Source organism: Gelatiniphilus marinus (genome assembly GCF_042684345.1).
Taxonomy (GTDB): domain Bacteria; phylum Bacteroidota; class Bacteroidia; order Flavobacteriales; family Flavobacteriaceae; genus Gelatiniphilus; species Gelatiniphilus marinus.
Map to the genome: position 1 here is coordinate 57,385 of NZ_JBHULK010000002.1, position 230,686 is coordinate 288,070.

The following is a 230,686-nucleotide window of genomic DNA, read 5'->3' on the forward strand; positions in this document are numbered from 1 at the left end:
GCGGATTTGCGCTAAACACATTAAAAAAACTAAATGGCGACAGGTTTGGGGTGCCGTTGGCATTTAAGGTACTTGCAAGTGCAATAGGCCGTGGCGCCACGGCACTTAGCAAATAGCTATGTAATTTGCTGGTTGATATGTCTTTAGGTTGAAACGACGCCATTATCATTTTTAATTTCAACAAAACTAATCAAAAAAAACATGATAATTTAAACTAGTTTTCAACATTAGTTTGCGGCTGTCAACAATTTACAATTATTTTGTTTTGCTGTTGCCGATTTGCCAACTGCTTAGGCAATAAAATTAACAGATTTGCATTATATTACTGATTAATTAAATTTCGAATGATTTTTACCGAGTACAGAAACACGTTTCGTTGGGTTATGATAGTGGCATCGTTTATCATGGTGTCTTTAATTTTATGGAAAACCTATGAGTTTTTTCAGCATTTTAAAGAAGAGGAACGTGTGAAAATGGAAAATTGGTCGTTTGCCCAAAAAGAATTAAGCAAAACGGGGGACTTAGATGTTAATATTGGCGAATTACCCATAGAGATTTTACAGAGCAACAAGACAACCCCCATGATTAAAGTGAACCAAGATGGCAGTTTTGATTCTAATAATATTGATGAGAAAAAAGCCAACGATTCGCTATACATCCAAAAGCTAATTGCAAAATTCAGAAATGAAAATGCGCCCATTGAAATCCGTTATCAAAATGAAGTTTTGTCAACCATTTACTATGGCAATTCCCCATTGTTAAACCGCTTAAAGTACTATCCGTTGGCATTAATCCTTATTATTATCTTGTTTGGAGCGGTTGTATTTTTCTTTTATCGCAGCAATAAAAATGCCACCCAAAACAAATTGTGGTCTGGTATGGCAAAGGAAACGGCGCATCAAATTGGTACGCCATTATCCTCTTTAATTGGGTGGACCGAAATTTTAAAAAGCGAAAAAGTAAATCCTGATTATATTATTGAAATTGAAAAAGACGTGGACCGCCTGCAAACCATTACCGAACGTTTTAGCAAAATAGGGTCGATTCCTGTTTTAGAAGTTTCCAATATTATTGAAGAAACCATTGATGCTTATGATTATTTAAAATCGAGATCCTCAAAACTTATAGATTTTGAAATTATTACTCCAGGTGGTGAAATCCCCGTTAAGCTCAATAAACAATTGTACAGTTGGGTTATAGAAAACCTGGTAAAAAACGCTATTGATGCCATGAAGGGCAGAGGCAAACTTACCGTTGAAATCTCTCAGTTGGAAAACAACGTAAAAGTAAGTGTAAGCGATACCGGAAAAGGCATCCCGAAAAGTCAGTTTAAAAAAATATTCGAACCCGGATTTACCACAAAAAAACGCGGTTGGGGTTTGGGCTTATCGCTTACAAAACGTATTATTGAAGATTTCCATAATGGAAAAATAAAAGTGTTGCAATCTGAAATTAACAAAGGCACCACCATACAAATTGCTTTAACACGAGCCGTTTAAAAATTGTTGATTTATGTCTGAAAAATTTATAACCATAAAAGAAGTGGCGTTAAATAATAACTGCCCCGAATGTTTTAGTAAAGATGGTTTGCGATTAACGTTTAAGCAGAAATTTATGGAAAACAATTTTTACAAATCGATTACCAAAGAAGTTACTCAGAAGTTAGACTGCAAAACCTGTAATACCACTATTTACCCTGTGCAATGGACCGATGATATTGAACGTGTTTTTGAGTACCATCAAAAAGCATTAACACCTAAAAAAACATCAACCTATCTAAAAAAGTTGTCTTGGATTGCCATCCTTTTCATTGCCGTAGTAATTGCCGGCATAGTATTTACGGTGCTTTATGCTCAATTATAAATGCGCTTTTATAGCTTTGGCCGTAGCTTGAAAAGCTTCTGGGCTTAGCTTTACTTTTTTAATAAATTGAGCATCTTCCATAGCGTGCAACGGGATTAAATGTACGTGCACATGCGGCACTTCCAGCCCAATAGCGCTCATGCCCACACGTTTACAGGGAATGGCCTTTTCTATGGCCAGGGCTACTTGCCTTGAAAACTGCATTAAACCATTATAAGTGGCTTCATCTAAATCGAAAATTTTATCCACTTCCTTTTTAGGAATGCAGAGCGTATGCCCTTTACTGTTTGGGTTTACATCAAGAAATGCAAGGAAATTATCGGTTTCGGCAACCTTGTAACAAGGGATTTCGCCATTTACTATTTTAGTGAAAATTGATGCCATAAATCATGAGGGTTTAGAGAGTATATGTAAATATAAAAGATTCCTGCTTAATTTAAACAGGAATCTTTTCAATATATTTTCTTATTTAAAAATTTTCGCTTTCGCGGAAATGAAAAAACAAATTATCTATCTGGAAATCTCGATTATATCAAATTTCATCACACCATTTGGTACTTGTATTTCGGCCACTTCACCAACCGATTTGCCCAACAAGCCTTTCCCAATAGGCGAATTAACCGATATCTTACCTGTAGCTAAATCGGCTTCACCATCGGCAACCAAGGTGTAAGTCATTTCCATGCCATTGGTTTGGTTTTTAATTTTAACTGTTGATAATACCAATACTTTAGAATTATCGAGTTGCGATTCATCAATAACGCGCGCACCTGCCAAAGCATCTTCTAATTTAGCAATTCGCATCTCTAACATCCCTTGTGCTTCTTTAGCAGCGTCGTATTCGGCATTTTCACTTAAATCGCCTTTATCTCTGGCTTCTGCAATGGCTTTCGAGGCTTTTACGCGTTCAACATCTTTTAATTGCTTAAGTTCTTCTCTTAATTTTTTTAACCCTTCTGGTGTATAGTACGATACTTTACTCATAACTTCATCGTTTAATTAATTTAAGGATGCCGAATTAAAAGATTCATGAACACCTCATTTAAATGGATGTTTATGAACAAATAAGTTCAGCACATAAAAAAAATCTCGCATAAACGAGATTAATCAACAAATATACAAAATATTTATCTCAATTACCTTTTTGTTAGTAAATTGCGATTTAATTTTTAAGCATAATGAAGCCTTATTTTTATCTTTTAATTTTCATGATTTTCACGGCTTGCAGCAAAAATTCTGATGATAAAAACTGTAAATTTTTATTGGATGTAAGTGTTAATGTGACGATTAATTTAAATTTACCGCAGTATAATCAACTTAATTCTATAGGGAATTCGGTTTATGTGGCAAATGCGGGAAATGGCGGGGTTATTGTTACCAATGCTGGTTCTGGGTTTTTGGCTTGGGATGCTGCCGACCCCAACCATACGCCAACCTCTTGCTCGATAGTTTCCGGTTCTGGTTTAGAAGGTATTTGCGGTTGTGCTGATGCCAACAAATATAGTTTTGTAACCGGACAGCCTCTAGAAAATTCAACCCTGCAATGTGGTTTAAGAAATTATCGTGTTGAACAAAACGGGAATACCCTTTTAATTTTCAACTAAAAAGCCCCAGAATAAATACTGAGGCTTTGATGTAAAATAAATCTTCTTTTTTTTAGAACTTTAATGTTGCACCAAGCAAAAAGTTGGTAGTTGCTTGCGGATAATAGCCTGCACCCTCAATGGTTGTTGTAACTCCCGGAGTGCTCCAGGTATCATCATAAGTGTAATAATAGCCGTTTGACACATATTTTTCTCCAAAAATATTATTTACCAAACCAGAAAGGACAATGGCTTTAAAAAGCGATTTGGTTTTAATCTCGTAAGTTATATTAAAATCATTTACAAAATAGCTGTCTAATTTTGAAGCTTGCGAATCGTTATTCCCCATAAATTGTTCACCGACGTATTTACTTAAAAATGACATTTGAAAGTGTTTTGCTGGACTATAAACCAAAGCATTCGCTGCAACCAATTCCGGTGAAAAAGAAATGTTTGTTTTGCCCAAGTTTTCCAAAACACCATCACGCTGAAAAAACGATTCTTTGTTTTTATTCGAACTTATTGTAAAATTTGGTTGAACAGCAAACTGCTCAGAAATCCGTATGGCTGCATCAACCTCTAAACCCAATCGGTAACTATCGCCACTATTGGTTCTAATAGGTGTGCCCGTATTGTCTATGGCACCTGTTAAAACCAATTGCTCGTTGTATAGCATATAATAGGCATTGGCGTTAATTCTGAATCCTTTATTATGGTGCCTCCAGCCTAATTCGAAATCGTTTAACTGCTCCGGTTTAATATTCGGGTTGCTTTCAAAATCGCTACGGCTTGGTTCTCTGTTTGCCCTGGCATAAGAAAAATACAGGTTGTTATTGGTATCTAATTCATAGGTAATTCCTGCTTTTGGGTTGAAAAAGTTATACTGCTCGTCAACCAATAAATTAATCCTATCTGATGTTAACCCTGTGGTTTTGTAATTTACAAAGCGCATTTGCAAATCGCCGTACAAACTCACTTTATCGTTAAGTCGATAGGTGGCCTTTGTAAACAGGCTAAAGTCTTTTTTTTTGCCTTGTCCGTTATAATAATGGTCGCCTATTTCAGAATCACTTGCAAAGCGTGCCCATATTATTTCGCCATAATGATCGCCAATATAACTGCTGTACGATAAGCCAAAATTCATGTCTAATACATTCGTTTTGTAATTTGCGCCCGCATTTACCACATAAAAATTGTTGTCTAACCACCTGCGACGGATTAAATCGGTTTCATCAATGGTTTCGCCACCAATATTAATTGGGGTTAAATCGTATTCATCAAAAGGTTCATCTTCTTTATATTGCTCAAAATAACCCCGCCCTTTGGTATAATTCAAAGCTAGGTTTGTAGACCAATAGTTGTTGTAACGCTCGTTCCAATGTAATTGGTAATGGTCTTGTTGGTAATTGTCTTCTTCGTTTTCATGAAATCGGGTAACGCCATTTTCATCGGTGTATTCGCCTGCGGTATTATAGGTTCTGTTGTTTTTCAAAAGGTCTAAATCTTCTAAACCGTTCCACGATTGATACGTAATTTCATGGCCGCTAAATGTAATGGCCTTTATTAGCGTATTATCATCTACGTAAGCCCCTTGAAGGAAGTACGATTTTAAACCGGATGAAGCTCTGTCAATATAACCATCGGATTTAATTTTAGATAATCGCCCCGCAATCTCTATATTATTATTGAGTTTGCCCGTGCTAAATTTAATACTGTGCTTTCTTGTATTATAACTTCCGAAGGTGTTGGATATTTCACCCTTAGCTTCCTCTGAAACCGCATCGGTAAGCACATTGATACTCGCCCCAAAAGCACCCGAACCGTTGGTTGATGTACCTACGCCACGTTGCAGTTGTAAACTTTCTACCGAAGAAGCAAAATCGCCTAAATTCACCCAAAATGTCCCTAAAGATTCCGCATCGTTGTACGGAATGCCATTGAGTGTAATATTGGTTGATTGCGCATTAATACCACGTATGCGAATACCTGTGTAACCCACGCCAGCGCCAGCATCGGTGGTCGTTACAACCGATGGCAAATAGTTTAACAAAACAGGAATGTCCTGTCCTAAATTGCGTTTTGCCAACTGTTTTTTGGTAAGGTTGGAGTGTGTGATGGGCGATGTCGCATTTACACGAACGGCTTTTACTAAAACTTCGTCCAGATTTTCAATTTTTGTTGTGTCTTGCTGGGTTTGATTTTGTTGTGCTGTTGCACGGACTGATAACACTAAAAGTGTTAAAAAAAGAAAAATGTTTTTCATTACGATTATGTTTATAATCGAATAAAAAGAGGCAATTATTCTTTAATTGTTATTGATTTGTTTTAGAATTAATGCGACAGATTGCTGTATTGTTAATAAACTCCTCGGCAATGTCGATAATTTTTCTAAATGGCGATTATCGCCTTCCTTAGCAGCATACCTGCTCAGGTTCAATGGGTATGATCTCAGCCTTTTGGAAGTTAAAAATTAAAAGCTAAAAGTTAAAAGTCTAAATTTTTAGACTGCTAACTGAAAACTGATGACTGCTAACTGAAAAAGCACCCCTTTTTTGAGAACGCTGCAAAGTTAAATAACAATTAATAATTAACAGTTAAAAATTAATAATTTTTTAATCGAAATCTGGTTTTTTTCGATTCGCCTTTTTCTCTGAACGATGCCGTTTGCTCTTCAATCGTTTTCTAATAACCGATTTTGGAATTTTAGTTGGAATTCGTTTTTTAGGAACAATTAAAGATGAAGTTATCAAAGCTAAAAACCTCTTAATTACCAAATCTTTGTTTTTATGCTGGCTTCTGCTTTCCTCGCACTGCAAAATTAGCAGGCCGTCTTTGGTTAACCGTTTTTTTAGCTTGTTTTGCAAACGTTCTTTTTGATGGGCGTTAAGCGCAAGTGATTCTAACACATTAAAAACCAACTCAATTTTTGAAGATACCTTATTTACATGTTGTCCGCCAGCACCAGAACTTCTAACGGCTTTAAATTTTAACTCTTGTAAAAGGGCTTCTTTATTAATCATGCCAAATCTTGGTGCTCGGGTTTTAGCAAATCGTTTACCGTTTTTACAGGATTAAAGGTTTCTACGGGTACTTCAACAAAAATAGAATTCCAATAGGCCATACTACCATTCCACAGCCCAGGTAGTTCCAGTGCTTTTATATCAACACCGTTTTGGGTTTTCATGGTTATAAAAGCCGCCTCGGGATCTACAAAATTTAAAAGATTGAATTTTTCGCCCTTGTAATTTTTGGTGCTACAAACCAAATCGGTTGGGTTAAAATGGGTTGCGTTTTCAACAATTTTGGCTTGTTGGGTATTCTCAATATCTATTTGGGCAAACTCCGCTATTTGTAGCGATATGTTGCCGTTTTCATCCTTAACCCAAAATGGGCCACCTCCGGGTTCGCCTTCGTTTTTAACCATGGCGCAAACACGAATGGGTCGGTTTAGTTTATCTTGTAAATACGCTTTCTTTTTTTTTGAAGGTAAATCATCAAATTCATCGCCAATGGGAACATTCATTTTTGTCGATAAAAACATGGCTATTTTTAGCATATCTGCTTCAGAAACGGATTCGTCATCCAATTTATGTAAAAACGAAAAAGCTTCCTCTTGGGCTTCAATAAGCACGCCGGCAATGAGTTTTTTGTACTTGGCTAGTTTTTTGTTACGATTAAAAACCACGATGTTATCTACGTTTTTAATAAAAATAAGATCGCTATTTATGGCATTCAAATTTTCAATTAACGCGCCATGGCCAGCGGGACGAAACAAAATAGAGCCATCTTCGTTTCTGTAAATCTCATTATTTGTTGTTAAGGCTACGGTTTCGGTTTCTTCTTTTTGATACGAATACGAAACGTTAAAAACCGTGTTTGTTTTTTGTTCTAAATCTGCTTTAATGTTGTTTAATTCCGAATCAAAATACGGATGGTGTTTTTTAGAAACCGTAAAATGAAGGTTCGCTTTGTTTTTTGAAGAAGCATACAAAGTCGATTCCAATAAACGCTCATGAAACGCCGTAATAGCTCCTGTTTTATAGTTATGAAACGGCAACAATCCTTTAGGTAAAAAACTATAGTTTAAAGCATCTTCGCTCAACATGGTTTTTACAAATTCTAAACACGCTTCGTCTTTTGTTAAGCTCTCAAAATTGGGGTGTATCGCTTTTGCTTTCGATAAGACTTCGCTGTAAAACGGAAAGCTTTCTAAATTTGAAACAAAGGTTTTTATAAGCTTGTCGTTATGCCTTTCAGCATATTCTTCGATGGTTTCTTTTGAAGGGTTGTAGTTTTTTAAAAACTGAAACAAAAATTTGAACATACGTGTAGCTGCACCCGATGCAGGTACGAACATAACGATGTTTAAACTGTCTCTTTTGGCATCAAATAATGCAGCAAAATTCTGTGTTTCAGCTTCATTATAACTTTTAATGCCATTACCAATATTTGCTGCTTCCACCAAATTAGAATAAGACATCCCGTTTTTTATGCGGTTAACCTGGGCTTCAATCTGCTTTAGGGTTGTGCCTTTTTTTTCAATATGTTGAATATCTTTTTCTGAAAACATTAGTCTTTAAATTTTAGTAGTTTATCAATATGTTTAATTGCAGTTTCTAATCGTTCTTTTTTATTGCCTTTTAGTAAAACATAGGGTCTGTTATTATTTATTAAAGCATTTTCAAAAGCTTGAAACATTTCTTTTCTATGCTCTGGTTTATCGCGTAAATCATCAGCTTCCCAAGGCGTATCAATATACGTTAAAAAGTATAAATTGTAAGTATTCTGTAAGGCATATTTTTCTAAAATGGGGTCGCAGGTTCCTAAATAATAAGCTTCGGAATATACCTTGGTTTCCAGCAAATCGGTATCGCAAATTAAAACGGTATTGGTTTTTTGCGCCAATTCGTTTTCAAGTCTCATTTGTCCTTCAGCAATGGGCAATAAATCTTTGGGCTCGCAGGTTTTACGCTCGTTATTCCATTTGTTTTGTAAATATTCGCGTGCATATTCGGGCACCCAAATAGAATTGTAGTATCTGGCCAATTGCCTTGACAATGTTGTTTTTCCTGTTGATTCTGGGCCAAATAAAACTACTTTTATGCAGTTTGCGGGTTGCTGTTTAAGTTTTTCTTCCATGCTAAATAACCAAATATGGCAATAAATGTAAAGCCAAGATATTGAAAACTAGTAAATGTAAAGCCTTTGTAAAAATATAACGGTATGGAAATTAAGTCTCCAATAATCCAAAACACCCAATTTTCAAGTTTTCGTCTTGCCATAAGCCACATGCCAACAAAAAATATGGCGGTTGTAATGGTGTCAACATAAGCAACCCAACTAGTCCATTTATCAAAGGTTTTATATACCAAAAAAACAAATAAAAGCGTTGCTAAAAATATAAATGCACTTATTTTTTTTTCGTTGAAAGTCATTCTGGTAATAGGCGTTACCTGAGTTTCGTCAATTTTTCTAGTCCAAATATACCAGCCGTAAACACTCATTATAAAATAATAAGCGTTTATCATCATATCGCCCAACAATTCCCATTTAAACAATAAATACACAAAAATAACGGTGCTAATCATTCCTGTTGGAAACACCAAAACATTATTTTGTTTTGAAAACCAGACGGAGAGAAAGCCAAAAATAACGGCTATAATTTCCAGAACAATGTCAATGGTTTGATAATCGGCATATTGCTCAAATAAAAGCTCAAAAATGAGGTTCATAATCCTGTCTATCTGTTTTTACTATTTTTATGTATAGCAAGCCATTTTCAATAAGTTGGAAGGCTTCTTTTATTTCATTTTGAAGTAAACTCATCACCTCATCATAATCGCCATAAACTTGTGTGCTTAAAGGGTTTTCTAAAACTTTAAGATTTGATGTTCTTAATTTTTTTATAAAATGAATGATTGCTGGTTCGAAATCATTCTGTAAAGGTGTTAATGTTAATTCTACTGATATTTTCATAACTTGTTTTTGTCATTCCCATGAAGGTGGGAATCTTTATCTATTTAATGAGACGCTGAGATATTGAAACACTCCCGATAGCTATCGGGAGTGAATCTCTATTTTATGAGATACTGAAACAACACTTCGGCTGCGCTCAGTGTGACAGTTCAGCATTGCAAATTACTTTAGTAAATCGTTAAAAAACGATTCGTCTTCCTCAAAAGCAGTACCAATAACAACTAAATCTGCCCCAGATTGGTATGCTTTTTCTAATTGTTGTTTATTTTTTATGCCACCGCCAACGATTAACGGAATTTTTATGTCTTGTTTTATTTTTGTAATTGTTTCTGCACTTACAGGATTTAAGGCGCCGCTTCCAGCTTCTAAATATATAAGTTTCATACCTAACAATTCTCCAGCTTTTGCCGTATCGACTATGTTTTGAATGTTGTTTCTATCCATGGGCTGTGTTTGTGTTACACGCTCAACGGCGGTTTGTTTGCCGCTTTCAATTAAAATATAACCTGTTGACAATATTTCTAAATTTGAGTTTTTTATTTTTGAAATAGACGCCACGTGTTTCCCGATTAGGTATTCTGGATTTCTGCCTGAAATTAAAGATAAAAACAAAAGCGCATCGGCTTTATTTGTTATTTGAGTAACATCGCCCGGAAACAAAACAACAGGTAAACCAGTATTTTTTTTTATTTCAGAAACCAGTATTTCAGTCGCTTTATCTTCAACGGTGCTGCCTCCAACAAAAATATGGGTTGCGCTAGATCGATTTACTTTTTTAAAGAAACGAACCGCATTTTCAACATAAAACTTCTCAGGGTCTATTAATACCGCCAATAACCTTTCTTTGGCAGAAATTGATTTTAGTATGTTTTGATATATCTTTCTATTAGCCACAAATACACGAATGATGGTTCGAAAATTCCAAAAAGCAAATTCTAAATATCAAAATGCTTAAAAGTGTTTTCATTTACCTATTTTCTTTCTTTTTGATTCTATTAAATGGCATACGCACAAGTAAAACCTTCAAACTCTAAAAAATTAATATTGTACCGGTGTTTTTTTGTTTTATAATCAATCCAAGCTACGGTTTCTTTATCATATAAATTAAAAGGAATAACCAAACAGTGCTTTTTAAAACTCAATCCTGGTGTGGCGTAAAGCTTGTACAACGATTCTTTTACACACCAAATAGCAGTAAGTTTTTTTATGTAATCGGCATCGTTTTCATCTAAATAGCCAAACTCGTAATCAATAAACTTGTGCGCGATAATATTAATTTTTTGGCGTTGTTTTTCAATATCAATTCCAACTATATTATCACTTACAATAACTGCCGAAAAATTAAAAGAATGGGTTATCGAAATGTGTTTTCCATCTTTTAAATGGGGCTTTCCGCAGTCATCGTAAAACAAATCGTCATCAGAATATCCAAATTCAGCCAATAATTTCCGAACGCTTAAAAATCCACGTTGATGCAGCTCACTTTTCATACCCAAAACACGCTCTAAACTGTTAGGTTTTAACGTAACGGATTGAAACAAATCGTTATACGACTCAGAAATCTTCCAGATTTTAACAGTAGTTTGTGAGTTTGGGGTAATGGTTTTATAAAGCGGCATTTAAAATTATGAAAGTTATTAGTTATCTTTGCACTGCCTAAGGCGGATTTGGCTTTTTTTAATAAGCGAATTTAACCAAAATTAGTGCTAAGTCCCAAAGGCAATTCATTTAAAAAACAAAGAAAAAATACTATGAGCACAAAAACAATTCCTTACGTAGCCAATAAAGTAAAAGATATATCGCTTGCCGATTGGGGACGCAAAGAAATAGAATTAGCAGAAGCCGAAATGCCGGGGCTTATGAGCCTTCGTGAAGAATACAAAGACTCGCAACCCTTAAAAGGCGCACGTATTGCTGGTTGTTTGCACATGACGATTCAAACGGCAGTTTTAATTGAAACCTTGCAGGCTTTAGGTGCCGAGGTTACTTGGAGTTCTTGTAATATTTTCTCTACACAAGACCAAGCTGCTGCTGCCATTGCTGCTGCTGGAACCGCAGTTTACGCCTGGAAAGATATGACCGAAGAAGAATTTGATTGGTGTATCGAGCAAACCCTATTTTTTGGCGAAGACCGTAAACCGTTAAACATGATTCTTGATGATGGTGGCGACTTAACCAATATGGTTTTAGATAAATACCCAGAATTGGCGGCAGGCATTAAAGGTTTGTCTGAAGAAACCACAACAGGTGTTCACAGACTATACGAGCGCGTAAAAAACGGAACATTGCCAATGCCAGCAATTAACGTAAACGATTCGGTTACCAAATCTAAATTCGATAATAAATACGGTTGTAAAGAATCTGCGGTTGATGCCATTCGTAGAGCAACAGATATTATGCTAGCCGGAAAACGCGTAACCGTTTGTGGTTATGGCGATGTTGGTAAAGGTACAGCGGCCTCTTTTAAAGGTGCCGGAAGTATTGTAACCGTTACCGAAATAGACCCAATTTGTGCATTGCAAGCTGCCATGGACGGTTTTGAAGTGAAGAAATTGGAAACCGTTGTTGCCAATTCTGACATTGTAATTACCACCACGGGAAACAAAGACATCGTTCGCGCAGAGCATTTTAAAGCTATGAAAGACAAAACCATAGTTTGTAATATTGGGCATTTTGACAACGAAATACAAATGGCTTGGTTAAACGAAAACTACGGAAACACCAAAAACACCATTAAGCCACAGGTTGATAAATATACCATTGACGGAAAAGATATTATCATACTTGCCGAAGGGCGTTTGGTAAATTTAGGATGCGCCACAGGCCACCCAAGTTTTGTAATGAGCAACTCGTTTACCAACCAAACCTTAGCGCAAATCGAGCTTTGGAACAACGCCGATGCGTACCAAAACAATGTATATATGTTGCCAAAACATCTCGATGAAAAAGTAGCAAAACTACACTTAGCAAAAATAGGCGTAGAGTTAACCGAGTTAAAACCCTATCAAGCCGAATATATTGGCGTAACGGTTAATGGTCCTTATAAACCAGAGCATTACAGATATTAATTTTGTCATTCCCACGAAGGTGGGAATCTTATAAACTGAAACTAAAAACAAAATCCCAAGCAGCACTGTTTGGGATTTTTTTTATTTGGGCGTTACCACAAGGGTCGGGCTTTCACTACTCGCTCCCTCCTGCGTCGGGGAGCTCAAACAAGCCGTTCAATCCCTAACGCAATCTATCCGCCAGCATCGTTTTTAACGTCAAGTTTCTTACCTTTTTAAATAAATTCACGATTTACCGAATTTAGTTTGGAAGTGCCGTTTTTTAAATTAAATTTGTAACCAATGTATAATGTTTAATAACGTGGTTATGAAAGAATATTTATCCTTAGCTGAAACAGCAGAATTGGTTGGAAAATGTAAAGAAACACTAAGAAGATGGGATAAAGAAGGCATATTAAAAGCAGTAAGAGAACCCGTTTCCAATTATAGGGTTTATCGTAAAAAAGACGTACAGCAATTGTTAGGAAATTTATTTAATACAGCCGAAACCGATGAGGTTTCAAACTTTACCAAACCGCAAAACGATTATTCGGTTTTAGAGCTTTTTGCAGGAGCCGGTGGGCTTGCCGTAGGCATGGAACAAGCTGGATTGAAATGTGTTGCTTTAAATGAGATTGACAAATGGGCTTGCCAAACCCTACGAAAGAACCGCCCAAATTGGAATGTATTAGAAGGCAATATAAAAGATTTTACATTTGAAGAATACAAAGGAAAAGTTGATGTGGTAACTGGTGGTTTTCCCTGTCAAGCATTTAGCTATGCTGGAAAAAAACTAGGGCTAAATGACGCCAGAGGCACGTTGTTTTATGAATTTGCCAGAGTGGTAAAACAAGTAAACCCCTCTATTTGTATCGGCGAAAATGTTCGAGGCTTATTAAGCCACGAAAAAGGAAAAACATTAGAAGGGATGATTTCAATACTCGATGAAATTGGATACAATGTTGTCCCTGTTAAAGTTTTAAAAGCCATTAATTATAGAGTACCTCAAAAAAGAGAACGCCTGATTTTAGTTGGAATCAGAAAGGATATTGAAGTTAATTATGAATACCCAAAACCTCATAAAAAGATATTCAATTTAGTTGATGCTCTTAAAAAAGGAGAGCTATATAATTGCAAAGTTCCCAAATCAGAAGGATCAAAATACCCTGACCATAAAAAAGAAATACTGGATTTAGTGCCACCCAAAGGCTATTGGAGAGATTTACCTCTAGATATTCAAAAGGAATATATGGGAAAAAGCTTTTATTTAGGTGGAGGAAAAACTGGAATGGCAAGAAGAATAGGTTGGGATGAACCAAGCTTAACATTAACTTGTAGTCCTGCACAAAAACAAACCGAACGCTGCCATCCGGATGAAACCAGACCTTTTACTGTTAGGGAATATGCCAGAATTCAAACTTTTCCTGATAATTGGCATTTTGAAGGCTCCGTTTCTCAACAATACAAACAAATAGGTAATGCAGTACCAGTAAATCTAGCTAAAGAAATCGGTTACTCTATTATTTCGTTTTTAAATAAAGTTTACGAAAACAAAGAACTAAAAGAAAATCAACCAAAAGCTTTAGTTGTTTAAAGCCCCAAAACCATCATAATGACAGAAATTCTCAAAAGTAATTTCATCTAAAATATTTCTATTGTTTTTTTAGCATTTTCGGAAATATCCGTTAAGGCACTGGTTTCGCTTTCAGATTTACCCTCAATGTTTTTCAAGAAATCATCAATCGCTTTTGGTAAGATTTTATATAATTTAAAAAGCGCATTCCTATCACCTGTTAGCATACTGTAGAATTTATCTCCAGAAATCATATAAACTCTACTATGGCTATATTCTTTACCGTTAATTATGCCTTCCCACTTTTTCTCGAAACTTTTCTTTGCTAAAATTTGAACTAAATAGCATTTTGCTTGCCTATTATCGTCTGCAAAGCGCGCTAGTTTTTGAAAAGCACTTTCAGCAGAACTACTATTCATTGTATTGTGTTTATTCTTTACTTCTGCAAAAATAGAATCGTCATCGGCTTTTATATCATAACCACTAAGTTTCCCATGGGAATACCCCTTAACACCGCCTAAAATTTCCTCGTGAAAAGTTCCAATGGCATTATTAACAGATTTATCAATTTGTCGAGCCATTTCTATTTTTAATAAATCTTCTTCGGATATTTCATTAAATTTCGAATCAAATGTCAACTTAAAAACATCAACCTTATTGTTTAATACTTTGATTTTGTAAATTCTTTTTTTGCTTCTAAATACGATTGATGCAAGTTAGAAATACATTGTAAAAAATGGGCATCAGTTATAAAATCGAGATAGTTGTTTTTCGAATCGCTCATGAAATTCTTATATTAGAATAGTTTATGGATTACGAATATAAGAAAATAAAAGTCCCGAGATTCAATGAAGAATCTGGTTTCTACACCACCAGGAAACGCTCTAAAATAATGAGTAAAATAAAAAGTAAAAACACCAAACCGGAATTGCTGTTCAGAAAAGCGCTATGGGCTAAAGGCGTAAGGTATCGTGTAAACTCCAAAAAACTTTTTGGCAAACCCGATGTGTCTATTCAAAAACACAAGCTAGCTGTTTTTATCGACGGTGCATTTTGGCACGGGTACAATTGGCAGGAAAGAAAAGCTCAACTTAAATCCAATCGCGGATTTTGGATTCCTAAAATAGAGCGCAATATGCAACGCGATAAAGAAGTAAATTTAGAATTGAAAAATTTGGGCTATACCGTTTTTAGGTTTTGGGACCACGACATAATAAAAGAACTCGACAAATGCATTAACGATGTGATGGTTTATATTTATACGGGCGAAAACCCGTGAATTTCATGTCGCTTTTGGCGTTTTATTTTAAAAAAATGCAATCTCTATCGCAGGAAATTTAAAATTTACCAAATCTCCTAAAAGCAACTATAAACTGATAATATATATAACCAATAAATATTCTAGAGAAAAAACTAACAACATACGTCCCTGTGGTTAACTCATTTGCTGGAGCCAATGATGATAGTTTGTGAGCAGGATTAGCTATAACAATAAGGTATCTAAAATTTTCGTAAAACAAATCCCAAGTATTATTACCATTTAAATCAAAGTAAATTGATTTAAATGACAAAAGATTAAAAGCTTGGAAAACTATAACTAAAAATAAAAACCATCCAAAAGCCCTTAATGGAGATACTCCATTGTTATTTGAAAACTTATTCATTAGCAAAATAAGTTTCTCATCCCAAAAGCTCAAATTTTTTACGTTTTCAAGTGATTTTAAAGCAACAGCCTTCATTTTTTGGGATTCATAAATATTTCCTCCTTTATCAAATGCCAATTTTAATTCTAAAAATAACTCATATTGTTCTCTATAGAACACTGGATCAATTTTGTTAGGATAATAAACACTTTTTGTACTTTTAATTTGTTTTTCTATCGTTTTCACACTAGGGAAAATACAAGAAGTAATTTTTGTATTTACAAATGAAGATTTATAGAAAGCTATTTTTTTAAAATTATTAAAGTTAATTCCATAAAACCAAGTATTATCTAGAACAGAATTTTTAATCTCAAAATAATTATATTCCTTATTTGATTCAATTTCCATTAAATTAAAATTGCCAACAGGAGAAAATTTATAAAGAAAAATATTTTCAATAATTAAGTTTTCAATTGTAACTTGACCTTCAGGATGACCTCTTAGAGTAAGATTTCTTAATCTTCCCTCTTTTACTGAAGTGTTTTTATGACCAAATCCATTAGTGTAATCTAATGATAGAGATATATTTAATTTTTCTATATCAGATTGAGGAATAGAACACTTTGCTCTGTGTTTTTCTCCAAACTTAATTTTATCAAAATCAATAATATCCTCAAAATCTCCTAAACTTATTGGCTTTTCATTAGTATAGAATGTCATTTTCTTTACATCTTTAACATCAAATTTAGTTTCTGTTTTTATAATTTCATTGTTACTTCTAAAAAGTCTTTTCCATACTTGATAATAAATATTCTCCTTTGTATAGCTTATCTTTAAATTGTTACACCCTTCTATGTAGAAAGATCCAAAACAATTATTTATATATAAAAATTTAACAAATTTATTATGAATATCAAAACGTTCAAAATGACTACTAAAACAATGAATTATTATATTATTTGTTGAAATAAATGACCCTATCAATGAATTAACAAGACAACCTTTAAAACTTATCCTAAATTCTACATCAATATTTCCATTTGTTGTAATAGAAACTTCGTTATTAAAAAAGCATCGTTCGAAAACAAGTCTAGGACTTATTATTCTTAGTCCCGTTATTTTATCATAAGAATCCCTATCAATCCTTATTCTAACTGGCTCATCAAAATCTACATCTTCATAAATATACTTTTTATCAAGATAAGGGTCTATAATTATCATTTTCTATAAAAAATCTTATTTATTAAATATAAAAAACCTTTCTCGAAAAAGAAAGGTTTCTTGTTTTATAAGTTATAAGAGCATAATTACTCATCCACCACATCCTCTTCAAAATACCACCACAAGCTAGAGTCGATGGATTGCTTCATTTTATTTATGTCTGCACCTTCTTTCAAGAAAACCGTAATGTTTTCGCCTACTCGGTTTTGCCCAATGCTTTCCCTTATCTCAATCATTTCAATTTCCTTAAAATGCTCTAAATGTTTTTTTATTTTAGCGCCCAGGTTTTCATCGCTTAAAAAAACCTTGATGGTTTGTTGTGTTGGGGAGTTTCTAATTTCTGATCTAAACGGTAGCATAATAAATAATTTTAAGTAAAACAATATGCAATAGCCTAAGTTAAGAATTTAATCGATATCTTTTAAAATAAATTTAAACCATGGCCAATAAAGAATATAAGGTTTTACATACTTTATTAATGGAAATAGAGCAGCATATCCCTTTAAAGGATAAAACCAATTCTAAGGTTACAACATCCAGTATTGGTTGGCAATTAGACCATAGTTTAAAAGTTTTTAATGCTGTTTGCGAATGGACAATTAATTCTAATCCGAAAGATTACAAACGAAAATTTAGTTTTTGGCGTACGGTTTTGTTCCCCATTGGTTACATTCCCAGAGGAAAAGTTAAAGCTCCAAAACTAGTACAGCCACCAAATATTATTTTAGATGAAGATTTAAAAGCCCAATTGCAAACCGCAAAAAAGCATATTGATGCTTTAAAACCCTTACCTGAAAAAGCGTATTTCAAGCATTTTATTTTCGGGAAATTATCTAAAAAGCAAACGTTGCGGTTTTTAGAAATGCATACCAATCATCATTTAAAAATTGTGCGAGATATTTTGAAAGCATAAAAAAACCTTTCTGTAAAGATGATGTTACAGAAAGGTTTTAAATATCTAAAAGAAATAATTTCTATGCCTCAAAAGGCTCAATAGAAACGTAAGATTTGTTGTCTTTTTTCTTTGTAAATTTTACAAGACCATCAACTTGCGCGTGCAATGTGTGATCTTTTCCTTGGTAAACATTTTCACCTGGGTGATGTGTGTTACCACGTTGTCTTATGATAATGTTTCCAGCAATGGCAGCTTGCCCACCAAAAATCTTAACACCTAAGCGTTTCGATTCTGATTCTCTACCATTCTTAGAACTACCTACTCCTTTTTTATGAGCCATTGTCTTAAGTTTTTATAGTGTTAATAATTAGCTTAATGCAGCAATTAAATCGGCTTTTTTCATTGAAGAAATACCTTCAATCCCTTTTGCTTTAGCCATCTCCTTTAATTCGGCAACGGTTAGTTTGCTTAAATCTTGGGTAGCCTCAGTTTTTGGAGCTGCGGTTTCAACTTTTGCTTCTTCTTTTTTTGGAGCTGCTTTTTTAGCTCCCGAAGCAACAATGCTTTCTATTACGATTTCAGATAAAGATTGACGGTGTCCGTTCTTTACACGGTAACCTTTACGTCTTTTCTTTTTGAAAACGATTACTTTATCACCTTTAAGGTGCTTTAAGACTTTTGCACTAACCTGTGCTCCGTCTATAGCTGGGGCGCCTACAGTTACATTGTCTCCATCTCCAATTAAAAGAACGTTATCGAAAGAAACTTTCTTACCTTCTTCGGTTTGTAAACGGTTAACAAAAACTTTTTGGTCTTTTTCAACTTTAAATTGATGCCCTGCTATCTCTACAATTGCGTACATAGCGTATTTAATTTGTTAATTTGTTAAAAAATTGAGCCTGCCTGCCGGAAGGCGGGTGCAAATATAAAGCTAAATAATTAAATTGCAAAGGTTTTATTTCTTTTGCATGCTATTTCCGGTGTTTTTAAAAAGCTGTATAGCACTAAGTGTTGAAACTACCGTTGTAGCTACTTCCATTATTGCGACAATAAAGGTAATGATGCCTATATCTGCCTTAAAAACGAATTAATGGCACCTGGTAAATTAGATGAAAAACCGGTAACGATACCGGTTTTTAAACCTAAGCCATAAGAAAACGATTTAGATTTTTTTATTTTTTATAATCTAAAAGCTAACAATGTGCCAAAAAAGTTAATAACCTTGCCAAAATTAAAAAAAATAAGCAACTATTAGTGGGCTTGTTACAAGACCAAAACGAACAGAAAGTGCTAATGTTTTCAATTTTTGTAATTATTAAAATATTGAATTACTGATTTATACTCCGCATAAAAAATCTTTTCGAATTTCTTAAAAATGTATGAGTTAAATAGAAGAAATTATTGGTAAAAAAATCCCCGTTGATTTCTCAATGGGGATTTTTTGTTTATAAAGGTTCTTTTTAATTAAAAATTATATGATAAACTTAATTTAAAGTTTCTGCCTCTACCTGGGTAGATTTGGTGCGTTGCTTGTTCTGATGCATAAGCTGCATCATAATAATATAAATCATCATCAGACAGTGAATTGTCAAAATACAATTTATCCGTAAGGTTTTCAATATTTAAGCCTATTCTTACATTGCTAGTTGCATTGTAGTATAGTGTGCCATTCATAACCGTATAGGCTGGTAAACTTTGGGTATTTCTTGGGTTTTGAAACGCTTTACCAACATAGTTAACACCTAAGCCCACACCTAAACCTTTAAAATAATTATCGAATTCATAATTAATCCAAGAATTTATTTGATGTTCTGGCGTCCAAGGGGTTTTGTTTTTAGATAGGTCTGTGTCTCCGGGCTCTGGAGTGTATTTATCGAAATAAGCATTTGTAAATACATACCCTAACTTAAGGTATAAGCCCTTTGCTGGTTGAGCATCGGCATCTAATTCTATACCTGTAGATGTTGCGCTTCCAACTTGCTCTCTAACATTATGCCCTACAATTAAATCGTTTTTCTTAATGTAGAACCCAGATAAGGTAACGTTTAATTTGTCTGTTTCTTCTAACTTTACACCACCTTCTATTTGATAACCCGATTCTGGTATAAATAACTTCCCTGTTCTAGTATCTTGAGAGCGTATTGGCCTAAAGAAACTTGATACCGAACCGTATGTCGTTAAAAAGTCTTTAACCGGTTGGTAAGAAAATGCTAGCCTGTAGCTAAAATTAGTTTTACTGTCTGAAAAAGTATCTGGAGAAGAATTTATTGGACGCCGCGCTTTATCGTAAGTGCCGTTAAAAATATCTAATCTACCCCCTAAAAGCATTTTAAATCTATCGGAAAACGTGATCCAATCTTGTAAATAGATTCCAGTTACATATTCTTTTATAGAAATCATTCTTGCAGGCGTTACTTGTCTTACCCCTGGGTTAACAAAATCGTCAACAGGTAAATCTAATTCTGAGTCTCCAACAACAATATCACCATAAATAGTTTCTCTATCTAAATAGGTAAACGAGGTTCCTGCAATACTTTTGTGCTTTAGCGAACCTGTATCGAAATAGAATGTGTAATCTAATTGGTTACTTAGTGGTTTTGTGATATGATTAAAATGATAAGGGCCATTTCTTCTGGAGAAAGTTTCTGTTGTTGTGTTGTAAAATAACACCTCATCCATTAAATAATCGATACTATCATCGTAATAAGATAAGTTATTGGTTAAGGTTGAGCCATTGTTGAAAAAATGAGTGTATTTTAATTGAAATTCTGTTTTCTCATTTGTTAAATAATCGTTTGGATTTGCAAAGTTAGTTTCTGGATTAATACCCGCTAATGGCTTACCATCTGGAGTTCCAGGAACACCTGTATCTGGACCGTAATAGTCGTTATTATACTGTGCATATAAGTCTAATTTGTTTCTATCGTCTATTCTATAGTCTAAATGCAAAGACATGTTGTTAGTGTTTTCTTTAACATCTTTCCAACCATCGGTCTTACCAATACCAGCATCAAACCTATAACGAATTTTATCGGTAAGTGGCCCTCCAACACCTGCAACCATGTTGTAAGTATCGTAGCTTCCAGCTGTAAATTTAAAATTACCAGATAACTCGTTTGTCGGTTTTTTTCTAATAATATTAACAATACCACCTAAAGCAGAATGTCCAAACATTGTACTTGAAGGCCCTTTAAGCATTTCTATACGCTCTACGTTGGCAAAATTGGCAACTGGGGCACTACGGGTAATGGTATGGCGTTCGTCTCTAATACCGTCATATAATAAAACAAAATTATCAAAACCTCTAATATTAAAGAAGTGGAATCCGCCGTAACGATTTACAGAATGTAAGCCTGCAATACTTTTTGAGGCATCTTCGATATTCGTAATATCCATTTGGTCTAATAACTTAGCACTAATGGTATGCGTTGTCATAGGCGCTTCAAGATTTTTAATGTTAAGCTTGTTAACTTTTAATCGACGCTCCATTTTTATGGTAGCCTCGGTTAACTGCGTAATTTCTTCTTGCAACCTTACATTAAGCACTTGGTTTTGTTGTGCACTGATATCTTTTTTAATGGTTCTAAAACCGATAGCAGAAAATAATAGAGCTTGTCCATCTTGAGGTACTTGTAAGGTGTATTTACCGTCAAAATCTGTTGCGGTTCCAGTGGAGGTGTTTTCTAAAACAATGGAAACACCAGGAATGGGAACATTGCCTTCATCGGTAACGGTTCCAGTAATTGTAATGTTTTGCGCCATACTTGTAAGACTATACAAGCATAAAAGGACTGTAAAAAATTTGTTTTTCATTTTTGTGTTTAATTAAAAATTGGTTTTAGTTAATCTAAATAAGTATTTATGTTTAAGCATAGTAAGCCTTTCGTAAGCATTGGCATACAAATCGTCTTTACTATTAAAAGTGATAAAATTATTGGCTTCAAATTGCTTTAGCTGAACTTCAAAACCGTTTTTATTGAAAACTTTAACAATATCGTCTAAGGTGTGCAACACTAATGGCGTGTTTGCCCACTGGTCTATTTTTTCGATAAAGCGATTGAGGTTAGACAGTTTACTAAAGTCAGTAAAAGTGAAGTAATAGACACCATTCTCGTTTAAATAATTAAAAATTTGTTGTGCATGAGCCTCTAAATCTTCAATAAAAAATAAGACAGAATTACTTACTACGACATCAAATTTTTGAGGCGTTTTGTTTGCAAATTCTTCAGTTGTATAGTAGCTTACAGGTAAATTTTCTTTTCTCTGATTAGCGGTTTTAATAGCCTCTACAGATAAATCTATACCAACAGCATTTTTAAATGGGTACTTTTTGTAAAGGTGTTTTAAAAAAGCCCCTTGACTACAGCCAAAATCTAAGACTGCATAGTCTTTAAAATCTTCTGGTAGATATTCGCTAATGGTTTGTTGCCACTGGTTAAGGTGGCTGTCCTCCATCTCTTGCTCAAGTGCAGCCCCCTCTTTAGTCCATGTTGTGAATGTTTTCATTTTTCGGTTTAATTTAAATTATAAGCGATATGATTTTTACCACAAGTTTTGTGTTGGTAAACATCTACATCTATATTAAACGTGTCTTTTATTGTAGTTTTGTTAATAACATGGTTCGTGGTACCCGATGTTACAATTTGTCCTTGTTTTAAAACAACAAGGTTGTCGCAGTATAAAGCGGCAATATTAATATCGTGAATGGCAGCTAAAACAGTAACCCCTAAGTTCTTTACAATATTCATAATGCCTATTTGGTGCCCAATATCCAAATGGTTTGTAGGTTCGTCTAAAATTATAAAGTCGGCTTCTTGTGCTAAAACACGGGCAATAAGTACACGCTGTTTTTCGCCTCCCGAGAGTGTGTTAAAGAACCTATTTCTGTATGATGTTAAATTGAGTTTTTCTAAAGTTTCATCAACAATTTTCTTGTCTGCTTTAGAGTAGTTTTCTAGGGTTTTTTTATGAGGATATCTGCCCATTTGTACAACTTGCTCTACCGAAAAATCGAATTGACTACCACTTTCTTGAGCTAATACTGCAATTTTTCTAGCGCGTTCTTTTCTTGGCATAGTCAGCAGATTTTTGTTTTCGAAAAAAACACTGCCTTTATCTGGTGTGTTTACACCGTAAATACATTTTAGAAGCGTAGACTTTCCTGCTCCGTTTGGACCTAAAACACCAATGAAAGAATTTGCTTCCACATCTAAACTAATATCACTTAGAATATTAGTATTGGCAGTTTTAAAGCTTAGATTTTCTATACTTAGTTTCATGATTTACTTTTTTTAAAAGAATAGTTAGAACGTGTTAACATCCATAAAAAGAAAGGGCCTCCTATTAGCGACGTGATAATACCGATAGGAAGATCTTTTGGGTAAATAATATTTTTTGCAAAAAGATCGCAGCACAGTAAAAAAATTGCGCCTATAATACTAGATAGTATCAGGAGTTTTTTATGATTATTTCCACAAACCAATCGGGTTAAATGTGGCACAACCAACCCCACAAAACCAATAGCACCTGTAACGGTCACTAAAACCGAGGTAAGTAGTGAAGTAAGAATAACTACTATAGATTTAATCACATTAACATTCATGCCCAACATAATGGCATTGTCGTCTCCAAAAAGTAATAAGTCTAAAGATTTTGAAATACCCACAGATAAAATTAGTGCAATTAGAAGGGCAATTAAAGGAAGTAATAAAACGCTCCAAGTCGCACCACCAAGACTTCCCATACTCCAAAATAAAGCCGATTTAACTTGATTAGAATTTTCTGCCATAGAAATTAACAAATCGGTTAATGCCGAAAAAATTGTTGAAATGGCAAGTCCGCTTAAAATGAGTCGGGTTGTAGAAGAACTTTTGCCATATTGTGTGCCAATTACAAAAATTAAAATACTACAAACGATGGTTCCTAAAAATGCGCCACCTGTAACCGAGGCAATACCTACCGATGCACCACCTATTATGATAATAAAAACGGCTCCCGTAGAAGCCCCAGACGCTAAACCTAAAATATACGGGTCGGCTATCGGGTTTTTAGTAACACTTTGCATAAGCACACCACAAACAGATAAACCAGCTCCACAGATAATAGCAAGTAAGGCTCTTGGAATTCTAATTTCCCATATTATCGTCTCGATAAGGGGTTTCCATTCTGGATGAAAAATTTCTGAAGCAAAAATTTTATTGACACTTATCTTATATGCCATTAAAGGACTTATATTGGTTGCAAAAGCACCAATAGATAAAACAAATAGCACACAGAGTATAAGAGAAAATGTAATAATATAATATTTCATTAATTTAAACCTTGTTTTTCAAATAAAGAGTGGAAACAGAAACCCAAATGGACTTCAAAAAACTAAAACACTAATTAAGGGTAGTGGGGTAAATTATTTATAAAACAATTCATTCATTTTAATTATCACATCAATATTTCTAATACCTGGCGCCACATTGGCAAGAAGCAACGCGTGTATGTTGTTGTTTTTTATTGCGCTTACGTTTTTTAAAGCAGGATGATTTTTTAAAAAGTTAATTTTATCTTCACCAGAAACCCCATCGGCGGTTACATATACAAAAATGATGTCGGGGTCTTTTTCTACAATACTTTCATAAGACACCATTTCGTAGTTATTAGTGAGCTCTTTGTATATATTTACGCCATTCGCTTCTTCAATTAAATTACTCACTAAAGCACTTGCAACATAAGCTCCATTATCAAGGGTTCCCATAACAACGGCTTTAACCTTTTTGTTTTCTGGAGCGGTTTTAAAGCTGGTTTTTGCTTCTGCTAATTTATCTTTCAATTCTTTTACAAGAGTATTTGCCTGGTCTTCTACATTAAAAATTTTGCCAAGTTCTATAAAGTCGCTGTATACCGTTTCTAGCGTTGCATTACTTTTAATAGAATTTAAAACATAAGGATAAATGTTATTTTGTAACAGTTCTTGAGCATCACCAGTAGTTTGTGGCTTAATGGCATCGCTCCAGCCAGAAACAAAATCGGGATTAAGTAATAAAAAGGCTTCTTTAGAGATCATGCTGTGATGCCCTTGCATTTTATTAGGTATTTTATCGTAAGCTGCTCTTAAACTTTCGTGTATTTCACCTTCAGAAGTACCTAAAATTATATTGTCTTCTAAGCCTAAGGCCAATAACATTTCTGTTAAAAATTGAGAAAAAATAACTGCGCGCTCTGGCGTTTTGCTAACTGTAACCTCAGCCTTGGTAGTGCCATTATCGAATGTGTAGCTGTAAGATGTACTGGCATTATTATTTTCAATCGAAACTTTGGTGTTTTTAGAATTTTCTTGTTTACAAGACGTTATTATTGTTAAGCAAACTAGAGCTACCAATATTCTTTTTGGTGTCATTAATAAATTTCTAAGCATTATTTTTTAGTTTATTTTAAATAAATTCATAATATTATTTGACGAATTCGTAATACCAAAGCGGTAAAAAATATATGGGTTACACCCAAATTAATAATATTTTTTTACAAATTCGTAATACTCATTGTTCAAAAATTTTTTTAAGTGCAAATATAGAAAACAATTTACGTATGGTCGGTGCTTTTTTATAATTTTCCTTGAGAATTCTATTTTTTCTTTTAATATAAACCTTTAACCGCTTCTTTTGTTAGATTATGCATAGCAATTAATAAAATTTATCTTGCGAAGATTTGAAAAAAAAGAATAGGTTTTATTGCTTTTGGATATTGTTTCCGGTGTTTTTAAAAAGTTGCATTACTGTAAGCGTAGAAACCACAGTTGTTGCAATTCCCATTATAGCAACAATAAAAGTAATTATGCCTATATCTACCTTAAAAACACCATTAATGGTATCCAGTAAATTAGATAAAAAATCGGGATTGATTTCGGTGGCATAAAACAAGAAGAACACAGAAAAGAATGCCGTTGCAGAAAAACCGGTAACGATACCTGTTTTGAAGCCTTCGCCATAAGAAAACGATTTAGGATCTTTTAGCTTTTGTAGCCTAATGGCTTCAAATATGCCAAAAAAAGTAATAACAGCGTTAAAAAAACTAAAAAAGGGATTACTTTGTTTATCAAACATCGCCAAAATTAAAAAATAAGCAACTAGTACGGCACTTGTTACAAGGCCAAATCGAACAGAAAGCGATATTGTTTTCATTAACGTAAATGTTATAATAGTTTCAATTTCGTGAAAAATATCCATATATACAATAATTTCTTAATTGCTTGGTATAAGAGTAAGGGTTTATTACTTTTATAGGCTGTAACATTTTACAAAAACCACATACTTATACCTTAATTAATTTTTAATTTAAAACAAAATGAAAAAAAGACTGTGCTTACTGGCATCAATAGTTTTAACAGGAATTACTGTTTTTGCCCAAGAAGTGAAATTTGAAGAGTTTGATTTAGACAATGGATTACATGTCATTCTTCATCAAGACAATACGGCTCCTGTTGTAATAACATCTGTAATGTATAATGTTGGAGGAAAAGATGGCGATAGATCTCGTACAGGATTCGCTCACTTTTTTGAGCATCTTTTATTTGAAGGCACCAAAAATATTGACCGTGGCGAATTTATGAAAATTATTCCTGCAAACGGCGGCACCTTTAACGCCAACACCTCTCAAGACAGAACCTATTATTACGAGATTTTTCCGTCTAATAAACTAGAATTAGGCCTTTGGTTGGAGTCCGAGCGTATGCTGCATCCGGTTATCGATCAAGTGGGTGTAGATACCCAAAACGAGGTTGTAAAAGAAGAAAAACGCCAACGTTACGACTCACCATACGGAGGGATTTTAGAAGCCATAGGCTCTAATTTATTTAAAGTCCACCCTTACAAAGATCCAAATATTGGCTATATAGAGCATTTGGATGCTGCAACTTTAGAGGAATTTAATGCTTATTTTAAAAAGTATTACGGCCCAAACAATGCTGTTTTAATTGTTGCTGGAGATATTGATGTAGAAAAAACCAAGAAATTGGTTGGCGATTACTTTAATGAAATTAAAAGAGGCCCAGAAGTTGTTAGGGATTTTCCTGAAGAAGCCCCTATTACCGAAACCATAAAAGCAAAGGCCTACGACAAGAACATCCAGATTCCGGCCATTTTAGCCTGTTACAGAACACCAGGTTTTGGTACGCGAGATGCTTATGTTTTAGATATGATATCTTCTTATCTAAGCGGCGGAAAAAGCTCTGTGCTGTACAAAAAATTGGTAGATAGACAAAAGCAAGCGTTACAGGTTCAAGCTGTTAACCTAGGGCAAATGGACTATAATATATTTGCTCTATTTGCATTGCCTTTGGGCGAAACGACTCTTGAAACTTTACTATCTGAAATGGACGAAGAAATAGCAAAAATGCAAAACGAGTTAATTTCAGAACGCGATCACCAAAAGCTTATCAATCAATTCGAAAATCAATTTGTAAACTCAAATTCCAGTATTGCAGGTATAGCCAGTTCTTTAGCAACCTATTATTTGCTTTATGGCGACGTTAATTTAATTAACAAAGAAATTGATATTTACAGATCTATTACTAGAGAAGAGATTCAAGCCGTGGCAAAAAAATACTTGAGCCCAAACCAACGATTAGAATTAGAATATTTACCAAAAAAAGACGATCAGTAAGATGAAAACAACATATAAAACAACAACTAAAATAGCTGCTTTAATCCTAATGTTTTTTATAAGCATTAGTCTTAATTCGCAAATAGACAGATCTAAACTGCCCGAAGCCGGACCAGCTCCAAAGATTACCCTAGAAACTCCACAAGAGTTTAAATTAAAAAACGGGCTTAAAGTGCTTGTGGTAGAAAACCATAAATTACCTAGGGTTTCTTATTCGCTGCGTATAAACAACAAACCCATTGTATCTGGAGATAAAGCTGGTATAGAAAGCTTAATTAGTAGCATGATGGACAACGGTACAACTACAATCCCTAAAGACAAATTTAACGAAGAGATAGACTTCTTGGGCGCTAGGCTTAGTCTGGGCGTAAGCGGTGGTTTTGCAAGTACATTATCAAAATACTCAAACCGTATTTTAGAGCTAATGGCAGATGCGGCAATAAATCCGCTATTCTCTCAAGAAGAGTTTGATAAAGAAAAAGCAAAACTTTTAGAAAATTTAAAAGCAAACGAAAAAGATATTGATGCCATAACCACTCGTGTAGGCAATGCTTTATCTTACGGCACCAATCACCCGTATGGTGAATTTACAACAAAAGAAACCGTTAATAATGTAACTTACAATGATGCTGTTGGCTTTTACAACAAACACTTCAACCCCAATAATGCTTATTTAGTAGTTATTGGCGATGTAAAATTTAAATCCATAAAAAAACAAATTAAAAAGCATTTTAGCCCTTGGCAAAAAACCAAAGAAGCACAAGTAGATTTGCCAGTGGTAAATGCCAATCTGGATAATACACAAATTAATTTTGTAGATTTTCCAAACGCAACCCAATCCAGTATTTACATTACAAACAATGCCGATTTAAAAATGAGCGACCCCGATTATCACAGCGCTTTAATAGCCAACAATATCTTGGGCGGTGGAGGCGAAGGCTACCTGTTTAAAAACCTTAGGGAAGAGCATGGCTACACCTACGGAGCGTATTCAAGGTTAAGTGCCAACCGCTACGGTGCTGGCCGCTTTAGCGCTACTGCCAAGGTAAGAAACATGGTTACAGACAGTGCTGTGGTTGAAGCCTTAAAAGAAATTAACAGAATAAAAAACGAACCCGTAAACCCTCAAACGCTTAAAGATGCTAAAGCTAAATACGTTGGTAACTTTATAATGAGTTTAGAAAGACCGCAAACCATAGCTAATTTTGCTTTAAACATTAAGCTCAATAATTTGCCAGAAGATTTTTACTCAACATATTTAAAGAAAATAAACAACGTAACAGCAGAAGATGTAAAGCGTGTTGCCAATAAGTATATTAAGTCTGAAAACGCAAGAGTACTTGTTGTGGGTAAAGGAAGCGAAGTAATAGAAAACCTAGAGAAAACAGGTATTCCAATTGCTTATTTCGACGCTTATGCCAATAAAGTTGAAAAGCCAACTTACCAAATACCACTACCCGCAGACATAACCGCAAACAAAGTACTTAACGCATACATTGCGGCAATTGGTGGCAGAGAAAATTTGGATAAAATAAATTCTGTACTAATTAATGCAGAAGCCGAATTGCAACCTGGTGTAATGATGAATTTAGAAATGAAGAAAACTTCTAAAAAGCAATTCTCCCAAGAAATCTCTGCCATGGGGCAAAGCATGATGAAACAAGTTTTTAATGGAGAAACCGGTTATATGGTAATGAGAGGCCAACGTAAAGACATGACAGATGATGAGTTGAAAAAAACCTTGGCAACAAGCTCTCCTTTTCCAGAGGTTAATTACTTAAACCAAGATGTTACCCTAGAAAAAATAGAAAAAATAGATGGCGAAAACGCCTATAAAATTAAAGTCTCTAACGAACTGAGTTCTTATTACAGCTTAGAAACAGGGCTTAAAATTAAAGACGAACAAACTACACCGGCGGGAGCAAGCTCCATATTTTATTCTGAATACCAAACGGTTTCTGGAGTAAAATTCCCCTTTAAAATGGGGCAAACCATGGGGCCAAGAAAAATAGATTTCGCAATAAAAGAAATTAAAGTAAACCAAGGCGTTAGCGATGTGGATTTTAATTAGCGCACATTAGCCAAAAATTATATAAACCGAAGCTTAAACGCTTCGGTTTTTTTATCAATATAAAAGCGCATCCACAAGTTATTGTTAAAACAGTATTATACATTTATCTTAGCTTCTATTTGTAATTTGGTATAAGCAAGTAAAAAGATATATTTGTTTTTTCATGTAACAAGCCGCTTAATTTAGTAGTTTTGTAATTATAAATGGCATTAAAATATTTAACAAATAAAATGTTTTAAATCGTTAACAAATACATTTACTAATTTAAAATACACCCAAATGAAAACTTTAAAAAACATCATTGCAATAGCAGTAATTACACTTTTTGCTTTTAGCTGTAAAAACGAAACCAAAGCTGAGGTTAAAACGGTTGATGCAACCTCGGAAACCGTTAAAACACTAGACCCAAATGCAACTTACGCTAAAGCGGAATTTACTATTGATGGCATGACCTGTGAAATTGGATGCGCAAAGACCATCGAGAAAAAAATAGCGAAAATGGAAGGCGTAAAATCGGCTAAAGTAGATTTTGACAGAAAACTAGCCATGGTTGAATACAACGACGCTAAGGTTACCCCAACATCGCTTGAAGAAACCGTAACCAAAGTTGCAGATATTTATAAGGTTAGCGACATGAAAACCGTTGAAGGCTTTTCTGCTAATAAAGCCTGTGATGCAGATTGCGCCAAAGCCTGTTGCGCCAACAAAACCGATGCCGAGAAAAAAGCCTGTGCCGCCGATTGTAAAAAGGCGTGTTGCGCTAAAAAAGCATAACTCTTTTTTAATATTGAATTTTAGACCTGTCAGTCCCGAAACTTCGGAACTGACAGTTTTTTTGCATAAAAAATTCTTCTTAACGTGTTTTTAAACGGTTTTATGGTGTTTGTATGTTTTTATTAATAAATTGGTGAAATAGATGGAATTTTAAAACTAAAATAGTAATCATCATAGTCGTCATACGATATTACTACAGGAGAGCTTTTAGCAAAACCATCGGCAGGCACAGGGTATTCAGATTGTATCTCGCCTGTTTCGGCGTTTAACCCAAATACCCCTAGAGGCGTATTCACATAAACTATATCATAATAAGATTCTACGGTAGGCGAACTTTTTATAGGGCCAGCATTAAGATTGGTTTTCCAAATTAAAGCCCCATCGTTGCTATCAATACAGTACAAAATTCCATCATCACTACCAAAGTATATTCCGTTCTCTGATGCTGTACCAGTAGAAGTATTGTAAACTGGAGAGCTTTCAATAGCACCACCAGCTTGAAATTCCCAGATTACACTACCTGTTTCTGCATTTAACTTATACATCTTAGCATTGTTACAGCCCACATAAAGATCTTTATTGTCCCATGTGTAAGGTGAACTCTTAAAAGCACTTCCTGCATCAAATTCCCATATCACTTCCTTTTTAGGAATGTCTAACGCATAAAGTTTTCCTATATCATTTCCTATAATGATTTTTCCTGATGCCTCATCAAAATTCCCTACCCTTACAGTAATGTTCACAGGGCTACTTCTTACCGCACCTCCGGTATCGAACCTCCACCATAAATCTCCAGCATAGGCATTAAGGGCGTAAACATAACCATCGTCGGCACCAAAAACCACTAAGCCATGGCCGTCCACATGTACGGCGCTACTGTGTATGGGTGCATTATTTTCAAGCGTGTAGCTCCAATATTCATCTCCGTTGCCATGTAAGCTTACAAATTTGCCTGCGGTATTGCCCGCATATACAAAATCTTCTTGTCTGTTTTCACCAGAATTTGCACTTCCATAGGTATGGTTAAAATGATACGTAAAAGCGGTAACTGTGGCGGTTAGTGGAGCACCAGTATCATAAGCCCAAAGGCTCTCCATAGGTTCGTTTATACGTTTGTGGTATTTGTGTATGTGCCCATCGCCACCAGCAAAGTAAAGTTCAAAATCTCTAGTTCCCGACTCATGACCACCATAATACGTAACAGGTGTTACGGTGCCTTCGGAGTTAGGGCCTACATTAAAATTATCGAAGGCTTCAATATCGTTTACTATTCTAAAATCTTGATTGGCTACGCGCGAGTCCTTTAGAGCCGATAAACCATTTTCGGTAACCACATAAATATCGATGTTGAAATCTGAATCAATTTCTGATAGGGTTTCGGTTTTATCACAGGCAAAAAAACATAGTGCGCCCATGATAATTAAAATTTTTAATGTTTTCATTTTTAGCTTTTTTAATTAAACAATGCGCTATTGTTAATACAGAAGAAAGGGAGTTGCTTACCAAATCTAAGACTGAAAACTCGGGATGCAGTCCTGATTTATGGGAATATCAAAAATTAGGAATCATTAAAAGTGTGGGTTTGCTTTTTTAACGCATCTCTTTGTCCCGCTCTTGGAGGTTTAGGGTTGGGTTTTATTCAAAACAATTTACTAAGCTCTAGTTGAAAATTTGTTATAATAAATTACTTGTTATGTGTTTTGAATGAAAATAATTTCAATATGTTAAAATTCACCACGGGTTAATAAATCCTAATTTTCTTTCAGATGTACCTTTCTATATTCGTGTGGTGTTTTCCCGGTTATTTTTTTAAACACATTAAAAAATGCCGATTTGGAGTTAAATCCCGCTTCCAACCCTATGGCTATAATGGTATAATTAAAAAAATCTGGGGTGTTTAATAGTTTTTTTGCTTCTTCTACCCTAAACGTGTTTAGGTATTCGGTAAAGCCCATACCCAATTCTGTATTTATAATTCTGGACAAATGGCTGGTGCTTATATTAAATGTATTGGCAATTCGCTGTAGTGTTAAGTTGGGGTTTAAGTATATTTTATCCTTTAGAAAAAGATCTTCCAGCTTTTGGATGTATTCATTTTTTTCAGATTTTGAAGGAACTGCTATAGAAATTTTTTCTGTATTCCGTCTTATGGTTTTACGTTGTTCAGATATTTTAAACTTATAAATACCAATATGACCAAGCCAATATATGGTAGCAGAAATACCTATCCAAAGCGCATAAAAAGAAGTATTATAATTTATGAAAAATATATTTCTGATGGCAAGTGCCATCCATAAAATTGTTAAGATTGCAAATATTAACAATGTAATAGCGAGCCAATTAATATCGCCGTAAATGGTATTTAAGTCTAGTCGGTTTTGATTTTTTTTTAAAGCTCTAAGCTTGAAAACCAAATGGATTAAAATGCCAATAGTGAGTAAAAGCCCTACCAACTCTTGGATGCTTAGTATATAGCCAAAAAACAAATAAAATCCCTCGTTTTTAACATTTGTAATTACACCTGCCCTATAAATAAACGTTAAAAGCAGAAAGAGTAAAAAAGGAGAGTACAGCCACTTTTGGCGAGTTGCTGTTTTCTTGACAGGCTGTAAAAAAGTAACCACATAAAAATAGATAAGTACCGGTAATAAAGAGGCCCAAGGAAAAAACACATAACTGTACATATCTTGTGAGGACATGATATTGGAATCGGACAAAAAATACTGAAGGTTGCTAAATGTGAAACACAGAATAAGGGCTATGAGGTAATAAATACACCTATGTCTGTATTTTTTTGAAGTAAAAACAACAATAGAAAATATAAAACCTTGTATAATGCCCGTCAGTATAAGGGTGTTATATATATTAAGAGTCATTAAATTTTTGGTTATCTTTTCTAAATATACAACTTTACACCGCTTAAGGGCAATTCGTGCTAGTAAAATTAATTAGCGCCACCTTACCGTCTCCATAATATGCTTAATGTCTTTTTGTAGATAATGGGCGGCTGGGAGAATAGAATCGTAATTGGGTTTGGTTTTAAAATATAACGAGCCAGTTAAGAAGTGGTTAATGCTATCTGTAATGTAAAACTGTGCTTGCGAAGCCGCATTTCCGGCAACTTCGTAAAACATGCCGTAGGTTTTTTTATTTGGGTTTTCGTAAACGGTTTCTACAATGGCATCGGCTTTAATATTGTGTTTTTGGGTAAAGTTCTGTGCGTCTCGTAAAAAATCTATAAGGTTTTTTTTATTGCCATCAATAGCTTTGTAGGTTAAAAAAATAGTGCCTTTAATTGTTGGGTACTCTAAGTTTATGCCATAGCTATTTGTTGGCGCTTTAACGGGTTTCAGTTTTATTTTTGATGCTAGTAGGTTGGTTTCGAAAGTGAAGGGAACATCAAGGTTGGATGTTGTGTAATTGGCCTTTGGGTAGTCTAGTCTTAAATACGCCTTTGGTTTTGGTACATAATTTTCGCCGCATGCCACTAGTGCGAAAACCAATGGCAGTAAACAAATTTTAATAAGGTAAGTGTAATACGTTTTCAAAATCATCACGTTTTAAATCGCTGTTAGTACTTATTGTTTAATGGTAAACTTAACCAATTTAATTCGTTTTTTGTCCATAGCTTCTATAGTGAAAACGTAATTTTCGAAATTTATTTTACTGTTTAACTTCGGGAAGCTTTTAGATATTTCCAGAACAAAACCCGCTATGGTTTCAGCTTCGCCTTTATGGTCTTCAAAAGCAGTATCGTCTTCAATTTTTATAATCTTATAAAAATCTTTTAAAGCGGTTTTGCCTTCAAATACATAGTTGTTGTCGTCTAGTTTAGAGTACATTAGGTCTTCGTCGTCAAACTCATCGCTAATGTCGCCAACAATTTCTTCAATAATATCTTCTAAAGAAATCAATCCGGAAGTGCCACCATATTCATCGACCACAACAGCTAAATGCACTTTTTTCTCTTGAAATTCTGCCATTAAATCATCTAGTTTTTTGTTTTCCGGAACAAAAAAGGGATCGCGTAACAAAGTGGTCCAATCAAACTGTTCCCTGTCTATATAGGGCAGTAAGTCTTTTACGTACAGCACCCCTTCAATACTGTCTATATTATCTCTGTAAACCGGGATTCTGGAATAGCCGTTGGCAATGATTTCGGGCATAATTTCGGCATAATTTTGCTCGATATTAAGTGCAAAAATATCTATTCTGGGGCGCATAACCTGTTTGGTGTCTGTATTGCCAAACGAGACAATGCCTTGCAATATTTTTTGTTCTTCTTTGGTGGTATCGTCTTCGCTGGTAAGCTCTAGGGCCTGAGACAGTTGATTGATGCTTAAATTGGATTTTTGCTTGCCCAGTTTTTTATGGATGGCTAATGTAATGCCGCGCATGGGCATGCTTATAGGGGTTAAAAGCACATCTAAAATACGCAGCGGATACGCCATAAACGTTACAAATTTTAGCTTGTTTCTGTTGGCGTAGATTTTAGGTAATATTTCGCCAAATAGTAAAATAAGAAAAGTTACTATAATAACTTCTAAAGTAAATTTAAGTAAAGGCGATGCAATCGAATCAAACATATTGCCGCCCAAATAAGCGAATAAAATAACGATAGCAATGTTTATAAAATTGTTAGACACCAAAATGGTGGCCAGTAATTTTTTAGGGCGTTCTAAAAGTTTTGCTATAATTTGTATGCGTTTGGAATTTTGTTCTAAGCCTTCATTAATATCTGTTCTTGTTAGGGAGAACAAAGCAACTTCGGCGCCAGAAATAAGGCCAGAACAAATTAAAAGCAAAAATAACAGGGCATAACCGCTAACAACCGAAAAATCAATTGTTAAAACTAATGCTATAAAACTCGCGGGATCAGGATCCAATGGTAGTGGTATTGGTTAAACATAGGATTTCGCAGAAAACTATAAATGTACTCGTTGCATTAAAACGGAAGGTCATCATTTTCTTCTTCAACAGGCTTTGTTGCTTCAGTTGGTTTTGCAGCTTGGTTTTGGGCTACCGGTTTGTTGGCCGCTTGGGGCTCGCCTTCTTTTTTAGTGCTTAAAAACGTAAAATCTGTACAGTGCACCTCTGTAGAATAGCGATCGGCACCTTTGTCGTCTTGCCATTTTCTGGTTTTTAATCGGCCTTCAATATACACTTTATCGCCTTTGCTTAAATATTTTTCGCAAATTTCGGCACCTTTGTTGCGTACCACAATGTTGTGCCATTCGGTATTGGTAATGCGCTCGTTGGTTTGTTTGCTCGTGTAGGTCTCGTTTGTGGCCAAGGGAAAACGGCCAATGCAGCCGCCACCTTCAAAATAATGCATTTTTACTTCATCGCCCAAATGCCCAATAAGCATTACTTTATTTAATGTACCCGACATAATCTTGTTAAATTTTATGTTGCAAAATTACTCTTTTGCATTTTGATAAACTTAAAATTAATAAAAAATTATGACTGTTTAAAATAGAGCGATAAAAACCTTCGTTATTTTTAGCTTCCTTCGCTGTAGATATTGGAATTGATAATAGCTTTTTAAGCAAAAAACCCGAATATGCAGTATTGCTTTAGAAATTAAAGTCTTCAATAAAACTACCAATTAAAGCAGGTACCGGAAAATCGTGTACCTTATCAAAAGAAACACCGTTAGCATTTAGGGTATTAACATAAACAATCCAGAATTTAGTGTGTAGGTGCTGGTGGGATAATTTATGGATAATGGCATCCTTATTATATGGCACCAATTCAAAATCTGTATCTTTTAAAATCTCGTATGTTTTTAAAAGCTTTTTTAGCGCATTTAAGCTCTGTGCGTTATTGGTTTCAATTAACGGAAATTGGTACAAATTTTGCCAAATCCCTTTGCCTTTGCGTTTTTCCAATAGGGTTTTTTGGTCTTTTGAGATAAACACCAAAAAATTATAGTGCTTTTTTTTCGCTTTCGCGGATTTAATTTTAACGGGCAATTCCGCTATTGTGTTTTTATTAAACGCCACGCACCCATTTTTTAATGGGCAAACAGCGCAATTAGGGCTTTTGGGCCTGCATTGCACCGCACCAAACTCCATAATGGCCTGGTTAAAATCTGCAGGGTTTTTTTTATCAATTAATTCTTGCGCCAAGGCCTTAAACGCTTTAGTGCCTTTTGATGAGTTTATGGGGGTATCTATACCAAAATATCTGGACAATACCCTGTAAACATTACCATCTACCACTGCCGCAACCTCGTTAAAACAAATAGAGGCCACGGCACTAGCGGTATAATCGCCAACACCTTTTAGTTTTAACAGTGCTTTGTAGTTGTTTGGAAATGTGCCGTTTAACTTATAAACTATATGTTTTGCGCTAGCATGTAAATTTCTGGCCCTAGAGTAATACCCAAGTCCTTGCCATAGTTTTAGTACATCGCTTTCAGGAGCCTTCGCCAAATCAAAAACCGTTGGATATTTGGCAACAAATGCATCGTAATAGGGCAAACCCTGCTTAACTTGGGTTTGCTGTAAAATAATTTCAGACAGCCATATATAGTAGGGGTTTTTGGTTTTTCGCCAAGGAAGCGCCCTTTTGTTTTCTGAGTACCAGCGGGTTAGGGTTTTGGTAAATATCATTAATCAATTAAATAGAGCAAACAAAAATAAACCTTTATAATCTTAAATTTTAATGAATTAGGTTTGAAATATTGAATATTAAATTCCTATATTTGCATCCCTTTAATTTATAATAGTAACAAAAAAATATATTAAAATGACGAAGGCTGATTTAGTAGCAAAAATTTCTGAGAAATTAGGAATAGAAAAAGGAGACGTTCAAGCAACTGTTGAAACATTTATGGAAGAAGTAAAAACATCTCTAGAAAGTGGCGATAATGTTTATCTAAGAGGTTTTGGTAGCTTTATAATTAAAACAAGAGCCGAAAAAACAGGAAGAAATATATCAAAAAACACAACCATAAAAATACCTGCTCACAATATACCAGCATTTAAGCCGGCAAAAGTATTTGTTGAAGGCGTTAAAACAAATGTTGACGTAAAATAAAAGAGCGCTAAACGAATTATTAATTTAAAAAACACTATTTATGCCAAGTGGTAAAAAACGTAAAAGACATAAGGTAGCAACGCACAAACGTAAAAAACGTAGACGCGCTAACCGTCACAAAAAGAAAAAATAAACCAGAAAAGTAGTTAGTTTAGCTACTTTTTTCGGTTTTAAAACAACAAGTTCTTTGAAATGAGTTCATTAAAACCAAAGTTTAACAAGTGTTTTATTTGAGCTCCACAGATTTAAAATCCTGTGAAATACCTTATTTAAAACTAATCTTGAATTTAGCAAGATTGGTATTAAGGTATGCAATCTGATAATTAAAAAACAAGACTCATTGTCAGATTAAAAAATATTGTATAATCCATCTGTCGCTCATTTTAAGCGACGGATAAAAATTAACTAAATGGATAAAGAATTGATTATTCGATCTAGTTCCGACAACGTTGATTTTGCCTTATTAAAAGATGGAAAACTTATTGAATTACAGAAAGACGAAGATAGTAACGCCTTCTCGGTTGGTGATGTGTTTATAGCCAAAATCCGAAAAGCCGTTCCTGGCTTAAATGCCGCATTTGTAAATGTAGGCTACGAAAAAGATGCGTTTTTGCATTACCACGATTTAGGCCCAAAACTCCCTTCGCTTTTAAAGTTCACAAAACGTGTAAGCACAGGTAAACTAAACGATTTTTCTTTAAAAAATTTCCCATTCGAAAAAGATATTGATAAAGACGGCAAAATCGCCGATGTCTTAAAATCAAATCAATCGCTATTAGTACAAATAGTAAAAGAGCCCATATCAACCAAAGGCCCTAGAATAAGCTCAGAGCTTTCTATTGCCGGTAGATATATTGTTTTGGTCCCTTTTTCCAATCGCATCTCTATTTCACAAAAAATAGAAGACAAAGCCGAAAAAGACCGATTAAAACGATTGGTTAAAAGCATTACCCCACAAGGTTTTGGCATTATAGTACGTACGGTAGCACAAGGCAAAAAAGTAGCTGAACTAGATAAAGACTTACAAAACTTGCTTAGTCGATGGACGGCAATGTGTAAAAAGCTACATAAAGCCCATCATCCCAGTAAAGTATTAGGAGAAATGAACAAGGCCTCGTCTATTTTGCGAGACATTTTCAACGACACCTTTACAGGAATTACTGTAGATGACGAAGAGCTTTATTACCAAATTAAAGATTACGTGCAAGAAATAGCACCAAAAAAAGAATCAATAGTAAAATTGTATCAGTCTAAAATCCCCATTTTTGAAAAATTCGGGATAGAAAGACAAATAAAAACCTCCTTTGGCAAAACCGTTTCTATGGCAAAAGGCGCCTATTTGGTAATAGAACATACCGAAGCCCTACACGTTATAGACGTAAACAGCGGCAATCGCTCTAACAAAGCCAACAGTCAAGAAGATACAGCACTAGAAGTCAACTTAATCGCAGCCACCGAATTGGCGCGCCAACTCCGGTTACGCGATATGGGAGGCATTATAGTAGTCGATTTTATAGACCTAACAAAATCCGAAAACCGACAAAAACTGTTTAATCACCTTCGAGACGAAATGAAGGACGACAGGGCAAAACACAAAATATTGCCACCTAGTAAATTTGGATTGATACAAATAACAAGACAGCGTGTTAGACCGGAAATGAACATTAAAACCCGCGAGGAGAATCCAGACGTGGTCATTAACGGAAAAGAGGTCGAAGCCCCAATAGGCTTAGTGCAAACCATAACACAAGATTTAGAAAAACTATTAAAAAAAGACTATAAAAAGCTGACTTTAAACACACATCCTTTTATAGCAGCCTTTTTAACAAAAGGCTTTCCATCAGTGCGCTCAAAATGGTTTTTGGAGCACAAAAAATGGGTTAAAATTTTACCAAGAGATGCTTACACATACCTAGAATACCACTTTTTCGATAAAGATGGTAATAAAATTAAATAACCTATAAACGCCTTGCTATTAGTTTAGTTAGGCGTTTTTTGGTTTCACACAACCGGTAAGGCTTTAAGCTGCATTAAACCACAATCCATCGCCCGCTTTTTATTTGGGCATTAGCTTTTTCCTTCGGCTTAGTTCGGGTTCCTTTCATACAAGTCGCTTAGGGTAGCTGGTAGGGCTTGAAGTTTATCCCTAACGCAATAGAAGGGTTATGTCTTTTTAAAGCATAATTGCGGCTGATGATCTATTGCGGCAATTTATTTGTTTCCAAATATTTTAAAACAAAAACCTTTTTTCTTTTAAAAAGTATGCCGCATCAACCCCTAACGTGTATATCTGCCAAAACCCGTTTAAACTACAATGTTTGCTTACTCCAGCACCCGCACTTAAAATTTTATAAAACACTCTGTTTTAATGCAACTTTTAACAATTGCAATTTAACCAATTTAGCAGCAATTACATTTATAAATCATACCTTCAAGTTTCTTATATTTGCTATAATATAAAAAAGACCTAAGTAGTGCAATTGCCAGTAAAGCATTGTGTTATTATATATAAAAAACCAAAACCACGAACCAAATGCTATTACACAAATCTAACAGCTTAATTTTTTTTCGTCCGCAAGCACATAATAATTGCGGGGCACATTTTTTTGATTCGGGTATCTCTGCTGGTTTTCCTTCGCCTGCTGAAGATTTTAAAGAGCAGCGCTTATCGTTAGATCGAGAGCTTATAAAAAACAAAGAAGCCACCTTTTTTGCACGAGTAAGCGGGCAATCTATGATAGGCGCAGGCTTAGACGATAACGATCTTTTGGTAATAGATAGAAGTTTAGAGCCCGCGCACAACAAGATTGCCGTATGTTTTCTTGATGGCGAATTTACCGTAAAGCGCTTAAAGGTAAATACAGAAGGTGTATGGTTAGAGCCCGAAAACCCTAATTACCCAATTATAAAAATTACTGAAGACAACGATTTTGTAATTTGGGGCATTGTTACCAATGTGATTAAAAAGGTATAAACAAAAAAAGCTTCAGAATTTCTGAAGCTTTTTTTATAAATAGTATTGTTGTAATTAGTCTGCCAAGACAATTACCTTATTATCGTTAAGTTCTAAAGTGCCCGAGCCAATTGCCAACCAAGTGCCTTTATCTTTTCCTTTTGTAAATTTATCCTTTACCTCTTCGTCTAAAGCAATGTCTCCATAAATTTTAACATAACCAGCTTTTAAAAGCGATACAATAGGAGCGTGGTCTTTAAGCATTTCAAACTCACCATTTACACCAGGTACAGCAATACTTGTTACTTCTCCGCTAAATAATGTGGCCTCTGGCGATACAATTTCTAAATACATAGTTAAACTTGTTTAACTACCCTAAATTATTTCAGGGTCTTTTTAATGTTTATTTGCGCTTCAATTTTAGAGAGATGGCTGAAAATAAATTCAGCACTTGTCTCGGCTTAGGCCTCGGCAAGCATTTTTTCTCCAGCTTCAATAGCTTCTTCAATGGTTCCTTTAAGGTTAAAGGCTGCTTCTGGTAAGTGGTCTAGTTCACCGTCCATAATCATGTTAAAACCTTTAATGGTTTCTTTAATATCTACCAAAACACCAGGGATACCGGTAAATTGTTCTGCTACGTGGAAAGGTTGCGAAAGGAAACGCTGTACACGTCTGGCCCTACCAACAGCCATTTTATCTTCTTCAGATAATTCTTCCATACCCAAAATGGCAATAATATCTTGTAATTCTTTATAGCGTTGTAATAACTCTTTTACACGTTGCGCACAAGCGTAATGCTCGTTTCCTAAAATATCGGCAGTTAAAATCCTTGATGTAGAATCTAACGGGTCTACCGCAGGGTAAATACCTAACTCAGCAATTTTTCTTGAAAGTACTGTTGTAGCATCTAAGTGGGCAAAGGTAGTTGCAGGTGCAGGATCTGTTAAATCATCTGCTGGTACGTAAACTGCTTGTACCGATGTAATAGAGCCTCTTTTGGTTGATGTAATACGCTCTTGCATGGCACCCATCTCGGTTGCTAACGTAGGTTGGTAACCTACGGCAGAAGGCATACGTCCTAATAAAGCAGATACCTCTGAACCGGCTTGTGTAAATCGGAAAATGTTATCTACGAAGAAAAGTACGTCTTTTCCTTGGCCTTCACCAGCTCCATCACGGAAATATTCGGCTATGGTTAAACCCGAAAGTGCCACACGAGCACGTGCTCCGGGAGGTTCGTTCATTTGTCCGAATACGAAAGTTGCTTTAGAGTCTTTCATTGCTGTTTTATCTACTTTGGATAAATCCCATCCGCCGTCTTCCATAGAATGCATAAAATCATCACCGTAACGGATAATTCCGGACTCTAGCATTTCACGAAGTAAATCGTTTCCTTCACGAGTTCTTTCGCCAACTCCTGCGAATACCGAAAGACCACCGTGTCCTTTTGCAATGTTGTTGATCAACTCTTGAATTAATACGGTTTTACCAACACCGGCACCGCCAAATAAACCAATTTTACCGCCTTTTGCATAAGGTTCAATTAAATCGATAACTTTAATGCCTGTAAATAAAACCTCGGTAGAGGTTGATAAATCTTCGAATTTAGGTGCTTGTCTGTGAATTGGCAAACCTGCTTCTCCTGCTTTAGGTAAATCGCCCAATCCATCAATAGCATCTCCAATAACATTAAATAAGCGTCCGTAAACATCGTCTCCAATAGGCATTTGGATAGGGGCACCTGTAGCGGTAACCTCTGTTCCTCTGCTTAAACCATCAGAGGAATCCATAGCAATAGTTCGTACAGTATCTTCACCAATGTGAGACTGTACCTCTAGTACTAATGTAGAACCATCGGGCCTGTTAATTTCTAATGAATCATAAATTTTTGGAAGTTCAGCATCAGTACCGAATTCTACATCGATAACCGGACCTACTATTTGTGCAACTTTACCTGTAACTTTAGACATTACTTATGTGTTTAATATTATGCGTTTTAATTCTATGAAAACACTTAAAGTTTTCGCGTGCAAAGATATATTTTTTAATTTAAAATGAAAGTTGTTTTTTTAGGTTTTTTGGAATAAAAAAACACCTTCGTGCAGAAGGTGTTTTGTAATTGTGTTTTATATGCTGTTTATTGCAGTGTTGGATGGTAATTGGTTGGGTAGTCTCCGGCTTTTGCAACGTTTCCGGAGGCAACGAAGTTAGAGCCGAAATTGGTATCGATAGCTTCTAAAAACTTATTGGCCATATATGCATACCCTCTCGATGTTAAATGTATGCCGTCTAGCCCAACAGCCCCACCAGTAACTAAGTTTGTTTGCAGCGTAAAGTCATCAAATAAGATTCCGTTAATTTTAGCATCTTGAAGTATGGTGTTTAAATCTACTAAAGCTACGTTTTCATTAGCGTTTGCTAAGGCTTCTATTGTTGTATTGTAGGCATCGGTTGCGTTCTTTATTTCGGTAAGCTCGTCTCTGTCCAGAGCATCGCCATCATCTATACCATTAACCGCAGCAATAACGAGTGCGCCTTGTTGGGGGGTTGGTGTACCACCGGCTTGTAATAAACCGAGAACTTGAAGCACTTCGTTAGTTAAAGCTACAGAGCCATAACCTTTAGCCAATGCATCTTGATCTATAGTTAAAACCAATAATTCATCTTCAGTCATCTGTCTGAAACCTAGTGGGTTTGAAGGTGTAACAGGTACATCTATAATCCATCTGTTGGAGCCTTCATTAAAAGGTATTGCATATTGGCTGGCCAATGCTTGAGCCTGTGCTGGAGGCACCATTTGTGCAATCAATACTTGGGTGAATATTCCTGCAACAGCTTGAAAAAAACCGGTAAGTTGAGCTGCGGTTGAAGCATCTAATACTAAGGCATTGTTAGGTACTGTTGTAAAATGAGGTAAATCTGTAATATAAGGTACATTGGTTACTACGCCTTTGGCACCACCAGAGGTTAATGTAGAGATTAAGAATTGAAATGTAGAATCGAAACCAATTCCAGGAGGTCCTGCTGATGGGGTAATTAAGTTGCTGCCGTCTCCACCAGATGTTGCATAGCCCAATACGTCATTGCCACCAATTTCAGATAAGGTAAAAAACGTTGGGTTTTGTGCCATGGCATCGCCTAACATGGTAGCTGTAGGGCTAGAAGCCATTCTTATAAAATAAGGGTTGGCACTTACACCCAAATTGGCAATATTGCCATAGCCATCGAATAATAAATGAAAACTTTTCGCACCAGGAACCCCCATGTTGTTAAAAGGGCCTGTTGGGTTATTAACCAGTAAATCTGTAGTAGATGTAACAGGGCCTATTACAGATGATAATGGAACGGGGCCAGCGCCGCCAAAAACCAATCTTGGGCCAGTTGAAGCCCCTGGGATTTGTGCCCCTCCAACAGCAATGCCTCCAATGTTGTCGTTCATTAAAGGTTGCGAAAATATACCGCCACCTGCTTTTGAGAATTGTTGAGCTAAAATATTAGGGAACGAATTTTCTTGAGCCGCTTTAAACAAAGCACTGTCTGTAAAGCCGGCCGTAAATGAGGCGCCTAAAGCCACATAGTTGGAAAAATCTGCTGTACCAGAGCTAAGTGCGGGTGGTTCTACAATAACTTCTGGCTCTGCATTTGTTCCTTTTAAAATATCTTCGGGTTCGTTACAGGATGAAAAGCCAATTAAGATTAATAATAGCCATATATATTTAGTATTCATAATTGTTTTTATTTTATAAGTTGTTAATTGTCCATGATAGATAGTACATAGATCCTATATGGCCAGTTCCTATGGCCGAGAAATATTCGTCGCCTAAAAGATTGGTTGCGCCTATTTTAAAAGTAGATTTAAAGCTTGGTACCCTTAGGTTTATTTGTGCATCTAGTACGTGGTATTCTGGAATTAAACCGGTTGCAAAAGTGTTTTCCCAGAAATAGTCGTCGCTGAATCTGTAATTAATGTTAAATCCAAAGTTTTTGAATAAATTGGTATTGCCAAACGAAGCTTTGAATTTATGTTCTGGCGTGTTAAAGTTTGTTACAAAGTCTGGAAATGCATCTTGATCAAAGTCTAATTTGGTATAGGTGTAGCTGCCTCCTAAATCGAAGTTTCCTAATACCTTTGTTGATACTCCAATTGAAGCACCGTAGGAGTTAACGTTTGCTTCAGAGTTGGTGTAAGTATTGTAAGTGATATAATCGTTTCTGTTTAAAGCTTCGACTCCTGATGCGTCTCCTGCTGTTCCGTAAAGTGGGGAAATAACATATTGTTGTGATATAAAATCTTTATAACTGTTGTAATAAGCACTAAAGTCTATAATAAGTTTGTTGAATTTTCCTCTATAACCAACTTCAGCAGAAGTTACTTGTTCTGGTTTTACTAAATCTGGGTTGGAAACCAATAAATCACTTTGATTACCAGTAGCTTGGTAGCGTAGTACAGAGTTTTCGCTATAAGAGTTATTATAGGCTGCGGCACCAGTTTGATTGTATGTATTTCCATCATTTGCTGGGTAATCTCTAGAATATCTTTCAAGGTTTTCTGGTGCAGCCCCAACTAGTATGGCACGATTTGCATCTAAGCCAATAAATAAATCTTGAGTGGTTGGGTTTCTAAACCCAGTTTGTACAGAGGCTCTAATGTTGTGGTTTCTATTTACTGTTAAACCCGCAGATATTCTAGGGGATAAAAAGCCATCGAAGAATTTAGATTTATCGTAGCGGATAGACCCTGTTAATTTTAGGTTTAAGTCTTCGCTTAGTGCTAAACTTTTTTGAATTTGGGTATAAATACCATATTCAGAGTAATCAATAGGGCCATTTTCTGGTGTGTCTGTATAAATTGTTCCAAAAGAATTCAAATTATATTGTCTGTAAGACCCACCAACCTGGATATCGGCAAAATCGATTAAGTGGCTAAAGTTGTAATTGGCATCGGCATGATAATATTTAGAGGCATCTTGAAATTTAGACCCTGTTCTTAAATCGGGATCGTTAATGCTTTTATTAAAGGCCGCTTTAAACCCATCGCTCCCTGGTAAAAAGCGACCATCTTCTGCTTGGATTCTGGCTGCTTCGTGGGCTTGTGCATCGGTTCCGCCACCCAATGTGGTTAATACATAAGTGCCTGCATATTCTGCAAACCAGTTTAAGTCTGGTTTCCAAGCTCTGTTAATATTAATACCTGTGAAAACCATATCGTAGGAGTCTCCAGCTTTATCGGCAACTACATAACCTCTTAAAAAGAAATTTTCATTACGTAGTTCTAATTTGTGCTGTTCTTGAAAAAAATTTTCAATATTATATCTATTTAATCCTTGATAGAGCGTGGTTCCTGTTCCTATTTTGCCTACATAAGATATTTCAAAATCATTTTCCCAGGGTCTAAAGTACAATCCCCAGTCGGCTTTAACACTTTTGGCCTCGTAATCGGTTAAATCGCTTTCGCTATATCCAGTTCTGCTAACCCTAACGCTGGGAACCAATGCATTTGCACCGGCAGGTAAATAGGGCTGTCCTGTTGCAGGATTAATTGCAGACTCTAAAGCAAAGGCAACACTTTTTAGGTTTTGGCTTACTTCATCGCCATAGATATTGATTCCATTGTAGTTAAGGTTGGAGGTTCTGGAGCCTCCATCGCTATTTTGATCTACTTCGCTATTGGCAACCCAATCGGTGCCTTTTAGGTAGCCAAAATTAACTTTAGCAGCAAATTTATTGCTGAATTTATGGGCAAGTCTAATACTATAATCTACATATTGGTTGTTTCCGGCAGCCTCTTGAGAGGTAACTCCACCTTTAAGAGAAGCGCTAATTCCTGGGTGGTCAAAAGGATTTTTACTTCGCATAAACAAAATGCCGTTAAATGCATTTGCCCCATATAATGCCGAAGATGCTCCTGGGAGTAGCTCAACGCTTAAAACATCGGTTTCTGTCATGCCTACTAAATTTCCAATAGGGAAGTTTAAAGCAGGGGTAGAGTTATCCATACCATCTACCAATTGCATAAAACGGTTGTTTGCAAAAGCAGAAAAGCCTCTGGTGTTAACAGATTTAAAGGTTAAGCTATTGGTGTGTATATCGACACCTTTTAGGTTTTCCAGCCCATCATAAAAATCAGCCGAAGCCGTGTTTTTAATTTCTTTTAGTCCCAATCGTTCAACGGTTACAGGCGATTCGAAGATTCTTTCTGGAGTACGGGATGCCGAAATTACAACTTCGTCTAGCGATGTACCTTCGTTAAGCACAAAATTGAGTACTTGGTTGTTTGTGGTAACCTCTATGGTAGCAGTGCTAAAGCCAATCATGCTGGCTTGTACAGAAAAAGGTGGGTTTTGGCTTACGTTTAGGTTGAAAGCACCGTCAAAATCTGTTACTGTTCCTGTTGAAGTGCCTGAAACAATAATGTTTGCTCCAGGAAGTGGTTGTCCGTTATCGTCAACAACGGTTCCTGAAATTGCTGTTGTTTGGGCATTAGAGAATGCGCAAAAAAACAACAGTAAAAAGGGGAGAATAGTTTTCATTTACAAGAATTAGTTTAATTATTATTTAGCAATATAAATATATATAAGATGATTTTCATATAAAAATTTAAAAAAATTATGCGCGCATAGCAGTTTTGAAATAAAAACTTGTTGTTTTTTCGCTCTGAGCTAAGCATGTTTTTGTTTGGATAGGTGTTTAGATGGGTTGGCACCTTTTTATTCTACGGTAACCGATTTAGCTAAATTTCGAGGCTGATCTACATTGCAATTGCGCATTACTGCGATATGATACGAGAGGAGCTGTAAGGGAATTGTGGTTAATAGTGGTGAAAAAGCTTCTTCTGATTCCGGTATTTCTATAACATGGTCTGCAATTTCCTTTACGGCAGTATCGCCTTGGGTAACAACAGCGATTATCTTGCCTTTTCTCGATTTAATTTCTTGAATGTTGCTAACTACTTTTTCGTAATGGCCTTTGCTGGTTGCTATAACTATTACGGGCATTCTGTCGTCAATTAACGCTATGGGGCCATGTTTCATTTCTGCCGCGGGGTAGCCTTCGGCGTGTATATAAGAGATTTCTTTTAATTTTAAAGCGCCTTCTAGTGCTACCGGAAAATTATAGCCTCTTCCTAAATATAAACAATTGGGAGATAGTAAATATTGTCTGGCAATGTCTTTTACGTGGTCGTCAACGTTTAATAGCTGTTCTACTTTTTGCGGAATTAATTCTAACTCTCGTAGATATAATCTAAAATCTGAGCTAGACATGGTGCCTTTGGCTCTGGCTAAACGCAGGGCAATAAGCGTTAAAACGGTTATTTGGGTGGTAAACGCTTTAGTTGAAGCCACACCAATCTCAGGCCCTGCATGGGTGTAAGCCCCAGCGTGGGTTTCTCTTGCAATGGAAGAGCCTACAACGTTGCAAACTCCAAACACAAATGCACCTCTGGATTTTGCTAACTTTATGGCGGCCAATGTATCGGCAGTTTCGCCAGATTGCGAGATGGCAATTACCACATCGTTCTCGTTTATTACTGGATTTCTGTACCGAAACTCTGAGGCATATTCTACTTCTACAGGTATTCTGGCAAATTCCTCAAAAATATATTCGGCAACCAATCCGGCATGCCACGAGGTGCCGCAGGCTATTATAATGATGCGATTGGCATTTAAAAAGGTTTTCATGTTATCCTCAACTCCAGCCATTTTTATAATGGCTTCATCGCTTAAAAGCCGGCCTCTATAGGTGTCTCTTATAGCTTTTGGTTGTTCGTGGATTTCCTTGAGCATAAAATGTTCGTAACCCCCTTTTTCTATTTGCTCGAGATTCAATTGAAGTTCTTGTATGTAAGGGGCAACTAACGAATCGTCTTTTATTTTTCTTATTTTTATTTCTTTTCCAAGCCTTATTATGGCCATCTCTTCGTCTTCGAGATAAATTGCGTTTTTTGTGTATTCTATAAACGGAGAGGCATCACTGGCTATAAAAAACTCGTCTTCCCCAATGCCAACTGCAAGAGGGCTGCCAAGTCTAGCAATTACAACTTCTCCGGGTTTGGTTTTATCAAAAACAGCAATGGCATAGGCACCAACAACTTGGTTTAGTGCAATTTGTACAGCTTTGCCAAGTTTTACATTTTCTTTCTTTTTTACGTCTTCAATTAAATTTATGAGTACTTCGGTGTCGGTATCAGATTGAAAGGTGTAGCCTCTGGAAATTAATTCTTTTTTAAGCGCATCGTAATTTTCGATAATACCGTTGTGGATAATGGCTAAATCTCCAGAATTTGAGGCATGTGGATGGGAGTTTACATCGTTTGGAACGCCATGGGTTGCCCATCGGGTATGCCCGATGCCCAAGTTGCCGTTTTGAGTGATTTCTTTTGCTGATTGGTTTTCTAGATCTGAAACCTTTCCTTTGGTTTTAGAGATTTTAAGATCGTTGCCGTCAAATAAGGCTATTCCTGCACTGTCGTAGCCTCTGTATTCTAGTCGTTTAAGTCCTTCAATAATAATGGGGTAAGCTTCTCGGTACCCTAAATATCCTACTATTCCACACATAAGTAATTTGTTTAATTTGGGTTAAATGCCAAAAAAACCTTAAAAAATAAGATGATTTTAGAATTTGTTTGGTTTGATTTATGTGTAGCAAATATGTAAAAAAAATATCAACAAATGCTAAAATAGTACATGAAGTTGATGTTTTATACGATGAAATTCATCGATGCCAATAAAAAAAGGGTTTATTATATGATAAGAACTTGTAAAATGAATTTATAGATTAGGTTTTGTGAAAAATATTTCAAGTTTCATTTTTCTGTTTTCTGGCACGTTTGGGTGGTTGCCGTATAAAATGGTGCCCCGTGGGGATATTACTGCCGTGGCAGGAAGTGCTGTAACGTCGTCGCCGCTGTTTAAAATAGTTGCGGTTTGTAAAATGTTGGTGCTGGGGTTGTAATCTATATTCACATTGGTAGATAGCACTAGCCCTATTTTAGTGTTAGTTGAATCTTTAAGTAATATATTTTTAAGGTGCTCTGTAAGGCGTATTTTGTATTTTGAAATGCCGTTATCGTCTGTTATGCGTTGTCCAAGGCTTATAATTTTAGAGTTTAAAGGGTTTGTTCTGTCTTCTGTAGGATCAAAAAAAGCAAAATCAGTGGTAGGAGCATTGTTTTTTATATCGTAGGCATATATTCTATCAAAAGCACTATAATCATTTCCATTTTCGTCTTTTGGATATGTTTGCATTATTTCATCTTCATAAATAAGAAGGTGTGCTTCGTTGATTAGTTTTTTAAGCGGGTAGTTGCCGTTTACTTGAGGTAAATAATCGCCATTTTCGTCTAATTGTCTGTAGGTTTTTTTAAAGCAATCTAAAGGTGTTCTCATGGTAACTGAGCCATTTTCGTCTGTACATTCTACCATGTCGCCACCAAACAAATCTACAACAGCCATAGAGCCGTTGGTGCCTTTTAAATATAGCTTTTCGTCGCCATTGGTTTTATTGCCATTAATTAAAGCCGTGTTGAAATTGTTAACAAAAGTGTTTAGTCTATTTCCCGTAAGGTTTAAGGTGTACGAATCTTGTAGTTTTTCGCCATCAACAGAAGAGTCTTTAGAGAAATATATAACAATATTGGCTGTTGCTAAATTAAAAAATGTCATACTGCCGTTGCCGTTAATAGCTTCGGCTTTAAAATATAGCCCTCTAAAATAGTCTTTAAAGTTGTTGGCGTTGCTTAATACAGCGTCGTCTTCTAAATCTAGAATTAAAGTTTTCCAATAGTTTGTGTCTAATTTTGCTCTTAAGGCAGGTGCTTGTCTATCAATTACATCTTGGTCGCCTTCGGTTGTTTTTAAAATTATGGTATTGTTGCTTGGAGCGAACTCGTTTAGGGTTAAAATAACATCGCTTTTGTGGTCTTCAAAATTTATGATACTGTTGCCATCGATTGCTGAGTTTGATGAGCTGTTGGCGTTAGAGTAATACATTTGGGTTTGTCCAAACTCTGAGTTTGGGTTAAAATCCCTTAAAAAGTAATTGTTTCTGTAAATGGTTAATTTAACTTTGCCGTTGCCGTAAAGCGAGTCTTTAATGGAGTATTTAGCATTAGTTGTGCCTTCTATCAAGCCATCTTCTTTGCTGTAATAAGGCACTTTTAAAACCACGGAATCTATTACAGGGTTTTCTCCAAAATCTGGGTTAAAAACAGCTGGGGTTACTTGTGTAACAATGCTGGCCGTGGTTAATCCGTAGGCAGGATCGTTAAAGGCTCCAAATAAATGGTTGGGCAAATTGTTTATTTGCAAAGAGTCAAGTTTTTTATTGTAAGCTAAAATCTGGAGGTTTAAGTTATTGGTGTTAAAGTTGGCGTTGTCTTTTCCTAAGACATCGCTATCAATGGTATTAAAATCTTTGTCGCAAGCTATAAACAATGCCATAGCTAATAGGAAAATACTGGAGAATTTAAGGGGCTTAAATATTTTTTTCATTCATTTAAAAATTTATAATGAAGTTTTTTTGCTTTTATTTTAATGCGTATGCGTAGCTTAACTGTTTTTTTGCAAAAGAAACAAAGCTTAGTTGCAAACTTTGGTGTTAAAAAACTCGGTATATGCTTCGCCAAATTCATCTTTGCTTTTATACCCTAAAATAGGCTTGTTTGCCGCTTTTAAATAGGAATCTAATTCTTCAGGAATATCTTCAGACCCTATAATTACGGCATCAGAATAATCAATAGCAACTTTCATTAAGTTATTATATGATGGATCTTCCAGTGTTTTAATGGTTTCTGCGTCTATGTCGTCAAACATAATTTTATTAACCATGTCTTTGTTTAACGCGCCATCGAAACTTTGATTGTACACCGAAGTAACAATTTTACTTTCGTTAAAAAGCGGCTCGTCTTTATAAAATTGTTTTAAATATAAGGGAAGTAATGATGCCAACCAACCATGAACGTGTATAACATCTGGCGCCCAATTTAATTTTTTTACCGTTTCTATAACGCCTTTTGCAAAGAAAATGGCACGCTCGTCGTTATCGGAAAACAACTCGCCGTTTTCGTCGGTTAGAGTGGCTTTTCGCTTAAAATACTCGTCGTTATCAATAAAATAAACTTGAATACGTTCTTTTGGAATAGAGGCTACCTTAATAATTAGTGGCATATCTAAGTCGTTAATCACCAAATTAATTCCTGATAGCCTAATTACCTCGTGCAGTTGATGCCTTCTCTCATTAATGTTGCCGTATCGGGGCATAAAAATTCTTATTTGACCTCCTTGTTGATTTACCAATCTTGGCGCCTCAAAAGACATGGATGAAATCTCTGTTTCGGGTAAATAAGGCACTACTTCAGATGATACGTACAATATCCTCTTATCTTTCATATTTAAGTTTTTGATGTTCTTTTTAGGGCTGCCTTAATTTAGCAGCTTTTGAAAATTCAAAATAAAAAACACGCAAAAATACAAAATTTTATGCAAATTGCCAGTAAAATATTAAGTTTGCAAGCGTTAATTTTTTATTAAATAATGACCGTTTTTTCACAAAAAAAGCAAATTGAAACTGCAGTTGATGCATTAAAAGGCAAACAGCTTAGACATGGTTTTGTGCCAACCATGGGGGCACTGCACCAAGGGCACTTGGCTCTGGTTAAAAAAGCCTTGACTGAGAACGATAAAGTGGTGGTAAGCATTTTTGTTAACCCTACGCAGTTTGACAATAAAGACGATTTAGTTAAATACCCAAGAACCCTAGAGGATGATTTGGCCTTGTTAAAAACAGTTTCAAAAGATAAAATTTTAGTATATGCGCCTACCGTTGATGATGTTTACGAAGGCAATACCGTATCGCAAAGCTTTGATTTTGATGGTTTGGAGTTTGAAATGGAAGGCAAATTTAGAAACGGACATTTTGACGGTGTTGGTACCATAGTAAAACGTCTTTTCGAGATTGTAAAACCACAGCGGGCTTATTTTGGCGAAAAAGATTATCAGCAATTGGCCATCATTGAAAAACTGGTAGATAAGCATAATATACCTGTAAAAATAATTGGTTGCCCCATTTATAGAGAGCCTAATGGTTTAGCTATGAGCTCGCGTAACACACGGTTAAAGCCCCATTATAAAAAAGCTACACCATTTATTTACAAAACCTTAAAAACTGCCAAAGTAAAATTTGGCACAAAAAGTGCAAGTAAAGTAACAGAATGGGTTGAAAACCAGTTTGCTAAACATGAGTTGTTAAAATTAGAATATTTCATTATTGCAGACACCAAAACCCTAAAACCAGTAAAAAGAAAATCCGAAAAAAGAGCATACAGAGCGTTTATAGCCGTATATGCAGACGATATTAGACTTATAGATAATATCGCGTTAAATTAATTATCTTTGCCACATGCAAATTCAAGTCGTAAAATCTAAAATTCACAGAGTTAAATGCACGGGTGCAGAACTCAACTACATAGGCAGCATAACCATTGACGAAGATTTAATGGATGCCGCCAACATAATTCAGGGCGAAAAAGTCCAGATTGTAAATAACGATAATGGCGAACGCTTGGAAACCTATTGTATTCCCGGTCCGCGCAATAGTGGCGAAATCACTTTAAACGGAGCAGCCGCCAGAAAAGTATCGGTTGGCGATACCCTTATTTTAATCACTTATGCTTTTATGGATTTAGAAAAAGCAAAAGTGTTTAAACCTTCATTGGTATTCCCAGACGAGGCCACTAACCTGTTAAAATAAACTTTGAACACCAAAACAAAGAACATACTTAAAACAGCGCTCCCACTAATGCTGGGAGTTTTTTTGGTCTGGTATTCGCTTTCTAAAGTTTCTATTGAAGAGTTGCTGGTTTACGCCAAAAATGCCAATTATACTTGGATTGTTTTAGGTGTGTTTTTAGGGCTTTTAAGCCATTTGTCGCGGGCTTACCGCTGGCGTTTTCAGTTAGAGCCCATGGGTTACAACATTAGGCTTGGCAACAGTATCATGGCTATTTTTGTAACCTATTTAATTAACTACACCGTTCCCAGGGCCGGCGAAGTGGCTAGAGCATCGTTGCTTACAAATTACGAAAGTGTGCCTTTCGAAAAAGGTTTTGGAACCATTGTGTCCGAGCGCATTGCAGATACTCTGGTAATGTTCGCCATTATTGCGATAACCCTTTTTATTGAATTCGATTTCATTTATAATTTTTTAATGCAAACATTCGACCCCTTAAAAATAACAGTAGCTTTAATCGCTGTTGTTGTTTTTATGCTTGTGTTTTTTAGGTACATAACAACAAGCCGCTCTAAATTGGCATTAAAAATAAAAGCTTTTGTAAACGGATTGATTGAGGGCGCTCTAAGTATTTTTAAAATGAAAAAAAAGTGGGCCTTTATTTTCCACACCCTGTTTATTTGGGGCATGTACGTGCTTATGTTTTACGTAACTTCCTTTTCGCTAGAGGCAACCAGCAACTTGCCGCTTGCACCACTGTTAATTGGTTTTATAGCAGCAAGTTTTAGCATTGCGGCAACCAATGGCGGCATTGGCTCTTATCCGTTGGCCATTTACGCCGCATTTTCAATTTTTGGCATTGCTGAAGAGCCCAGTATCGCGTTTGGGTGGATTATGTGGGCATCCCAAACCTTAATGATTATTGTTTTTGGAGGCTTGTCCTTGGTTTTCTTGCCAGTTTACAATACCAAAAAAACTTAATAAACTGTGGCCGCTGGCTAAACCTATTGCTTAACTTTTTGAATTCTTATCGCTTATTTATTACCTTGGCCAGTTAAAACTAAAATTATTTTAAAATGAAGAAAGCCATCATTTTTTCAGCGCTCCTTTTTTGTGCTTTAAACCCTGTTGATGCCCAGGTAAAATACGAAACCTTCGAATCTTCAAAATTAGGGGAAACCCGAGAACTTAAGATACAATTGCCAAGGGGGTATAATGCAAACCAAGAAAAAAAATATCCGTTGTTTGTTGTTTTAGATGGTGATTATTTATTTGAAGCCGTAGCAGGAAACGTAGATTATTACTCGTATTGGGAAGACATGCCCGAGGCCATTGTGGTAGGAGTCAATCAGCTTGAAAAACGTTTCGACGATTGTTTGTATTCAGAGCAAAACTCGTTGCCCATTGAAACTGGTGCCGCTTTTTTCGAGTTTATTGGCATGGAACTCATTCCGTATATAGAAAAAACATACCGAACCGAAAGCTTTAGAGTTGCCGTTGGGCATGGAGAAACCGCAAATTTTATCAATTACTTTTTATTAAAACAGCAACCATTATTTCAAGGATACATCGTAATCAGTCCAGAATTAGCACCAAATATGCTCGATTATATTCCAGAGCAATTGGGCAAATTAGAGTCTAAAATATTCTATTATTTGGCAAACACTAAAAACGACTCGAAGTCAATAAAAAAGACGACATCTGCTTTAAACACAGATATTTCGGCATTAAATACAAAAACTGTTTTTTACAATTTCGATAGCTTTGAAAACGGTTCGCATTATTCGGTTCCGGCACATGCTATACCAAAAGCCATAGAAAGTATTTTTCATGTCTTTCAGCCCATTAGCAAAAAAGAATATAAAGAGGTTATTTTAGAATTAGACGAGTCTCCGGTTGCCTATCTTCAAGAAAAATATAAAATGATAAAAGAATTGTTCGGGATTGAAAAACAAATACTCGTTAACGATTTTAAAGCCATTTCCGCAGCCATAGAAAAGCATGACGATTTTCAGTATTACGAAGCCTTGGGGAAAATGGCCCGTAAAGAATACCCCGATACTTTGTTGGGAAATTATTATTTGGCACGTTTTTACGAAGAAACAGGCGAGCCCAAAAAAGCTATGCGCACTTATCAATCGGCTTATATGTTAGATGAAATTGCAGGCATAACCAAAGATTTAATGCTGGAAAAAGCAGACTTAATAAAGGCGGATTTCGGTTACTAAAAAACAAGGTGTAAACTGGGTATTTAGTTAATTATTATTTAATCAAAACCTTTAATAACCCCATAATTTTTCAACCCAATAACTTAAACAATGGCTAAAGTTAAAACTACTTTTTTTTGTCAGAGCTGCGGCAATCAATTTGCAAAATGGCAGGGCCAATGTACAGCCTGTAAAGCTTGGAACACTATTGTTGAAGAAGTTATTGAAAAACCAGAAAAAAGCGATTGGAAATCGCCAACATCAACTGTAAAGCGGGCATCTGTTCCCTTACGGATTAACGAAATAGACACCTCTAAAGAAGCGCGACTCGATACCTTTGATGCCGAATTCAATCGTGTTTTGGGCGGCGGTATTGTTCCCGGATCTTTAACCCTTTTAGGGGGAGAACCCGGAATTGGGAAAAGTACATTGTTGCTTCAAATTTCATTAAAATTACCGTATAAAACCTTATATGTTTCGGGCGAGGAAAGCCAGAAACAAATAAAAATGCGTGCAGAACGCATCAATCCGAACAACAGCAATTGTTACATTTTAACTGAAACGAAGACTCAAAATATTTTCAAACAAATAGAAGCTTTAGAGCCCGATATAGTTATAATTGATTCTATACAGACTTTACATAGCGATTATATTGAATCCTCTTCGGGAAGCATTTCGCAAATAAAAGAGTGCACAACCGAACTGATTAAATTTGCCAAAGAAACAGCAACACCCGTTTTGTTGATTGGGCATATCACAAAAGACGGCAATATTGCTGGCCCCAAAATATTAGAGCACATGGTCGATACCGTTTTACAGTTTGAAGGAGACCGCAATCATGTATTCAGAATTTTACGCGCCCACAAAAACCGATTTGGCTCCACCAACGAGTTGGGTATATACGAAATGCAAGGTTCTGGGTTGCGGGAAGTTTCTAACCCAAGCGAAATACTTATTTCTAGAAAAGATGAAGAATTAAGTGGAAATGCTGTTGCTGCAACCCTTGAAGGTATGCGCCCATTAATGATTGAGGTGCAAGCCCTGGTAAGTACTGCTGTTTATGGTACTCCACAACGTAGCGCCACAGGGTTTAATGCCAAACGCCTTAACATGTTGTTGGCCGTTTTGGAAAAACGTGCAGGTTTCAGGCTTGGTGCAAAAGATGTGTTTTTAAATATTACCGGAGGCATTACGGTTGATGACCCTGCGATAGATTTGGCCGTAGTGGCTTCTATTTTATCATCAAATGAAGATGTTGCCTTGCAAAAAGATTTTTGCTTTGCGGCCGAAGTGGGTTTGTCTGGAGAAATCCGCCCCGTGCAACGTGTAGAGCAGCGTATTTTAGAGGCCGAAAAACTTGGGTTTTCAACCATATTTGTATCGAAATACAATAAAATTTCACTTAAAAATACTGTTATTAAAATTCAATTGATTTCTAAGATTGAAGATTTAGTTCGGTTTGTTGTTTAGCGTCATTGCGAGGAACGAAGCAGTCTGTTCATTATTTACGTAACTCCAAAGAAGAACGACGTGGTAACCTGCTGTGTTTTATCGTTATTGCGAACACAGTGAAGCAATCTCATGAATTAAGCTATAATTAAACAGATTACCTCGTCATTCGTTCCTCATTCCTCGTAATGACGGACGCTTTGTAATAGATTACCTTAATCAAAATAAAACAACCAACCATCAGATAAATCATGCCATTCAGAATTATTTGCATTTATCAAGTACGCTTTTCGTTTTCCATTGCCAGATTTTAATTGCTTTTCTCTTGCCATGGCTTGATATATATATCTGTAAATTCTTCAAAATAAACTAATTTATCACAATTATGCTTACTTGTAAATCCCTTAAAAGTTTTTGTTTTATGCTGATAAACTCGTTTTAACAAAACACTAGTAACAACTATGTATATTACAGTATTGTTTTTATTAGTCATAAAATACAAATAAGAATTGTTCGTCTTGTAAACACAGTAATTTAACGTCATTGCAAACACAGTGAAGCAATCTCATGAAGAGAACTTGAATTAAACAGATTGCTTCGGCCATTCTTCCCTCCTAATGACAAGTTAAATTATTCAATGTATTGAGTTCTTTTTTACTAAAATTCCTTAAATTCGCGAACTTATAAGATTAAAGAGTAAATGAGCGCAAAATTTCCTGAATATAAAGGACTTGACTTACCAAATATAGCAAACGAGATACTGCAATATTGGCAAGAAAACAACATCTTTCAAAAAAGTGTAACTACAAGAGAAGGTAACAAACCGTACGTGTTTTATGAAGGGCCGCCATCGGCAAACGGGCTTCCGGGAGTACATCATGTTTTGGCGCGTGCCATAAAAGATATTTTTCCGCGTTACAAAACCATGAAGGGTTACCAAGTAAAGCGAAAAGCAGGTTGGGACACCCATGGTTTGCCTATAGAATTGGGTGTTGAAAAAGAGCTTGGTATTACCAAAGAGGATATTGGAAAAACCATTTCGGTTGAAGATTATAACGCCGCTTGCCGTAAAGCGGTAATGCGCTATACCGATGTGTGGAACGACCTAACCGAAAAAATGGGCTATTGGGTAGATATGGACGATCCGTACATTACTTACGAGCCAAAATACATGGAGTCGGTTTGGTGGCTGTTAAAGCAGATTTACAACAAGAATTTGATTTATAAAGGCTATACCATCCAGCCGTATTCGCCAAAAGCAGGAACGGGATTAAGCTCACACGAGCTGAATCAACCCGGTACGTATCAAGATGTAACAGATACAACGGTTGTGGCGCAGTTTAAGGCAAAGCTAGATTCGCTACCAAAGTTTTTACAAAATGAAGGCGATATTCACTTTTTAGCTTGGACCACCACACCGTGGACGTTGCCAAGTAACACCGCGCTTACCGTTGGGCCAAAAATTGATTATGTTTTAGTTGAAACTTTTAATCAATATACATTTAAACCCATAAAAGTAGTATTAGCAAAGTCTTTAGTTGCTAAACAATTTACAGGAAAATATAAGCTAGCTGAAGATAAATCAGAAATTGAGGCCTATAAAAAAGAAGACAAAAAGATTCCTTATAGAATCATTGCTGAATGTATAGGCAAAGATTTGGTAGGCATCACTTACGAGCAACTTTTACCGTTTGCATTGCCAAGCAACAATCCAGAAAATGCATTTCGGGTTATTTCTGGCGATTTTGTAACCACAGAAGATGGTACAGGAATTGTACACACCGCACCAACTTTTGGAGCCGATGATGCTTTGGTTGCAAAACAAGCCACACCAGAAGTGCCGCCCATGTTGGTAAAAGATGAAAATGGCAACTTGGTGCCCTTGGTAGATTTACAAGGGCGTTTCCGTCCGGAAATGGGCGAATATGCTGGCAAGTATGTGAAAAACGAATATTATAATGATGGTGAAGCCCCAGAGCGATCTGTAGATGTGGAACTTGCCATTCAATTAAAAACAGAAAACAAAGCCTTTAAGGTTGAAAAATATAAACACAGTTACCCAAACTGCTGGCGTACCGATAAACCCATTTTATATTATCCGTTAGATTCTTGGTTTATAAAGATTACCGATGTTAAGGACAGAATGTTTGAACTTAACGAAACCATAAACTGGAAACCAAAATCTACTGGAACTGGGCGTTTTGGTAATTGGTTGGCCAATGCAAACGATTGGAATTTATCGCGTTCTCGTTACTGGGGAATCCCATTACCAATTTGGAGAACAGAAGATGGTAAAGAAGAAATTTGTATAGGTTCTGTTGAAGAATTAAAAAATGAAATGACAAAAGCTGTTGAAGCAGGAGTACTTTCAAAAGATATATTCGAAGATTTTGAAGTCGGAAACAACTCTGAAGAAAACTATGCTAAAATAGATTTGCATAAAAATATAGTTGATGAGATTGTATTAGTATCAGAATCTGGGCAAAAAATGTTCCGCGAAAGCGATTTAATAGATGTTTGGTTCGATTCCGGAAGTATGCCTTATGCACAATGGCATTATCCGTTTGAAAATAACGATTTAATTGATAAAGGAACAACATTTCCTGCCGATTTTATAGCAGAAGGTGTCGATCAAACCCGAGGTTGGTTTTATACATTACACGCCATAGCGGCTATGGTTTTCGATTCTGTGGCATACAAAAATGTGGTATCCAACGGATTGGTGTTGGATAAAAACGGACAAAAAATGTCTAAGCGTTTGGGTAATGCCGTCGATCCGTTTAAAACCTTGGCAGATTATGGTGCCGATGCCACACGTTGGTACATGATAAGCAATGCCAACCCGTGGGACAATTTAAAATTTGATTTAGAAGGGGTAGAGGAAGTGAAACGTAAATTCTTCGGAACACTTTACAACACCTATTCCTTTTTTAGCTTGTACAGCAATTTAGATGGCTTTAGTTATTCTGAAGCAGATATTCCATTAGCCCAACGCCCGGAAATAGACCGCTGGATATTATCTGAATTGCACACGCTAATACAAAAAGTAGATGCTTTTTATGCCGATTACGAGCCCACAAAAGCCACACGCGCCATATCTAACTTTACGCAAGATTACCTAAGCAACTGGTTTGTACGCCTAAGCCGCAGACGTTTTTGGAAAGGCGATTACCAACCCGATAAAATTTCGGCTTACCAAACGCTTTATACCTGCATGGAAACCATAGCGAAATTAAGCGCACCAATTGCCCCTTTTTTTATGGACAGGTTGTACCTAGATTTAAATTCGGTATCTAAAAAAGAATCTTACCAAAGCGTACACTTATCAGAATTCCCAAAATTCAACCCAAATTTTGTTGATAAAAGTTTAGAGCGCAAAATGGAAGCTGCCCAAACAATATCATCATTGGTATTATCGTTAAGAGCCAAGGAGAAGATTAAAGTAAGGCAACCGCTTCAAAAAATAATGATTCCGGTTGATAGTGAACAGCAAAAAGAAGAGATTTTAGCCGTTGCGGGATTAATAAAACACGAAGTAAACGTAAAGGAAATAGAACTTTTAGAAGATGCTTCAGATATTCTGGTTAAACACATAAAACCTAATTTTAAAACCCTAGGCCCGCGCTTTGGTAAAGACATGAAAGCCATTGCCAATGCCGTATTTAATTTTTCGGCAGAAGATATTAACAATATCGAACAAAATGGCAATTTAAAGCTTGAAGTTAACGGAAAAATGATTATTTTAGAACGGGCAGACGTAGAGATTTCGTCGCAGGATATTGAAGGATGGCTGGTTGCTAACGAAGGCGCATTAACAGTAGCTTTAGATGTTACATTAACTGACGATTTGAGAAGAGAAGGTGTGGCCAGAGAGCTGATAAACCGAATTCAAAATTTAAGAAAAGACTCTGGTTTTGAAGTAACGGACCGAATTGATGTAAGGCTCCAAAAAGATGTTAATATTGAAAATGCTGTAAAGCACAATTTAAATTATATTAAAACTGAAACCTTAACCGAAAAATTAGAAATTATGGACCTAGTGGATAATGGTATAGAAATTGTCTTTGATGATGTAAGTACCAAATTATCTATTAAAAAACATTAAGATTATGAATGCAGACACAGTAAGATATTCAGACAAAGATTTAGCTGAGTTTAAAGGCCTTATTTTAGAAAAAATCGATAAAGCCAAGCACGACCTAGAGCTTATTAAGAGTGCCTATATGAACGACCATAACAATGGTACCGAAGATACAGCACCACAATTTAAAGCTTTTGATGAAGGTAGTGCCGTAATGAGTAAAGAGTCTAATTCGCAATTGGCCATTCGCCAAGAAAAATTTATTCGCGACTTAAAAAACGCGCTAATTAGAATTGAAAACAAAACCTATGGCGTATGCAGGGTTACCGGCAAATTAATTAATAAAGAACGCCTAAAGTTAGTGCCTCATGCTACATTAAGTATTGAAGCTAAAAATATGCAGCAATAATAAAGCTTATAGCATTTTTAAAACGTCTCGTTTATATAATTCGAGACGTTTTTTATTAAAAAACATTTATGTCGCTTAAAAACCCCATACTGCTTATCGTTCTGGTTTTGCTATTAGACCAGATTAGTAAAATTTATATAAAAACCCATTTTGCACTTCAAGATAACGTTGAGGTTTTTAAGTGGTTTAAAATATATTTTATTGAAAACGATGGTATGGCTTGGGGCACAAAAATAAGCGATTTTATAAATATTCCGGACCGTACAGCAAAAGTAGCCCTAACCTTATTTAGGATAGTAGCTATTTTTGGAATAGGTTATTGGCTCTACGATGCAGTAAAACAACAAAGTCCTAAAGTGTTGGTATTGGCAATTGCTCTCATTTTTGCAGGTGCCATGGGCAATATTATAGATTCGGTATTTTATGGAGTTTTGTTTGATGATAGCCACGGACAAGTCGCTGCATTTTTGCCAGAAACCGGTGGTTACGATGCGCTTTTACACGGTAAAGTAGTCGATATGCTGTACTTGCCCATATGGAAAGGCTATTTACCAGAATGGCTACCATTTTTTGGAGGCGATTATTTTACGTTTTTCGAACCTGTTTTTAATATCGCCGATATGGCAATAAGCACAGGATTTATTATGCTTATTGTTTTTAATAAGAAAGCGTTTCAGAAAAAAGAGTCTCAAAATTAAATTATTTGTAAGTAAGTATTTTTCTACTTCAAGTGGATTTGTTATATTTAATCTTTAATAAATATTCTTATAAATCCTCAAATAATGAATAGAAAGCTTCTCTTTTTAATTACATTTCTATTATTCAATTCAACCCCTATTTTAGCCCAAAACACCTTCGGTATTGTTTTTCCTAAAACTGAAAATGAGCGCAATCAAAAGTGCAAACAATGTTTTCAGTTATTCAGCCAAAAACCTAAAGAAGTAAAATTTTCAGTAAAACGAGAAGGCATAAATTTATATTTTTATGTAAACGATAAAAAATGGTTTAATCAACTCTTTAAAAATGCTGGCGACGGACTAGCTGTTGATGTTGTTGCTAAAGACAGATATAATTGCGAGTTGGAATCTGCCAAAAAAACTCAAATTAAAGGGCAACTTTTAAAACCTGTTTATGCTTCAAAATTAAAAAGTTTACTTAAGCCCAATGGTGAAAATAAATACCGTGTTCATGTGGGGAGAATATCTGAAACTTTAACAAAAAAGGAATTAGAATACAACATCTTATTTTTAAGCAATAAAAATTTATGTCAATACTATACAATTTATGATTTGGAATCGTACCCTTGGGATTTATTGGATATGGGCATGTATTTAGATTCTTTAACTTACGATTCAAAAAAAATAAAAGCCACAGCCAAAGAAGGTTACATTCTTAGAAACAAAACCTTAAAGTTTAAAATTCCTTTTGAAAAAAATAAATCTGAATATTCTCAAGATGATATAAAACCTATTTACGATTCATTGCGATTAACAGATTTTAATATTAAAACCATAAATATAAAGGCTTACTCATCAGTTGAAGGGAGTTTGCAACGTAACATAAAATTGCAAGAACAACGCGCCAATAGTATTGTTGCTGCTTTACAAACATTTCAAAAACCAACAATAAAAACGCAGGTTTCATCATCTGAAAATTGGGTGGAATTTTTAAATGATATTAAAGGGACTAAGCATGAAAATTTAATTGATTTACCAAAATATCAAATTAAAGAAAAACTTGTTGGCGCACTTTCAAAAGACCTTGAACCTATTTTGCAGCACCACAGAAAGGCAGTATTAGAACTGGAATTAGAAAAAAAAGATAAGTATAAAACCATGTCTGCAAACCAATTGTTAACTAAATTTAATTCGGCAATTAGTTCAGCACAATTAGACGATGCCAACGACATTCAAAACTCTATTTTTAAAAAACTGAAGAACAAAGAAATTTCACCAGATTTTTTACAAAAAATGCAAATACCCAAACAAGCTAAGTTTGCTAAAATTCTCAATAAAAACTCGGCGTTTAAATATATGTTAAATGTTAGGCAAGCTTTAATTGTTTTAAACCAACTACAATCTCTTGAAAAACTAGTGCCAAAAAACGGCGAAGTAAAGTATAATATAGCGGCTATTAAAATAAAATTATGGCGTTTTAAGGCTATTGATATTAATGAAGCTAAGCTTAAAAACCAAATTAGCGCTTTAAAAAACTACGGGATTCATAGCTCGTTAATATCTAGAATGATGGTAAATTTCCACATTATTAAAGCGGAAAACTTAATGCAAAAAAGAGACTATGCAAACAAAGATAAATCGGTAAATTATATAAAAAGCAACTATAAAAAGTTTCCATTATCAGATTACGATTATTTAAGTTTAGCACAATTTTTTAGTTATTATGCTAATATTGATATGGCTGTCGGGTTATTGGAAAACAAAGCAAAAAGTATAGATATTGATGAAGATTTACTGTTCTACTACCTAAACCTAACGCTAGTAAACAAGGCGCTAACCCAAGATCCAGATTACAGAACCATTATGCTTAATGCCATTAACATGAACAAAACCCGTTTTTGCAACCTGTTTAATGCCGTTGAAGATGGCGGTGTTACGTTTCAGTTATTAGAAGACGAATATTTACAAGAAACCTATTGCGAGAATTGTAAAGACTAATGTTTATAAGCCATATCAGGCATCACTAATTCCAATATCGCCGATGTGGCCATAGGCAAGGGCTTTAAAATGCTTATTGTTTTTAATAAGAAGGTTTTTCCTAATATCTAAACTTAATTAGGTTTATTTTAATGTAAGTCTTTTTTTTATGTATGTGGGATTTGTTATATTTATCTCCTTATTAAACTCTCAAACCAATAAGCTCTCAAGACATGAAAGGTTACTACCTGTTATTAATCGCTAGCCTCTTATTTATTACAAAAACTGCTTTCTCTCAAAACACATTTGACATTATCATCAATGCTAAAGATAGAGATAAAAAATGTAAAGCCTGTAATTACGCGTTTCGCCAAAAACCCAAAGAAGTCAGGTATTCAATTAGTAGGGAGAACAACGATCTTTTTTTTGAGATTAACGATGTAGATTGGTTCCATCTCGTGTTTAAAAACCCAAACGATGGTATCTCCTTAGATATTGTTTTAAAAGACAGGTACGATTGTGGCAACACAACTAAAAGCAAAACCCAAATAAAAGGCTTGTTGCTTAAACCCGTTTACGCCCAAGAACTAAAAAACGGTTTACTGCACCATAGCGGCAATGTATATAGGGTAAAAGTAGGTGAAGTGCCCCGTAAGCTACGCGATTACAATTTAGAGTACAATATTTTATTTATAGGTAACAATAACCTTTGCCAGTATTATGTAACTTACGATTTGGATTACTATGCTTGGGATTTGCTGGACATGGGCATGTATCTGGATCAATTAACCTATAATGTAAAACAGATAAAGGCATTTAATACCGAAAGCTATTCCATCAGGAATAAAAAATTAAAATTTATAATTCCTTTTAAAAAAAACAAAACCAATTATTCTAAAGCATTAATAAAACCTATTTATGATTCGTTAAGTTTAACAGATTTCGAAATTAAAACCCTAAAGATTAAGGCGTACTCGTCTATTGAAGGCATAACCAAACGCAATATCGAATTGCAAGAAAGGCGTGCCAATAGTATAGTTGAGGCATTGCAGGCTTATCAAAAGCCAACCATAAAAACCAATGTTTCCGCCTCGGAGAACTGGGTTGAGTTTTTCAACGATATAAAAGGCACCAAATACGAATACCTTAAGTCTCAAAACAAAAACCAAGTTAGAAAAAGCATAGCAGGGGCTGTCTCTAGAGAGATGGAGCCTATTTTAAAAAACCACAGAAAGGCCGTTGTAGAATTAGAGCTGGAAAAGAAAGAAAAAAGCAAAGGACAATCTGTAAACCGGCTTTTGGCAGAATTTAACAGGGCCATTGCCCAAGACGATATTGAAAAGGCAAAAATAATTCAAAATTCAATTTTCCAAAAGGTTAAAACAAGAGCGGCTTCTTCTGCGATTTTGCATAAAATGAAAGTGCCACAAGAAGCTAAATATGCCAAAATAATAAATAAAAACGCTGCTTACCGATATATTTTAGATAAAAAAGAAGCGCTAATTGTGCACGGCGAATTGCTCGATCTTAAAAAATTGGCACCCCGTGATATTGAATTGCAGTACAATATATTAGCAATCGAAATTATGCTTTGGCGGTATAATGCCATAGATATCCAGGAGTCTAAACTCATTAAAAAAATAAATAATTTGAAAAAAGGCGGCATACCTAAACCGCTTATTTCTAGGATGAAGGTAAATTTCCATATGGTTATTGCCGATAAGTTTATGAAAAACAGGGATTTTGATAACAAAGACAAATCGGTTGAATATGTAAATAGAAATTATAAAAAGTTCCCATTATCAGATTATGATTTTTCCAGTTTGGCCCAGTTTTACAGTATTTATGCAAATTCTAACTTAGCGGTAAAACTACTAGAAAGAAAGGCAAGAACCATTGATATTGATGAAGATTTACTGTTCTATTACCTAAACCTAACGCTAGTAAACAAGTCGCTAACCCAAGATCCAGATTACAGAACCATTATGCTTAATGCCATTAACATGAACAAAACCCGTTTTTGCAACCTGTTTAATGCCGTTGAAGATGGCGGTGTTACGTTTCAGTTATTAGAAGACGAATATATACGAGAAACCTATTGCGAGAATTGTAATGACTAAAACCGGTAAATAGCTTTGGGCGTTACACAATAATCCATTTTGATATCGCCTTCGTAAACACCTTCAATTTTGTATTCAGCTTCAAAAAGGGACAAACCAATTTTAATGGTTTCCGGTTTGCAGTTGGCCAAAAAACTATCGTAAAACCCTTTGCCGTAACCTACGCGATTTCCTTGTTTATCGAATGCTAAAAGTGGCACAAAAACCACATCAATTTTTTTGTCGTCAATTTCTATACCATCAACAGGTTCCGGAATGCCCCAAGCACTTTTCTTAATTACCGTATTATCGGTCAATAAAAAATGGATTAAAGACGTGTCTTTAAATTTACATTTAGAGATTACAATGTTTTTGTCTTTCCCCGAAAGAATGTTTAAAATATAATCGGTGTTAATTTCTTTAAATTCTTCAATCGATAAAAATATATGGTAAAAAGCATGCTCCCATATAGGCAGCTTAAGTGTTTGGTTGGCAATAGCCATACTTAAACTATCAATCTGTTTAAGCGATAAATCTTCGCGAAGCGCTTTATACTTTATACGTAATGCTGGTTTGTCCATACTTGATTAATTTGAATTGAGAGCTGCCTGTTTTAGCGTATTAATTTTTTGGTAATATGAAAAAGCGCATCACCTTGATAAACCACCGGCGATTCGTTTACGTTAATAATATACCCAGAATAATCAGCTTTAACAAAATAATTCATCTTGCCGTAGGGATCGGTTATATTACCTAACAAATCACCTTTTTCAACTTTGGCATTAATTTTAACAGACGCTTTGAACATGCCCGATAACTTAGCCCGAATCCATTTGCTTTCCTCTATAAAAACACAATCTTTTTTAGGTGTAGATACTTTAAACTTCGAGCTTAACATACCTAAATAAAACAGTATGCGCTTAGCGCCGTTAACACCTGTATTGGTTACAATATTGTCTATGTGAAACGATTTACCGCCTTCAAAAAGCAGCAAAGGCTTTCCTAATTTATTACAGACAGTTCTAAACGATTTATTTAAGTTTTTTGAGTATAAAACAAAGGGTGCGCCAAAAACCTTAGCTAAGCCACGAAGTTGTTGGTTGTGTTTTACAATGCGTAATTGAGGCGCATTAAAACGACCGGAACTGCCCGTATGGAAATCTATAATATAATCTGCATGCGGCACAATTTCTGTTATGAGTTTGTGGGCTACCCTACTGGCCAACGACCCGTTTTTTGACCCTGGGAATACCCGGTTTAAATCGCGTCCATCGGGGAATTCCCGTTTTAAATTTATAAACCCGAAAATATTGATAATGGGCATGCAAATAACAGTACCAGACTTTGGTTTGTTAATGCCTTTGGCAATAAGCTGCCTTACAATTTCAACACCATTTACTTCATCGCCATGTATGCCGGCCGTAAATAAAACCGTTGGCCCGGGTTTTTTTGAGCGTTCTATAATAATGGGCACATTAATTGCCGATGCCGTGTGTAGGTTAGCAACATCAAAATTTACTTCTTTGCGTTCTCCCAGTTTTATTTGTTCGCCTAAAATGTTAAGTATATTGGTTTCGGTATTCATAAATTAAATATCTATTATTAAAACAAATTAGCGTCTGTTTCGTTCAATAAAAGTTATAATAGATTTGGCAATGTTGCGTCCGGTAGCGCCTTCAATACCCTCTAAACCAGGTGTTGAGTTCACTTCTAAAAGCAATGGCCCGCGTGCCGATTGCAACATATCAACCCCACAAACCGGAAGCTTTAAAGCCTTAGAGGCATTCATGGCCAATTTAAGCTCGTCGTGGTCCAGTTTTATAATATTTGCCGATCCGCCACGGTGTAAATTAGACCTAAACTCGCCTTCCTTTCCTTGGCGCTTCATCGCACCAACCACTTGTCCGTCAACCAACAACGCCCTTATATCGGCACCTTTGGCCTCTTTAATAAATTCCTGAACAATAACACGGGCCTGCAAGCCATTAAAGGCCTCTAAAACCGATTCGGCCGCATTTTTGGTTTCGGCCAATACCACACCCAAACCCTGCGTACCTTCCAGTAATTTTATAATTACCGGCGTACCTCCAACATGTTCTATAACCTCTTCCACATCGCGCGAGTAATTGGTAAAAACGGTTTTTGGCATACCAATTCCCGCTTTACTTAAGCGTTGTAAACTTCGCAGTTTATCCCTGGAGCGCTGTATGGCATCAGAGGTTACAATGGTAAACACACCCATTTCCTCAAATTGTCGCACCACGGCGCATCCATAAAAGGTTACCGAAGCACCAATTCTTGGTATTATCGCATCAACATAATCCAAATATCTGTCCTTATAATATATGGTGGGTTTTTCGCGCTCTATTATAATATCGCATTTCAAAGGATCAATCACTTCAACTTTATGCCCGCGCTTTTCGCCTTCTTCAACCAAACGTTGGGTCGAGTATAAATGCACATTTCTAGAGAGTATTACTATATTCATTCTACTTTTTTAAATTAAAGGACACATTTTCAACATCCACATCCACCAAAAATTTGCGTTTTAAAAACTGTCTCCCAATAAGCACCGGGAACTTCATGTCCTCGCGCGTGCTTAAAGTTAAGTTAATCTTGTAACACTTTCCAAAAAATATAACTTCCGACTTTATTTTATACCTATTTTCCTTAAAACCATTACTGCTTTTTACATTGGTGCGCCAAAACTCATTAAACACAATTTCGGTTTTACCAAAGTTTTTGTGCACCTCGCTGTTAAAAATACATCGCAGGCTTTCGCCCTCTTCAATAATCTCGGAGCAATGTATCGCCGATGTGTAAGCACCGGTATCAATTTTTACATCAATATTGTGCAAGCCCAGTTTCGGGAAATCTACAATATCTGTACGTCCTATAATTTTTTTGGTCATTTTTTTATTTATAATTTGGGCGTTACCTAAAGGTCGGGCTTTCCGTTTCAAGTCCTCGCTCGTGCCTCGCTGTGGGCTTTCCTCTGCAATCCCTAACGCGGGTTAGTCCGCGGTTTTCAGTGCTCAATCGTAAGTTAAAACCTTGTTTGTCATCGCAATAACTTCAATCAACTATCAACCGTCTTTTGTTATTTAAATTTTTTAAAAAGTGGCGCAAGGTAGTAAATTAGTTATTCCAAAAAACCATTTTACATTAAAAGTTTAACACATTTATATAATTGTATTTTCAGTCCTAAAAAATTAAAATAATTACCTTTGGGAAAATGAGTAAACCTACACTAGACATACAATTAAAAACCTTACCAAATGCTCCCGGTGTGTATCAATATTTTGATGCCGATGGCACCATTATTTACGTAGGAAAGGCCAAAAACCTAAAAAAAAGGGTCAGTTCCTATTTTACCAAAACACACGACAATGGCAAAACCCGAGTACTGGTAAAAAAAATAGCCAACATAAAACACATTGTGGTCGATACCGAAACCGATGCTTTATTGCTCGAAAACAACCTGATTAAAAAACACAAACCACGCTACAATGTGCTGCTGAAAGACGACAAATCGTACCCGTGGATTTGCATAAAAAAAGAGCGTTTTCCCAGAGTGTTTTCAACCCGACGCGTATTTAAAGATGGTGGCGAATATTTTGGTCCCTACACCAGCATGAAAACCGTTTCAACACTGTTGGATTTAATAAAAGGCCTCTATAATTTACGCACGTGCAGCTATCATTTATCCGAAGAAAAAATACAAGCCGGCAAATATAAAGTCTGTTTAGAATACCATTTAGGGAACTGCAAAGGCGCTTGTGAAGGTTTGGAAACCGAGGCCGAATACAACGAAAACATAAAAGCCATTCGAGAAATTTTAAAAGGAAATTTTAAAGATTCATTACAGCAATTTCGAGTGCAAATGAAACAATTTGCTAAAAAAATGCAATTTGAAGACGCTCAAAAAATAAAAGAAAAAATAGAGGTACTGGAAAATTACCAAGCAAAATCCACCATTGTAAATCCTAAAATTAGCAATGTTGATGTGTTTTCCATAATGAGCGACGAGAGTTACGGTTATATCAATTTTCTGCAACTGTCTTACGGCTCCATCATCCGGTCGCACACCTTGGAAATTAAAAAGAAATTGGACGAAACCGACCAGCAGCTTTTAGAATTGGCCATTACCGAAATACGGCAACGTTTCCATTCAAAATCAAAAGAAATTTATGTACCTTTTAAAGTGAATTTGGGCGAGGCTGTTAAAGTTACCGTGCCAAAATTGGGCGATAAAAAACACATATTGGATTTATCGTTGCGCAACGCCAAATACTTTAGAATGGAGCGTTTTAAACAAGATAAAATCGTAGATCCCGATAGGCACGTAAACCGGATTATGGCACAAATGAAAGCCGATTTACGATTATCTGAAGAACCGCGGCACATCGAGTGTTTCGATAATAGCAACATTCAAGGCACACATCCCGTGGCGGCTTGTGTGGTTTTTAAAAACGGAAAACCCAGTAAAAAAGATTACCGTCATTTTAACATAAAAACCGTTGAAGGCCCAGACGATTTCGCATCGATGGAAGAAGTGGTGTATCGGCGGTACAAACGCTTGTTGGACGAAAACCAACCCTTGCCACAGCTAATTATTATTGATGGCGGAAAAGGGCAACTCTCGTCGTCATTAAAAAGTTTGGATGCTTTAAATTTAAGAGGGAAAATAGCGATTATCGGCATTGCAAAACGTTTGGAAGAATTATTTTATCCAGACGATCCAATTCCCTTATATTTAGATAAAAAAAGCGAAACCCTAAAAATTATACAGCAACTGCGTAACGAAGCGCACCGTTTTGGTATCGAACACCATAGAAACAAACGCAGTAAAACCGCATTAAATACAGAGCTTGAAACCATTGCTGGCATTGGCGAAAAAACGGTTGTCGAGCTATTAAGGCATTTTAAATCGGCTAAACGGGTTGCCAATGCCAAATTGGACGAGTTGGAAGCTGTGGTTGGCGTGTCGCGGGCAGAGAAGGTTTATAATTATTATAATGGGAAGTAAAATTTTAAAAATAATAATTCTAGTTTTATTAGTCCAGAGTTGTGCTACATTTCAAAAAGATGTTACTAATCCAGGTTTTTTAACTGAGAGCAGTCTCGATAAATTAAATGGAAAATATGAAGCAACAAATATTAATTTTGATAGTATTAAAAAGAAACGATGGGAGCATAATAATTTCCTAAGAGAAATAGATCGAAAGCTTTTAAAAGACACATTAAAATTAGACACATTAAAAAGGTATCATTTTGAATTAAAATGCCTCAACCATAAAAGTATTAAAATTAGTTATCTGGAAAATGATAAGGTTTTTAGAGAAAGAACTTTAAAAGGAAAGTTTAAAAAAGATGGATATTTCTATCTGAAAAATAAAAACACAGGATTTTTGTTGATACCATATCTATTTGGGGCAATCGATATAAAAAGAACTCGAATAACACTATCAACGAACGAAAATTTAATTTTTGATGCTTCTAACCATAGGTCTGGTGCAGCATTATTATTCGTTTTTTTAGATGGAAGAACTTGGAAGTACAGAGATGAATATAAGAAACTGAAATAAAAAGAACGATAACAAACCTCTAAACAGCTAACGTTCGTTTGCAACGAGTGCTTACAAAAAAAATCAAACCGCCACACGTTACAAACGAGCGGTATCGTAGCAAAAAATTAAAAACACAATCAATAACTTGAATAAAAAAACAACTATATTATTTATAAACCTTGTCATTTCGACGAAAGGAGAAATCCCATAATCAATAGGCATAATGAGATGTCTCAATCGTGCCTCATTTCGACATGACAAAAAGAAACAAAACTTGAACAAAACAGCAATCATATTAGCCCTACTTCTAATCGCTTTGTTTTCCGCGAAAGCGCAAACCAAAGGCACCAAAAAGCACGATGTAAAAGTTGGTTTGGTGTTAAGTGGCGGTGGCGCAAAAGGGCTCGCACATATTGGCGTACTTAAAGTTATAGATAGTTTGGGCGTTAAAATAGACTATGTTGCCGGTACAAGTATGGGTGCAATTATTGGGGCGTTGTACGCCTCGGGGTATTCTGGAAACCAATTGGATTCCATTTTTAATGAAGTAGATTTCGATAACATTATAAGCGACGATTTACCGCGCTCTTCCAAAGCCTTTTACGAACGCAATAACTCTGAGAGATATGCCATAACCTTGCCCTTCGATAAGTTTAAAATTAAATTTCCGTCTGCACTTTCAAGAGGGCAAAATACTTACAGTTTGCTCTCTAAATTAACATTGCATGTAAGTGATATTAACGATTTTAGCAAACTGCCCATTCCGTTTTTCTGTATTGGTACAAATATTGAAACTGGCGAAGCTGTTATGCTGGATCAAGGCAACTTAACCCAATCTGTAATGGCAAGCGGCGCGTTTCCGTCCTTATTTCAACCTGTAATCATAAACAATCAAGTGTTAATCGATGGTGGAGTGGTAAACAATTACCCCATTGACGAGCTCAAAGCTAAAGGCATGGACATAATTATTGGCGTTGATGTGCAAGATGGCTTAAGTACTAGAGAAGAATTAATATCTGCCCCCGATGTGTTGCTGCAAATAAACAATTTTAGAACCATTAGCGACATGAAAAAAAAGGTTCCGAAAACCGATATTTACATTAAACCAGATATTGCAGGCTTTACGGTGGTGTCTTTTAGCGAGGGCGAAAAAATTATAAAACGGGGCATAACCGCAGCACAAGCAAAAGCCTACGCCTTAAAAGATTTGGCTAAATACGACAGCAATAAACCAAAGTTCAAGGTAAAACTGCATACACAAGATTCCATTAGGATAAATTCGGTTGCGCTTTCCGGAAACGAAAAATACACACGAGCTTATATTTTGGGAAAACTAAGGTTGAAATTGAACGAAAAAATAACGTTTAAAGACTTTTACAAAGGCGTTAACAACCTTATAGCGACCAATAATTTTGATGCGTTTCAGTACCAATTTAGCAAATCGATGTATAACGATGGGTACGATTTAAGCGCAACCGTTAAAGAAACCCATATTACTACCTTTTTAAAATTAGGACTGCATTACGATAATTTATACAAAAGCGCAGCACTGGTTAATGTTACCAAAAAAAGATTGTTTTTTGATAACGATATGGCATCTTTAGATTTGGTTTTTGGTGATAACGTGCGCTACAAATTCGAGTATTTAATCGATAAAGGATTTTATTGGAGCATAGGTTTTAGGTCGCGGTTTAATCAATTTCATAAAAACGTAAATGCCCAATTGTTTTTTGATGACAACCAAATTGCAACCACGGGGCTAAACAAAATAGATATCGATTTTCAAGACCAGACCAACCAGTTTTATTTGCAAACACTCATAAAAAAAGATTTTGCCTTTAGCATTGGCGCAGAACACAAACGTTTAGAAATAAAATCTGAAACCGTAACAACAAACAATAACGAATTCGTTTTCGAAAACACCGACTATTTTAGCGTTTTCGGCACCTTAAAACTAGATACCTTCGATAATAAATACTTTCCCAAACACGGGGTGTATTTTAATGGCGATTTGCACATGTATTTGTTAGCTTCAAATTTTAACGGAGACTTTGACGATTTCTCGATAGCCAAAGCCGATATGGGATATGCCTTTAGTGTATCAGATAAATTGGCGTTTAATTTAAAAACCAGCGGCGGTTTTAAAATAGGCGACAAATCAACCCAATCCCTAGATTTTGCCCTTGGCGGATATGGCAATAATTTTGTCAATAATTTTATGCCATTTTTAGGTTACGATTTTGTGTCTCTAACAGGAAATAGTTTCGTTAAAGCAACCTTAAGCGCCAATTACCAACTGTTTAAAAATCAATACATAACTTTTGAAGGCAATTGGGCCAATGTTGACGACGATATTTTCGATACAGGAGAGTGGTTAACGCTACCAGACTACCGCGGCTATGCATTGGGTTACGCCATAGATACCTTTATTGGGCCCATACAGGCCAAGTATAGCTATTCGCCCGAAGCCAAACAGGGCGTTTGGTTTTTTAACCTCGGGTTTTGGTTTTAAACAGGTTTTTTAAAGTCGTTGTTTTTTACGAAATTTGTAACAGTATGAATATTTTTTGGAAAGACTTATTGTTATTTCTACACTATCTCATCAAGAGAAATCCTGAGTGAGAGTGCATTGTTATTCCTGCTACCTGTGCCAAACTTGTTTCAGTAAGGCAGGAATCTTTATAAATTCATTATCTTTATTTGAGTTTTCGTTATAAAGCCTTATAGCTTTTTACTTTTTATATTCAACATTTAATATTAAAAAACATGCCTTTTTATCATAAACTGGGAAACATTCCGCATAAGCGCCACACCCAATTCAAAAAACCAAACGGCAGCTTGTATTACGAGCAGCTTTTTGGCACCATTGGGTTCGATGGCATGTCCACAAACAGCTACCACGAGCAGCGCCCCACACAGGTAAAGGAAATAAAAAAACAATACAGTGTGGCGCCAAAAATAGCGCTAAAGAACAATTTAAAATCGTATCGTCTAAAAGGCTTTCAAGTAAAACCCGAAGATGATTTTTTAAAAAGCCGAAAAACCATATTAATCAATAGCGATTGCGCCATTATTTTGGCAGCACCAAAACAATCCACACAAGATTATTTTTATAAAAACACCGATGCCGACGAGCTTATTTTCATCCACAGAGGCACCGGCAAATTACGTACCATGTTGGGAAATCTCGATTTTAAATACGGCGATTACTTGTTGGTTCCACGAGGCATTATTTACAAAATAGATTTCTATACCGAAGATAACCGACTGTTTATTGTCGAGTCCCGTCGCCCCATTTACACCCCAAAACGCTACCGCAATTGGTTCGGCCAATTATTAGAGCACTCACCATTTTGCGAGCGCGATATCCGCCAGCCTCAAGAACTGGAAACCTATAACGAAAACGGCGACTTTTTAATCAAAGTAAAAAAACAAGACGATATTATTGAAATGGTTTACGCATCGCACCCCTTCGATGTGGTGGGGTACGATGGCTATAATTACCCGTACGCCTTTTCAATTCACGATTTCGAGCCCATAACAGGGCGTATCCACCAACCACCACCGGTGCACCAAACCTTCGAAACCGATGCCTTTGTGGTGTGCAGTTTTGTACCGCGTTTGTACGATTACCATCCGCAGTCCATCCCCGCGCCATACAACCACAGCAACATCGATAGCGACGAGGTGCTGTATTACGTCGATGGCGATTTTATGAGCCGAAACGATATCGAGGCAGGCCATATCTCATTGCATCCCGCAGGTATTCCGCACGGGCCGCACCCCGGAGCCGCAGAGCGCAGTATCGGCAAAACAAAAACCGACGAGCTGGCCGTTATGGTCGATACCTTTAAACCCCTAATGGTAACCGAAGAGGCCATGAAAATAGCCGATGACGATTATCATAAATCATGGCTTGAGTAAATTGTCATTCCGAACTTGTTTCGGAATCTCATCAACCAGAATGTTCATTAAAATAATTATTCGAAGCTATTTCCCGCTTTCACTACTCGCTGTTTCGTGCCTCAACGAGCTCAAACATGCCGTTCAATCAGGGCTAAGCCTATTTGCCAAGGCAATAGCTTCATCAAAACAAAACACTCAATTACCCGAATTGAGTTTCTCCCCAAGGCTGCGTTGAGCGCAGTCGAAATGAGGAGACTAAGAGGGGCTTAGTAATGAAAAACATAAAATCAGTAAACTACGGTTTAGAAAAAATCTTTGAAGGCGCACAAGATTTCCTGCCGCTTTTAGGAACAGACTATGTAGAGATATACGTGGGCAACGCCAAACAAGCCGCGCACTTTTATAAAACCGCATTTGGGTTTCAATCTTACGCTTATAAAGGCTTGGAAACCGGCTCGAAAAACACGGTAAGCTACGTGCTAAAACAAGATAAAATACGCTTGGTTTTAACCACGCCGCTAAACAGTAAATCTAAAATAAACCACCATATTGTAAAACATGGCGATGGCGTAAAAGTTATAGCCCTTTGGGTTAACGATGCCAGAAAATCTTACCAAGAAACCACAAGCCGCGGCGCTAAACCGTATATGGAACCAACCGTTGAAAAAGACGAACACGGAGAAGTAATTCGAGCAGGTATTTACACCTACGGCGAAACCGTGCACATATTTGTAGAGCGCAAAAACTATAACGGTACGTTTTTACCGGGGTTCCGCGCATGGAAATCAGATTACAACCCAACTCCAGTGGGCTTAAAATATATCGATCACATGGTTGGAAATGTAGGTTGGGGACAAATGAATACCTGGGTAAAATGGTACGAAGACGTTATGGGCTTTGAAAACTTTTTATCGTTTGACGATAAACAAATCCATACCGAATACTCCGCACTAATGAGCAAAGTGATGAGCAATGGCAACGGCCGTATAAAATTCCCCATAAACGAACCGGCAAAAGGCAAAAAAAAATCGCAAATAGAAGAATACCTCGATTTTTACGAAGGCGCAGGTGTACAGCATATTGCTGTAGCGACAGACGATATCATCAATACCGTATCTCAATTGAGAGCGAGAGGCATTGAGTTTTTATCAACCCCACCAGAGGCCTATTACAAAGCAGTTCCTGGGCGTTTGGAAGAACACAGCCATGAATTAAAAGAAGATATTGAAACCCTAAAAAGCCTGGGCATTATGATTGATGCCGACGAAGAAGGTTATTTACTGCAAATATTTACCAAACCCGTACAAGACAGGCCAACGCTGTTTTTTGAAATTATTCAGCGTATGGGCGCACGCGGTTTTGGTGCCGGAAATTTTAAGGCGCTTTTCGAGTCTATTGAGCGCGAACAAGCACAAAGAGGCACGCTTTAAAAAGGATGCTATTAAATTATTGTTGATTAGCTAAATGAACTGTGTTTTTATTTCTAAACCAAAATAGCGATTAGTACGGAAACAGAAAACCAAAATAACACACTGTAGGCTCCATAGTGCAGCTTGGGCCAATATCCATAAAAAACAATTTTAAAAGAGTACAAAAGGCCTAAAACAAAAAAGCATCCCAATCTTCTTCGCAGAAAAAAGGAAAGCTTCTCATTGGAATACCAAATTAACTTTGGTATAACTACGTCCCAAATTATCTTTGGGAACAACACAACGTCTTCCAAATACAAAAAAAGCCCTAATTTCTCAGAGCTTTTTTTTGCTCCCGATGCTTTTCGGGATTTAGCGGTCTGGACGGGACTCGAACCCGCGACCTTCGCCGTGACAGGGCGACATTCTAACCAACTGAACTACCAGACCGTTGCATTATTGCGGTTGCAAATATACACGCCTTTTTTTATATCTCAAATCTTTTTTGAGTTTTTTTAAAAATATTTACAAAAAAACACCGTGTTAAAATTAATAAACAAATGATACTTTTATAAGTGCTTGTTTTATAGCTAATTAGTTATTGTTTTTGGTTAGTAAAGCGGGTAGGGAAAATGCTTGGGTTTTTAAGCAAATTTTTGACGTTCCAACATATAGGTGGTTAGCACATCATTAAAATGGTTGTTTATGTCTGCTTCAACATATTTAATTTTGTACTGTGCACATTTTAAGCGTAAAGCCTCAAAATAGTTGCTTACGGCTTTCTGGTAATTGTCTTTAATAGAATCGGCATATAAATTAATGTGCTCTCCAGTTTCTAAATCAATAAACCGCTTAGGCTTGTTGCTAAAATCGAACTTCAGTTCTTTGTCTTTATCAATCACATGAAATAAAATAACCTCGTGTTTGTTATATTTTAAATGGCGTAAGGCTTCAAATAGTTTAGTGTCGTCTTCAGAAGTTTGAAACATATCGGTAAACAAAAAAATCATTGAACGCCTATGTATTTTTTCAGCAATTAAATGTAAATGCTTGTAGGTTTCGGTAGTCTTGTGTAAAGATTTAGAAACAGCAACATTGCTAAGTTGGTTTAACAACATCTGGTGGTGGCGTTCGCTTCCTTTTTCTGGGGCATAAAAATCGTAATTATCGCTATAAATACTTAAGCCCACAGCATCGCGTTGTTTTTTTAGCATATGCATTAACGCTGCCGAAGCCAAGGCAGAAAACCCTATTTTATTGAGATTATCTATTGAAAAGCTATCCATTTCAGGATAATGCATCGAGCTGCTATTATCTACAATAATGTGGCAGCGCAAATTGGTTTCGTCATCGTAGCGTTTGGTGTATAATTTGTCGGTTTTTGCGAATAGTTTCCAATCAATATGCCTTGTGCTTTCGCCTTGGTTGTAAATTTTATGTTCGGCAAATTCTGCCGAAAATCCATGAAACGGACTTTTATGCATGCCTGCAATAAAGCCTTCTACCACTTGTTTTGCTAGTAATTCCAGGTTTTTAAAACTACTGGCTTTATTAAGTTCGTGCTGTAAATCCATTTTTAAGATGTTAGACCGCTTCGCTGTTAGAGTCAAGAAACAAGACTAAAAAAACTCAAAATTCTTCTTTTTCTCTTCTCTATCTTCTATTTTCTAAATAACCGCATCAACTATCCCATAAGCAACCGATTCTTCAGCACCCATCCAATAATCGCGATTAAAATCCTTCATTATTTTATCAAACGCCTGTCCGCAATTATCAGCTAAAATTTGTGCTCCAAGTTCTTTGGTTTTAATAATTTCCTTGGCTTGAATTTCTATGTTCGAAGCCTGTCCACGCGCACCACCACTTGGTTGATGTATCATTACACGCGCATGTGGCTGTATAAAACGTTTGCCTTTTTCGCCGGCCGACAGTAAAATAGACCCCATAGATGCCGCCAAACCAGTACATATTGTTGAAACCTCGCTGTTTAAAGATTTCATACAATCATAAATAGCAAAACCAGAGGTTACATAACCACCGGGGCTATTAATGTATAAATGGATATCCTTAGTTTCCAAAGCATCCAAATACAACAGTCTGTCTATCACGTGTTTAGCAGAATCGTCGTCAACCTGTCCCCATAAAAAAACTTTGCGTGCTTCAATTAATTTGCTGTCTATTGCATCCTGGACTTTGTTTTTGCTCATAATTTTTATTTTTTTCCTAAAATAAAAAAAGGTTTGCCATAAATGGCAAACCTTTTCATTTTTCTTTTAAATTATATGTTATAAAAGCGCATCAATAGCTTCAGTATAAGCATTCTTTGGTGCTACACCAACCTGTCTTCCAACAACTTCCCCGTTTTGAAAAACCAAAACAGTTGGTATGTTGCGCACACCGTATTTTGCAGCAAACTCTTGATTTGCATCAACATCTACTTTACCCACAACAGCTTTACCATCGTACTCGCCGCTAATTTCCTCAATAATTGGACCCACCATTCTGCATGGTCCGCACCAAGCTGCCCAAAAGTCAACCAATACAGGCTTATCGCTCTTTAAAACTGTTTCTTCAAACGTTGCATCTGTTATTTCTAATGCCATAATTTTATATTTTAATCTGGTTTATTTTTTAATTTATTTACAAATTTAGTCAAAAAAAATTCTAAAGCTTACAAACCAACAATTTGTTTTACTTATAACTATATTGGCTAATGTTATTTCTGTTTTTTTTAGGGCGCAACCACTCCCGATACTTCGGGAGGTCGGGCTATCCGCTATATCTTTTTTGTGCTCAATTTAATTTAGTATTTCATTAAAATTATCCAAATATTTTTAACCTCAACATCAGTTAAACAAATGGTTTAGCACAAAAAAGGATGCCGCTTCTATCCCTTGCGCAATGCAGAACTCCATATGGCACTTGAATTTAGCAACCGTAAAGTTGCATATTAATCAAAAAAACAAACAATTATGAATGATGTCATTAAAAAAGAAACCATGCTAAATCACAATATCGATGTGGTTTGGAGTGCCATTACAAAAGCCGAAGAAATCTCAAGTTGGTTTATTCCGGCCGATTTTAAAGCTGAACCCAGATACCAATATACCTTTACCTCGCCGTCCAACAAAAAGGGTTGCGCCACAATTAGTGGCGCAAGTAAAAAAAGCAAACCCGTACGTGCTAGATTACACATTGATAGTAGGCGGTAGCTACGTTGAAACCACCGTTAAATGGAAACTTGAAGCTACAAAGCTAACTTTAAAGCATTCCAATATTTCTAATTACCCAGGCGCAACCGCCATTTCCATGTTCGAAAGTTTTAACGGTGGTCGGGATAATTGCATTTCTGGTTTTGCAAGCTATTTAAAAGAAGAAGTTAATGCAGGATAAAATCACCAAACTTTTTAAAGCCATAGCAGATCCAACAAGGCGTGAAATTTTACATGCCTTGGTTTTTGCTAACTCAGTATTGTCTATTACTCAAATTTCAAAATCAATTTAAAATAACACGCCAAGGTGTTACCAAACATATCAAAACATTAAAAGCTGTTGGGTTGGTTAATATAGATGCCCAAGGGCGCGAACGTTTCTGTAATGCAAACCCTAAACCGCTTGAGGAAATAAGCCAATGGCTCGAGTTTTACGAGCAATTCTGGGATGATAAACTGGGTAATTTAGGTAATTATTTTGATAATAAAACTTAAATGTGTTTCTGTTTTTCTTTTAATATTAGGCTATCTTAAACACGCAAGCCTCATGCTTGGTTCTGCAGTTAAAATATCTTCTAAAGCTTATTAACAAAAATTTGTTTGGCCTATAGCCTTGTGGCCTAAGGTTTTATATGTTTTTTTAAACAACAAACCATATGCTGTATTGCTAAGATAATGCAAAAGGCAATAATATCTTTTTCGGTAATCTTTTTTATTAATATTTAATGGTTTTGAACATCATAAAAAATGCGTTTTAAACATCAGTAAATCAGTTTTTTAATCTAATTTTACGGGCGCTGGATTTAAACTTGAAAAACAGAGAAAAACAGAATTGAAAATGTAATAAATTAATTTCGTAGCCTTTTTTAAGGGTACTGTACATTATTTGTACAAATTATTAAACAACAAGAGTATTTTTATTAATATAGAATTAAAGCGTATTTTTTGTAATAACATGAATAAACTTAACAAATACAGTAGAAGGTTAACACAAGACGAATCGCAACCGGCATCACAGGCCATGTTATATGCGGTTGGTCTAACAGATGAAGATATGCATAAAGCCCAAGTGGGCATTGCAAGCACCGGGTACGATGGTAACCCATGCAATATGCACCTAAACAATTTGGCGGCTGAAGTAAAAATTGAAGCTAAAATAGCAGGATTGGTTGGCTTAGGGTTTAATACCATAGGCGTTAGCGATGGCATTTCAATGGGAACTCCCGGTATGAACTATTCGTTGGTATCTCGTGATGTTATTTCAGATTCCATAGAAACCGTTATGAATGCACAAAGTTACGATGCATTGGTCTCTGTTGTTGGATGCGATAAAAATATGCCGGGTGCTGTTATTGCGATGTTACGTTTAAACCGTCCTTCAATTATGATGTATGGCGGCACCATAGCTTCTGGAAATTATAAAGGAAAAAAACTAAATATCGTTTCGGCTTTTGAGGCTTTAGGGCAAAAAGTAGCAGGCGAAATAGATGAAGAAGAATACAGGGAAATCATAAAAAGAGCTATCCCAGGTGCTGGAGCCTGTGGTGGCATGTACACCGCAAACACCATGGCTTCGGCCATAGAGTGTATGGGCTTTTCTCTGCCATACAATTCTTCTATTCCGGCAGAAAACCCAAATAAATTGTCGGAAAGCGAAAGAACAGCAAGAGCTATTAAAAATCTATTGGAATTAGACCTAAAACCATTAGATATAATTTCTAAAAAATCTATTGAAAACGCCATTGCTCTTGTAAATGCATTAGGAGGCTCAACCAATGCGGTACTACACTTTTTAGCCATTGCACATGCGGCAGATATAGATTTTACGCTTGAAGATTTTCAGCGTGTTAGCGACAGAACACCCTTAATTGCCGACTTAAAACCTTCTGGAAAATACCTTATGGAAGACGTTCACGGTATTGGGGGTACACCAGCTGTAATGAAGTATTTACTCGATAACGGTTATTTGCATGGCGACTGCCTAACTGTTACCGGAAAAACCCTGGCCGAAAACTTAAAAGATGTAGAGCCCCTTACTTTTGAAGACGAGCAAGATGTAATCTATCCCAAAGATAAAGCATTAAAATCTTCAGGGAATATTCAAATCCTCCACGGAAACCTAGCTACTGAAGGTGCCGTGGCCAAAATATCAGGAAACGAAGGCTTGCTGTTTGAAGGTAAAGCTGTGGTTTACGATAGCGAACAAGCCGCAAACACAGGTATTTCAAACGGTGAAGTTGAAAAAGGAGACGTTGTCGTTATTCGTTACGTAGGTCCAAAAGGTGGTCCCGGTATGCCAGAAATGCTAAAGCCAACATCTTTGATAATGGGCGCAGGCTTAGGAAAATCTGTAGCTTTAATTACAGATGGCCGTTTTTCTGGCGGTACACACGGCTTTGTGGTTGGGCACATAACACCAGAAGCTCAATCTGGTGGGAATATTGGACTTATTAAAACAGGAGATAAAATAAGGATTAGTGCAGAAGATAACTCGATTAACGTCTTGCTTTCAGATGAAGAACTGGCGCAAAGAAAAGCCAACTGGAAAGCCCCAAAACTCAAGCACAACAAAGGAATATTATATAAATACGCAAAAACAGTAGCATCGGCATCTAAAGGCTGTGTAACGGATGCGTTTTAAAAACAATTTATATTTCCGTGAAAACGGAAGTCTTATTAATCGTAATTTATGGAAACAAAAACCATGACAAAAGCAAAGTATTTAGAGCAAGCAAGCGAGCGCATTACAGGTTGCGAGGCTATAGTAAGAAGTTTAATAGCAGAAGGTGTAGATATTCTTTACGGATATCCAGGAGGCGCCATTATGCCTGTTTACGACGAGTTGTTTAAATACAGAAACGAAATCCATCACGTTTTAACGCGCCACGAACAAGGTGCTGCCCACGCCGCCCAAGGTTACGCCAGAATTTCCGGTCGTGTTGGAGTGGCCATGGCTACTTCTGGCCCGGGAGCAACAAATTTAATTACCGGTATTGCCGATGCGCAAATAGATTCTACTCCCTTGGTTTGTATTACAGGGCAAGTGCCCTCGCATCTATTAGGTAGCGATGCATTTCAAGAAACCGATATTGTTGGTATCTCTACTCCGGTTACCAAATGGAACCATCAGGTAACCAAAGCATCAGAGATTCCTGAGGTTTTAGCTAAAGCTTTTTACATTGCTAAAAGCGGAAGGCCAGGGCCAGTACTAATCGATATTACAAAAGATGCCCAATTTGGAGAGCTTGATTTTACTTACGAAAAATGTACAGGAGTACGCAGCTATAATCCCGTACCAAAAACAAGTCTGGAATCTGTGGAAGCAGCTGCAGCATTAATTAATGCCGCTAAAAAGCCAATGATAGTATGGGGCCAAGGTGTAATTTTAGGACAGGCCGAGGCAGAATTAAAAGCTGTTATAGAAAAAGCAGGTATTCCTGCGGCTTGGACCATTATGGGGGCTTCGGCATTGCCAACGTCGCACCCATTAAATGTTGGTATGGTTGGTATGCACGGTAATTATGCCCCAAACAAGTTAACAAACGAATGCGATCTACTAATCGCTATCGGGATGCGTTTTGACGATCGCGTAACAGGAGATCTAAGCACCTATGCCAAACAAGCTAAAGTAGTTCATTTTGAAATAGACCCAGCTGAAGTTAATAAAAATGTGTACGCAGATGTGGCCGTTTTGGGCAACTCTAAAGAGAGTTTAGCTGCATTACTGCCATTATTAAAACAAAACTCCCATAAGTCTTGGCTTCAAGAATTTAAAGATTTATATACCATTGAATACGATAAAGTTATAAACAAAGACCTTAACCCAACCAAAGAAGGCTTAACAATGGGCGAGGTTTTAAAAGAGATAAACATACAAAGCAAGGGTAACGCCGCTATTGTTTCAGATGTTGGCCAGCATCAAATGATAGCTTGTCGCTACTCAGAATTCAATAAATCAAAAAGTAACATCACATCGGGCGGTTTAGGTACTATGGGCTTTGCGCTACCAGCAGCCATAGGCGCAAAAATGGCAGCGCCAGAACGCGAGGTTGTTGCTATTATTGGCGATGGTGGTTTTCAAATGAACATCCAAGAACTGGGAACTATTTTTCAGCAAAAAGCAGCAGTTAAAATAGTTGTGTTAAATAACGAGTTTTTAGGTATGGTACGCCAGTGGCAACAGTTGTTTTTCGATAAACGCTATGCTTCTACCGAAATGACAAACCCAAATTTTATAGCCATTGCAGAAGGCTATTACATTAAAGCCAGAAAAGTTGTTAAGCGCGAAGAACTGGCTGAAGCTGTTAAAGAAATGATAGCATCAAAAGAATCCTATTTCTTAGAGGTTTGTGTAGAAAAAGAAGACAACGTGTTTCCTATGATTCCCTCAGGAGCATCGGTTTCAGATATCCGTTTAAGCTAATTTTGAATACTAAAAATAAAAATAGAACAAAGAAAAAAGTTGAATGTAAAAAAAAGAGGCTAACTAAATCATTTGGCAATCTTTTCTCTCTCATATTTTTTCTAATATCTTTTTAAAAATGAACGACGACATAAAAACATTTACATTTTCAATTTACACTGAAAACACCATCGGTTTATTAAATCGTATATCTGCCATCTTTCAGCGCAGACACATCAATATAGAAAGCCTAACAACTTCACAATCAGAGATTGAAGGCGTAAACCGTTTTGTAATTGTGGTTAATATCACAGAAACCCAAGCCAAAAAAATAAGCGGACAGTTCGAGAAGCAGGTTGAAGTGATTCGCGCCTACTACCATACCGAGGAAGAAACCATCTACCAAGAATCGGGCATGTTTAAAATTAAGTCGGACCTGTTGTTTGAAGAACCCCAGATCCAGAACATAATCAAAGAAAGCAACTCCAGGATTGTAACCGTAAACAAAGCCTTTTTTGTACTAGAAAAATCTGGAAGAAGGCAAGAAATCGAGTTGTTGCGACGCGAATTAAACGCTTTTGGTATTATGCAGTTTGTGCGTTCTGGCCGCATAGCCGTAACCAAAGAAGAAATGAAAATAACCGAAATGCTTAAAGCATTCAATAACTAATAATAACATAATAATAAAAATGGGAAATTATTTCAACACCCTTTCATTACGAGACAAATTAAGCCAATTGGCAAAGTGTAGGTTTATGGATGCTTCTGAGTTTGAAGATGGCGTAAACGCTTTAAAAGGAAAAAAAATAGTGATAGTGGGCTGTGGTGCCCAAGGCTTAAACCAAGGGTTGAACATGCGCGACTCCGGTTTAGACATATCGTACGCCTTGCGCGATGCAGCCATTGCAGAAAAGCGCGCTTCTTTTGTAAATGCCACAGAAAACGGCTTTAATGTTGGCACTTACCAAGAACTCATACCTACAGCAGATTTGGTGCTAAACTTAACCCCAGATAAACAGCACACCAATGTTGTAAACACAGTAATGCCTTTAATGAAACAGGGAGCTACCCTATCGTATTCACATGGTTTTAATATAGTTGAAGAAGGTATGCAAATCCGTAAAGACCTTACCGTTATTATGGTAGCGCCAAAATGCCCGGGCACCGAGGTAAGAGAAGAATACAAAAGAGGTTTTGGTGTACCAACACTAATAGCAGTACACGATGAAAACGACCCAGAAGGAAAAGGTTGGGCACAAGCTAAAGCCTATGCCGTAGCTACCGGTGGCGATAGAGCTGGCGTTTTAGCATCGTCTTTTATAGCTGAAGTGAAAAGTGATTTAATGGGCGAACAAACCATTCTTTGTGGGTTGTTACAAACAGGTTCTATCCTTTGTTTTGATAAAATGATAGAAAAAGGAATCGATGCCGGTTATGCTTCAAAATTAATTCAATATGGATGGGAAACCATTACCGAAGGTTTAAAATACGGAGGTATTACCAATATGATGGATAGGCTTTCAAATCCAGCAAAAATAAAAGCCTTTGAATTATCTGAAGAATTAAAAGACATCATGCGACCGTTATTCCATAAACACATGGACGATATTATTGAAGGTCGTTTTTCTGCAGGCATGATGGCCGATTGGGCAAACGATGATAAAGATTTGTTGGGCTGGAGAGCTGAAACTGCTGAAACTGCTTTCGAAAAAACACCTGCAGGCGATGTCGAAATTTCAGAGCAAGAATACTACGATAATGCAGTACTAATGGTAGCCATGGTTAGAGCAGGAGTGGAGTTGGCCTTTGAATCCATGACAGAGTCTGGTATAATTGATGCTTCTGCATATTACGAATCTTTACACGAAACACCTCTTATAGCCAACACCATTGCAAGAAAAAAATTATATGAAATGAATAGTGTAATCTCTGATACAGCAGAGTACGGTTGCTATTTATTCGATCATGCTTGTAAGCCTTTATTAGCAGATTTTATGAAGAAAATTGATACTGATGTTATTGGTAAAACCTATGCCGCCGATAATGGCGACGGTGTGGACAATGCAAGGTTAATTGAGGTTAATGCAGCTTTAAGAAACCACCCCGTTGAAAAGGTTGGTGCTTTCTTGAGAGCCTCAATGACTGCTATGAAACCCATAGTTTAATATAAAATTTTATCCTGCAAGATTTCCCATAAACCTTGTAGGTATTTTTAAAATACAATTAATGAATCAGGAAAAAACCACATATTTTCCTAGTATTAGTGATATAAAGAAAGCTGCCGATACCATTAAAAACGTATCGGCAGTTACCCCTTTAAGTCTTAGTTTTAGATACTCAGAAGCGTATCAAGCTGAAGTTTATTTTAAGCGCGAAGACCTGCAGCAGGTTCGGTCGTACAAAATTAGAGGTGCTTATAACAAAATAAGTTCGTTGTCTAAAGAAGAAGCCAAGAACGGTGTGGTCTGTGCCAGTGCAGGAAACCATGCCCAAGGTGTTGCATTATCTTGTAAACTCTTAAAAATAAAGGGAGTTATTTTTATGCCAGCACCCACACCAAACCAAAAAGTAGAGCAGGTTAAAATGTTTGGCGGCGATTATGTTTCTATCGTTTTAGAAGGCGATACTTTTGATGATGCTTATCATTTGGCAAAAACCGAATGCGAACAATTAAACAAAACATTTATTCATCCTTTTAACGACAAGAAAGTTATTGAAGGACAAGCCACCATTGCTCTTGAGATTTTAGAGCAAGCCACAAAACCTATTGATTATGTATTTGTTGCGGTTGGTGGTGGCGGATTAGCAGCAGGTTTATCAACTGTTTTTAAGCAACTGTCTCCGCAAACCAAAATAATTGGTGTTGAGCCAGAAGGAGCACCATCTATGTCAACTTCAATAGATAACAATAAAATTATCACTTTAGGTAATATAGAGAAATTTATTGACGGTGCTGCTGTTAAGCGTGTTGGCGATTTAAACTTTGCCATTTGTAAGCAAAACCTAGATGACATGATTTGCATACCCGAAGGTAAGGTGTGCCAAACCATTTTAGACCTGTACAACAAAGACGCAATAGTTGTTGAGCCAGCAGGTGCTTTAAGTATTTCGGCTTTGGATTATTATACCAATAAGATAAAAAACAAGAATGTAGTCTGTATAGTTAGCGGTAGTAATAACGATATTACAAGAACCTCTGAAATTAAAGAACGTGCTTTGTTATATACTAATTTAAAGCATTATTTTATTATCAAGTTTCCGCAACGTGCTGGGGCACTAAAAGAATTTGTAGTTGATATTTTGGGTGAAGGCGATAATATTACCTATTTTCAATATGCAAAAAAAACAAATCGAGAAAACGGATACGCCGTTGTTGGTATAGAATTAAAAGCTTCGACTGATCTGCAGCCATTGATTGACAAAATGAAACAGCATAATTTTTACGGCGATTACTTAAACAACAAACCCGATTTGTTTCAGTTCTTGGTATAAACTAAATCGTAAGCATTTTAATGATTGTCGGTAATGTAACATAATTTGTTCGAAACCCGGACTCGATAGTTATTGGGATTGCTTTAGGGTTTCAATCGGCAAATCGCTACCTGTCAAATAGTAATGAGATGCTGAAACAAGTTCAGCATCTCATTACTTTATATTTGCTTATATACAAAAGATGTTATCAAAATTCTCGATATTTACCTTCTAAATATGTATTGGCCTCTTTTGTAGAAAACTTGCCTTTTTTACTGTTCCAGCGTAGGGTTTTGTTAGGAAAACGGCCTGCAATAACTCCTAAAAGGATGGTTTCGGTTAGCTTTGCAGCATAAGAAAACGGTGCGCTACAGGTGTCTTTACCTAAACAAGCATCTACAAATTGATGGTAATGTTTCGGACCTTCAGTAGCATAATTACGAATAGGTTCTCCCATATTGTTTTCTTTTTCAATGGCTTTAATTTCAGATGAAATATCTACATATTCGCCGTTTACAATTTTCTTGGGCAATTGCATAAAATGAGGCAAGAGCAAACGCCCTTTTTCGCCAACAAACATAGCGCCTTGTTCGGGCAAACTTCCGTCGTTGGTGATTTTAGTTTCAAGAGATGTTTTGTCTTCTAAAGACTTTTCATTTTTAACCATAGCCTTGTCTTTGCTTATTGCACCGGGCAATATTAAATCCTTATGGGGTCTTGGAGCTCCTGGGCCATCGTACCAAATCCATTTTAAGGTTTTGGTGGTGTATTTGGTTTGTGGGAATTTATAAGTAACAATATTGTTTTCCGGATACCCAAAGCCGTTCGGCTCACGACATTCGTTTTTTATGGTCTTGGGCACGTCAAGCTCTAGAGCGTTGTACGGTGTATCAAAAATATGAACGCCCATATCGCCAAGTGTGCCACAGCCGTAATCCATAAGTTTTCGCCAATTCATGGGGTGATAAACTTCATTTTTATAGGGGCGTTTAGCCGATGTGCCTAACCATAGGTTCCAATCTAGGGTTTCCGGAATGGGGTCGCTTCCCGTTGGCGGCTCACCATCGTATCCCCAATTTTTAGGCGACCATGCGTGTACGGTATGTACTTTACCTATAATACCAGATTGTATGAGTAAGGTGGCTAGTTTGTAATCGTAAAAAGAATGTACTTGAATACCCATTTGTGTTACCAAGTTTTTTTCTTTAGCGAGTTTGCTCATCGCTCTAGCTTCAGATACATGGTGCGTTAATGGTTTTTGGCAATATACGGGTTTATTCATGTTCATGGCAAGTATAGATGCCGGAGCATGGGTGTGGTCTGGAGTTGAAACTATTACGGCATCAATTTCATTTCTCATTTCCTTCAGCATAATCCGGTAATCTGAAAAAGTTTTAGCTTTAGGGTATAATTGGTGTGCATTGTTGAGGTAGTTTGAATCTACATCGCACAAGGCAACAACATCAACTAGAGGGTGGGATGCTGTGTCTTTAAGATCGGCTAATCCCATGTTGCCAACCCCAATATGTGCCGTTCTAAGTCGGCCTGTTTTGGTTTTGCTAGCACTCATTACTATTGAAGGCGCTAAGGCCAAACCTACAACGCCCAAGCCGCTTTTTTTTAAAAAATCTCTTTTGTCCATACCGTATGTTTTATAGTCTTTTTATCTTAATATTTCTAAACCAAATGGGGCTAGCATGGTCTTGAAGCCCGATGTAGCCCGTTTTATATATGCCGTAATTAGGGCTGTTCTTCCATTTGTCGGAATTCTTTTTTTCTTCCCAAGCTTCGTCCCAGGGTACAAACGATAATAGTTTTTTGCCGTTTAACCAATGCTCGACTCTTTCTGGGGTAAATATGATTTTTGAAGTGTTCCATTCACCAATCGGATTTAATTGTTTTTGAGATTGGTCTGCTGGATGCATGGCATAATCAGATCCTGTTTTTTGCAAAGGTTTTAGTTCTTCCGGTTTTTCGGTGTAGCCCAAACTTTTGTTATAAGCCGTAAGATCGTGTATTTCGGCATAGCCTAAATCGTCTATAAGCTGATATTCGGGGGCTATTTCAGGAATACTAGTATGCCCTTCTTTTACATGATAAAAAATGCCGCTATTTCCTCCTTTTGGTAGTTTCCATTCTACATGCAGCTCAAAATTATCAAACTCTTCGGCGGCATATATAATGTCTTTTCCGCCTTTGTAGTTTTGTTCTAAGCCTAATTTGGTGTCAAAGGTTAGTACGCTGTCTTTTATGGTCCAACCGGGTGGCAAAGCCTCTTCGTTGTATGCGCGCCAACCGTTTAAACTAGAGCCGTTAAAAAGATAGATCCATGCATCAGAGGCTAGCTCTGTGTTTTGGGTTGGTGTTAATGGCTTTGTTTTTTTATCAGATTTACAAGAAAAAAGAAAAAAGCTAATTGCTAAAACCGAAATTAAATGTTTCATTGTAATAAAATTAAACTGTTAAAGGGTGCAAAATTGGTGTGTTTAATACCCGTACTAATATATGTAAAATAGATAAATTAAAGTATAGGCGGCAAGTCTTTATTATACAGATAGCGTGTTTTTGCCGATGAACAACCTAAAACCAAAAAAAATAACAGGCGAAAACGTTTTAGTCCTAAATTTTTTGTTGTTATACAACTAAAGTGTTAAGGATTTTGCATTTCTTTAAAAAAAACGCTAAAATCCAGAAGTGCATCTTTTAAAATATTTTTATTTTCGTTGATATTTAAAAACCTTAATTTTAATATGAAAACTACTTTTTCAGAAATTCCAGATGCTTATAAAATAAAATCGCTCATACATCAAAAAACCTATTTGGTAGATGGCGAATTAAAAGTATGGGAGGGAGAGCAGGCAGAAGTGTATTCTACCATATCCTCTACAGAAACTTATAAGCCTACGCTATTGGGCACAATTCCGCAGTTAGGTGAGAAAGAAGCTTTAGATGTTTTAAATTCCGCTTGTAAAGCATATAATAACGGTCAAGGTTTATGGCCAACCATGAAGGTAATAGACCGTATTGCCTGTATGGAAAAGTTTGTAGAACAAATGAAAACCAAGCGCGATGAGGTGGTTAAGCTTTTAATGTGGGAAATAGGGAAAAACCTAGGTGACTCAGAGAAGGAATTTGATAGAACCGTTGATTATATTTACGACACCATTGAAGCCTACAAGCAAATAGACCGAAACTCGGCTAAGTTTCAAAAAAACTCGGGTGTTAATGCGCACATTCGCAGAGGGCCGTTAGGAGTTGTTTTGTGTTTAGGTCCTTACAATTATCCGCTTAACGAAACATTTACATTGCTTATCCCTGCCTTAATTATGGGAAACCCCGTAATCTTTAAACCTGCTAAAATAGGCGTTTTATTAATTTCGCCTTTATTAGAAGCTTTTCAAAATAGTTTCCCAAAAGGCGTAGTAAATGTTGTTTTTGGTCGAGGCCGTACTTTGGCAACGCCTATAATGAAATCTGGTAAAATAGATGTGTTGGCTTTAATAGGCAATAGTAAATCTGCTAACGCTTTGCAAGCGGTACATCCTAAAGGAAATAGGTTGCGTATGGTTTTAGGTTTAGAGGCTAAAAACCCAGCTATTGTATTACCCGATGCCGATTTAGATTTGGCTGTAGAGGAGTGTATTGCGGGAACATTATCCTTTAACGGGCAACGTTGTACAGCTCTAAAAGTATTGTACGTCCATGAATCTATAGTTGAAGAATTTAATAAACGCTTTTCTAAAAAAGTAGATGCCCTAAAATTTGGAAACCCCTGGGAATCTGGTGCAAAATTAACACCGCTTCCTGAAGCCGATAAACCAGCTTATATTCAAGGATTAATTGATGATGCTTTAGAAAAAGGAGCAAAAAAGCTTAATCAAAAAGGAGGTAAAACCACTGAAAACTTTATTTTCCCTGCTGTTTTATATCCTGTTACAAAAGACATGCGAGTATATAAAGAAGAGCAATTTGGCCCTGTAATTCCTGTAGTACCGTTTTCTGATATTGAAGAACCGCTAAACGATATGGCCCAGTCTAACTACGGCCAGCAAGTAAGTTTGTTTGGCAAAGATATAGACACGCTTTCTCCGCTAATCGATGCCCTTGTAAATTTAGTTTGTAGGGTAAACCTAAATAGCTCTTGCCAACGCGGACCAGACGTTTACCCATTTACAGGAAGAAAAGATTCGGCTTACGGGACACTAAGTGTGCACGATGCACTGCGTTCGTTTTCAATAAGAACATTTGTGGCATCAAAAGACAACGCTTATAACAATGCTATTTTAAAGGGCTTGTTAGATAAAAAATCGTCTAATTTTATAAGCACCGATTATATTCTATAAGCCTAGAAAAAATAATATTTTAATTATACCCTCTTTTATGTGAATTATTTAAAACTAAAAGAGGGTTTTTTATAAAATTCGATAATTATTTAAAAAAAACACCATGCATTTGCCGATACTGTATTTTATTTTATAATTTTACACTCAATGAATTCAAATAAAAATAAAATACGTACGTTTACTCCCAGTTTGCGCTCTCGCAAGCGCCGCCGCTAGTTCTTCTGTTTAGCCCCATTATCGTTACGTTAAATTTTATTTTTTTATCATGTTTATATCAAGTTTTCAGTTTCAACAAACAACAATAGTTCCTTTTAATAGCAGGAATTTCGTTCGCCGTGTTTTTGTACGTCGCCCGTAAGGGTATGTCTTAATATTATTGAGCCTAGGTGAGTCCGGTTCAGCTTTTATAAAACTACAATAAACCAAAACACAACATAAAACAAAACAAGATAATGGACGTCATTATTGCCGATAAATCACATAGTATTTACGCTCAGATTATTTGCGACACAATTGCAGAATCTGCAAATGTTAGAGGAACAGGTATAGCCAAACGAACTCCAGAATACGTTATTAGTAAAATGGAAAATGGCAACGCCGTTATTGCACTAGACGGGAAAACCTTTGCCGGATTTTGCTACATTGAAGCTTGGGGACACGGTAAATTTGTTGCTAATTCCGGTTTAATAGTACATCCGGATTACAGAGGAAAAGGGCTGGCTAAGCGCATTAAGATTAAAATTTTCGAACATTCAAGAAACAAGTTTCCAAACTCCAAGGTTTTTAGTATTACTACCGGATTGGCCGTTATGAAAATGAACAGCGATTTAGGTTATAAGCCAGTAACGTTTTCAGAATTAACAGACGACCAGTCCTTTTGGAAAGGCTGCCAAACCTGTAAAAACTATGATGTACTGCAAAGAACCAAACAATCCATGTGCTTATGTACAGGCATGTTATTCGATCCCAATAAAAGAGAACCTGCAACAGCGCACAAACATAGCTATGACAAGAAAGTTTGGACCAGATTAAAGAACATAAAACAAAGTATGTTTTTTAAAAAAAATAAAAAATAAAAATCGAGATAATTAATCTTTAGCAGCCAAAATAAGGCCTTAAAAAAACATAATTAAAATGAATAAATTAGTAATAGCATACAGTGGCGGATTAGATACTTCGTACTGTGCCGTAAGCTTATCGAAAAAATACGAAGTGCACGCCGTTAGTGTTAACACAGGCGGATTTACGCAACAAGAAATAAAAGAAATTGAAAGCAACGCCTATAAAATGGGTGTAGCTACTTATAAAAATATCGATGCCGTATCTACGTTTTACCAAAAAGTAGTAAGGTATTTAATTTTTGGTAATGTATTAAAAAACAATACTTATCCTTTGTCTGTAAGCGCAGAGCGTATTATTCAAGCCATAGAAATTGTAGAATATGCCAAAAGCATTGGTGCAGAATATATCGCACACGGTAGTACGGGCGCAGGAAACGACCAAGTACGTTTCGATATGATTTTTCAAACCTTGGCACCAAATATAAAAATTATTACACCTATTAGAGACCAAAAACTTACTCGTCAAGAAGAGATAGATTTTCTTAAAAGCAACGGTATCGATATGTCTTGGGACAAAGCAAAATACTCTATAAACAAAGGGCTTTGGGGTACTAGTGTTGGTGGCGAAGAAACGCTAACGTCTAAAAAACCATTACCAGAAGAAGCCTACCCGTCGCAATTAAAACATGCCGAAGAAGAAAAAGTAACCTTAACCTTTTTAAAAGGCGAATTAATAGCTGTAAACGGTGTAGAAAACGACCCAGAAATTAATATTGAAGTGCTAAATAGTTTGGCTTCACCTTATGCTATTGGCAGGGATATTCACGTTGGCGATACCATTGTTGGTATTAAAGGGCGCGTTGGTTTTGAAGCAGCGGCAGCTCTAATTACCATTAAAGCACACCATTTGCTAGAAAAGCACACACTTACCAAATGGCAGTTGCAGCACAAAGAGTATTTGTCTAGTTTTTACGGTATGCACTTACACGAAGGCCAGTATTTAGATCCGGTAATGCGAGATATTGAAGCCTTTTTACAAAACAGTCAAGATAAAGTAAGTGGCGATGTTGTGGTAACTTTAAAGCCTTATCATTTTTCTTTAGATGGTATTGTTTCTAAACACGATTTAATGAGTGCTAAATTTGGAAGTTACGGGGAAGAAAACAAAGCGTGGACAGCCGATGATGCCAAAGGATTCATAAAAATTCTAGGCAATCAAAATAAGATATATCAACAAGTAAATTCGTAAGTTTAGACCTGACAGGTCTAATTTGAAACACAATATAAAATGAAAAACATAAAAGTAGGAATTATTGGAGGCGCAGGATATACCGCAGGCGAATTGATAAGGCTGTTGATGCACCACAGCAAAGCCGAAATTAATTTTGTGTTTAGCACATCGAACGCAGGAAACTATATTAGTGATATTCATCAAGATTTGGTGGGGAATTTAGATTTGAAATTTACAGATACCATCAACCCCAATATCGATGTGTTATTTTTGTGCTTAGGTCATGGTAATTCTGTAAAATTTTTAGAAAGTAACACCTTTTCAAAGGATACGAAAATTATTGATTTAGGAAACGATTTTAGATTGGAAGCCGATAAGGTTTTCAATGGAAAAACTTTTGTTTACGGTTTGCCAGAATTACAAAAAGAAGCCATTAAAAAAGCCAATTATATTGCAAACCCGGGTTGTTTTGCAACCGCCATCCAATTGGCATTATTGCCTTTGGCAGAAAATGCATTGCTAAAAAACGATGTACACATTAATGCCGTAACGGGAGCGACTGGCGCCGGAACATCCTTATCTAAAACAACTCATTTTGCATGGCGCGACAATAATTTCTCCTATTACAAACCTTTTACGCATCAGCATTTGGCAGAAATTAATCAATCGGTAAAACAATTGCAAAATAATTTTTCGTCAGAGCTTGTATTTATGCCTAATCGAGGTGATTTTTCAAGAGGTATTTTCGCAACGCTTTACACCCAATACAATGGCAGTTTAGAAGAGGCTAAAACACTTTTTAAGAATTATTATAAAGATGCTAAATATACAATTGTATCAGATAACGACATTCATTTAAAGCAAGTGGTAAACACAAATAATTGTTTAATTCATTTACATAAACACGAAAACAAATTACTCATTACAAGTTGTATTGATAATTTATTAAAAGGGGCCTCAGGTCAAGCGGTTCAAAATATGAATTTAATGTTTGGTTTAGAAGAGACGGAAGGAATTCAGTTAAAAGCAAATTTCTTTTAATAGCATGTTTTTATTTCCGCAAAGACGGAAATCTCATGCCCACAGCATCAAAATTAAAGGATTCCCTCCTTTGAGGGAATAACAAAAAATAAATCTATATGAAAATAGCCATTATAGGAACAGGAAACTTAGGAAAATCTATTGCGAAGGGTTTAATTACCAGCAATGCGATTACTACGTTATATTTAACACGACGGCATTTAGAAGCGATTCAAGAGTTTGAGGGCTATAAAAACGTGTATTTAACCAGTGATAATGCTGAAGCTGTGAAGCAATCAGACATTATTATTTTCGCTGTTCAACCCGCACATTTTGAAACAATCTTACACAGTATAAAACCCTTATTAACCGAAAAACACGTGTTAATTTCTACCATTACTGGGTTTTTAACGTCAAGAATGGAAAGTGTTGTTGGTGAAGACCAATTTATTATTCGTGCCATGCCCAACACGGCAATCGCTGTGGGGAAATCGATTACCTGTTTGTGCAGCAACGAAAAAGGTGCAGAACGCATTAAAATTGCCGAAGCTATCTTTAACCGCTTAGGGACTTCTGTTAGTATTCCAGAGAACAAAATGCAAGCGGCAACCGTGGTTTGTGCAAGTGGTATTGCCTTTTGGATGCGATTAATTAGAGCGAGTACACAGGCAGCCATTCAATTGGGTTTTGAAGCCGAAATTGCTCAAGAATTAGCCATGCATACCTGCGAAGGTGCGGCTAGTTTATTAATAGCCACTGGTAATCATCCAGAGCAAGAAATTGATAAAGTAACTACGCCTAAAGGCTGTACTATTGAGGGCTTAAATGAAATGGAACATAAAGGCTTAAGTTCGTCTTTAATTCAAGGTATGATCGCCTCGTTTAATAAAATTAACACTATAAAAACAGAACAATTATGAGTTTATTTGATGTATATCCGTTGTTCGATATTACACCCGTTAAAGCAAAAGATGTTTTTGTTTACGATAAAAACGGTATAGAATATTTAGATCTTTACGGTGGGCATGCTGTAATTTCAATTGGGCATTCGCACCCAGAATATGTGAGTTCGTTAAGCAATCAATTAAACCATATTGGGTTTTATAGCAACTCTATTCAAAACCCCTTACAGGTAGAATTGGCTCAAGACATTGAGACGCTTTCGGGTTGTAAAGATTATCAGTTGTTTTTATGTAACTCTGGAGCCGAAGCTAATGAGAATGCTTTAAAATTGGCATCCTTCCAAACGGGGAAATCTAAAGTTATAGCTTTTAAAAACGGGTTTCACGGTCGTACATCGGCAGCCGTAGCCGCGACCGATAATGCTAAAATTATAGCCCCAATTAATGCGCAACAAGAAGTGGAACGTTTTGAGTTGGGTGATTTAAAAGGTGTTGAAAACGCCTTAGCAAAAAACGATGTTTGCGCCATTATTATTGAAACCATCCAAGGTATTGGTGGTTTAGATGAGGTTTCTACCGAATTTTTCAAAGGTTTAGAAGCCCTTTCTAAAAAGTATAACACCATGTTAATTGCAGACGAAATTCAATGCGGATTTGGAAGAACTGGCGATTTTTTTGCCTTTCAAAAACATGGGATAACACCAGATATTATCTCGATGGCAAAAGGTATGGGTAACGGGTTTCCCATTGGTGGTATTTTAATTCATCCGTCTATAAAAGCCTCTTATGGCTTATTAGGAACTACTTTTGGCGGCAACCATTTAGCCTGTGCTGCATCATTAGCCGTTTTAAAGGTATTGCGATGTGAAAATTTAATGGAGAATGCCAAAACAGTTTCCAATTATTTTGCAGAAAAAGCCAAAGCAATACCACAAATAAAAGCGGTAAAAGGCAGAGGGCTCATGTTAGGATTGGAATTTGATTTTCCGATAGCCGATTTGCGAAAGGATTTAATTTATAAACATCATATCTTTACAGGAAGTGCTAAAAACCCTAATTTATTAAGAATTCTTCCACCTTTAACCATTCAAAAAAAGCATGTTGATCTGTTTTTTGAAGCTCTAAAAAAAGCATTATAGCATCAGAAAAACTAAAAATTAGTGATGACAAACTAGAAGGTTTCAGTTTGATCTAAAGGCAAGACCAATGAAAAAGTACACCAACATATCCGACATTAAAAACTTCTCTCAAGCCATTGAAGAGGCTATTCAGCTAAAAAAAAATCCGCTAAAGTTTTCAGCATTAGGAAAACACAAAACATTAGGATTGTTATTCTTTAATTCGAGTTTACGCACACGATTAAGCACGCAAAAAGCAGCTCTAAATTTAGGTATGGATCCTATAGTGATGAATGTTTCTGGTGATGCATGGGGTATTGAGTTTGAAGATGGCCGTGTGATGAATGGCTCTACCGCAGAGCATATTAAAGAAGCCGCAGCCGTGGTGTCGCAATACTGCGATATTATTGCAGTTAGGGCATTTCCAACCTTAACGGATAAAAGTAAAGACGAAAGTGAACACGTGCTTAAAGCCTTTACAAAATACGCCACAATTCCTGTTGTAAGTATGGAAAGTGCCACGGCGCATCCGTTACAAGGGTTTACTGATGCTATCACGATAACCGAGCATAAAAAAACAGCCAAACCAAAAGTTGTTTTAACGTGGGCACCGCATGTAAAAGCTTTGCCACATGCCGTAGCCAATAGCTTTATAAATGCCATGCAAAATATGGATGTCGATTTTGTAATTACACACCCTGAACACTACGATTTAAATCCTGAGATTGTTGGGCAAACCCCGGTAATGTATAATCAAGAAGACGCTTTAAAAGATGCCGATTTTGTGTATGCAAAAAATTGGAGCGCTTATCATGACTATGGTAAAATACTAAAAACAGATTTGGATTGGATGGTAACTAAAGAAAAATTAGGCGACGCTAAATTTATGCACTGTTTACCGGTAAGACGAAATGTAGTGGTTGAAGATGCTGTTTTAGATAGTGATAATTCACTGGTAATCGAGCAGGCCAACAATAGAACGTATGCGGCACAATGGGTTTTGAAAAGTATTTTAGAAGGTTTAAAATCGTAACATGCAAACACTAAAAGTTATAAAAATAGGCGGTAATATTATTGATAACCAGCAAGCGTTAGATGCTTTTATTGAAGCGTTCTCTAAAATTGAAGGCCCAAAGATTTTGGTGCACGGTGGCGGAAAATTGGCCACAAAATTAGCCAATCAAATGGGAGTTGAGGTTAAAATGACCAATGGCCGACGTATTACAGATGCCAATACTTTAGATATAATTACCATGGTTTATGCTGGTAAAATCAACAAAAATATAGTCGCAAAATTACAGGCAAATCGGTGCAATGCCATTGGGTTTTCTGGTGCCGATGGAAACGCTATCGTTTCGGAAAAACGCCCTGTTAAAGATATTGATTACGGTTTTGTTGGTGATGTAGTAAAGGTAAATACAGATGCATTAGAAGTATTGCTAAACAATAAAATAACGCCTGTTTTTTGTGCGATTACTCACGATGAAAACGGTCAGCTTCTCAACACCAATGCCGATACTATTGCATCGGCATTAGCTATAGGTTTTGCTAAAATTTATCAAACCGAATTGTATTACTGTTTCGAGAAAAACGGCGTGTTGCAAGATGTAAATGATGCGGATTCTGTTATAGAAAATATCAATTCAGACAATTACAAAACACTAATTAGCGATGGCGTAATTGCAGATGGCATGTTACCAAAACTTAATAATTGCTTTCACGCCATAGAAAATAACGTGTATAAAGTATGTATTGGAAAACCAGAAATGCTTTTTAATTTAAATAACAAACACACCACAATTCAAGCCTAATGGATGCTATAAAACAATTAACAAACGACGCTATAAACTTGCTTAAAAGTCTTATTGAAACCCAATCTTTTTCTACAGAAGAAGACCAAACAGCGGCACTTATCGAGAATTGGTTGGCGGCTAAAAATATAGACTATACACGTACTAAAAATAACGTCTGGGCTATTAATAAACATTTTGATAAAAGTAAACCAACACTGCTTTTAAACTCGCATCACGATACGGTAAAACCCAATAACGGTTATACCAAAAACCCGTTTAAAGCCATAGAAGAAAACGGTAAATTATACGGTTTGGGTAGTAATGATGCTGGGGGCTGTTTGGTGTCTTTAATCGCAACTTTCACTTATTTTTATAACCAAGAGCACTTAAAATATAATTTGGTTTTGGTCGCTTCCGCGGAAGAAGAAAACAGTGGTCCAAACGGGCTAAATAGCATGCTATCCATCATTCCGAAAGTAGATGTGGCCATTGTGGGCGAACCCACTTTAATGCATTTAGCTGTTGCCGAAAAAGGTTTGGTGGTTTTTGATGCCGTAATAAAAGGTACGCCAAGTCATGCCGCACACCCAAACGACGATAATGCCATTTATAAAGCTATACCCGTTTTAAAATGGTTTAAAGATTTTAGATTTAGAGAAACCTCTGAAGCCTTAGGCGATGTGAAAATGACGGTGACTCAAATTAATGCTGGCGTGCAGCACAATGCCGTTCCTGCCGATGTGAAATTGGTGATTGATGTGCGTGTTAACGATAAATATTCCAATCAAGAGATTGCCGATTTATTAGTGGCAAACGCACCATGCGATAGTATTGTGCCACGAAGTTTAAGGTTGAATTCCTCATCTATTCCAATAGACCACGAGTTGGTGCAAGCGGGCATCGCTTTAGGTAGAACAACTTACGGGTCGCCAACATTATCGGATCAAGCGGTATTAAGCTGTCCGAGTTTGAAATTAGGACCGGGGGATAGCACGCGTTCGCACTCGGCAGATGAATTTATATATTTGAATGAAATTGAAGAAGGTGTGCAAATTTATATTGATTTGTTGAATAAAGTGATTATTTAACGTCATAACGAGGAGAGAAGCGACGTGGTTATCTTATGATAGTAGTAGTAATTATCAAAAGATTGCCGCACTGCGTTCGCAATGACGGTTATGAATAGAGAGCTGTTAGCTAACGTCATAACGAGGAGAGAAACGACGTGGTTATCTCATGATAGTAGCAGTAATTATCAAAAGATTGCCACACTGCGTTCGCAATGACGGTATTAATTAAAAGATTGCCGCACTGCGTTCGCAATGACGGTAATGAATAGAGTTGTTAGCTAACGTCATAACGAGGAGAGAAACGACGTGGTTATCTCATGATAGTAGCAGTAATTATCAAAAGATTGCCGCACTACGTTCGCAATGACGGTATTAATTAAAAGATTGCCGCACTACGTTCGCAATGGCGGTTATGAATAAAGAGATGAGATAACGTCATAACGAGGAGAGAAGCGACGTGGTTATCTTATGATAGAGGCAGTAATAATTAAAAGATTGCCACACTGCGTTCGCAATGACGGTATTAATTAAAAGATTGCCGCACTGCGTTCGCAATGACGGTTATGAATAGAGCTGTTAGCTAACGTCATAACGAGGAGAGAAGTGACGTGGTTATCTTATGATAATAGTAGTGATAATTAAAAGATTGCCGCACTACGTTCGCAATGACGGTAATGAATAGAGCTGTTAGCTAACGTCATAACGAGGAGAGAAGCGACGTGGTTATCTCATGATAGTAGCAGTAATTATCAAAAGATTGCCACACTGCGTTCGCAATGACGGTAATGAATAGAGCTGTTAGCTAACGTCATAACGAGGAGAGAAGCGACGTGGTTATCTCATGATAGTAGCAGTAATTATCAAAAGATTGCCACACTACGTTCGCAATGACGGTATTAATTAAAAGATTGCCGCACTGCGTTCGCAATGGCGGATACAAATAAACAAATAAACTTTTTACAAAATGAAACTTTGGGATAAAGGATTTACAATAGACAAACAAATTGAACAATTTACGGTTGGTAACGATAGGGAAATCGATATTCACATAGCAAAATACGATGTTATCGCTTCGAAAGCACATGCTAAAATGCTTAAAAAAATTGGTATTATAACCGATAAGGAGTTAGAAGATTTGTTAAGCGGATTAAAAACTTTAGAAGACCAGATTGAAAACGGCAGCTTTGTTATTGATGCACAATTTGAAGATGTGCATTCTAAAATAGAATTCGAATTGACTAAACAACTTGGCGAAGTGGGTAAAAAAATCCACACGGCACGTTCAAGAAACGATCAGGTTCTAGTGGCACTCCATTTGTATTTTAAAGCTAATTTAATAGATATAAAATCGAAAACCAAAACCTTTTTCGACACCTTATTGCAATTGGCCAACACACATAAAGATAATTTATTACCGGGCTATACGCATTTACAAGTGGCCATGCCATCCTCGTTTGGTTTGTGGTTTTCGGCCTATGCCGAGTTATTAATTGACGATGTTTATTTATTAAACGCTGCCATAAAAACGGTAGATCAAAACCCCTTAGGCTCTGCAGCGGGTTACGGTAGTTCTTTCCCTATAGATAGAGCCTTCACAACCCAAGAAATGGGTTTTGAAACCTTAAAATATAATGTGGTTGCCGCACAAATGAGTCGCGGTAAAAGCGAGCGCACTATTGCCGCTACTTTAGGAAGTTTAGCCAATACCATGTCGCGTTTTGCTATGGATGTCTGTTTGTATATGAGTCAGAATTTCGGATTTATCACCTTTCCAGACGAGCTAACCACAGGTAGTAGTATCATGCCACATAAAAAAAACCCAGATGTGTTCGAACTCATTCGAGGCAAGTGCAATAAGATACAAGCCCTACAAACCGAAATGGTTTTAATCACCAATAATTTACCAAGTGGTTACCATAGAGATTTTCAGTTATTAAAAGAAAATACTATAGCTGCTTTTGAAGAGTTAAAAGCCATTTTAGATATATTTAATTACGCCATTCAGCAAATTATTGTAAACGAAATTGATTTAAACGACGATAAATACAAATACCTATTTACCGTAGATAATATTAATAATCTTGTGGTTGATGGTATGAGTTTTAGGGAAGCTTACCAAGAAATTGGCGGCCAAGTGCAAGCCGGAACTTATAAACCGGATATGAGCAAGGAGCATTCCCATATTGGGAGTATTCATAATTTGAGTTTGGAAGCTATAAGAGCGAAGTTTCCGGATTAGGGTTATACTTGCTTTTAATTACCATATTAAAAAAATAGGTTTAATTTAGTATTTTTAATATAAGACAGGTTAACATATTTTTTTGGTTTAGAACAGTTTGATTGATAAAGTGGTAGATAAACAATAGCGTTGACTCTAAAGTGCTATTTTTATTAATAAGTGTATATTTAAAAAAACTGGTTTTAAGCTCAAGAAAGGTGAAACATTAGCATTCAATAATCTAGCGTTTGGAAAACAATAAAAAGAATATAAAATATAAATTCTATTCGTTTTTTGCCAAGTACTCTTTAATGGAGAACTATGGGTTTACAGCTGGTTTTTCAATTCGAATATTCAGAAAGTTTATACCGCAAATTCCCGAGCAGCACAGCTTCGAGTTTTATCTTAATTCCCAATTAAAACAAAGCACTGTAAACAGTATTGTTGACGAATTAAGCCAATTGTTGGCACAACCAGCGTATCAAGCATCTGTTGCAAAAGATTTAAACCATGCCATATCCGGTCTGTGTTCGCAAATTATTTCCTATGGTCTGGATCATGAATTTCAGTCCTTTTTTGATAAGCTTAATATCGACTCGAAATGTTACAAAGAATTACTGGGTCTGGCAAGTGCTCTTTCTGCAGACGATAATATTGAGGTGAGAAAGATTCAATATGTATTGGATGAGGTATCTAACACCATTATAAAACTACGCGAGTTTAAAAATATTACAGGTACATCGATGCATTTAACGGTGGTAATAAAAAGCCTTTTAAATTATGTAAAGCGCATAAAAATATTATTGGATTTAAAAAACGACATCTTATCGAAAAAAAAATGGGAATACCTTATTAAAGATTACATTTTATACACTAAATCTAAAAACAGCTTAAAAGAGTTTTTTGTTTCCCATACCGATCTTTTGGCTTTTGAAATTGTTGAGCATACCGCACAAAAAGGAGAAAAATATGTAGCCGAAAACAAAAAGGAATATCTGTCTTTTTTTAAGAAAGGATTGTTGGGAGGCCTTATTATTTCAATTTTCGCTTTTTTTAAGATAATCGTTGATTCTTCTGTTTCCGCTACATTGCCACTGGCTTTTTTATACAGTATTAATTATGCGCTTTGTTTTGTAATTGTGTATTTTTTGGGTGGTACCATTGCTACCAAACAACCCGCCATGACCGCTTCGACCATTGCTAAAAACATAGATAAAGATGGGGATTTTAAAATAGATAGCCTTAATAGCATAATATTATTGCTCAGAAAAATTTCGAGGAGTCAATTTATATCTTTGTTGGGTAATTTTATCACAGCATTTTCAGTCTCTTGCCTAATTGGGTTTTTGCTCACATTGGTAGCTTATCTAAATCCAATAAGCGCAAATAAATCAATAACTCTTATCGAGCAGGTTTTTCCGTTTTCTGGTGGCGCCATTTATTATGCAGCCATAGCTGGTGTGTTTTTGTCTTTATCGGGTTTTATCTCTGGTTATTTTGACAATAAGGTTAAAAGGTTAAATTTAGCCTATAGGATACAGCACAATAAGTTGTTGTCTGGGTTTTTTTCAGAACATAAACTTAAGCGCCTCTCGTTGGTTGTAGAGCGTAATTTAGGGGTTTATGCGGGTAACATTAGCCTTGGGTTTTTTCTAGGTTCTGCTTTTTTGTTAAGTTATTTAATGCCTTTTAGTATAGATATAAGGCATATTGCTTTTAGTTCTTCAAACGTAGGTTATGGCATTATAAACCATACCTTTGGTATAACTACTGTTGCATGGGCGCTGCTTAGTGTTTTTTTAATTGGTGCGGTTAATTTTTTTGTTAGTTTTTCCATGACATTTTTATTGGTTCTTAAGTCCAGAGGCTTAAAAATTAGTAATCTTGGTAGATTGGTGCGGTTAAGCTTAAAAGATATTATAAAAAATCCTTTGGATTATATAATAATTAGAAACAAGAAATAAACGGGTAAAGTATGTTTATAGAACCCATGGATTTAATTAGGGGTGTTAATTTTTAATAAAGACAATACATCATTATTTCTTGCGATTAAAACAGATTTATTATTGCCTACGGTAATAAAGGCAGCATCTTTTACATCGCCATTTGCCCATAAGTTTGTATCTGCATTTGGTATGTAATTAAAATTTCTAGAATGGTCTCCCTTTAGTAAAATTCCATAGTTGGCATCGTTTCTGGGGGTTTCAACCTCAGAGCCAAATAAGTTGCCCAAAAGTAAAATATCTTGGTTTTTGTCATCATTAAAATCGTCTATCAAGATTTTGTTTACAGACGATAGTTGCGCTCTATTTTCAAAAGCATCAAATTCAAACGATCCGTTTTGGTTTCTTAAAATGGCCGATGCAAAGTAAGTAGCTTTGTAATTAATACTTTCTGATAGTTTGTCTCCGTAAATGTCTTTAATATTAGCCGATCCAAAATCGTTATAGGTTTTAAATTTATCTTTTATAAAAGGCATTTGTTGTGAAGAGCATTGTCTGCCCCTCACAGGATATATGTTATTTTCTTGACTGTATCCTAGTACAATATCATCTGTATTGTTGTTGTCAAAATCATTTACATATAAATAAAAAGGGTTGTCAAAACTTGCTTTGTATTTGTAGTTTAGCCCTAAATTTCCAGCGATAATATCTAAATCGCCATCATTGTCTATATCGTTAACCTCAACAGCACTCCACCAACCTACATGTTTTGATAGGCCGTATGTTTTAGACTCGTTGCTGAAAACCCCCGAATTGTTAATAAACAGTTCAATTGGCCCCCATTCGTTTGCGATTATTAAATCTTGGTCTCCATCTTTATCAATATCTGCCCAGGTAGAAGCTGTAATCATAGTGTGTTCTGTAAGTTCTGGAATAGCCTTTTGGGTAGCATCTTTAAACGCTATTTTTTCTTTTGTTGAGGTGTTTTCCAGCAAATAGCTGTTTACTGGTCGGCCGTAAAACCCGGGTTTTACACGGCCTCCAATAAAGAGGTCGATGTCTCCATCTTTATCAAAATCTGTTGCAGATACACGCAAACCACTCGATACTATTTTTGGTAAAGCTTTTGTGTTTTTTATAAAAGTACCGTTGCCTTTATTTTCATAAAAACGATCTAAATAGTAATTGTTGTTGGGCTCTAGTTCTGTACCTCCACTTATAACGTAAAGGTCGTTATCTCCATCGTTGTCGGCATCAAAGAATATGGCTCCTACATCTTCATGATTTTTATCTGCTGTAAAGATTTTGTTGATTTTGGTAAAAGTCCCGTTTTTGGTTTGAATATAAAGTGCACTTTTTTGGTTTTTTGCACCACCAATAAAGAAATCATCTAAACCATCGTTGTTTACATCGGCCACTGCTAGGGCTGGCCCTAGTTGAGACATCCGGTGCGGTAACAGTACTTCTTTTTCAAAGTCGTTAAAATCATTCTCTTTGTGTTTAAAGTCTATGCCTGAAGTATTAGTTATATCTGTAAATAATTCACTAGAAATTGTTTTGTGTTTGTTTTTTAAAGAGCCTTTATCTGTATAAGCTACATTAATGGTTTGGTTTGGTTTAATGTTGTATATACTATGCGAGGTATTGTCGTTCCAAATAACTTTTAAACTATCTATTGCCTGGTCTTGTTTTACTCCAAAATGTACGGCGTCTGCCATAGCCGATTGAAACCCTCTGGTAAAATGATTCTCAATGGTTTGGGTGTTAGATTTAGAATACAGTTTAACTCTTGCGCCAATAGCGTTAATGTTGTTGTTTGGCCCTTTTAGTTTAACCTTTAAATAGTTGTTGTTTGTTGCGTTGTTTTTGTATATGAAGGACATTCCGGAAGAATTGTTGACCACAATATCTAAGGTGCCGTCGTTGTTGAAATCTGCATAGGCAGCACCGTTTGAATTTGTTGGGTTTTGCGATATGCTTAATTTCTTGAAGGTTAAATCGCCATTATTTAAGTAAAAGTAGTTTTCTTTTTTTCGAGAAGGCATTTTAGATAGAAGATCGTTAATATAGCTTTCGGTTTCAATTCTTTTGTTTTTTATCACTTCGGCTTGTTTTGCTTTTTGGTAATTAACAAAATCGTTGTTTCTAAAATCGCCTTTAATGCCGTTTGATACAAATAGATCTTTTTGCCCATCGTTGTCCATGTCGAAAAACAGAGGTGCCCAACTCCAATCTGTGCTTGAAACACCTGCTATTTGCGCAACATCTGAGAACATTGGGATACCACTTTTTTTGTCAACACCATTATTTAATTGTAATGTATTGTACATGTATTGGTGGTGCAGGCCTAGGTTTGTGTTTCTGTAAAACCTTTCGGGATTCATACCGCTCATACTCGTTTTTTGGGAGAAGTTGTCTTCTGCCATCATATCTAAGGATATAATGTCTAAAAGTCCATCGTTGTTCATGTCAGCAATGTCATTGCCCATTGAGAAATTAGAGATATGTTTGAATGCCTGCAGCGAAACTTCATTGAAAGTCCCATTCTTATTGTTTAAGTACAGAAAGTCTTTTTCAGAAAAATCATTTCCAACATAGATATCTGGCCAGCTATCGTTATTTAAATCGGCTATAGCTACACCAAGCCCATAGCCAACCATGGTATTTATAATGTTTGCTTTATCGGTAACATCAACAAATTTTCCGTTGTTGTTTTTGTAGAGGCGATTACCTCTAAACTCAGATTTTTGATCGATTAAGTTAGCTAGATTGTTTTCGTCGTACATATCTATGCCGTGGTTTAGCAAAAACATATCTAAATCACCATCTTTATCGTAGTCAAAAAAGGTTGCTTGGGTTGTAAAATGAGGTAAATCCAGACCATATTTTTCTGCCTGATTTTCAAATTTGGGTTTGCCATTGCTGTCTATTCCTAAGTTAACCAATAATTCGTTTTTTCGTTTATTAGGATCTTTAATTTTTCCAGACTTGCAGTAGTAAATATCCATTAAGCCATCGTTATTTATGTCAACTAAAGTAACACCGGTACCAAAACCATAGCCGCCTTCTGCATTGGCAGTTTTGGTTATATCGTTAAACCTCATATTGCCTATGTTAAGGTATAAGGTGTTTTCTTTTGTACTATTAACAAAGTAAATATCTATTAGTCCGTCGTTGTTAAAATCTGCTGTGGCTACACCACCACCATTATAGTAATACTCATACAATAATCCGTTATTGCTTATATTTTCTTTAAGTTCGTTAAGAAAGAAAATACCTGTTTTTTCGGGAGGTAAGATTGTAAAGGCTTCTTTTTGTTCTTGAGTGTTTAATGGTGTTTCCTTTACGCTACTAGTATTGTTTCTTTTACAATTAAAAAACAGAAGAACTAGGCTTATTACAAATAATACTTTTTTCATTTTCTGAAAATTTTAACTTATACCAATTTAACCTTAAAATGTCGCTATAAATAGTTTCTTTTTTGTTTTTCCGTCGTTAAAAAATAAAACCGTAGCTATGGCTATGCTAATATTTTTTGCCTTGTTAAAACAAAAAATAATTCGATTTATCATCACGACATTTCAAAATTAAATTGGTATCAAAACAGAACCCATTTTATAGAAAATGGGTTCTGTTTTTTCAAATAAATATATTAAAAATTAATTATGTTTTTTGAATAATTAAATTAATTATAACCAGAATTTTGACTAAGATTTGAGTTTTTATCAATTTCGCCTTGTGGTATAGGAAACTTTAAGTTGGCATTGTTCCAGGTTCTGGTTTCCCAAATTTCTTTACCATCATCAATTAAGTTACCGTCGGTATCCATATCTACTCTGTAAATGGTTAGTACTTCAGGGGTTCCTGCAATATTCCAACGCCTTATATCCCAAAAGCGGTGTTCTTCAAAAGCGAGTTCCACTCTACGCTCACGCCTCACTCTTTCCCTAAGTTCAGACTGACTGCCAACAGCTATGGCGGGCATATTAACTCTATTTCTAACCATGTTAATAGCATCAACTGCCAACCCTAAATTGGTGTCAGATTCTATTAAAGCCTCGGCATAGTTTAGATAGACTTCTGCTAGCCTAATGTGTATCCAGTGTTGGGTGCTACGCTCTCTATGATTTCTATCTTCCTGCATCATTTTTTTTAGGCCATAACCTGTTCTTGTAAAGTCTCCGCTAGAGGCAATACCAGCAAAACCACCTGGTCTGAACTCCCAAGTTAGTCCTTTCCATTCTGAGCCATCGTATAGTATTGAGGCGTCAAATCTGGGGTCTCTACCTTCGTAAGGGTTGTTAGCATCGTAGCCTGAGCCAGCTTCTTCTGGTAATAAGCCGGTAGCTTGCATCTCATATTGATCTACCAAATTTTGAGTTGGGCCTGTGCCTCCCCAACCACTAACGGCTGCGGTAGATTTAGGTGTATTAAATAGATTTGCCCAATGTGTTTTATCTGGGTCGCTAAATTGGGTATCGAATATAACTTCTGATGCGCCATCGGTAACAAATACACTGCCATAATCACTGTCTAGCGTTCTTGATGTATTGTCTAAAACTTGTTTTGAGGCAATTGCTGATTCAGGGAATTTGCCTTCATACAATAATACACGTCCCTTTAATGCCATTGCAGCATCCCACGACCCTCGGGTAGATGATGCGCTAGTAGCATTAGTAAACAAATCGGCTGATGTGTCTAGCTCTGATACTATAAAGCTTAGAGTTTCTTCAGCTGTGTTTCTGGGCACCAACAAATCGTCTGTAAGTTCTTGCGGCACTGTTATTATTGGCACACCACCAAAAGTTCTTAAGAGCAAAGCGTAATAATAACCTCTTAAAAAATGGGCTTCGCCTTTTAATCGGTTATTAACTTCATCTGAGCCTTCAAGCTGATCGTAGTTTTGAATAAAATTATTCAATCGCCGTATTTGAAAATAGGCATTTCCCCACAGCCCGTTAAAAGGGGAACTGTTAGAGGTAATGTTTGCTGTATTTAATTGCGTGTTTGACGCTGGCCATGTGTACGAGTTTTCAGCATCGTCTGTTGCGGCATCTAGCATATACCAACCTCTGTTAAACCCATGAGGGATACTGTTGTAAACAGCATTTAAGAAGGTTTCTGCAAAAGCAGGATCTGTAAAAACCACTTCGGAAGATATAGCACCTTGAGGGTCAAATTCAATAGAATCACTAGTGCAAGAGTATTGTAGCATAACAAATGATCCTATAAAAAATAGTAATTTTATGTTCTTCATAATTTTTTTTTTAAAATTGTAAATTAATACCCAAGTTAAAAACCCTTTGCTGTGGGTAGAACCAGCCTCTAGTTTGAGGGTTTTCGGGGTCTAAATGCTTAATTTTAGACCAAGTTACTAAATTCCTTCCGTTTAGGTAAACACGTAATTTATTAATGCCAATTTTGTCTAAAGTTTTTTGTGGCAGCGAGTAGCCAATTTCTACATTTTTAAAACGAATATAATCTCCTGGTGTAATCCAGTAAGATGAGAACCGTTCGTTAACAGCATTATTTATTAGTGTTAACCTTGGGTAGCTGGCATTGGTGTTTATTACGTTTCCATCTGTTCCTATTTGAGCTCTGTCTAAGTGGCGGTCAAATACTTTTCCGCCATTAAAAAAGGCCCAAGCGGCTTCGTTTGCTAGGTACATATCAAAATTGGTAGCACCTTGGAATAGAGCAGAAAAATCGAATTGCTTGTATTCAAAGCCAAAATTTAACCCAAATGTGAATTCTGGTATGGTATTGTTCCCTATAAATGTTCTATCGTCATTATCCACTTTGCCATCTCCAGTTATATCTGCATATTTAATGTCTCCTGGTTGTGGGTTTTGGGTTTGATAAACCCCATCTGGAGCATTGGCATTCAAATCATCTATTTCTTGCTGGGTTAAAAACAGGCCTTCAGCTATAAAGCCAATCCGGGTGTTTGCGCCTATTTGTCTTCCTGTAAGTTTTCTCAAGGGGTCAACATCTTCGGCTTCTGCGATATCTATTATTTCGTTTTTCGCATAGCCCATATTGAAATTTGTATAGAAGTTAAAGTCTTTTACATTTCCTTTGTAATTTAAAACAATTTCAAAACCTCTGTTATCTATAATACCAATGTTTTCAAAAGGCAAAGAAGCTCCAAAAGTACTAGGAACTTGGAGTGCCCGGGTTGTTAAGATATCGCTTGTTCTTTTGTAAAAGATATCGGTCTCAATGGTTAAAGCGTTGTTTAGTAAACCAAGATCTATTCCTAAGTTATATGTTTTGGCTTTTTCCCAAGTAGTTGCAGGGTCTGGTAATCCGCTACTGGCAATGGTTTGCGCTACACTAGCATTGTCTATAAAAGGCCCGCCAAAGCCAAAAAATTCTAGATATCGAAATGCGCCTATACCAGAATCGTTACCTAGTTCACCATACGAAGCTCTAAATTTTAAGTTGCTTATAACGTTGGAATCTGCTAAAAAGTTTTCTTGTGAAGCTCTCCAAGCCAAAGAAACTGAAGGAAAAAAACCAAACCTTGAGTCTTTGCTGAATTTGTAAGACCCGTCATACCTTCCGTTAAACTCGAATAAATATTTATCATCGAAAGCGTACGTAAAACGGCCTGCATAACCTAAGATTCCGGTTTCTGAGGTACTGTTTGAGAGACTTCTTGTTTCGGCGTCGCCTGCAATAAAGAAATCAACGGCAGTACCAAGGATGTTGCTTATGCCACCATTTAAGCTGTTATTTTCTGTTACGGTTCTAGAGTAGATTATTTTAGCTCCAAAATCGTGTTTATCTATGGTTTTGTTATAGCCTAAAATGGCTTCGGTAACAAGTTTGTAGCCTTGACTTTGGCTTTCTGATAGACTAGCTGTTTCGCCTCGGGTGCTAGGTGTACTTATATCGAAAGTGCCATTGCTGGCATCAAAGGTTGTAAATGTTTTAGGAACGGAAAAACCTTTGTTTCTATAAGTTGCTCTGTCGTAGGCTACTTGGGTTATTAAATTTAAGCCTTCTAGAAAAGGAAAATCTATTTTTAATGCTATTTTAGATTGGAAATCAAAATTTTTGGTGTCTGCATATCCAACATCAATAGATGGTTGCAATGCAAATATGGAATAGCCTCCGTTTGAGTATTGGTTTACTTCGGTGGGAGGTGTTCTCATGACGTTAGAGAACAATGTTCCTGCTCCAATTCCTGGGCGGTTTCTAGTTTCAATGTTTCCGCTAAAATCAGTAGTAAGACTTATATTGTCGTTAATTTTGATATCTAAGTTTGATCTAAAGTTAAAACGATTAAAATTATTTCTGTCATATAGAGCGTCTTGGTATAGATAGCCTAGAGATGTGAAATATTTAATGCTATTGTTTTCGCTGCTACCACTTGAAGAGATGTCTATTGATTGCATTGGTGCGCTAGAGTCAAGTACCTCGTTTAGCCAATCTGTGTTAGGGTGCGTGTCTGGGTTTGAACCATCTCTAAACTTTTGAAGATCATCATCGGTGTAGGCCAAGGCAACTCCATCATTACTGTTTGCTTCATTTAATAAAGTGGCATAGCCATGCGAATCTAAAAAATCTGGTAATCTTGTTGGTTGCTGAATACCTGAATATAAATTTACATTAAACGTGTTTTTCCCTTTTCCTCTTTTGGTAGTAATTAAAACCACGCCGTTTGCGGCTCGCATGCCATATATAGCAGATGCGGCTGCATCTTTTAAAACACTTATGGTCTCTATATCGTTAGAGTTTATATTGTTTAAAGCTCTTGGAATACCATCAACTAAAATTAAAGGTGCGTTAGAGCCTAAAGTACTTATGCCTCGTATGTTAACCGAAGAGCTACCGCTACCGGGTTCGCCAGAACTTTGTATTGTAACAACACCAGCCAATCTTCCAGATAGTGCACTACTTACGCTTTCAGTACTGTTTTTTACTATATCTTCAGACTTTACTGTAGCGATTGACCCCGTTAAGTTTACTTTTTTCTGGGTGCCATAGCCAACAATAACTACCTCGTCTAATTCTGCGGTGTCTTCTTTTAATGTTATGTTTATTGTGGTTTGATTGTTAACAAGTACTTCTTGTGTTACAAAGCCAACATAAGAGAAAACCAATATATCGCTAGCATTAACGTCAATGGAGTAGTTTCCGTCAAAATCGGTAGTTGTTCCTGTGCTAGATCCTTTAACCAATATGGTTACTCCGGGTAACGGGTTGTTCTCGGCATCTAGTACTTGACCACTAACACTTGTTTGCAATGCATTTGCTTTTAGTTTGTAAACAGCATCATTGAAGCTTGCTTTATCAATCATTACGTTTTCGGTATTCAAGGCAATGCTTGTCGAACTGGTATTGCTTGCAAAGGTGTTTGTAAGGCATAGGCAAAGCAAAATGGAATAAATTTGTAAAATCCTGACAATGGGGATTCCAGAAAAAAAGAGTTTGGTTTTTTTCATACTGTTGTTTGGTTTAGTTAAAACGACTTTTTTGAATAGTTAGATATTACAAGTTTTAATAGTTGCAATGGTGCTCTTCAATGTTGTTTAATAATTGCGTTTTTTCAACTTACTTTGTGTTTTATAAAAACTTGTTTATAAGTTCTAAATTAAAAAAAATGTTAAAAAACTCACTTTTATTGTAAATTTTGTGTAAAAATTCAATAAAATCTTGTGAAATTATCTTTTCGTTAATTTATTTTCTAATAATTAGCTTAAATCTTGATAAATATCTTTTTTTTGTACAAAACATATCCTAAAGCTAAATAGAACATTACAGCAGATAAAGCATAAAGTAAAGACGATAATTTATCGCTTAAAAAAGAATGAACAAATATGTTGTTGTAGAGCCAAGCGTGAATGCTCTGTTGCTCATTCACTTTAATTAAGTAAAAGCATTTCGATATAAAACTGGACAAGAAAAAAATGGTAATAGCGTTAGAGCCAACATACTTAAAAATGGTGCCTAATTTAAATTGCAGTACATCGGTTAAATAGTAAATAACAGCTAAAATTAAGGTTGCCCATCCGCTGGTTACCAATACAAAGCTACTGCTCCAAATGGCTTTGTTAATAGGAAACCAAATACTAAAAAGATAACCGCAAACTAATAGCGATAGGGCAGTTGCCACTAAATAAACCAATTTATTAACTTTTGCATTAGCTAGGATACGCCCTACTAAAATACCCGAAATGCAGGTTGCAATGGCGGGTAATGTGCTTAAAATGCCTTCGGGGTCGTAATCGGGTTTCCACATGTGCTTTCCTAAAAGTTTTAAATCTATATAGTTTGCCCAATTATTTGGTGCTCGATCAAAAGTTGGTAAAGATCCGTCTGGTAATGGCACAAATCCTAAAATTAGCCAATAGCTTATTAATATGGATAGGCCTATTTTTAGTAAGGTTTTCCAATTGAAGTTCATAAACAAAATGGCAGAGATTAAAAACACGACACCTATACGTTGTAAAACCCCGGGGAATCTTAAAACTTCGAAATCTTTTATAAAAGGCGGATAGGGTAAAAACAAGCCTAAAAACAAACCGAGACCAATAAGTTTTAAACTGCGGATAACAATTTTTCTGTAGGTTGCCCCATGTTTTGGCTTGTTTTTGTAGGCAAACGAAATTGAAATGCCAACAATAAATAAAAAGAACGGAAACACCAAATCTGTTGGTGTTAGCCCATGCCAATTGGCGTGCAGCAATGGGGCATAAACTTTGCTCCATGTTCCTGGGGTGTTTACCAAAATCATTGCTGCAATGGTAAAGCCCCTAAGGATATCTACCGATTCTATTCTTTGTTTTGCGGCCATTTTATATGATGTTTCGCCAAATAAAAAATACGCCCATTAGTTGTCGTTATCTTCTTTAATGTTAAATATGCGTTCTTTGGTTTGCTTTAAGTAGTTTCTTCCGATAGGGATTCTTCTACCTGCAATTTCTATGGTGTTGCCTTCTAAAGCGGCGATTTTATTTATTGAAATATTATAGGAACGGTGTACGCGTATAAAGTTTGATTGGGGCAGCTCCTCAGAAATTGCGGTAAGCGATTTGTGCACTACGTAATCGCCAAGGGTTGTGGCTACTTTAATGTAATCTTTTAAGCTTTCAATAAACAGGATGTCGTTTAGGTTTACCTTGACGAGTTTTTTATCGACTTTTAAAAAGATATGGGGTTCTTGGTTTAAGCTAGAGCCCACAGAAGGAGTATTGCTGTGTTTTTGCTGATATACTTTGTTTATGGTTTTTAAAAAACGGTTAAAGGGTATGGGCTTTACCAAGTAGTCTAGCACGTCTAGCTCGAAACTTTTTACGGCATATTCTCTGTAAGCTGTGGTGATTACTATTAGTGGCCTGAAATTCAAATTTTCTATAAACGTAAAACCCGTCATTTGTGGCATGTTAATATCTAAAAAAACAAGGTCTATTTTTTCTTGTTGTAAAATATTAAAGGCTTTTAAGGGGTTGCAAAAGGTTCCAACAACATCAATATTATCGAACTTTGTTAAATGGTTTTCTATAACACTAATTGCCAAAGGTTCATCGTCTATTATAATGCACTTAATTTTCATCTTACTGGAATTTTTAAAAATAAACTGTAAATATTGTTTGTTACACTGGGTTTCAATACAAAATCTTTTGCGAATAAGAGTTTTAGCCGCCTAAGAGAATTCGATATTCCTATTCCTTTTTTTTCATCGTCTATGGTTAAAGGGTTGAAGTTGTTGGAAATTTTAAATTCAAGATATTTTCTGTTAACCATCTCAAAACTCATTTTTATGGTTATTTTATCATTGCCCTTCAATCCGTGCTTAAAACAGTTTTCAACAAAGGTAATAAGTAGTAGTGGGGGTACTTTAACATCTTCTAGGTCGCCAGTAATGCGCAATTCTGTGTCTATGCGGTCTTTAAATCTTAGGTTTTCAATATCTATGTAGTTGTTTATATGGTTTATTTCTTCAAGTAAGTCGGCTTTAGAGTTGGTTACATCGTAAAGTACATATTCCATCATATTGGATAGTTTTAAGATTAACCGGGGCAAGCTGCTGGATTTGTTTAGTGCCAGTGCATAAAGGTTGTTTAAGGTGTTGAAGAAAAAATGGGGCTGTACCTGGGTTCTTAAAAATTTTAGTTCTGTGCTTAATTGTAATTGAGAGAGTTGCTCGTTTCTTTTTTTCTCGATACTCCATTCTACAATAATCTTTATGGCCGTTGCAAATGCGATGACGTAAATTTGCCCAATAAATTCTGCAATAAAGTGGTTGAACATAGATTGGTTTGGCATGGTGGTGTACAAACCAATCCAAATTTCGTCTGAGACAAAGATTAAATTTAAGCAGAGCCTTGAAAAATAAGCTATTACTAGTGCCGCTATTAAACTTAATATAAAGGCGATGTATTTGCCTTTTAAAATGAATTTTGGGATGAGATAATAGATATTTAAGTAAACCAGTACGATGTGTATTGGGAATTCTACAAGATTGGATTTTAAAGAGTACAGAAAATCGTCATTATAGCTGCCCCATCTAATAACATTGAACACAAAATAGCAAAGCCAAAATATAATGTGATATTTAAGCGGAATGGTTGTCTTTATTTTGTTTTTAAATAGTGTGAAGCTATTTTTCATCTATCGATTGTTGTTCCTGTTTTTTATTTTAAAAGGGATTTAATTGGGTGTTATATGAAACAGGTTAACGCTATTGTTGTTGTTTGTTACTAGCAATATGGTGTCTTTTTTTCTGTTTATGGAAATGATGCTTTTTGAGTTGCCAACGTTTACAAACCCTGTTTTGTCCATGTTCATTAATTTAAGGTTTTTGTCTTTGTAGGTTAAAATACTACCTAAAGAGGCATCATAGCGCACGGTTTCTACCTCGGCATTGTAATGGTTGCCAATGGCTATGATTTCTTTGTTGTTGTCGTTGTTAATATCCACAAACTCAAAATCCATAATTGGAGCAATTTGAAGCATTTTCGGCAAGCTTTTAATAGTGAAATTGCCATTGCCATTGTTTTCTAATAACACACTATTTAACATGTGCACTTTAAGGTGGAGGGCTTTATCTAGGGCTTCTTTTCCGTAAATATCTTCTAGTGTGGCTTCGGCAAATTCGTTAAATGTAGGGAACTTGTCTTTAATAAATGGCATTTGTTGCGAAGAGCATTCTCGACCTCGCGATGGTACAAGTGTGCCTTTGTAGTTTGAGGTTAAAACAATATCGTAAGTGCCAGAGCTGTCAAAATCATCACAAAATACATGAAACGGTTTTTTTGTGCTGGCTTTGTATTTTGTGTTTAGCCCTAGGTTGCCAACAAAATAATCGGTGTCTCCATCATTGTCTATATCTGTACTTTCAATAGAGAACCAAAGGCCTTCGGTGTTTTTTAACGACTCGTTTACTTGGGGTTTAAAGGTGCCGTTGTGGTTTTCTAATATTGTAATTGGCATCCATTCTCCTACAAGAATTAAGTCCTCATCATTATCATTATCATAATCTGAAAATAGGGCATCGGTAACTAACCCAATGTTTTTAATTGCAGGTGCCACGGATTCGGTTTTATTGTAAAACTTACCGTTTTCGTTTATCAAAATATACGATTCTGGCGCATACGGATATTTATTGGGTATTACCCTGCCGCCTACAAACAAGTCTAAATCGCCATCGCCATCAATATCAGATGCTTTAATGGCTTGCCCGCTTGTATTCATTTGTGGGAGTATGTTTTTGCCTTTGCTAAAATTGCCTTTGCCATCGTTTATATAAACTCTGTCTTGGTACAAGCTGCTGTTTTCTTCAAATTCAGCTCCGCCGCTTACTATATACAGATCGCTATCGTTGTCATTGTCAATATCTATAAAGAGCACGCCCAAATCTTCGTATTGTTTATCGTCTTGCCAAGTTTTGGTGTTATGTTTTACAAAGTTTCCATTTTTATTTTGCAAGTATAATTCGCCACTTTGGTCTTTGGCACCGCCAATAAAAAAATCTTCTAACCCGTCTCCGTTAACATCTGCTTTGTCAATAAACGGTCCATTGGTAGATTGGCTGTGGGGCAGTAAGATTTGTTCTTTGTAGTCGTTAAATTCGTTTTCTTTATGCTTGTAAGCAATACCAAGTTGCGATGGGTTAACGCTTTTTAACAATGTTTTTGTGTTTTCTTTATTGTTGTTTTTAGGGGGTGTTGCGCTTTCTTGATTTACTGTAATGATTTGATTGGCTTTTACGTTTGTAAGTGTTGTGGTTTTTTGGTTTGGCCATTCAATTACAATCTCATCTATAATTTTAGCATCGCCAAGGCCAAAATTAATAACGTTTTGTACCGAGGATATAAACCCTCTGCTGGTATATAGTTCTTGGTATTGCTTGATGTTATTTGCCGTTATGGTTATTTTGGAACCGATGGCAAATGTGTTTTTTGCACCACCATTTAACGTAATTTGAATAAAATTATTGGTGTCGTTGTTTTTATAGAGTAGGGGTGTATCGTTTATGTTGTTAATAACCAAATCGAGATCGCCATCGTTATCAAAATCAGCATAAGCAGCACCGTTGGATTGTGTTTTTTCTTTTAATCCCCAATTGTCCGGGTTTTTGGTAAAGTTTAGGTTGCCTTCGTTTTTAAAGCCGTAATTTCTTAGTTTTGTAGAAGGTTGTAAATCGGTTATTTCTTTAAAGCTGGGTTTGTTTTTTTCTGCAAACCTTCTTTTTAACTCTGTTCTAAAATCTTGGTTGGCCATGTCTTTCAAGATGCCATTGGTAACAAAAATATCTTTTAAGCCATCGTTATCGAAATCTGCAATTAAAGGAGCCCAACTCCAATCTGTTTTAGCTAAGCCGCTTATTTGTGCAATTTCGCTAAACCTTCCATTACCTCTGTTAAGCTGCAAAGTGTTTACCATATATTGGTGGTGGTAGTTGTTTTTAACTAAATTGTAAAAGTTATCGGTATTCATTGTGGCCATGTTTTGCTTGCTTCGAACGTGGTCTTCAGATGCCATTTCAAGTACGAATAGATCGGGATTTAAATCGTTGTTTAAATCGGCATAATCAGAGCCCATACTGCTAAAAGAAATGTGCTTTATCCGGTCTAAAATTTCATTGGTAAACGTGCCGTTTTTGTTGTTTATATAAAGCATATCTGGGGTTAAGAAATCGTTACATACATAAACATCTGGCCAACCATCACCATTAAAATCGCCAATAGATGCGCTTAGCCCAAAGGTTTTGTTAACCATTCCTGCAGGGTGTGTTATTTCTGTAAAATAAGTGCCGTCGTTTCTGTATAATATATCAGAACTGAATCGCGAATAATCTTTTTCAATGCTCATATTTAACCTGCCAGTGTTTTCAAAATCTGGTCTGTGGCTTACAAGGTACATGTCTAAATCGCCATCTTTGTCGAAATCAAAAAAATAAGATTGTGTGCTAAATCCAGGGTTATCAATTTTCCATGCTTTGGCTTGATCAATAAATGTATTGTTTTTTTGATTGATAAATAGTTTGTTTGTTCTTAGTGCATTGGCATTTCTGCTTCCGGACTTGCAAATGTATATATCCAGCCAACCGTCGTTGTTAATATCAACAACTGATACGCCATTGGACCATCCTGTAGCATCGGCTAATCCAGATGTTTCGGTAATATCCTTAAATTTAAAATCACCTTCATTAAGATAGAGCTTGTTAGAATTTTGATTGGAAACAAAAAATACATCAACTAAACCATCATTATTAAAATCTGCAGTGGCAACGCCTCCGCCATTGTATATGTTTCCGTAATTCAAAAAATTAAGGTCTGCTGTTTCTTCTACATTATTCTTAAAATCAAAGGTGGTTTTAGTGTTAGGAACTAAAGAAAATAGGGTATTGCTGTCTGAAGGTTTCTTGTTTAAAGTCTTTAGGGTTTTGTAAGATTTGTTTTGGTTGCAACTAACAAGAATAAATGCAAGTATAATTAGGGAAATCGTTTTTTTCAAAGCACTATTTTTTAATAATTAATTTATCGATAAATATAAAAAATAAAAAAGGGAGAATTTATATGATTCTCCCTTTTAACAATTTTAGTTTTAATTATTGTATCTAATTTTGCTTAGCCCACCATAGTGGTGTATGTACGGCGTCTGGACCGCCTAGTAGTTGTACTGCTTGTGCATGACCAGCAGGTACATTGTTTACAAAAGAAGAAGGGAATTTTAAGCGTTGGCCAAAGAAATTAACTTGGTTGGACATTACGTTTCCAGGGGTTAGCTGTGGTAGGTCTGGAATTGGGTTTTCTACCGCAGGATTCTCAAAGAAAGGTAAGCCTAAGCGTCTGTGGTCGCTCCAGGTTTCTAGTGGTAACCAAGGGGTTTGTGCAATGAATTTTTGTGTAATGATTTTATTTAAATGATCATTTTTTACACTGCCTCCTTTGTAAATGGTGTTTTCAGGATACTTGTAATTGTATGTTGCGTCTGCACCTGTGTAGCCATTTTTATAGTCCATAGTAACCGTTGCTGGAGGTTCTGTGGTATGATCCCAGTTAACTGATGTGCCAGCGTTGTTGTAATCTTGAGATGCAAGATAGTCTGTTAAGTGGTCTGAAACCCCAAAGTAAGCAAAGCTGTCTGCTATACCAGCTTCGTAAGCAGCTTTGCCACTCATTGGTGTGCTCCATCCTTTAACTGCAGCTTCAGCAATCAAGAAATGTGTTTCCCAAGATGCGAAAAATACACGACCGTCGTTTTCACCACCTCTAAAACGGTGAGCTAAACGCGGGTAGGATCCTGTGGAACGTAGTTGGTTTTTAGCACCTTTATCTCCCCAGTCTCCTGCTGCAAAGGCATTCCAAGAAAATGCTGCATCAATTGTAATGTCGTCGGTTTCTCCGTTTTCATCATTATCAGATTCTCCTATAATTAATTTTCTTTCAGACTCGGCATGACTGTTGCTCCATGTTGGGTAATTGTTGTACTCTGGGTCTTTAAGGTTTCCTGGAATAGGGTAAGTTTTGTAGCCTCTTGGATCTACCGTGTTTGGTAGGCCGTCTAGCCAGAAACCTGCAGCGGGATCGTTGGTTAATAGAGAAAAGTGATCTTCAAATCGCAATCCTAAATAATTAGCTGGTGTAAGATTTATTTGCTCATCAATAGGTAATTGATCATCAGGTAATTGATCATCAGGGAATTGGTCTTCAGATGTTACACCACCTAAGCCAACAGTTAAGTTCTTATAGGCAGCAGACATATAGTGGCTGTTCCATTGTCTTGACATTACATTGGTGTAATCATTCCACCCGCCATCTTCTTTAACTTTTAAGTCGTCTGCAGGAGAATCAATAATAAACCCACTGGATGCGGCAGCTTCAAAATGAGATTTTGCTTTAGCGGCATCTACTTCTGAGATTCGCATAGCCAAACGCATTCTTAATGAGTTGCCGTACTTTTTCCATTTTGTGTAATCGTAACCAAAAGCAGGGTCTAGGTCTCCACTAGGTGCAAAAGTATTTGTTTCGTCCAATTTGCTGGTTGCATCTGCTAATTCGTTCAGCATAAAGTCGTAAACATCTTCTACGCTATTATATTCTGGGTTTACTCCCTGAAATCCATTTATTGGTATTGGGCCAAAGTTATCAGTCATTTCGCTCATAACATAAGCCCTCCAAATTCTAGCGATTTGCAGCATGTTATTTGTGTATTCTTTTACATTGCCTTCTGCTATTTTGCCTTCTGCAACAGAAACGGCAGTGTTAATGTCTCTTAGCCATCTGGAAACATAATCTTGGAAATAATCGCTTGTCCAGCCATCATTGGATCCGCCTTCAGATAAGGTGCCTAATCTGGCGGTTCTACCGGCATCCATCCAGTACAACACGAATATACGCTCAGAGATGTGCGGGTTTTGTTGCGTGCCTCCAATAGATCTGTTAATTAGAAACTCGACTTCAACTTGGTCTGCTGTAACAGCCAAGGGGTTTTCGTTGATTTCTTCGAAGTCACTACAAGAAAAAATCAGTAGCATGGCACTAAGCAATGCAAAGGGTTTAAACATTTTTTTCATAATTTTCAATTTTTTTATTTTTAAAATTTAGCAGACACATTAAAAAATACTGTACGCGTTGTTGGTGATGAAAGATATTCAAAACCAGTTGCGTTAGAGCCTGTAGCAAAAACAGATTCTGGGTCAACACCGTTTAAGTGGCTGGAAATCATCCAAACATTATTAGCCGACACCCCTACTTTTAGCCCTTGGAAAGGGGTTTTGTCTAGGAAGTTTGATTTAAAGTCGTATGTTAAACTTACGTTTCTTAATCTTACGTGCGTAGCATCATATACATTGGCCTCGTTTATACCTAAATTACCAGAGCGTCCTGTAATTGCTGCCCAATAGTTTTGAGGTGTAGCCCCTGTGGTATTTTCGATAAAATTACCTGAGCCATCATCAACAACACCATCAAATACAATATCATTTCTATTTCCATTAATTACTGTTATTGCAGCTAAGCCTGTTTGTTGCATTTCGTGGTTTGTACCAGAGAAAATTTCGCCACCAATGCTTGCGCTAAATTGCAGGCCTAATGAGAAGTTTTTGTATTTGAATAAATTTGTTAGGCCTAATAAAGCATCTGGTTGTTGTGATCCTAAAACGTGTTTGTCTGTAGATGGTAGTGGTAAGCCATCGCTATCTACTATTATTCTTCCAAAGTTAGGGTCTGTTTCATCTTCAACTCTTCTGTACTTGGTTCCCCAAATTACACCATAGTCGCCTCCTACTTCAGCCAATACAGCTAAATTATCAAATCCTCCTAAGTTAAATTGGGTAACATCTTCAGACAATTCATTAATGGTGTTTTCGTTTTTAGAGTAGTTAATGTCCATATCCCAAGAAAAGCCATCTTCGTTATCGAATATCTTTGTTTTTAAAGTTAACTCAAAACCTTTGTTTTCTATATCGCCAGCATTAATGATTTTACTGTTAAAGCCACTTAAAGGGTCAAGAGGAATAGGAATTAATTGATTGGTTGCATTAGATTTATAATATGTAAAATCCACGCCGATTCTGTTGTTTAAAAATCGTGCTTCTAAACCAAATTCGGTTTCTTTTATTAACTCATTAACCACATTAGGGTCAAATAAGGTGTTTCCTGTGGTTGCAGTAGTGTTTCCAAAAGGGTCGTTACCAATAGAAAAAGCGTTAACCAATCTAAAAGGAGCTAAATCATTACCTACTTCAGCATAAGAGGCTCTAACTTTAGCAAAGGTTAACCAATTAGGCAGTTCGCCACCTTCTTTAGTTATCATGTCAGAGATAACTAATGAGCCGCTGGCAGAAGGGTAGAAGAACGATCTGTTTTGTTTGCTTAGAGATGATGTCCAGTCGTTACGTCCTGTAAACTCTAAAAAGGCATAGCCGTCGTAATTTATCTGGAATACACCGTAGGCAGAATTTATCTTTTTATTGCTAAACGATTGCGATACCCCTGCTGGATTTACACCATTGTTTAAGCTAAATAAATTGGGCACTACCAAGTTGCCAGAATTACTGCTTATGCCACTTCGTTCTGTGGACATTAAATTGCCACCAAGGGTTAATGCACCTCCAAATTTACCTAAAATATTATCTTTGGATGCTGTAATTAAAGCACTGTAATTTTGCTCGATAAAGGTGTTTTTACCTAAACTGTAACGGCCGGTCTCAGTACTTGGGCTACCCGAGAACACTTTGGTTTCTGTGTTTGTGGTGTATAAATCGGCACCACCTTTAATTTCTGCAGTTAGCCAATCGTTAAATTCGTGTTTTAAAGATCCTGTTAACACAAAACGATCTCTAGAATCTTCTTTTAAGTTGTTGTAAACTAACCAGTATGGGTTTACTTGAGAGGTGTTGTCGTCATACCATAATTGGTTGCCAAACTCATCAGATCCTTGGTTGGCAGAAAATTTTCTAATATCTAAAGATCTAGGGAAATTAACTATGGTGCTGTAAGAGTTAAATGAATTTAAACCATTTCGTGGTCTGTTATTAGCTGTGGTTTTATTGTATTGTACCTTAGTGTCTAAGGTCCAGTTTTTAGTTTCGCCAAATTTTGAAACTCCTCTTGCGATTAGGTTTAAGCGTTCTAAAGTCGCTCCAGGAATGTTACTGTCGTCTTTTAGGTAATTAGCAGAGGTATATAAAGACGTGCCATCACTTACTTGGTTTTGAAACGAAAGGCTATGGTTTTGGCTAAAACCGCTTTTGTAGAAGTTGTCAATGTTGTTGTAGGCGTTAAAAACAACATCGCCATTTACAGGCCCTGTTTCTGTTTGCCCTGCAATTCTTGGCCCCCAGCTGGAACCGCTTAGCTCATCATATACGCCTACAGAACCTTGTCCAAAATCACTTTGTAAATCTGGTGTTAAGAATATGGTTTGAAAGCCTGTAGTTACCGAATAGGAAATTCCAAGTCCTTTTTGAGCTTTACCCGTTTTGGTGGTAATTAAAATAACACCATTACCTGCACGAGAACCATACAAGGCAGCAGCAGATGCTCCTTTAAGTACCGATAAGGTTTCAATATCGTCTGGATTTATATCGGCTAGACCGTTACCAAAATCTTCACCAGGGTTGAAGAAGGAGTTGTTTGATGCACCAGTAAAGTTATCCAAAGGCACGCCATCGACAACTATTAGTGGTTGGTTGTCTCCTGTTAGAGAGCTAAAGCCTCGAAGTACAATTTTAGAAGACCCTGCAGGACCTCCACTACCTTTAATAACTTGCAGGCCAGTGATTTTACCGGATAAAGCATTAACCATATTTGGTTCTCTTGCCTCGGCTACTGAGGCTCCTTTGATTTCCTGAACGGAGTACCCTAAAGATTTACGTTCTCTTTTAATACCAAGGGCAGTTACAACTACTTCGTCCAATTGGCTAGCATCTTCTTCTAAAGCCACGTTAATTGTTGTTTGGTTGTTTACAGCTACCTCTTGGTTGGTATAGCCAATATAGGAAACCACCAAAATAGCAGTAGAGCTAGAAACGGTAATGCTGTAGTTTCCATCAAAATCTGTAGAGACACCATTAGTTGTGCCTTTTTCAACTACATTTGCTCCACCAAGTGGAATTCCAGTTGCACTATCTGTAACAGTGCCTGTAATAGTGTTTTGGGCTTGAATACTTTGCATGCTAAACAAGCAAAGCACAAACATTAGATTTAGTAATTTTTGAATCATAATTTTTTTTTGATTTAGTTTTTAATTCTGATTGCTTCAAGACATCTTCTTGAGGGGATTAATTTAGTTTAAGTGTTTTTGTTATTATCATTTTTGTACATAGTTTTGGATGTTTAGTTTAAAAATTAATGAATATGCAAAATATTTAATTATAATCTTGATATAAAAAATAATATATATACAACATATATTTAATGACGAACAACTACTAACGGCCTATTAAAGGTATTAAAAAAGTTATGTGTAAGAGCACAATTTAAATCAAGTAAACAATAGCAATTCGGTACTTGTAAATCAATACAAATCTGAGTTTTAAAAATACTAATATAAAAACAAACCCAATAAAAAAAACAACTTTTTTAGTTAAATTTTTTAGTAACTTGCTACATTGTTGTTTCGCATAAACAAATAAAACCCTAAATTGTCCTTTAACTTAATATTAAGCTAAACCCCTGATTTTTTATAATAAGTACAGGGTTTAAAACAAACCCTAGATATTATTTAACTAACTTTAGGCCTATTAGCTATGGCATTATGTAATTTTGTAAATTGCGTGCTTTTAAAATAAACTTTTAACATCTATGGTTACTTTAAAACAATTGGCAAAAGAGTTAAATGTTTCTATATCTACGGTTTCAAAAGCATTAAACAATAGCGATGAAATAGGAGAAGAAACCATAAAGCGGGTTAAAGAACTCGCCAATTTGTACAACTACAAACCCAATAAGGTAGCTTTAAGCTTAAAACAAAACCGCACCAACACCATAGGTGTAATTATACCAGACATACTCAACCATTTTTTAGCCAAGGTTTTGTTTGGCATAGAGCGCGAGGCGGCACAGCACGGTTATAACATAATGACCTGTATTTCTAACGAATCTTTAAAAAAGGAAAAAGAGAGCCTACAATTACTAGCCAACGGAAGCGTTGATGGCTTTATACTCTGTTTATCTGAAGAAACACAAATAAAAAACGAAATCGATCATTTTAAACAAACCATAAGCCAAGGCCTGCCCATAGTAATGTTTGATAGAGTGGCACACGATGTTATGTGCGATAAGGTAATTGTAGATGATTTCGATGCTACTTATAGGGCCACCAAAAACCTGCTTAACGAAGGCAGAAAGCAATTGGCGTTTATTAGCAATATTTACGATTTAAGTGTAGGTAAGCTAAGGGAACGGGGTTACCAAAAAGCTATTTTAGAAAACCCAGAGCTAAAACCAGTTGTGCTAAATTTAACAAAAGAAGACAACCCCCAAGAAACTATTATGGCATTTATGAAACATCATAAAAACATTGATGCCGTAATTGCAGCCGATAGCGCTTCTGGGGTTATAGCCATTAATGCCGCCGTTTCATTTGGACTTAAAGTACCAAGAGACATCTCTGTAGTTGGTTTTGCTAGCCAATCGGTCTCCTACCATTCCCTGCCTAGGCTAACCACTATTAGGCAACATGCCAAAGAAATTGGTGCAAATGCTGCACAAATGCTAATTAAAAGAATGCAGAACCTAAATGCAGGCCATTACGATTTTAAAACAAAAATAGTAAAAACAAGCTTGGTTGAAAACGGTTCTACTTTGTAAGTTTTTAACAAAGAATTATTGGTAAAATTCACGTATTTTATGTATTTAATCGGTTAAAAATGTATTTTGTCGATTTTATTTCTTTTATCAAGTAGTTTAAAGCTACATTAGCTTTCCTTAATTAGCGCACCCATAATCTCCCTCAGCTAATTAAAGTTTAATTAATCCATTCTTAGGGCTTTTTTAGCCTTCTCCCTCGTAGCAAATATAAAATCTATACGGCTTTAACGTATTCGATTTTAAGTTATTAATCCATTTTCCCTAGTTAAAGGATTTTGATTTTTTAGTCAAAAACCTTCGATAAGATTTTAATATTAATAGTGAAAAATAAATTTTAACCTAAAATCAAATTAATTATGAAAGCTTTAAAAATTACTTTATTATTGGCATTACTTGTAACTGTATTCGCATCTTGTACAAAACAAGATTTAAACGAAGATGATGTTTTGTCCTCACCGGAAACCGAAGAGACATTGTTTACTGGCGGTAGCGGTCAAGACTAAATGTAACAATATCACAAAAAAAAAGTAAAGTCCCCAGGCAAATAGCTTGGGGACTTTTTTTTAGTGAAAATTATAGATACATTTGAATAATAGCAAAAACCTTCGTGTAATTTGAAATATAGATTATTTTTTGTTGTCGTATTCATTTGTTTAGTAAAAACACATTCGCAAGCCCATAAAAACCTGGGTAAAATAGATTCTATCCAAAACTTTTTGGCAACTGCTAAATTTACAGATTCGGTTTCAAAAGCAAACCAGCATTATAAAATAGGGGAACTTTACAGGCACTCGTTGCTAAGCGACAGTGCATATTTTTATTTTCAAAAAGCCGAAAAGGTTTTCAGGAAATTTAATTACAGGTACGAAACTGCTATTACCTTGTACGGCATTGCCGTTTGCCAAACCTACGATAAAGATTATACGGGCAGCGAAGTTACTTCTATAGAAGCACTAAGTATATTAAAACAGCTAAATGCCAATAACGATGTAAAAAAGTACAAAGCTTTTGTACTGAACAATTTAGGAATTGTTTTTGATGAGCTGGAAGAATTTGATCAGGCAATCGAGTATTTAGAGCAATCTCTTGATATTAAAAGAAAACTTAAAGGCGATTTTCAAAGGAGCATAGGCTTAACTTTAAACAACATGCTTAAAGTTTATAGGCGATCTGGACAGTATGATTTGGCCATAGAAAAATACAACGAGATCTTTTCCAACAAAGAATTAATTAACAACCATCCAGACGTTCATGTATTGGCCTTGGGCAATTATGCAAATACCTTGTACTTGTCGAATAAAACCCAGCAATTGCCTGGGTTGTACCTCAAGGCATTAAGAATTTGCGATAGTATTAACAATAGCTACAACTCTATAATTATACTTCAGCACTTGGGCGAATTTTATAACCGTACAGGAAAAAAAGATTCTGCAAGGTATTATGCCTACAAAGCCAAAGAGATTTCAGAGCAGTACAATAACGACGATTTACTGAAATCGCTTCTGTTGCTATCTAAAATAGAACAGGGTACCATTGCTGCAAAGCACTTGCAAAGTTACATAAAGCTTAGCGATAGCCTGCAAAAAAGCGAAAGGGCAAAAAGAGACAAGTTTGCAAGAATACGTTTCGAAACCAACCAAATAGAACAGGAAAATATAAGAATTGCAAGAGAGCGCCTCTGGCTCTTGATTATTTCAATAACATTAATTATTACCTCTTTTTTAATATATATTGTCGTTAACCAAAGAAACAAAAACAAAGAATTAAAATTTATACAGCAACAGCAAGAAACCAACGAAGAGATTTACAACCTTATGCTTTCGCAACAAAATAATATTGAAGAAGCCAGAACATTGGAAAAAAAGCGCATTTCTCAAGAATTGCACGATGGTTTACTGGGCCGCTTGTTTGGTACCCGATTAAGTTTAGATAGCCTAAACATGAATACTACCAATGAGGCCATAAAAACAAGAAGCCAATACATAAGCGAACTAAAAACCATTGAAGACGATATAAGAAAAGTATCGCACGAACTAAACACAGAGTTTGTCTCGGGCTCTGGGTTTATAGATATTATTAAAACGCTACTGGAAACCCAAACCAAAGCTTATGGCTTTAATTACAAACTTAAATACCACGATGATATTAATTGGGAAGACGTATCAAACAAAACCAAAATACATATCTACAGAATTATACAAGAAGCCTTGCAAAACATTTACAAACATGCCAATGCAACACTTGTAAAAATTAGTTTCAATGTAAAAAAAAATGTATTTTGCCTAACCATTAGCGATGATGGTTCCGGATTCGATATCAATAAAGCAAAACGAGGTATTGGCTTAAAAAACATTAACTCTAGGGTTAACGAAATTAACGGCAATTTAATAATAAATTCGCAAACCAACCAGGGCACTACCATAACCATAAAGACAAAATTAGAATAATTTTTAAAGGAAATGACCGAGCATATTAAAATATTGATGATTGACGATCACCCTATGATTATTGAAGGCTATCAAAACACCTTGCAATTTACCAAAAAAGAGCATCAAGAGTTAGCAATCGATATTGCAAACAATTGCGACGAAGCCCTAGACTTTATAAACAAAGCGCTCGAAAAAAACATGCCTTACAATGTTTTGTTTGTAGATATAAGCTTGCCAGCTTCAGCTGATGGTGCCATGCAATCTGGCGAAGATATAGCAGAATACGCACGCCATACCTTGCCCGGTGCCAAAATTATTATATTAACCATGTTCAACGAATCCTTCCGTATCCATAACATTATAAAAACCATAGACCCTGAGGGGTTTTTAATAAAAAGCGATTTAACCTCTAGCGAGCTGGCAAGTGCATTTCAGGCAGTGCTTAGCAATCCGCCCTTTTACAGCGGTACCGTAAATAGTTACATTAGAAAAACACTTACCAGCAACAAAGTAATAGACGATAAAAACAGAAAGATACTCCATTTGCTTTCGCAGGGTGTTAAAACCAAAAACCTTGCAGCCCATTTAGATATTTCATTAAGTGCCGTTGAAAAAAGAAAAAAACAGCTCCGCGAATTGTTTATGGTTGAAGATGGGCAAGACGAGACTTTAATAATAAATGCCCGAAAAGAGGGTTTTGTGTAGTATAATATTTTCTTTTTAGTAATCTTTTACTGTTTACTTAAATTTTATTCAATTTTTTTTTAAGCTGTAAAGCATCGCTATACTTTAATTCTACCATTTACCCGTAAAGTCATTACGGGTTTTCCGCAGTTTAAAGCCATATCTTATGCCTATCTTTGGTTTATCAACACTTCAAAATTAATTAATCCCTCAATTTTTTTGTTGATAATAGCAATTTACATTAACCCTGTGGAGGTGAGAGAACCACAGGGTTCTTCTATTTAATAAGTTGGTTTTTTTTAAAACGAAAAAAGAGCACTTTTATAATCCCATAAAATGCCAATAAACAATCCTAAATAAATTATTGCCACTATAAACTTTATAAAAGTTGAAGTTAAAAACCCGATAAACGAACCCAAGGCTGCTTTAAAAGCTGTTTTAGAGTCGGCATTATTTAATAGTTCACCTATAAGCGCACCAACAAAAGGGCCAATAATTATTCCACCCGGTATAGGGGCAATTAACCCAACAATCAATCCTAAAGTAGTACCAATCATTCCAGATCGTGTCCCTCCAAAGCGTTTTGTGCCAATGGCTGGTATTATATAATCCAATACCCAAATTAATACGGCAATTACCAAAGTTATAAGCAAGAACCACTTATCCATGGGTACAGCATCTGTAAAATGCAGAATTAAAAGCCCAATCCAACTAGTAAGTGGTCCGGGTAAAACAGGTAAAAAACTACCAATAATGCCTAAAAGCATAATGAGAGCAGCAATGATGATTAAAATAATATCCATATATATGTTTAAGTTATACTATAGATAAGACTAAAAATCATGCCAAATGTTACAATTTTTAACTATAAAATTAGTTCGAACTAATTTTTTAGTTATATTTGTTTAACTAAGAGTTTAGTTTAATAATGAAATTAGATAAAAATGAAGCAACTTACAAAAGCAGAAGAAGATATTATGCAAATACTATGGCAGCTTAAAAAAGCCAATGTAAAAGCAATAGTAGAAGAGTTTCCTGAGCCAAAACCAGCATACAACACCGTATCAACAATTGTTAGGATTTTAGAGAGCAAAGGCTTTGTAGATTACGAAAAACAGGGTAAAGGGCATTTGTATTTTCCGTTGGTTTCTCAGCACGATTACAGCAACCAATCCATTAACAAGTTGGTCGATAATTATTTTCAAGGCTCGTTTAAAAGTATGGTGTCTTTCTTTGTAAAGAAAAACGATATTAGTTTAAACGAGCTGGAATCGGTTTTAAAAGAAATCAATAAAAACGATAAAAAATGATACATTATATATTACAAACTATAGCGTTTCAACTCCTCTTTTTATTGACTTACGATGTGTTTTTAAAACGCGATACCTTTTTTAAATGGAACAGATTGTACCTTTTAGCCACCGCTTTGCTGTCTTTAATATTACCGTTTATAAAGGTTGAAAGTTTTAAAAAAGTAGTGCCGCAAAATTATATTGTCTCGCTTCCCGAAGTGGTTTTGGGGCAACCCGCAGTAAATTTAAATAACACCATGGCTTTAAATGAGGTGGTTTTAGAGCAGCATTCCACGCCAGTTTGGGAGCTTGTATTTTACATGGGTTTAGGTATTGCGTTTTGTTTATTCTTGTTTAAAGTGTTTAAAATTTTAGCTTTAATACTAAAAAACCCAAAGCAATCTATCGGTAATATTGTGTTGGTAGAATTGTTAAATAGCAATTCCGCATTCTCGTTTTTCCATTATATCTTTTTAGGCGAAAAGCTTAAAGCTGAAGACAAGGAAGCCATTTTAAAACACGAGCTCATCCACACCCAGCAAAAACACACGTTAGATTTATTGTTTTTTGAAGTGTTACGCATCGTATTCTGGTTTAATCCGTTGGTGTATATGTACCAAAACAGAATGGCAACATTGCACGAGTTTATTGCCGATGCCCATGCCGTAAAACATCAAAGTAAAGAACAGTATTATCAAAACTTATTGGCTCAGGTTTTCGAGACCAAAAACATATCGTTCATCAATACCTTTTTCAAACAATCATTAATCAAAAAACGAATCGTTATGCTATCAAAAACAAAATCAAAACAAGTCCATTTATTTAAGTATGCACTTTTAATTCCTTTGGTTTTCGGGATGTTGGTTTATACTTCGGCAGAAGCTCAAGAGAAAACTAATCAAAACACAACCCCTGAAACTATTATTGTTAATCAAGATTTGAGCGATGAACAATTAAAAGAAAAATTAAGAAAAGAGCTTGAAAAGATGAAAGCTGATGGAGCTGATTTTATGGATATTTACAAAGCCTTTTTTATTAAAACGGATAATTATATAAAAACTAAGGAAAACTATTATAGGTTTAATGTTTACTTAGAATATATAATTGATAAATCAGAAACGATTGATAAATCCAAATTTATAAATCGTAAACATCGAAATTATACTGAGTATTTAGAATTCAAAAAAACAGATGAAGCAAAAGAGACATGGGAAAATGCTACTAGCGATGGTGTTTTAAAATTAGTTGTAAACGATTTAAAAAGCCTAACAGAAGCAGAAAAGAAACGATATGATAATAAAAAGAAGCTGTTATTTAAAGACGATTTTTTTACAAAGTTTATAATGACAGACGGTAGAAGCTATGAAATGATTACTAGTAAAAGCATTACCAATGCAAATGCAAAGAGTTTTAATAACGGAATAGAAGTCCCATTTGCTGTAATAGACCAAGTGCCAGTTTATCCTGGATGTGAAAATCTATCAAAAGAAGAGCAAAAAAAATGTATCTCAAATAAAATATCAAAGTTTGTTCAAAGAGAATTTAATACAGATTTAGCAAGTGATTTGGGTTTAAAAGGAAGACAGCGCATTAACGTTATTTTTAAAATTAATAAAGAAGGAATTATTAAAGGCATCCGTTCAAGAGCGCCGCATCCTGCTTTAGAAACCGAAGCCATTCGTGTTATTTCGTCTTTGCCAAAAATGAAACCGGGTATTCAACGTGGTAAAGCTGTAACTGTGCCGTATTCGTTACCTATAATTTTTGAAGTTGAAGACACGCAAATGTTAGATGAGACTACTGTTGTTGGTTATGCAGATGATACCATAGATGGAACTGCAAAGCCTTTTGCAATTGTTGATAAAGCACCAACTTTACCAGAATGCGAAGCTTTAGAAACTGAAAAAGAAAGAAGAAAATGTACAACGAATGGAGTTTCAAAGTTTGTAAATAGAAACTTTAATGCTGATTTAGCTAAAAGCCTAGGTTTAAAAGGAAGACAACGCATTAATATTGTTTTTAAAATCACAAAAAAGGGCAATATTGTAATTGAAATATCTAGAGCGCCACATCCAGATATAGAAGCTGAAGCCATACGAGTAATTAAATCAATTCCTAAATTAATTCCTGGTAAACATAAAGGCAAAAAGGTAGATGTGTCATATTCTTTACCAATAATTTTCCAAGTAGCCGATTAAATATGATTAGACTAATTTTTATATTTTTATTATTAGTATTTAAAACCGAAGCACAAACTTCGGTTTTAAACGTTGCCGATAGTTTGTTTGCCCACGGTAATTACAGTAAAGCCATCGCACAATATAAAGCATACAATAATCCACCCGAAGTTTATCATAAAATAGCAAAAGCATATATCGCGATTGGCAATTATGACGAGGCTTTAATTAACTACGAAAAAGGTGTAGAAACCAACCCGAAAAACACATTGTTAAAATATGATTATGGTAAGTTTTTATATCGAACTAAAAAGTTTAAAAAAGCATCAGAAGTATTTAACAAACTGGTTTACACAGATTATAAAAACCCAAATTTTCATTACGAGTTGGGTTTAGTTTTAGAGCAATTAAAAGATTCAACAGCTCAAAACAGGTTTTTTAGCGCGTTTAAGTTAGATAGTACACACCAAAAAGCCATTTATAAAATAGCTAAATTTCATCTTAAAAAAGGGCATAATAAATTAGTTGATAAATATATCGATATTGGCTTATCATCTTATAAAAACAACAAACAATTAATAAGCTTAAAAGCTCAAAATTATTATGTTAGGCATCAATATGAAAACGCCATTGTTTGGTTTGAAAAACTTCTTGAATTAGGTGAATCTTCAGCATTCATTCATGAAAAATTAAGTCTGAGTTATGCACAATTATATGAATTTGAAAAGGCTATCGAACAACGAAAGTTAGTGCTAAAAATTAATCCATTGGATGCAACCTCTATTTATGTAATTGGAACGTATTATGAGGAGCTAGCTGATTTTAAAAAAGCCGAAGAATATTTATGGAAAGCTTTGGCCTTATTAGATAAGCCATTAGATGCTGAATATATGAAGCTAGCCACGGTTTTAAACCGGCAAAAAAAATATAAAGAAAGTATTGAAGCCTTAAAAACAGCGATTAATGAAAATCCTTTAAACGAGATTGCTAGTTTTCATTTGGCTTTAACATTGAGCACATATTATGCTGATTATGATGCTAAGATTAAAGCTTTTGAAGATTTTAAGAAAAAATTCCCAAAAGGCAAGTTGATACCTTTTGTTAATAATCAAATATCAATACTAAAAGAAGAAAAGTTTCTTAATGTGCAAAAGAAAAAAGATTAAAATCTAAAAAAAATTGTACTTTTCGGTTTCAGTTTTAAACCATGAGGCAAACTTGCGTTTTATTGTTGTTTTTAGTGCTTGCGTCTTGCGAGTATTTCAATGTAAAAAAAACATCGCCCGAAGCCATTTTAAAAGAAGAATTGCAAACTTTTAATTGGAACGATGTTGATGAGTACCCAAGTTTTTCTATCTGCGATTCGTTAACGCTTAAAGCAGAAAAGAAAACCTGTTTTCAGCAGGTTTTAACGGCGCATATTTCTGGGTTTTTACAAGATGAAATCATAATCGTATCAAAAGATATTAGCGATACCATAGTTTTAAATTTTCAAGTTTCTGAAACCGGCTATTTAAAATTAATAGATGCCAAAATAGATTCGTTGACAATTGCTGAAATTCCGAGTATTGAAACTTTGCTTACCAAAAGTTTAGACTCGCTGCCCAATATCTTTCCAGCTACAAAACGCGGCCAGCAAGTTAAAACAGAGTTTAAGTTGCCCATAATTGTAAAAGTAAATTAGCACATAAGCCAAAGGTTTAATTTGGTTCCATATTCCTTTTTTACTGTGGTATTTATTCAATAAACCGTATCTGCTTCCAATCAAAATCAATACTGTCGTTTTGTTGTGGTGTTCCCGGTGTGCTTCGGCCTTCAACAATATATTTGGTGAGTAAATTTTTTAAAGCCTTTCCTTTTTCCGGGTGTATTGCTATTAAATTATGGGTTTCGCTTGGGTCGTTTTTTAAATTATAAAGCTGGTATTTTGGCAAAGTATCCAAAGCTGTTTTATTATCGGGCCTGGGAAAGCTCCAACCGCCAGAACCAGCGCACAAAATAAGTTTCCAGGCACCTTTTCTAATTGCAAAACTACCGTTAATGGAGTGGTGTACCGTGGCTTCCCTAAAGGGTTTGTTAAGTGTTTTTTGTTTAAATAAAGGCATTAAGCTATAACTGTCTTCGGCTTCGTTAGCTAAAAGTTTGTATCCGGAAATCTCTGCACAGGTTGCCATAAAATCGGTGCTGCAAATGGTTTCTTTTGATGTGATGCCTTGTGCTATCCTTTTCGGCCATTTAACTATAAAAGGCACACGGTGTCCGCCTTCAAAAATATCGGCTTTATGCCCACGGTACACATAACTCGGGTTATGGTTTTTTGCTTTTAAAACCTTGTAGTCTGCTTCTGGCGAGCATCCGTTATCGCTTGTAAAAATAACCATCGTATTATCTTCAATTCCTGCTTTTTTTAGGGTGTTGGTAAGTTGTCCCATATAGGCATCAATCAGCATCATAAAATCGGCATACGGATTTATATGGCTTTTGCCCAACCATTCTTTTGTTGGTAAAATGGGTGTGTGAGGCGATGGTAAAGCGAGGTACAAGAAAAACGGATTGTCGTCTTTGGCTTTTTCGGTAATGAACTCAAACGATTTTCTGAATAGATTGGGTGTAACATCATCATGTATAAAATCTTTTGATGTTGGCCCTTTTCGCCACCATGTATATTTGCCTGTGTTTTCGGTAATGGAATCTGGAACTAGGGTAGCGCGACCATTTTCAACATACACATACGGTGCCATATCCAAAGAGCCCGAATGCCCGTAGGCGTAGGTAAACCCTAAATCGTTAGGGCCGTTTGTTATGGGTTTTGTAAAATCTATATTATCAAAATCATTGGCGTCCCATCCGCTTCCCCCAAAGTTTTTTTCATCTTTTAAGGCCCAGTCCCAACCCAAATGCCATTTGCCAATAAAAGCGGTGTGGTAACCTTGTTTTTTTAACATAGAGGCCACGGTAGTTCTTGAATTTGGAATTAATGCTTTCGATTTTCCTGTTAGCACACTGCTTTTTAATGTGCTTCTCCAATTGTATCGCCCCGTTAAAATACTGTATCGTGTTGGTGTGCAAACTGCCGATGCCGTATGCGCATCGGTAAATGTTATGCCTTCGTTGGCCAATTGGTCTATGTGCGGGGTTTTAATTTGTCCGTTTTCATTATATGAAGAAATATCGCCGTAGCCTAAATCGTCTGCTAAAACATAAATAATATTTGGTTTTAGTTCTTCTTTTTTTTCAGATTCTAAACAACTTGAAATATTTAAGAGCATCAATAAAAGTATAAGCAATGCGTGGTTTTTCATGTTTTTATTCATTAAATACTTTACTTAAAAAAGTTTCGATACTCGCTTTGTTAGCACGTATCAATTCGTTTTTCGCACTGGCCATATCGCTTTTGTTTTTGTCTTGCGAGAGTTTAAATTTACCTTCCCAATGGGTAATATCAATCTCAAAACCTCTAATGTAATTTATTAAACCAAGCATCTTTGGGTTGTCTATTTCTAGTTTGTATTTATGGGTTGGAGCTTCCAAAAAATCGGTCAGATCTACCAAATCTTGTTTTACCTGCTCTTCATTGTTTACTGCATTTACCTTGCCTTTAAGGTGTACTTTTATGTAATTCCAGGTGGGTAATTGGGAACTGGAATAGATGCTTGGAGAAATATAGCATTGCGGTCCAGAAAAAATAACAGTTACAGCATTGTTGTTTTTAAGCAGTTCTGCCTGCGGATTGTACTTATCTATATGCCCAATAAGCTTTCCGTTTTTGTTGTAAATTAAAGGCAAATGTGTTATTAGAGGCTCGTTGTTTTTTACTGAAATTACAGTTGCTAAAGGATACGTTTTAATCACTTCAATCAAGTGATTAATATCGGATTCTTGATGATGTTTTGGTGGATAATTCAAGTTGTATTATAATTAAAATGGTTCTAAAATTGAGTGTGTGTGCAAAAACAATTGTTGATTTTTAAGTCACATTATTATCGATTAAACTCCAAATTGAGTTAAATGATGATCTAAATGTTTGTATTGCATTTTGCCCCATTGTTCAGTTGTGAAATCCCCAAAAAACGGATGCGTTGGCCAACTCGTTTTATCTTTTAATTTAGAAAACTCATTAATAGCTTGTACTAGTTTTTCTTTTTGAGTTGCAAATCCCTGTGCGTCAGTTACTCTAAATTCTCGAACGGTTCCTAAATTTTTCTGCCAAGGTTTATCGTTATACATAGCAGATTTAAAAAGTTTAAACAAGAGTTTTTTTGCAAAACCAATTTTGGTATTTAGCTGTAACGTGCCATTGGCAACTTCAAGAGGTTTTTGGCAATGTGTAAGCATTTGAGCCACATCCATTTTTCCCCAACTGGGTTGCGATGTTTCAGTTAAGTTTTTTATTCTGTTTAAAATAGTTTGTTGGTTTTCGGTTTTAAATAAAGACTTCATATTTCTGTATTTTAATTTAAAAAATCACTCAAGGTTCTACCTTGGGTATCCGTTAAAATTGTCATTCCCGTCAAAACGGGAATCTAAATAAAGTGTTTAACAAAAATACTTTATTTGCACTTGAAATTTACAATAATTATATTTATCAAATGTCTGAAAAACCATCATCATTCTCCATAAAAAATTGGGCGCAAGACGATCAACCTCGCGAGAAACTACTCTACAAAGGTAAAGCCTCTTTAAGCGATGCCGAATTAGTGGCCATTTTAATTGGATCGGGCAACAGAGAAGAAAGTGCCGTGGCCTTGTGCAAGCGTATTTTAGCAAGTGCAGATAACAATTTAAGCGCGTTGGGCAAACTATCGGTCGAGCAACTTATGGCCTTTAAGGGTATAGGCGAAGCCAAGGCCATAACCATTGCTGCAGCCATGGAATTGGGGCGAAGGCGAAGAGGCGAAGAGGCTTTGCAGAAAAACAAAATTACATCGAGCGCATCGGTTTTTGAGTTGATGCAACCTATTATCGGCGAATTGCAGCACGAGGAGTTTTGGATTATTTATTTAAACAACTCCAACAAAGTCATTCAAAAAAATCAATTGAGCAAAGGCGGCATTACGGGTACTTTGGTAGATGTGCGCTTGGTGCTTAAAAATGCCCTGCAAGTTGGGGCAACGGGTTTAATTTTGGTGCATAACCACCCGTCTGGGACTTTAAAACCCAGTGAGGCCGACAAACAAATTACCAATAAACTAAAAACCGCGGCACAAAGTTTAGATATAAAAGTGCTGGACCATTTAATTGTAACAGAAAAAGCATACTTTAGTTTTGCGGACGAAAACATACTTTAGCATGTAAAAAAGCAATACGCAAATCCCAAATTCCAAAAAAAGAAAACTCTTGGAATTTGTATTTTTAAAATTTTGGAATTTACATTTGTATAGCCTTTTTATAATTCAAGGCTGCCAACTAAAAACTGAATACTGCCAACTAAAAAGATGTTATTAGTTTATACCCATAACATATCGCCAAGATTAAAATACGCTTTTAAGCATATTTGCACCCGGGTATTGGGCATAGAGGTATCGTTTACCACAAAAATTGAAACTTTTATTGCGCACGATAGTTTAAAAATGTCTTATACAAGGCAACAATTGGGCAGTGAGTTTTTTGTAAAAAGCAACGATATTTTGTTTGAACAGGGCCTATCAGATCTGGATATACATGTACAAGATTGGGAAGAGACCAAAAGCTTTTTTTATAACGGCGAAAAAAGCGCCATACCGTTTGATATTTTTGCAGCTTCCTTTTACCTATTGTCTAGATACGAAGAGTATTTGCCACAAGTACGAGACCAATACGGACGTTTTTTAGCCACCGAGAGCTTAGCGTTTAAAAACGGTTTCTTGCATCAGCCTGTTGTAGATATTTGGTCCCTAAAATTTAAAAAGGCATTGCAAGGGCATTTCCCTGATTTTAATTTCCCTAAACGCACCTATAGCATAAAACCTGTAATCGATGTGCCAACTGCTTACAGCTATAAACTAAAGGGATTGATAAGAACTATTGGCGGTACTTTTAAAGATTTGCTCCATTTTAGACTTAAAAGACTATACCAGAGGTTTGTGGTGCTATTTGGTTTAAAACACGACCCTTTCGATACTTTTAAATACATAATAAACAAACAAAAGCAAAGTAAGTTTAAATTTGTGTTTTTCTTTTTAATAGGGACCTATTCTACCTACGACAAAAGTATAAACGCCAACAGAAAAAAGTTTATATCGCTTATAAAACAAGTCGCAGATTATTGTACCGTTGGCTTAAAAGCATCGTTTTTCGCTATCGATAACATTAAGGTTTTAAAGAAAGAAAAACTACAAATGGAAGCCATTATTAACACAACCCTAACTGCCTCAAGACACTCGTACTCCAAACTCAATTTACCAGAATCTTACAGAAACCTTATTGAATTAGAGATTGAAGAAGATTATACCATGGGGTATATAAACCATATAGGTTTTAGGGCAGGTTCCTGTACTCCGTTTCTGTTTTACGATCTGGACCACGAGGTGCAAACACCGCTAAAAGTACATGCCTACCACCTTATGGATTATGCGCTGTTAAAAAACCAATCTCAATTAGATAAAAAAAAGGCTTTAAACCAAGTTATAAATCAAGTAAAACAGGTAAACGGAGAATTTGTGCCCATTTTCCATAACTATACCTTTAGCGATGCAAATAGATGGAAAGGCTTTAAGGAATTGTTTAATATTATTTTAAATTCGGCAAATGAAAATTAAAGGCATCACAGATATTTTTTTTGATTTAGACCATACCCTTTGGGATTTCGATAAAAACTCTGCACTAACATTCGATAAGATTTTTAAAATGAACAATGTCCCTGTTGATTTGAACAATTTTTTACAACACTACGAACCCATAAACCTAAAGTACTGGAAACTTTACCGAGAAGAAAAGATTGATAAAAAATCGCTACGTTACGGTCGCTTAAACGAGGCGTTTACCGCCATAAATTTTACTGCTGGAGATGCACTAATTAATCAACTCTCAGAAGATTACATCACACATTTAAGTACCTTTAGCCATTTGTTTGAAAACACTTTCGAGATTTTAGACTATCTAAAATACAATTACTCCCTTCATATTATAACAAACGGGTTTGGCGAAGTGCAACAAGGAAAAATGAAAAACTCTAACATTACCCATTACTTTAAAACGGTAACAAACTCCGAATCGGTTGGTGTTAAAAAACCAAACCCAAAAATTTTCAACCATGCCCTAAAAGTTGCAAATACATCTGTAAATAAAGCTTTAATGATAGGCGATAATTTTGAGGCAGATATACTCGGAGCCATAAATATAGGTATGGATGCCATTCTTTTTGATGTAAAAAATCAATCTAAAAATAATGGCGTAAAACAAATAAACAACCTAATTCATTTAAAAAAGTATTTGTAAAGTGTATCTTTACAGTTGGGTTTTAACTATATAACTATTAAAAATGAAAACTAAATTATTTACAACTCTTTTAGCTTGTTTTATTTTTACAAGCGCATTCTCGCAATCAAATTTAAACGATTATAAATACGTAATAGTCCCCAAGAAGTTCGACTTTTTAAAACAAGAAAACCAATACCTTTTAAACTCGTTAACCAAGTTTTTGTTTGAAAAATACGGGTTTAGCACTTTGGTTGAAGGAGGAAGCTATCCAGACGATTTTAAGCAAAACCGATGTTTGGGATTAAAGTCGAATGTTTTAAAAGGCTCGGGCATGTTTAAGACAAAATTGACCGTAGAGCTAAAAGATTGTAACGACCAAGTAGTATATACCTCGCAATTAGGAGAAAGCAGGATAAAAGAGTATAGTAAATCTTATAACGAAGCTTTGCGAAACGCCTTTAAATCTTTTGAAAACGTAAATTATAGCTATCAACCCAGTAATAAAAACGCCATAACCGTTGCCAAAACAGATACGAAAACCAAAAACGAGGTGGTACAGGAAATCCAGAAATTAAAAGAAGAAATACAATCTTTAAAAAATAAAAAAGAAGAAGTTATAGATGTTGTAGAAACCAAAACAGAAGTAAAAGCACCGGTTAAAATATCTGAAAATAAAACAGAGCAAAAAACCGTTATTGAAGGAGTCTCTAACATATTGTACGCACAAGAAACCCCAAATGGCTTTCAGTTGGTTGATAGCTCTCCAAAGGTGGTTTATAGAATAAATAGAACCAACTTAAAGGATGTTTTTGTAGTAGAAGGAATAGATGCTATTATTTATAAAAAAGATAACACTTGGTTTTTAGACCATAACTATGGCGCAACTTTAACCCAGGAAGAATTGAATATTAAGTTTTAAAAGCCTCTATTTTTTTCCTGAATATGCGGTAACTCTTAAATTATTGTTGGTGCTGAGGTATAAAAAACAGTATTAATGTTGCTAAGCGTACTTGCAGTACCGTAAACCCATTGCAATTTAAAATTGCCATAAATTACTGCTGTTTTACCGCTTAATATTGCCAAATAAAAAAGCCTTCATTTTTTTTTGAAGGCTTTTAAAAATATGTTTTAAATGGAAATTAAAGCTTTGCAATCATCTTTTCCATTTTAGCTTTTTGCTCTTCGGCTAAAGCAGCATCAACTAAAATACGGCCACTGTGCTCGTCTGTAATAACTTTTTTGCGCGATGCAATTTCTACTTGAACCTGTGGCGGAATGGTAAAGAAAGAACCACCAGAGGCACCTCTTTCAATAGGTACTACGGCCAACCCGTTTTTAACGTTATTGCGAATTCTGGTATAAGCGGCAACTAATCGGGCTTCAATTTGCTTTTTGTAATCTTCAGATTTTTTAATTAGCAATTGCTCTTCTTTTTCGGTTTCGGCCAAAATAGCGTCTAGCTCACTTTTTTTATGTTTTAAGTGGTTTTCGCGCTCTTTAATGCGTGCTTTGGTTTCGGTAATAACTTCTTTTTTCTGCTCTATTTGAACCTTGAATTCTTTAATGTGCTTTTCTGCCAATTCAATTTCCAATTCTTGAAACTCGACTTCCTTGGTAAGCGAGTTGAATTCTCTGTTGTTTCTAACGTTTTTTTGTTGCTCGCTATACTTTTTTATTAAGGCTTTAGCTTCTTCAATAAGGTTTTTCTTAGAAGCGATGTCGTTATCGATTACCTCTAAGCTAGCCATAAGTTTTTCTAACCTAATGTTCAGTCCAGCAACTTCGTCTTCTAAATCGCGAACTTCTAACGGAAGTTCTCCGCGAACATTTCTTATTTCATCTATTCGAGAATCGATGAGCTGTAAATCGTATAAAGCTCTTAAACGCTCTTCTACAGTTACTTCTTTCTTTTTAGCCATACTTTAAAAATACTTAACAGGATTGGTATTTGTGTTTGATAAAACGACTGCAAAATTACTAATTTTTTTTGTAAGATAAGCTACTAAAAGGTTTTTTGTGAACTGTTCGCTTTCATAATGCCCAACATCTGCTAAAAGTATGCTGCTTTCTGCCATAAAAAAATCGTGGTATTTTAAATCGGCAGTTATAAATGCATCGGCTCCTGCGGCTTTGGCTGCCTGAATGGCGAAACTGCCAGAACCACCCAAAACCGCAACTTTTTTTATGGGTTTATTTGGTATTGCCGAATGCCTAATGCAGGCCGTGTTCATTTTGGTTTTTACGTGGTTTAAAAAACTTTGCGCGTCTATTGGTTCTTTAAATTCTCCAATCATGCCCATGCCAATATTTTGGTTTTTGTTTTCTAGGGTTGTTATTTCGTAAGCTACTTCTTCGTAACTATGCGTTTTAAAAAGCGCTTTAAGTATTTTAGGCTCTAAATGTTTTGCGTAGGTAATAGTAATTTTGGTTTCTGCTTCGGTGTGTAATACACCTTTTTCGCCAAGACTTGGGTTAGAGTTTTCGTTGCCTTTATAAGTGCCCAATCCATCGACATTAAAACTGCAATTGTTATAGTTGCCAATATTGCCTGCACCTGTTTTAAACAAAGCGGTCCGCAATTGTTCGGCCTCGTGTTTTGGCACGTAAGTGGTTAGTTTTTTTATGGTTTGGCTTTGTGGTATTAAAATGCGTTTGTTGTTTAATTCCAGCCGATTGCAAATCATATTGTTTACACCTTGTAAAGCGTTATCTAAAGCGGTATGTATGGCGTAAATGGCAATGTTGTTTTTTATGGCTTTTAAAACCACGCGCTCTACGTAATTGTTGCCCGTAAGTTTTTTTAAGCCCTTGAAAATTATGGGGTGAAAGCTTACTATAAGATTGCATTTCTTTTCAATAGCCTCATCTACAACAGTTTCAAGCGTGTCTAAAGTAACCAAAACACTGGTGATTTTTTCGTTTTTGTTGCCTACCAAAAGGCCCACGTTGTCAAAATCTTCGGCGTAAGCTATAGGAGCTAGTGTTTCTAGATGGTTTATGACGTCTTGAACTATCATTTTATTTTTGCTATGGATTATAAAACAAATATAAATATTATATTTTCGTAGCTGTGAAGCTAATTAGAAAAATATTGTTCCCCGTTGTCCCTTTTTATTATTTGGTAACTTGGTTGCGAAATATATGTTATGATTTGGGTGTTAAAAAATCTGCATCGTACCATTTTCCTGTGCTGTGCGTTGGTAACTTAAGTGTTGGCGGCACCGGAAAAACACCCATGATCGAGTATTTAATAAAGCTGCTGAAAGATGATTTTAAAGTGGCTACCTTAAGCCGCGGTTACAAACGAAAAACAAAAGGGTTTAAATTGGCTGATGGAAATGCAACTGCTGAAACTATTGGCGACGAGCCGTTCCAGTTTTACCATAAATTTGGAAACGATGTTTGGGTGGCTGTAGATTCCGATAGGAGAAACGGCATTAAAAACCTGAGGCATTTAAAAGATAAACCCGAAATTATTTTGCTCGACGATGCATTTCAGCACCGTAGAGTAAAAGCGGGTTTTAATATATTATTAACCACTTATGCCAACCCCTACTATTCAGATTTTGTGTTGCCAACCGGTAATTTGCGCGAGCCCAAAAGTGGTGCAAAACGCGCCCATGTTGTAGTGGTTACCAAGTGCCCAAAGCATTTAAAGGTTTCAGAAAAAAATAGCATTTTAAATAGAATAAAAGCTGAGAGTTATCAGCATGTTTTTTTTAGTTCGATTGTTTATTCAAATGAAGTTTTTTCAAAAGATGCTTCAAAAATACTTGAAACTTTAACTAACTTTACTTTGGTTACGGGCATTGCCAATGCAGAACCTTTAGTTGATTTCCTGAATTCTAAAAATTTAAAATTCCAGCATTTAAATTACAACGATCACTACCAGTTTTCGCCGCAGGATATTCTGTATTTAGAAAAGCAATCCTTAATTATTACAACCGAAAAAGATTATATGCGCCTTAGGCAACATGGGCAGTTAAATGGTAAGTTGTTTTATTTGCCAATAACAATAGTTTTGGATCGCGAGCACGATTTTAAAAAGCTAATCGAACAGGCTGTTAAGCATTAGTCGAAGCACCTTTTTTTGATGTTAAGGCGTAGTACAATTTTTTCTCGAACTCATCCTGTTTAAAGGGTTTTGGTATAATGTCTGTAAAGCCAGCCTCTTCAAACTCCTGCATTTTATCTTCAATGGTTACGGCGGTTAAGGCAAAAATGGTAAGTTCTTTATCAAAACTCCTTATTATTTTTGTGGCTTCAATACCGCTAATTCCGGGCATGTGTATATCCATTAAAATAATATCGTAGTCGTTGGTTTTAATTATATCTACGGCATCTTCACCGTTATCTACAATATCGCATTTAAGATTCATTTTAGTTAGAATCTTCTTTGTTATCATTTGGTTTATTTTGTTGTCTTCAACAATTAATACCTTAACGTTGTTTAGGTCTAGTTCGCTGGTGTCGCCTTCAAAATAAGTTGTTGGTTTTTCTTTTGCTTCCTCTATGGCAGTATATTCTACGGGGATTTCAAAGTAAAAGGTAGTGCCTTTGCCCAATTCGCTTTTAAGGTAAATGTCGCCTTTTAAAATGTCTATTAAACCTTTTACAATAGACAAGCCTAAACCGGTTCCGCCATATTTTCTGTTGATTTGTATTGAGCCTTGAGAGAAACTCTCGAACATCTTGTCTTGCTTTTCTTGGCTTATGCCAATGCCGTTGTCTTCAACCTCAAATCGCAGCGTGTAAATTTTGTCTTTTTGGTCTATTCTATAAACCCTTATCCAAATATCGCCATCTTTAGTGAATTTAATGGAGTTGCCAATAAGGTTAATGAGAATTTGGGAAATTTTTAATTGATCTGCGATATAGTTTTCAGGCAGATTGGTCTCGTAATCTAAATGGATTTTAGTGTTATTGTCTAGTGCTGAGTTGTTTAGCGCTAAAATAATGTTGCTTATTTTCTTTTTTAAGTTGAAGGCTTCGGGCTCTATATCAACTTTATTGGCTTCAATTTTGTTTATTTGAAGAATATCGTTAATAAAAGTGAGCAGGTAATCCCCAGAGAATTTAAGCGATTTTAAATGCTGTACCTGTTCTGGTTTTGGGTTTTCGTCTAGTAACATATTGCTTAAACCCGTTACGGCATAAAGCGGTGTACGTAACTCGTGAGTTACGGTAGAAAGGAAATTGGCTTTTGTTTTAGAAGCTAGTTCTGCTTTTTCTTTGGCTACTATTAATTCTGCATTTTTTTTATGCAGCATGTTGTTGGTTTTTAGCCTTATGTTGTTGTTTTTGTAAAGCGATAAGGTTAATAAAGATAGTATGGTAATTAATGCAACGCTTAAAATAGATATTAAAGTACCTAATTCGTTTTTGTTTTCGGCTTCTTCAAGTTTTTTGGCTTGTATTTTGTTTTCCTCATTTTTATCGGCCAATAAAAACTCTTTTTGTTTTTGTGGGGATAAGTTTGCGCGTTTAATAAGCCTAAGCGAATCAGATAACTTTAGGTGGGCTTTTAGGTAATCTCTTGAGGGTTTGTAGTTTCCAAGATTGTTGTTGATGTCGCTTAAAATTAAATAGCCTTCGTTTAAAATACTGGCATAGTTGTTGGTTTTTGCTATTTGTATGCTTTCGTTGGTGTATTCCAAGGCTTTTTCGTTGTCGCCCAAAACGCTGAAAATTTTGCCATGATTTGCTAAGCCGCTACTCTGTATCTTTAAATAGTTGTATTTTTTAGATAGTACAATGGCTTGCTCGTTTAGTACCCTGGCTTTTCTAAAGTTTTTAAGTTCCATATATGTTTTTGCCTCGGCTAGTAAAACCTTAGCTAAACTCTCGGTTAGGTTTTCTTCTTCAAATTTAGATTTTGCCGCGGTGTATTGGTCTAAGGCCTGGTAGTAGTCTTTTTTACTAAAATAGATGTCTCCAAATATTTTGTAAGAGTTGCCAATATTAACATTGTCGTTTATTAAGCGTTGAATGGCTATTGCTTTGTTAAGCGATTGTATGGCATTGTCTGTCTCTTCAATATTAAGTTGCAGTTCACCTTTAAGTGCGTAAATAATGCCTTCGTTTTTTTTGTTGTTTGCATTTACTGCAATATCCAGAGCCTCGTCTAGCTTTTTTTGAGCTTCATAATAGCTGTAATTATCTATATCGACCATTGCTTGTGTAATACGGTAATCGATATTGTTTTGAATGATTTCAGGGTCGTTTTCAATGTTTTTTTGAGAGTAAACGCTGAAGCTCAATAACATTAAAATAGCATATATGTAGTTTATGATTTTTGACATTTATTTTGTTGAATTCTCGACAAATATAATTATTTTGCCGATAAAAGTGTGTTTTTTTCCGATAAATTGCGTACTAGATCAATTATTCTCATAGCGTATCCTGTTTCGTTGTCGTACCAACCAATTATTTTTACCATGTTCCCTATAACCGAGGTCATTTGTGCATCGAAAATACAGGAGTGTGTGTTACCTACAATATCTATTGAAACTATGGGGTCTTCGGTGTATTCTATAATATTTTTATATTGATTTTTTGCAGCTTCTTTAAAGGCGTTGTTTATGGTTTTAATTGAAACTTTTTGTTTTACATTGAAGGTAATATCGGTTAAGGAGCCATTAATAACCGGAACCCTAATGCCGCATCCGCCAATGACATCGGACAGTTTAGGGAATATTTTTGTTAAAGCCTTTGCGGCTCCCGTTGTGGTTGGCACTATAGATTGGCTAGCTGCTCTTGCTCGACGTAAATCGCGGTGTGGCTGGTCGTGCAAACTTTGGTCTGTGGTGTAAGAGTGCACCGTTGTTATGTATGCTTGGTTAATACCACAAAGTTTATCGATAATGTCAATCATGGGTGCGGCATTGTTTGTGGTGCACGATGCGTTGGAGATTAGGGTTTCTGTACCATCAATACTAGTATCGTTTACACCGATTACAATGGTTTTTATGTCGTCTTCAATTGGCGGAACACTTAAAATTACGCGTTTTGCACCATTTTTTAAATGATGCTGTAAATCGATTTTAGTTTTAAATTTCCCTGAAGCTTCAATTACAAAATCGATATTATAAGGTAACCAATCTATATTTTTAGGATGGGTTTTATTTAAAAGCGGGATTTTTTTGTGATTTACAATAATATGATTTTCATCGAAAGAAACTGTGCCATCAAAAAGCCCGTGAACACTATCATATTTAAGTAAATGGCTTAGAGTTTTGGTGTCTGCCAAATCGTTAATGGCAACAACCTGTATGTTTTTATGGTCTTTAAGGAGTCTAAACAAACGTCTGCCAATTCTTCCAAACCCGTTAATGGCAACTTTGATCATAATTAAAGGATGTGTTTTTGTGCTCTATAAGACGATCGTACCAAAGCGCTGCTTTCTATTTGGCGAAACCCTAGTTCTAATCCTATATTTTCAAATTCTTTAAATTCATCGGGGTTTATAAAGCGTTTTACGGGCAAGTGTTTTTTGCTGGGTTGCAGGTATTGGCCAATGGTAACCACATCAACATCATTGGCTTTTAAGTCGTGCAGGGTTTCTATAACTTCTTCCCGGGTTTCGCCCAAACCAAGCATAATACCAGATTTTGTTCGGCGTTGCCCTTGTTGTTTTAAGTACTTTAAAACGCCCAAGCTTCTCTCGTATTTAGCTTGAATACGTACTTCGCGGGTTAAACGTCTTACGGTTTCAATATTATGCGAAACCACTTCTGGTGCTACATCAATAATTCTATCGATATGCTGCTCTATGCCTTGAAAATCTGGAATTAAAGTTTCTAAAGTTATTTCAGGGTTCATTCTGCGCACGGCTTTTACGGTTTCAGCCCACATAATGCTGCCCATGTCTTTTAAATCGTCTCTATCAACACTGGTTAAAACAGCGTGTTTTATTTTCATTAATTTAATAGAGCGAGCTACTTTTTCGGGTTCGTCCCAATCTACCGTTTCGGGGCGTCCTGTTTTTACGCCACAGAATCCGCAAGAGCGTGTACAGATGTTACCTAAAATCATAAAGGTAGCCGTACCTTCTCCCCAGCATTCACCCATATTTGGGCAGCTGCCCGAGGTACAAATGGTATTTAGTTTGTATTTATCTACCAAACCTCTTAAATCGGTATATTTTTTTCCTGTTGGCAATTTTACACGAAGCCATTTTGGTTTGGCTTGTCGTTCTGGAAGTATATTTGAAGTAGTATCTGTATTCATCTCTTATCAAATTTCAGCGTACAAAGATACGAAGTATTCTATTAAAAATATCTTATATAGTCGTTAAGAACCAAATGCTAAATCCTATTAAAAAGAAGATGCCTAACCAACTTAAAATATGCAGTTGTTTTGATGGTCTCCGGTCTTTTGGTGTGTGTTTACTGCAAATTAATATGTAGTTTGAAATGGCATAAAATGGTGCAGTAATAAACGATAGAATGGTGGCTATTTTAATTAGCAGCCCCATTTCTGAAGCCAAAAAGAAAAATATGGCTAACGTACCAATTGATAGTGTTACTATCCAGAACGTATAGTTTAATTTTGAGATTTTGTTACATAGTAATTGGGTAGATTTTGCCATAACCCGTGGCGAAGCATCCAAGGTGGTTAAGGTAGTGCTAAACATGGTTGTAAATGCAGCTACGCCAATAATAATATAGGCCCAATTGCCTAAGTTTACCGTGTACATATTAATGAGTTGCCCAGAAAAAACACTGGCAGAATTGCTAAATGTTTCGCCGCTATTATACATTACCAATGTGCCTAATAAAAGAAATGCAATGCCTAAAACAATGGTGCTTGCATACCCGACATTAAAATCGAATAAAGCCGATTTAGTATTGTAAACTTTAGTGTTTTTGTTTTTTTCAATAACCCAAAGCGATTGCCATACCGAAATATCTAAAGGCGCAGGCATCCAACCCATAAAGGCTATTAAAAAGGCTATTTCTAAAGGGGTTTCTGGTAGAATTTGTTTAAATGAAATACGTTCGGTATTATCTAATAAAGCCATACTAACGGCAATAATAGTGCTTATGGTTAATGTTACGATGATAACCTTCATTAACCTGTCCAGGAGTTTGTAACGCCCAATAATAAGCAGTAATAAACAAATTGCCAAAATAATAACGGTCCAGATTTCTGTGCTTGTAATTAGTTTGTTTCCAATTTTAAAAGTTTCAAAATCGCCAAAAAGGGTGGCTGCCAATCCGGCAGTTACAATAGTTACGGCAGCTTGTATGGTAAACATGGTGGCTATATTTAGCACATAGTAAATGCCTAAAATGCCTTTGCCTAATTTGTAGTAGCCTTCTAATAAGCTTTTGCCGGTAGCCGTGGTGTAGCGAGGGCCAAATTGAAAAAAAGGATATTTAAACAGATGTACCAAAAGCAAAGCCCAAATTAAGCCCAAACCAAAGTCGGCACCAGCACGTGTAGATTGTACCAAATGCGAAACGCCAATGGCTGCACCTGCAAATAGTAAGCCAGGGCCTAGGTTTTTAAGTTTGTTAATCATCACTTTCGTTAATAATATCAGCCAACAGTTTTTTTGCGCGCAACAGCTTCACTTTAACATTGTTAATGGGTTCTTTAAGTTCTGCCGAAATTTCCTTGTAGCTTAACTCTTGAAAATAACGCAGGTTAATAACTTTTTGGTAATGCGGTTTTAGTTTTTTTATGTCTCTCAGTAATTTAGCTAAATGTTGCTCGTTAATCAATTCGTCTTCGGGCGTGGGCGACTCGTCTAAAACCTGAAGGGCATCGCGTTGGTTTTTGGAGATAACCTGGGCGATGGAGTTTTTTTCCTTCCGTAGTAAATCAATATGGATATTTTTAGAAATGGTAATGAGCCAGGTTTTAAATTTGTAAGCTTCATTAAAGGTTTCTATTCTATCAAAAGCCTTCGAGAATGTTTGAATGGTAATGTCTTCGGCATCATTTTCATTCTGAGTGCGTTTTAATTGAAACCCGTAAACGCTATCCCAAAACAGATCCAACAAATAATTAAAGGCCTTTTGGTCGTTATTTTTTGCGCGTTTGATAGCTTCGTTTATTTCCAATGTTTAGGTTTTGAAATAAGATTATTTATAAAGATAGTTATTTGCGCTATAATTAGAAAGATTTCTAAGAAAGGCAAGAAAAATACCAGGTCTTTTTCTTTTAGTTTTTTTGCCGAAAACCCTAAAGCAAGATAGTAGGCTATAATGCGGATAGCAAATAAAGAAACTACCCATGCCCAATGGTATTGAAGCACCAATAATACTGTGGTTAAAAACCAGAACAGCAAGTTTAAAATATAAATTGATGCCAGTAAGGTTTTATGGTGCTGCTTGTAGTGTTTGGCCGTTGAAATGTGCCGCCTCTTTTGTTTAAACCATGTTTTTAAACTGGTTTCGGGGTTAGATTTTGTGAAGCTGTTTTTTGAAAAACAAATAGCGGTATTGGTTTTGTTTGCTGCTTCGTTAACAAACAAATCGTCGTCGCCCGATCGAATTTTCATGTGGCTCATAAAACCACGTGCATTGAAAAACTCGGTTTTGGTGTAGGCTAAATTTCTGCCAACGCCCATGTACGGGATGCCCATTTTTGCAAACGAAAAGTATTGTATGGCGGTAATTAAGGTTTCAAACCGAATGAGTTTGTTTAATAGCGAACTCTTAATTTTCGCATACGCACCGTAACCCAAAACGATGCTTTTGTTTTCGTTAAAATGCGAAGCCATCTCTGTTATCCATTGTTTAGAAACAGGTTTGCAATCGGCATCGGTAAATAATAAGTAATGGTTTGTGGCTGCTTTTATGCCCAGTGTTAAGGCATATTTTTTATTGCCCCAAAAGGCTTCGTTGTTTTTTACATCGACTATTTTTATGTTGTTGTGCTTTGATGCAAAGGCTTCCATAATGCTTAACGAATTGTCTTGGGAGGCATCGTTAATAAGTACAATCTCAAAATTAGAATACTCTTGGGCTATAAGCGAAGGCAAGAATGCCTTTAGGTTTTTAGCTTCGTTCTTGGCACAAATAATAACCGATACGGGTAGGTTTTTTGAAACTGTTTTGCTCTGTTTTAAAAAAGCAAATCGGCCTAGAAAGAATAAATAATAGTTAACCTGAAAAAAAACTACAACAATAAATGTGTAGAACAAATAATCAAGAACACCCATAAAAATTTAAGGGTGTTGTGGTTCGTTACAGTCGCTAAATTGGTCTGGGGTTTTGCCGCAAAAACCACATGCATCGCCTGCTTTGTTGAGCATTGGGTTTTGGCTAGCGCAAGTGCCGGCAAATTTGCCGTTTTTTTTCGCCCAAAGCTTTATGGCGATTCCTGCAATTGCTAGCCCTAATAAAGCAACGGTAATTAAAAGAAGTTTCATTTGAATAAAAATTTGTGCAAAGATAATGCTTTTGGCACTAATTTTAAAAGTTATTGCTTGCTTAAGCAGTTGTTAGGTAGAAATAAAATAGCCTTGTTTTATATGTTATAAAACAAGGCTATTTTACTGTTTTAAGTAGGTTTAACTTTAATGTAAGCTAATTTGTGCTACAGAGTTTTCTACCGATGCTGTGGTGTTTCCGCCTTTAGGCTCGATGGTTATTTTTAGTGCCAAAGCGTCTTCTGTATAAGGCAACGATTTAAGTTGTCTGTCGGTTTCGCTTAATATGCCTAAGCTTACCATTTTGCCTTGCAGTTCTGCCCAAATTTGGTAGCATTGTTCTTCTGGCAGTTGCGGTAGGGAAACTACATCGATCATCGATGTTTTTTCTTTAGGGTTTATGTAGGCTACAGTTTTTAAATCTTTAGCGCGCTCGTTGCCTTTAATAATGTACTTCTCGGTTTCTGGGTTGTTAAGTTTTAAAAGCTGGCGCATTACATTGTCTAGCATTTTGTTGTTTTTTGCTATATCGCTTCGTAAATCAAAAATTTCATCGACAACCACTTGGTTTTCTTCGGCGAGTTTCTGGTTTTGGGTATAGAACATATACGAAGTTCCTGCAAAGATTAGGGCGGCAATACTGGCGGCCACACTAAATTTGTACCATTTTTTATATTTGTAAGCGGTTTTTAATTTAACAACCGGCTTATCGTCAAGCTCTTCTAAGATGCTGTTTAAAATGTGCTTAGGTGCTTCAACAGCATTGCTTTTAGCAACTATTTCTAAGTTGTGCTGCAAACTGTTGTATGTGTTCTGTACTTCTGGGTATTTTGAAATATAGGTTTCAACTTGTTCTGTTTCGGCAGGGGTGGTTTTACCTAGTAGATATTTTTCCAATAGGCCAGAATTTAAAAACGTATTTATTTTCTCATTCATGACTTTATTTATTAGGGATTATAGATTTTTTTCAATTCTCGCAATCCAATTTTTAATCTCGATTTTATAGTGCCCAACGGAATGTCTAATTCTTCGCTGGCTTCTTGCTGTGTCATGCCCTCAAAAAAGAGTGCATTTATTACTATTTGATATTTTTCATCTAAGCTACCAAGGTGTTTTTTTATATCTAAAACATCCTGATTTAATTCTCCAAATGATACTTTATATACGGATGAAGTCTCCATTTGGACTTCTTTTTCGGTTTTATTCTTTAAAGAGCGTATTTTATCGATAGCCGTATTATAGGCAATCCTGTAGAGCCAAGTAAACAGTTTTGCTTTGCTTGAATCGTACTTTTTTGAGTATCGCCAAATCTTTACAAAGGTTTCTTGCAGTACGTCTTGAGCGGTCTCATCATCCGTTATCACCTTTTTAATAACCCCGTACAAGGCATCTGCATAGTTTTCATATAACAGGGTAATGGCTTTTTTGTCGCCATTTTCTAGTCGGTCAACTATGTCTTTTTCTATAGGGGTTATCAAGATAATTTTAGTTTAAGCAATGCGTTTTACAATTGGTAATTATATCAAAGTTAGAAATTTCTTTTAGATTACAGGATATTTACTTCGGCTTCTATGGAAATTCCAAAGAGTCTCGTAATGGTATTTTGAATTAATTTTGAAAGATTTAAAATATCCAAACCTTTCGCGTTTCCATAGTTTACAAGTACCAAGGCTTGTTTTTTGTGTACACCGTAATCGCCAAAACGCTTGCCTTTAAAACCTGCTTTTTCTATAAGCCAACCAGCAGGAATTTTTATTTCGTTTTCTGATACGGTATAGCTTGGGATTTCCGGGAAATTTTCAATTAAAGCATTGTACTCTGCTTTGGAAATTACAGGATTTTTAAAAAAACTACCGCTGTTGCCAATTTCTTTTGGGTTTGGTAATTTGCTTTCGCGGATAGCAATAACAGCTTTTGAAACCTCTTTGATGGTTGGATTTGTAATGCCCATTGCTTCAAGCTGGGTTTTAATGCTCCCGTAGATAATATTAAGTTTATGTGCTTTTTTTGATAGTTTAAATGTAACATTAGTGATTACGTATTTTCCTTTTGCGTGTTGTTTGAAAATGGAATTTCGGTAACCAAAATCGCAATCTGACTTTGAAAATGATTTTATTTCATTGGTTTCTACCGAAAGCCCTTCGCAGGCCACAAACGTATCTTTCAATTCCACGCCGTAAGCTCCAATGTTTTGAATGGGCGCCGTACCCACATTGCCGGGAATTAGCGATAAATTTTCAACACCCCCAAAATCGTGCTGTAAGCACCAAAGCACAAATTCGTGCCAGTTTTCGCCAGCATTTGCTTTTACGGTTACCGTGTTTTCATCTTCAGAAATTATAAAAATCCCTTTTATATTAACATGAATAACCAAAGCATCTTGGTTTTTGGTAAGCAACATATTGCTGCCGCCACCTAAAATAAGCTTGTTTGGGTAGGTTTTTAATGCTAAAACCGCCCTTAATTCATCGAGATTATCAACCTCTACAAAATGCTTTGCAAGCACATCAATGCCAAAGGTGTTGTAGGGTTTTAAAGATATGTTGTTTTTAATGTACACTAGTCTTTATAAACTTTTAAGGCTTCTTTTAAAATGTTTACGGCTTTAATTAAGCTTTCTTTTTTTAGTACGTAGGCAATGCGTATTTGGTTTAAACCAACACCTGGAGTTGAGTAAAAACCAGCTGCAGGGGCTACCATAACGGTTTCGCCGTTAACATTAAAATCTTCTAAAAGCCATTGAGCAAAATCGTCTGAATTTTTAACGGGCAATTCAGCAATGCAATAAAAAGCGCCTTTTGGTTTGGCAACTTTAACACCATCTATTTTTTGCAGCTCGGTAATTAAAGTGTTTCTTCTATCTACATATTCCTCTTTTACATCATCAAAATAACTTTGTGGTGTTTCTAGAGCGGCTTCGCTTGCAATTTGGGCTAATGTTGGCGGACTTAAACGCGCTTGGGCAAATTTTAAAGCGGTTTGAATTACAGATTTGTTTTTAGATACCAAACAGCCAATTCGTGCACCACACATGCTGTAGCGTTTAGAGACTGAATCTATCATTATGGCATAATCGTCCAGTCCTGCTTCTTGCATTATGGAATAGTGCGTGTTGCCATCGTAAACAAATTCGCGATATACTTCATCGGCAATTAAAAACAAATCGTGTTTTTTAACAATGGCGGCTAATTTTTTAATTTCTTCTTTAGAGTATAAGTAACCTGTTGGATTGCCAGGGTTGCAAATTAAAATGGATTTTGTTTTTGGGCTGATTAATTTTTCGAATTCCTCAATGGGCGGCAACGCAAAATTATCTTCAATTTTAGAAATTACCGGAACAACCTTTACGCCCGAAGCTGTTGAGAATCCATTGTAATTGGCATAAAACGGTTCGGGGATAATAATTTCGTCATCCACGTCCATAATACTACCAAAGGCGAATAATAGTGCTTCACTACCACCTGTGGTTACAATAATATCATCGTGGTTTACACTTATGTTGTGAGTTTTGTAATACCCGGAAATTTTTTTCCTGTAATTCTCTGAGCCTTCAGATCGTGAGTATGCCAAAACATCAATATTACTGTCTTTTACAGCTTGCAATGCTATTTCGGGTGTTTTAATATCGGGTTGGCCAATATTTAAATAATAAATAGACTTTCCGTTTTTAACTGCTTGTTCGGCAAACGGTACTAACTTGCGTATGGGAGATTGGGGCATTTGTTGCCCTTTTTTCGATATTGTTGGCATTTAAAAAGTGTTTTAAGTACAAAGTTGAGAAAATTATCTTAAAGTTTTTTTAAAAAACAGGCTTAAATAACTAATGCTATTGTAAAGATTAGTAAATTGATAGGAGAATTTATGTTTTAGAATTGCATGAAAAAAGCCTTCACCCTTATTTTGTTGTTTTTTTGTTTCTGTAATATTGGGTATTCGCAGGGTAAGTTTGTTATACAAAATAAAAAGGGATCAGATAAAATAAGGTTTAAGCTCATTAATAATTTAATAGTGATCCCTGTTGAAATCAACGGTGTAGAACTATCGTTTCTTTTGGATACTGGCGTTAGCAAACCCATAATTTTTAACTTCTTGAATGTTTCTGATACCTTAAAAATAAAAGATGCCAAAAAGATATATTTAAGAGGTTTGGGCGAAGGCGAATCGGTTGAGGCATTAAAATCTAAAAACAATGTTTTTAAAGTGGGCGACGCCATTAAGCTAAACCAAGATTTATATGCGGTTTACGATGCCAATTTAAATTTTGCGCCCCGTTTGGGTGTTCCGGTCCATGGTATTTTGGGTTTCGATTTATTCAAGGATTTTGTAGTAGAAATAAACTACTCGCACAAATATATAAAAATTACAGATCCAGATAAAAACCGTTACAAACCATGCAAAAAATGTGAGCGTTTTAATTTGGAGTTTTACAACAACAAACCTTATATTAATGCAAAGGTTAAAATTAACAACAAGCAAATACCCGTAAAACTATTAATCGATTCTGGAGGCAGCGATGCACTGTGGTTGTTTGAAGACGAAGCGCTTGGGATAACTTCCAGTAATAGGTATTTTGACGATTTTTTAGGGCATGGTCTTAGCGGAAGCGTATATGGGAAACGCTCTAAAATCGATGAGTTTTCATTAAATAGTTTTGTGCTTAAAAGGGCAAATGTGGCCTACCCAGATTCTACATCTATCTTGTTTGCCAAAAAAATATCTGGACGAAATGGCAGTTTAGCTGGTAATATTTTAAAGCGTTTTAATATAGTGCTTAATTACCAAGAAGCAACGGTAACATTACACAAAAACGGGTACTTTAACGATAAGTTTAGCTATAATAAAAGTGGTATAGAGTTAGCCCACGATGGGGTAAGATTTGTTAAAGAGAGAGAAAATATTGCGCCCAATAAAAATAGTTTAATTAACGAAACCAATCAAAATCAAACACGTATTGTTTTTGATTCGCGCTATAAGTTCTCGTTAAAGCCCGCCTATGCTATCGTGGAATTAAGAACAGGCTCGCCTGCCCACTTAGCTGGTTTAAAAAATGGCGATATTATCCTCTCTGTTAACAGTAAACCGGCACATCAATTTACTCTACAGCAAATCATGCAAATATTTTACGCAGAAGACGGGAAAAAGATAAAGCTTAAAATAGATAGGAATGGTGTTGTTTTGAATTACTCGTTTATTTTAAAAGACTTTTTTAAATAAAAAAAGCCCAAACATTGATTATGTCTGGGCCAGATTTGTGTTTTGTGTACAGGATAGTCTTACTGCTCCATTACACTTTTGTTTTTCTTATCCAAAACGCCCGCTTTACTGGAATCTACAACAAGCCCTTTAATTTTTAAGGCAACCGTTGGTCTTTCGGCATTAGAAATAACGGTAATTGTTTTTCTAATTGGCATTACGCGTTTGGTGTCGTATTTAACTTCTATTTTTCCGGTTTTTCCAGGTAAAATCGGGCCTTCTGGTTTTTTTGGTATGGTGCAACCGCAAGTAGAAGATACTTTCGATATTATTAATGGCGCATTTCCTGTATTTGTAAACTCAAAAACCCTGGTGCCATCAGCTCCTTTGTTAATAGTTCCGTAATCAATAGTCTCTGTTTTAAATTCTATTTTGGCTACTTTGTCTTGTGCATTTAAAGAGAAACCAATCAGACCGATAAATAAAATTGTAATTAATTGTTTCATTTGTTTATGTTTTTTAACTGTCAAATGTAATTCGTACTAAGTAATTCAATCAAATATTTAATCCTTTAGTAATGCTAATTTCATTACTTTTAATTTTAAATTCATGCCAAACATAGGTACTTTTTCCACAATCTGCAAAAATAATAGATGTAATACACATATGTTAACATATTCAACTTGCTTATAAGTACATATAACTTTTCTTTTTTTTAATTAAAACTGTTTAGATTTCCCAATAGCTCAAAATTAAATGTCTATTATGGGTTTTCGTTTGATGGTTTATATCAGATATAATTGTCAAACGTAATTCGCATTTCAAGAATTTAAACTAAATGTAAACTTTTTGTCATGCACATTTCACAGAAAAAGAAATATAAGTACTTTTGCACTTCATTATTCAAAAACTATTCCAAAGTATGCAAATTCCATCAAAATACGATGCAAGTCAGGTAGAAGGCAAATGGTACGATTACTGGATGAAACACAATTTTTTTCATTCAGAACCCGATGAAAGAGAACCTTATACCATCGTTATTCCGCCACCAAACGTTACGGGCGTATTGCACATGGGGCATATGCTTAATAATACGATACAAGATGTGTTGATTCGTCGTGCCCGTTTACAAGGAAAAAACGCATGTTGGGTTCCGGGTACAGATCATGCATCTATTGCTACCGAGGCTAAAGTTGTGGCGAAGTTAAAGGAGCAGGGCATTGATAAAAACGATTTATCGCGTGATGAATTTTTAAAACACGCTTGGGATTGGACCCACGAATACGGAGGTGTGATTCTAGAGCAGCTAAAAAAACTAGGCTGTTCGTGCGATTGGGATAGAACTAAATTCACCATGGATGGCGATATGAGTGAAGCCGTAATAAAGGTTTTTGTCGATTTATTTGAAAAAGGACATATTTACCGTGGTTACCGCATGGTAAATTGGGATCCAGAGGCAAAAACCACATTGTCTGATGAAGAGGTTGAATACGTTGAAAAACAAGGAAAACTATATTACGTAAAATATAAAGTTGAAGGAAGTAATGAAACTTTAACCATTGCTACAACACGCCCTGAAACCATTTTGGGCGATGCCGCAATTTGTATTAACCCCAGCGATGAGCGTCACCAAAATTTAAAAGGCAAAAAAGCTATTGTACCAATATGTAATCGTGTAATTCCTATTATTGAAGATGATTATGTAGATGTTGAATTTGGTACGGGCTGCTTAAAAGTAACACCGGCACACGACGAAAACGATAAGGTTTTAGGCGATAAACACAAGCTTGAAGTAATCGATATTTTTAACGAAGATGCGACCCTTAATTCTTTTGGAATGCATTACGAAGGAAAAGACCGATTTGCGGTTAGAAAAGACATCGTTAAAGAACTTGAAGAAAAAGGGCATATCCTTAAAATTGAAGATTATAACAATCGTGTGGGGATTTCAGAACGCACCAAAGCCATAATAGAACCACGGCTATCAGATCAATGGTTTTTAAAAATGGAAGATTTGGCAAAACCAGCTATTAAAGCGGTTTTAGGCGAAGATCCAGATATTAAGCTATTCCCCAAAAAGTTTGAAAACACCTACCGCCATTGGATGGAAAACATCCGCGATTGGAATATTTCGCGTCAGCTACTTTGGGGGCAACAAATACCAGCATATTACTACGGCGACGGAAAAGAAGACTTTGTAGTTGCTGAAAATATTAATATAGCTTTAGATCAAGCTAGAGTTAAAACTAAAAATATTCATTTAACAATAGCCGATTTACGTCAAGAAACAGACGCGCTCGATACCTGGTTTTCATCGTGGTTATGGCCAATAAGTGTTTTCGATGGCATTAGAAACCCAGAAAACAAAGACATAAAATACTATTACCCAACCAACGATTTGGTAACCGGACCCGATATTCTGTTCTTTTGGGTAGCACGAATGATTGTTGCGGGTTACGAATATAAAAACGAAAAACCTTTCGAGAACGTGTATTTAACCGGTTTGGTGCGCGATAAGCAACGCCGTAAAATGAGCAAATCTCTAGGGAATTCTCCCGATGCTTTAAAGCTGATTGAAACCTACGGTGCCGATGGTGTTCGTGTTGGGTTGTTGTTGAGTTCTGCCGCAGGAAACGATTTAATGTTCGATGAAGCGTTGTGCAACCAAGGCAGGGGGTTTGCCAATAAAATATGGAATGCCTTTAGATTAATTAATGGCTGGGAAGTAGCCGATATTGAGCAACCAGAATCTTCTAAAATAGCCATTGAGTGGTTTGAGGCTAAGTTTCAAAAAGCATTAATTGAAATTGACGATCATTTTAGCAAATACCGATTGAGCGATGCTTTAATGAGTATGTATAAGTTGATTTACGACGATTTCTGCGGATGGTTTTTAGAAATGATAAAACCAGCGTACCAGCAACCTATCGATAAGAAAACTTACGATGCAGCTATTTCTATTTTAGAAAATAATTTAAAAATATTGCATCCGTTTATGCCCTTTTTAACCGAAGAAATTTGGCAACATATAACCAAAAGAACCCCAAGAGAGGCTTTAATTGTTTCCAAATACCCAGAAACAAAACCTGTTGATGAGGCTATAATTTCTGAGTTCGATTTTGCTTCCGAAGTTATTTCGGGAATCCGAACCATCAGAAAACAAAAGAATATCGCGTTTAAAGATGCTATTAAGTTTTCGGTAATTAATAATGAAAAGGCTGCCAAAACATTTGATGCTATTATAGCTAAATTGGGCAATCTTGAAGCTATTGAATACGTTTCTGAAACCGTTGATGGTGCTTTAACCTTTAGAGTAAAATCCAACGAGTATTTTGTGCCCATGGCAGGAACTATTGATGTTGATGCAGAAATAAAGAAACTTACTGAAGAACTAAATTATACAGAAGGCTTTTTAAAATCGGTACAAAAGAAACTCTCAAACGAGCGTTTTGTAGCCGGAGCACCAGAGCAAGTAGTTGCCAGCGAAAAGAAAAAGGAAGCCGATGCTTTGGCTAAAATTGAAACGTTAAAGGCGAGTTTGGCAAGTTTAAATTAGTTTACTTTTTGCCAAGGTTATTTTTGGGAGTGATTATAAAATATTTTACCTAAAGTAGCAGCATATTAAATAGGGTTGTTAGTTACTCAAAATCAAAAGGATCATTATCTAAAATAATCCGCTCTCTTAGTCTGTTAACTTTTTGGTGCATTCTGTTAAAAAATAAAGACCTGTCTTTTTCGCCAGCGTTTACCAATAATTTAGACATGCCCATTTGCTTTTCAAAAAACTCAAACATAAGCTCGCAAGTGGGTTGGTGCTCGATTTTAAAATAGCTTATAACGGTAAACGGCGTAAAAAACACTTTTTGCTGTGGCGTTTTTATCATAATGGTGTTGCTCATGGTATGTATATCGTTAATGTACAAATTGTAAGTGGCTTTGTTTTTAGAGCCGATTAATGATTGCTGAATGGCCTGTTTTTCAATATGGTTAATAACATCTTCAATATCAGTACAAATAAGTAAAGCCAGTTTTTTAGATAAATACCCCGCTTCAAAATAATAAAGCACTTGCTGTAATGTGCCGTTAATTGTAGTGTTGTTCCAGATTTCGCTAATGTTTATATCTTTATATACTTCACCTAACTTAAAGGCATTTTCTAATAACGATTCTGGAATGTCTTGTATAAAATCATCAAACGATACTTTGTTTCTTGTAATTTCTGGGTCAACATCCTTTAGCCAAACATACATTTTGTATCGCGATAAAAAAGAGTCTTTAAGCGTGTGGAAAAGCGGAATGTCTTTAGCGGAATAAATTATAGATGCACGCTTTAATTTGGTTAACGGATACACGCTATTGTACGATTGTTTTAGCCACATTTCTAAACCTTTAATGTTATGTATTGGCGGCGATAAATCTGTTATAATGGTGTTTTTGCTACCCACTTCAAACAGTTTGTTTAACGATATTTTATAGTGCTTTGCCAGCTTTACGGTTTCTTCAAGCGACAAACTGGTTTTTAAATTGATTCTGCGGTAAGCGGCATCGTAACCAATATCCAAAACGCTCGCAACTTCATTTACAAATAGCGCATTGCTCTGTGTTTTGGCTTTTAAATATTTGATGAATTGATTTTGCATATTATAAAAATATGAATTGAAATATTTGAATGTTTGCAAAAAATACAAATAATATATTTTTATTTCGATTTTTTTATGGGTTAAAACTTAAATTTTGCAAGTAGTTTTATGATAAATCTTAATGGTGAATATCATGAAAAAGAAATATATAGGATTATTGTTTGCATCTATCTTCATATTTTTTTCTTGTTATGTTGATGATGAATTGGAAAGTGTTAAAACGACTGAAACTATAATTAAAGGGCATGTTTCTGATATTGAAAGAAATATAGATATTGAAGGCTTTAGAATAGTTTTAGCTAGAATTTATTACTGCAGAACGAGTTTTTTTATCAACGGGCCATGTTCAGAAATTATCGATACGGTTTATACGGATGTTAATGGCTTGTATTCCATAAAGTTCGATTTCATACATGGAGAGCAATATGGCTTTATTAAACAGTATTACGGATTTCCGTATTACTACGAATTTATAAATCCGATTGAAATTGAAATGGGTATAGAAAACATAAGAGATATAGATGCTTGGTATCCAACAATTTTAAAAATTGAACTTAATGTTACCAACAATAATAATCCGCACTTGCGATTAAGCAATAGAATAGTTGATAACAAAAATTTTCGTTTCCCGACCGTAGGTGTTTTTAAAAAGGATATTGACACCACGGTTTATCAAAAAACAAGACCAAATTCTGCTATCGAATTAATGTTTTATTATTCTACGGGTTACAGTAATGCTGATACTTATAGAAGATTTGAAAACATAACAACTACGCTTCAGGACACCATTAATCTTTCATTTAAAATTGATTGCTCAACATTTTAAGAAGGAGATAAATCACTTCAACAGTAAAAACATTTAATGATGAGAAAATTAACTTTATTATTTTTTTAGCATCCTTTTTTTGTGGCTACGCACAACAGAAAACAATGGCTAGTAAGCTAAAATACCACTCGTTTTCTGTGGCGCCCCTAAGTATTTATTTTGATAATAACTCTAGTGGTTTAGCGCTAAGTGGAGCTGTTAGTTTTACTTATAAAAAGCATTTATTTTCTTTAGGGTTAAGTGCTGGTTCAGAGTTTATAATTATAGGAAGATATGCCAACAATTTCGAGCAAATTAATTTATTATACGGTAAAGAACTAAAACTAAGTAGAACGTTGTTTTTAGATTTGCATACAGGGGCAGGCTATTTTTCTTTAAGCGCTACAGCCATTAACCCAAACAAGTTAGGAGAAGAACGCGCAACAACAATGGGTTTTCCTATTAAGACCACATTTAGAGTGTTAATAGGCAAAAAAATTTCACTTGGTTTACAGTTTCAGGCTAATATTAATTCAGTTAGAACAAAAAACAAAACGTATCTATGGCTATGCTTTATTTTATTCACCGTAATTAAGAAAAAATTAAGTCTAAAAAGTCGAGATGGGCTACTTTCATTTTTTACAGTAACTTCAAACTTTTAATGGTATAAAAAAAACCATCAAGTAAACTTAATGGGTTTAAAATATTTAGAAGTTCAAGATTAAATACTCCTTACTTATCTTCTCTAGGTTTTCTGTCATTACCACGGTTATTCTTGTGGTAATTGTCCTGTTTGCAGTTGTCATCTCTTAGCAATATTAAAAAACAGAACTTTATGATGCGCAATCTTTTTTTAAACACACAACATCAATAAAACGCAAAAAATATCGATAAAAAACAAATATTGAAATATTAGTACTACATTAAAAAGTATTTTTTATATTTGCCACCTTAAAGTAAATAACCAACCCAAATTTATTATGATGAAAAAACTACTTATCTTAGCATTGTTACTGTGCTCAGTGCAATTTTTAAAAGCGCAAAACCCAAAACTTATTTATATAGACGAAGATAATCGTGAGATTAGAACCATAAAAACAGATGGCACTGATGAGGTAGTATTCTTCAAGAATACAGAAGCTTTATCGTCAAGATATATAACTGTTAACAATAGCACTCAAGAAATATTCTTTTCTACAGGTTCTCCCTACAGTATTTACAAAAAAAACTTTGATGGAACTTTAGAGCAAAAGCTGTACACATCATCTGGCGTTTCAATATATAACTTGGCCATAGATGAGGCCAACTCTAAGTTGTATTGGGTAGAATACCAAGAACTTAAAAGATCTAATCTTGATGGTACCTCGGTAGAGACCATAATCAATTTAACAACCGATGTGTATTTAAGAAACTTGACCATAGGAGGCGGAAAGTTATATTGGTCCGAAAGGCTTTACAATACATCAAATTTTGCAAATACATACTATTTAAAAAGAGCAAACTTAGATGGTACAGGTATAGAAACCTTACATTCAGAATTAGTGCCTTCTGGACAGCTTTTTGTAAATGAACTTGGAACAATATATGGCATGCAAGTTGACGATGTTAACAATGTACTATACTGGGCTTCTTCATCAGCAGATGGAATCTTTAAAAAAAACAGCGATGGTTCGGGTGGTGTTACCAAAATTCTGAACGATACCTATGTAAAATCCCCAAGAGGTTTGGCTCTAGATGTGGCCAACAACAAATTATTTTGGACAGATTCCGATTCTGGTTTCGATAATTTAAGAAGTGCAAATTTAAATGGCTCAAGCGTTACGGTTTTAAGTAGTGTGGCTTCAGATCCCTACGGTTTGGCTTTAGCTAGTTTTAGCGAAAACCCTGTTGGAATTCCAGAAATAGATATACAGGGCAATAGTGCAAGTATCGCTAACAACGATGCAACACCAGATACTAGTGATAATACAGATTTTGGTAGCATTGCACTAAATAATAATTATAAGGATAATTTCTTTTTTGTTAGAAACATGGGCGGATCCAGTTTAAGCTTATCAGGATCTCCTGTAGTTGCAATAACTGGCGATCATGCAGCAGATTTTACACTACAAACAGATGTAGCCTCTAATATAAATGCAACGAGCAACTCATATTTTACAATACGGTTCGACCCCAGCGTGTTGGGTTTAAGAACCGCTACGGTTACAATAAACTCAAACGATAGTGATGAAACGGTTTATACCTTTAATATACAAGGAACAGGAGATGTGTCTAGTGGCGAAATGGGCACTAACGATGTGCGCTTAACAACCCATGCCACAGGGCAAAGCTTGGACAATGAAGATCCCGACATTGCTTACGATCCAACTTTAAACCGTTTTTTAATGGTATATGAAACTGAAGTCGTTAATAAAGAAGAAGAAATTTTCGGACAATTTATAAATCCCGACGGAAGTTTAAACGGTAGCGCATTTCAAATATCCCTAACAGGGCCAAATGGGAATTTTGATATTGATGCTTCTAACCCTAAAATAGTTTTTAACACGGTATCTAACCAATATTTTGTGGTATGGGAAGGTGATATGGATGCTACAAACCAGACTGAAAAAGAAATTTTCGGACAATTAATAAACCCAGATGGCACATTGGTAGGGGGCCTGGGTACCGGTCAAATCCGTATTTCGCAACACGGTACGGACGGCGATGAATTGTTTAATACATATAACCCAAGTTTATCCGTAAATACTAGTAACGGAGAGTACTATTTGGTCTGGCAGGCAAATTCGGTAAGCAATGCAGAAGTAGAAATCTATGGTACAAGATTACTAAGCAATGGAACCTTGGTCGCAGGTCTAGGTGCACAAACAAAGTTAAGTTCCTTTACTGCTTCAAATCAAGCACCATCCTCTCCAAATGTGGCTTACAATACTTCAACAAATCAATTTTTAGTTGTTTACCATGCAGATTTCCCGGTAAATAGCGACAATAATGTTTTTGGCCAAATTGTAGCGGCAGATGGAAGTTTAGTTAGTGGTATAAATACACCAATTCAAATAACAAATGTAGCAGCAAGTAGAGATGCAGATTATGCTAATGTTGTTTACAATAAATTATTAGATGAATATTTCGTGGCTTTTCAAGCAGACCACATAAACCCAACTGATGGTGAAGATGAAATATTTGGTCAGCGTATTGCTAATGATGGTACTTTAGTAGCTTCAGCAATGCAAATAAGTTTTGCAGGTATTGATGGTGATGGCGAAGAAACAGGCAGTTTTTCAAGTATTGGCTATAATACTACCGATCACCAAATTTTGTTCATTTTTCAATCTGAAGAGCCAGGAAGTAATTCCTACGATATATTTGCCACAACGCTTGATGCCACTAATTATACTGCCTTAGAAACGCAAAGTAGAGTAAGCGATATGGGGGATGTTAATGGTGATAACACTTATACAGCCCAAAAACCAAAACAGGCGTTTAATACTACAACTGGTAATTTTTTGATTGTTTGGGAAGGTGATGATAATGTGCCTGGTGATGGAGAAGATGAGGTTTTTGGGCAATTATGGAGATCGCCTCCAATTGCTGAGATTGATGTAAGAGGTAACTCTAACTCTATTGCTGATGGAGATAACACTCCAGATATAAACGATTTTACAGATTTTGGGTCAATAGCGCCCGCTTCTTCTGTAGTTAGAGAATTTACAGTGCATAACACCAATACAGAGCAACTCGTTTTGAACGGATCGCCCACAATAGAAATTTCAGGAGCAAATGCTTCAGATTTTTCAGTTACCAAGCTACCAAGCACAGCTATTGATGCCGGTAATTCCACAACCTTCGAAATTACGTTTTCGCCCACCACGGTAGGGGTTAAAACTGCAACTATTAGTATAGACAACAATGATGCAGGAGAAAACCCTTATGATTTTACTATTCAAGGAGAAGCAGATGGGGCTCTTAGTTTAGATGAAGCATTAAACAAAAAAAGCGATGCTATTAAAATTTACCCTAACCCCACTACAGATTATATAAGTATTAATGGGCTAAAAAAATCCAGTACATTTTCAATATTTAATGTTCTTGGTACAGAGGTCTTAAAAGGTTTAGTTTCTCCAGAAGGAAACATTGACGTTAAAAACTTAAAAATTGGGCTTTATTTTATGAAAATTTACGGAAGCAATACAGTTAAGTTTATAAAAAAGTAATACTTGTTATTTTTAAAAAAACGAACCCCCATCAATTTATTTTGATGGGGGTTTTATGTTTAGATTAGAATGGAAATTAATCCTCCTTCTTGTCTTCTCTAGGTTTTCTGTCATCACGACGGTTATCGCGTCCGCGATTATCTCTACCTCGGTTATCGCGTCCTCGTCCACCACGATCGTTGTTTTCTCTTGGTGGTCTAGCCACATAACCTTCTGGTTTTGGCAAAATTGCTTTACGAGATACTTTTTCTTTGCGCGTTCTAGAGTCTATACCAAAGTACTTCACATCAAAAACATCGCCCATGTTTACCACATCGCTTACGTTTTCGGTGCGTTCCCAAGCTAGTTCGCTTACGTGTAACAAAACCTCATTTCCTGGAGCTTCGGTATATTCTACAACCGCACCAAAATCTAGCATTTTAATTACTTTTACTTCGTAAATACTCCCCACTTGTGGTTTAAACATTAAAGCGTCAATTTTTGCTAAAACTGCATCAATGCCATCTTGACCAGTTCCTAAAATTTCAACAATACCTTCTTCGGTAACTGGGTCTTCGTTAATAACTATGGTCGTATTGGTTTCTTTTTGTAATTCTTGAATTACTTTTCCGCCAGGACCAATTAGAGCACCAATAAATTCACCAGGAATAGTTCTGGTTACCATTTTAGGAGCATGTGCCTTAACATCCTCAGCTGGAGATGCAATGGTTTCAGTCAATTTGCCAAGAATATGTAAACGTCCGTCGCGTGCTTGTTTTAAAGCGTTTACAAGAATTTCATAACTTAATCCTTTCACTTTAATATCCATTTGGCAAGCGGTAATACCATCGGCAGTACCGGTAACTTTAAAGTCCATGTCGCCTAAGTGATCTTCATCACCTAAAATATCAGAAAGCACAGCATATTTACCAGAATCGGCATCAGAAATTAATCCCATGGCAATTCCAGAAACGGGTTTCTTTAACTGTACGCCGGCATCCATAAGTGCCATGGTACCAGAACAAACCGTTGCCATTGATGAGGAACCGTTGGATTCTAAAACCTCGGAAACCACTCGAACCGTATATGGGCAATCTTCAGGAACCATACCTTTTAGGGCACGTTGTGCTAAGTTGCCATGCCCAACTTCACGACGTGATGTGCCACGAATTGGTCTAGCTTCGCCCGTTGAAAAAGGCGGGAAGTTATAGTGTAAATAAAAACGTTCTTCACCCTCAAAAGAAGGCATATCTATTTGGTTGGCTTCTCTAGAGGTTCCTAAAGTAACCGTGGCCAACGCTTGAGTTTCTCCACGCGTAAAAATGGCCGAACCGTGTGTAGATGGCAAGTAATCGATCTCGCACCAAATAGGTCTTATTTCGTTTGTTTTTCTGCCGTCTAAACGCAAGCCTTCGTTTAAAGTTAAATCTCGTACGGCCGCTTTTTCAGCTTTGCTGTAATATTTAGATATTAGCCCGCCAAAATCGTCTTGTTCTTCCTCAGAAAAACTAGCGATAATTTCGTCTTTAATTTCCGAAAAAGCCGCACTGCGTTCGTGTTTTGCAGAACCTGCTTTGGCTACAGCATATACTTTATCGTATGCCATATCGTGAATCTTTTTAGCTAAATCTTCGTCTTCGCGTTCTGGCTCGTACTCGCGGGTTTCTTTTTTGCCAAAAGCTTCGGCTAAGGCCACTTGCGCAGCACATTGTACTTTAATAGCTTCGTGCGCAAATTTGATGGCTTCAGTCATTTCTTCTTCAGAAATCTCGTCCATTTCACCTTCAACCATCATTACAGAGTCTGCTGAAGCTCCAATCATCATATCAATATCCGATGCTTCTAGCTGTGCACGTGTTGGGTTGATAATAAATTGGCCATTAATGCGGCCTACCCTTACCTCAGAAATGGGGCACTCAAACGGGAAGTCTGATAATTGAATCGCGGCCGAAGCTGCTAACCCTGCCATGGCATCGGGCATTACATCGTCATCATGAGACATCAATTGAATCATCACTTGGGTTTCGCTGTGGTAATCTTTTGGGAATAATGGGCGCAAAACGCGGTCCACCAAACGCATAGTTAATACTTCGCCATCACTAGGTCTTGCTTCTCTTTTAAAGAAACCTCCAGGGTAACGTCCTGCAGCTGCAAATTTCTCGCGGTAATCTACCGTTAAGGGTAAAAAGTCCACATCGGCTTGTTTGTAATTGGAAACCACTGTACATAATAGCATACAGTTTCCAGATTGCACCACAACGCTACCATGCGCTTGTTTTGCTAATTTTCCGGTTTCGATAGAGATTTCTCTACCGTCGCCAAGGTCTATAACCTCTTTAAAAACTTTTGGAATCATAAATTTTTTTAATTTGTGTTTTAATTCAGGAGTTTCCAACTGAGTTCAGTAAGATATCCGCATAAAACATCGTGTTAAACAATGGTCGTTGTGTTGTGTGTAGTTGTTGTATGTGTGACCAATGAAAAACTTTTAGTCCCGAATTTATTTCGGGATCTTACTAGCTTCTTCTATTTTATCATTGCGAGTCACGCTTTTTTTGCGTGATGTGGCAATCTGCTCCTTTTGGAAAGATTACTCACACTTCGACTGCGCTCAGCACAGGCTTGTTACCTCCTCGTAATGACGTCGTAACGTATTTATATTATTTGGGCGTTACCCTTGCCTTTCGACTACGCTCAAGGTGGCAGGTCGGGCTTTACGCTACAAGTCCTCGCTGTTCCCGATAGCCATCGGGACTCGCTGTGGGCTTTCCGCTGCAATCCCTAACGCACCCATCGACTTAGCTCAGGGTAAAAAAAATAAAAAACCACGCAAAAAGCGTGGTCTGTTATTTTTTCAGATTACTTTCTTAAGCCTAATTCTTTAACTATGGCACGATATCTTAAAATATCCTTTTTGGTTAGGTAGTCTAGTAATGCACGACGCTTACCTACCAATTTTACTAAAGAACGCTCGGTATTGTAATCTTTTCTGTTGTTCTTTAAGTGCTCTGTTAAATGGTTAATGCGGTAAGTAAACAAAGCAATCTGTCCTTCGGCAGAACCGGTGTCGTTTGCGTTTTTACCGTGCTTTTTAAAAATTTTCTCTTTTTCTTCTTTTGCTAAATACATGCTAATATTGTTGTAAATGATTGTTATGTACACGAAAGTCTTTCTTTCGATCGGCAAATGTAATGTTTTTTTGTGGATTTATAATTTTTTTCGTAACTTTTACTTGTGCTTAATTTATACTAAGTTTTTTATTGTTGGCCAACTCCTTTTAATTAATAGCAGCTTTAAATAAAATTAAAAGATTAGCGGATGAAAACATTAAAACCCGAAAGTAAGCCTACCGATGATTATTATTTCCTTCAGCGTATTTTTAACAACACCTACAACGGGATTGTAGTATTAAACCTAGAGGGCGATTGGCTAAAAGTAAACGACAGCGTTTGCCACTTGTTTGGCTATTCCAGGACCGAGCTCTTTAACATGAACATTGACGAGATCGTTTTTAGGGACGATCTTGGTGTGCACCAAAAAAAGCACGAAGAGCTAATCCAGGGCAAAAGAGATAAGTATCGGGTTAAACAGCGTTATTTCCATAAAAACGGATCTATAGTTTGGGTGCTGATTTATGTGTCTTTGGTAAGCTACAAAGATGGGCGGCCACACATGATTTGGCAATTTACAGATATTACAGCCCACCAAAAAGGCCAAGACAAATTAAAATTGATGCACAAGTTAGCTAAAGAGCAAAACGAAAGGCTTACCGCTTTTGCAGATATTGTTACGCATAATTTACGTTCGCATTCAAGTAACCTGTCTATGCTTACAGTTTTTTTAGAAGATGATTTTCCGTTGTTGAGCGCTAATGAAAACTTTGGCTTGTTAAAAAAAGCTCTTGATAATTTACATGAAACCATGGATCATTTAATCCAAGTGGCTAAAATTAAGGAAGTAGATGAAAGCAAAATTGAAACCTTGAATTTGTTCGACTATGTTGAAAAGGCCATTTACAGCATTAAGGCCATTGCCAACAACACGCATACAACCATAACCAACAATGTAACCGAAGACCTTTGCGTAAAAGGCATTCCTGCGTATCTGGATAGCGTGATTTTAAATTTCCTTACCAATGCCATAAAATATAGGTCGCATAAAAGGTCGCCTAAAATTGTCTTGACTACCTCTGTGCAAAATGGGTATGTTGTTCTTAATATAGCCGATAACGGTTTAGGTATAGATTTAAAGAAGTATGGCGATAAACTATTTCAGATGTACAAGACGTTTCACTTTAACGAAGATGCTATTGGTATTGGCTTATTTATAACCAAAAACCATATCGAGTCTATGGGCGGCAGAGTTGAGGTAGTTAGTGAGGTTGATGTTGGTAGCGAGTTTTCTATATATTTGAGGAGCGCATAAAATTATAGTTTGTAGATTATGCTAAAAAGTATAGTGCGGGGAAATACAAAAATTTGCTTTTCGTCAATATTAGTTGAACTAAAATAGGAAAACAACCTTGAGTTATTATTAGTTAGGTTATAACCATCAACCTCAAAGCTCCAAGGGCTATCTTCTTTGTTATAAAAAATAGTAGTATTCAATAAATCAAAAAAAGAGTTTGTGTTAAAATTAGCCTTGTTTTTAAACAAAGTAAAACCATAATTTATATCAAATTTCCAATCTTTATAATTATAATTGACGTTTGTATCAATGGAAAAGCTTTGCTGTCTGTTTTCTATATTGTTATTCTCGTTGAAGTTAAATGTGTAGTTTGCATTTAGCTCGATGTTTGGATATGACTCATACTTAGTTTTAAATTCAAGATCATTACTAAATGTGTTTAATTTTGGCGATACTCTACTGTTATTAATTACATTATTTAAAGAAGTATGGTTGTATCTTATCCCATATTTTATATTCCAAAAGGGTTTATTATAGGTTAGCTTAAAACGGGAAGAAAAACTTTGGTTAGCAACATCTAATTGGGTTGGAGATACTATTGAGTAAATTTCTGAAAATAAAAAGCTATTCGTAATAATATTAGACCTTTTATTATATCTAATCGAACTGTAAAAACTTAATCCATATGTCTTTATTGAGGAATAAAATAAGCTAATAGCTTCGTTTTGTTCTAGTCTTAAATTTTGGTTTCCAATGAAGACAGTATTAAAACCATTAATTAGGTTGCCTTCTGCATATCTTGAAAAATTTGGAAAATAGTAATCATTTGTATAATTAAAAACAACTTCTTTTTTTTCATTTATATCCCAAGTGAGTTTAAATTCTGGGAACAACCTATTAGCATTTGTAAGGGTAGGATTTATGGATTGAGTATTCTTTAGATGGTGATTTTCGTAATTAAGTTTTAATTCGAATACGAAGTCACTTATAATTCTTTTATATTCTATCTGCGGACTAAAATAATTATATTGGGAATAAAGATTGTTGTTGAAACCTTGAAACGGCACTTTGCCATTTGATGTTAATATCTGATAATCTTCAGATTTGAACCTATTCCAACTGTAATTGTTTCTTACGTTTAAGTACAAATGATTTTTTCTGTTGATTACCCAATAGTGTTTCATAAAGGTTGTCAGAAAATTTAAATTGCTATTTTGGTCTTGGTTTATACGGTATGAGGTGTCCTCAACAATTGGGATGGTGTCAGAAAATATGTTGATTTTACTGTTGTATAGCGAATGATCGTCCATATTATCAATTTTGAAAGATGATTTAAATGCACTTACATGATTTTTATTAAATTTTTTATCAAAACTTACTTTTGATTTAATTCTAATCAAATTTGATCTTTTAGTTTTAGTAAAATTTGAATTTTCAACTAAAAAGCTTGATGAATTATTTTGAAAAGTATTTACATTATTTGATTCAGTTGAAATTTCAGCTCGAAAAATTGTACCATCGTTAATTGAATAATTAAGAAACTGTTTAGCTAACAACATACCAATTGTACTATTTTCCTTTAAGGATCGCTCTTCAAAAATATTGTCGATAAAGTAGTTCAGTTTATTGGTTCTAAGATAATCATTTTTGTCATTAAGCCCAAGTATAAATGAGCGTATCTCTAATTTATCATTGGGGTTATAATGTGCATTTATACCAAAAAAAGAATGCGTATTGCTTATGAAATTATTATTTCTTAATATATTCAGAATATTAGATGAGAATATTTCAGATTTGTTTTTTTGATTTAAACCTCCTTCAAAATCAACATAATCAGAGAGTGTAAATGACTTTTTATAGCTGTTATTTAAGTCACTAATAAAATTTAACGAAAGCCTTGGTGAATATTTAAAGATTTTTGGGTGAATTTTGTATTGGTTCTCAATACCTAAACCAATATCAACGTCTCCAAAAACAAATTTTTTTTTATCTTCTTTAAGCTTAATGTTCATAGCAATATCTTCAGAAGTTTCAAGACCTTTTAGAAACTCAGTTTCATGATAGTCATCAATAACTTCTACTTCGTTAACAACATCGGCAGGTATATTATTGACACCTAGTTTTGTGTCACCATTAAAAAATGTTTTATTTTCAACTAATAATCGGGTAATTTTTTTTCCGTAAATTGTAACTGCACCATTTTTATTAACTTCTAAACCAGGAAGTTTTTTTAATACCTCTCTAAGCTTTCGCTCTTTGCCGTTTATAAACGCATCAACATTATAGGTTATGGTGTCCTTTTTAATTTCTACTGGTGCTTTGTTGTTTAGGGTGATTTCCTCAAGTTGATTTAAGTTATCTTGAAGTATTATATCCAAAGTTGTATTTTCTTTTCCTGTTTTAACTTCTCTTGTGTAATTTATAAAACTAATATGACTAAATATTAACTTGTAATGTGAATTAGAGGGGAGGGTAATTTTATAGTTTCCTTTTTTGTTAGAAGTTGAAAACACCATTTTACCTTTAGGATTTTGAGGTATGGCTAAAATATTAGCGTTTTCAATTTTTTCACTATTACTGTTAGTTATAGTACCACTTATTACTAATTGTGCAAAACAATAGTAATTTAATAGTAATGAAAATAATACAAATATTATAAGTTTTTTTGTCAAGAATATGGTTGAGAAATATAAAATTCATTAATCTGGTGTAACTTTACGCGCACTTCTCATTAGTTTAACCTGTTCACCTACAGAAATCTTTTTGCCCTGTTTTGGTTTTTCGATTTTTACCTTGGTGGGATTTAATACAATTTTTGTAGCAGTAAAGATAGATTTTTTATATTGCAGTTGAAGTATTAACCCAGGAAGACCTCCATAGCCTATCGGGCCAAAACCAACTGGGATATCTGGGGTATACCATGCTACTGTTTCAAAATAAGATTCTGTTCTATTATTATACTCTTTAAGTATAGCTTTATAACAGGTGTATTTTTCAATAATAACACTCTCCGTAGTCAATTCCCAACCTTTCATCTTATAATTATGATCAATTTCGTAAAGCTTGTTATTAATCGTAGTGTTGTAACTTGATTTTTTGAGAGCTAAATTTTGATAAAAATCGGAGGGAGCTCCTATTATAATTGTTGCAATTTTATTGATAAATTTGTGTTTAGGGATGTTTCTTTCTTTTTTAAAGTAGGAGTTAATCTTATTATATTGAAGAGTAAATTCCATAAGTTGTAATTCTTCCTTTAGCTTTTTTATCCTATCTGTGGAATTTTCTGTTACATTTGAAACTTCATATGTAATTACAGCCGATTGTGATTGAGCCGAAAAACACGAAATAATTAAAGCTATAAATATTGATTTTAAATTCATTTCAACTTTAAAAAAAATAATTAGAAAGGGCAAATTAATTAATTTGCCCCAAATTCGTTCTTGCTTATTGCTCGCATGATTGATATGCCATCTGATAAACTTGTTCCGCTTCCGCTTCACTAAGGTCCATGTCATCCCACATTGCTAGTTCTTCGCATGCTTCGGCATGACAATCTGTAAAAATGTAATTTGAATTGTTATTTGCTGAACAAATGCCAACAAAAAACAAAAACAGTAAAAATAATTTTTTCATAATATAAGATTTTACAATTAATAACTTATCCAAATATAAAGAATAATATTAAAAATCAAAAGATTAATCTTACTTTTTTTTTCATTTTTACTACAAATAAAGGTTTTTTATTCTGATAAAGAATGAGCGTAATTATTTAAAGAGAGTATATTTTTTATGTCAGATTCCAATGAAATTACATGATTTTCAACTATTCTATTTATCTCTTTATTGTTTTTATAAAATATTATTGTAGGAACATTTGTTATGTTAAGCTTTTTATTTATTTGCTTAATACCTTTTTTTTGTCTATTCAAAGCAATAAAATTTATTTTGTTAGTATCATAATTCAGGAAATCGAGAATTTTAATAAACTTAGGAAGCATTCTTTTTGTATCATCACACCAAGTACCAAGATAAACATCTATATTAATATTGTTAAGTTCTTCTTTTACATTTAAAATGATTTCTTGCTTAACAACATATTTTTTATAATTTTTAGAAAACCATTTAAAATCTATGTCATTATCTTGAATTTCTGACAAGGGGATTTTACCAATTAAAACCCCTTTTTCTTTTTTGTAGTTGTATTTATTTTCTGTTGCTGAATGATGAGATTTAGAACTTTTACATGAAAAAAGAGCGATTATTAATATGACGATTGGAGTTAAATACTTATGATGTCTAACGAATAAAATCATCTCAAAGGCTGATTTGTAATTAAATCAATATACTGGTTAACCTTGTTTTTTAGTTCTTTTCTGTGGGTAATAAAATCTAAAAACCCATGTTCCAATAAAAACTCCGAAGTCTGGAAACCTTCAGGTAGTTCTTTTCCTGTAGTATCTTTTACCACTCTTGGGCCTGCAAAACCAATCAAGGCTCCTGGTTCTGCAATGTTAATATCGCCTAACATGGCGAATGATGCTGTTGTTCCACCAGTTGTTGGGTCTGTACAAAGTGAAATATAGGGTATGCCAGCATCTGCTAATTGAGCTAATTTTACAGATGTTTTTGCAAGTTGCATTAACGATAATGCAGCTTCCATCATACGAGCACCTCCAGATTTTGAGATAATCATAAATGGGATTTTTTTCTTTAGGGCATAATCTGCTGCTCGGGCAATTTTTTCGCCAACAACGCTTCCCATAGAGCCCCCAATAAAAGCAAAATCCATGCAGGATACTACTAAATCCTTACCTTTCGATTTTCCTACGGCATTGCGTACCGCATCTTTCAATTTGGTTTTTTCCTGGGCGGCTTTTAAACGCTCAGGGTATTTTTTGGTATCGACAAATTTTAAGGGGTCTTTAGATTCCAGATTCGCATCTAATTCTTTGTATTTGTTGTCGTCAAAAAGAATTTCGAAATATTCCTTGCTACCAATTCTAACATGGTATCCATCTTCTGGACTTACATAAAAGTTTTGTTCTAACTCCTCGGTGTCAACTATTTTTCCTGTTGGCGATTTGTACCAAAGTCCTTTTGGTGTATCTTTTTTTTCTTGAGTACTGGTATGTATTCCTTTATCTTTTCTTTTAAACCAAGACATAATGATTTTGTTTTTGCATTCCCTTGTAGAAGGGAATCTTTTAAAATTTAGTTAGCATTATGAGATTCCTGCCTACGCAGGAATGACAATTGCGTTAGGGATTGAGGCATTTGTTGAAGCTCTCCCAATTTTTATTGGGAAGCGACTGCCGAAAGCCCGACCACAAAATTAAACCTTTATTTTAATTTTGTGGTAACGCCATGGTAATTTTATTAACTAAATTCCAATAATAGGTTTGTAATATAATGTTTTTGTGTGATATAAATAAAAAAAGATCTTGTAACATTACAAGACCTTATTGTGTGTTGTGTAACAATTAACCTTTGTTATAAGGTGTTTACGTTATTTAAATCTTCGAATGCCTTTTTTAATCGTGCTACAAAGGTTTTTTCGCCTTCTCGCAACCAAACACGTGGGTCGTAATGTTTTTTGTTTGGTACATCGTCGCCATCGGGGTTGCCTATTTGCGATTTTAAATACTCGTCTTTTTCGCCCATATAATCACGAATACCGCTCATAAATGCATATTGCAAATCGGTATCGATATTCATTTTAATTACACCGTAGCTTATGCCTTCTCGAATCTCATCAACTGTTGAGCCCGATCCGCCATGGAACACAAAATCGATATGGTTATGTTCAACGCCATATTTTTTAGATATATATTCTTGAGAGTTTTTTAATATTTTTGGTGTTAGTTTTACGTTTCCTGGTTTATAAACACCGTGCACATTACCAAATGCCGCAGCAATGGTAAATTGGTTGCTTACCTTACTTAATTCTTCGTAGGCATAGGCTACTTCTTCGGGTTGTGTGTATAGTTTGGAATCGTCAACATCTGTATTGTCCACGCCGTCTTCTTCACCGCCTGTAATGCCTAATTCTATTTCTAAAGTCATGCCCATTTTAGACATGCGCTCTAAATAGGTTTTGCAGATTTCTATGTTTTCTTCAATGGGTTCTTCCGAAAGGTCGATCATGTGCGAACTGAACAATGATTTTCCGGTTTCCTTAAAATGTACCTCGCTGGCATCTAATAAACCATCAATCCAAGGCAATAGTTTTTTTGCACAGTGGTCTGTATGTAAAATTACAGGAACACCGTAAGCCTCGGCCAGGGTATGCACGTGTTTTGCACCGGCGATAGCACCTGCAATGGCTGCTTTTTGCCCATCGTTGTTTAGGCCTTTTCCGGCATTAAATTGTGCGCCACCATTAGAAAATTGAATAATTACCGGAGCGTTTAAATCTCTTGCGGTTTCTAAAACGCCATTTATAGTATTTGAACCAATAACGTTAACAGCAGGAAGTGCATAATTATTAGCTTTTGCATGGTTAAAAATAGCCTGTACTTCTAAGCCTGTTGCAACACCTGGTTTTATATTATGTCCCATTTTTTATTTAATTGATTAATAATTAGTAAGTTTCAAAAGTAATCAATTTTTAAGTAAATTGTCTGGTTTTTATAAATTGAAAACACTAAAACCGCACTAAAACGTTATAGTTTATTTGATGAAAAAGTAAGGTTTCCGCGAAAGCGAGCAAAACAATTTTTAATAGAAATCGAAAAAAAAATGATGCTTTTTTTTGCGATTTAAAACGGATAGTTTATGCCAATGTTATACACTGCGTTGGCAAAATTGTAATCGTTAAACCATCGGTTTTGGTTTCTGTAAGAGGGGTCGTGGGTTTTAAAGCCTATATCGAACCGGAACACAAAAAAACTAAAGTCGTAACGAAAGCCAAAACCAGAGCCAATGGCTATGTCTTTTAAGGAGCTAAATTTAGTAAAGGTGGCGCTGTCGTCTTCAACATCGTCCAGCACATTCCAGATGTTGCCCAAATCGATAAAAACGGCGCCGTTTAAGTTTTCGAAGATGTTAAAGCGCTGTTCTAAGCTAAAGGCTAGTTTTAAATTGGCTTCGTTAAACTCGTCTGTGGTTTCAGAGCTTCCCGGGCCCAGGCCATAGGCGGTCCAAGCCCTATTATCGTTGGCGCCACCGGCAAAGAAACTTTTGGAAAAAGGGATGCTGGACGAGTTGCCGTAAGGTATGGCGATACCAAAAAAACCGCGCAATGACAACACGTTTTTTCTGCCTAAATCCCAGTGTTTTATATAATCGAATTCTGTTTTTATATACTGCGAGTAGGCCACGTTAAACAGTTCGTAGCGGTTGTTTTCGTTTTTGTTGAACCCTAAAAGTTTAGAGGTGTTTGCAAATAAATTGCCTGCGGCTTCAATTTTAAAACGAAAGATCGAAAAATCTTCGTCGAATAAATTTTGGCGTTTATCTTGTGTAAAGCTGTAACTGGACGAGAAAATAAGGTTGTTTTCTGTAAGTCGTTTTTTACGTTCGTCAATACTGTTTACGGTTTTGTATTCGGTTGGATTGCTGATTTCAAAACTATTGTCGTTTAAAACCAGGTTTATAAAAGGGTCTGCACTTTCTTTTATTAAGGTTTGGTTGCCGTTTTCATCTAAAGAAATAAATTCCGATGGTGTATTGGTGTAACGCTTTAGCGCTATATTCTCTAGGGTTGAAAAGGCGTTTTGGTAAATTCCGAAGTAATTCCCGATATTTAGGTTTCTAACATATTGCACGTTAAACAAATCGAGCCTGTTAGTAGCAATGCTATTTGGGTTCCATTTGTAATTAAATGTGCCTGTAAAGGTTTGTTTGTCCAGTCCTACATTGGTTTGGCTGGTTGCCGAAAGGCTGATTCTGGTAGATGGCAGCATATATTTAGGCACTATGTTTTCTGTGTAAAACGGAGAAAACAGTCTGGGAATGGTTAATTTTAAATCGACACCAAGTTCGTTAATATCAAAAAACTGGTCGCGCTTGTTGGCTGCATCTTTTGAGGCCCCAATAGAGCCAAAGGCAGATACCTCGAAAGTTTCTGCGCCTCTAAATATGTTTCTAATAAGCAGGCTTGGGTTTAGTGAAAAGCCAAAAGATTGTATGTTGCTTTGCGATGCCTCTGCACTAAAGCCCAGGCCGAATTTTTTTAATGGGGTTAAATGTATGTTTGCCGTTAGCGTTGAATCTGGGTTTTCAACATAATTTATATCGGGGTATTTAAAGGTGCGCAACTCGTTTAAATGCCTAAAGGTTCTGGTTCTGTCCAAGTCTTTAAAAACAGTGCCCGGGTTTATAAATATAGCATCGGTTAAAGCTTTTGGGCGGTATTTTATAGTATTGTAACTGTTTAGTTTGAAGCCGCTGTACGATATGGATTCTTGAAAAGGCTTGCCTCTGTTTTCAAATGTGTAATCGGTTGTAATGTTTACATCTCTAATGGTGTAAATCTTGAATGGTTTGCGTATGGTGGTGTCTTGGGTTCTTATGGCCCTGTTTTTTATAATTACATCTACATCTACCAGCTTGCTTTGGTTGTCGTAAATCACATCAAACTCAATATTATCTTGAGAGAAATGGTACAAGCCGGAATTTCTGAAGTTTTGTTCCAGACGTTTGCGCTCGTTTATTAAATCGATGTCTTTATATTGGTTTTGCTTTACTACAAAGCTTTCTTTTTTCGATGCTCTGTAAAGCGAGTCTAGCAGTGGCGAGCTTATGCTGGTGTATATCGAATCGATAAGGTAAGGTTTGCCGGTGTTTATTTTATATTCTACAGAGGCGCGCTTGTTTTTGTTTTTTATAATGTTGTACGAAACCTCATGGTCAAACCAGCCATAGGCTTTATAATAAGCCTCTAAGCGCTCTGCACTTTTTTTTGTTTTGTTAGGGTTAACAATTACTGGTGGTTCGCCTGTTTTTTTTAGCCAATTGTTAAAGCCTATGGCAGCTTCTTTAAGCCTGTTTACTTGTTTTTGCGAGTAGGTTTTTTTTAAGCGTTCGCGCCGTTTGGGTTTTTTATCTAGCCAAGCTTCAAAAATAGAATCTCGGTTTGGGCGCGCCAAATTGTATATGTTAAGCCTTAAATTACCAATTAAAGGAAGTTTGCTGTTTGGTTTTTGGTGCAATAGATCGTTTATTATTTCGGTATTGTTTTTTTTATCATTTACAATTACTGTGTTTTCTAAAAGTAAATGCTCATCGTCGGCAACTCTTTTTACCGTATTGCACGAGAAAAAATATCCGGTAATAAAAACTAATAATAGTATTTTTGGGAACTGCTGTTTCAAATGAAATTTAATTAATTCAGATTGTAAATTATTTTAAATAAAGAAATAATGAATTTACTCTTAATGAGCTCAAAAATACATTATTTACTGTGTTTATTTTTATTTTTTTTCAATAGCGATTAGTAACATCGATTTTTTTCATTTCTTTATAAAATTAAAACTAATAACCTAAACCGAGTACATGGCAAAAATTAAAAAATGTTTTATTGAGCGCTGTAACAATGCTTTTGAAAACGGTATTTCATATACCATAGACTGCGCCCAGACCGACATTCGATATGTTATTAATTTTTGCCATAAACCAATATACTAACATAAATTTGATGCTCTCTAAAAACCAGATAAAATTAATAACGCGTTTAAAGCAAAAAAAATATAGATTGCAAAATGGTTTTTTTGTTGTCGAGGGCAAAAAAACAATACAAGAACTATTACAATCTAAATTAACGCTTCACGCATTATACACTACAGAAACATTCAATATTGATGCCAAAGACGAAATTTTAATTTCTGAAACTGAATTAAATCGCATTAGTTTTTTAACCACGCCAAATAAAGCCTTGGCGGTTTTTAAAATTCCGGAGCCAAAACCTATAAATACAAACGGATTAACTGTGGCGCTCGATACCGTTAGAGACCCAGGAAATTTAGGCACCATTATAAGGCTTTGCGATTGGTTTGGGGTTACCAATTTGGTTTGCAGCAAAGAAACCGTAGATTGTTTTAACCCCAAAGTATTACAGGCCACCATGGGGTCTATTGCCAGGGTTAATGTAAATTATGTGGATTTGGTCGATTTTTTAAAAGAAACAGAAGTACCCGTTTTTGGGGCTTTTATGGAAGGAGAAAATGTGTATAAAAAGCAATTACCAAAAAAAGGGATTTTAGTTCTGGGAAACGAAGCCAACGGCGTTTCAAAAGCCATTGAAGCTGTTGTAAACGAGAAAATATCAATTCCAAGATTTGGCAATTTGCAAGCTGCCGAAAGTTTAAATGTGGCTACAGCAACCGCTATTTTGATGAGTGAATTTAGAAGGTGAATTAGTCTTAAGTCGGTAGTATTTGGTTTACAGTTTGTACCCAGAGTGGTTGTAAGTTAGGCTTTTAAAATTTTGGTTTTTGGAGGTATATTAAAAATATTGTATTTGTTAGTGATTTATTTTATGTTACACAATGAGTGCCAACTGTAGGCTGAATACTGCCAAATAATTTTTTTATTGAAAAGTAAAATTAATAAAAACCCCACGCGTTTTCATACTGGCAATATTACTGGTCCATGGGCTGTTGGGGTCGGTATCCCTAACTATTTCGTCGTTTATAGCAAAAAGCCCACGAATGGATGGGGTAAATTTAAAATTGTACAAATAAAAATCGATACCAAAACCCAGTTCGTAAAACAACATGTTTTTCTTGGTACGGAATTGCCCGTTGCTATTATCGTTCGGGTTGGTTTCGTTGCTCGAAAGGTTTAAGGCCGTAGAAACCCCACCTACAATAAACGGCTTAAAATTGTTAATACGCTTAGTGGAAAATTTTACCAGTAATGGGATGTGTATGTAGGTCGATTTTACTTCCCTGGTTAAATCTGAGCTGTTTAAATCTGGGAAACCGCTAAAATACGTTTGGCTGTAAAATAGCTCTCGGGTAGTAATTAACAAACCGGGTTCTAAACGCAGATCGATAAACTTGTTTATGCGCAAATTACCTATTAAACCTACGCTAAAACCAGGGCTTCTTTTTACGTAAATATCGCGCAGGTCTTGCTTGTAATCAAAATTAAAATCGTAATTGTTAATCCCTAAAAAATAGCCCCAGCGCAGTAAGTTGTTATCTGTAGTACCTCTTCCTTGATTGGCATCATAAGTTATTTTTTCTTTTTTAAACAACTGTGCGTTTGATGCTTGGGCAAATAGTAAGAATACTAATAACAGAAAAAGGTTTTTCATTTTTATTGTTTTGATGCTGTGTAGATTGTAGCTACCCCAAAGGTTTGCGGAAAATCTTCAACATTAATAAACCCAATTTCGCGTAAAATATTGTTTAGGGCTTCGCCATAAGGGAAAACCGATGCCGATTCGCACAGGTATTTATAAGCACTTTTGTCTTTGGAAAAGACTCTGCCAATTAGTGGCAATATGTTTTTTGTGTAAAAATTGTATCCTTGTTTATAGGGTGTTTTATTGGGCATCGATGTTTCTAAGATCACGAAAATGCCGTTTGGTTTTAAAACGCGAAGTATTTCTTTTAGCCCGTTTTCAAGAGTTTCAAAATTGCGTACACCAAAGGCTACGGTAATGGCATCAAAGGTGTTGTCTTTAAAAGGCATGTTTTCAGAATCGCCCAAAACCATTTCAATATTGTGCTCTAAATTTTTCTTTTTTATTTTTTCCTTCCCTATTTCCAGCATCCCGCTACTTATGTCTAAACCAATAATTTTGGAGGCATTGGTTTCGGCAAGATTAATGGCCAAATCACCGGTTCCTGTGGCAATATCTAAAATGGTTTCAGGTTGTTGTTCTTTTACCAATTTAACCACCTTTTTACGCCATTTAATATCAATTCCAAAAGAAATTACGCGGTTTAGCCCGTCGTAATCACCAGAAATGGTGTCGAACATTTTGGTTACCTGTTCTTTTTTTCCTAGTTCGCTGTTTTTGTATGGTTTAATTTTAGACAAGACTTTTTTTTTTTTTGACAAACCTACATATTTTTTTTAATTTAAAGTATTAAACGATGGGTAGCATTAACTTGATTAAGTTTTTTTTTGTGCTAAACTTAGGCAAAAATGTAGTGTGTGTAAATTATAAACTGGTTTTGGCAGATTGGAGCGGGAGCGATAGCAGTGGTTAGCTTTTGGCGAGGGGCGCATCGAGCCAAAACTAGTAACGTATAGCGCGGTTTTTACTTTTTTTAAAAACCCGCCATGAATTATAATAATGTGTATATGCAAAAAATCCCGCAAACATTAAAGTTTCGGGATTTTTTTTGTGGTACCTCCAGGAATCGAACCAGGGACACAAGGATTTTCAGTCCTTTGCTCTACCAACTGAGCTAAGGTACCTCGCCAAAGCGGTTGCAAATATATATTCATTTTTGTTATTCGCCAAAATAAAAATACAAAAAATTATACTTTTGTAGTATATAATTGATAAGCATAGGTTTAAAGTTAATATTATAAAATAATTAAGATTTTAATTGTTGCTGGTTTTGTAATTTTAGCGTTTTAATTTATATGAATTTAATTATTGATGTTGGCAATACCAATGTAAAGCTTGCTGTTTTTAGGGAAGATAACATTTTGAGAAAGGATGTTGTTGATTTAAAGCAACTTTTAAAACATATCGACCTGCTTAAAGCTGAGTACAGACCCATAAAACGGGCCATAATATCTTCTGTCGGGAAATTAAACGATGAAGCTATAAACCACATCGATAAGCAATATGATTTAATGCTCTTAAATTCTCATGCTAAACTGCCTTTTAAAAATTTATATGCTACACCAAATACACTAGGCATAGATAGAATAGCTTTGGTTAGTGCTTCGGTACATAAGTTTCCAGAAAACAATGCATTGATTATTGATGCCGGTACCTGCATTACCTACGATTTTGTTAGCAACAAAAACGAATATTTAGGAGGCGCCATATCCCCGGGTATTAGAATGCGCTACACATCGCTGCATAATTTAACCGCTAATTTACCGTTGTTAGATACAGAAATGCCTAACGCAGTAACCGGAAATTCTACAAACGCTTCAATACATTCTGGAGTTATAAATGGGGTTTTAAAGGAAATTGATGGCCTGATAGAAGATTACGCACTAAAATATCCAGATTTAACAGTTATTTTAACAGGGGGCGATGCTAATTTCTTGTCTAAACAATTAAAAAGTAGCATATTTGCCAACTCTAATTTTCTTTTAGAGGGACTAAACCATATTTTACAATTTAATTCAATCTAATGATAAAAAAACTTGTAATAGTTTTTATTGCTTTTTTCGCAATCCAGAGTTACGCTCAACAAGGTACAGCTTCGCCATATTCGTTTTACGGTATTGGAAGCCTTAAGTTTAAAGGTACTGCCGAAAACAGAAGCATGGGCGGATTAAGCATTTATACCGATAGTATCCATGTGAATTTACGAAATCCGGCCTCCTATGCTGGCGAAAATCTAGCCTTTTACAACAACCAAACCAGGCCTGTTAAGTTTACGGTTGGTGGCAGTTATACAAGTATAGACTTAAAAAGCAATTCGGGTAGCGATAATGCTACATCAACCACGTTTGATTATTTAGCGTTATCTGTACCTATGGGTAAATTTGGGTTGGGTTTTGGGCTTATGCCATACAGTGCCGTGGGTTATAAATTAGAGTCGCTTAATGCAGACCAAAGACCCGTTAACAGATTTAGAGGAGAAGGTGGCGTTAACAAAGCGTATTTAGGTATTGGGTATATGCTTGCTAAAGGTTTAAGTATTGGTGTTGATGCACATTATAACTTTGGTAATATACAAAATGCAACCATTGAGTTTCTTTATGATAGCGATGGCGTACTAACGCAACACCAATCTCGCGAAACTAACCGCTCTGACTTAAGCGGCCTGAATTTTAACATTGGCCTATCTTACAAAAAGATGCTAACCAAAAAGCTAGAGCTTGTTACAGGCATTACCTATACGCCAGAAAGTAGCTTGACTTCGCAAAACGAGCGTTCGTTTTCTACAATTAGCATTAACCAGAATACAGGGCAGGAGTTTACAATTAATACAATCGAATTAGACTTGGAGGCCATTGGTTTAAAAGATACCGATTTAATCTTGCCATCCAAATTTTCATTTGGTGCAGGTATTGGCGAACCCAGAAAATGGTTTATTGGTGGCGAATACACAACACAAAAAACCAGTAACTTTTCAAATGTTTTATACAGTAGCAGCACTACTAAATTCGAAGATGCTTCAACCATTTCCTTTGGCGGGTTTTTTATCCCCAATTTCAATACCCTCGATGGGTACTTTAAACGGGTGGTGTATCGCGCAGGTATCCGGTCAGAAAAAACAGGGTTAAACATAAATAACCAATCAATCAAAGAGTTTGGCATATCTTTTGGAGTAGGTTTACCAGTTGGTGATATTAGAATGTTTTCTAATGCTAATATAGGCTTCGAAATAGGTAAGCGAGGTACCAAAAACAGCAACTTAATTCAAGAGAATTTTGTTAATTTCCAATTAAGCTTATCTTTGAACGACAGATGGTTCAATAAAAGAAAGTACGACTAAAAATATAAAATCATTATCATGAAGGCGAAAATTACACTATTATTTACATTTTTATTTGTAGGGTTAAACCTAATAAATGCGCAAAGTAACGAAGAAGATATGGCAGCATTGTCAATTATGACAGAGTACGCCAAAGCAAAAAACTACGAGGCAGCTTATAAACCATTTATGGAGTTAAGGCAGCGCAACCCTAAATTCAACAGAGCCATTTATGTTTATGGCGAGCGTATTTTAGATGATAAAATTGAAAAATCTGCAGGCGCAGATAAAGTAGCGTATTTAAACGATTTGTTAAAACTATGGGAAGAAAGAGCTACACACTTTGCCAGTAAAACACCAAAGGGCGAATATGCCGCAAAAGCTTGCCAATTAATGTACGATTACAAAAAAGAATTAAACAAAACCGATGCAGAGCTTTATGAGTGTTTTGATGCAGCTTACAAGCTAGATAAAGCTACTTTTACCAATCCAAAAAGCTTATATACTTATTTTTCCTTAAAGGTAGATTTGTATGATGCTGGTAGTAAAGACGCCAAATCCTTGTTTAACAAATACGATGATGTAGTTGAAAAAATTGAAGAAGAGGTTAAAAATTATTCAGAAAAACTAAATAAGTTAGTTGAAAAAGAAGACGCAGGTACGCCATTAACTAGTAGAGAAAAAAGATATAAAAAATCGTACTCCAGTTATTTAACAGCTTACGATAAAATTTCTGAAAGTGTAGATAGTAAATTAGGTAAAAGGGCAAATTGCGAAAACCTAATACCGCTGTACCAAAAAGATTTCGAAGAATACAAAAACGATGCCATATGGTTAAAACGTGCGGTAAGCAGAATGTTCTACAAAGAATGTACAGACGATCCGCTCTATGAAAAATTAGTAAAAGCTTACGATGAGTTGTCGCCATCTGCAGATACCAAGGTTTTTGTTGCTGGTATTCTATCTAAAAAAGGCAAAACAAGCGAAGCCGAAGCCTATTTTAAAGAAGCTTACGATTTAGAAACCGACACCTTTAAAAAAGCTAAATTGGCTAACAGAATTGGTTTAATACTTAAAAAACGAGGACGCTATGGGCAAGCTAGAGGTTATTATAGAAACGCCTTAAAACTTAATCCTTCAAATGGGCGCCCGCACCTAGCTATTGCAGCTATGTATGCAGCTAGCGCAAACAGCTGTGGCGATACCACTTTTAACAAAAGAGCAGTATATTGGTTGGCCGCAGACGAAGCTAGAAAAGCAGCGCGAGTAGATCCAACATTGAAAAAGTCGGCAGCTCAATCGGCAGCTAGTTATACCGCAAAAGCACCATCAAAAGCAGATATATTTAGTGCCGCAAACTCTGGTCAAGTTATAAAAATTGGTTGTTGGATAGGGGCTTCGGTTACCGTGCCATCGGTTTAAACAAACAATTAAAGTATTGAATAGCTATTCAATATAATTAATGAAAAAGACATATAAATATTATTTACTAAACATAGTCACAACATGCGTTGTGGCTTTGTTTTTTTCGTGTAAGGATAACTTTAAAGAAGTCCAGAAAATGGGCATATCAGAAAACGAACCCATTGGCATTGCCGAAAATATCAACTTAATACATACCGATTCGGGCAAGGTAAAGGCCATTCTTTTAAGTCCGAAAATGTTAAATTACCAAAACAGGGATTTTCCTTTTTTTGAATTCCCCAACGGCATCACCTTAGATATTTTTGACGACCAAAACAAAAAAAACGTTGTTGTGGCCGATTATGCCATAAATTACAGCGAAACAAAACTAATAGACCTTCAGGGCAACGTAAAAATAACAACCAGCACAAACGATACCCTATATGCCGAACAATTGTTTTACGACCAAGCTACAGAGTGGTTGTTTACCAATAAACCCGTAAAATTTGTAAAGCAAGGCGATGTGTATTTTGGCAATGGTTTCGATTCTAATTCAAAATTCAGCAATGCACAAGTACTTGAATTAACAGGTACCATGACTTTAGATGAATAACGGCAAGTTATCAAACCCTGCTGTTATATTTTGATTACCTTTGCAAAACATAATCTACAAATTTAAACATGAAATATTCTAAGATTTTTCAATACGCTTATTTGGTATTTGCCGTTTTGTTTATTTACGATGGCATTTCAAAATGGAACAACGGCACACAAGAAGCCTATGTTTCGTTGGCATTGGGCGTACTTGCTGGATTTGTGTTTTTCTTCAGAAGAAAGTTTGCCAAAAAATTGGAAAACAGAAACAATTCAAAGTAAATGGGCACTTATGGCATTATTATAATTGTTTCATTAATACTGTCGGCTTTTTTTTCGGGTATGGAGATCGCCTATGTGTCTTCAAACAAAATCCACATAGAAATTGAAAAAAAACAAGACGGTATTCTTGCAAAAATACTAAGCAGGCTCACTGCAAAACCTTCTAAATTTATTACCACCATGCTTATTGGCAACAATATTGCGTTGGTTATCTATGGGTTTTTTATGGGCGATGTACTTGTTAATTGGTTTCAGTCTATGCTGCCAGCGGCGTCGGGTTTTCTAAATTACATGCTAACCGATTTAAGCTTGCTCTCGCAAACCCTTATCTCGACACTGGTAATATTAATTACAGCAGAGTTTTTGCCAAAAGTGTTTTTTCAAATTTATTCAAACACGCTTATTAAGGTTTTAGCGGTACCGGCCTATGTGTTTTATCTGCTCTTTACCTTTATTTCGGATTTTGTGATGTGGATATCAGATTTACTGCTAAAACATCTGTTTAAAACCGAAGGCGACCAAATACAGCTCTTTTTTACCAAAGTAGAATTGGGCAATTACATTAGCGAGCAAATGGAATCTGTAGAAGCACATGAAGATATAGATTCCGAGATTCAAATATTCCAGAACGCCTTGGAATTTTCTGAGGTTAAAGCCCGCGAGGTCATGATTCCAAGAACCGAAATCATAGCCGTAGAAATTAACGAATCCATAAAAACGCTTAACGCCCTTTTTACCGAAACGGGCTGTACCAAAATTTTGGTTTACAACGAAACGGTCGATGATATTTTAGGCTACGTACATGCCTTCGAGCTATTTAAAAAACCAAAAAACATTAAATCGGCCATGGTACCGGTAGAGTATATCCCGGAAACCGTACTTATAAAAGACGTGCTAAATGTACTTACAAAAAAGCACAAAAGTATTGCAGTGGTTTTAGATGAATACGGCGGTACCAAAGGCATGATGACTGTTGAAGATATTGTTGAAGAACTTTTTGGCGAAATTGAAGACGAGCACGATACCGTGGTTTTAACAGAAGAACAAATTGATGAGCAGCATTACATGTTTTCGGCACGATTGGAAGTCGATTATCTAAACGAAACCTACAAACTGAATCTTCCGGAAAACGAAAATTACGAAACCCTGGGCGGATTGATTGTTAACCACACCGAAGAAATTCCCGCTAAAGACGATATTGTTGTTATAGACAACTTTCAGTTTACCATTTTAGAGGTATCAAACACTAAAATAGATTTAATAGCCCTTAAATGTTTGGAAGACGATTGATTTCAGTCTCCAGTATTCAGTATTCAGTTGGCAATAGCGGAAAAAAAAACACTGTTTCGTTAAACTTAACTTGTTCCAGTTTCTCATAATATATTATAACTATATCATTTAACACAATTAAAGCCTCTTTAGGCTTTTATTATTAAACAGAAAATGGTATTTTCGCGCACTGTATTTTATCAAAAAAACGATTAGATACTGTAAATAACTTAATAAGCTAAATCCACAATCAGGATTTTTTAAACCTTTAATTACAAATGGCAGTTTTAAATAAGATTAGGCAACGCTCACTTTTTTTAATATTAATAATAGCATTGGCGTTATTTTCTTTTGTATTAGCAGATTTATTTAAAAATAGCGATGCGCTAACATCGAAATCGCAAAATATAGTCGCTACTATTAACGGAAAAGACATTACCCGCGAAGATTTTTTGCAAAAAGTAGAAATAGCCCAACAACGTGCTGGTGCAACAGCAACAAACACACAGGTAATGAATAGTGTTTGGGAGCAGGAAGTTAGGCAAGCCGTTATGGAAACCCAATATGAAACCCTGGGAATTTCCATAGAAAAAGACCAAATGAGAGATTTGCTAAAAACGGCAATGGCTACCAATCCGGAGTTTTTAAACGAAGCCGGTTTATTTGACGAAAACAAGCTAAACGAATTTATAGCCAATCTTAAAGAGCTATCACCTCAACCTGGTTTTATTGGCGGGCAACCTTTAACTTTTGCAGATTGGGTTAATTACGAAAAGCAACTGGCAAACAATGCCTTAAGCCAAAACTATTTTAATTTGGTTAAAGCGGGTTTAACCGGCACACTGGCCGAAGGCGAATTAGAGCACAAATTACAAGGCCATAAAGTAGATATTAAATATGTACAAGTCCCTTACACATCGGTTGCAGATAGCGTCGTAAAGGTTTCAAAATCAGATGTCTCGACGTACATAAACAAGAACAAAGAAAAATTTCAGGTTGAAGCTTCAAGAGATATAAGATACGTAGAGTTTAAAGAGGCCGCAACCATAGAAGACGAAAATGCCATCAAAACAGAATTGGCAAAATTGTTAAACGATAGGGAAGAGTACAACGAGGGCTTAAAGGCTAACGAAACCATTGTTGGGTTTTTAAACACAAAAGATGACGAAGAGTTCATCAATTCAAACTCCGATGTTAAATTCGATAAGCGGTTTGTATTTAAATCGTCGTTGCCTGCCACTGTGGGCGATAGTATTTTTAAGCTTAAACAAGGTGAGGTTTACGGGCCTTATAAAGACAATGGCTATTTTAAATTATCTAAAATCGTAGCCGAGAAACAAATACCCGATTCGGCAAAAGTACGCCATATATTAATTCCGTTTTTAGGAGCGCAATCGGCTGCCCCAGATGTAACCCAAACCGAAACACAGGCCAAAGCTACTGCCGATAGCCTTTTAACTGTTTTAAAATCCAACAGATCTAAATTTGGCGAGTTTGTAAAAGAGTTTTCTTCAGACCAAGGAAGCATTCAAAACGAAGGGCGCTACGATTGGCATCCTTACAATACCATGGTGCCAGAATTCAACGATTTTGAATTTGAAGGTAAAGTAGGCGACTTAGGCCTTGTAAAAACTGTTTTCGGTTTTCATATTATTGAAATTGAAGGTCAGAAAAACAAAAAGAGAGCCATTCAACTTGGTACAATTGCCCGTAAAATAGAACCATCTGAAGCTACAATTTCAAAAGTGTTTAGAGACGCTTCGAGCTTCGAAATAAAAGCTGGAGAAAACGATTTTCAAGAGATTGCAAACCAAAACAAATATACGGTAAGACCCGTAAACGGCATAAAAGCATTAGACGAAAACATCCCTGGTGTTGGCAACCAAAGGCAAATAGTGCGCTGGACTTTTGAAGACGATGTAAAAGTTGGTGCCATTAAGCGTTTTAACATAAATAACGGTTATGTTATAGCGCAATTGGTAGCTAAGCATAAAGAAGGCCTGCAAAGCGTTGAAGACGCATCGGCCATTGCCATACCTGCAATACGTAAAGAGAAAAAAGCTAAAATTATTAGAGATAGAATATCCGTAAATACTTTAGAGGATTTGGCTGCAGCCGAAAACACTACCGTTAGAACCGCATCGGCCATTACCATGAAATCGCCAACCCTTGCAGGTGCCGGTAGAGAACCTATTATTGTTGGAGCTGCCTTTGGGTTGAACGAAGGCGAAACGTCTCAGTTAATTGATGGTGCCAATGGTGTTTATATGTTACAAGTTACAAAAGTAACGCCAGCGGTTGAGTTGGATAATTACCAAACCTTTGCAAATCAAGTTGAAGCTCAAAAAGTAAGCGTGGTAACAGCAAAGTTATATAACGCTTTAAAAGAAGCTGCCGAAATTGAAGATAACAGGGCGAAAACCCAAATTCAATAATACAAGCAAAAAAACATTTAGATTAAGCCTCATTAGTTGAGGCTTTTTTTATGCTTTATAGTATCATGTCCCGATACGGAATAAGGGTTTGGTAGCCTCTCGTTTTAAAGTAATTTTCAGGATTATCATTTGAAACCACTAAAATAAAATCTCCGCCCCAAGCACCAAGGCTTTTTAAGCCACCATTAAAATCGTTAAATAAACGCTCTTTTACGGGGTCCTGTTTAATTATTTTTGAAATAATGCTTTCATGTTTTTCAATAAGAGAAATAAAATCATCAAGTCTGTTACAAGTGATTATATTTTTAGTGATTTTGTTTATTTCTGAAATGGAGCCCGATAAATCAGACGTATTGTTTTTATACTGAGCAATCCCATCGCGACTATTTTGCTTTTGGTTTAGGTAAACAAAGTATAAATTTTCTTTAAATGAAGGGTTAAAATCTACATCAACAACATTTCTCTTTTTATCATTACTAATTGCGAGAGAAATCGCATTGAGGCTGTTTAGTATTTGATAAGTAATTGGCGTATTGTGTTGCGCACAAGCAATATCGTAACCGCTGCCGCGAAATGTGTTTTCTAAAAGCTGGTAGGCATCAACTTTTGCCCATTGCGCCATATTGTTTATTAGGGTTGATGATGTGCCCAACCCCCAATGTCTTGGAAAATCTAATTTGGTGGTAATTTTAAAGCCTCCGTTACTATTTAAAAAATCAGGGTTAAGTTCTTTTGTGGCATTTAATATTTGAAGCAATCTGCCTGAAATAGTGTTGTCATTTCGAACGGAGTGAGAAATCTCATTATTAATAATTTCAAAAGCATCCTCAAACCAAACCCTTCCTTTTTCATCCAAACTTTTCCAGATTAATTTGGATTCGCGTATAGATTCAATGTCTAACGATTGTCCGTATTTAGTTGGTATGGCTAACGATAAAGCACCGTCAAGCACTACATACTCACCCGTTAATAAAAGTTTTCCGTTTGAGTTAAATGATATGTTGTTTAAGTTTTTGGCCATTAGAGGTGTTGTATATGAAGCACTCGTGGTGTCTCAGGCACCATTACGTAACTTATTTAAAGCCTCAACAACCGCAGTATGCGTAACCGTATTCGTTTTAAAATGCTCGGTTAATATAATCTTTTCGTTATTGCTAGCTTCAAATTGGTTTAGAATATTCAATAAATGCATTTTCATGTGGCCTTGTTGTATGCCCGTTGTGGTTAACGAGCGCAGTGCCGCAAAATTCTGTGCTAAACCAGCAACGGCAACTATCTGCATCAGTTCTTTAGCCGAGGGGTTATGTAGCAATTCTAAAGCTAGTTTTACCAAAGGATGCAAGCCGGTAAGTCCGCCAACAGTTCCTAAAGCTAAAGGTATTTCTATCCAAAATGTAAAAATACCATTTTCAATTTTGGCGTGGGTTAAACTGCTGTATTTTCCGTGTCGCGATGCATAAGCGTGCACGCCGGCTTCAATGGCCCTAAAATCGTTTCCGGTAGCTAAAACCACGGCATCAATACCATTCATTATGCCCTTGTTGTGTGTTACGGCGCGGTAAGGTTCTACCTCAGCAATGTTAACGGCTTGCACAAATTTAGTGGCGAAATCTTCTCCAGAAATCGAATGGTCTTCTTTCAATTCTTCAACCTTACAACTCACTTCTGCGCGCACTAAACAATCGGGAACGTAGTTTGATAAAATGCTCATAACAATTTGTATGTGCTTTTCGTTTTCAGAAAACCCATCAAATACTAAAGCCTCATTTTTAAAGGTTTTCGCAAACTGCTCTAAACACGAATTTATAAAGTTTGCTCCCATGGCATCTAAGGTCTCAAAAGAAACATGCAGCTGGTAATACCCTTTTATATCGTTGGTTTTATCGCGCAATTCAATATCAATAATGCCACCGCCTCGTGCTTCCATGTTTTTGGTAATGGCTTTGGTGGCTTTAATAAGTTTGGGTTTTACCTGCTTAAAAAAACCTTGTAATTTGTTAAAATTGCCATGGTACATAAAGTGTACTTGCCCAATTTTGGTTGTAGAAATTATGGTAGTTTTAAAGCCGCCTCTATCCAGCCAAAATTTAGCAGCTTTACTTGCCGCTGCCACAACCGAGCTTTCTTCGATTGCCATGGGTATGGTGTAAAGCGTGTTGTTAATTAAAAAATTTGGGGCAACACCTAGTGGTAAATAAAAATTGGTAATGGTGTTTTCTATAAACTCGTCGTGCAATTGCTGCAGTTTTTCGTTGCTGCTCCAATATTGTTTTAAAACACGTTTTGCTTCTTCGGTATTTGAAAAATAGGTGTTTACAATCCAATCAATTTTTTTTGATTTTGAAAGCTTAGAAAACCCAGAAATCGTTTTGCTCATGTATCAACTGTTTTAAAACACAAATATACCATTCTTGGTATGAAAACAGACTCCTAAGATGTTACATTCGTTTATTTAACTGTTAATAGTGTCGGTTATTTGCATAATTTTTAGTAAACTTGGCATCGTTTTGTCAAAAAAATAATTTCAATGAAAACCCTAAGGCTACCATTATTTATTTGTCTTTTCACTCTTTTTGCATTACAGGCTCAAAACAAGCAGGTTACACTGGAAGAAATTTGGGACGGCACTTTTAAAATAGAGCGATTGGATGCTTTGCACTCTATGAAAAACGGGCAACAGTACTCGGTGTTGAATTTAGATAGATATACAAGATCGACCACAATAGATATCTACGATTACAAAACCCTGAAAAAAATAAAAACGCTGGTAAATGCTTCCGATATCAACGAGCTTAATTATTTTACCGATTACACCTTTAGCAAAGATGAAAGCAAAATTATTTTGGCTACTAACGAAGAATCTATTTATAGAAGATCGACATTAGGAAATTATTATGTGTTTGATATTGATGATAAATCCATAACCTTAATTTCTGAAAATAAAATTCAAGAACCCTCATTTTCGCCCGATGGTTCTAAGGTTGCCTACGGATTCGAGAACAATTTGTACATTAAAGATTTAATTACAGAAACAACCACTCAAATCACTTTTGATGGCGAAAAAAACAAAATAATTAACGGCATTACCGATTGGGTTTACGAAGAAGAATTTGCTTTTGTACGCGCTTTTGAATGGAACGCCAATAGCAATAAAATTGCATTTATCAGGTTTGATGAAACCGATGTACCTGAATTTTCAATGGATGTTTACGGCACCGGATTATACCAAACACAACAAGTGTTTAAGTACCCCAAAGCGGGTGAAAAGAATGCTGTGGTTTCGCTTCATATTTATGATTTGGATAACAATAAGATTAACGATGTGAAAGTAGATAAAAGTTACAACGACTTTTATATCCCAAGAATTAAATGGACCAACAACCCCGATATTTTAAGTGCGCAATACATGAATCGCCACCAAAACGCATTGGATTTATGGATGATAAACGCCAAAACAAATACATCAAATTTAACGCTAGCAGAAAAGGATGGCGCCTATATTGAGGTTACCGATAACCTAACCTTTTTAAAAGACAATAGTTTTATCTGGACCAGCGAAAAAGATGGTTACAACCATATTTATCACTATTCTGAAGACGGCAAACTCATTAACCAAGTTACCAAAGGCAATTGGGAAGTTACTGATTATTATGGTTATGATGAAAAGTCGAATAGGATTTTTTACCAATCGGTTGAAAATGGCTCGATAAACCGCGATGTGTATTCTATTAAACTAAACGGTCGTAATAAAAAACGATTAACTAAAAGCGTTGGCACCAATGCGGCTTCATTCAGCGCAGATTTTTCGTATTTTATAAATACATTTTCAAACGCAACCACACCGCCAGAATATACTTTAAACAGTACCGCTTCAGGCAATCTTATTAAAAGCATAAAAGATAACGATGTGTTATCAGCAAAACTTTCCAATTATAAAACTTCAAAAAAAGAGTTTAGTACCATTAATATTAATGGTAACCATTTGAATATGTGGATGGTTAAACCGGCAGATTTTGATGCTTCAAAACAATACCCGTTGTTAATGTATCAATATTCTGGCCCTGGCTCTCAACAGGTGGCTAACCGTTGGAATAATTCAAACGATTATTGGTATCAGCATTTAGCGCAACAAGGATATATTGTGGTGTGTGTTGATGGTCGTGGCACCGGTTTTAAAGGCGCGCAATTTAAAAAGGTAACTCAAAATGAATTGGGCAAATACGAAGTTGAAGACCAAATTGAAGCTGCAAAACAATTGGGAGCATTACCGTATATTGATGCCAGCAGAATAGGTATTTGGGGCTGGAGCTACGGTGGTTTTATGAGTAGCAATGCCTTGTTTAAGGGTAACGATGTGTTTAAAATGGCCATAGCCGTTGCCCCAGTAACAAGCTGGCGTTTTTACGATACCATTTACACAGAACGCTACATGGCTACACCACAAGAAAACCCAAGTGGCTACGACGATAATTCACCAATTAACCACGTTGATAAACTAAAAGGCGATTATTTGTTAATTCACGGTTCTGCTGATGATAACGTACATTTGCAAAACACCATGCGATTGGTTGAGGCTTTAATTCAAGCCGATAAGCAATTTGAATGGGCCGTTTACCCAGACGATAACCATAGTATTTACGGCGGTAATACAAGATTACACCTCTATAAAAAAATGACTACTTTTATAAATGAAAAACTCGGCGATAAGCGGGAAAAAGCCCAAATAAGAGAAGCCGAAAAAGTAGAAATTAAAGGATAAGATAATAACTAACTAACAATAAATTATGGCAGCTACGGCATTACAATCAAATCAAAAAGAAATTTTTGGACACCCTGCAGGATTATTCGTTCTGTTTTTTACAGAAATGTGGGAGCGTTTTTCATATTACGGAATGCGAGGGATTTTAGTACTTTACATGGCAACATCGGCAACTGCAATCGACCCAGGTTTGGGATGGAGCAATAAAGACGCCATTTGGCTTTATGGATGGTACACCATGTTAGTGTATGTGGCTTCTATTCCTGGTGGATGGATTGCAGATAAATTCTTAGGACAGAAAAAAACCGTAATGTTAGGTGGTTTGCTCTTGTGTTTTGGACATGGTATATTGGCGATACCACAAAGTTGGGCGTTTTTTACTGGTCTAGCATTAATTATTTTAGGTGTTGGTGGCCTAAAACCAAACATCTCTACAATGGTTGGAGGTTTGTACAAAGAAGGCGATATAAGACGCGACAGCGGCTTTACCATATTTTACATAGGTATTAACATAGGTGCTTTTTTGGCTAGTATTACAGTAGGTTTGGTTGCATATTACTATGGCTGGCACTATGGTTTTGGTCTCGCAGGCATTGGCATGTTTTTAGGGCAGGCTGTATTTATTTGGGGACAAAAATTTTTAAAAGGTGTTGGCGAATTTACCGGTGGAAGTCAAGCCACAGAAGAAGAACGATTAGCAGCAAAACGGCCATTAACAAAAATTGAAAAAGATAGAGTTGTTGTACTATTAATTTCATTTTTGATTGTTATCGTTTTCTGGGGGGCTTTCGAGCAGGCAGGAGGATTAATGAATCTTTACACCGATGCCAAAGTTGACAGAACCACAGGCCTAAGCTGGTTAGAGGAAATACCGGCAGCGGTTTTCCAATCCTTAAACGCAGGTTATATCATTATATTCGGAACCCTAATCGGTGGTTTCTGGATTTGGTGGAAAAAGAAAGGCAGAGAATCATCATCATTATTCAAAATGGCCATTGGTACCATTATTATGGGACTTGGTTATGTTTTTATGATGTTCGCATCACAAGAAGCCAGTGCTGAAACTTTTGGTAAAGCGGCCATGTTCTGGATATTCTTAGCTTACCTGTTCCATACTATTGGCGAGCTGTGCACATCGCCCGTATCCTTATCGTTCATTACCAAACTGGCACCTTTAAAATACGCTTCAATAATGATGGGCGTGTATTTTGCAGCAACCGGTTTAGGAAACAAATTGGCCGGTACCATTGGTGAGTCTTCGCAACTCGAATCGTTTAGCGGTAAAATGATTGTAAGTAAAGAACAGATATTACCATTTCTAGCAAAAGATTCAATGGAAATAAAAAACAACCAAAACAAAGTGGTTGATATTTATGATTATGCCATAAATCAAGATAAAACATTCAGTTTGAAATCTAAAGTATATCCTGAAAACGGAAAAGTCGTTTTTAAAAGTTACGAAACAGGACAAGATTTAAACCCTTTGTTTGAGATGTCTCAAGGTGAAGGCTCTAATACCAATGAGTTATTGGCAACTTTAACCGAAAATAGCGTTACAGCCTCTAATCCTTTTCATGCAAAATTAGTATTTGAAAAAGATAAAGACAAAGCACAGAATTTAGAAAATATAGGCGACGGAAAAAATTATGGAGTGTCTTTTGTTCTAGAAGAAAAACAAAGCGAACAAGAATTCTCAACCTTTATGTGGTTAACTGTCTTTACAGTTGCCTTTGGGTTGTTACTTATTTTATTCTTGAAAAAGCTTAAGAAACTAACTCACGGTGCAGAAGATAACGAGCACGAAATGCTTGAAGCCGAACCCTACGAAATTTCAGATCCAGATATTAATAACTAACAATCAATCAATTAATAAACTCCTTGCAGAACATATTCTTCAAAAGGTCTCCTTGTTAACTAAATTATAATTTTATGAATACAGACATCGAAAATCTATTTAAAGACAAAGTAATAGGCCATCCGGCAGGATTATTTGTGCTGTTTTTTACCGAAATGTGGGAACGCTTTTCATTTTATGGGATGCGAATATTATTAGTACTGTTTTTAACAGCGCCTATTATAAGCGATAACCCAGGTTGGCAATGGCCTCGAGAACATGCTTTGGCTTTAATTGGTACTTATGCATCATTACTTTATTTAACACCAATTATTGGTGGTTGGATTGCAGATAAAATTACAGGTTACCGTATAGCCGTTGTTATTGGGTGTTTGATTATGACACTTGGCCACGCAGCTATGGCATTTGAAACCACTGCATCTTTTTACATTGGATTGGCCTTACTTGTAATTGGCACTGGCTTTTTTAAGCCAAATATAACATCGATTATATCAGAAATGTATAAGGGCAAGGAGTCTAAAAAAGATGGCGCTTATACTATCTTTTACATGGGTGTTAATGCGGGTGCGTTTTTTGGCATGATGCTTTGTGGTTACCTAGCCGAAAATTATGGGTGGCCTTGGGGCTTTGGTTTAGCAGGGATTTTTATGTTTTTAGGCATGCTCCAATTTTGGTTGGCTGGAAGTTTGTTTGGTAATGTAGGCGGAAAACCATCAGTAAAACACGTGGTTGAAATCCCTCAGAACATCAATGAAGAAGCACCAAAAGAACAGAAAGACCCTCAAGCTGATGAAAAGCTTAACCCGTTTACCACCTTAGATAAAATATTGATTGTTTTATCTTCCGTTGGAGGTTTGCTGTATCTTTTTAACGATCCTTTAGAAAAAATTGAAGGCACTAGTTTAATGCCTTTTGAGATAGGCGGACTAAGTGGCTCTAGTTTTATTGTGCTTTTAGCTTTGGCCTTGTTTTTGATTTTATTGGTAACACGTATTGCCCGATATTTACCGATTGTTAGAGATAGGATTATTGCCGTATCTATTTTTGGGGTATTTACAGTATTTTTCTTCGCTTTTTTCGAGCAGTCTTTAGGGTCCATGACCTTGTTTGCCAGAGATTATACCGATAGAACCTTAGCAGGAAACTCCGCCATGATTTTTAAAATTGTAGATGCCTTATTAACTACTGTCCCTTTAATTATTATTACATGGGTGCTTTTTTTACTTATGAAAAAAACCTTCAATAAAATCGGACTATCTAACGTTGTATTAGCTGTTGCGTTCGCTGGAATTTGGTTTTTGGTTATTTTTAGATTGGTAAATAAATTTACTGAAGATGGGCACGAAATTGAAGCTACTTGGTTTGGTATTCTAAACTCGTTCTTTATAATAACCTTGGCACCATTGTTTTCTAAATGGTGGGAAAGTAAATACAACCCCAGTGCCGCAATGAAGTACGGCTTAGGTTTAATTTTATTAGGTTTAGGTTTTGCCATTTTATCTTATGGTGCTTCTGGTATTCCTCCTGGAGCTCAAACAGCCTCAGTTAGTATTATATTTTTAATATTGGCGTACTTATTTCATACTATGGGAGAGCTATGTTTATCGCCTGTAGGATTATCTTATTTAAGTAAATTAGTGCCAGCAAGAATGATAGGCTTTATGTTTGGTATTTGGTATTTAGCCATTGCAGTAGGACAAAAAGCCGCTGGAACCATGGGGGGCATGATTGATAAAATCTCTGAACAGTATTCCTTAGGAATTTTCTTTTTAATATTTACCTTAATTCCAATAGGGGTAGGTTTAATATCCATTTTATTAAACCCACTACTTAAAAAACTAATGCACGGTGTGCGTTAATCGAAAAAACTGTTAAAAAATATTCAAAAAGCTCCTGTTTAGGAGCTTTTTTTGTAAGTTCGGTGCAAATTTTGCAACTCAAATAATTATGAAAAAAACAATATACTTAGTCATAGCTTTAGGATTTTTAAGTTTAAACTCCTTTGCTCAAAAAATAAATTGGGTTACGTTTCAAGAAGCTTTAGAGCTTCAAAAGAAAACCCCTAAAAAAATTATGATGGACGTTTATACCACTTGGTGCGGCCCCTGTAAAATGTTAGATAAAAACACCTTTCAAAATAAAGAAGTCGCAGATTATATTAACGCCCATTATTATGCCGTTAAGTTTAATGGAGAAGGGAACGAAAGTGTAAACTACAAAGGAAAAACATTTGCCAATCCACAATACAACCCCGCAAATGCAAATAGACGTAATTCGGCTCACGATTTAACTAGATATTTACAAGTTGGTGCGTATCCCACTATTGTGTTTTTTGATGAAAAATCAGAGGTTATTGCACCGATTAGAGGATATCAAACACCTACGCAATTAGAGTTGTATTTAAAAATGTTTAAAAAAGACGATCATAAAACCATTAAAACCCAAGAAGAGTTTAATGCGTATTACAAAGCATTTAAAGCTGAGTTTAAAGGTTAAAAAATAGCTTCTTAAATTTATATATCAAGAATTTTAAAAATTTGTTATTCCCGAGACATCGGTAATCCATTTTAATAATAAATAACAAAAGCTCCCTTTTTGCTGGTTTGGTGAAAAGGGAGTTTTCTTTTTAAACAAATCGCTTCCCAACGTTCAACATAAGATTTGTAATTACTGCCATCGGCAATTACGTATTTTGGTTTTATGGAATCAATCAATCTATTCAAATTAATTTTAGGCGATTGCCGCAACAATACATAATCGGGTTTAAACGATTTAATGTTGTAAACACCTAAGCTATCAACAATTAAAAGTTTTTTGTCATTTAAAATATAAAGGGGCTTAAGCGTATCTTTTTTAATGGTTTTTATATGATTTCCAACGGAAAAATCTTTGATTATTTTGTTTTTAGATGGTGTTAAACTATCAAAATCATGGGCTACAAATAAAGCATTGTTGGTTATATTACCCAGCAAACTATATCTGCTTTTATGAAATACAATAAATTCATTTGAAGGCGTTTTATAAGTCGTATAAATAAAAGCACATTGAATGCATATTACCGAAATTAACAAGAGTTTTAAATTGGCAAAGCTTTTTTTCTTAAAAAATTTTACAAGTGCAAAAATGGTTAAATAAGACACTAAAACATATAATAAACCAAACGCAATATCTTTTAAAAGAAAGGCTTCTTGTTTTGATACCCAACCCACAAAACCATTCATGCTACTAATTATGTATCCGTAAATTTCAGCAAAAAAGTTTGGGAGTAAGTTTATCGTTGCCAATAGAATCACTAGAATTCCCAATCCTAAAATGAGCCCTAAAAATGGAATGATAACCAAATTCGAAATAAAAAATAACCCCGGAAACTGATGAAAATAAAATAAACTAATGGGTATAATTCCAAATTGCGCAGAAACCGTTATGGTTAAGGTATGCCAATATTTATCCAAAAGCCAATTTTTTGGTCGCCATAATTTATAAAGTATCGGGTCTATGGCAACAATGGCAAAAACCGCGAGGTAACTTAACTGAAAACCCACATCGAATACAAACAGCGGTTTAAAAAGTAAAATGATAAACATAGATATTGCCAAGGTGTTGTAAACGTTGGTTGGTCGTTTTAAATTCATGGCAATAGCAACAATGCTAAACATGGTCACCGCTCGAGTTACCGATGCCGATAAACCAGCAATTAAAGCAAAACACCACAAACATAAAACGAGCAAAATGGTTTTTATAAGTTTACCATGTTTTAAGCGTTCTATGGGTTTAAAAACAAGAGTTAAAAGGAGTAAAATAATACCAACATGCAGGCCAGAAACCGCTAAAATATGTATCGCGCCGGCATTGGTGTAACTGGTGTAAACTTCTTTACTAATGTCTTGCCGTTGCCCAAGTAATAAGGCGTTGATAATGGCAAGCTCGTCTGTTTTAAAATGGTAAGGTTTTAGTTTTAAATTGATATGTTCTCGAATATTATCAGCAATTCCAAACAGCGTATGCGTATTAGCACTTACTTTTAAAAGTGATTCGTTTTTAGTAAATATTTGATGATAGATGTATTTTTTTTCAAGGTATTTTTTATAGTTGAATTGATGCGGATTTAATGGATGGATAAGATGCTGAAACCCTATTTTGCCGATAATAATCTCGTCAACTTTTAAAGCGGATTGTGTACTGTCTTTTTGAATGTTTAATAAGGATTTCCCTGAAGCCGATTCATCATTAATCTTTAAAACATCGATAACGTATTTATCGTAATAATTGCCTGGTTTTAAAACTTCTCTAATTCTAAAAGTTACGGTTTCCAGTGAATCTTTTTCAGCTGAAATAAATTTTGAATAATGATTTGAAACGTTTTTTTGATTATGAAAAGAAGTTGTTAAAACACCAACAAAAACCATTAAAATATAAGCCGTAACACCAAACCAAATGGTTTTAATAAATTGTTTTCTTGCAATTAAAAAGAAGATAAGTAGCAGCACTAAAAGCGTACTAGTTATATATATACTTAAATAAATTGGGATAGGATATAAGTACGAAACTACAATTCCTAAAATTAAGAAACACGTTAGTTTTATAATAGTAAAATTAAGTAACTTCATACAACCTAAAGTTACTAAAAAAAGCTGTTACAATACACGGCGCGCTTGCACAAAGGCAAAATACCAATACCGTTCTGCTAAATTAGAAGTAATAACGCCTTTGCTGGTAGAGGCATGTATAAACTCTACATGGCCCAATTGCGAAGCCGTTACAATGCCAACATGGTTTACTTTTCGGCTGTTTTTTCTGGTTGCAAAAAAGAGCAGATCGCCTTTTTTCACTTCTTTTAAATCTATCCAATTGCCAGTAATGGCCAAATCTTTTGTGGTTCTGGGAAGCGCAATGGCTTCACTTTTAAATGCCGTGTAAATTAAACCCGAGCAATCCATTCCTCGTTTTGTAGTGCCGCCGTATTTATAGCGTACACCTTCAAATTTTTTAGCATAATCAACAATATCGTTGGCTTTAAAAAGTGGTTTTGTTTCAACTTTTTTAACAGCTACTTTTTCTTTTTTAGTTTTTGATTTTGACGATTTGCAACTGCTAAAACTAACGATTAATAAAAGTATAAAAATAAACTGCTTCATAATTAAAACTAAGACTGTAAAGATTTGTAAATAAGTTTTGCTGTTTTTTCGCTGGCGCCTTTACCACCTAATTTTTTTTCTAAATCGTAATAATCCAAAAACAACTGTTTTCGTTTTTCAGAATTGAGTATTAGTTCCAATTCTTGCTTTAATCTTTTTTTATTGAAATCGTTTTGAATAAGCTCGGTAACCACTTCTCTGTCCATAATTAAATTTACCAACGAAATATATTTTAATGTGATAATGCGTTTTGCTATTTGATAAGAAATATTACTGCCTTTGTAACAAACCGCTTGCGGTACTTTAAACAATGCCGTTTCTAATGTTGCGGTGCCCGAAGTTACCAATGCCGCTGTTGAAATACTTAATAAATCGTAGGTTTTATTATCGATAAAGCTAACAGTCGAGTTTTTAATAAAGGTTTTGTAAAACCCGTAATCTTGACTTGGCGCCCCTGCAATAACAAATTGGTAATCCGGAAAATCGTTAACCAAACTTAGCATTACCGCAAGCATTTTGGTAATTTCCTGTTTTCGGCTGCCGGGTAAAAGTGCAATAATGGGCTTGTCTGTTAGTTGGTGGGTTTTTCTAAACTCAAACTCGTTAACTTGATTTCTATCGGCAATGGCATCAATTAGCGGGTGGCCCACAAAAGTAACATTGTAATTAAATTTATCTTTATAAAACTCTTTTTCAAAAGGCAGGATAACGTACATCGCATCAATATCCCTTTTAATGGCATGTACTCTATTGGCCCTGGATGCCCAAACTTGTGGCGAAACGTAATAATTCGTTCTAAAACCTTTTTGTTTTGCCCATTTTGCAATGCGCAAATTAAACCCCGAATTATCAATAAAAATGATAACGTCTGGATTGTAAGATTCAATATCTTTTTTACAAAACGCTATGTCTTTAAATATTTTATTGAGGTTCATTATAACTTCAATAAAACCCATAAATGCGCGCTCTTTGTAGTGTTTTACCAAGGTGCCGCCAACATTTTGCATAAGGTCGCCGCCCCAAAACCTAAAATTGGCATTTGCATCTTGTTTTTGCAATGCCTTCATTAGGTTAGAGGCATGTAAATCGCCCGAGGCCTCGCCAGCAATAATGTAATATTTCATTGTTTAAAAGAGTTTAAAAACAAAGGTAAAAACGGCAATACAAACAGTAATTAATAAAACACCTCTGGCACGATAATCTTGTTTCTTTTTTATAAAGATAAAAAAGGCCCCCAGATTTAAAATTGCCCCTAAACTTATTAATTTACCCAAAAAGCCTTCTAATGCGGCACTTTTAATAACAGTTGTAAAATCGTCTCCACCGCCTAAAAGGGTTGCTGCTAAAATGAGTCCAATTATATTTGCTGCACACCCTACTAGCATGCCTATAAAAATTTCTTTTTTCATGTGCTTAAATTTTGCAACTGTTTGCTGTTAGGTAGTTAAATTATTTAATTTGTTATTGGTTTATTTATAATCCGTTGGGGTTTAAATTCCAGTTGTTTAATGTTTTTATGTGCTTGTGCGCTGTTAAATCGAATTGTGTTGGTACTACCGATACGTAATTGTTTTCCAGTGCCCATTCGTCGGTATCCTTGCCGTCGTCTAAGTTAACAAATTTTCCAGAAAGCCAATAATAATCGCGCCCCTGCGGATTTTGTCGTTTCTCAAAGGCTTCCACCCAATTGGCTTTGGCCTGTCTGCAAATTTTTATGCCTTTTATGTTTTCTTTTGAAACATTTGGTATGTTTACGTTTAAAACCACATTTTTTGGGATGCCGTGTTTTAAAGCGTTTACGGTAATGGTTTTTACAAAGGGTTTGCAGGCCTCGAAATTGGCTTTCCAATTATAGTCCAACAACGAAAAACCAATGGCCGGAATCCCTTCTATACCAGCTTCAATAGCAGCGCTCATGGTGCCAGAATAAATAACGTTTATAGAGGAGTTAGATCCGTGGTTAATGCCAGAAACGCACAAATCGGGTTTTCTGTCCAGAATCTCCCTAACCCCAAGTTTTACACAATCTGCTGGAGTGCCGGAGCAGCAATGTTCTAATTGCGGTTCATTTGCGTTGTCAATTTGCCAAACATATAAGGTCGAGTTTATGGTAATGGCATGCCCCATACCGCTTTGCGGGCTATCTGGTGCAACAACCACTACATCGCCCAGGGTGTTCATTACTTCAATTAAGGCCCTAATGCCAGGGGCGTTTATGCCATCGTCGTTGGTAACTAAAATCAGTGGTTTTTTTGTCATAATTTTGATTGTAAAAACTTCGCTAAAATACATAATTTAGCCAGTAAACACTTAATTTCTTTCCTTTAACAAAAAATTAGTAGCCCCAGCGTTAGTTGGCATGGTTTTTTCTTTATTTTAGTGAAAAAAATAATAATTGATATATTGCATCATAGTTGTTTTTTAATATTCAAGAAAAAGATAAACCCATGAAAAATATTATGAAGAGGAATTATAAAGTACTGCTGTTAATGCTGCTACTGGCATTTGCATCCTGTAGTTTTACAACAAAATCTTTTGATGATTCTGATAAAGACAAAATGTTAATACACATAATAAAAAACGTGTTGCAACAACTTCATTTTGATCCTATTGCCATAGATGATGCCTTTTCCGAAGAGTTGTTTACGGGTTATATTGAAACCATGGATCCTTTAAAACGTTACTTTTACGAATCTGATTTTAAGGATTTTGAAAACTATAAATTAACCATCGACGATCAGTTGAAAATATCAGACCTTACCTTTTTCAACCTAACTCACCAGCGTATGCTAAAGCGTATTCAAGAAGCCAAATCGTTATACAAAGAGGTGTTGTCTAAACCATTCGACTATACAAAAGATGAGGTTTTCGATACCAATTCAGAAAACACCGCGTACGCCAAAAACAGAAAAGAGTTAAAAGAACGCTGGAGAAAACAGCTTAAGTTTTCAACCCTTAGCAATTACGACGATATTTACCAACAGGAAAAACAAGCCAAAGAAAAAGACCCCTCGTATGTCATGAAAACCGAAACGGTTATTGAAAAAGAAGCGCGCGAGGCCACCTTAAAATCGTTAGACATATATTTTAACGATAATATAGACGATTTAAAACGCGAAGATTACTTTGCTGTTTTTGTAAACGCTATTGTAGAGCAGTTCGATCCGCACACCTATTATCTAGCGCCACGCAGTAAGGAGGTTTTCGACCAACGGATGTCTGGTAAACTTGAAGGTATTGGTGCCGGACTTCAAAAACGAATGGACTATATAAAAGTTACATACCTAGTTTCCGGCGGTCCTGCTTGGCGCGGTAAAGAACTCGAAATGGGAGATGTTATATTAAAAGTAAAGCAAGAAAATGAAGACGCCTCGGTTAGTATAGTAGGTATGCGAATAGACGATGCCATTAAGTTAATAAAAGGGCCAAAAGGCACTAAAGTAACCTTAACCGTAAAAAAAGTAGATGGCACCATCAAAGACATTACCATAACCAGGGATATTGTAGAATTAGGCGAAACCTATGCAAAATCGTCCTGGGTAGAAAAAAATAACAAAAAATACGGAGTTATTAATCTGCCTTCATTTTATCTAGATTTTAAAGACTATAAAAAATTAAATGCTGCCGCAGATGTTAAAAAAGAAATCGAACTGTTAAAAGCCGAAGGAATTGAGGGATTGGTCCTTGATTTACGCAACAATGGCGGAGGCTCTTTGCCAGCCGTTGTAGATATGGCAGGCCTGTTTATTGAGGAAGGCCCTATTGTACAAGTACGCTCGACAACTAAACCCAAAGAGGTTTTAAAAGACAAAGATAAATCCATTACCTGGGACGGGCCATTGGTTATTTTGGTAAACGAAATATCGGCCTCGGCATCAGAAATTATGGCTGCTGCCATGCAAGATTACAAGCGCGCCATTATTATTGGTAGCAAACAAACTTACGGGAAGGGAACGGTTCAAAATGTGGTGAATTTAAACACCATTGTTAGAAACAGTTCTGCTGGAGATTTGGGCTCATTGGCATTAACAACACAAAAATATTATAGAATCAATGGGGGGTCGGTACAGTTGGAAGGCGTAAAGAGCGATGTTACAGTGCCAGGGCGATTTAGCTTTATAGATGTGGGTGAAAAAGATAAGGAAAACCCTTTGCCTTGGGACGAGATTGATGCTGCCAACTATAGTCTGTGGGACGGGTATTTTGATTACGACAAAACCATTAAACGCAGCAAAGAGCGCATGCAAAATAATGCCCAATTAAAACTTATTGAAGACAATGCTAAATGGGTAAAAAGTAAGATTGACGAAACCTTAGTGCCCTTAAAATACATGGCTTATAAAGCAGAAAATGAATTGAACGAAAAAGAATCTGAGCGTTTTGAAGCCATTTCCGAGTACAAAACCAACCTAACGTTTTCATCGCACGCTTACGAGCGTAGCCTTTTTGAAAGCGATACTACAGATTTAAAAGAAAAACGCCAACGCTGGCACCAAAGCTTAAGTAAAGATGTTTATATCGAGGAGGCATTAAATGTGTTGGAGGATTTAAAAATGTCTTACGCCATTAAAAAAGTAGCTACTGTAAAAGATTAGGATACAAGTAAGCGAGCTGTGTATAGCGGAGTCTAAGTAAGCCAAAGGTAACGCCCAAATCGGGTTATTGTTTATTTTGGTTTTTTACAGTGTAATATCTGGTATAAAACGAATTTAAATGCCTATTGGCATTACCATGGAAAACAAACTGTTTTAATTGAGAAAGTATGGTTTAGTTAATGGCAAAAGGCGCGCTTAGCCTAAATGTGGGTATGGCAACTTGAAACTTTTTGGTAGTGGTAAAGTTTACCATATTATAATGCCCTAGCATGGCGCCAAAAGGCGAGGTTAACAAGCAGCCCGATGTATAGGTGTGAGATTCGCCTGGTTTTAAAACAGGTTTAAGGCCTATAACACCTTCGCCGGAAACAGTTTCAGTATGGTTAAGGGCATCCAAGATTACCCAATAGCGCGAGTTTAGCTGTACCGAATCTTTGCTTTGGTTTTCAATGGTTACCGTATAGCCAAAGGCATAGTTTATTTTATAGTTCTTATAAAACGAGCCTTCGAAATTGGTTTCGACCGAGATTTTTATGCCACTTGTTACTTGTTGAACCATGTTAACTGTTGATATACAATGGGTTTTGTGGGCTAAATTAATAAATATTACATTTACAATAGCAATATTTGGCATCAATGATTAAAAATATGGGTTAAACGGTGCTTTTATTGGGTGCTAATTGGAGATGTTTACCGAGTTGCCCTCACCCAAACCAATTATTTTGTCGTAACGTGCGCCTAAATCCCGGTAATATACAACCACTTTGTAATTGTTTTCAGTTTGGTAAAAGTTGCCGCTTATTGCGCCTTGGTCTAGTTGACCACTATTAAGAACTACATATTTATAGTTGTAAAAGCCTTGTTTTAGTAACAATTGTTTTGTGAATACGTAATTGTATTCGTCGTAAATCATTTTGGTACTTTCATCAACTGTGTAGTTGTTAAAGTTGCCGTAAATGTGTATGGTTTTGTTTTTTAAAGCATCACCACGATAATTTTTTGGAGCCAATAACGAAAAATGAACCCAAACATAGTCGGCCTCAATACTCGGGTTGTCGGCATCTACATGGGTTACTAAATAGTTACCGTTAATATCGGGGTTGTAGGTGTAGGGTTTACTTGCTCTTTCCGTATTGGTAAATAAATAGTTATGGTACAGATCCTTTAAATCTATTTGCCTTACTCCAATATTTGCGGCTCTAATATCCTTGTTTTCAAAATATAAATACTCGTTTCCGCCCCAAAAACTAGATTCGGTATCGTATTTGTAAATCAGTTTATTCCCAATGGTGTATTGTGGTTTTAAATTAGAAATAGCTGTATTCAAATTATTATTTTGAATTATTAACGTTTTTACATTTTGTTTTGGGTTGTTAAATGGCATGTTCTTTGACGAAATAACAATATCTACACGTTGCTTTTCTTCTATAAAATGCAAGTCTCTAGAGCGCTTAATGCTAACGCCTACATTGGTTTTGTTCTCGTAAATCATAAATTTTCTAGAGAAAACAAGTTCGTCGTCATCATTAAAAATACTTATTAGATAGTTGCCCGAAACCTTTAAGCGTTTGGTTTGCGCATTAGGAATGGTAAGTTTATAATGCGAGTAAATTTGATAGGTGTTCAACGAATTTTCGTAATCTCTAATCCGCTGATTGTCAAATCCGTCCATGTATTCAGATTTAACCAAAATTGAAGGTGTCCAATCAAAGTTAAAATGTTCTATTTTGTAGTAATAATCTTCTTCTTTGCCGTTTAGGGCATCAAATTCCAAAACCATATACTCGCCAAGTTTTACAATAGGCAATTGGCTTTCTTTGGTATTGCCTTTAAATGCAATTGTTTTGATGTGATCTGGCGGATTAACTTCCTTGACTTGCGAAATAAGCAATGTTGGAAAAAATAAAAAAACGATGGTTTGTTTAACGTTTAATAACATTTTTAGATTTTTTTTTTGCATAAAGATAAACAAATATAATGCCCAAGTGCGTTTTGTTATTTAGAATAGATATAAATAATAGACATGGTTTTTTTAGAATGATTTTTTTATCTATTATTTCGTATTTTTGCACGGATTTTTAGACAACTAATTTCAATAAAAATAAATATGTCAAAAGACATTCGCATTAAAAAAGGTCTAGACATTAAACTTAAAGGTGAAGCTGAAAAAACCTTAGAACAGGCTATTTTAAGCAACTTTTATACTTTAAGACCTGAAGACTTCCACGGCGTTATTCCTAAATTAATTTTTAAAGTTGGAGCTAAAGTAAAAGCGGGCGAGCCCGTTTTTTTCGATAAATCCAACGAAAACGTAAAGTTTGTTTCTCCTGTTTCTGGTGAGATTGTAGATATTGTTCGTGGCGAAAAACGCAAAATATTATCTGTAAAAATACAAGCAGATAAAGTACAAACCTACCAAGACTATGGTAAATTTAATCTAGATGCTGCAAAACCCAATGAGGTAAAAGCACATTTGTTGGCTACCGGTTGTTGGCCGTTTGTAAAACAACGCCCATACGATGTAATAGCAAAACCAGACCAATCGCCAAAAGCTATTTTTATTTCTGGTTATGCCAGTGCGCCACTAGCAGCCGATTTAGATTTTACCCTGCAAGGCAAAAAAGCAGAATTGCAGGCCGCAGTTACAGCACTTGCCAAACTAACAGAAGGTAAGGTGCATATATCAGTTGGTAAAAACTCTAATTCGCCATTAGCCAATCTTTCTGGTGCAACTATTCATAAAGTTTCTGGACCGCATCCATCGGGTAATGTGGGTACACAAATTAATAAAATAGATCCTGTAAATAAAGGCGAAGTGGTTTGGACGGTAAATCCGCAAGACTTGGTTATTATTGGAGAACTTTTGTTAACCGGTAAATTTAATGCAGAACGTATTGTAGCGCTGGTTGGTTCTTTAGTTGAAAAACCAAGATATTTTAAAACTAAAATAGCTAGCGAAATAGCTACTATGGTTTACGATAAGGGCATTGCTAAAGACGCCCATGCACGCCTTATTTCTGGCAATGTTTTAAGTGGCAAGCAAGTGCAGCCCGATGGTAGTTTAGATTATTACAGCAATGTAATTACAATAATTCCCGAAGGTGATGATTACGAGTTTTTTGGATGGAACAAGCCCATTTTTAACAAAATTTCTACATCAAGAGCCATGACATTTTCTTGGTTAAACCCAAAGAAAAAATACGATTTAAACACCAACACCAATGGCGAGCATCGTGCATTTGTAACCACTGGGACTTACGAAGCCGTTTTTCCTCTGGATATTTATCCGATGCAGTTATTAAAAGCTTGCATGTACAAAGATTTAGACGAGATGGAAGCTTTGGGCATGTACGAAGTAGCACCCGAAGATTTTGCCTTAACAGAATTTGTTTGTGTATCTAAGCAACCCCATCAAAAAATTATTAGAGACGGGTTGGACTTGATGCTTAAAGAAATTGGGTAATATACCGGTGGCTAAAGTTCTTGAAGCGACATTTTAAAACAATAAACTTAAACAAATGGGTTTAAAAGAGAATTTACATAAATTTAAGGAAAAGAATAAAAATAAAAAGTGGTTGCCCGCATTTAATGCCATTCACACATTTTTATACTTGCCAAACGAGACCACGCACAATGGGACTCATATAAAAGTAGCCGACGATTTAAAACGTACCATGAATACCGTTATTATGGCCATGGTACCTTGTTTGATTTTCGGAATGTTCAATGCTGGCTATCAGCACCACCTGGCATTGGGAGAGATTCAAGCTGCAGCCGGAGGTTTCTTTAGTCCAGAATTCTGGACCATGGATAACTTTTTAGTTGGGTTCTGGAAAATACTGCCCATATTAATCGTTTCCTATGGTGTTGGATTGGGTATTGAATTTATATTCGCCATAATTAAAGGGCACGAAGTAGAAGAAGGTTATTTGGTAACCGGAATGCTCGTACCACTTATCGTACCCGTCGATATTCCACTTTGGATGCTTGCCGTAGCTGTAGCATTTGGTGTTGTAATTGGCAAAGAAGTATTTGGAGGAACCGGAATGAATATTTTAAACCCAGCATTAACCATTAGGGCTTTTTTATTCTTCGCCTATCCAACTTGGATGACTGGTGATAAGGTATGGGTGCACGGAGCCGTAGAGCGCGATAAAATGATAGCGGCCGGAGAAAATCTAGATGCCATTTCTGGCGAAACCGTGTTAGGGTATTTGGCACAAGGTAAAGAAGTAGCCTACTCGGTTTCAGATATGTTTCTTGGTTTTATTCCAGGTTCTATCGGTGAAACTTCAACCTTGCTCATCCTTTTAGGAGGTTTGTTTTTAATCTTCTCTAAAATAGGAAGCTGGAGGATTATGTTATCTTCTGTTTTGGGGGCCATAGTTATGGGCTTGATATTTAATGCTGTTGTAGATGCTGGTTGGATTGCCCAAAGCAGTAAATTCTTCGGGTTAATGAGCACGGCATGGTGGCACCACCTGCTAATAGGCGGATTTGCCTTTGGTACAGTATTTATGGCTACCGATCCTGTAACCGCATCGCAAACCACCAAAGGAAAATGGATATATGGTTTTTTAATAGGATTTATTGCCGTTATGATTCGTGTGTTCAACCCGGCATACCCGGAAGGAATTATGCTAGCCATTTTATTGATGAATGTGTTTGCTCCAACAATCGATCATTACGTTGTGCAAGGCAATGTAAAGAAAAGACTAAAACGTTTAAAAGCTAAAGTAGCATAACGATGGAAAAAAGAACAGATAAAAATTCGTACACCATAATATTTGCCACAATTATGGTTATTGTGGTCGGCGCCCTATTAGCCTTTTTAGCCTCGTCCTTAAAACCCATAATTGTTGAAAACCAACGTTTGGAAAAACAACAAAACATCCTGTACGCTATGGGCGTTAACGATAACGACGAAACCACTGCTAATTTTGTGTCAACCAAAGATGCTCCAGAGTTGTTTTCAAAATACATAAAAAAACAGCTGGTAATCCAAGACGGTAAAGTGTCTGAAAACGATAAAGCCTACCTAATCGATGTAAAAAAAGAACAAGCTAATGCCAAAGCAGGTAAAGCAAGACGCCTGCCGCTATTTGTTGGCGAAAAAGATGGCGAAACGTATTATATAGCTCCAATTAGAGGGAAAGGCCTCTGGGATGCAATATGGGCCTATGTAGCCATGGACAAAGATATGGTAGTAAAAGGTGCTTATTTTGATCATAAAGCTGAAACCCCAGGTTTAGGGGCTAATATAAAGCAACGTTACTTTATGGACGATTTTATTGGAGAGCATTTAATGAACAATGGCGTTTTTAAAGGTATAGACGTTGCCAAAGGGAATGCAGATCCAAAAAACGAAGATAAAACAGATAATGAAGTAGATGCCATAGCAGGAGCAACCATTACTGGCGATGGCGTATCGGCAATGATAAGAAGCGATTTAAAGCTTTATGTGCCATATTTTGAAACTTTAAAAAACTAGAATAAAGTAGAAAGTGTACTTAAGTACCTTAAATACTTAAAGTTAAAATGACAAATAAAGAGTTTGCTGAAAAATTAGAAAAACGAACAGTAAAGTTTGCAATTGAAATTATAAATTTGTCAGTAAGTTTACCTAAAACAACAGAGTCTTTAGTTGTAAAAAACCAGCTAACAAAGTCTGGAACAAGTATAGGCGCTAATTATAGAGAAGCCAATAGAAGTAGAAGCAAAAAAGATTTTAAAAATAAAATTAAAATTAGCTTAGGAGAAGCAAGCGAAACAGATTATTGGTTAGAAATTATAGAAGAAATTAACTGGATAAATAAAAATGAAATTAATGATTTAAGAAAAGAAGCTAAAGAGTTACTAGCAATTTTCACATCTATTGCGAATAAACTTTAGACACTTTAAGTACTTAAAACTTTAGACACTTAAAATTATGGGCTTACTTTCAAAAAAAGACAGCAAATTAATACTAGATCCATTAGCAGATAATAACCCTATTACTATTCAAGTATTGGGTATTTGTTCGGCATTAGCAATTACTGCAGAATTAGAAGCATCAATAGTAATGTCTATTTCAGTACTATTTGTAATGGGCGTTGGTAACGTGGTTATTTCGTTAATGCGTAATGTAATACCATCAAAAATCAGAATTATAGCGCAACTAATTGTTGTAGCTACATTAGTAATTATAGTAGATTTAGTACTAAAAGCATTCGCTTACGAATTAAGTAAAACACTTTCGGTATTTGTTGGTTTAATCATTACCAACTGTATAATTATGGGACGTTTTGAGGCCTTCGCTCTGGGCAATGGCATATGGAGATCGTTTCTAGATGGCATAGGTAATGCTCTTGGTTATGGCGTTATACTAGTTATTGTAGGCTTTTTTAGAGAATTACTTGGTTCTGGTACCTTATTAGGAATACCAGTACTAGGCGATCCTATTGAAAAAACAGGTTTGTATGCCATAGGCTACGAAAACAATGGGTTTATGCTATTATCGCCCATGGCATTAATTGTAGTTGGAATCATTATTTGGGTACAACGCACAAAAAATAAAGCATTAGTAGAAGATCATTAATTAGAAAGTACTTGAAGTATAAAGTGCCTTAAATACTTAAAGTTGAAAAAAGAAAAACATAATTATAGGAAAACTTTAGGCACTTATAACTTAATGAACTTATAACATAAGAAAATGGAACATGTAGAATTATTTTTCAAATCAATTTTTATAGATAACATGGTGTTTGCAACCTTCCTCGGGATGTGTTCTTACCTAGCCGTATCTAAAAAAGTAAGTACAGCCGTTGGACTTGGTGCTGCTGTAATTTTCGTATTAGCAATAACGGTACCTTTAAACTGGTTGTTAGATCAGTACCTTTTGCAACCCGGAGCTTTAAAATGGGTTGATGGAAGTGCAGATGGCGAAGGCTTTTCAGGAATGGATTTAAGTTTCCTATCGTTTATCATGTTTATAGCCACCATTGCAACCATGGTACAATTGGTTGAGATTGTAGTCGAGAAATTCTCACCTTCACTTTATAACTCACTTGGTATTTTCCTGCCTTTAATTGCGGTAAACTGTGCTATTTTAGGAGGCTCGTTATTTATGCAATCTCGAGAAATAGCAACCTTAGGTTTAGCATTAAATTATGGTGTAGGCTCAGGTATAGGCTGGTTTTTAGCAATTTTAGCCATTGCAGCAATTCGTGAAAAAATTAGATATTCAAACGTGCCACCTGCCTTACGAGGTTTAGGAATTACATTTATAATTACAGGTTTAATGGCCATTGGTTTTATGAGTTTTGGAGGGATGCTAACCGGAGGCGATGAAGAGGCTCCAATGCAAGAACAAACAGCTTCGGTAAATAAAGAAGCAAAAGAAAATATTACGTTGAGCACAGCCAAAACGTCTGAAAAAAAAGTAGTTGCTAACAACATAAAAGTAAATGAGTAATATGATTTTAGCCGCAAGTACATTAGGAACAATTATAGCAACGGTAACAGCCTTTTTAGTTATAACGTTGTTGTTGGTAGCATTACTATTAGTTGTAAAACAAAAACTATCGCCTTCTGGCCCCGTTAAAATAACCATTAATGGCGAAAAGGAAATCGAAGTAGCATCTGGTGGCACCCTGCTAACCACTCTAGGCGCACAAAAAATATTTTTACCATCGGCATGTGGTGGTGGCGGTACTTGCATACAGTGCGAATGCCACGTTCTAGAAGGTGGTGGAGAGGCGTTGCCCACAGAAACCCCTCATTTTACCCGTAAAGAATTAAAAGATGGTGCGCGTTTATCCTGTCAGGTAAAAGTTAAACAAGATATGGTTATAACCATTCCAGAAGAAGTGTTTGGTATTAAAAAATGGGAAGCCACCGTAGTGCGCAACTACAATGTAGCCTCATTTATAAAGGAGTTTGTTGTAGAAATCCCCGAAGACATGGGCTACAAAGCAGGCGGCTACATACAAATTGAAATTCCGGAATGCGAAATAAAATATTCGGATATAGACATAACAGCACATCCCGAAGAGCACGATTCGCCAGATAAGTTTCAAGAAGAGTGGGACAAATTCAATCTCTGGCCTTTGGTAATGAAAAATACCGAAACCGTAGAACGTGCCTATTCTATGGCCTCTTTTCCTGCTGAAGGACGAGAAATCATGTTAAATGTACGTATTGCAACCCCACCATGGGATCGTAATAAAAACGGATGGATGGACGTAAACCCAGGTGTTGCTTCATCGTATATATTTGCCCAAAAACCAGGTGATAAAGTAACCATTTCCGGGCCTTACGGAGAGTTTTTTATAAACGAATCTGAAAGCGAAATGCTATACGTTGGCGGTGGAGCAGGTATGGCACCCATGCGCTCGCATCTATATCACCTCTTTAAAACCCTAAAAACCAACAGAAAAGTAACTTATTGGTACGGTGGGCGCTCTAAAAGAGAACTCTTTTACCTAGATCATTTTAACGAGTTGGAAAAAGAATTCCCTAATTTTAAATTTTACTTAGCTTTGTCTGAACCCTTGCCAGAAGATAATTGGAAAGTAAAAAAAGATATTAACGACGAAGAGGGCGATGGATTTGTTGGCTTTATTCACAATTGTGTGATAGATAATTATCTGAACCATCATGAATCACCAGAAGACATCGAGCTGTATTTCTGTGGCCCGCCATTAATGAACAAGGCCGTTCAGAAAATGGGAGAAGATTTTGGTATCCCAGACGAGCATATTAGATTTGATGACTTTGGAGGCTAAAACTTAATTGTCATTCTAAGTTTTTCTTTTTTGAAAAACATAAAATCTTTAGATTGAAAACTAAATTAAAACCCAATGCGAAAGTATTGGGTTTTTTTATGTCCAAATTATAAAAGCTTAAAGCTAAACCTGTAATTCGTGCTTGGGCTTGTTATGTTCAACCTCAAAGAGTTTTGTGTATTCCATAACATTGTTAAGGTCGTCCAATTTACATAAATAGCTAATAACAGCACACAAACCATCAAACAACACATCGTTATCTTTGGGGTTTTTAGGTTTATTATTTTTATGGTTAAGCGGTAATTGATAACCACAAGCAGTTAAAAAAACAGCTTCAATCTGCAATAATTCCAAAGGGGAATAGCCATTAAATTTTCTTCCTAAATTCTGGTGAACCCGCCCAATATAATTAAGCTGTAATGTACCGTGGTAATCAGATAAATGTTTCCATCCATCGGTTTTATCCAGTATATTTCCAACGGCGCATTGTTTACAGCATTCGGGAAACAGTTGGTTGCTATGATAGGCTGTATAAAGTTTTTTTATTGCAGATTCTAAACGAAAAGAAGTTTTCATAAATTGAAAATTTGGTATATAAATTACAAAAAAAATATGAATTAATAATGTTAAATTTGCATTATGGGCAAGCCACTAACAAATCAAGAACTGCACAATTTAGCCATGAACCACGTTGGGAAAGATTTAGAGCAACGCGGTTTCGAGTTTATTGCCGTAAACAGTAAACTTAAAAAACACCCGCAATTTGTGTGCATCGATAAAAATAAACAGTATTATTTTGTTATTGTTCGCGCAGTAATATTGCCCGATAACCCTAATAATTACGATGTAGTTTGGATGGAATCCTTTAAAAAACATGCCCGTAAGAATAATGCTAAAGTGCTTTATGCGGGTGTGGGTTTGGCTAATGTGAACAACAAAAAACTGCCCATATATTTAAACGAAGAATATCTTATGGAATATAACGGCATACAGGTTTTAGAAACTAATTTGAATTAAAAAAAGTTGAATTGTTGCGTTATTGCGAGGAGGTACGACGTCGCAATATTTTGATAATAACTATAAATTAAACAGATTGCCACGTCACTTTCGTTCCTTGTTATGGCGGATTATTCATTATGAAACGAATTTTAATAGTATCTTTTCTGTTTTTCTTAATTCTTTCCTGTAAAAAAGAAGTTTATAAAAACACCATACTCGAAGGTGCTATTTTTGGTACGTATTATAGAGTGACTTATAATTCTAATATTGACTACCAAAAGCAAATAGATAGCTTGTTTTACGCAATAAACAAGTCCATGTCAACCTATCAAACAAACTCAGACATTTCAAAATTAAACAGAAATGAAAATGTTCAGGTTGATGCGCATTTTATGAAAGTATTCAAAACTTCAAAAGCTATTTACAATAAAACCAAAGGTGCTTTCGATCCAACAATCGGAGCCGTTGTAAACGCATGGGATTTTGGTCCGGAAGGGAAAATTGCAAATCTAGACAGTCTTAAAATTGATAGTTTGATGCTATCAGTTGGTTTGAATAAAGTGAAATTTACAAATAATAAAGTTGTTAAGCCTAAAGGAACTTTTATAGATTTTAACGCCATAGCAAAAGGTTATGCCGTTGATGTGGTTTCAGAATTTTTAGAAAGCAAAAATGCAAAAAACCATTTAGTCGATATTGGAGGCGAATTGCGAGCCAGCGGTATTAACGTTGAAAAACAATTGCCTTGGAAAGTAGGTGTGGAAAACCCGAATTTTGATGGTACGCAAACTATAAATACGGCAATCAGTTTAAAAGATAAAGCTATGGCAACCTCTGGAACTTACCGAAAGTTTAAAGTAGATCAAAACGGTAATCGTTATGCCCATATTATCGATACAAAAACGGGCTACCCAAGTAAAACCAATTTGCTTAGCATTTCTGTAATTGCAGATGATTGTATGACTGCCGACGCCTATGCAACGGCTTTTAAAGCTATGGGTATTGAAAAGATAAAAGCGTTTTTAAAAACACACCCCGAACTTAAAGTGTTTATAATTTTTGAAAATGAAAATAAAGCTTTGGAAACCTTGGCTTTAAATGATTTTCCTGAAAGTTGATTAAACTGTCATTCCTGCGAAGGCAGGAATCCATTTTTAATTTAGTTTCATTTAGAAAGATTCCTGCCTTCACAGGAATGACATAATCATTTAAAACAAACCGGAATAATCTCGCCTTTTGCCAAACAATATTTTTCTATCGCTTCCGCGGAAAGTTTAGAGGTATAATCAACTTCTTCAACTTTAAAACCTATACTACGTAATTTATCAAAATAATCGCGACCATAAACACGAACATGGTCGTACTGCCCAAAAATTTCAGCGCGTTCTTTTTTATCAGTTATCGAATCGTCTTCAAAAGTTTCGGCTCGATTTAAATCTTGCGGAATTTGAAGAACAGCCATTCCGTTAGGTTTTAAAACGCGATATAATTCTTGCATCGCTTTTCTATCATCAGGAATATGTTCTAAAACATGGTTGCATAAAATAACATCGTAAATGTTATCTTCAAAAGGAAGGTTGCAAATATCGGCTTTTACATCGGCTAAAGGTGAGTTTAAATCTGTAGTGGTGTAATTCAGATTTTTCATGGTTTTAAAGCGTTTGTAAAAAGCTTGTTCTGGCGCAAAATGAAGAATTTTTTTTTCTGATGAAAAGAAATCGGTTTCATTTTTTAAAAATAACCATAAAAGTCTATGGCGTTCTAAGCTTAATGTTGATGGCGAAAGCACATTGTTGCGTTGCGAGCCATATCCATAAGGTAAAAAGGTTTTAAAACTTTTGCCGTCAATAGGATCGGTGTATGTGTTCCCTCTTAAAAAGAAAGCTAAAATTGGGCGAATAATATAACTTAACCTAATTAGTAAAGGTCTCGGGATTATGTTTAGTATAATTTTGAAAATTTTTTTCAAAAGTGATTATTTATAATCTTCACGAACAGGTGAAAATGTGTCAATTACAATACAATTTGTTAAAGCATTCGCACTATGGATAGCGTTAGATGGTATAACTGTAATTGAATCTGGCTCTAAAACCTGAGTAACACCATCAATTGTCATTTCTAATTTACCAGAAATTACTTGTGTGATTTGCTCATGAATGTGAGAATGAGCAGGTAAAATAGCTCCTTTTTCAATAGTAATATACCCAATTGTATTAGTGTCGGTATGAATGTATTGCCCAATTATACCTTCAATAAGTTTTTTCTTTGGTATTCCTGAAAATTTGTAGGTCATAAGTTATAAAACCAATTGTTTCTGCCTAAACTCATCCTCCTCATCACTTTCAATTCCTAGAGCTTCATAAATATAAGCAAACGTTGAAAGCAACTCTGGTTTACCATTTACAAGTGCTACATCGTGTTCAAAATGTGCGCTTGGTTTTTTGTCTAGAGTGGTAATGGTCCATCCGTCTCTGTGTTGTTTTATACGTTGCGTTCCCATATTAATCATGGGCTCTATGGCTACAACCATGCCTTCAATAAATTTTTTGCCTCTACCGCGTTTTCCGTAGTTTGGCATTTCAGGATCTTCGTGCATTTTACTGCCCAAACCATGGCCAACTAATTCCCTAACCACGCCGTATCCGTGGTCTTCACAGTATTTTTGAATGGCATAACCTACATCGCCAACACGATTTCCTATTTTAAATTCCCTAATCCCAACATATAAAGATTCTTTGGTTACTTGGAGTAGTTTTTTGGTTTCGGGGGCTATTTCGCCAACAGGGAATGTGTAGGCATGATCGCCATAAAACCCGTTTTTTAAAGCGCCACAATCTATGGATATAATATCGCCTTCCTTTAAGGGTGTATTGGTGGGAAAGCCATGAACCACTTGTTCGTTGGGGCTCATACAAAGCGTATTTGGAAAGTCGTACAAACCTAAAAAACCGGGTATTGCTCCTTGGGAGCGAATATATTCTTCGGCTAGTTTATCTAGTTGTAAAGTTGTAACTCCTGGTTTAACTTCTTTTGCCAGCAATCCTAATGTTCTTGAAACTATTAATGCGCTTTCTCGCATCAATTCTATTTCTTCGGGTGTTTTAACTACAATCATTTTTTTTAAATATGTGCAAAGATAATTAAAACCTATATTGGTTTTTTATAAAGTAAATATTGTGTTTACCTAAATAAACCAAATAAACCTTTTTTCTTTTTTGGTAAGTTTGGTTTGTTGTTGGTAAGTTTCTGGTATATTTCGCCCCAGCCTATAAAGCCACCAATGTTTCGGTCGTCTATAAATATATCTGCATGAATTTTACGGCTTATGTTTTGGCTGTATTCTTCTCCAGAAAAACTGTTGTTAACAGCATAAAAAACAATGCCCTTGTTTTCGCAAAAGGCAACAGCTTCGTTTAGTTTATCGCCGTACCTGTAGGTCCATAAAATTAATCTATGGCCTTCTTCTTGTAGTTTTTTTAGGGTTTCAAAAGCAAAAAGCTTTGGCTTTCCTATTTTGGGATAAGCGTCTTCTACAATGGTACCATCAAAATCTACCGCGATTATATAGGTTTCGTTAAAATTCATTTTGCAAATAACAGACTTGAGTTTAAACACAAAAGTACAATAATTTGCTTACTAACCAGTTGCAGCTACTTTGGTTATATGCAAACTTAAACTAAAGTATGTCCAGACATGGCCTTGGGTTGTGCAACGCCCATAAGCTTTAAAATAGTTGGTGCCATATCGCCTAAAATACCGTTCTTTATGTGTTTTAAATCGTTATCGATTAAAATAACAGGAACCGGGTTTGTGGTATGTGCCGTATTGGGTGTGCCGTCTGGATTAATCATGGTTTCGCAATTACCATGGTCTGCAATTAACAAGGTTGTATAGCCGTTCTCTAAAGCTGTTGTAACCACATCTTTTACGCATTCATCTACAGCTTCACAGGCTTTTATAGCCGCTTCCATAACGCCGGTGTGCCCAACCATATCGCCATTTGCAAAGTTTAAGCACACAAAATCTACATCGCCTTTTTGTAATTCTGGCACTAAGGCGTCTCGCAATTCGTAGGCACTCATTTCGGGTTTTAAATCGTATGTTGCTACTTTTGGCGAGTTTCTTAAAATCCGAGTTTCTTCATTAAAAGGTGCTTCACGTCCGCCAGAAAAGAAAAAGGTAACGTGCGGATATTTTTCTGTTTCGGCAATTCGTATTTGTTTTTTGTTATGTTTTTCTAAAACTTCACCCAGAGTTTCAGTTAAATTATCTTTATTGAATATTACTTTTATGTTTTTATAAGTATCATCGTAATTGGTAAGCGTTACATAATGCAAATTGAGTTTATGCATGTTCTGCTCATGAAAGTTGGTTTGCGTTAAAGCTTCGGTTAACTCGCGACCGCGATCGGTTCTGAAATTGAAGAATATCACAACATCATCATCTTTAATTTGTGCGATAGGATTGTTGGCTTCATCTACTGCGATAATGGGTTTTATAAACTCATCGGTGATATCGTTCTTGTAACTTTTTCTGAGGCTTTCGGTAATGTTGGTCGATTTTTCGCCAATGCCATTTACCAGGGCATCGTAAGCTAATTTTATGCGCTCCCAACGTTTATCTCTATCCATGGCGTAGTAGCGCCCTGTTACACTTGCAATTTTGGTATTTGTGTTTTCTATGTGGTTTTCAAGCTCGGTTACAAAACCATAACCGGATTTTGGGTCCACATCGCGTCCATCTGTAAAAGCGTGTACAAAGGTGTTGTTTAATCCAAAATCGTTGGCGGCATCTATTAAGCCTAATAAATGGTTAATGTGCGAGTGTACTCCGCCATCGCTTAGTAGGCCCAAAAAATGGACGTTTTTATGGTTTTTTTTGGCATAGTTAAACGCATCGACCAAAATTTTTTCGCTATTTAGGGTTTTGTTTTTTACAGCCAAATTTACTTTTACCAAATCTTGATATACAATGCGGCCAGCACCTAAATTCATGTGTCCAACTTCACTGTTTCCCATTTGTCCTTCTGGTAAACCTACGTGTAAACCATCGGTTCTTAAAGAGGCATAAGGGTATTTTTTGTACAATGAATCTATAAATGGTGTATGGGCATGATCGATTGCTGAAACTTTTGGGTCTGGTGAGTTTCCCCATCCGTCAAGAATCATTAAGATGACTTTTTTATTCATTTTTAGTGAGAATTTTTAAAACTCAAAGATAGTGAGATTATAAAAAACAACCTTCCAATACCATCGCAAATAGCTTGGTAATGTATCATTTTTGAGAGTATCTCAACAAAAAAGCTTTAACATAATAAAATGTGAAATCCTTGTTAAAAATATGTTATTAATTATTTTTTGTGTAACAGATTAAATTTTTTGTCGTCTCTTTAGTATATCAAAAAACGAAAATCAATAATCAAATTAAAATCTTTCATCATGAAAAAAACAATCCTTATTTCCGCGATCGCATTATGCTTTTCAGTAGTATCGGCAAATGCAACAACCCTTAATCGAAACTTTACAGATTACAGTAAAGAAACTGTAGTTCAGGTAAGTCCTTTTTGTGTATCGATAGCAAAAGGAGACATGGAAACCGTAAAAAAACTAATTAGTTTAGGCGAAGATGTTAATAAGAAATCTAACGGTATGACTCCATTAATGTACGCTGCTAAGTATAACAGAACCGATATTTTGAAATTTTTAATTGCTAAAGGTGCCAAATTAAAGGTAAAGTCTGATAAGGGGATGACAGCCAAAAAATATGCAGAATTATCGAATGCCAAAGAAGCTCTTGTAATTTTAGAAGAAGCGTTAAGTTAAACCACAAAACTGGTAATGATTATTTCGAGTTAGTCCCTCAATAAAGCCTTGTTTTGCAAGGCTTTATTATAGGTTTCTGTATTTTTTAATAGCCTCTTTAATATGCTCGATCCGGTTTTCTGGATCTGGATGTGAGCTTTGAAATTCTGGCACTCTATTGGGGCCCGCCGCCGCTTTTAAAATTTGCATTACACCAATCATTTCCATTGGGTTATAGCCGGCTTTAAGCATAAATAAAACACCAAGGTCATCACTTTCCAGCTCATCTCCACGACCGTTTTTTAAAAGGGTTTGTTGCCCAATACCGCTTACCAATCCGCCCATGTCTGCTCCAACCGATGCACCGGTGGTAACCGTTTGCCAAAAGTCGCTTTCGGCGATGCGTTCTGCAGAATGGCGTCCAATAACATGACCAATTTCATGACCTAAAACACCAGCCAATTGATCTTCATTTTTTAGTTTAGAAAACAAAGCGTAGGTTATAAAAATTTGCCCACCAGGAAGCGCAAATGCATTAATAGTGTTCTTGTCTGCTAACAGGTGAAAATCGTAATTGTAAGGTGTGTTTTTTGCTATACTGTTGTTTACTAGCCTGTTGCCTACCTTGTCCACCAAGGCTTGGTATTGGTTGCTTGGATGTAAACCACCATGCTGTTGGGCCATTTGTGGTGCATGCTGTAAACCAATGGCAATCTCTTGATCGGTAGTCATATTAATGGTTTGCACGCGTCCGGTATATTCATTTATTTCCTTACTATTGCATTTTTTTATAAAAGCAAATGCCACTATGGCTAAACCAATTAACAATCTAACTTTAAAATTTCTGCTCCTCATGTTTATAAGTTTATTGTAATAAATTTACGAAAATAATTCATTGCCAAAAAAACATGTTTTATTTAAGTAGCCAAACATGTTTTTTAGGCTCCTTTTTTTATTTGGTTGCCTTTAACAAAGCGCTTCGTATAAAATACAGCTTGTTATGTTATTTTAAAAAAAACTTTTATTTTCACATAAAACATAGGGCATGACTGTTACATTTAAAATTATCGATAAAGAATATATTGACGCTATTGTTCCTTTAGTGCAAAAATTAAATGGAAATCAAGTATCCAACCATGTTTTAAAACAGCGTTTTTTAGAAATGTTTTCACAAAATTACGAGTGCGCAGGTGTCTTTAATGGCGAAAAATTAATTGGAATTTCGGGTTTATGGTTTTGTACAAGACATTACTCAGGAAAAAGTGTAGAGCCAGATCATGTTTTTATAGATGATGCTTACCGCGGCAAAGGTTTGGGCAAACTCTTTTTTGAGTGGATTTATAACTATGCAAAGCTAAAGGGCTACGAATCTGTAGAGCTGAACACTTATGTAAATAATTACCCGTCGCACAAATTTTATTACAATCAAGGGTTTAAAATTTTAGGCTATCATTTTTTTAAAAAGTTGTAGTTTTTGCTTGCAAGTAAGTTGCAAGATTGTATATATTTGCAGCTAAATCTATTCTTATTGATAGCCTCTACGGGTAGAGTATTGGATAGAATGTTTTAAACACTGTATTGTTAATTGCGGGAGTAGCTCAGTTGGTAGAGCGTCAGCCTTCCAAGCTGAATGTCGCCAGTTCGAACCTGGTCTCCCGCTCTTTAAGCTTCATAGAGATATGGGGCTTTTTTTTATTTAAAAATATAATCTCCAGCGATTAGTTTTTCCTCACCCAGATGTATTGACTTTCCCAAAACCCCGTTTATTTTAAAAGTTTTGTCTTAAATTTTTATGTGTTTGTAGTGCTTTTGGTAAAAATATATAAGTAAATGCAATTACAATTGCTAAGTACCCATAGTCAAACCAGTTGTTTTATCAGCTTAATTTACGTTTAACAATCCAAAAATAAGTCATACTACACCTGCAATTAAGATACTGTTCAAATTTCTTTTTCTGTAAGCAATCTTCATTTTTAGTACGCTGTTTTCATATTTAGAATGTCGATAATGTAAATTGGTCTTATTCAAACGCTCAACCATAAACACATTTCGGTATTTTTCATAATAATGTAAAATTTCAAAATTGCATTAATTTTTAAACTCGATACTTTATATTACTTTTACAGTTAAAAACCAGTTTGTCCATTGATAACGCAATCTTCCATAGACCAAGTATTCGAAACCGCTAGAGTAGAAGAGGTTATAGGCGATTTTGTTCAGCTAAAAAAGGCGGGCAGTAACTATAAAGGCTTAAGTCCATTTTCAGATGAGCGTTCGCCCAGTTTTATGGTGTCGCCAGTTAAGCAAATCTGGAAAGATTTTTCCAGCGGAAAAGGCGGTAATGTGGTGGCTTTTTTAATGGAGCACGAGCATTTTACCTATCCAGAAGCCATAAGGTATTTGGCAAAAAAGTACAATATTGAAATTGAAGAAACCGTACAGTCCGACGAGCAAAAGCAGGCAGCCAACGAGCGCGAAAGCCTATATCTGGTTAGCGAATATGCGAACCAATATTTTCAAGACATACTACAAAAAACAGACCAAGGAAAATCGATAGGATTAAGCTATTTTAAAGAACGAGGATTTACCGAAGACACCATTAAAAAATTCGACTTAGGATATGCTTTAGATGAATGGCAAGCCTTTACAGACGAAGCTTTAAAACAGGGCTATAATATAGATTATCTTGAAAAAACAGGACTTACCATAGTTAAAGGCGACAAACGGTTCGATAGGTTTAAGGGGCGCGTTTTGTTTCCCATAAAAAGCATGAGCGGCCGCGTATTGGGTTTTGGCGGACGTATTTTAATTACCGACAAAAAAGCAGCCAAATACCTAAACTCGCCTGAGAGCGATATATACCATAAAAGCAAGGTGCTATACGGTATTTACCACGCCAAACAAAGCATTGCAAAAGAAGACAACTGCTATTTGGTCGAGGGCTATACCGATGTAATCCAGTTTTACCAAAGGGGCATAAAAAATGTGGTGTCATCGTCCGGAACCGCGCTAACACCAGATCAAATTAGGCTAATAAACAGGCTTACAAAAAACATTACCGTTTTGTTTGATGGCGATGCGGCCGGTTTACGGGCTTCGCTTCGGGGTATCGATTTAATTCTCGAACAAGGCATGAATGTAAAAGTCTGTACCTTCCCCGAAGGCGAAGATCCAGACAGCTTTGCAAAAAACAACAGCCTTGAAGAACTGGCACTCTATCTAGATGAAAACGCCAAAGATTTTATTCAATTTAAGGCCTCGGTTTTGTTTGAAGAATCTAAAAACGATCCTATTAAAAAAGCCGAAACCGTTAGAGATATTGTAAATAGTATTTCTAAAATACCCGATCGGATTAAAAAAGAAATCTACATTCAGGAATGTGCCAGAATTATGCACATAAGCGAAGAGGTTTTGTTTAGCACCTTGGCACAAATCAATAAAAAAGAACACCAAGAAGAACACAAAAAACAAAAAAACCAACAAAAAGCTTTTGATGTTATTAAGCACGAACAACCCCTAAAAAAAGTTGATGTGCAGTATGTTTTAGAGCGAAAAATAATTGAGATTTTATTACTTTACGGAAGCAAAACCGAAGATTTTGAAGATTTGGTCTTAAAAGAAAACGATAAAGGCGAGCTTGTTTTAGAGCCCGTTATCCAGCAAGCCAAAGTGTTCGAAAAAGTGTTTTTAGATTTGCAGGATGACGAAATGGAATTCTCGAACACCCAATTTAAAACTTTGTATTATACACTGATTGACAATTTAAACCAAAGTGCAGATTTTGAGCTAAGTAGCTTTATAAATTCTGTAAACCAAGATCTGGCAAACGAAATAACCACCATTTTAATGGAAGAAGAGCGCTATGTTTTAGATGATTGGAACAGGATGGACATCTTTCCAAAAGAAAAAGACAAAAGCGTTGCCCAATTGGTTAGCGAGACCATTTTAAGCTTGCGTTGCTTTTTAATAGACCAGAAAGTAAAGGGCTTTCAGCAGGAAACATTACATAACAAATTAGACACGAATAGAAATATACTTGAAGAAGTAAAAGACTATTCGGGTCTAAAGATGCTGTTGTCCAGAAAGCTTAATCGCGTATTATAGCTCTGCTGAAGATAGTTTTGCTTGGTTAACAAGATCTACTAAATTGGTTACTTTTAGTTTTCTCATTAAGCGCGCTTTGTACGTGCTTACTGTTTTCTCGTTAATGTTTAGCTCTTTGGAAATCTCTTTGTTTTTTCTACCAATAGTTAAAAGTTTTAAAACTTCTGACTCGCGAGTTGATAGTTTTTTGTAAAAAGATCCCGATTTGTTGGTTTTAGCACCAAAAGCTAACTGTTGCGTTAAGGTATCGCTTAAATAAATACCGCCATCTGCCACTCTTAAAATAGCTTCGTTAATGGTAATGATGTTAACAGATTTAGATACAAATCCTGAAGCCCCCGCTTTAATGGCGTTAATGCCATAAACCTCTTCGGGCTGGCCACTAAAAATAAGGGTTTTTACGTCTGGATAATCTTTCTTTAAATAACGTAAAACGGTTAAACCGTTCAGTTTAGGAAAATCTACTTCTGTTAAAATAACGTCAACGTCATTGTTTTTAACAAAGTCTAGAATATCTTCTCCGTCGCTCACGCTTCCAACAATTTTAATGTCTGAAGATGCAGAAAATAAATGTTCTAGACCCTTTCTGATAATTGGATGATTGTCTGCTATTAGTAATTTTATCATTATTAAAGGGTTTTATAGTATTATAGATGTGAGAGGTTTACAGCTATAATTGAGAGAGTTATATATAAGCAAAGATAAGGCTTTTTTGTTTACAATTCAATCGTCATTTTAAATTATTGGGAATTTCGCAAATTGGTACAGCAATCATTTTATGTTTGTTAGTATTTTTTAGTTTTTTAAAGATTTTAAAAACCTCTTGTTCCCTTCCAAAAAAATCTGTGGCGGTTTTGCCCAAATTATCCATTTTCATGGCCCATTCAAGTTCAGGGTAAGTTGCCCCAATTTGGTCTTCGTCACTTCTTGCATCACCAAACAAGCCATCGCTTGGTCCCGCTTTTATAATAGATTCCGGTACTTTTAAAAAGGCACCTAATTTATATACTTCAGACTTTAACAAATCGGCAATAGGGCTTAAATCGACTCCGCCATCGCCATATTTGGTATAAAAACCAATACCAAAGTCTTCTATTTTATTGCCGGTTCCTGCCACCAGCAATTTGTATATACCAGCGTAATAGTAAAGCGTTGTCATACGCAGGCGTGCCCTGGTATTGGCCAAAGCCATATCAATAGTGGCTGGGTCGCCGTCTTGAAATACCTGGGTTTTAAATGACTCAAAAACAGGAGTTAAGTTGGTGTGGGTATCGTCCACATTGGTAAACTCTTGCTTTAAAAATGCAATATGCTCCTGGGCTCTGGTAACATGGCTTTGGGCTTGGTGTATGGGCATTTCAACACACAGCACATCAAGTCCTGTTTTGGCGCATAACATAGAAGTTACTGCAGAATCGATGCCTCCAGAAATTCCAATTACAAAACCGTTTACGCCTGCATTGGTCGCATAATCTTTTAACCAATTTACAATATGATTTACTACCTTTTCCGTTTGCATATTAAAGCGTTTTTTTAATCAAAGAATACTACCTTTGCAACAAAAATAAACCAAACACCCAATTAATAAAAATCTATGAGGTTTAAGTTTTGTATAAACAAGACCAAAAGGGGGCATTTGGCTTATTAAACCCATGCCATTAAAAGCCCGAACCAAATACATTAAAGCAAAATTTTATTTAGATGGAAAAAACAATTTTTTTACTAAGCCTTGTTTTGTTGGTTGTATCTTGTAAAAAAGAAAGCGAACTAAAAAAAAGCATAGCTAAAATAAATACAGATGTAGCCATTGAGCGTTTCGACAGAATGTTTGCCGAATATACTATACAGGATTTGCCAAAATTAAGGCAAGCCTATCCTTTTATGTTTTCTGATAAATATCCCGATACGTTTTGGCAAGCTAAAAAAAACGATACCTTGCAAATTAAATTGTATGATGAGGTTGATAAGGCTTTTGGTGCTTTTGAAGATTTGGAAACAGAAATAGAATCACTTTTCAATCATTTAAAATATTATTTCCCTGAGTTTAATGCGCCCAGGGTAATAACGGTTACCAATACCGTAGATTACAGAAACCGTGTAATTGTTACAGATACCATTGCTGTTGTAGCGTTAGATAACTATTTGGGGGGCGACCACGAATTTTATGTTTATGGTAACATACCTAAATACGTTAGGCAAAATCTAACAAAAGAACAGTTGGTTGTTGATATAGCTGGAGAATATGCCAAGAAGTATGCCTATCAGTCGCAAAAAAGAACCTTGTTGGATGAAATGGTGTATTTTGGGAAACTGCTCTATTTTAAAGATATGGTAATTCCCTTTAAAACCGATGCACAACGTATTGGCTACACAGAAGATCAATTAGAATGGGCCATGGCCAACGAAAGCTATATATGGCGTTTTTTTGTTGAGCGCGAATTATTGTACAGTACAGATTCTAAATTACCCAGTAGATTTATAAATCCGGCACCTTTTACCAAGTTTTATTTAGAAGAGATCGATGCCGATTCCCCGGGGCGTTTAGGGCAATATATTGGGTGGCAAATAGTACGCGCTTATATGCAACAAAATAATGTATCTTTAAAAGATATGCTTATAAAATCTACCGAAGATATTTTTAAAAACAGCAAATTTAAACCCCGTAAATAATGGCAAAAAACCATACTTCTAAAATAGAACTGAAAGTTGAACTGGATGAAAACAGAATTCCGGAAAGCTTGAAATGGACCGCTCAAGACGGCGGCATTACAAACCAAGAAGCCAAAGCGATGATGCTTTCTGTTTGGGATGCAAAAGCACAAGAGACGCTGCGAATAGATTTATGGACTAAGGACATGCCGGTTGATGAAATGAAAGTGTTTTTCCATCAAACATTGGTAACCATGAGCGATACCTTTAACAGGGCCACACAAGATGAAAAAATGACGGCTACCATGAAAGATTTTTGCGATTATTTTGCCGAAAAACTAGAGCTTAAAAAATAGATTTAAGTTATAAAGTTTATAGTTCAAGGTTTAAATGTTAATTTTCGGAATTCGGTTTTCGGAATTAAGCTTTTATTTATCAGAGAGAAATAAAAAATGCCCATTATGGGTTACCATTCATTTATTTTATTGGAATCCAATTTAATGAAAATAAACAGTAA

General features: G+C 35.8%; 196 protein-coding genes and 3 tRNA genes (2 of these 199 running past the window's edge). 94 read left to right on the top strand and 105 right to left on the bottom strand.

Translation table 11 applies throughout. From position 1 onward, the window contains the following. Positions 1-163, bottom strand: the start of a protein-coding gene (locus ACFSQS_RS05400; protein WP_388015302.1) for a flavin reductase family protein. It extends 707 nt beyond the left edge of the window; only the first 163 of its 870 coding nucleotides appear in the window; its start codon is at positions 161-163; its stop codon lies off the left edge, out of view. 181 nt (positions 164-344) lie between these two features. On the opposite strand from ACFSQS_RS05400, the gene ACFSQS_RS05405 reads away from it, so the two are divergent. Further along, on the top strand, positions 345-1,499 hold the full coding sequence (locus tag ACFSQS_RS05405) for a sensor histidine kinase (protein ID WP_388015305.1): 1,155 nt from the start codon (positions 345-347) through the stop codon (positions 1,497-1,499). 13 nt (positions 1,500-1,512) lie between these two features. Beyond that, complete coding sequence (locus ACFSQS_RS05410) at positions 1,513-1,863, top strand: hypothetical protein (RefSeq protein WP_388015308.1); 351 nt, start codon at positions 1,513-1,515, stop codon at positions 1,861-1,863. On the opposite strand, the gene ACFSQS_RS05415 is transcribed toward ACFSQS_RS05410, so the two are convergent. Next, positions 1,858-2,247, bottom strand: a complete 390-nt coding sequence (locus tag ACFSQS_RS05415) for an HIT family protein (protein WP_388015311.1) — start codon at positions 2,245-2,247, stop codon at positions 1,858-1,860. The genes ACFSQS_RS05410 and ACFSQS_RS05415 overlap by 6 nt on opposite strands. 126 nt (positions 2,248-2,373) lie before the next feature. Beyond that, positions 2,374-2,847 (bottom strand): transcription elongation factor GreA, encoded by a 474-nt coding sequence (gene greA / locus ACFSQS_RS05420; RefSeq protein WP_388015314.1) that lies wholly within the window; start codon positions 2,845-2,847, stop codon positions 2,374-2,376. A 224-nt stretch (positions 2,848-3,071) separates the two neighbouring features. Between greA and ACFSQS_RS05425 the strand changes: the two genes are divergently transcribed. Beyond that, positions 3,072-3,467: a hypothetical protein gene (locus tag ACFSQS_RS05425; protein ID WP_388015317.1), complete on the top strand. Its 396-nt coding sequence runs from the start codon at positions 3,072-3,074 to the stop codon at positions 3,465-3,467. A 52-nt stretch (positions 3,468-3,519) separates the two neighbouring features. Here the strand turns inward: ACFSQS_RS05425 and ACFSQS_RS05430 are convergent, their stop codons facing one another. The 8 genes from ACFSQS_RS05430 to ACFSQS_RS05465 form a co-directional block, all read right to left on the bottom strand. Further along, positions 3,520-5,709 (bottom strand): TonB-dependent receptor, encoded by a 2,190-nt coding sequence (locus ACFSQS_RS05430; protein ID WP_388015320.1) that lies wholly within the window; start codon positions 5,707-5,709, stop codon positions 3,520-3,522. Positions 5,710-6,058: 349 nt separating this feature from the next. Then, complete coding sequence (gene arfB / locus ACFSQS_RS05435) at positions 6,059-6,466, bottom strand: alternative ribosome rescue aminoacyl-tRNA hydrolase ArfB (protein ID WP_388015323.1); 408 nt, start codon at positions 6,464-6,466, stop codon at positions 6,059-6,061. Beyond that, on the bottom strand, positions 6,463-8,016 hold the full coding sequence (locus tag ACFSQS_RS05440) for a DUF4301 family protein (protein WP_388015326.1): 1,554 nt from the start codon (positions 8,014-8,016) through the stop codon (positions 6,463-6,465). The genes arfB and ACFSQS_RS05440 overlap by 4 nt, the downstream gene beginning before the upstream one ends. Then, positions 8,016-8,585: an AAA family ATPase gene (locus ACFSQS_RS05445; RefSeq protein ID WP_388015329.1), complete on the bottom strand. Its 570-nt coding sequence runs from the start codon at positions 8,583-8,585 to the stop codon at positions 8,016-8,018. Before ACFSQS_RS05445 ends, ACFSQS_RS05440 begins: the two co-directional genes overlap by 1 nt. Beyond that, positions 8,546-9,178: a nicotinamide riboside transporter PnuC gene (gene pnuC, locus ACFSQS_RS05450; protein WP_388015332.1), complete on the bottom strand. Its 633-nt coding sequence runs from the start codon at positions 9,176-9,178 to the stop codon at positions 8,546-8,548. The genes ACFSQS_RS05445 and pnuC overlap by 40 nt, the downstream gene beginning before the upstream one ends. Beyond that, complete coding sequence (locus ACFSQS_RS05455; protein WP_388015335.1) at positions 9,162-9,422, bottom strand: thiamine-binding protein; 261 nt, start codon at positions 9,420-9,422, stop codon at positions 9,162-9,164. Before ACFSQS_RS05455 ends, pnuC begins: the two co-directional genes overlap by 17 nt. A gap of 162 nt (positions 9,423-9,584) precedes the next feature. Continuing rightward, the gene (locus ACFSQS_RS05460; protein WP_388015338.1) at positions 9,585-10,316 is read right to left on the bottom strand and encodes a geranylgeranylglyceryl/heptaprenylglyceryl phosphate synthase; all 732 of its coding nucleotides are present in this window, start codon (positions 10,314-10,316) and stop codon (positions 9,585-9,587) included. A 101-nt stretch (positions 10,317-10,417) separates the two neighbouring features. Further along, on the bottom strand, positions 10,418-11,041 hold the full coding sequence (locus ACFSQS_RS05465) for a 4'-phosphopantetheinyl transferase family protein (protein ID WP_388015341.1): 624 nt from the start codon (positions 11,039-11,041) through the stop codon (positions 10,418-10,420). A gap of 132 nt (positions 11,042-11,173) precedes the next feature. Here ACFSQS_RS05465 and ahcY point away from each other — a divergent pair, with 132 nt between their 5' ends. Both ahcY and dcm read left to right on the top strand, forming a co-directional pair. Beyond that, positions 11,174-12,490: an adenosylhomocysteinase gene (gene ahcY, locus ACFSQS_RS05470; RefSeq protein ID WP_388015344.1), complete on the top strand. Its 1,317-nt coding sequence runs from the start codon at positions 11,174-11,176 to the stop codon at positions 12,488-12,490. A gap of 301 nt (positions 12,491-12,791) precedes the next feature. Further along, positions 12,792-14,063, top strand: coding sequence for a DNA (cytosine-5-)-methyltransferase (gene dcm, locus ACFSQS_RS05475; protein WP_388017195.1), 1,272 nt, complete (start codon positions 12,792-12,794; stop codon positions 14,061-14,063). 47 nt (positions 14,064-14,110) lie between these two features. Here dcm and ACFSQS_RS05480 read toward each other — a convergent pair whose 3' ends face one another. Beyond that, a complete protein-coding gene (locus ACFSQS_RS05480) occupies positions 14,111-14,680 on the bottom strand; it encodes an Eco47II family restriction endonuclease (protein ID WP_388015347.1) in 570 nt (189 codons plus the stop codon). A 170-nt stretch (positions 14,681-14,850) separates the two neighbouring features. Between ACFSQS_RS05480 and ACFSQS_RS05485 the strand changes: the two genes are divergently transcribed. Then, positions 14,851-15,321 (top strand): very short patch repair endonuclease, encoded by a 471-nt coding sequence (locus tag ACFSQS_RS05485; RefSeq protein ID WP_388015350.1) that lies wholly within the window; start codon positions 14,851-14,853, stop codon positions 15,319-15,321. A gap of 58 nt (positions 15,322-15,379) precedes the next feature. Here the strand turns inward: ACFSQS_RS05485 and ACFSQS_RS05490 are convergent, their stop codons facing one another. Both ACFSQS_RS05490 and ACFSQS_RS05495 read right to left on the bottom strand, forming a co-directional pair. Next, entirely contained in the window at positions 15,380-16,906 is a 1,527-nt protein-coding gene (locus ACFSQS_RS05490) for a hypothetical protein (protein ID WP_388015353.1), read from the bottom strand. A gap of 86 nt (positions 16,907-16,992) precedes the next feature. Further along, complete coding sequence (locus tag ACFSQS_RS05495; protein WP_388015356.1) at positions 16,993-17,265, bottom strand: hypothetical protein; 273 nt, start codon at positions 17,263-17,265, stop codon at positions 16,993-16,995. A gap of 80 nt (positions 17,266-17,345) precedes the next feature. Here ACFSQS_RS05495 and ACFSQS_RS05500 point away from each other — a divergent pair, with 80 nt between their 5' ends. Continuing rightward, a complete protein-coding gene (locus ACFSQS_RS05500; protein WP_388015359.1) occupies positions 17,346-17,819 on the top strand; it encodes a DUF1569 domain-containing protein in 474 nt (157 codons plus the stop codon). Positions 17,820-17,880: 61 nt separating this feature from the next. Here the strand turns inward: ACFSQS_RS05500 and rpmA are convergent, their stop codons facing one another. From rpmA to ACFSQS_RS05540, 8 genes are all read right to left on the bottom strand, one after another. Beyond that, a complete protein-coding gene (gene rpmA, locus ACFSQS_RS05505) occupies positions 17,881-18,141 on the bottom strand; it encodes a 50S ribosomal protein L27 (protein WP_034041951.1) in 261 nt (86 codons plus the stop codon). A gap of 27 nt (positions 18,142-18,168) precedes the next feature. Continuing rightward, positions 18,169-18,663, bottom strand: a complete 495-nt coding sequence (gene rplU / locus ACFSQS_RS05510) for a 50S ribosomal protein L21 (RefSeq protein WP_388015363.1) — start codon at positions 18,661-18,663, stop codon at positions 18,169-18,171. 602 nt (positions 18,664-19,265) lie between these two features. Next, complete coding sequence (locus ACFSQS_RS05515; protein ID WP_388015366.1) at positions 19,266-21,614, bottom strand: TonB-dependent siderophore receptor; 2,349 nt, start codon at positions 21,612-21,614, stop codon at positions 19,266-19,268. A 12-nt stretch (positions 21,615-21,626) separates the two neighbouring features. After that, positions 21,627-22,307 carry a class I SAM-dependent methyltransferase gene (locus tag ACFSQS_RS05520; protein ID WP_153267847.1) on the bottom strand — a complete coding sequence of 227 codons (681 nt, stop codon included), beginning with the start codon at positions 22,305-22,307 and terminating at the stop codon, positions 21,627-21,629. An 8-nt stretch (positions 22,308-22,315) separates the two neighbouring features. Next, positions 22,316-23,080, bottom strand: a complete 765-nt coding sequence (locus ACFSQS_RS05525) for an ABC transporter ATP-binding protein (RefSeq protein ID WP_388015370.1) — start codon at positions 23,078-23,080, stop codon at positions 22,316-22,318. Continuing rightward, positions 23,077-24,111 carry a FecCD family ABC transporter permease gene (locus ACFSQS_RS05530; protein ID WP_388015373.1) on the bottom strand — a complete coding sequence of 345 codons (1,035 nt, stop codon included), beginning with the start codon at positions 24,109-24,111 and terminating at the stop codon, positions 23,077-23,079. The genes ACFSQS_RS05525 and ACFSQS_RS05530 overlap by 4 nt, the downstream gene beginning before the upstream one ends. Positions 24,112-24,204: 93 nt before the next feature. After that, positions 24,205-25,206 (bottom strand): ABC transporter substrate-binding protein, encoded by a 1,002-nt coding sequence (locus tag ACFSQS_RS05535; RefSeq protein WP_388015376.1) that lies wholly within the window; start codon positions 25,204-25,206, stop codon positions 24,205-24,207. 310 nt (positions 25,207-25,516) lie between these two features. Next, positions 25,517-25,969, bottom strand: a complete 453-nt coding sequence (locus ACFSQS_RS05540; protein WP_388015378.1) for a DUF4199 domain-containing protein — start codon at positions 25,967-25,969, stop codon at positions 25,517-25,519. Positions 25,970-26,132: 163 nt separating this feature from the next. Between ACFSQS_RS05540 and ACFSQS_RS05545 the strand changes: the two genes are divergently transcribed. The 3 genes from ACFSQS_RS05545 (at position 26,133) to ACFSQS_RS05555 (ending at position 30,294) form a co-directional block, all read left to right on the top strand. Next, a complete protein-coding gene (locus ACFSQS_RS05545; protein ID WP_388015381.1) occupies positions 26,133-27,449 on the top strand; it encodes a M16 family metallopeptidase in 1,317 nt (438 codons plus the stop codon). A gap of 1 nt (position 27,450) precedes the next feature. Next, positions 27,451-29,520, top strand: coding sequence for a M16 family metallopeptidase (locus ACFSQS_RS05550; RefSeq protein WP_388015384.1), 2,070 nt, complete (start codon positions 27,451-27,453; stop codon positions 29,518-29,520). 279 nt (positions 29,521-29,799) lie between these two features. After that, complete coding sequence (locus ACFSQS_RS05555; protein WP_388015387.1) at positions 29,800-30,294, top strand: heavy-metal-associated domain-containing protein; 495 nt, start codon at positions 29,800-29,802, stop codon at positions 30,292-30,294. A gap of 122 nt (positions 30,295-30,416) precedes the next feature. Here the strand turns inward: ACFSQS_RS05555 and ACFSQS_RS05560 are convergent, their stop codons facing one another. From ACFSQS_RS05560 to mutY, 6 genes are all read right to left on the bottom strand, one after another. Beyond that, entirely contained in the window at positions 30,417-31,736 is a 1,320-nt protein-coding gene (locus ACFSQS_RS05560; protein ID WP_388015390.1) for an outer membrane protein assembly factor BamB family protein, read from the bottom strand. A 309-nt stretch (positions 31,737-32,045) separates the two neighbouring features. Beyond that, positions 32,046-32,993, bottom strand: a complete 948-nt coding sequence (locus tag ACFSQS_RS05565) for a helix-turn-helix domain-containing protein (RefSeq protein WP_388015393.1) — start codon at positions 32,991-32,993, stop codon at positions 32,046-32,048. A 249-nt stretch (positions 32,994-33,242) separates the two neighbouring features. Continuing rightward, positions 33,243-33,818 (bottom strand): gliding motility lipoprotein GldD, encoded by a 576-nt coding sequence (gene gldD / locus ACFSQS_RS05570; RefSeq protein ID WP_449267408.1) that lies wholly within the window; start codon positions 33,816-33,818, stop codon positions 33,243-33,245. A gap of 54 nt (positions 33,819-33,872) precedes the next feature. Then, on the bottom strand, positions 33,873-35,180 hold the full coding sequence (locus ACFSQS_RS05575; RefSeq protein ID WP_388015399.1) for a gliding motility-associated protein GldE: 1,308 nt from the start codon (positions 35,178-35,180) through the stop codon (positions 33,873-33,875). 59 nt (positions 35,181-35,239) lie between these two features. Next, a complete protein-coding gene (locus ACFSQS_RS05580; protein ID WP_388015402.1) occupies positions 35,240-35,686 on the bottom strand; it encodes a single-stranded DNA-binding protein in 447 nt (148 codons plus the stop codon). Positions 35,687-35,870: 184 nt separating this feature from the next. Further along, a complete protein-coding gene (gene mutY, locus ACFSQS_RS05585) occupies positions 35,871-36,911 on the bottom strand; it encodes an A/G-specific adenine glycosylase (protein WP_388015405.1) in 1,041 nt (346 codons plus the stop codon). Positions 36,912-37,047: 136 nt separating this feature from the next. On the opposite strand from mutY, the gene ACFSQS_RS05590 reads away from it, so the two are divergent. The 3 genes from ACFSQS_RS05590 to ACFSQS_RS05600 all read left to right on the top strand — a co-directional run bounded on the left by ACFSQS_RS05590 (position 37,048) and on the right by ACFSQS_RS05600 (position 40,312). Next, positions 37,048-37,338 (top strand): HU family DNA-binding protein, encoded by a 291-nt coding sequence (locus ACFSQS_RS05590; protein ID WP_019386001.1) that lies wholly within the window; start codon positions 37,048-37,050, stop codon positions 37,336-37,338. A 409-nt stretch (positions 37,339-37,747) separates the two neighbouring features. Then, on the top strand, positions 37,748-39,295 hold the full coding sequence (locus tag ACFSQS_RS05595) for an Rne/Rng family ribonuclease (RefSeq protein ID WP_388015410.1): 1,548 nt from the start codon (positions 37,748-37,750) through the stop codon (positions 39,293-39,295). A 576-nt stretch (positions 39,296-39,871) separates the two neighbouring features. Further along, positions 39,872-40,312, top strand: coding sequence for a LexA family protein (locus ACFSQS_RS05600; RefSeq protein WP_388015413.1), 441 nt, complete (start codon positions 39,872-39,874; stop codon positions 40,310-40,312). A 54-nt stretch (positions 40,313-40,366) separates the two neighbouring features. On the opposite strand, the gene ACFSQS_RS05605 is transcribed toward ACFSQS_RS05600, so the two are convergent. The 7 genes from ACFSQS_RS05605 to ACFSQS_RS05635 all read right to left on the bottom strand — a co-directional run bounded on the left by ACFSQS_RS05605 (position 40,367) and on the right by ACFSQS_RS05635 (position 51,678). Then, positions 40,367-40,645: a F0F1 ATP synthase subunit epsilon gene (locus ACFSQS_RS05605; RefSeq protein ID WP_388015416.1), complete on the bottom strand. Its 279-nt coding sequence runs from the start codon at positions 40,643-40,645 to the stop codon at positions 40,367-40,369. Positions 40,646-40,752: 107 nt separating this feature from the next. Continuing rightward, on the bottom strand, positions 40,753-42,261 hold the full coding sequence (gene atpD, locus ACFSQS_RS05610; RefSeq protein WP_388015419.1) for a F0F1 ATP synthase subunit beta: 1,509 nt from the start codon (positions 42,259-42,261) through the stop codon (positions 40,753-40,755). Positions 42,262-42,428: 167 nt separating this feature from the next. Continuing rightward, positions 42,429-44,018, bottom strand: coding sequence for a G-D-S-L family lipolytic protein (locus ACFSQS_RS05615; RefSeq protein WP_388015422.1), 1,590 nt, complete (start codon positions 44,016-44,018; stop codon positions 42,429-42,431). 13 nt (positions 44,019-44,031) lie between these two features. Continuing rightward, a complete protein-coding gene (locus ACFSQS_RS05620) occupies positions 44,032-46,821 on the bottom strand; it encodes a TonB-dependent receptor (protein WP_388015425.1) in 2,790 nt (929 codons plus the stop codon). A gap of 177 nt (positions 46,822-46,998) precedes the next feature. Next, the gene (gene glmS / locus ACFSQS_RS05625) at positions 46,999-48,846 is read right to left on the bottom strand and encodes a glutamine--fructose-6-phosphate transaminase (isomerizing) (RefSeq protein WP_388015428.1); all 1,848 of its coding nucleotides are present in this window, start codon (positions 48,844-48,846) and stop codon (positions 46,999-47,001) included. 213 nt (positions 48,847-49,059) lie between these two features. Next, on the bottom strand, positions 49,060-50,781 hold the full coding sequence (locus tag ACFSQS_RS05630; RefSeq protein WP_388015431.1) for a DUF4270 domain-containing protein: 1,722 nt from the start codon (positions 50,779-50,781) through the stop codon (positions 49,060-49,062). Positions 50,782-50,868: 87 nt separating this feature from the next. Then, positions 50,869-51,678 carry a glycogen/starch synthase gene (locus tag ACFSQS_RS05635; protein WP_388015434.1) on the bottom strand — a complete coding sequence of 270 codons (810 nt, stop codon included), beginning with the start codon at positions 51,676-51,678 and terminating at the stop codon, positions 50,869-50,871. Positions 51,679-51,822: 144 nt separating this feature from the next. Between ACFSQS_RS05635 and panC the strand changes: the two genes are divergently transcribed. The 5 genes from panC (at position 51,823) to radA (ending at position 56,694) form a co-directional block, all read left to right on the top strand. Continuing rightward, positions 51,823-52,674 (top strand): pantoate--beta-alanine ligase, encoded by an 852-nt coding sequence (panC, locus tag ACFSQS_RS05640; protein ID WP_388015437.1) that lies wholly within the window; start codon positions 51,823-51,825, stop codon positions 52,672-52,674. Between the two features lie 13 nt (positions 52,675-52,687). Continuing rightward, complete coding sequence (gene panD, locus ACFSQS_RS05645; protein ID WP_388015440.1) at positions 52,688-53,038, top strand: aspartate 1-decarboxylase; 351 nt, start codon at positions 52,688-52,690, stop codon at positions 53,036-53,038. 48 nt (positions 53,039-53,086) lie between these two features. Then, positions 53,087-53,998, top strand: a complete 912-nt coding sequence (locus tag ACFSQS_RS05650; RefSeq protein WP_388015443.1) for a lysylphosphatidylglycerol synthase transmembrane domain-containing protein — start codon at positions 53,087-53,089, stop codon at positions 53,996-53,998. Positions 53,999-54,093: 95 nt separating this feature from the next. Next, a complete protein-coding gene (locus ACFSQS_RS05655; protein WP_388015446.1) occupies positions 54,094-55,245 on the top strand; it encodes an alpha/beta hydrolase in 1,152 nt (383 codons plus the stop codon). 90 nt (positions 55,246-55,335) lie between these two features. Then, positions 55,336-56,694: a DNA repair protein RadA gene (gene radA, locus ACFSQS_RS05660; RefSeq protein ID WP_388015449.1), complete on the top strand. Its 1,359-nt coding sequence runs from the start codon at positions 55,336-55,338 to the stop codon at positions 56,692-56,694. 289 nt (positions 56,695-56,983) lie between these two features. Here radA and ACFSQS_RS05665 read toward each other — a convergent pair whose 3' ends face one another. After that, positions 56,984-57,217 (bottom strand): GIY-YIG nuclease family protein, encoded by a 234-nt coding sequence (locus ACFSQS_RS05665; protein WP_388015452.1) that lies wholly within the window; start codon positions 57,215-57,217, stop codon positions 56,984-56,986. A 156-nt stretch (positions 57,218-57,373) separates the two neighbouring features. On the opposite strand from ACFSQS_RS05665, the gene ileS reads away from it, so the two are divergent. The 5 genes from ileS to ACFSQS_RS05690 all read left to right on the top strand — a co-directional run bounded on the left by ileS (position 57,374) and on the right by ACFSQS_RS05690 (position 65,937). Then, positions 57,374-60,778 carry an isoleucine--tRNA ligase gene (gene ileS / locus ACFSQS_RS05670; protein WP_388015455.1) on the top strand — a complete coding sequence of 1,135 codons (3,405 nt, stop codon included), beginning with the start codon at positions 57,374-57,376 and terminating at the stop codon, positions 60,776-60,778. A gap of 4 nt (positions 60,779-60,782) precedes the next feature. Then, positions 60,783-61,163, top strand: coding sequence for a TraR/DksA family transcriptional regulator (locus ACFSQS_RS05675; RefSeq protein WP_388015458.1), 381 nt, complete (start codon positions 60,783-60,785; stop codon positions 61,161-61,163). A 68-nt stretch (positions 61,164-61,231) separates the two neighbouring features. Next, positions 61,232-61,861 carry a lipoprotein signal peptidase gene (locus tag ACFSQS_RS05680; RefSeq protein WP_388015461.1) on the top strand — a complete coding sequence of 210 codons (630 nt, stop codon included), beginning with the start codon at positions 61,232-61,234 and terminating at the stop codon, positions 61,859-61,861. An 84-nt stretch (positions 61,862-61,945) separates the two neighbouring features. Then, positions 61,946-63,838 (top strand): hypothetical protein, encoded by a 1,893-nt coding sequence (locus ACFSQS_RS05685; protein ID WP_388015464.1) that lies wholly within the window; start codon positions 61,946-61,948, stop codon positions 63,836-63,838. A 212-nt stretch (positions 63,839-64,050) separates the two neighbouring features. Continuing rightward, positions 64,051-65,937 (top strand): hypothetical protein, encoded by a 1,887-nt coding sequence (locus ACFSQS_RS05690; protein WP_388015467.1) that lies wholly within the window; start codon positions 64,051-64,053, stop codon positions 65,935-65,937. On the opposite strand, the gene ACFSQS_RS05695 is transcribed toward ACFSQS_RS05690, so the two are convergent. From ACFSQS_RS05695 to ACFSQS_RS05710, 4 genes are read right to left on the bottom strand one after another with little or no spacing between them, the layout of a single operon-like run. Continuing rightward, positions 65,934-66,497: a 5-formyltetrahydrofolate cyclo-ligase gene (locus tag ACFSQS_RS05695; RefSeq protein WP_388015469.1), complete on the bottom strand. Its 564-nt coding sequence runs from the start codon at positions 66,495-66,497 to the stop codon at positions 65,934-65,936. The two genes, ACFSQS_RS05690 and ACFSQS_RS05695, sit on opposite strands and share 4 nt — an antisense overlap. 32 nt (positions 66,498-66,529) lie before the next feature. Then, positions 66,530-67,501, bottom strand: a complete 972-nt coding sequence (locus ACFSQS_RS05700; protein ID WP_388015472.1) for a succinylglutamate desuccinylase/aspartoacylase family protein — start codon at positions 67,499-67,501, stop codon at positions 66,530-66,532. Positions 67,502-67,528: 27 nt separating this feature from the next. Next, on the bottom strand, positions 67,529-68,404 hold the full coding sequence (gene rimK / locus ACFSQS_RS05705) for a 30S ribosomal protein S6--L-glutamate ligase (RefSeq protein ID WP_388015475.1): 876 nt from the start codon (positions 68,402-68,404) through the stop codon (positions 67,529-67,531). A gap of 1 nt (position 68,405) precedes the next feature. After that, positions 68,406-68,828 carry an ATP-dependent zinc protease family protein gene (locus tag ACFSQS_RS05710; protein ID WP_388015478.1) on the bottom strand — a complete coding sequence of 141 codons (423 nt, stop codon included), beginning with the start codon at positions 68,826-68,828 and terminating at the stop codon, positions 68,406-68,408. A gap of 323 nt (positions 68,829-69,151) precedes the next feature. Here ACFSQS_RS05710 and uvrC point away from each other — a divergent pair, with 323 nt between their 5' ends. The 5 genes from uvrC (at position 69,152) to hppD (ending at position 76,822) form a co-directional block, all read left to right on the top strand. Beyond that, positions 69,152-70,945 (top strand): excinuclease ABC subunit UvrC, encoded by a 1,794-nt coding sequence (uvrC, locus tag ACFSQS_RS05715; protein WP_388015481.1) that lies wholly within the window; start codon positions 69,152-69,154, stop codon positions 70,943-70,945. Further along, the gene (locus tag ACFSQS_RS05720) at positions 70,935-71,504 is read left to right on the top strand and encodes a hypothetical protein (protein WP_311936875.1); all 570 of its coding nucleotides are present in this window, start codon (positions 70,935-70,937) and stop codon (positions 71,502-71,504) included. The genes uvrC and ACFSQS_RS05720 overlap by 11 nt, the downstream gene beginning before the upstream one ends. Before the next feature lie 256 nt (positions 71,505-71,760). Continuing rightward, complete coding sequence (locus ACFSQS_RS05725; protein ID WP_388015485.1) at positions 71,761-73,998, top strand: patatin-like phospholipase family protein; 2,238 nt, start codon at positions 71,761-71,763, stop codon at positions 73,996-73,998. A 254-nt stretch (positions 73,999-74,252) separates the two neighbouring features. Continuing rightward, positions 74,253-75,410, top strand: a complete 1,158-nt coding sequence (locus ACFSQS_RS05730) for a homogentisate 1,2-dioxygenase (RefSeq protein WP_388015488.1) — start codon at positions 74,253-74,255, stop codon at positions 75,408-75,410. A gap of 254 nt (positions 75,411-75,664) precedes the next feature. Then, the gene (gene hppD, locus ACFSQS_RS05735) at positions 75,665-76,822 is read left to right on the top strand and encodes a 4-hydroxyphenylpyruvate dioxygenase (protein ID WP_388015491.1); all 1,158 of its coding nucleotides are present in this window, start codon (positions 75,665-75,667) and stop codon (positions 76,820-76,822) included. Positions 76,823-77,177: 355 nt separating this feature from the next. On the opposite strand, the gene ACFSQS_RS05740 is transcribed toward hppD, so the two are convergent. From ACFSQS_RS05740 to trxA, 4 genes are all read right to left on the bottom strand, one after another. Then, a tRNA-Asp gene (locus ACFSQS_RS05740) sits at positions 77,178-77,251 on the bottom strand. 194 nt (positions 77,252-77,445) lie between these two features. Beyond that, positions 77,446-78,375, bottom strand: coding sequence for a DUF58 domain-containing protein (locus ACFSQS_RS05745; RefSeq protein ID WP_388015494.1), 930 nt, complete (start codon positions 78,373-78,375; stop codon positions 77,446-77,448). Between the two features lie 93 nt (positions 78,376-78,468). Beyond that, a complete protein-coding gene (locus tag ACFSQS_RS05750; protein ID WP_388015497.1) occupies positions 78,469-79,008 on the bottom strand; it encodes a ClpP family protease in 540 nt (179 codons plus the stop codon). 78 nt (positions 79,009-79,086) lie between these two features. Further along, the gene (trxA, locus tag ACFSQS_RS05755; RefSeq protein WP_099564750.1) at positions 79,087-79,404 is read right to left on the bottom strand and encodes a thioredoxin; all 318 of its coding nucleotides are present in this window, start codon (positions 79,402-79,404) and stop codon (positions 79,087-79,089) included. 369 nt (positions 79,405-79,773) lie between these two features. Here trxA and ACFSQS_RS05760 point away from each other — a divergent pair, with 369 nt between their 5' ends. From ACFSQS_RS05760 to ilvA, 8 genes are all read left to right on the top strand, one after another. Next, positions 79,774-80,013, top strand: a complete 240-nt coding sequence (locus ACFSQS_RS05760; RefSeq protein WP_388015501.1) for an SRPBCC family protein — start codon at positions 79,774-79,776, stop codon at positions 80,011-80,013. Beyond that, positions 79,982-80,194 carry a hypothetical protein gene (locus tag ACFSQS_RS05765; protein ID WP_388015504.1) on the top strand — a complete coding sequence of 71 codons (213 nt, stop codon included), beginning with the start codon at positions 79,982-79,984 and terminating at the stop codon, positions 80,192-80,194. Before ACFSQS_RS05760 ends, ACFSQS_RS05765 begins: the two co-directional genes overlap by 32 nt. A 41-nt stretch (positions 80,195-80,235) precedes the next feature. Further along, on the top strand, positions 80,236-80,508 hold the full coding sequence (locus ACFSQS_RS05770; RefSeq protein WP_388015506.1) for an ArsR/SmtB family transcription factor: 273 nt from the start codon (positions 80,236-80,238) through the stop codon (positions 80,506-80,508). Positions 80,509-80,968: 460 nt separating this feature from the next. Then, on the top strand, positions 80,969-82,654 hold the full coding sequence (gene ilvD / locus ACFSQS_RS05775) for a dihydroxy-acid dehydratase (protein WP_388015509.1): 1,686 nt from the start codon (positions 80,969-80,971) through the stop codon (positions 82,652-82,654). 48 nt (positions 82,655-82,702) lie between these two features. Then, positions 82,703-84,436 (top strand): biosynthetic-type acetolactate synthase large subunit, encoded by a 1,734-nt coding sequence (gene ilvB / locus ACFSQS_RS05780; protein ID WP_388015512.1) that lies wholly within the window; start codon positions 82,703-82,705, stop codon positions 84,434-84,436. Between the two features lie 118 nt (positions 84,437-84,554). Further along, the gene (gene ilvN / locus ACFSQS_RS05785; protein WP_388015515.1) at positions 84,555-85,085 is read left to right on the top strand and encodes an acetolactate synthase small subunit; all 531 of its coding nucleotides are present in this window, start codon (positions 84,555-84,557) and stop codon (positions 85,083-85,085) included. Between the two features lie 19 nt (positions 85,086-85,104). Beyond that, on the top strand, positions 85,105-86,580 hold the full coding sequence (ilvC, locus tag ACFSQS_RS05790; RefSeq protein ID WP_388015518.1) for a ketol-acid reductoisomerase: 1,476 nt from the start codon (positions 85,105-85,107) through the stop codon (positions 86,578-86,580). A gap of 61 nt (positions 86,581-86,641) precedes the next feature. After that, a complete protein-coding gene (gene ilvA / locus ACFSQS_RS05795; protein WP_388015520.1) occupies positions 86,642-87,907 on the top strand; it encodes a threonine ammonia-lyase IlvA in 1,266 nt (421 codons plus the stop codon). A 187-nt stretch (positions 87,908-88,094) separates the two neighbouring features. Here the strand turns inward: ilvA and ACFSQS_RS05800 are convergent, their stop codons facing one another. Together ACFSQS_RS05800 and ACFSQS_RS05805 are read right to left on the bottom strand one after the other, a co-directional pair. Continuing rightward, positions 88,095-89,528: a Gfo/Idh/MocA family protein gene (locus ACFSQS_RS05800; RefSeq protein WP_388015523.1), complete on the bottom strand. Its 1,434-nt coding sequence runs from the start codon at positions 89,526-89,528 to the stop codon at positions 88,095-88,097. Positions 89,529-89,538: 10 nt separating this feature from the next. Further along, positions 89,539-90,330: a 3-keto-disaccharide hydrolase gene (locus ACFSQS_RS05805; protein ID WP_388015526.1), complete on the bottom strand. Its 792-nt coding sequence runs from the start codon at positions 90,328-90,330 to the stop codon at positions 89,539-89,541. A gap of 306 nt (positions 90,331-90,636) precedes the next feature. Between ACFSQS_RS05805 and ACFSQS_RS05810 the strand changes: the two genes are divergently transcribed. The 11 genes from ACFSQS_RS05810 (at position 90,637) to ACFSQS_RS05860 (ending at position 104,606) form a co-directional block, all read left to right on the top strand. Next, positions 90,637-92,229, top strand: coding sequence for an NADP-dependent glyceraldehyde-3-phosphate dehydrogenase (locus ACFSQS_RS05810; protein ID WP_388015529.1), 1,593 nt, complete (start codon positions 90,637-90,639; stop codon positions 92,227-92,229). Positions 92,230-92,681: 452 nt separating this feature from the next. Further along, positions 92,682-93,305: a GNAT family N-acetyltransferase gene (locus tag ACFSQS_RS05815; RefSeq protein ID WP_388015532.1), complete on the top strand. Its 624-nt coding sequence runs from the start codon at positions 92,682-92,684 to the stop codon at positions 93,303-93,305. A 58-nt stretch (positions 93,306-93,363) separates the two neighbouring features. Then, the gene (locus ACFSQS_RS05820; RefSeq protein ID WP_388015535.1) at positions 93,364-94,539 is read left to right on the top strand and encodes an argininosuccinate synthase; all 1,176 of its coding nucleotides are present in this window, start codon (positions 93,364-93,366) and stop codon (positions 94,537-94,539) included. Between the two features lie 39 nt (positions 94,540-94,578). Continuing rightward, on the top strand, positions 94,579-95,562 hold the full coding sequence (gene argC / locus ACFSQS_RS05825) for an N-acetyl-gamma-glutamyl-phosphate reductase (RefSeq protein ID WP_388015538.1): 984 nt from the start codon (positions 94,579-94,581) through the stop codon (positions 95,560-95,562). A gap of 98 nt (positions 95,563-95,660) precedes the next feature. Then, a complete protein-coding gene (gene proC, locus ACFSQS_RS05830; RefSeq protein WP_388015541.1) occupies positions 95,661-96,461 on the top strand; it encodes a pyrroline-5-carboxylate reductase in 801 nt (266 codons plus the stop codon). After that, on the top strand, positions 96,458-97,582 hold the full coding sequence (locus tag ACFSQS_RS05835) for an aspartate aminotransferase family protein (RefSeq protein ID WP_388015544.1): 1,125 nt from the start codon (positions 96,458-96,460) through the stop codon (positions 97,580-97,582). Before proC ends, ACFSQS_RS05835 begins: the two co-directional genes overlap by 4 nt. A 67-nt stretch (positions 97,583-97,649) precedes the next feature. Further along, on the top strand, positions 97,650-98,594 hold the full coding sequence (locus ACFSQS_RS05840; protein ID WP_153268150.1) for an N-acetylornithine carbamoyltransferase: 945 nt from the start codon (positions 97,650-97,652) through the stop codon (positions 98,592-98,594). Position 98,595: 1 nt separating this feature from the next. Beyond that, positions 98,596-99,372, top strand: a complete 777-nt coding sequence (gene argB, locus ACFSQS_RS05845) for an acetylglutamate kinase (protein ID WP_388015548.1) — start codon at positions 98,596-98,598, stop codon at positions 99,370-99,372. After that, positions 99,372-100,442, top strand: a complete 1,071-nt coding sequence (locus tag ACFSQS_RS05850; protein ID WP_388015551.1) for a M20 family metallo-hydrolase — start codon at positions 99,372-99,374, stop codon at positions 100,440-100,442. Before argB ends, ACFSQS_RS05850 begins: the two co-directional genes overlap by 1 nt. Before the next feature lie 946 nt (positions 100,443-101,388). After that, positions 101,389-102,663, top strand: coding sequence for an argininosuccinate lyase (gene argH / locus ACFSQS_RS05855; RefSeq protein WP_388015554.1), 1,275 nt, complete (start codon positions 101,389-101,391; stop codon positions 102,661-102,663). Between the two features lie 227 nt (positions 102,664-102,890). Next, a complete protein-coding gene (locus tag ACFSQS_RS05860; protein ID WP_388015557.1) occupies positions 102,891-104,606 on the top strand; it encodes a hypothetical protein in 1,716 nt (571 codons plus the stop codon). 32 nt (positions 104,607-104,638) lie between these two features. On the opposite strand, the gene ACFSQS_RS05865 is transcribed toward ACFSQS_RS05860, so the two are convergent. The 9 genes from ACFSQS_RS05865 to ACFSQS_RS05905 all read right to left on the bottom strand — a co-directional run bounded on the left by ACFSQS_RS05865 (position 104,639) and on the right by ACFSQS_RS05905 (position 124,769). Continuing rightward, positions 104,639-108,004, bottom strand: coding sequence for a VCBS repeat-containing protein (locus tag ACFSQS_RS05865; RefSeq protein ID WP_388015560.1), 3,366 nt, complete (start codon positions 108,002-108,004; stop codon positions 104,639-104,641). A gap of 266 nt (positions 108,005-108,270) precedes the next feature. Further along, positions 108,271-109,842, bottom strand: coding sequence for a RagB/SusD family nutrient uptake outer membrane protein (locus tag ACFSQS_RS05870; protein WP_388015563.1), 1,572 nt, complete (start codon positions 109,840-109,842; stop codon positions 108,271-108,273). Between the two features lie 10 nt (positions 109,843-109,852). Further along, positions 109,853-113,038: a SusC/RagA family TonB-linked outer membrane protein gene (locus tag ACFSQS_RS05875; RefSeq protein WP_388015566.1), complete on the bottom strand. Its 3,186-nt coding sequence runs from the start codon at positions 113,036-113,038 to the stop codon at positions 109,853-109,855. A gap of 254 nt (positions 113,039-113,292) precedes the next feature. Next, a complete protein-coding gene (locus ACFSQS_RS05880; protein ID WP_388015569.1) occupies positions 113,293-114,390 on the bottom strand; it encodes an acyltransferase family protein in 1,098 nt (365 codons plus the stop codon). Positions 114,391-114,426: 36 nt separating this feature from the next. After that, the gene (locus ACFSQS_RS05885) at positions 114,427-115,149 is read right to left on the bottom strand and encodes a LytR/AlgR family response regulator transcription factor (protein WP_388015572.1); all 723 of its coding nucleotides are present in this window, start codon (positions 115,147-115,149) and stop codon (positions 114,427-114,429) included. Beyond that, on the bottom strand, positions 115,146-116,207 hold the full coding sequence (locus ACFSQS_RS05890) for a sensor histidine kinase (protein ID WP_388015575.1): 1,062 nt from the start codon (positions 116,205-116,207) through the stop codon (positions 115,146-115,148). Before ACFSQS_RS05890 ends, ACFSQS_RS05885 begins: the two co-directional genes overlap by 4 nt. Before the next feature lie 39 nt (positions 116,208-116,246). Then, positions 116,247-119,555, bottom strand: coding sequence for a VCBS repeat-containing protein (locus ACFSQS_RS05895; RefSeq protein WP_388015578.1), 3,309 nt, complete (start codon positions 119,553-119,555; stop codon positions 116,247-116,249). A 103-nt stretch (positions 119,556-119,658) separates the two neighbouring features. Beyond that, positions 119,659-121,617, bottom strand: coding sequence for a SusD/RagB family nutrient-binding outer membrane lipoprotein (locus tag ACFSQS_RS05900; protein ID WP_388015581.1), 1,959 nt, complete (start codon positions 121,615-121,617; stop codon positions 119,659-119,661). A gap of 20 nt (positions 121,618-121,637) precedes the next feature. Beyond that, positions 121,638-124,769, bottom strand: a complete 3,132-nt coding sequence (locus ACFSQS_RS05905) for a SusC/RagA family TonB-linked outer membrane protein (RefSeq protein WP_388015584.1) — start codon at positions 124,767-124,769, stop codon at positions 121,638-121,640. A gap of 581 nt (positions 124,770-125,350) precedes the next feature. Between ACFSQS_RS05905 and ACFSQS_RS05910 the strand changes: the two genes are divergently transcribed. The 4 genes from ACFSQS_RS05910 to ACFSQS_RS05925 all read left to right on the top strand — a co-directional run bounded on the left by ACFSQS_RS05910 (position 125,351) and on the right by ACFSQS_RS05925 (position 129,492). Further along, a complete protein-coding gene (locus tag ACFSQS_RS05910; RefSeq protein WP_388015587.1) occupies positions 125,351-126,358 on the top strand; it encodes a LacI family DNA-binding transcriptional regulator in 1,008 nt (335 codons plus the stop codon). A gap of 356 nt (positions 126,359-126,714) precedes the next feature. Beyond that, positions 126,715-126,861: a hypothetical protein gene (locus ACFSQS_RS05915; RefSeq protein ID WP_388015590.1), complete on the top strand. Its 147-nt coding sequence runs from the start codon at positions 126,715-126,717 to the stop codon at positions 126,859-126,861. 111 nt (positions 126,862-126,972) lie between these two features. Further along, positions 126,973-128,805, top strand: a complete 1,833-nt coding sequence (locus ACFSQS_RS05920; RefSeq protein ID WP_388015593.1) for a tetratricopeptide repeat-containing sensor histidine kinase — start codon at positions 126,973-126,975, stop codon at positions 128,803-128,805. Between the two features lie 12 nt (positions 128,806-128,817). Next, positions 128,818-129,492 carry a response regulator gene (locus ACFSQS_RS05925; protein WP_388015596.1) on the top strand — a complete coding sequence of 225 codons (675 nt, stop codon included), beginning with the start codon at positions 128,818-128,820 and terminating at the stop codon, positions 129,490-129,492. Positions 129,493-129,770: 278 nt separating this feature from the next. Here the strand turns inward: ACFSQS_RS05925 and ACFSQS_RS05930 are convergent, their stop codons facing one another. Further along, positions 129,771-130,274, bottom strand: coding sequence for a DUF456 domain-containing protein (locus ACFSQS_RS05930; protein WP_388015599.1), 504 nt, complete (start codon positions 130,272-130,274; stop codon positions 129,771-129,773). A gap of 141 nt (positions 130,275-130,415) precedes the next feature. On the opposite strand from ACFSQS_RS05930, the gene ACFSQS_RS05935 reads away from it, so the two are divergent. Genes ACFSQS_RS05935 through ACFSQS_RS05950 form a run of 4 tightly spaced genes read left to right on the top strand, consistent with a single transcriptional unit; the run spans position 130,416 to position 134,624 of the window. Continuing rightward, positions 130,416-130,781: a BlaI/MecI/CopY family transcriptional regulator gene (locus ACFSQS_RS05935; RefSeq protein WP_388015602.1), complete on the top strand. Its 366-nt coding sequence runs from the start codon at positions 130,416-130,418 to the stop codon at positions 130,779-130,781. Further along, positions 130,778-132,961 carry an energy transducer TonB gene (locus tag ACFSQS_RS05940; protein WP_388015605.1) on the top strand — a complete coding sequence of 728 codons (2,184 nt, stop codon included), beginning with the start codon at positions 130,778-130,780 and terminating at the stop codon, positions 132,959-132,961. Before ACFSQS_RS05935 ends, ACFSQS_RS05940 begins: the two co-directional genes overlap by 4 nt. Positions 132,962-132,963: 2 nt before the next feature. Continuing rightward, entirely contained in the window at positions 132,964-134,106 is a 1,143-nt protein-coding gene (locus tag ACFSQS_RS05945; protein WP_388015608.1) for a tetratricopeptide repeat protein, read from the top strand. Between the two features lie 41 nt (positions 134,107-134,147). Continuing rightward, positions 134,148-134,624, top strand: a complete 477-nt coding sequence (locus tag ACFSQS_RS05950; protein ID WP_388015611.1) for a hypothetical protein — start codon at positions 134,148-134,150, stop codon at positions 134,622-134,624. Positions 134,625-134,676: 52 nt separating this feature from the next. On the opposite strand, the gene ACFSQS_RS05955 is transcribed toward ACFSQS_RS05950, so the two are convergent. The 3 genes from ACFSQS_RS05955 to ACFSQS_RS05965 all read right to left on the bottom strand — a co-directional run bounded on the left by ACFSQS_RS05955 (position 134,677) and on the right by ACFSQS_RS05965 (position 137,380). Beyond that, positions 134,677-136,242, bottom strand: coding sequence for a sulfatase family protein (locus tag ACFSQS_RS05955; RefSeq protein ID WP_388015614.1), 1,566 nt, complete (start codon positions 136,240-136,242; stop codon positions 134,677-134,679). 4 nt (positions 136,243-136,246) lie between these two features. Beyond that, a complete protein-coding gene (locus tag ACFSQS_RS05960) occupies positions 136,247-136,846 on the bottom strand; it encodes an FMN-binding negative transcriptional regulator (protein WP_388015617.1) in 600 nt (199 codons plus the stop codon). An 81-nt stretch (positions 136,847-136,927) separates the two neighbouring features. After that, complete coding sequence (locus ACFSQS_RS05965; RefSeq protein WP_388015620.1) at positions 136,928-137,380, bottom strand: DUF1569 domain-containing protein; 453 nt, start codon at positions 137,378-137,380, stop codon at positions 136,928-136,930. A gap of 149 nt (positions 137,381-137,529) precedes the next feature. Between ACFSQS_RS05965 and radC the strand changes: the two genes are divergently transcribed. The 4 genes from radC (at position 137,530) to ACFSQS_RS05985 (ending at position 141,257) form a co-directional block, all read left to right on the top strand. Continuing rightward, on the top strand, positions 137,530-138,228 hold the full coding sequence (gene radC / locus ACFSQS_RS05970) for a RadC family protein (protein WP_388015623.1): 699 nt from the start codon (positions 137,530-137,532) through the stop codon (positions 138,226-138,228). A 147-nt stretch (positions 138,229-138,375) separates the two neighbouring features. Beyond that, positions 138,376-139,677 carry a polysaccharide deacetylase family protein gene (locus ACFSQS_RS05975; RefSeq protein ID WP_388015626.1) on the top strand — a complete coding sequence of 434 codons (1,302 nt, stop codon included), beginning with the start codon at positions 138,376-138,378 and terminating at the stop codon, positions 139,675-139,677. After that, positions 139,667-140,356, top strand: coding sequence for a YjjG family noncanonical pyrimidine nucleotidase (locus ACFSQS_RS05980; RefSeq protein WP_388015629.1), 690 nt, complete (start codon positions 139,667-139,669; stop codon positions 140,354-140,356). Before ACFSQS_RS05975 ends, ACFSQS_RS05980 begins: the two co-directional genes overlap by 11 nt. 43 nt (positions 140,357-140,399) lie before the next feature. Then, positions 140,400-141,257, top strand: a complete 858-nt coding sequence (locus ACFSQS_RS05985; RefSeq protein WP_388015632.1) for a hypothetical protein — start codon at positions 140,400-140,402, stop codon at positions 141,255-141,257. Positions 141,258-141,477: 220 nt separating this feature from the next. Here ACFSQS_RS05985 and ACFSQS_RS05990 read toward each other — a convergent pair whose 3' ends face one another. Both ACFSQS_RS05990 and ACFSQS_RS05995 read right to left on the bottom strand, forming a co-directional pair. Continuing rightward, positions 141,478-142,257 (bottom strand): zinc ribbon domain-containing protein, encoded by a 780-nt coding sequence (locus ACFSQS_RS05990; protein WP_388015635.1) that lies wholly within the window; start codon positions 142,255-142,257, stop codon positions 141,478-141,480. A 3-nt stretch (positions 142,258-142,260) separates the two neighbouring features. After that, positions 142,261-143,355 (bottom strand): Nif3-like dinuclear metal center hexameric protein, encoded by a 1,095-nt coding sequence (locus ACFSQS_RS05995; RefSeq protein ID WP_388015638.1) that lies wholly within the window; start codon positions 143,353-143,355, stop codon positions 142,261-142,263. Positions 143,356-143,408: 53 nt separating this feature from the next. Between ACFSQS_RS05995 and lpxK the strand changes: the two genes are divergently transcribed. Then, entirely contained in the window at positions 143,409-144,413 is a 1,005-nt protein-coding gene (gene lpxK, locus ACFSQS_RS06000) for a tetraacyldisaccharide 4'-kinase (protein WP_388015641.1), read from the top strand. Here the strand turns inward: lpxK and ACFSQS_RS06005 are convergent. The 11 genes from ACFSQS_RS06005 to ACFSQS_RS06055 form a co-directional block, all read right to left on the bottom strand. Next, positions 144,403-146,640, bottom strand: coding sequence for an ATP-binding protein (locus tag ACFSQS_RS06005; RefSeq protein WP_388015644.1), 2,238 nt, complete (start codon positions 146,638-146,640; stop codon positions 144,403-144,405). The two genes, lpxK and ACFSQS_RS06005, sit on opposite strands and share 11 nt — an antisense overlap. 29 nt (positions 146,641-146,669) lie before the next feature. Beyond that, positions 146,670-147,686 carry a type I glyceraldehyde-3-phosphate dehydrogenase gene (gap, locus tag ACFSQS_RS06010; protein WP_388015647.1) on the bottom strand — a complete coding sequence of 339 codons (1,017 nt, stop codon included), beginning with the start codon at positions 147,684-147,686 and terminating at the stop codon, positions 146,670-146,672. 2 nt (positions 147,687-147,688) lie between these two features. Continuing rightward, complete coding sequence (gene lipA, locus ACFSQS_RS06015) at positions 147,689-148,567, bottom strand: lipoyl synthase (protein ID WP_388015650.1); 879 nt, start codon at positions 148,565-148,567, stop codon at positions 147,689-147,691. A gap of 52 nt (positions 148,568-148,619) precedes the next feature. Continuing rightward, a complete protein-coding gene (locus ACFSQS_RS06020; RefSeq protein WP_388015653.1) occupies positions 148,620-149,864 on the bottom strand; it encodes an NRAMP family divalent metal transporter in 1,245 nt (414 codons plus the stop codon). Next, positions 149,857-150,408 carry an RNA polymerase sigma factor gene (locus ACFSQS_RS06025; RefSeq protein ID WP_388015656.1) on the bottom strand — a complete coding sequence of 184 codons (552 nt, stop codon included), beginning with the start codon at positions 150,406-150,408 and terminating at the stop codon, positions 149,857-149,859. Before ACFSQS_RS06025 ends, ACFSQS_RS06020 begins: the two co-directional genes overlap by 8 nt. Then, the gene (locus ACFSQS_RS06030; protein WP_388015659.1) at positions 150,399-151,511 is read right to left on the bottom strand and encodes a glycosyltransferase; all 1,113 of its coding nucleotides are present in this window, start codon (positions 151,509-151,511) and stop codon (positions 150,399-150,401) included. The genes ACFSQS_RS06025 and ACFSQS_RS06030 overlap by 10 nt, the downstream gene beginning before the upstream one ends. A 6-nt stretch (positions 151,512-151,517) precedes the next feature. Further along, complete coding sequence (locus ACFSQS_RS06035; protein WP_388015662.1) at positions 151,518-151,721, bottom strand: membrane or secreted protein; 204 nt, start codon at positions 151,719-151,721, stop codon at positions 151,518-151,520. Between the two features lie 147 nt (positions 151,722-151,868). After that, complete coding sequence (locus ACFSQS_RS06040) at positions 151,869-152,657, bottom strand: anti-sigma factor (RefSeq protein ID WP_388015665.1); 789 nt, start codon at positions 152,655-152,657, stop codon at positions 151,869-151,871. An 11-nt stretch (positions 152,658-152,668) separates the two neighbouring features. After that, positions 152,669-153,199, bottom strand: coding sequence for an RNA polymerase sigma factor (locus ACFSQS_RS06045; RefSeq protein WP_388015668.1), 531 nt, complete (start codon positions 153,197-153,199; stop codon positions 152,669-152,671). Between the two features lie 68 nt (positions 153,200-153,267). Further along, a complete protein-coding gene (gene murB / locus ACFSQS_RS06050) occupies positions 153,268-154,281 on the bottom strand; it encodes a UDP-N-acetylmuramate dehydrogenase (protein ID WP_388015671.1) in 1,014 nt (337 codons plus the stop codon). Then, complete coding sequence (locus tag ACFSQS_RS06055; protein WP_388015674.1) at positions 154,281-155,471, bottom strand: pyridoxal phosphate-dependent aminotransferase; 1,191 nt, start codon at positions 155,469-155,471, stop codon at positions 154,281-154,283. The genes murB and ACFSQS_RS06055 overlap by 1 nt, the downstream gene beginning before the upstream one ends. A 126-nt stretch (positions 155,472-155,597) precedes the next feature. Between ACFSQS_RS06055 and ACFSQS_RS06060 the strand changes: the two genes are divergently transcribed. Continuing rightward, positions 155,598-156,935 carry an aspartyl protease family protein gene (locus ACFSQS_RS06060; RefSeq protein ID WP_388015677.1) on the top strand — a complete coding sequence of 446 codons (1,338 nt, stop codon included), beginning with the start codon at positions 155,598-155,600 and terminating at the stop codon, positions 156,933-156,935. Positions 156,936-156,994: 59 nt separating this feature from the next. On the opposite strand, the gene ACFSQS_RS06065 is transcribed toward ACFSQS_RS06060, so the two are convergent. Then, a complete protein-coding gene (locus ACFSQS_RS06065) occupies positions 156,995-157,420 on the bottom strand; it encodes a DUF1573 domain-containing protein (protein WP_388015680.1) in 426 nt (141 codons plus the stop codon). Between the two features lie 416 nt (positions 157,421-157,836). On the opposite strand from ACFSQS_RS06065, the gene ACFSQS_RS06070 reads away from it, so the two are divergent. Continuing rightward, positions 157,837-160,470, top strand: a complete 2,634-nt coding sequence (locus tag ACFSQS_RS06070; protein ID WP_388015683.1) for a valine--tRNA ligase — start codon at positions 157,837-157,839, stop codon at positions 160,468-160,470. Positions 160,471-160,552: 82 nt separating this feature from the next. Here ACFSQS_RS06070 and ACFSQS_RS06075 read toward each other — a convergent pair whose 3' ends face one another. Beyond that, complete coding sequence (locus ACFSQS_RS06075) at positions 160,553-161,554, bottom strand: hypothetical protein (protein WP_388015686.1); 1,002 nt, start codon at positions 161,552-161,554, stop codon at positions 160,553-160,555. A gap of 133 nt (positions 161,555-161,687) precedes the next feature. Between ACFSQS_RS06075 and ACFSQS_RS06080 the strand changes: the two genes are divergently transcribed. From ACFSQS_RS06080 to ACFSQS_RS06090, 3 genes are all read left to right on the top strand, one after another. Then, positions 161,688-162,380, top strand: a complete 693-nt coding sequence (locus ACFSQS_RS06080; RefSeq protein ID WP_388015689.1) for a hypothetical protein — start codon at positions 161,688-161,690, stop codon at positions 162,378-162,380. A gap of 104 nt (positions 162,381-162,484) precedes the next feature. Then, positions 162,485-163,021 (top strand): hypothetical protein, encoded by a 537-nt coding sequence (locus ACFSQS_RS06085; protein WP_388015692.1) that lies wholly within the window; start codon positions 162,485-162,487, stop codon positions 163,019-163,021. Between the two features lie 318 nt (positions 163,022-163,339). Then, positions 163,340-166,570 carry a choice-of-anchor D domain-containing protein gene (locus ACFSQS_RS06090; protein ID WP_388015695.1) on the top strand — a complete coding sequence of 1,077 codons (3,231 nt, stop codon included), beginning with the start codon at positions 163,340-163,342 and terminating at the stop codon, positions 166,568-166,570. 76 nt (positions 166,571-166,646) lie between these two features. On the opposite strand, the gene ACFSQS_RS06095 is transcribed toward ACFSQS_RS06090, so the two are convergent. Both ACFSQS_RS06095 and rpsO read right to left on the bottom strand, forming a co-directional pair. Then, positions 166,647-168,905 (bottom strand): polyribonucleotide nucleotidyltransferase, encoded by a 2,259-nt coding sequence (locus ACFSQS_RS06095; protein ID WP_388015698.1) that lies wholly within the window; start codon positions 168,903-168,905, stop codon positions 166,647-166,649. 503 nt (positions 168,906-169,408) lie between these two features. Further along, entirely contained in the window at positions 169,409-169,678 is a 270-nt protein-coding gene (gene rpsO / locus ACFSQS_RS06100) for a 30S ribosomal protein S15 (protein ID WP_388017198.1), read from the bottom strand. A gap of 189 nt (positions 169,679-169,867) precedes the next feature. Here rpsO and ACFSQS_RS06105 point away from each other — a divergent pair, with 189 nt between their 5' ends. Beyond that, positions 169,868-170,974 (top strand): PAS domain S-box protein, encoded by a 1,107-nt coding sequence (locus tag ACFSQS_RS06105; RefSeq protein WP_388015701.1) that lies wholly within the window; start codon positions 169,868-169,870, stop codon positions 170,972-170,974. Between the two features lie 2 nt (positions 170,975-170,976). Here the strand turns inward: ACFSQS_RS06105 and ACFSQS_RS06110 are convergent, their stop codons facing one another. The 7 genes from ACFSQS_RS06110 to tamL form a co-directional block, all read right to left on the bottom strand. Next, the gene (locus ACFSQS_RS06110) at positions 170,977-173,628 is read right to left on the bottom strand and encodes a carboxypeptidase-like regulatory domain-containing protein (RefSeq protein ID WP_388015704.1); all 2,652 of its coding nucleotides are present in this window, start codon (positions 173,626-173,628) and stop codon (positions 170,977-170,979) included. A 27-nt stretch (positions 173,629-173,655) separates the two neighbouring features. After that, positions 173,656-174,336 (bottom strand): GLPGLI family protein, encoded by a 681-nt coding sequence (locus ACFSQS_RS06115; protein ID WP_388015707.1) that lies wholly within the window; start codon positions 174,334-174,336, stop codon positions 173,656-173,658. A gap of 64 nt (positions 174,337-174,400) precedes the next feature. Further along, the gene (locus ACFSQS_RS06120) at positions 174,401-174,589 is read right to left on the bottom strand and encodes a hypothetical protein (protein WP_388015710.1); all 189 of its coding nucleotides are present in this window, start codon (positions 174,587-174,589) and stop codon (positions 174,401-174,403) included. A 107-nt stretch (positions 174,590-174,696) separates the two neighbouring features. Further along, complete coding sequence (locus ACFSQS_RS06125) at positions 174,697-175,269, bottom strand: thioredoxin family protein (RefSeq protein WP_388015713.1); 573 nt, start codon at positions 175,267-175,269, stop codon at positions 174,697-174,699. Continuing rightward, complete coding sequence (gene accD / locus ACFSQS_RS06130) at positions 175,266-176,120, bottom strand: acetyl-CoA carboxylase, carboxyltransferase subunit beta (protein WP_388015716.1); 855 nt, start codon at positions 176,118-176,120, stop codon at positions 175,266-175,268. The genes ACFSQS_RS06125 and accD overlap by 4 nt, the downstream gene beginning before the upstream one ends. A gap of 326 nt (positions 176,121-176,446) precedes the next feature. Then, positions 176,447-177,514 (bottom strand): class II fructose-bisphosphate aldolase, encoded by a 1,068-nt coding sequence (fbaA, locus tag ACFSQS_RS06135; protein ID WP_388015719.1) that lies wholly within the window; start codon positions 177,512-177,514, stop codon positions 176,447-176,449. A 200-nt stretch (positions 177,515-177,714) separates the two neighbouring features. After that, positions 177,715-180,270: a translocation and assembly module lipoprotein TamL gene (gene tamL / locus ACFSQS_RS06140; protein WP_388015722.1), complete on the bottom strand. Its 2,556-nt coding sequence runs from the start codon at positions 180,268-180,270 to the stop codon at positions 177,715-177,717. Positions 180,271-180,593: 323 nt separating this feature from the next. Between tamL and ACFSQS_RS06145 the strand changes: the two genes are divergently transcribed. Continuing rightward, positions 180,594-181,310, top strand: a complete 717-nt coding sequence (locus ACFSQS_RS06145; protein WP_388017201.1) for a TrmH family RNA methyltransferase — start codon at positions 180,594-180,596, stop codon at positions 181,308-181,310. A gap of 174 nt (positions 181,311-181,484) precedes the next feature. Here the strand turns inward: ACFSQS_RS06145 and porT are convergent, their stop codons facing one another. From porT to ACFSQS_RS06160, 3 genes are all read right to left on the bottom strand, one after another. Next, positions 181,485-182,216 carry a type IX secretion/gliding motility protein PorT/SprT gene (gene porT, locus ACFSQS_RS06150; protein ID WP_388015725.1) on the bottom strand — a complete coding sequence of 244 codons (732 nt, stop codon included), beginning with the start codon at positions 182,214-182,216 and terminating at the stop codon, positions 181,485-181,487. 2 nt (positions 182,217-182,218) lie between these two features. Then, positions 182,219-182,947: a bifunctional demethylmenaquinone methyltransferase/2-methoxy-6-polyprenyl-1,4-benzoquinol methylase UbiE gene (gene ubiE, locus ACFSQS_RS06155; RefSeq protein WP_388015728.1), complete on the bottom strand. Its 729-nt coding sequence runs from the start codon at positions 182,945-182,947 to the stop codon at positions 182,219-182,221. A gap of 311 nt (positions 182,948-183,258) precedes the next feature. Next, a tRNA-Phe gene (locus tag ACFSQS_RS06160) sits at positions 183,259-183,331 on the bottom strand. Between the two features lie 171 nt (positions 183,332-183,502). On the opposite strand from ACFSQS_RS06160, the gene ACFSQS_RS06165 reads away from it, so the two are divergent. From ACFSQS_RS06165 to ACFSQS_RS06195, 7 genes are all read left to right on the top strand, one after another. Then, positions 183,503-184,231 (top strand): type III pantothenate kinase, encoded by a 729-nt coding sequence (locus ACFSQS_RS06165; RefSeq protein WP_388015731.1) that lies wholly within the window; start codon positions 183,503-183,505, stop codon positions 184,229-184,231. Further along, positions 184,231-185,544: a hypothetical protein gene (locus ACFSQS_RS06170; protein ID WP_388015734.1), complete on the top strand. Its 1,314-nt coding sequence runs from the start codon at positions 184,231-184,233 to the stop codon at positions 185,542-185,544. The genes ACFSQS_RS06165 and ACFSQS_RS06170 overlap by 1 nt, the downstream gene beginning before the upstream one ends. Positions 185,545-185,562: 18 nt before the next feature. Further along, positions 185,563-186,945 (top strand): hypothetical protein, encoded by a 1,383-nt coding sequence (locus ACFSQS_RS06175; RefSeq protein ID WP_388015737.1) that lies wholly within the window; start codon positions 185,563-185,565, stop codon positions 186,943-186,945. Between the two features lie 40 nt (positions 186,946-186,985). After that, positions 186,986-187,540 (top strand): LPS export ABC transporter periplasmic protein LptC, encoded by a 555-nt coding sequence (gene lptC / locus ACFSQS_RS06180; RefSeq protein WP_388015740.1) that lies wholly within the window; start codon positions 186,986-186,988, stop codon positions 187,538-187,540. A gap of 68 nt (positions 187,541-187,608) precedes the next feature. Beyond that, positions 187,609-187,803, top strand: coding sequence for a hypothetical protein (locus ACFSQS_RS06185; RefSeq protein WP_388015743.1), 195 nt, complete (start codon positions 187,609-187,611; stop codon positions 187,801-187,803). Next, entirely contained in the window at positions 187,804-189,093 is a 1,290-nt protein-coding gene (locus ACFSQS_RS06190) for a hemolysin family protein (protein WP_388015746.1), read from the top strand. 257 nt (positions 189,094-189,350) lie between these two features. After that, positions 189,351-191,507: a peptidylprolyl isomerase gene (locus ACFSQS_RS06195; protein ID WP_388015748.1), complete on the top strand. Its 2,157-nt coding sequence runs from the start codon at positions 189,351-189,353 to the stop codon at positions 191,505-191,507. Between the two features lie 55 nt (positions 191,508-191,562). On the opposite strand, the gene ACFSQS_RS06200 is transcribed toward ACFSQS_RS06195, so the two are convergent. Together ACFSQS_RS06200 and ACFSQS_RS06205 are read right to left on the bottom strand one after the other, a co-directional pair. Beyond that, a complete protein-coding gene (locus ACFSQS_RS06200) occupies positions 191,563-192,528 on the bottom strand; it encodes a GYDIA family GHMP kinase (RefSeq protein WP_388015751.1) in 966 nt (321 codons plus the stop codon). A 33-nt stretch (positions 192,529-192,561) separates the two neighbouring features. Next, positions 192,562-193,884: a hydroxymethylglutaryl-CoA reductase, degradative gene (locus tag ACFSQS_RS06205; protein WP_388015754.1), complete on the bottom strand. Its 1,323-nt coding sequence runs from the start codon at positions 193,882-193,884 to the stop codon at positions 192,562-192,564. Positions 193,885-194,034: 150 nt separating this feature from the next. On the opposite strand from ACFSQS_RS06205, the gene ACFSQS_RS06210 reads away from it, so the two are divergent. The 4 genes from ACFSQS_RS06210 to ACFSQS_RS06225 all read left to right on the top strand — a co-directional run bounded on the left by ACFSQS_RS06210 (position 194,035) and on the right by ACFSQS_RS06225 (position 200,617). After that, on the top strand, positions 194,035-196,266 hold the full coding sequence (locus tag ACFSQS_RS06210; protein WP_388015757.1) for a S9 family peptidase: 2,232 nt from the start codon (positions 194,035-194,037) through the stop codon (positions 196,264-196,266). Positions 196,267-196,291: 25 nt separating this feature from the next. Continuing rightward, on the top strand, positions 196,292-198,121 hold the full coding sequence (locus tag ACFSQS_RS06215; RefSeq protein WP_388015760.1) for a peptide MFS transporter: 1,830 nt from the start codon (positions 196,292-196,294) through the stop codon (positions 198,119-198,121). Between the two features lie 74 nt (positions 198,122-198,195). After that, on the top strand, positions 198,196-199,980 hold the full coding sequence (locus ACFSQS_RS06220) for a peptide MFS transporter (protein WP_388015763.1): 1,785 nt from the start codon (positions 198,196-198,198) through the stop codon (positions 199,978-199,980). 88 nt (positions 199,981-200,068) lie between these two features. After that, positions 200,069-200,617, top strand: coding sequence for a thioredoxin family protein (locus ACFSQS_RS06225; protein ID WP_388015766.1), 549 nt, complete (start codon positions 200,069-200,071; stop codon positions 200,615-200,617). A 71-nt stretch (positions 200,618-200,688) separates the two neighbouring features. Here the strand turns inward: ACFSQS_RS06225 and ACFSQS_RS06230 are convergent, their stop codons facing one another. The 5 genes from ACFSQS_RS06230 to surE all read right to left on the bottom strand — a co-directional run bounded on the left by ACFSQS_RS06230 (position 200,689) and on the right by surE (position 205,515). After that, positions 200,689-202,728 carry a ComEC/Rec2 family competence protein gene (locus ACFSQS_RS06230; RefSeq protein WP_388015769.1) on the bottom strand — a complete coding sequence of 680 codons (2,040 nt, stop codon included), beginning with the start codon at positions 202,726-202,728 and terminating at the stop codon, positions 200,689-200,691. Between the two features lie 27 nt (positions 202,729-202,755). Further along, positions 202,756-203,256 (bottom strand): C40 family peptidase, encoded by a 501-nt coding sequence (locus tag ACFSQS_RS06235; protein ID WP_388015772.1) that lies wholly within the window; start codon positions 203,254-203,256, stop codon positions 202,756-202,758. Positions 203,257-203,264: 8 nt separating this feature from the next. Next, entirely contained in the window at positions 203,265-204,380 is a 1,116-nt protein-coding gene (gene lpxB, locus ACFSQS_RS06240) for a lipid-A-disaccharide synthase (RefSeq protein WP_388015775.1), read from the bottom strand. Between the two features lie 3 nt (positions 204,381-204,383). Further along, on the bottom strand, positions 204,384-204,665 hold the full coding sequence (locus ACFSQS_RS06245) for a hypothetical protein (RefSeq protein WP_388015778.1): 282 nt from the start codon (positions 204,663-204,665) through the stop codon (positions 204,384-204,386). Positions 204,666-204,729: 64 nt separating this feature from the next. Further along, entirely contained in the window at positions 204,730-205,515 is a 786-nt protein-coding gene (gene surE / locus ACFSQS_RS06250) for a 5'/3'-nucleotidase SurE (protein WP_388015781.1), read from the bottom strand. A gap of 200 nt (positions 205,516-205,715) precedes the next feature. Between surE and ACFSQS_RS06255 the strand changes: the two genes are divergently transcribed. Further along, positions 205,716-207,851, top strand: a complete 2,136-nt coding sequence (locus tag ACFSQS_RS06255; protein WP_388017204.1) for a carboxy terminal-processing peptidase — start codon at positions 205,716-205,718, stop codon at positions 207,849-207,851. A 172-nt stretch (positions 207,852-208,023) separates the two neighbouring features. Here the strand turns inward: ACFSQS_RS06255 and apaG are convergent, their stop codons facing one another. Further along, positions 208,024-208,410: a Co2+/Mg2+ efflux protein ApaG gene (gene apaG, locus ACFSQS_RS06260; protein WP_388015784.1), complete on the bottom strand. Its 387-nt coding sequence runs from the start codon at positions 208,408-208,410 to the stop codon at positions 208,024-208,026. A gap of 117 nt (positions 208,411-208,527) precedes the next feature. Next, positions 208,528-209,790, bottom strand: coding sequence for a type IX secretion system plug protein (locus tag ACFSQS_RS06265; protein ID WP_388015787.1), 1,263 nt, complete (start codon positions 209,788-209,790; stop codon positions 208,528-208,530). 168 nt (positions 209,791-209,958) lie between these two features. On the opposite strand from ACFSQS_RS06265, the gene ACFSQS_RS06270 reads away from it, so the two are divergent. The 7 genes from ACFSQS_RS06270 to nqrF all read left to right on the top strand — a co-directional run bounded on the left by ACFSQS_RS06270 (position 209,959) and on the right by nqrF (position 216,616). Continuing rightward, complete coding sequence (locus ACFSQS_RS06270; protein ID WP_388015790.1) at positions 209,959-211,314, top strand: Na(+)-translocating NADH-quinone reductase subunit A; 1,356 nt, start codon at positions 209,959-209,961, stop codon at positions 211,312-211,314. A 55-nt stretch (positions 211,315-211,369) separates the two neighbouring features. After that, complete coding sequence (locus ACFSQS_RS06275) at positions 211,370-212,596, top strand: NADH:ubiquinone reductase (Na(+)-transporting) subunit B (RefSeq protein WP_388015793.1); 1,227 nt, start codon at positions 211,370-211,372, stop codon at positions 212,594-212,596. 2 nt (positions 212,597-212,598) lie between these two features. After that, positions 212,599-213,342: a Na(+)-translocating NADH-quinone reductase subunit C gene (locus tag ACFSQS_RS06280; RefSeq protein ID WP_388015796.1), complete on the top strand. Its 744-nt coding sequence runs from the start codon at positions 212,599-212,601 to the stop codon at positions 213,340-213,342. 47 nt (positions 213,343-213,389) lie between these two features. Continuing rightward, the gene (locus tag ACFSQS_RS06285) at positions 213,390-213,743 is read left to right on the top strand and encodes a four helix bundle protein (protein ID WP_388015799.1); all 354 of its coding nucleotides are present in this window, start codon (positions 213,390-213,392) and stop codon (positions 213,741-213,743) included. Positions 213,744-213,780: 37 nt separating this feature from the next. Continuing rightward, entirely contained in the window at positions 213,781-214,428 is a 648-nt protein-coding gene (locus tag ACFSQS_RS06290) for an NADH:ubiquinone reductase (Na(+)-transporting) subunit D (RefSeq protein ID WP_388015801.1), read from the top strand. 114 nt (positions 214,429-214,542) lie between these two features. Beyond that, positions 214,543-215,304, top strand: coding sequence for an NADH:ubiquinone reductase (Na(+)-transporting) subunit E (nqrE, locus tag ACFSQS_RS06295; protein ID WP_388015804.1), 762 nt, complete (start codon positions 214,543-214,545; stop codon positions 215,302-215,304). Between the two features lies 1 nt (position 215,305). After that, positions 215,306-216,616 (top strand): NADH:ubiquinone reductase (Na(+)-transporting) subunit F, encoded by a 1,311-nt coding sequence (gene nqrF, locus ACFSQS_RS06300; protein ID WP_388017206.1) that lies wholly within the window; start codon positions 215,306-215,308, stop codon positions 216,614-216,616. Positions 216,617-216,739: 123 nt separating this feature from the next. Here the strand turns inward: nqrF and ACFSQS_RS06305 are convergent, their stop codons facing one another. Continuing rightward, complete coding sequence (locus ACFSQS_RS06305) at positions 216,740-217,192, bottom strand: Na(+)-translocating NADH-quinone reductase subunit F (protein WP_388015807.1); 453 nt, start codon at positions 217,190-217,192, stop codon at positions 216,740-216,742. A gap of 63 nt (positions 217,193-217,255) precedes the next feature. On the opposite strand from ACFSQS_RS06305, the gene ACFSQS_RS06310 reads away from it, so the two are divergent. Continuing rightward, entirely contained in the window at positions 217,256-217,633 is a 378-nt protein-coding gene (locus ACFSQS_RS06310) for a Na(+)-translocating NADH-quinone reductase subunit F (protein ID WP_388015810.1), read from the top strand. A 119-nt stretch (positions 217,634-217,752) separates the two neighbouring features. Further along, positions 217,753-218,733 carry an FAD:protein FMN transferase gene (locus ACFSQS_RS06315; protein WP_388015813.1) on the top strand — a complete coding sequence of 327 codons (981 nt, stop codon included), beginning with the start codon at positions 217,753-217,755 and terminating at the stop codon, positions 218,731-218,733. An 86-nt stretch (positions 218,734-218,819) separates the two neighbouring features. Here the strand turns inward: ACFSQS_RS06315 and ACFSQS_RS06320 are convergent, their stop codons facing one another. The 5 genes from ACFSQS_RS06320 to gpmI form a co-directional block, all read right to left on the bottom strand. Then, the gene (locus tag ACFSQS_RS06320; RefSeq protein WP_388015816.1) at positions 218,820-219,584 is read right to left on the bottom strand and encodes a class I SAM-dependent methyltransferase; all 765 of its coding nucleotides are present in this window, start codon (positions 219,582-219,584) and stop codon (positions 218,820-218,822) included. Between the two features lie 6 nt (positions 219,585-219,590). Next, positions 219,591-219,908, bottom strand: a complete 318-nt coding sequence (locus tag ACFSQS_RS06325; protein WP_388015819.1) for a cupin domain-containing protein — start codon at positions 219,906-219,908, stop codon at positions 219,591-219,593. 3 nt (positions 219,909-219,911) lie between these two features. Continuing rightward, positions 219,912-220,730 carry a type I methionyl aminopeptidase gene (gene map / locus ACFSQS_RS06330; protein ID WP_388015822.1) on the bottom strand — a complete coding sequence of 273 codons (819 nt, stop codon included), beginning with the start codon at positions 220,728-220,730 and terminating at the stop codon, positions 219,912-219,914. 65 nt (positions 220,731-220,795) lie between these two features. Next, positions 220,796-221,200 (bottom strand): BT0820 family HAD-type phosphatase, encoded by a 405-nt coding sequence (locus ACFSQS_RS06335; protein WP_388015825.1) that lies wholly within the window; start codon positions 221,198-221,200, stop codon positions 220,796-220,798. Between the two features lie 86 nt (positions 221,201-221,286). Further along, the gene (gene gpmI / locus ACFSQS_RS06340; protein ID WP_388015828.1) at positions 221,287-222,804 is read right to left on the bottom strand and encodes a 2,3-bisphosphoglycerate-independent phosphoglycerate mutase; all 1,518 of its coding nucleotides are present in this window, start codon (positions 222,802-222,804) and stop codon (positions 221,287-221,289) included. A gap of 249 nt (positions 222,805-223,053) precedes the next feature. On the opposite strand from gpmI, the gene ACFSQS_RS06345 reads away from it, so the two are divergent. Beyond that, positions 223,054-223,437, top strand: a complete 384-nt coding sequence (locus tag ACFSQS_RS06345; RefSeq protein ID WP_388015831.1) for an ankyrin repeat domain-containing protein — start codon at positions 223,054-223,056, stop codon at positions 223,435-223,437. Positions 223,438-223,503: 66 nt separating this feature from the next. On the opposite strand, the gene ACFSQS_RS06350 is transcribed toward ACFSQS_RS06345, so the two are convergent. After that, positions 223,504-224,271: a M48 family metalloprotease gene (locus ACFSQS_RS06350; protein WP_388015834.1), complete on the bottom strand. Its 768-nt coding sequence runs from the start codon at positions 224,269-224,271 to the stop codon at positions 223,504-223,506. Between the two features lie 190 nt (positions 224,272-224,461). Between ACFSQS_RS06350 and ACFSQS_RS06355 the strand changes: the two genes are divergently transcribed. The 3 genes from ACFSQS_RS06355 to dnaG all read left to right on the top strand — a co-directional run bounded on the left by ACFSQS_RS06355 (position 224,462) and on the right by dnaG (position 227,520). Further along, the gene (locus tag ACFSQS_RS06355) at positions 224,462-224,887 is read left to right on the top strand and encodes a GNAT family N-acetyltransferase (RefSeq protein ID WP_388015837.1); all 426 of its coding nucleotides are present in this window, start codon (positions 224,462-224,464) and stop codon (positions 224,885-224,887) included. 116 nt (positions 224,888-225,003) lie between these two features. Then, positions 225,004-225,076 (top strand) — tRNA-Gly (locus ACFSQS_RS06360). A gap of 485 nt (positions 225,077-225,561) precedes the next feature. Further along, positions 225,562-227,520 (top strand): DNA primase, encoded by a 1,959-nt coding sequence (gene dnaG, locus ACFSQS_RS06365; protein WP_388015840.1) that lies wholly within the window; start codon positions 225,562-225,564, stop codon positions 227,518-227,520. Here the strand turns inward: dnaG and ACFSQS_RS06370 are convergent. Both ACFSQS_RS06370 and nadE read right to left on the bottom strand, forming a co-directional pair. After that, the gene (locus ACFSQS_RS06370; RefSeq protein ID WP_388015843.1) at positions 227,515-228,147 is read right to left on the bottom strand and encodes a response regulator; all 633 of its coding nucleotides are present in this window, start codon (positions 228,145-228,147) and stop codon (positions 227,515-227,517) included. The two genes, dnaG and ACFSQS_RS06370, sit on opposite strands and share 6 nt — an antisense overlap. A gap of 103 nt (positions 228,148-228,250) precedes the next feature. After that, positions 228,251-229,039, bottom strand: coding sequence for an NAD(+) synthase (gene nadE / locus ACFSQS_RS06375; protein ID WP_388015845.1), 789 nt, complete (start codon positions 229,037-229,039; stop codon positions 228,251-228,253). A 182-nt stretch (positions 229,040-229,221) separates the two neighbouring features. Between nadE and gldB the strand changes: the two genes are divergently transcribed. Both gldB and gldC read left to right on the top strand, forming a co-directional pair. Beyond that, positions 229,222-230,190, top strand: a complete 969-nt coding sequence (gldB, locus tag ACFSQS_RS06380) for a gliding motility lipoprotein GldB (protein ID WP_388015847.1) — start codon at positions 229,222-229,224, stop codon at positions 230,188-230,190. Further along, positions 230,190-230,525: a gliding motility protein GldC gene (gene gldC / locus ACFSQS_RS06385; RefSeq protein WP_388015849.1), complete on the top strand. Its 336-nt coding sequence runs from the start codon at positions 230,190-230,192 to the stop codon at positions 230,523-230,525. Before gldB ends, gldC begins: the two co-directional genes overlap by 1 nt. A gap of 110 nt (positions 230,526-230,635) precedes the next feature. Here gldC and rodA read toward each other — a convergent pair whose 3' ends face one another. Further along, positions 230,636-230,686 carry the final stretch of a rod shape-determining protein RodA gene (gene rodA, locus ACFSQS_RS06390; RefSeq protein WP_388015851.1) on the bottom strand. The gene runs 1,227 nt beyond the window's last position, so only the last 51 of its 1,278 coding nucleotides appear in the window; its start codon lies beyond the right edge, outside the window — the gene reads right to left on this strand; its stop codon occupies positions 230,636-230,638.

What these genes read in the sequence shown, in the direction of transcription:
- ACFSQS_RS05405 (WP_388015305.1), top strand. Translation starts at nt 345, where the DNA reads ATGATTTTTACCGAGTACAGAAACACGTTTCGTTGGGTTATGATAGTG.
- ACFSQS_RS05410 (WP_388015308.1), top strand. Translation starts at nt 1,513, where the DNA reads ATGTCTGAAAAATTTATAACCATAAAAGAAGTGGCGTTAAATAATAAC.
- ACFSQS_RS05415 (WP_388015311.1), bottom strand. Translation starts at nt 2,247, where the DNA reads ATGGCATCAATTTTCACTAAAATAGTAAATGGCGAAATCCCTTGTTAC.
- greA (WP_388015314.1), bottom strand. Translation starts at nt 2,847, where the DNA reads ATGAGTAAAGTATCGTACTATACACCAGAAGGGTTAAAAAAATTAAGA.
- ACFSQS_RS05425 (WP_388015317.1), top strand. Translation starts at nt 3,072, where the DNA reads ATGATTTTCACGGCTTGCAGCAAAAATTCTGATGATAAAAACTGTAAA.
- ACFSQS_RS05430 (WP_388015320.1), bottom strand. Translation starts at nt 5,709, where the DNA reads ATGAAAAACATTTTTCTTTTTTTAACACTTTTAGTGTTATCAGTCCGT.
- arfB (WP_388015323.1), bottom strand. Translation starts at nt 6,466, where the DNA reads ATGATTAATAAAGAAGCCCTTTTACAAGAGTTAAAATTTAAAGCCGTT.
- ACFSQS_RS05440 (WP_388015326.1), bottom strand. Translation starts at nt 8,016, where the DNA reads ATGTTTTCAGAAAAAGATATTCAACATATTGAAAAAAAAGGCACAACC.
- ACFSQS_RS05445 (WP_388015329.1), bottom strand. Translation starts at nt 8,585, where the DNA reads ATGGAAGAAAAACTTAAACAGCAACCCGCAAACTGCATAAAAGTAGTT.
- pnuC (WP_388015332.1), bottom strand. Translation starts at nt 9,178, where the DNA reads ATGAACCTCATTTTTGAGCTTTTATTTGAGCAATATGCCGATTATCAA.
- ACFSQS_RS05455 (WP_388015335.1), bottom strand. Translation starts at nt 9,422, where the DNA reads ATGAAAATATCAGTAGAATTAACATTAACACCTTTACAGAATGATTTC.
- ACFSQS_RS05465 (WP_388015341.1), bottom strand. Translation starts at nt 11,041, where the DNA reads ATGCCGCTTTATAAAACCATTACCCCAAACTCACAAACTACTGTTAAA.
- ahcY (WP_388015344.1), top strand. Translation starts at nt 11,174, where the DNA reads ATGAGCACAAAAACAATTCCTTACGTAGCCAATAAAGTAAAAGATATA.
- ACFSQS_RS05485 (WP_388015350.1), top strand. Translation starts at nt 14,851, where the DNA reads ATGGATTACGAATATAAGAAAATAAAAGTCCCGAGATTCAATGAAGAA.
- ACFSQS_RS05490 (WP_388015353.1), bottom strand. Translation starts at nt 16,906, where the DNA reads ATGATAATTATAGACCCTTATCTTGATAAAAAGTATATTTATGAAGAT.
- ACFSQS_RS05495 (WP_388015356.1), bottom strand. Translation starts at nt 17,265, where the DNA reads ATGCTACCGTTTAGATCAGAAATTAGAAACTCCCCAACACAACAAACC.
- ACFSQS_RS05500 (WP_388015359.1), top strand. Translation starts at nt 17,346, where the DNA reads ATGGCCAATAAAGAATATAAGGTTTTACATACTTTATTAATGGAAATA.
- rpmA (WP_034041951.1), bottom strand. Translation starts at nt 18,141, where the DNA reads ATGGCTCATAAAAAAGGAGTAGGTAGTTCTAAGAATGGTAGAGAATCA.
- rplU (WP_388015363.1), bottom strand. Translation starts at nt 18,663, where the DNA reads ATGTACGCAATTGTAGAGATAGCAGGGCATCAATTTAAAGTTGAAAAA.
- ACFSQS_RS05515 (WP_388015366.1), bottom strand. Translation starts at nt 21,614, where the DNA reads ATGAAAAACAAATTTTTTACAGTCCTTTTATGCTTGTATAGTCTTACA.
- ACFSQS_RS05520 (WP_153267847.1), bottom strand. Translation starts at nt 22,307, where the DNA reads ATGAAAACATTCACAACATGGACTAAAGAGGGGGCTGCACTTGAGCAA.
- ACFSQS_RS05525 (WP_388015370.1), bottom strand. Translation starts at nt 23,080, where the DNA reads ATGAAACTAAGTATAGAAAATCTAAGCTTTAAAACTGCCAATACTAAT.
- ACFSQS_RS05530 (WP_388015373.1), bottom strand. Translation starts at nt 24,111, where the DNA reads ATGAAATATTATATTATTACATTTTCTCTTATACTCTGTGTGCTATTT.
- ACFSQS_RS05535 (WP_388015376.1), bottom strand. Translation starts at nt 25,206, where the DNA reads ATGCTTAGAAATTTATTAATGACACCAAAAAGAATATTGGTAGCTCTA.
- ACFSQS_RS05540 (WP_388015378.1), bottom strand. Translation starts at nt 25,969, where the DNA reads ATGAAAACAATATCGCTTTCTGTTCGATTTGGCCTTGTAACAAGTGCC.
- ACFSQS_RS05545 (WP_388015381.1), top strand. Translation starts at nt 26,133, where the DNA reads ATGAAAAAAAGACTGTGCTTACTGGCATCAATAGTTTTAACAGGAATT.
- ACFSQS_RS05550 (WP_388015384.1), top strand. Translation starts at nt 27,451, where the DNA reads ATGAAAACAACATATAAAACAACAACTAAAATAGCTGCTTTAATCCTA.
- ACFSQS_RS05555 (WP_388015387.1), top strand. Translation starts at nt 29,800, where the DNA reads ATGAAAACTTTAAAAAACATCATTGCAATAGCAGTAATTACACTTTTT.
- ACFSQS_RS05560 (WP_388015390.1), bottom strand. Translation starts at nt 31,736, where the DNA reads ATGAAAACATTAAAAATTTTAATTATCATGGGCGCACTATGTTTTTTT.
- ACFSQS_RS05565 (WP_388015393.1), bottom strand. Translation starts at nt 32,993, where the DNA reads ATGTCCTCACAAGATATGTACAGTTATGTGTTTTTTCCTTGGGCCTCT.
- ACFSQS_RS05580 (WP_388015402.1), bottom strand. Translation starts at nt 35,686, where the DNA reads ATGTCGGGTACATTAAATAAAGTAATGCTTATTGGGCATTTGGGCGAT.
- mutY (WP_388015405.1), bottom strand. Translation starts at nt 36,911, where the DNA reads ATGATATTTACCAAAACCCTAACCCGCTGGTACTCAGAAAACAAAAGG.
- ACFSQS_RS05590 (WP_019386001.1), top strand. Translation starts at nt 37,048, where the DNA reads ATGACGAAGGCTGATTTAGTAGCAAAAATTTCTGAGAAATTAGGAATA.
- ACFSQS_RS05595 (WP_388015410.1), top strand. Translation starts at nt 37,748, where the DNA reads ATGGATAAAGAATTGATTATTCGATCTAGTTCCGACAACGTTGATTTT.
- ACFSQS_RS05600 (WP_388015413.1), top strand. Translation starts at nt 39,872, where the DNA reads ATGCTATTACACAAATCTAACAGCTTAATTTTTTTTCGTCCGCAAGCA.
- ACFSQS_RS05605 (WP_388015416.1), bottom strand. Translation starts at nt 40,645, where the DNA reads ATGTATTTAGAAATTGTATCGCCAGAGGCCACATTATTTAGCGGAGAA.
- atpD (WP_388015419.1), bottom strand. Translation starts at nt 42,261, where the DNA reads ATGTCTAAAGTTACAGGTAAAGTTGCACAAATAGTAGGTCCGGTTATC.
- ACFSQS_RS05615 (WP_388015422.1), bottom strand. Translation starts at nt 44,018, where the DNA reads ATGAATACTAAATATATATGGCTATTATTAATCTTAATTGGCTTTTCA.
- ACFSQS_RS05620 (WP_388015425.1), bottom strand. Translation starts at nt 46,821, where the DNA reads ATGAAAACTATTCTCCCCTTTTTACTGTTGTTTTTTTGCGCATTCTCT.
- glmS (WP_388015428.1), bottom strand. Translation starts at nt 48,846, where the DNA reads ATGTGTGGAATAGTAGGATATTTAGGGTACCGAGAAGCTTACCCCATT.
- ACFSQS_RS05630 (WP_388015431.1), bottom strand. Translation starts at nt 50,781, where the DNA reads ATGAAAAAAATATTTAAGCCCCTTAAATTCTCCAGTATTTTCCTATTA.
- ACFSQS_RS05635 (WP_388015434.1), bottom strand. Translation starts at nt 51,678, where the DNA reads ATGAAAGATAAGAGGATATTGTACGTATCATCTGAAGTAGTGCCTTAT.
- panC (WP_388015437.1), top strand. Translation starts at nt 51,823, where the DNA reads ATGACCGTTTTTTCACAAAAAAAGCAAATTGAAACTGCAGTTGATGCA.
- panD (WP_388015440.1), top strand. Translation starts at nt 52,688, where the DNA reads ATGCAAATTCAAGTCGTAAAATCTAAAATTCACAGAGTTAAATGCACG.
- ACFSQS_RS05650 (WP_388015443.1), top strand. Translation starts at nt 53,087, where the DNA reads ATGCTGGGAGTTTTTTTGGTCTGGTATTCGCTTTCTAAAGTTTCTATT.
- ACFSQS_RS05655 (WP_388015446.1), top strand. Translation starts at nt 54,094, where the DNA reads ATGAAGAAAGCCATCATTTTTTCAGCGCTCCTTTTTTGTGCTTTAAAC.
- radA (WP_388015449.1), top strand. Translation starts at nt 55,336, where the DNA reads ATGGCTAAAGTTAAAACTACTTTTTTTTGTCAGAGCTGCGGCAATCAA.
- ACFSQS_RS05665 (WP_388015452.1), bottom strand. Translation starts at nt 57,217, where the DNA reads ATGACGTTAAATTACTGTGTTTACAAGACGAACAATTCTTATTTGTAT.
- ileS (WP_388015455.1), top strand. Translation starts at nt 57,374, where the DNA reads ATGAGCGCAAAATTTCCTGAATATAAAGGACTTGACTTACCAAATATA.
- ACFSQS_RS05675 (WP_388015458.1), top strand. Translation starts at nt 60,783, where the DNA reads ATGAATGCAGACACAGTAAGATATTCAGACAAAGATTTAGCTGAGTTT.
- ACFSQS_RS05680 (WP_388015461.1), top strand. Translation starts at nt 61,232, where the DNA reads ATGTCGCTTAAAAACCCCATACTGCTTATCGTTCTGGTTTTGCTATTA.
- ACFSQS_RS05685 (WP_388015464.1), top strand. Translation starts at nt 61,946, where the DNA reads ATGAATAGAAAGCTTCTCTTTTTAATTACATTTCTATTATTCAATTCA.
- ACFSQS_RS05690 (WP_388015467.1), top strand. Translation starts at nt 64,051, where the DNA reads ATGAAAGGTTACTACCTGTTATTAATCGCTAGCCTCTTATTTATTACA.
- ACFSQS_RS05695 (WP_388015469.1), bottom strand. Translation starts at nt 66,497, where the DNA reads ATGGACAAACCAGCATTACGTATAAAGTATAAAGCGCTTCGCGAAGAT.
- ACFSQS_RS05700 (WP_388015472.1), bottom strand. Translation starts at nt 67,501, where the DNA reads ATGAATACCGAAACCAATATACTTAACATTTTAGGCGAACAAATAAAA.
- rimK (WP_388015475.1), bottom strand. Translation starts at nt 68,404, where the DNA reads ATGAATATAGTAATACTCTCTAGAAATGTGCATTTATACTCGACCCAA.
- ACFSQS_RS05710 (WP_388015478.1), bottom strand. Translation starts at nt 68,828, where the DNA reads ATGACCAAAAAAATTATAGGACGTACAGATATTGTAGATTTCCCGAAA.
- uvrC (WP_388015481.1), top strand. Translation starts at nt 69,152, where the DNA reads ATGAGTAAACCTACACTAGACATACAATTAAAAACCTTACCAAATGCT.
- ACFSQS_RS05720 (WP_311936875.1), top strand. Translation starts at nt 70,935, where the DNA reads ATGGGAAGTAAAATTTTAAAAATAATAATTCTAGTTTTATTAGTCCAG.
- ACFSQS_RS05730 (WP_388015488.1), top strand. Translation starts at nt 74,253, where the DNA reads ATGCCTTTTTATCATAAACTGGGAAACATTCCGCATAAGCGCCACACC.
- hppD (WP_388015491.1), top strand. Translation starts at nt 75,665, where the DNA reads ATGAAAAACATAAAATCAGTAAACTACGGTTTAGAAAAAATCTTTGAA.
- ACFSQS_RS05745 (WP_388015494.1), bottom strand. Translation starts at nt 78,375, where the DNA reads ATGGATTTACAGCACGAACTTAATAAAGCCAGTAGTTTTAAAAACCTG.
- ACFSQS_RS05750 (WP_388015497.1), bottom strand. Translation starts at nt 79,008, where the DNA reads ATGAGCAAAAACAAAGTCCAGGATGCAATAGACAGCAAATTAATTGAA.
- trxA (WP_099564750.1), bottom strand. Translation starts at nt 79,404, where the DNA reads ATGGCATTAGAAATAACAGATGCAACGTTTGAAGAAACAGTTTTAAAG.
- ACFSQS_RS05760 (WP_388015501.1), top strand. Translation starts at nt 79,774, where the DNA reads ATGAATGATGTCATTAAAAAAGAAACCATGCTAAATCACAATATCGAT.
- ilvD (WP_388015509.1), top strand. Translation starts at nt 80,969, where the DNA reads ATGAATAAACTTAACAAATACAGTAGAAGGTTAACACAAGACGAATCG.
- ilvB (WP_388015512.1), top strand. Translation starts at nt 82,703, where the DNA reads ATGGAAACAAAAACCATGACAAAAGCAAAGTATTTAGAGCAAGCAAGC.
- ilvN (WP_388015515.1), top strand. Translation starts at nt 84,555, where the DNA reads ATGAACGACGACATAAAAACATTTACATTTTCAATTTACACTGAAAAC.
- ilvC (WP_388015518.1), top strand. Translation starts at nt 85,105, where the DNA reads ATGGGAAATTATTTCAACACCCTTTCATTACGAGACAAATTAAGCCAA.
- ilvA (WP_388015520.1), top strand. Translation starts at nt 86,642, where the DNA reads ATGAATCAGGAAAAAACCACATATTTTCCTAGTATTAGTGATATAAAG.
- ACFSQS_RS05800 (WP_388015523.1), bottom strand. Translation starts at nt 89,528, where the DNA reads ATGGACAAAAGAGATTTTTTAAAAAAAAGCGGCTTGGGCGTTGTAGGT.
- ACFSQS_RS05805 (WP_388015526.1), bottom strand. Translation starts at nt 90,330, where the DNA reads ATGAAACATTTAATTTCGGTTTTAGCAATTAGCTTTTTTCTTTTTTCT.
- ACFSQS_RS05810 (WP_388015529.1), top strand. Translation starts at nt 90,637, where the DNA reads ATGAAAACTACTTTTTCAGAAATTCCAGATGCTTATAAAATAAAATCG.
- ACFSQS_RS05815 (WP_388015532.1), top strand. Translation starts at nt 92,682, where the DNA reads ATGGACGTCATTATTGCCGATAAATCACATAGTATTTACGCTCAGATT.
- ACFSQS_RS05820 (WP_388015535.1), top strand. Translation starts at nt 93,364, where the DNA reads ATGAATAAATTAGTAATAGCATACAGTGGCGGATTAGATACTTCGTAC.
- argC (WP_388015538.1), top strand. Translation starts at nt 94,579, where the DNA reads ATGAAAAACATAAAAGTAGGAATTATTGGAGGCGCAGGATATACCGCA.
- proC (WP_388015541.1), top strand. Translation starts at nt 95,661, where the DNA reads ATGAAAATAGCCATTATAGGAACAGGAAACTTAGGAAAATCTATTGCG.
- ACFSQS_RS05835 (WP_388015544.1), top strand. Translation starts at nt 96,458, where the DNA reads ATGAGTTTATTTGATGTATATCCGTTGTTCGATATTACACCCGTTAAA.
- ACFSQS_RS05840 (WP_153268150.1), top strand. Translation starts at nt 97,650, where the DNA reads ATGAAAAAGTACACCAACATATCCGACATTAAAAACTTCTCTCAAGCC.
- argB (WP_388015548.1), top strand. Translation starts at nt 98,596, where the DNA reads ATGCAAACACTAAAAGTTATAAAAATAGGCGGTAATATTATTGATAAC.
- ACFSQS_RS05850 (WP_388015551.1), top strand. Translation starts at nt 99,372, where the DNA reads ATGGATGCTATAAAACAATTAACAAACGACGCTATAAACTTGCTTAAA.
- argH (WP_388015554.1), top strand. Translation starts at nt 101,389, where the DNA reads ATGAAACTTTGGGATAAAGGATTTACAATAGACAAACAAATTGAACAA.
- ACFSQS_RS05865 (WP_388015560.1), bottom strand. Translation starts at nt 108,004, where the DNA reads ATGAAAAAAGTATTATTTGTAATAAGCCTAGTTCTTCTGTTTTTTAAT.
- ACFSQS_RS05870 (WP_388015563.1), bottom strand. Translation starts at nt 109,842, where the DNA reads ATGAAGAACATAAAATTACTATTTTTTATAGGATCATTTGTTATGCTA.
- ACFSQS_RS05875 (WP_388015566.1), bottom strand. Translation starts at nt 113,038, where the DNA reads ATGAAAAAAACCAAACTCTTTTTTTCTGGAATCCCCATTGTCAGGATT.
- ACFSQS_RS05880 (WP_388015569.1), bottom strand. Translation starts at nt 114,390, where the DNA reads ATGGCCGCAAAACAAAGAATAGAATCGGTAGATATCCTTAGGGGCTTT.
- ACFSQS_RS05885 (WP_388015572.1), bottom strand. Translation starts at nt 115,149, where the DNA reads ATGAAAATTAAGTGCATTATAATAGACGATGAACCTTTGGCAATTAGT.
- ACFSQS_RS05890 (WP_388015575.1), bottom strand. Translation starts at nt 116,207, where the DNA reads ATGAAAAATAGCTTCACACTATTTAAAAACAAAATAAAGACAACCATT.
- ACFSQS_RS05900 (WP_388015581.1), bottom strand. Translation starts at nt 121,617, where the DNA reads ATGAAAAAAATGTTTAAACCCTTTGCATTGCTTAGTGCCATGCTACTG.
- ACFSQS_RS05905 (WP_388015584.1), bottom strand. Translation starts at nt 124,769, where the DNA reads ATGATTCAAAAATTACTAAATCTAATGTTTGTGCTTTGCTTGTTTAGC.
- ACFSQS_RS05910 (WP_388015587.1), top strand. Translation starts at nt 125,351, where the DNA reads ATGGTTACTTTAAAACAATTGGCAAAAGAGTTAAATGTTTCTATATCT.
- ACFSQS_RS05915 (WP_388015590.1), top strand. Translation starts at nt 126,715, where the DNA reads ATGAAAGCTTTAAAAATTACTTTATTATTGGCATTACTTGTAACTGTA.
- ACFSQS_RS05925 (WP_388015596.1), top strand. Translation starts at nt 128,818, where the DNA reads ATGACCGAGCATATTAAAATATTGATGATTGACGATCACCCTATGATT.
- ACFSQS_RS05930 (WP_388015599.1), bottom strand. Translation starts at nt 130,274, where the DNA reads ATGGATATTATTTTAATCATCATTGCTGCTCTCATTATGCTTTTAGGC.
- ACFSQS_RS05935 (WP_388015602.1), top strand. Translation starts at nt 130,416, where the DNA reads ATGAAGCAACTTACAAAAGCAGAAGAAGATATTATGCAAATACTATGG.
- ACFSQS_RS05940 (WP_388015605.1), top strand. Translation starts at nt 130,778, where the DNA reads ATGATACATTATATATTACAAACTATAGCGTTTCAACTCCTCTTTTTA.
- ACFSQS_RS05945 (WP_388015608.1), top strand. Translation starts at nt 132,964, where the DNA reads ATGATTAGACTAATTTTTATATTTTTATTATTAGTATTTAAAACCGAA.
- ACFSQS_RS05950 (WP_388015611.1), top strand. Translation starts at nt 134,148, where the DNA reads ATGAGGCAAACTTGCGTTTTATTGTTGTTTTTAGTGCTTGCGTCTTGC.
- ACFSQS_RS05955 (WP_388015614.1), bottom strand. Translation starts at nt 136,242, where the DNA reads ATGAAAAACCACGCATTGCTTATACTTTTATTGATGCTCTTAAATATT.
- ACFSQS_RS05965 (WP_388015620.1), bottom strand. Translation starts at nt 137,380, where the DNA reads ATGAAGTCTTTATTTAAAACCGAAAACCAACAAACTATTTTAAACAGA.
- radC (WP_388015623.1), top strand. Translation starts at nt 137,530, where the DNA reads ATGTCTGAAAAACCATCATCATTCTCCATAAAAAATTGGGCGCAAGAC.
- ACFSQS_RS05975 (WP_388015626.1), top strand. Translation starts at nt 138,376, where the DNA reads ATGTTATTAGTTTATACCCATAACATATCGCCAAGATTAAAATACGCT.
- ACFSQS_RS05980 (WP_388015629.1), top strand. Translation starts at nt 139,667, where the DNA reads ATGAAAATTAAAGGCATCACAGATATTTTTTTTGATTTAGACCATACC.
- ACFSQS_RS05985 (WP_388015632.1), top strand. Translation starts at nt 140,400, where the DNA reads ATGAAAACTAAATTATTTACAACTCTTTTAGCTTGTTTTATTTTTACA.
- ACFSQS_RS05990 (WP_388015635.1), bottom strand. Translation starts at nt 142,257, where the DNA reads ATGGCTAAAAAGAAAGAAGTAACTGTAGAAGAGCGTTTAAGAGCTTTA.
- ACFSQS_RS05995 (WP_388015638.1), bottom strand. Translation starts at nt 143,355, where the DNA reads ATGATAGTTCAAGACGTCATAAACCATCTAGAAACACTAGCTCCTATA.
- ACFSQS_RS06005 (WP_388015644.1), bottom strand. Translation starts at nt 146,640, where the DNA reads ATGTCAAAAATCATAAACTACATATATGCTATTTTAATGTTATTGAGC.
- gap (WP_388015647.1), bottom strand. Translation starts at nt 147,686, where the DNA reads ATGATCAAAGTTGCCATTAACGGGTTTGGAAGAATTGGCAGACGTTTG.
- lipA (WP_388015650.1), bottom strand. Translation starts at nt 148,567, where the DNA reads ATGAATACAGATACTACTTCAAATATACTTCCAGAACGACAAGCCAAA.
- ACFSQS_RS06020 (WP_388015653.1), bottom strand. Translation starts at nt 149,864, where the DNA reads ATGATTAACAAACTTAAAAACCTAGGCCCTGGCTTACTATTTGCAGGT.
- ACFSQS_RS06030 (WP_388015659.1), bottom strand. Translation starts at nt 151,511, where the DNA reads ATGGGTGTTCTTGATTATTTGTTCTACACATTTATTGTTGTAGTTTTT.
- ACFSQS_RS06035 (WP_388015662.1), bottom strand. Translation starts at nt 151,721, where the DNA reads ATGAAACTTCTTTTAATTACCGTTGCTTTATTAGGGCTAGCAATTGCA.
- ACFSQS_RS06040 (WP_388015665.1), bottom strand. Translation starts at nt 152,657, where the DNA reads ATGAATGAGAAAATAAATACGTTTTTAAATTCTGGCCTATTGGAAAAA.
- ACFSQS_RS06055 (WP_388015674.1), bottom strand. Translation starts at nt 155,471, where the DNA reads ATGCCAACAATATCGAAAAAAGGGCAACAAATGCCCCAATCTCCCATA.
- ACFSQS_RS06060 (WP_388015677.1), top strand. Translation starts at nt 155,598, where the DNA reads ATGAAAAAAGCCTTCACCCTTATTTTGTTGTTTTTTTGTTTCTGTAAT.
- ACFSQS_RS06065 (WP_388015680.1), bottom strand. Translation starts at nt 157,420, where the DNA reads ATGAAACAATTAATTACAATTTTATTTATCGGTCTGATTGGTTTCTCT.
- ACFSQS_RS06070 (WP_388015683.1), top strand. Translation starts at nt 157,837, where the DNA reads ATGCAAATTCCATCAAAATACGATGCAAGTCAGGTAGAAGGCAAATGG.
- ACFSQS_RS06075 (WP_388015686.1), bottom strand. Translation starts at nt 161,554, where the DNA reads ATGCAAAATCAATTCATCAAATATTTAAAAGCCAAAACACAGAGCAAT.
- ACFSQS_RS06080 (WP_388015689.1), top strand. Translation starts at nt 161,688, where the DNA reads ATGAAAAAGAAATATATAGGATTATTGTTTGCATCTATCTTCATATTT.
- ACFSQS_RS06085 (WP_388015692.1), top strand. Translation starts at nt 162,485, where the DNA reads ATGGCTAGTAAGCTAAAATACCACTCGTTTTCTGTGGCGCCCCTAAGT.
- ACFSQS_RS06090 (WP_388015695.1), top strand. Translation starts at nt 163,340, where the DNA reads ATGATGAAAAAACTACTTATCTTAGCATTGTTACTGTGCTCAGTGCAA.
- ACFSQS_RS06095 (WP_388015698.1), bottom strand. Translation starts at nt 168,905, where the DNA reads ATGATTCCAAAAGTTTTTAAAGAGGTTATAGACCTTGGCGACGGTAGA.
- rpsO (WP_388017198.1), bottom strand. Translation starts at nt 169,678, where the DNA reads ATGTATTTAGCAAAAGAAGAAAAAGAGAAAATTTTTAAAAAGCACGGT.
- ACFSQS_RS06105 (WP_388015701.1), top strand. Translation starts at nt 169,868, where the DNA reads ATGAAAACATTAAAACCCGAAAGTAAGCCTACCGATGATTATTATTTC.
- ACFSQS_RS06115 (WP_388015707.1), bottom strand. Translation starts at nt 174,336, where the DNA reads ATGAATTTAAAATCAATATTTATAGCTTTAATTATTTCGTGTTTTTCG.
- ACFSQS_RS06120 (WP_388015710.1), bottom strand. Translation starts at nt 174,589, where the DNA reads ATGAAAAAATTATTTTTACTGTTTTTGTTTTTTGTTGGCATTTGTTCA.
- ACFSQS_RS06125 (WP_388015713.1), bottom strand. Translation starts at nt 175,269, where the DNA reads ATGATTTTATTCGTTAGACATCATAAGTATTTAACTCCAATCGTCATA.
- accD (WP_388015716.1), bottom strand. Translation starts at nt 176,120, where the DNA reads ATGTCTTGGTTTAAAAGAAAAGATAAAGGAATACATACCAGTACTCAA.
- fbaA (WP_388015719.1), bottom strand. Translation starts at nt 177,514, where the DNA reads ATGGGACATAATATAAAACCAGGTGTTGCAACAGGCTTAGAAGTACAG.
- ACFSQS_RS06145 (WP_388017201.1), top strand. Translation starts at nt 180,594, where the DNA reads ATGCTCTCTAAAAACCAGATAAAATTAATAACGCGTTTAAAGCAAAAA.
- porT (WP_388015725.1), bottom strand. Translation starts at nt 182,216, where the DNA reads ATGAAAAACCTTTTTCTGTTATTAGTATTCTTACTATTTGCCCAAGCA.
- ACFSQS_RS06165 (WP_388015731.1), top strand. Translation starts at nt 183,503, where the DNA reads ATGAATTTAATTATTGATGTTGGCAATACCAATGTAAAGCTTGCTGTT.
- ACFSQS_RS06170 (WP_388015734.1), top strand. Translation starts at nt 184,231, where the DNA reads ATGATAAAAAAACTTGTAATAGTTTTTATTGCTTTTTTCGCAATCCAG.
- ACFSQS_RS06175 (WP_388015737.1), top strand. Translation starts at nt 185,563, where the DNA reads ATGAAGGCGAAAATTACACTATTATTTACATTTTTATTTGTAGGGTTA.
- lptC (WP_388015740.1), top strand. Translation starts at nt 186,986, where the DNA reads ATGAAAAAGACATATAAATATTATTTACTAAACATAGTCACAACATGC.
- ACFSQS_RS06185 (WP_388015743.1), top strand. Translation starts at nt 187,609, where the DNA reads ATGAAATATTCTAAGATTTTTCAATACGCTTATTTGGTATTTGCCGTT.
- ACFSQS_RS06190 (WP_388015746.1), top strand. Translation starts at nt 187,804, where the DNA reads ATGGGCACTTATGGCATTATTATAATTGTTTCATTAATACTGTCGGCT.
- ACFSQS_RS06195 (WP_388015748.1), top strand. Translation starts at nt 189,351, where the DNA reads ATGGCAGTTTTAAATAAGATTAGGCAACGCTCACTTTTTTTAATATTA.
- ACFSQS_RS06200 (WP_388015751.1), bottom strand. Translation starts at nt 192,528, where the DNA reads ATGGCCAAAAACTTAAACAACATATCATTTAACTCAAACGGAAAACTT.
- ACFSQS_RS06205 (WP_388015754.1), bottom strand. Translation starts at nt 193,884, where the DNA reads ATGAGCAAAACGATTTCTGGGTTTTCTAAGCTTTCAAAATCAAAAAAA.
- ACFSQS_RS06210 (WP_388015757.1), top strand. Translation starts at nt 194,035, where the DNA reads ATGAAAACCCTAAGGCTACCATTATTTATTTGTCTTTTCACTCTTTTT.
- ACFSQS_RS06215 (WP_388015760.1), top strand. Translation starts at nt 196,292, where the DNA reads ATGGCAGCTACGGCATTACAATCAAATCAAAAAGAAATTTTTGGACAC.
- ACFSQS_RS06220 (WP_388015763.1), top strand. Translation starts at nt 198,196, where the DNA reads ATGAATACAGACATCGAAAATCTATTTAAAGACAAAGTAATAGGCCAT.
- ACFSQS_RS06225 (WP_388015766.1), top strand. Translation starts at nt 200,069, where the DNA reads ATGAAAAAAACAATATACTTAGTCATAGCTTTAGGATTTTTAAGTTTA.
- ACFSQS_RS06230 (WP_388015769.1), bottom strand. Translation starts at nt 202,728, where the DNA reads ATGAAGTTACTTAATTTTACTATTATAAAACTAACGTGTTTCTTAATT.
- ACFSQS_RS06235 (WP_388015772.1), bottom strand. Translation starts at nt 203,256, where the DNA reads ATGAAGCAGTTTATTTTTATACTTTTATTAATCGTTAGTTTTAGCAGT.
- lpxB (WP_388015775.1), bottom strand. Translation starts at nt 204,380, where the DNA reads ATGAAATATTACATTATTGCTGGCGAGGCCTCGGGCGATTTACATGCC.
- ACFSQS_RS06245 (WP_388015778.1), bottom strand. Translation starts at nt 204,665, where the DNA reads ATGAAAAAAGAAATTTTTATAGGCATGCTAGTAGGGTGTGCAGCAAAT.
- surE (WP_388015781.1), bottom strand. Translation starts at nt 205,515, where the DNA reads ATGACAAAAAAACCACTGATTTTAGTTACCAACGACGATGGCATAAAC.
- ACFSQS_RS06255 (WP_388017204.1), top strand. Translation starts at nt 205,716, where the DNA reads ATGAAGAGGAATTATAAAGTACTGCTGTTAATGCTGCTACTGGCATTT.
- apaG (WP_388015784.1), bottom strand. Translation starts at nt 208,410, where the DNA reads ATGGTTCAACAAGTAACAAGTGGCATAAAAATCTCGGTCGAAACCAAT.
- ACFSQS_RS06265 (WP_388015787.1), bottom strand. Translation starts at nt 209,790, where the DNA reads ATGTTATTAAACGTTAAACAAACCATCGTTTTTTTATTTTTTCCAACA.
- ACFSQS_RS06270 (WP_388015790.1), top strand. Translation starts at nt 209,959, where the DNA reads ATGTCAAAAGACATTCGCATTAAAAAAGGTCTAGACATTAAACTTAAA.
- ACFSQS_RS06275 (WP_388015793.1), top strand. Translation starts at nt 211,370, where the DNA reads ATGGGTTTAAAAGAGAATTTACATAAATTTAAGGAAAAGAATAAAAAT.
- ACFSQS_RS06280 (WP_388015796.1), top strand. Translation starts at nt 212,599, where the DNA reads ATGGAAAAAAGAACAGATAAAAATTCGTACACCATAATATTTGCCACA.
- ACFSQS_RS06285 (WP_388015799.1), top strand. Translation starts at nt 213,390, where the DNA reads ATGACAAATAAAGAGTTTGCTGAAAAATTAGAAAAACGAACAGTAAAG.
- ACFSQS_RS06290 (WP_388015801.1), top strand. Translation starts at nt 213,781, where the DNA reads ATGGGCTTACTTTCAAAAAAAGACAGCAAATTAATACTAGATCCATTA.
- nqrE (WP_388015804.1), top strand. Translation starts at nt 214,543, where the DNA reads ATGGAACATGTAGAATTATTTTTCAAATCAATTTTTATAGATAACATG.
- nqrF (WP_388017206.1), top strand. Translation starts at nt 215,306, where the DNA reads ATGATTTTAGCCGCAAGTACATTAGGAACAATTATAGCAACGGTAACA.
- ACFSQS_RS06305 (WP_388015807.1), bottom strand. Translation starts at nt 217,192, where the DNA reads ATGAAAACTTCTTTTCGTTTAGAATCTGCAATAAAAAAACTTTATACA.
- ACFSQS_RS06310 (WP_388015810.1), top strand. Translation starts at nt 217,256, where the DNA reads ATGGGCAAGCCACTAACAAATCAAGAACTGCACAATTTAGCCATGAAC.
- ACFSQS_RS06315 (WP_388015813.1), top strand. Translation starts at nt 217,753, where the DNA reads ATGAAACGAATTTTAATAGTATCTTTTCTGTTTTTCTTAATTCTTTCC.
- ACFSQS_RS06325 (WP_388015819.1), bottom strand. Translation starts at nt 219,908, where the DNA reads ATGACCTACAAATTTTCAGGAATACCAAAGAAAAAACTTATTGAAGGT.
- map (WP_388015822.1), bottom strand. Translation starts at nt 220,730, where the DNA reads ATGATTGTAGTTAAAACACCCGAAGAAATAGAATTGATGCGAGAAAGC.
- ACFSQS_RS06335 (WP_388015825.1), bottom strand. Translation starts at nt 221,200, where the DNA reads ATGAATTTTAACGAAACCTATATAATCGCGGTAGATTTTGATGGTACC.
- gpmI (WP_388015828.1), bottom strand. Translation starts at nt 222,804, where the DNA reads ATGAATAAAAAAGTCATCTTAATGATTCTTGACGGATGGGGAAACTCA.
- ACFSQS_RS06345 (WP_388015831.1), top strand. Translation starts at nt 223,054, where the DNA reads ATGAAAAAAACAATCCTTATTTCCGCGATCGCATTATGCTTTTCAGTA.
- ACFSQS_RS06350 (WP_388015834.1), bottom strand. Translation starts at nt 224,271, where the DNA reads ATGAGGAGCAGAAATTTTAAAGTTAGATTGTTAATTGGTTTAGCCATA.
- ACFSQS_RS06355 (WP_388015837.1), top strand. Translation starts at nt 224,462, where the DNA reads ATGACTGTTACATTTAAAATTATCGATAAAGAATATATTGACGCTATT.
- ACFSQS_RS06370 (WP_388015843.1), bottom strand. Translation starts at nt 228,147, where the DNA reads ATGATAAAATTACTAATAGCAGACAATCATCCAATTATCAGAAAGGGT.
- nadE (WP_388015845.1), bottom strand. Translation starts at nt 229,039, where the DNA reads ATGCAAACGGAAAAGGTAGTAAATCATATTGTAAATTGGTTAAAAGAT.
- gldB (WP_388015847.1), top strand. Translation starts at nt 229,222, where the DNA reads ATGGAAAAAACAATTTTTTTACTAAGCCTTGTTTTGTTGGTTGTATCT.
- gldC (WP_388015849.1), top strand. Translation starts at nt 230,190, where the DNA reads ATGGCAAAAAACCATACTTCTAAAATAGAACTGAAAGTTGAACTGGAT.